A 229878-nucleotide genomic window follows, 5' to 3' on the forward strand; every position below is an offset into this window, starting at 1 on the left:
CGCCGGCACGTTCGACTTCCTGCTGAACACGGTTCCCGTCAGCCACGACGTCAATCCCTACATGGCCCTGCTGGCGCTTGACGGCACCATGGCGCTGGTGGGCGCGCTGACGCCGCTGGATCCGATCCCCGGCGCCAACCTCATCATGGGCCGCAAGTCGCTGGCCGGCTCGGCGATCGGCGGGATGCAGGAGACGCAGGAAATGATGGATTTCTGCGCCGAGCACAACATCGTCAGCGACGTGGAAATCGTGCCGATCCAGGCCGTGAACGAAGCCTATGAGCGGCTGGTGAAGAACGATGTGAAGTATCGCTTCGTGATCGACATGGCGTCGCTGAAGGAAACGCGCGCTGCCGCGTAAGTCCGCTTCCCCGATGGCCTTCTGGGTTCAGTCGGGAAACTTCTCGTCGTGGGCATCACCGAGGCGGCCGAAATACGTGACGTGCCGGCCCGCGATCCACACCGCGTAGCCCACGCAGCCCGCCGCGCAACTCAGGCGCTTGAATTCGGGGTACATCACCTCGCCCCGCTGCGCGCCGCGAATCGCGGCTTGCAGCGCGGCCCGATCAAAGTCATTGGCAATGGCGACATCCGGCACATCCAGCGGGATGTCCAGCGTCTGGTCATCAGGCAGGTAGTAGGCGGTGCGGCGGGACCGGTAGTCGACCACATAGGATTCGACCCCTGCGCCCGCCAGTTGACTGATGACTTGGCCGAAGTGGATGCGGCCTTGGGCGGATGCCTCCGCGGTTTCACGAATGATGGATTGCGTGGACGCGTTCATGGATGGCTCCTGACGAAAAAAAGGAGAAGACCGTTCCGGCGCCTCGGCCTTCGCACCGTCCAGCGTACTGCGGGAATGGCGCCATCGCGAAACAAAAAAAGAGGGTGCCCGCAGGCACCCTTGAATCCACCCTACAACAGCACCTGCGACTACACACCTGCATGCGGCGCCCGGCGTCCCGCGGGACAGGCCGGGCGCTGCCGGCTTACGCAGCCTTCTGCGCCTTGCCGTGTTCGAACTGCGCCTCTTCGGTCGAGCCGGTCAGCGCGGTCGTGGACGACTTGCCGCCCTCGATCGTCTGGGTCACGGCGTCGAAGTAACCGGTGCCCACTTCGCGCTGGTGCTTCACGGCGGTGAAGCCCATTGCGGCGGCGGCAAATTCCTTCTGCTGCAGTTCCACGAACGCGCTCATCTGGCGGCGGGCGTAGCCGTGGGCCAGCTCGAACATGCCGTAGTTCAGCGCGTGGAAGCCGGCCAGCGTGATGAACTGGAACTTGTAGCCCATGGCGCCCAGCTCGCGCTGGAACTTGGCGATGGTGCCGTCGTCCAGGTTCTTCTTCCAGTTGAACGACGGCGAGCAGTTGTAGGCCAGCAGCTTGCCCGGGAATTGGCGATGGATGGCGTCCGCGAACTTGCGGGCGTATTCCAGGTTGGGCGTGGACGTTTCGCACCAGATCAGGTCGGCGTACGGCGCGTAGGCCAGGCCGCGGGAAATGGCTTGGTCGATGCCGGCGCGGGTGCGGAAGAAGCCTTCCACCGTGCGCTCGCCGGTGATGAACGGACGATCGTTTTCATCGACGTCGCTGGTGACCAGGTCGGCGGCGTCGGCATCGGTGCGGGCCAGCAGCAACGTCGGCGTGCCCATCGTGTCGGCGGCCAGGCGGGCCGACACCAGCTTGGACACCGCCTCGCGGGTGGGCACCAACACCTTGCCGCCCATGTGGCCGCACTTCTTCACGGAAGCGAGCTGGTCTTCGAAGTGGACGCCCGACGCGCCCGCCTCGATCATGGCCTTCATCAGTTCATAGGCGTTGAGCACGCCGCCGAAACCGGCTTCGGCGTCCGCCACGATGGGCGCGAAGAAGTCGATGTAGCCTTCATCGCCGGGGTTCTTGCCTTCCATCCACTGGATCTGGTCGCAGCGCGTCAACGAATTGTTGATGCGGCGAACCACCTGCGGCACGGAGTTGGCGGGATAGAGCGACTGGTCGGGATACATTTCGCCGGCCAGGTTGGCGTCACCGGCGACCTGCCAGCCCGACAGATAGATGGCCTTCAGGCCGGCCTTGACCTGCTGCATGGCCTGGTTGCCGGTCAGGGCGCCCAGCGAATTGACGAACGGCTCGCTGTGCAGGAGTTCCCAGAGGCGCGTCGCGCCGCGGCTTGCAAGCGTGTGTTCGACGCTGATCGAGCCGCGCAGGCGGATGACGTCTTCGGCGCTGTAGTCGCGCTTGATGCCCTGCCACCGGCTGTTTTCGGCCCAATCTTTCTGCAGGTTGCGGATTTCGGTTTCGCGATTGCTCATGGTGATGCTCCTGGTCAGTAGTGAGAGAACTTCAAAGGATTCGCGTCGTGCATTGCGTGAATCGTTGGAGAAAGTCTATGCCTGTGCTGCGGAGCAATGTGAAGGCAGGTCTTATACAAGACGAAAAATGTTAGCTATTTAAATCAATGAGTTATGAACACGATTTTGTATAATGAAATGCGATTGTCGTTTATGAAATGCCACCCCGCTGCTGCGCAACACGGGCTTTCACATGCCGAGAGTTACATTTCACGTTGTGGAAAATCGGGCCCCTTCCAGCGCCTACAATGCCGTCATCCCGTTTTTGAATTCCTGCTATGACCCTGTCTCACGGCCCTCTCGGGCAGAGCGTGGCCTACGCCTCGCAATACGATCCCTCGCTGCTGTTCCCCATTGCGCGCTCGCACAACCGCGCGGCGCTCAATCTGAATGACGGCAACCTGCCCTTCACCGGGGTGGACCTGTGGAACGCCTACGAGCTGTCGTGGCTGGACGCCAAGGGCAAGCCGCGGGTGGCGATGGCGACGTTCTCGGTGCCGGCCGACAGCCCCAACATCATCGAATCCAAGTCGTTCAAGCTGTACCTGAACTCGTTCAACCAGACCCGCCTGGTCAATTCGGCGGCCCTGCGCGGCCGGCTGGAACGCGACCTGAGCGCCGCCGCGGGCGCGCCGGTGGGCCTGGACTTCTTCTTGCCGCAGCGCTTTTCCGAGCTGCAGATGGGCGAGCTGGACGGCATCTACATCGACAAGCTGGATATCGAGATCGACACCTATGAGCCCGCCCCCGAGCTGCTGCGCACGCGGCCGGGCGACGTGGTCGAGGAAACGCTGGCGTCGCGCCTCTTGAAGTCGAACTGCCCCGTGACCGGCCAGCCCGATTGGGCCACGGTGCAGATCCGCTACCGCGGCAAGCCGATCGATCGCGAGTCGCTGCTGCGCTATGTGGTGTCGTTCCGCCAACACGCCGAATTCCACGAGCACTGCGTCGAGCGCATCTTCAGCGACATCATGCAGGCTTGCGGCCCGGAGCACTTGACGGTGTATGCGCGCTACACGCGCCGCGGCGGACTGGACATCAACCCCTGGCGCAGCAACTTCGAGGCGGCGCCGCCCGCCGATAGGCGAACCGTCCGCCAGTAACGCGCCTGCCACGAAGAACGGCCGCCCCAGGGCGGCCGTTTTGTTTTTGCTGTTCAGCAATTACCGATCTGCGTTCACTTCACGAACGGCTCTGGCCGCGGCGTGTCGTCTTCGGACGGCGGCAGCACCGGGTACCGGATGACCGGCTGGTCGCCCGTCAGCGTCTTCAGGAACGCCACGATCTGGCCGTTTTCATCGGGCGTAAACGTGCGGCCCAGTTGCAGGCGGCCCATGACGTCGACGGCCTGCGTCAGCGTGGCCGCTTCGCCGTCGTGAAAGTATGGGTAGGTCAGCGCCACGTTGCGCAGCGTCGGCACCTTGAAATTGAAGCGGTCCGCGTCCTTGCCCGTGACCGCGGCCCGGCCTTCGGCCTTGTTCTCGGTGATATAGGGGGTGACCAGCCCCATCTTCTGGAATGAGTTGCCGCCCACCGCCACGCCGTTGTGGCAAGCGACGCAGCCGCTGTTCTTGAAAAGGTCGTACCCGGCCAGTTCCCGGACGGTCAGCGCTTTCTTGTCGCCCTTGAGCCACTGGTCGAAACGCGAATTCGGCGTGACCAGGGTTTCTTCAAACGCGGCCAGCGCGCTGGTCACCTCGTCGATGGTGATCGTGTCCTTGCCGAAGACCTGCTTGAATTCGGCGCGGTAGCCCTGAATGGAATTGAGCACCTGCACCGCAAGCTCGTGGGTGGACGCCATTTCCATGGGGTTCTCGATCGGGCCGCCCGCCTGTTCGCGCAGGTCCTTGGCGCGGCCATCCCAGAACTGGGCGATGTTCAAGCTGGAATTGAGCACGGTCGGCGAATTGATGCCGCCCTGCTGCCATTTGTGGCCGATGGAGGCCTTCAGGTTGTCGGACCCGCCCATGGCGAGGTTGTGGCAGGAATTACAGGAGATCGCGCCGGAGCGGGACAGACGCGGATCGAAGAAGAGCTTCTTGCCCAGTTCGACCTTGGCGGGTTCCTTGATGACGGCGGGCTCGATCGGCTGGATGGGTTCCTGCGACGCGCTCCACGCCTGATTTGCCCACAGTCCCAGTACGAGTCCCACGGCCAGCAGCGTACTTGTCTTTCTCATTTGCTTCTCCTGTGAATAACCAGTTCAACCACATGGTTATTACATCGGGGAAGCCATGCCCTGGCCTTGCGAGGCATCAAGCGGCGCCGGCCGGGGCGCACGCGGCAATGTCGTGCTTGATGGCGCGCAAGGCAGCGCTGGCGCCGTGCGGGGCGATCAAAGGGGTTGGGGCGCCATGCGGTTACGGCGCCCGAGGTCTCACGGCATTACGGCCGCGCTGCTGCCGCCGCTGCGGGCGGTTCGGCGCGGCGCGCCTGCACCGCGATCCACTGCGCCAGGAAAGCGGCCACGGCGAACGCCACACCCGCGCCCACCCACGGACCTTGCCGCAGGCCGGCGTCCAGGAGCAGGCCGAAGGCGAGCGGCCCCAGCGCCGAGCCCACGTCCATGCCCGAATACACCAGGCCGTAGACCGAGCCCGTCGAGCCCTTGGGCGTCACGCGGCGGATCAGCATGTCGCGCGACGGTGCCGCCACGCCCGAGCAGAAGCCCGCCAGGCCCACGACGGGCGCGGCCAGCACTGCGGGCACCAGCCCCAGCGCCAGCACGACCAGCGTCAGGCCGGCCAGGATCAGCGCCACCATGACGGTGCGCTCGGTGCGCGGGTTGGCCGACACCAGGAAGCCGCCGGCCGCCATGCCCACCGCCGAGGCGACCATGTACCCGGACAGCGCGGAACTGGCCGTGACCTTGGACAGGTCGTAAAGCTGGCCCAGCAAGGGAATCGTGTAATTCTGCACCGACGAAAGCGCGATGGAAGTGCAGGCAAAGAAGAGGAAAGCGCCCCACAGCGCGGGCTTGGACAAGAGCGCGGACAGCGTGGCCAGAACGCCCTCTTGCGGTTTGGCGGCGGGCTTGGGCGCGCTGGCGGCATCCTTGGCGTCGCCGCCGGCCTCGACGGGCGACGGGCCACCCAGCAGGTCGCGTCCCAGTACCGTCAGCAGCAGCACCAGCGCCACGAGGCCGGCGGCGCTATAGGCTGCCACGCGCCAGTTGGCCAGCAGCGTGATGGTGGTGATGAACACGGGCGTGAGCGCCCACCCGAGGTTGCCAGTCAGGCCGTGCGTCGAGAACGCATGGCCGAGCCGCGGGGCGGTGACCCGGTGGTTGATGAGGGAGTAATCCGCCGGATGGAACACCGAATTGCCGATGCCGCCGACGACGGCGGCGGCCATCAGCATGACGTAGCCGGTGGCCGACCCGATCAGCACGCCCGACAGCACGAAGCAGCCCAGCCCGAACCAGAGCACGGGGCGCGCGCCGATGCGGTCCACCACGAAACCCGAGGACGCCTGGCCGATGCCGGAAACCACATAGAACGTCGATACCAGCAGGCCCAGCCGCGCGAAGTCCAGCCCGAACTGAAGGCCCAGCGCGCCGTACAGCGACGGCAGCACAAGCTGGAAGAAGTGGGACGACGCGTGCGCGACGCCGATGAGCAGGATGATTTTCCAGTCGCGCCGGCGTACGTCGGCGTCCGAGAGCAAGGGGGTGGCGGCGGTAGCGGTGTTCATTGCACAAGGCCGCGAAGGCGGCAGGATGCGTTCCGCCCGTGGCGGTTCGCGGGTTGTCTCCGGCGGCGCGCGGGTACTTGCCCGGGCCTAATTTTTTTGCGACTGCAGGGTCTGCAACTGCGCCGGGCCGGCTTATTCAGCCGGCCCGGAAAATCGATACTACATGGCTTTTTCGCGGATCGCGGGCCAGGCGCGTTGCAGGTAGTACAGCATCGACCACACCGTCAGCACCGCGGCCACGATGATCAGCACGTCGCCCAGCAGCTTGGTGCTGACGCCGTAGATTGTCTGGTTATACAGCAGGCACGGAATGGCGATCATCTGCGCCGCCGTCTTGAACTTGCCCAGCCGGTGCACGGCCACGCTGGCGCTGGCGCCGATCTTGGCCATCCATTCGCGCAGCGCGGAAATCGTGATTTCACGGCCGATGATGATGAGCGAGATGAAGGCGTCGACCCGGCTCAGGTCAAGCAGCACGATGAGCGCGGCGCAGACCATGAGCTTGTCGGCCACCGGGTCCAGAAATGCGCCAAATGCCGATGTCTGGTTCCAGCGCCGGGCGAGCCAGCCGTCGAACCAGTCGGTCAGCGCGGCGATGATGAAGGCCCATGCCGCCAGCGTATCGCGCGTGGGAACAGACATCCAGCTTTCGGGCAGATAGAACAGCCCGACCACCAGCGGAATCATGGCGATACGCAGCCACGTCAGAATAATGGGAACGTTAATTGGCATAGTGTCCGTATCCTAACAGCTAGAGCCCACCCCCGAAGCGCCTTTGGCGCTTCCCCCTCAAGGGGGCGCCTCTGCGGACCGGCGGAGCCGGATCCGCGCGGCCCGGATTGCTCGTCGGGTGGAGTGGTTGAAATTTGGGGTTTGGCATATCGGTGGTCGGCGGCGAGGGTGACACAAGTTCGTGACATCTGGGCGATTCCAGGGTGTCAGCGCAGCGCCTCGTAGATGCGGATTGCCAAGTCTTGCGAGATGCCGTCTACCGAGGCCAGGTCCTCGATGCTGGCGCGGGCAACGCCGGAGAAGCCGCCGAAGCGGGCCAGGAGGCGCTGGCGGCGGCGGGCGCCCACGCCTTCGATTTCTTCCAGGCGCGAGACGTTGCGTGTCTTGGCGCGGCGGGCGCGCATGCCGGTGATGGCGAAGCGGTGGGCCTCGTCGCGCACCTGGGCGATCAGCATCAGCGCGGCGGATTCGCCGCCCAGGGCGACCGGCGGACGGCCGTCGGCGAAGACCAGGGTTTCCAGGCCGACCTTGCGCCCTTCCCCCTTGGCCACGCCCACCAGCGTCTGGATGTCCAGCCCCAGTTCCGCGAAGACCTTGCGCGCGACCTCGACCTGGCCCTTGCCGCCGTCGATGAGGACAAGGCCGGGCATCTGCGCGTCGCCGTCGGCCACCTTGGCAAAACGCCGGGTCAGGACCTGGCGCATGGCCGCGTAGTCGTCGCCGGGCGTGATGCCGGCGATGTTGTAGCGGCGGTACAGCGAAGGCTGCATGTCGTGGTGCTCGAACACCACACAGGAAGCCTGGGTGGCTTCGCCAGCGGTGTGGCTGATGTCGAAACACTCGATGCGCAGCGCGTCAAGCGCGGCTTCGTCGGTGTCCAGGTCCAGCGCTTCAGCCAGCGCCAGCGTGCGGGCCGCCCGGGCGCCGGATTCGGTCAGCGCGCGGGCAAGCGCCATTTCGGCGTTCTTTGCCGCTTGCTCCAGCCACGACCGGCGCGTGCCCTGCGGCCGCGACAGCACCCGCGTCGGCCGGCCGCCCGACTGCTCGACCAGCAGCGCGATCAGCTCGGGATCGGGCAAGGTGTGCGAACACACCAGGATCGGCGGCATCGCGTTCTCGGTGTAATGCTGGGCCACGAAGGCTTCCAGCACCTGCGGCGCGGCCTCGCCTTCGGCGTGCGAAGGAAAGAACGGCTTGTCGCCCAGATGGCGGCCGCCGCGCACCATCGCCAGATTCACGCAGACCTTGCCGCCGGCAATGGCCACCGCAATGATGTCGGTGTCTTCGCCGCTGACGTTTTCCATGGTCTGCTGGTGCAGCACGCGCGCCAGCGATCCCATCTGGTCGCGCAGCGCCGCGGCTTCTTCGAAGCGCAACTCCATGGAGGCCTGCTGCATGCGGGCCTCGATCTCGCCCATGACGTCCTTGGCCTCGCCGTTCAGAAAGCGGACGGCGCGATGCACGTCGCGGTCGTATTCGGCCGCTTCGATGGCGCCCACGCAAGGCGCCGAGCAGCGCCCGATCTGATGCAGCAGACAGGGGCGCGAGCGGTTGGCGAACACGCTGTCTTCGCACGTGCGCAGGCGAAAGACCTTTTGCAGGATCTGGATGGTTTCGCGCACGGCCCAGGCATTGGGAAACGGGCCGAAGAACTGGCCGCGCTTGTTGGTAGCGCCGCGGTAGTACGCGATGCGGGGCCAGTCATGCCCCGTGATGTGCAGGTACGGATAGGACTTGTCGTCGCGAAACAGGATGTTGTAGCGCGGCTTCAGGCTCTTGATGAGGTTGTTTTCCAGGATCAGCGCTTCGGCCTCGGAGCGCGTCACCGTGACTTCCAGCCGCGCCACCTTGGCCACCATCTGCGCGATGCGCGGGCTGGACAGCGTCTTCTGGAAATACGACGAGACGCGCTTCTTCAGGTCGCGCGCCTTGCCGACATACATGACCTCGCCGGCCGCATCCAGGTGCCGGTAGACACCCGGCAGATGCGGCAGGTCAGACAGGAACGATTTGAGATTGAAGTCGTCGGGCATTCTGGTAACGGCTTTCGGCCTGCAAGGTATCCCAATCGGGCGCATCGAAACGCGGCATCAGGCGCCGGATGCGCGCAACGGACTCGGGCGCATGGTCGAACTCAAGGCGCGACAGCAGGTCGTCGGCCAGGTCCGGGCGGTTGCACACCAGCACCATATCGCAACCGGCGCGCAGCGCGGCGTTGGCCCGGTCCAGGATGTCGCCCGCGACCGCGGCGCCTTCCATGGTCAGGTCGTCCGAGAACACCACGCCATCGTAGCCCAGGCGCTTGCGCAGGATGTCCTGCACCCAGCGCTTGGAAAATCCCGCCGGGTGCTTGTCCACCTTGGGATAGATCACGTGCGCGGGCATGACGGACGGCAGGACCGCATCGCCCAGCCACGCGTAGGGCGCGGCGTCGTCCTTCATGATCTCGTCCAGCGTGCGCGGATCGACGGGGATCTCGTGGTGCGAGTCGGCCTCGACGTAACCGTGGCCCGGGAAATGCTTGCCGCAGGCCGACATGCCGGCCAACGCCAGGCCTTGCACCAGCGCGCGCGACAGCATGGTCACGACGCGGGGATCGGCGTGGAAGGCGCGGTTGCCGATGACCTTGCTGACGCCGTAATCCAGGTCCAGCACCGGCGTGAAGCTCATGTCCACGCCGCAGGCGCGCAGTTCGGCCGCCAGGACATACCCGGCCTCGGTGGCCAGGCGCATCGCCTGCAGCGGATCCTGATCCCACAACTGGCCCAGCGCGCGCATCGGAGGCAACGGCGTGAAGCCGTCTTCGCGGAACCGCTGCACACGGCCGCCTTCGTGGTCCACCAGGATCAGCAGCGGCTCCTTGCGCGCCTTGTGGATCTGGCGCGTCAGCGCGGTGAGCTGGGCGCGGTTCTCGAAGTTGCGGGCAAAGAGGATGACGCCGCCCACCAGCGGGTGGCGCAGGCGCTTCTTTTCCGCCTTCGTAAGCGTGTATCCCGCCACATCGACCATCACGGGGCCGGGGGGCAGGTCCGCCTTGGATTTCTTTTTGGCCATGGAGGTGTCCTTGTAGATGTGCGGCAAGCCGGCGGGAAACATCCCGGGCTCAGGGCTTGCGCTCGACCACCACGTACGCGGCGGCCATGTCGGATTCATCGGTAATGGAAACGTGGGCCGCGCCGAACCGTTCGGCATACCAGGCCTGCAATTCGGGCGCGATCACCAGCACCGGGCGGCCGCCCGGCGCATTCAGCGTCTGCACGCGCCGCCACGTCATCGGCATGCGCATGCCCAGGCCGATCGCCTTGGAAAAGGCTTCCTTGGCCGCAAAGCGCGTGGCAAGGAATCGCAGCCCGCGGACCGGGTCGCGCGCGCGGCGGGCATGGAATTTGAGGAGTTCTTCGGGTCCCAGGATCTTTTCGGCGAACCGGTCGCCGTGGCGCGCCAGCGCGCGCTCGATCCGGTCGATGCGCAGGAGGTCCATGCCGATGCCGGCAATGGCGCCGGCGGGCGTGGCGGAAGAAGAGTCGGACATCGGCATCGCCTGGCTAGCGGTCAAAACGCGTCATCGGCCCGCGTTCAAAGCCCGCGCAGCGCGTGCAACCGCGCCTGCACCATCAGCGCCTTCATGTCGCGCACGGCTTTTTCCCAGCCGTCGAAGATCGCCTGCGCCACGATGGCGTGGCCGATGTTGAGTTCGGAAATGCCGTCCAGCGCGGCCACCGGCTTGACGTTGCCGTAATGCAGGCCATGTCCCGCGTTCACGCGCAGCCCGTGGCGCAGCCCTTCGGTCACGGCCAGGCGGATGCGCTGCAGTTCGGCGTGGGCGGCCTCGCCCTCGGCCTCGGCATAGGCGCCGGTGTGCAGTTCGATCACGGGCGCGCCGGCCTTGGCGGCGGCGGCGATCTGAACAGGGTCCGGATCGATGAAGAGCGAGACGCGAATGCCGGCTTCGGTCAGCAGGGCCACGGCGTCGGACACCGGGCCCATCGCGCCGGCCACTTCCAGCCCGCCTTCCGTCGTGAGCTCGGTGCGCTTTTCGGGCACCAGGCACACGTCGCTGGGCTTGACCGCGCAGGCGATCTCAAGCATTTCCGGCGTGACCGCGCATTCCAGGTTCATGCGGGTGCGCAACTGCGGGCGGATCGCGTAGACGTCGGCATCCTGGATGTGCCGCCGGTCTTCGCGCAGATGCAGCGTGATCAGGTCGGCGCCGGCGTCCTCGGCGCGCAGCGCCGCGGCGATCGGGTCGGGGTACGCCGTGTGGCGCTGCTGCCGCAGCGTGGCGACGTGATCGATATTTACACCAAGTTCTATCATTGCACTTTCGTTGTTTCTTCCCAGCCGCCGCCCAGCGCCTTGTACAGCTCCACGCGGTTGATCAGCGCGGCCAGGCCGGTTTGCACCAATGCGAGCTGGGCGTTGAAAAAGTCCACCTGCGCGGTCTGCACCTGCAGGTAGCTGTCGATACCGTTGGTATAACGCAAATTCGACAACTCCAGCGTCCGCGCCGACGAATCCTGCAGCGCGCGCTGGGCATCGAGCTGCGCCCCGTAGGTGGCCTCACCCGCCAGCGCATCCGAGACTTCGCGGAACGCCTGCTGGATGGTCTGCTCGTACTGCGCCACGGCGATATTGTCGCGCGCCTTGGCCAGGTTCAGTCCTTCGCGGATGCTGCCGCCCGCAAACAACGGGGTCGTGATCGACGGCGAGAAGCTCCAATACCCCTGCCCGCCCTTGAACAGATCCCCCAGCGACGGGCTGGCCACGCCCAAGAGGCCAGTCAGCGAGATGGTCGGGAAGAACGCCGCACGCGCCGCGCCGATGTTGGCGTTGGCGGACAGCAGCTGGTTTTCGGCGGCGGCGATGTCGGGCCGGCGCTCCAGCAGGTCGGACGGCAGGCCCGACGGCACCGCGGCCAGCACCTGGTCGCGGCCGAACGTGGCCGGCGGGGGCAGCGTGTCGGGCAGCGGCGTGCCCACCACCAGCACCAGCGCGTTCATGGCCTGCGCGCGGGCACGGGCCAGTTGCGCCAGGTCGGCAGAGGCCGTGTCCAGCAGCGACTTGGACTGGTTCAGGTCCAGTTCGGAGGCCACGCCGCCGTCGAAGCGGCGCTTGACCAGGTCATACGATTCCTGACGCGAGGCCAGCGTGCGCTGCGTCAGGTCCAGCTGGACTTCAGCGGCGCGCAGGTTGAAATACGACTGCGCGACCGAACCCACCAAGGTGATGTGAACGGTCTTTTGCGCCTGCTCGGTCGACAGATACTGCTGGTACGCGGCTTCGGACAGGTTGCGCAGGCGGCCGAACAGGTCGATTTCGAACGTGGTCAGGCCGATGCCGGCCTGGTAGGAGCTGCTGATCGAGCTGGAATCCGGACCGCCGGCCCGCATGTTGGCCGGCAGGTGCTGGCGCTGGCCCTGGATGCCGGCGCCGATGCTGGGCCACTGCGCGCCGCGCTGGATGCCGTATTGCGCCCGGGCCTCTTCGACGCGCTGGACCGCGACGCGCAGGTCGCGGTTGTTGACCAACGCAAGCTCGATGAGGGCCTGCAGGCGGGGATCGCGGAAGAATTCGCGCCAGCCCAGGTCCGCCGCGGGTGTGCCGGCCTGCGGCACGACGTCGGCGGCGGGCTGCGAGCCCAGCGTGGTGGCGCGCGAGTACGCGCCGTATTGCACCTTGGGCTGATCCGGCCACGCCGGGCTGACCGGCGCGTCGGGACGCTTGTAATCGGGCGCCAGCGAGCAGCCGGCCAACGCCACCGCCACAAAGGCGGACAAGGCGGTCTGTCTGAACATCAGGGCTTTCATTCCTTGCCCTCCTGGCCACCAGTGGGTTGTGCGGTCTGCGGCGTCGCCGGGTCAGCGCCCTTTTCGGCCGCCGCCTTCTTTTCGGCCTGCTCCTGCTCGAAGGCGCGCAGTTCGGCGCCGAGCAGACGCGGGCGGGTCTTGAACAGGCCCAGCACCACCACGAAGAATGTCGGAACGAAGATCACGGCGAACGGCGTGGCGGCCAGCATGCCGCCCAGCACGCCCAGGCCCACCGCGCGCTGGCTGGCCGCGCCCGCGCCGGTGGCCAGCGCCAGCGGAATCACGCCCAGGATGAACGCCAGCGACGTCATCAGGATGGGCCGGAAGCGCAATCGCGCGGCCTCCACCGCGGCCTCGTACAGGCCCATGCCGCGCGCGTACTGGTCCTTGGCGAATTCCACGATAAGAATGGCGTTCTTGGCCGCCAGCCCGATCACGGTCACCATGCCGACCTGGAAGTACACGTCGTTGGACATGCCCAGCGCACTGACCAGCGCCACCGCGCCCAGCATGCCCAGAGGCACCACCAGCATGACGGAGATGGGGATGGCCCAGCTTTCATACAGCGCGGCAAGCACCAGGAACACGACGAGGAGCGACAGGCCCATCAGGATGGGGGCCTGGTTGCCGGCCTGCAATTCCTGGTACGACAACCCCGTCCACTCGTAGCCGAAGCCTTGCGGCAGCTGAGCGACCAGCCGCTGCATTTCTTCCATGGCCTCGCCGGTGGAGTAGCCCGGCGCCGAGCTGCCGCCGATACGCATCGACTCGTAGCTGTTGTAGCGCACGACCTGCACCGGTCCCTGCACCCATTCGCCCGTGACGAACGTGGACAGCGGCACCATGCCGCCCTGCGCGTTGCGGGCGTTCAGCTTGAGCACGTCGGACAATTGCATGCGGTACGGCGCATCGGCCTGGACCCAGATGTTCTGCATCCGGCCCAGGTTGGGGAACTTGCTCAGGTACGCCGAGCCGACCGCGGTCGAGATGAGCGATGCGGCTTCGTTGAAGTCCACGCCCAGCGCGGCCGCCTTGTCGCGGTCGATGTTCAGGCTGAGCTGCGTGCCCGCCGACAGGCCCGTGATACGGACTTGCGACAGCACGGGGCTCTTCATGGCCTCGCCCATCAGTTGCGCGGTGGCAGCCGCCAAGGCCTCGGTGCCGGCGGCGCCGCGATCCTGCAGGCGCAAGTCGAAACCGGTGGCGTTGCCCAGCGACGAGATGGCCGGCGGCACCAGCGTGAAGACCTGCGCGTCATGGATGCCCATGAGCTGCTTTTCGAAGGCTGTAAAGGCGATGGCGCCCGCCGAATCCTGCCGTTCCTTGCGGTCCTTGAAGTCCTTGAGCGTCGTGAAGGCGATGGCCGCATTCAGACCGTTGCCGTTGAAGCTGTAGCCCTGCACGGCAATGATGTTCTCGACGGCGGGAATGCCCTGGAAGTATTTTTCGACCTGCTCGATGACCTCGACGGTACGGTTGGCGCTGGCGCCGGTGGGCAGCTCGATGTTGCTGACCACGTAGCCCTGGTCTTCCTCGGGCAGGAACGACGACGGCAGGCGCAGGTAAAGCCAGCCCAAAAGCAGGACCAGCACCAGGAACGCCAACATCATCCGGCCGCCCTTGTGCAGGATGCGCGACACCCAGTTCTGGTAGCCGTGCGTGGTGGCGTCGAACTTGCGGTTGAACCAGCCGAAAAAGCCCTTCTTGTCCTCGTGGTGGCCCTTGGCCACCGGCTTGAGGATCGTGGCGCACAGCGCCGGCGTGAAGGTCAGCGCCAAGAGCGCCGAAAAGAAGATGGACACAGCCATTGCCACCGAGAACTGGCGGTAGATCACGCCCACCGACCCGCTCATGAAGGCCAGCGGCAGGAACACGGTCACCAGCACCAGCGTGATCCCGATGATGGCGCCGCTGATCTGCGGCATGGCTTTTTTGGTGGCCTCTTTGGGCGGCAGGCCCTCGGTCGCCATGATCCGCTCGACGTTTTCGACGACCACGATGGCGTCGTCCACGAGAATCCCGATGGCAAGCACCATCGCGAACATGGTCAGCACGTTGATCGAGAAGCCCAGCGCCAGCATCACGGCGAACGCCCCCAGCATGGCCACCGGGACCACGAGCGCCGGGATCAGCGTGTAGCGCACGTTCTGCAGGAACAGGTACATGACCAGGAACACCAGCACCATGGCTTCGGCCAGGGTATGGAGCACCTGCTCGATGGAGACCTTGACGTAGGGCGCGGTGTCGTACGGCACCGAATACTGGATGTTGCCCGGGAAGTACTTGGACAGTTCCTGCATCTGGTTGCGCACGCCTTGCGCGGTGGCCAGCGCGTTGGCGTTGGGCGACAGCACGATGGCGAAAGCCGCCGTGGGCTTGCCGTTCAGGCGGGCGCCGAACTGGTAGTTGTCGGCGCCGACCTCGATGCGGGCGACGTCGCGCAGCAGCACCTTGGAGCCGTCGGTGTTGGCGCGCAGGACGATACGGCCAAAGCCGTCGACCGTGCTCAATTGGCCGTTGGCCGTGACCGTGGCGGTGATGCGCTGCGATTCCGGATTGGGCGGCGCGCCGATGCTGCCGCCGGAGATCAGCACGTTCTGGCTGGCGATGGCGTTGTTGACCTCGGCCATGCTGAGATTGAAGCCGACCAGCTTGTTCGGGTCCAGCCAGACGCGCATCGCGCGAGGCGCGGCGAACAACTGGAACTGGCCCACGCCCGGCACCCGCGAAACCGGGTTCTTCACGTTGCGGGTGATGTAGTCGGCCAGCGCCGTCTGGTCCAGCGAGCCATCGGTGGACGACAGCGTCACGATCATCAGAAAGCCGGTACTCGTCTGCTCGTACTGCAGGCCCTGCTGCTGCACCGCGCTGGGCAGCTGGGCGATCACGTTGGACACGCGGTTCTGCACGTCCACCTGCGCCAGGTCAGGATTGGTGCCCGGCGCAAACGTCGCGGTGATGGTCGAGGTGCCGTAGGAGTCGCTGACGGACTCGTAGTAGATCAGGCCCTTGGCGCCGTTGAGCTGGTCTTCGATGATGCTGGTGACCGACTCGGCCACTTCGGGGGCCGACGCGCCCGGGTAGGTCGCGGTGATCGTGATGGCCGGCGGAGCCACATCGGGGTACTGCGCAACCGGCATGTTCGGGATGGCCAACACCCCTGCCAGCAGAATGAAAAGGGCAACTACCCAGGCGAAGATTGGTCGATCGATAAAAAATTGCGGCATGTGGGCTGACTCTGAAAGCGATGCTCACCAAAGAGGAACGCGGCGCTTGCTGCGCCGCGTGCCGCTTACGATTTCTGGCCGGCGGCCTTGTCCTGCGGGGCCGGCTCGGCCGGCTTGGCGCCGGGCTGCGGGGCGGGTTCGGCCGGTTTGGCGCCGGGCTGCGCGCCAGGATCGGCGGGCTTGGCGCCAGGCTGCGCGGCGGGCGCGCCGCCCTGCGCGGGCGTGCCGTTCCGATTCCATTGGCTGACCTGCACCGGCGCGCCGGGGCGGATCTTCTGGAAGCCTTCGACCACGACCACGTCGCCTGCCTTCAGGCCGCTGGTGACCAGCCAGTTGTTTTCGTACGCGCCGCCAGTGGTGACCGGGGCCTGCGCGATCTTGTTGTCGCGCACCAGCATCAGGCTCTGCTTGCCGTCGGCCGTGCGCTGCAGCGCCTGCTGGGGAACCAGCAGGGCGACATCGTCAAAGCCCTGCTCCAGGCGGACCCGCACATACATGCCGGGCAGCAGGATGCCGTCGGGATTGGGGACCTCGGCGCGCAGGTTCACCTGGCCGGTGCTGGGATCCACCGTGATGCCGGTGAACAGCAGCTTGCCGGGATGTTCGTATTCGGAGCCGTCTTCAAGCACGACGGTGGCGCGGGCGGCGTCCTTGCCCACTTGCTGCAGACGGCCGCTGGCAAAGGCGCGGCGCAGGGCGGCCAGATCGGCGGTGGACTGCGTGAAGTCGACGTAGATGGGATCGAGCTGCTGCACCGTGGCCATTTGCGTGGCGGACGTGGATTCGACCAGCGCGCCCTCGGTGACCAGCGGCTTGCCGATGCGGCCGGTGATCGGCGAGGTGACGTCCGTGTAGCTCAGGTTGATGGCGGCGTTGTCCTGCGCGGCCTTCGCGGCGGCCACCGTGGCGTCGGCCTGGCGGAAGGACGCCACGGCGTTGTCGTATTCCTGCTTGCTGACGGCGTTGGCCTTGACCAGCGGCGCGTAGCGGTCGGCCAGGAGCTTGGCGCTGAACAGGTTGGCCTGCGCCTGCTTCAACTGCGCCGTCGCCTGATCGTAGGCGGCCTTGTAGGGCGCCGGATCGATCTTGAACAGCAGCTGGTTTTCCTTGACGTCGCCGCCCTGCTCGAAGGTGATGCGCTGCACGATGCCCGTGACGCGGGCGCGAATCTGCGCGTCGCGCACGGCATCCACGCGGCCCGGCAATTCCGAAACGATGGGCGCGCGCTGCGGCTGCACCGTGACCACGCTGACCTGGGGCATGCCGGGATTCATCTGGGGTCTTTCCCCGCATCCGGCCAATATCAGCGCGAGGACGCCACCGGAAACAGCCAGACCCGAAATTCGTTTAGGCGAAAACCGCATTGAAACCCCCGCGTAGCGTAATGAAGCGCGTCGTGAAATCGCGTCAGGTACCGCAGCAATTCGAACGTGCCGAAGAGCAGCGATCAAATCATGACCAAGCGTCACCAACGACACGTGAATAGCCCAGTAATGTAACTCAGATATTGGGGAAATCACGTACTTTTGGGGGGTCCGGGGGAACTTTCAGGCGCAATTGCGCAACAGTTATTTGCTGTTGGCGAGCTCTCGGAGATTGCCCAGGAACGCATAGCCGACGCCATGCACCGTGTGCAGGGGCAGCCGCGCACCCGCTTGGCGGACCTTGGTGCGCAGCCGGCAGATCGCGACATTGAGCGACCGCATGTTCATGCCGCCGCGCAGGTGTTTCACTTCTTCGCGGACCAATTCACGCTGCGGATTCCTGACCAGGCATGCGAAGCAGGCGCGCTCGACTTCGGTGAGGTCCAAGCGCGCGCCGTTGGGCAATTGCAGCGTCCAGCCCCAGTAGAGCAGGCTCCACCACCCGTCCACCGGGTCTTGGGGCAGGCCCGGCGCCCAGCCGGCGGGCGGTTGCGTCCGCGTGGGGCTGCACGGGAGGCCGCATGCGGGGTTGCTAGCGGACGTACGCGCGGGCTTGCGCGTGCCGGGCTTGGCAAGGAAGGGAGCGGGCACAGGAGCATTCAAGGCGGATCTCCGCCAGGATGGCCGCCGGCATGCAAGGGGCGGCGCGTCCCGGAACAAGGTTGCGGAATGTCCTTGAAGGCTACCTGCACGGCGCGGATTTCAGCCCGTCGCCGCGCATCTATCAGACCAATCCGACCTGCAAACCCCGCCAACGACGGTAAGCCGCCGCTGCGCTACGAATGATGGGTCCCGTTGCGATGGATATCGTGCGTGACAAAGCAGCTGTCCTGCGTGGGCCGGGCCAGGATGCCGGGTTTTTCAAGCGTATGGCGGATGTCCGCCAGGCCAGACTCCCAGTGCTCACGCATGGCTTCGGTGCCGAACTCGTAATCCTTGGAGTAGCGCTCGCGGTGCTTGGCTTCGTAGATGAGGTTGACGATGTTGGTGGCCGGCGTGTGCGAAAGCTTGCGGATGTCCGCCAGGTCGGGCGCGCTGCGTTCGCTTTCCGGCAGGCGTTCCAAGAGGCGCTGCAAGCCGTGCCGCAGTTTCAGGACGCGCCGCAGCTGGTCGGTGACCAGCCGGGTGCGGCTGGAATACTGGATGTCCTTTTGCCGCTCGGCCACCTCTTCCAGCGACGTCGGCAGCGGGCCCCGCGCGGGCCACAGGTCGACCTGGAACGCCAGCGTGTCGCGCATGTTGTCCGTGGTCAGCACCTGCGCAAGCGGCGTGTTCGATACGATGCCGCCGTCCCAGTAATGCTCGCCATCGATCTCCACCGACGGAAAGCCGGGCGGCAAGGCGCCCGAGGCCATGATGTGCTCGGGCCGCAGGGTGTCGTGCAGGCTGTCGAAATACGCGAAATTGCCCGAACGCACGTTGACGGCGCCGAAGCTGGCCCGCACCGCGCCGCTGTTGAGCAGGTCGAAGTCCACGAACTGGCGCAGGGTCGCGGCCAGCGGCGTCGTGTCGTAGAAGCTGGTGGAGGCGGCGCCGCGCCCGCGCACCAGGTAAGGCGGCGGAAAGCGCGGCTTGAAAAAGCCCGGCTGGCCGGTCAAGAGGGCTTGCAACGCGGAGACCTGTCCGTTCATGGCGGGCGAGCCGAACCCGAACGGCACCCCTTCGAACATGCCGTCCAGGGTATCGCCCCACGGCAGCGCGGCAAAGCCCGTGGGCCGGCAGATGCTTTCCCAGAAGCCGCGCAGGCGCTCGACGCGCTCGTCTTCCGGGGACCCGGCGATGATGGCCGCGTTGATCGAACCGATGGAAATGCCGGAAATCCAGTTGGGCCGGATGCCGGCTTCGTGCAGGCCCTGGTACACCCCTGCCTGGTACGAACCCAACGCCCCGCCCCCTTGCAGCACGAGCGCGACGGTGTCGTAGGGCGGCGTGTCGCCGGTGTCTTCGGCCAGGGCCTGGCGGCTTGCAGTCATGCGGCGTCCTCTAGCGCTTGGTCTTGTCCGGCACCTGCGGCGTCCCGACGCCGGCCCGGAACGGATACTTGGCGAAGATCTCCGCCACCACCTTGTCCACGTTCTGCTGCGAACCGGCGCTGCCGGGATTCTGGACTTCGCCGACGGCGACGCCCTCCCAGACCAGTTGCCGCCGCCGCGCATCGACCAGGTCGACGCTGAGCGTGCCCTCGGTGTATTGATAGACGTCGTCGCCCCACCCGTAGCCGGGCCAGCCGCCGTAAAAGCCGGTGCGGTAGCCGTAATACGGGCCCATGGGCGCGAAGCCGGGCGTGACTTCGGTCTGCTGCTGGAGCTTGGCGCCAAAGTTCAACAACAGGTCGGGATTCGTGGCGCTGTAGGTATACCCGCGCATTTCCATCTGGCCGCGCGCCGCGCTCTTCAGGCGTTCAGTCAGCAGCGTGTTGTAGCCGGCCTTGTCCGTACCCAGCGGAGACATGTAGCCGAAGGTCTGATACTGCGCGAAATTGGCCTGGTGGTCATAGTCGCTCTTGACCGTGGGACCGGAGGCGCAGGCCGCCAGCAATACCGTCATGGAACCCGCCGTCAGCATTTTCAACGCTTTCATGTCGATCTCTCCGTGAGTTCAAGGCGACAACATAGTGCCGCGAAGCCACCAAAGTTTCAACAGAATCTCATTCGCAACCACCAGACCTCCGCCCGGAATCGTCGCGGCCGCATTGCGCCCCGCGCCCGGTCCGTTACACTTCCCGTCGCTCCCGGCCACTCCTACCGACACGCGCATGCTTGAACTCGACGGCTCCATTTGGTTTCGCTCCGGCGCCCAGACCTGGGGCGGCAAGAACCGCATCGACCTCCTGGCGCAGATCGACGCCACCGGATCGATCACGGCGGCGGCACGCGCCGTGGGCATGAGCTACAAGGGGGCCTGGGACGCCATCGACGCCATGAACAACCTGGCCGGTGAACCGCTGGTGCTGCGCGCGGCGGGCGGCAAGGGCGGCGGCGGCACGCAGCTCACCGATCGGGCGCGCGGCCTGATCGCGACCTTCCGGGCGCTCGAAGTCGAACACCGCAAGTTCATGGACAACCTGACGCGCGCGGGGCTGGATGCCAGCGGCGACATCGATCTGATGAGGCGATTCATGCTCAAGACCAGCGCACGCAATAAATTCCTGGGGACCGTCATCGAGATCCGCGCGGGCGCCGTCAACGACGAAGTGCTCCTGCGCATTGCCGGCGGTCATACCGTCACGGCCACAATCACCCGTGAAAGCACGAAAGAACTGGGCCTGGCTCCCGGCAAGGAAGCCATCGCGCTGGTCAAGGCGTCGTCGGTCATCGTGGGCGCGCCGGGCCCGGGCCTGCGCCTGTCGGCGCGCAACCAGTTGCAGGGGCGCATCGCCGACCTGCGGCCGGGGGCCGTCAACAGTGAGATCCTGATCGCGATGGACGGCGGCACGACGCTGGCCGCCATCGTCACCAACGAAAGCGCGGCCGATCTGAAACTGGACGTTGGCGCCGAAGCCGTGGCGATTTTCAAGGCGTCCAGCGTGATCCTCGGCGTGCTCGACTGACGCGCAGCCGCCCGTGTAGGCGGCGGCCGCCCCGGCGCACTAGAGCCCGACGTTCTCGTCGTGACGCCCCACCCTGCCCTCGCGCACTTCGAAGACCTCGTCGGCCAGCGCCTCGACGTCCGCGGGATCGTGCGTGATCAGCAGCATCGGCACATCCAGCTGGCGTTGCAGCGCGTCCAGCTCTTGCCGCATCTTGCCGCGCAGTTGCGAGTCCAGCGCGGAAAACGGTTCGTCCAGCAGCAGGATGTCGGGCTGCAGCATCAGGGCCCGCGCCAGGGCGACGCGCTGCTTTTGCCCGCCTGAAATTTCGTGGGGGTAGCTGCCGACAATGGCGCCCAGCTCGAACGCGTCGACCCAGCGCCGGGCCTCGCGCGTGACCTCGCGCCGGGGCGGATTGAACCACCCGCGGCGCAGGCCGAAGGCGATGTTCTGCGCCACGGTCAGGTGGGGAAACAGCGCATAGTCCTGGAACAGGTAGGCCACGCGGCGGGTCCGCGCGGGCAGGCAGATGCTTGCCTGGCTGTCGAACAGCACCCGTCCGTTGACCTCGATGCGCCCTGCATCCGGGCGCAGCAGTCCGGCCACCGCGCGCAGGGTCAGGCTTTTCCCCGCGCCGGAAGGCCCGAACAGCGCGATGCGCTTGGCGGCCGACTTGAATTGCACGTCGAGTTCGAACTTCCGATCGCCCGACACCATGTGCTTGCGCACGGAAAGGTCGATGCTCATCGCCCGCCTCTGTTGCGCTGGCCGGCGCCAATAGGCACCAGCTTGCCGGCGGCCAGAAGCACGACGATGCAGGTCACGGACGTGACCAGCACCAGCATGTTGGCGGTGGCGTCGTCGCCGGCCTGCACGGCTTCGTAGATGGCGACCGACAAGGTCTGCGTGCGGCCCGGCAGGTTGCCCGCGATCATCAGCGTGGCGCCGAACTCGCCCAGCGCCCGCGCAAAGGCCAGCAGCACGCCCGCGGCGATCCCGCGCGCGGCCAGCGGCAAAGTGACGCGAAAGAACACGCCCGCCTCGCCCACGCCCAGCACGCGCGCCGCGTTTTCAAGCTGGCCATCCACGCTTTCGAAGGCGGCGCGGGCCGACTTGAACACCAGCGGAAAAGCCACCACGGACGCCGCGACCAGGGCGCCCTGCCAGGTGAAGACGAGTTCGATGCCCCAGCCCGCCAGCGTTTCGCCGATGATGCCGCGCCGGCCCAGCAGCACCAGCAGGTAGTAGCCCAGCACGGTCGGCGGCAGCACCAGCGGCAAGGTCAGGATGGCGTCCAGCAGGTCGCGGCCTGGCCAGCGCCAGCGGGATAGGCAATACGCCGCGGCCGTGCCGGCCACGGTCGCCAATAGCGTCGCCCAGCCTGCCACTTTCAACGAAAGCAGCAGCGGGACCCAGACCGGATCACTCATCGGTATTCACTACGATTGAACGGACACTCAGGGCTTTTGGAATCCATAGCGCGACAGTATCGCCTGCCCGGCCGGCGACAGCACATACTTGACGAAGCTTTCGGCTTCGTTGGCGGCGGCCTCGCGCGTGGTCAGCGCAATCGGATAGGTCACCGGCGTCTGCGATGGCACGCGCACGGCCACGTTGACCTTGCCCGGCATGACGGCCGCGTCGGTGGCGAACACAAAGCCCGCATCGACCTCGCCGCGCGCCACGTAATCCAGGCTCTGGCGCACGTTCTGCGCCAGCACGCTCTTGGCCTGCACGGCATCCCACAGGCCCTGGGCCTGCAACGCCGCCTGCGTGTAGCGGCCCACCGGCACCGAGGACGGATTGCCGTAGGCAATGCGCTTGATCTCGGAACGCTCCAGGTCCTTGAGCGTCTTGATGCCGGCTTTGCTGTCGGTCGGGACGATCAGCACGATCTCATTGGCCGCAAAATCAACCCGCGAAGCGGGCTTGACGGCCTTTTCCTCGACCGCCTTGTCCATCGCCTTCTGGTCGGCCGACGCAAACACGTCGGCGGGCGCGCCCTTCACGATCTGCTGAAGCAGCACATCGGAGGCGCCAAAGTTCAGGATCACCTTCGTGCCGGGGTGTTCCTTTTCAAAGCCTTGCGCGACGTCCTTGAATGCGTTGGTCAGGCTGGCGGCGGCCGACACCACCAGTTCCCCGGCGCTGGCATTGGCGCCCCACGCGGCGGCGAGCGCCAGGGTCAGCGCGATGAGCGGGCGTTTGTGAAGCATGTCCTTCTCCTGTGGAAGCCAACGATTCGGCATCGAAATATATCCAGGTATATAACGCTCGTCAATTTTTGGCCGGGGCCGCATTTATGAAATATCAAGGAATAATCCAGGCCAGCCTGACGGGCTGCCTTCTAGCCGCGGGCAACCGTCGTGACGTCGACGGATTCGGGCGCCAGGGCGGCGCGCAGGAAATCGAGCGCGTCTTCGGGCCGGGCGGCCCCGCACATGAAAATGTCCAGGGCCGCGAAGCGATGCTCGGGCCAGGAATGGATGCTGATGTGGGATTCGCTGAGCAGGATAACGCCGGTGACCCCCGCCCCTTCCCCGAAATGATGGAAATGCGCGCTCAGCACCTGCGCGCCGGCCGCGTGGGCTGCGGCGGTCATCTGGCGTTGCAGCGCCTGCGCGTCGGTCAGCAGACTGGGCGCCACGCCGCGAAAGTCGGCCAGCACGTGGCGGCCGGGTGTTGCGTGGACGGTCACTTGTGGGATCCGCCCGATGACCAGCCCGATCCGCCCGAATAGCTGCTGCCCCAGCTGCTGCTACTGCTGCCGCCGGCCAGGCGCGTGCCCGGCGCACTGGCGCTGGTGGTGGCCAGCACGACCACCACCGCGTAGATGGCATACAACAACTTGCCTTTCATCTATTCGTCCTCGCCCATCAGCGTGTCGGCCAGGAGGGCCGGAAGCCAGAGAAACACCATCCCGATCAGCACTGGAATGAAGCGGCCGTCGAAGATGTTGCCGAAGTTCAGGAACAGCATCGCGATCAGCGCGCCCTTGGCCCACTTGCGGTAGCCGCCGGCGGCCTTGCCGGACGACATGCGCATGGCCTTCTGGCGGTTGAGTTCCGGCCGGTCGAACCACTGCGCCAGCTGCGCCGGCGACACCGGCGCCGACGCCGACCAGCCCAGTTCCTTGTCGCCCAGTTCTCGGGTCAGCTTCAGCGTGCCGACCTTGTAATCGGTGATTTGCGTGCTGTCGCCCACCTTCACGCGCCAATTGAAGGCGCCCAGCGCCATTTCCACGCGCGAGGTGTAGTCGTACAGCTTTTTGTATTCGCGGTTGCGCCAGCGCACGCTGGAGGCGTTGTTATGGCTGGGCCAGGTGTCGCAGACCTGCACGCGTTCCCAGCCTTCGTCCGACTCCACCAGCCACACAAACCCCTTGGCGGCGTTGAACAGCAGGTACTCGGTCCAGCTGGACGGCTCTTCGGGGTCGGGATCGGCGCATTTCATAAGGCCGATCAGCGTGTAGTCCACGCCTTCCATCTTGGCGACCGATCCCAGCGGGAGCGTGGCGCGGATTTTCTCGACGCGCCGCGCCTTTTCGATGACCTCGGCGGTGGGACCGGAACAATCGACGGCCGCCGCGCATGACGGGCAAACCACATTCGTGGCCATGGCAGCCACAAACGAGATCGGCGCGCCGCAGTTGGGGCAGTCCAGCGCCTTGATCTGGCCGCGAAAGCGCCCCGCCGTTTCCTCGACCTGCTCTGCGGTGCGCAGCGAGCCCGCCTGCATGGCGGACAGGTCGAACGCTTTGCCGATGTAGAGCTCGGGCTGCGGACCGTCGGAATAGTCGAGCGTGAGAAAGGCGTCCAGGCTCCGGTAGTCGGCCACCTTGGCCTGCCAGCCGTCACCCGGCACGAAGGGCAGCTCGCCCTGGGCGCCGCCGGCCTGGCTCACGCGCACGTCCGCCGCCACGAAGCGCTGGCCGTCCAGCTTGAATTCGTCGCCGGGCGAAATGCTGTCGAACGCCGGCATTTCCTGTGCGGTCTTGGCCTTGCGCCGCCGCGTGACGGCGTACTGGCCGGACGCGTCCGACAGCCAGCCGTCCGTGCCGTCCTCGAACCACAGGTACCACTCGTTCCAGAAGCCCTCGTCAATGCGCATCTGGATGCGGCCGATGACGTCAAAGCGCTTGCCGTCGTGCGCGCCCGCCGCGCCCAGGCACAGCGGCGAATAGTCCTCCAGGACCTCCGCCGCCTCGCCGATGCGCTTGACCGACTCGGCATCCTTGAGCAAGGTGCTGCGGCAGGCGCCGCAGACCGCCATGACGGAGGCTGCGGACGTGAACTTGACTGGGGCGCCGCACTGCGGACACAGAACCTGCTGCATGGCGCCTTAACTGGTGAGTTTCTTCAGCACTTCGGCCTTGGCCGAATCGTAATCCGCCGCCGTGATGAGGCCCTTGTCCAGCAGGTCTTTCAATTGCTGCAGGCGCTGGACCGGATCGGCCTGCGCGGGTTGGGCCGGCTGCTGCGCCTGCTGCGGGGCGGGTTGCTGCGGGGGTTGCTGCGTAGTCTGCTGCGGCTGGCCTTGCGCCGCGCCCAGGCCCTGCGCCATCGTCTGGCCAAGCGCCGCGCCCGCAGCCAGGCCCGCGCCGATGCCCGCGATACCGCCCTCGTTCTGGGCCGCCAGCGGGATCGACGTCGCGGTCTGGTACTGCGTGAATTTGCCCAGGTCGCCAGCCATGCCCATCGAGATCCGGGTGTCCAGCGCCTTTTGCAGTTCTTCGGGCAGCGACACGTTCTCGACCGTGAAGTTGTCCAGCTTGACGCCATAGCGGTCGAACACGGGCGCCAGCTGCTCGGCGATGCTCTGCGACATCAGCCCCTGGTTGCCGGCGATATCCAGGAACGGCACCTTGGAACTGCCCAGGGCAGTCGTCATGGCGGCCACGACCATGTTGCGCAACTGCGCCTCCAGGTCGTCCACCGTGTACACGTCGCGCGTGCCGCTGATTTCGCGATAGAACTTGCCGGGATCGGAGATCTGGTACGAATACACGCCGAACGCGCGCAGGCGCACCATGCCGAACTCGCTGTCGCGCAGCGTCACCGGCTGGGCCGTGCCCCAGCGCCGGCCCAGTTGCAGCCGCGTGCTGAAGAAGATGACGTCCGACTTGAAGGGCGATTCGAACAGCTTGTCCCAGTTCTTCAGGTAGGTCAGGATCGGCAGCGTCTGCGTCGTCAGCTTGTACATGCCGGGGCCGAATACGTCGGCCACCTTGCCTTCGTTGACGAACACCGCCATCTGCGATTCCCGCACGGTCAGGCTGGCGCCATACTGGATTTCGAAATCCTGCATCGGATGGCGCCAGGCGAGCACGCCGTCGCGATCCTCGTTCCATTGCAGGATGTCGATGAACTGCTTGCGAATGAATGAACCGAGACTCATGGAAAGTCCTCCTGTCAGATCGGGGATTGCGCGCCGCGCTCAGGTCAGGCAGGCGGCGTTGACGATGCCGGCCGCCAGCGAGATCGAGCCGATCAGGCCGCCCATGGCGATGTTGTTTTCCGCGATGGCGTCGGTCATGCCCTTTATGGCTTTGGATACGACGGCGTACACGACGATCTGCACGATCATCGCCGCCACGCCCCACACCACGAACATGACGAAGCTGGCATGGACCGCGATGCTGGAACACAGGGTCAGGCTGAAACCGACCAGCGCGCCGCCATAGGACAGGGCGGCGGCAATGTTGCCCTCGCGGATGAGGTCGAATTCCTTGTAGTGCGTGACGGCGGTGTAGACCGCCGTGAAAACGCCCAGCATGATGAGCGCTGAAACGATGTAGATCAGATAGGTCACCGCCGGATGCATTGCTTCTCCCATTGCCAGCCTCCCAATTGCGCGCAGTATATACGTCGCGTTCGATATACTGCGAACGCATTTTTTGGCTCGGACACCCTATGCGCGACCGCGTTCTCATTCTTTCGGTACTGATCGTCGCGTCCTGCGGCTTGGGCTACGAGCTCATCAGCAGCGCGCTCGCCAGCTATTTGCTTGGGGATTCGATCCTCCAGTTCTCGTCGGTGATCGGCTGCTATCTCTTCGCCATGGGCATCGGTTCGTGGTTGTCAAAATATGTAAGAGACGAAGACGTTCTGAATCGCTTCATCGACGTCGAGCTGCTGGTGGCGCTGCTGGGCGGCGTCTCGGCCGCGGTGCTGTTCCTGGTGTTCGCATGGCTGTCCGCGCCCTTTCGCGCGGCCCTGTATGTGGGCGTCTTCATCATCGGGTTGATGGTGGGCATGGAAATCCCGCTCGTGATGCGCGTGTTTAACCAGCGCAAGGCGGAATTCCGTGAAATCGTCAGCCGCGTTTTGACCTTTGACTACCTGGGCGCGCTGGCGGTGTCGCTGGTGTTTCCGTTGCTGCTCGCGCCCAAGCTGGGGTTGCTGCGCACCAGCTTTCTCTTTGGCATCCTGAACGCCAGCGTGGCGCTCTGGACCACGTGGCTGTTCCGTGCCGAAGTCAGCCGGCCCGGCGAGAAGGCCGTGCGCGCGGGCGTGGTGATCGGCATCCTGGGGCTGGGGTTCGTCTACTCCGGCAGCATGACCGCCTGGGCCGAAAAAGGCCTGTACGGCGACGACGTGATCCATGCGGAGACCACGCAGTACCAGCGCCTGGCGGTGACGCGCTGGCACGACGACCTGCGCCTGTACATCAACGGCAACCTGCAGTTCTCGTCGCGCGACGAACACCGCTATCACGAATCGCTGGTGCATCCGGGCCTGCAGGCGCTGCCCTGGGCGCGCAACGTGCTGGTGCTAGGCGGCGGCGACGGCCTGGCCGTGCGCGAGATCCTCAAGTACAAACACGTCGAGCACGTCACGCTGGTGGACCTGGACCCGGCCATGACGAACCTGTTTTCGCGTTCCGAGCCGCTGGTCAAGCTGAACGAAGGTTCGCTCAAGGACCCGCGCGTCACCGTCATCAATGACGACGCCGGCCGCTGGCTGGAATCCCACGCGCAGGTGTACGACTTCATCGTGGTGGACTTTCCCGATCCGTCCAACTTCGGCCTGGGCCGGCTGTATTCCGTGCCGGTCTACCACCTGATGGCGCGGCACCTGGCCGAAAACGGCTACATGGTCGTGCAGTCCACCTCGCCCTACTTTGCCCCGCGCTCGTTCTGGAGCGTGGACGCGACGCTCAAGGAAGCCGGCCTGAACACCTGGCCGTATCACACCTACGTGCCGTCGTTCGGCGACTGGGGCTTCATCCTGGCCAGCAAGCGCCGCGACTACGCGCCGCCCGAGAAGATCACGGTGGCCACGCGCTACCTGGACCCCGTCACCGTGCGCGAGCTCTTTCATTTTCCCGCCGACATGCCGGCGCTGGCCATGCCGCCGAACCGCCTGAACGAACAATCGCTCGTGCGGTATTTCGACGAGGACTGGCGCAAGGTCATCCGCTGATGCGCCGGCGCAGCTTCCTCCTGGGCGCTGCCACGGCCGCCGCCGCAGGCTCGGTCGGCTACTGGCGATCGCACGTCGTCGAGACGACACCCGACGTGCACTACCCGGGCATGCAGGCCGGCCACGCGTTGCGCGACAAGGCGGCCCTGCCGCATCCGTCGGGCACCCGGCAGCACCAGGTCGCCATTCTGGGCGCTGGCGTCGCCGGCCTGTCCTGCGCCTGGAAGCTGGCGCGCGAGGGCTTCACCGATTTCGTTGTGGTGCAGGGCCCCGAATTTGCGGGCAATGCCGCGGCAGGCCAGCGCGACAGCCTGGACTACCCGACGGGCGCGCATTACCTGCCGTTGCCCTCGCTGGCGTCGACCCACGTGCGCGAGATGCTGGCCGACTTCGGCATCATCGAACGCGGCGTGGGCGACGCGCGTCCCTACTATGACGAAGCCGTTCTCGTGCATTCGCCGCAGGAAAGACTGCTGCGCAACGGGCGCTGGGAAGAAGGCCTGCTGCCCATGACGGGCGTGCCGGATGCCGACGCCGCGCAGCACCGGCGCTTTCTGGCGCTGATCGATCAACTGCGCACGCAGGTTGGCAACGACGGCCGCAAGGTGTTCTGCATCCCGCTGGAACTGTCCTCGCGCGATCCGGCCTGGCGCGCGCTGGATGGCCTGACGTTCAAGGCGTGGTTGACGCAAGAGGGCTATACCTCGCCCGCGCTGCACTGGTACCTGAACTACTGCTGCCGCGACGACTACGGCGCGCGGCACGACGAGGTGTCGGCGTGGGCCGGCCTGCACTACTTTGCCAGCCGCGACGGCCATGCCGCCAACGCCGGCGAAGGCGCCGTGCTGACGTGGCCCGGCGGGCTGGCCGTGCTGGCCGACCGCATGCGGGACGCCATCACCAAGCAGCTCGGCCACCCCGGCTGGCTGCTGCAAGGCACGGCGATGCGCATCGACGAACTGCCCGCCGGCCCGCGCGTCCTGTGCGTGAAGGACTCGCCGGACGGCGCCGCCAGCGCCTATGCCGTGCAGACGCGCCGCACGGTGTGCGCCATGCCGCTTTTCGTCGCGCAGCGCCTGCTGCCCGACCTGCAGGCGTACGGCTACGACCCGGCCGTGCACACCGCGCCGCACGCGGCCTGGATGGTGTCGAACTTCGTCATGGACGGCTACCCGCTCGAAGCCCCCGGCGAGCCCCTGTCGTGGGACAACGTCGTCTACGAAGGCCAGGCGCTGGGTTACGTCGTGTCCACCCACCAGCTGCTGCGCGTGGCGCGCACGCCGCGCAGTGTATTCACGGCATATCACGCGCTAAGCGGCCAGACGCCGCAAGCGGCGCGCGACTGGCTCACGCGCGCCAGCCCGCAGGATCTGCGCGACATCGCCGCGGCGGATCTGGTTGCGGCGTACGGCAAGGAATTCTGGCGCAACGCCCGCCAGCTTGAGATCACGGTGCGCGGCCACGCGATGGCCTCGCCGGTCTGCGGCTACCTGTCCAATCCGGGCCTGGCTGCCCTGCGTGCGGTGGACGGACCGGTGCTGTTCGCGCACGCCGACCTGTCAGGGTATTCGGTCTTCGAAGAGGCCTCATGGTGGGGCGTCAAGGCGGCAGGGCGTATCCTGGGCCACCACGAACAAGGATGAAAATCGACATGGGCAATCACGTCATCGTGCTGGGCGCGGGCATCGTCGGCGTCTGCTGCGCGCTGGAACTGCGCCGTCGCGGCATGACGGTCCTGCTCGTCGACCGCCAGGAACCGGGCATGGAAACGTCGCTGGGCAACGCCGGCGTGCTGGCCCGCAGCTCCTTGATGCCCTTCAATCATCCGGGGCTATGGGGGCAATTGCCGCGGCTCTTGAAGAACGACACCGTCCAGTTCCGCTACCGCTGGCCGTATCTGGCGGCGAACCTGGGCTGGGCGGCGCGCTTTCTGATGAGCGCGCGGCCGGCCGTCTTCCAGGAAACCGCGCGGGCGCTGGACGGCCTGATCCGGCTATCCGCGCCCGAGCACCTGAAGCTGCTGGACCAAAGCGGCGCGCGCCATCGGTTACGCGACACCGGATGGATCTTCCTGTACCGCTCGGCGCAGGCGTGGCAGGCCGGCGCGCTGGCGCGCCGCACGTTCGCGCAGTATGACGTGCCCACGCAGGAACTGGACCCCGCGGCACTGGCCGAAGCCGAGCCCGCGCTGTCGCCGATCTTTCACCGCGCGTTGTGGATCCAGGGATCGTATTCGGTGGACGATCCGCACGAGGTCGTGGCCGCCTACGCCGATCTCTACCGGCGCGAAGGCGGCCAATTCCGCCGGCTGGACGCCCGCGGCATCCGTCGCGACGGCGCGTCGTGGATCGTGAACGGGGCGACGGCGTCCGAATCCCTGTCGGCCGGCCGGCTCGTGGTGGCGCTGGGTCCGTGGTCCAAGGCGCTCTTGAAGACCACCGGCATCGACCTGCCGATGGCGTTTGAACGCGGCTATCACATGCACTACAGCGGCCGCGACGGCGCGCGCGTGACGCGACCCGTGTACGACACGGGCGGCGGCTACGTGCTGTCGCCGATGGCGCGCGGGCTGCGCCTGTCCACGGGCGTGGAGCTGGACGCCTGCGACGCGCCCGCGCGGCCGGATCAGCTTGCGCTGGCCGAACAGCGCGCGCGCGAGGCCTTCCCGTTGGGCGACCGGCTGGATGCGGCCGCCTGGCTGGGCCGCCGCCCCACCCTGCCAGACAGCCGCCCGATGATCGGCGAGGCGCCGCGTCATCCCGGCCTGTGGCTGGCACTGGGACACCAGCACATCGGGTTCAGCACCGCGCCGGGCACGGCAAAGATTCTGGCCGATCAGATGGTGGATGGCAGCGCCGACGCGCGCCATACGGCCTTCCGGCCCGGCCGCTTCATCTAGCGCGCCACCTGTTCCACGTCCCAGCCGTCAAACAGCGCGCCGTACTCGTCGGCCAGGTCATTGAAGGCGTCGCAGCGCCGGAAGAGCTTGTCCGCGGGCAGGATCTCGACCATGCTCACGCACATCGTCCAGCCGCCGTCTTCGTCGTCGGCCTGTTCGAGGCTTTCCAATTGGTACTTGCTGTCGGCGATCTTGCGGAAGATCAGTTCCAGCGCGTGTTCCTGCGAGGCCATGAAGCAATAGCTCCATTTCAAGCGGCCGAACGTATCCCAACCGTTCTGCGCCATCTTGCTGTACATGCCGTCAATCGACGCCTGGCTGACTTCCATCGCTGCTGCTCTGCTTATCGTTTTTCAAGAGGCGGCGATGGTAGCAGAGGTCTGGCCCTGTGCTGGGCAACAGTCCGGGAAAAAGTCCGGGCAGAAATTCGGGGCGAAAAAAAACGCGGTCCTTGCAGACCGCGTTTTCTTCGACATCAGCCCAGCAACAGCGCGTCGTCCGACAGCTTCTCGCCCCGCACCCGCTCGAACATGGCAAGCAGGTCCGGCACGTCCATGCCGCGGCGTTCGTCGCCGGACACGTCCAGCACCACCTGGCCCTGGTGCAGCATGACCGTGCGGTCGCCGACGTCCAGCGCCTGGCGCATGCTGTGCGTGACCATCATGGTGGTGAGCTTGTTTTCGGCCACGATGCGCGCCGTCAGTTGCAGCACGAAGTCCGCGGTGCGCGGGTCGAGCGCGGCGGTGTGCTCGTCCAGCAGCAGGATGCGCGACGGTTGCAGCGCCGCCATCAACAGGCTGACCGCCTGACGCTGGCCGCCGGACAACAGGCCGATGCGGTCGGTCAGGCGGTTTTCCAGGCCCAGCCCCAGTGTGGCCAGACGCTCGCGAAAGCCGGTTTTCATCGAGGCCTTCACGGCGCGGCTGTAGCCACGCGATGCGCCGCGCATCTGCGCCAGCGCCATGTTTTCCTCGATGGTCAGGTCTTCGCAGGTGCCCGCCATGGGGTCCTGGAACACGCGGGCCACGCTGCCGGCGCGCGCCCACACGGGCTGGCGCGTCACGTCCACGCCATTGATATCGATGCGGCCGGAATCGACTGGCAGGTCGCCCGACACGGCGTTCAGGAACGTGGACTTGCCCGCGCCGTTGGAACCGATCACGGTCACGAACTGGCCCGACGGGATTTCCAGCGTCAGGCCGCGCAGCGCGCGGGTCTCGATGGGCGTCCCCGCGTTGAAGGTGATTTTCAGGTCTTTTGCGGACAACATATCAGCGCCCCTTCTTGCCGACCAGGCGGCGCTTGAGCATGGGGATGACCAGGGCGATCGTGACGAGCACCGCGGTAACGAGGTTCAGGTCCTGCGCCTTCAGGCCGATGAAATCGCTATTGAGCGCCAGGGCGATGAAGAAGCGGTAGACGATGGCGCCGATGATGACGGCCAGCGTGGCCAGCACCAGTTTGCGCGACGGCAGGATGCTTTCGCCGACGATGACCGCGGCCAGGCCGATAACGATGGTGCCGATGCCCATCGAGATGTCCGATCCGCCCTGCGTCTGCGCAAACAGCGCGCCCGCCAGCGCGACCAGCGCGTTGGACAGCGCCATGCCGCCCAGGATCATGCGGCCGGTGTTCACGCCCTGCGCGCGGGCCATGCGGCCGTTGGAGCCAGTGGCGCGCACCGCCAGGCCGGTCTGCGTGGCAAAGAACCAGTCCAGCGCCAGCTTGCACAGGATGACGATCACGATCAGGATCAACGGGCGCGCGACGTAGTCGGAAATCCACGCCGGCTGCAGAATCGTGAAGACGGTGGGTTCGGTGATCAGCGGCACGTTGGGCTTGCCCATGATGCGCAGGTTGATCGAATACAGGGCGATCATCATCAGGATGCTGGCCAAGAGATCCATGATCTTGAGCTTGACGTTCAGCCAGCCCGTGACCAGCCCGGCCGCCGCGCCCGCGATGGTGGCGATGATGGTCGCGGAAAACGGATCGGTGCCCGATGCGATCAGCGTCGCACAGACTGCGCCGCCCAGCGGAAAGCTGCCGTCCACGGTCAGGTCGGGGAAGCGCAGCAGGCGAAAGGAGATGAACACGCCCAAGGCCACCAGGCTGAAGATCAGCCCGATCTCCAGTGCGCCTAACAACGAGAACAATGACATGGGTCAGATCCAATCAAGATAAGAAACGAGCATATTAAAGAAGTGAAACGCGCGATTTCTTGCGTTCACGGGTCAGTTTTACCCGAGCTTTCGCAATAAACGTTTCCCGGCATGGATTTTCTCTCGTTTCCCGCCCACGTGTCTTCCCGCCGGCGGCGCCAGCAGACGTGCGAGACCTGTCAAGGAAGCAACAACGCCGGGCCGCGAACGTCTTGTGAACGCTGCCGCCCTATGGAACATCGGGTAAGCCAGACACCACGAAAAACGCAAGAAAAACCCCGCGCACGCCGGATAGGCATGGCGGGGCCGATATCGCGCCGTATTATTTCACGACCACCGCGGCCGACTTGATCAGCGCGTCGGACAGGGTCACGCCCTGCTTGGCGGCCGCGCCCGGATTCACGTAGAGCTCAAGCTTGGAGCTGGTTTCAGACGGAATCGCGCCGGGCTTCTCGCCCTTCAGGATGCGCACGACGATCTTGCCGGTCTGCACGCCCAGATCGCGGTAGTTGATGCCCAGGGCGGCAATGCCGCCGCGCTTGACGCTGTCGGTGTCCGACGCGATCAGCGGGATCTTGGCGTCGTTGCCCACCTTGACCAGCGACTCATACGCCGACACGACGTTGTTGTCGGTGTTGGTGTAGATGACGTCGACCTTGCCGATCAGGCTGCGGGCCGCCGAAGCCACGTCCACCGAGCGCGGAGCGGCGGCTTCGACCAGGCTCATGCCGGACTTGGGCAGGATTTCCTGGAGCTTCTTGACGACCACGACCGAGTTGGCCTCGCCCGGGTTGTAGACGATGCCCACGCGCTTGGCGTTGGGCAGGATCTTCTTGATGAGTTCGACTTGCTTGTCCAGGGCCAGCAGATCCGACACGCCGGTCACGTTGGTGCCCGAGGCGTCCATGCTGGACACGAGTTGCGCGGCGACCGGATCGGTCACGGCGGAATACACCACCGGCACGTCCTTGGTGGCGGCAACGACAGCCTGCGCCGACGGCGTGGCGATCGCGACGATGGCGTCCGGGCGGTCGCCGACGAACTTGCGGGCGATCTGGGCGGCGGTGCCGTTGTTGCCCTGAGCGCTTTGATACTGCCACTTCAGGTTCTTGCCCGGCTCGTAGCCGGCTTGCTTGAGGGCGTCCTGCACCCCGTCACGCACGGCGTCCAGCGCCGGATGCTCGACGATGGCGGTCACCGCGACGGACTTTTGCTGCGCGACGGCCGGCGCGGCGATAGCCATTGCCAGCGCCATCGCGCCAACCGTCAGAAAATGGTGTTTTCCGATCAGCATATGTTTGCTCCTTGAACCCGTGGTATTGCTTGTTGAAGTTGCCGGTGTCTTCATGGCCGCCGCGGGATTTGCCACCCGGGTTTGCCACCCGTTCGGCCAGCCATAAAGCCGTATAGTCTAACGTGCCGCCCACCAAATGGAGTTGGGGGGAATCCCTGTAATGGTGCATGCATAACGGCATGCCCCGCCACGGGGCAGCGGCGTGAATATACTGACCACCGCCGGGCGAACGCCGTTCATCCCGTTCCGCGCGCCCGGCGACGGCATCCCGAGGCCAGCCATGATCAAACGCGCATTGGGCCGATCCGGCCTGCAGGTTCCCCCGCTCACATTCGGCGGCAACGTCTTCGGCTGGACCGTCGACGAGGCCGGCACCTTTTCGCTGCTGGACGCGTTGCTGGACGCCGGCCTGAACTTCATCGACACGGCGGATATGTATTCGCGCTGGGTGCCGGGCAACCAGGGCGGTGAATCCGAAACTCTGATCGGCAAGTGGCTCAAGCGAACGGGCAAGCGCGATCAGGTCCTGATCGCCACCAAGGTCGGCATGGAAATGGGGCCTGGCCAGAAGGGGCTGTCGCCCGCCTATATCCGGCGCTCGCTGGAGGCGTCGCTGGCGCGCCTGCAGACCGACTACGTGGACCTGTACCAATCCCACCAGGACGACCCGGACACGCCGCTGACCGACACCCTGGGCGAATACGCCAAGCAGATCGAAGCCGGCAAGGTGCGCGCGATCGGCGCGTCCAACTACACGGCCGTGCGGCTGTCCGAAGCGCTGATCGCCAGCGAGCGGCACAGCCTGCCGCGCTATGAAAGCATCCAGCCCGAATACAACCTGTACACGCGCGAGCCCTTCGAATCCGGGCTGCAAAGCCTGGTGAAGACCCAGCAGATGGGCACGATCAACTATTTTGCGCTGGCCAGCGGCTTTCTTAGCGGCAAGTACCGCAGCCCCGGCGATGCAGGCAAGAGCGCGCGCGGCAAGAAGATCGTCGAGACCTACCTGAACGACCGCGGCTACCGCATCCTGAAGGCGCTGGACGAGGTGTCCGAGGACGCCGGCTGCACGCCCGCGCAGGCCGCGCTGGCCTGGCAGATCGCGCAGCCGGGCATCACCGCGCCCATTGTCAGCGCCACCTCGCTCGCCCAGCTGGACGAACTGGTCAAGGCCGCCAGCCTGACGCTGACGCACGACCAGCTGGCCCGGCTCAGCCAGGCCAGCGATTGGCGGTAAGGCGCTAGTCCAGCGTAACGCCGGAGTCCTTGACGACCTTGGCCCAGCGCTGGACTTCGCTGTCGACGAACTTGCCGAACTCGGCGCCGGTCAGCGTGGGCACGCCGGTGCCGTTGCCCGCCCAGGTTTCCTTCAGCTTGGGCGTGTTCAGCGCCTTGGTGATCTCGGCGGCCATCCTTTCCGTGGCCTCCTTGGGTGTGCCGGCGGGCGCCCAGATCGCGTACCAGGTCGACACGACGTAGTTCGGCACGCCGGCCTCGGCGGCAGTCGGCACGTCAGGCAGCGACGGTGAACGCTCCGTGGCGGCCACGGCCAGCGGCTTGATCGCGCCGGCGCGGATGTGTCCGGCGGACGAACCCAGTCCGTCGAAGGCCAGATCCACCTGCCCGCCGATCAGCGCCGACAGCATCGGGCCCGCCCCCTGGTACGGCACGTCCACCAGCTTGACCCCGGTCTGCATGGCGAACAGCTCGCCGGCCAGGTGGTGCGTGCTGCCCTTGCCCGCGGTGCCGAAGTTGATTTCGCCCGGCCGCTTCTTGGCGTAGTCGATGAACTCCTGCAAGGTCTTGACCGGCAGCTTGCCGGCATTGATGACGACGACCTGCGGCGGCTGCGCCACCAAGGCGACCGGCACGAAGTCCTTCTGGATGTTGTAGCTCAGGCTCTTGTACAGGGACGGCGCCAGCGCATGGTGCGCCCCGCCCATGAAGAACGTGTAGCCGTCGGGCTTGGCCTTGGCGGCAACGCCGGCGCCCACGGTGCCACCCGCGCCGCCCTTGTTGTCGATGACCACCGTCTGGCCGAGCTGCGTCGTGAGCTGCGCGGCCAGCGGACGGGCGAACGTGTCCGTGCCGCCACCGGCGGGGAACGGAACGATCAGCGTGATGGGGCGTTCGGGCCATTGCGCGGCGGCAACGCCGCCAAAACCCAGGGCTGCCACGGCGAACACGGCCGCGGCGGTGGTGCGATAGTTCATTTTGTCTCCTCTTGCTGCATCGGGGGACGGCGCCTGTTTTTTGGCGTCTCGTCGCTGGAATATCTTTTTCTTCTGAATGCTGAGGGCAGGTCTTCTCGGAATATTGGATGGGGATGCGTCTCCTTGGATGCGGTAAAAAAATGCCGGCCCCGCGGGGGACCGGCACGATGTGGGGTTATAGCGCCTTGTAGGTGTCGCGCAGCACGTTCTTCTGCACCTTGCCCATGGTGTTGCGGGGCAGCTGGTCAATGATATGCACGCGCTTGGGCACCTTGAAGTTGGCAATGCGCGACTTCAATTCCGCCTGCATCGCCGAGGCGTCCAGCGACGCGCCGTCCTTGGGCACCACCACCGCCACCACGGCCTCGCCGAAGTCCGGATGCGGCACGCCGATCACCGCGGATTCCGACACGCCCGGCATGTCGTCGATCAGCGTCTCGATCTCCTTGGGGTATACGTTGTAGCCGCCCGAGATGATGAGGTCCTTGCTGCGGCCGACGATCGACAGGTAATCGTCGGGCGCGGCGCGGCCGGCGGACTCGCCGCCCCAACGGCCCACGTCGCCCGTCTTGAACCAGCCGTCTTCCGTAAATTCCTCGCGGGTCTTTTCGGGCATGCGCCAGTAGCCCGAGAACACATTGGGGCCACGCACCTGCACGTTGCCGATCTCGCCCGCCGCGAGCGGCTTGCCGGCATCGTCGACCACGCGGACCTGCACGCCGGGCAAGGCGCGCCCGACGGTGCCGGCCAGACGCTCGCCCAGCGCGGCGTCGTAGGGATTGGACGTCAGCATGACGGTCTCGCTCATGCCGTAGCGTTCAAGAATGGGATGGCCGCTGCGCTCCTTGAAGTCCGAGAACGTCTCGGCCAGCAGCGGCGCCGAGCCCGAGATAAAGAGGCGCATGTTGGCGCACACATCGCGGTTGAACCGCGGATCGGCCAACAGGCGCACGTAGTACGTGGGTACGCCCATCATCACGGTGCTTTGCGGCAGGTAGTGCAGCGCCTGGTCGGCGTCCAGCTTGGGCAGCCAGATCATCCGGGCGCCCGCCAGCAGCGCGCCATGCGAGGCCACAAACAAGCCGTGCACATGGAAGATCGGCAGCATGTGCAGCAGCACGTCGTCCTCGCGCCACCCCCAGTATTCATGCAGGGTGCGCGCATTGGCCGCCAGGTTGCCGTGCGAGAGCATCGCGCCCTTGCTGCGGCCCGTGGTGCCCGAGGTGTAGAGGATCGCGGCAAGATCGTCCGGCTTGCGTTGAACCGTCTTGAAGGTCTGCGGCAGGCTGCCGGCGGCCTCCAGCAGCGTGCCGGTGCGGTCCTCGTCCAGCGTGAAGACGTGCGGGCAGCCGGCCTTGTCGGCGGCGCGCTTGACCCAGTCCAGGTTCTTGCTGGCGCACACGACGACGGACGGCTCGGCGTTGCCCAGGAAGTATTCGATTTCGGATTCGCGGTAGGCGGTGTTCAGCGGCAGGTACACCAGGCCCGCGCGCAGCGTGGCCAGGTACAACAGCAGCGCCTCGGGCGACTTCTCGACCTGCACGGCCACACGCGCGCCGTCGGGCAGGTTCAGCGATTGCAGCAGGTTCGCCAGGCACGCGGTCGCGCGTTCGATGTCGTCCCAGGTGTATTGGAGGTCGGGCGTTTCCAGCGCGACTTTGCTGCGGTCTTTGGGAAAGCCGCCTTGCAGGACAGCGTATAGGTTGGCGTTGCTCACCTGTCTAGTCTCCGGAAAAGGAAGGGTCTTCGCCGGCCAGGAAGGCACGCACGCCTTCTCTGTGGTCCCGGCTTTCGGCATAGGAGAAATAATCCTGGTACTCGTCCTCGGTCAAGGCCGCGCCCGTGGCGAGCCTGGCGGACAAGCGCTTATTGATGCGGGCGGCCAGCGGCGCGCCCTGGGCGATGCGGTCGGCGCTGCGACGGGCCGCTGCCGCGACCTCGCCGTCGTCGACGATGCGGGTCAACAGGCCCAGGCCGCGCGCCTCGTCGGCGCCGAACACACGGCCTTCCAGCAGGATGGCCAGCGTCGCCGCCCGGCCGGCCAATGCCAGCAGGCCGCGCATTTCGTCCGGGGCCATCGGAAAGCCCAAGCGGTTGATCGGCACGCCGAAGCGGGCCGATGCGCCGGCGATGCGCAGGTCGCATTGGCAGGCGATTTCCAGACCGCCGCCCACGCACACGCCTTCGATCTGGGCGATCACGGGTTGCGGGCATTGCGCCACGGCCTGCAAGGCGGGGGCCAGGATCTCGCGGTGATAGCGCTGCACCCCGGCCAGATCGGCGCGCTCGGCAGGAAACTCGCGGATGTCGGCGCCGGCCGCAAAATTGCCGCCCTCGCCGCGCAGGATCACGCAGCGCACGGCATCGTCCTGCGCGATGCGCGTGAAGACCTCGCGCAGTTCGCGCCACATGCCGACCGTGATCGCATTCAGGCGTCCCGGATGCGACAGCGTCACCCAGGCCAGATGCCCTTCGCGCTCAAGCCGCACACGGTCTTGGCCTTGGCCATGGCCAGCCACGTTCTCCGTCATGTCCCCTGCCCTCGTTGTTGTTGATGGAATCCGCCGCCGTGTTTCCGGCGGTCAGGCCACGCGCCCCACGCCGCGGCTGATCTGGGGCTTGCCGTCGTTCAGGCGCTGAAGGTTGGTGTCCAGTTCGTCCAGGTCATACAGGTAATTGACCATCATGGCGCACGATTGCTTCAGCCCCTTGGGTGACGTATCCGCCGCCCAGTTCAACCGCTCGATGCGCGCGCCGTTGCCTAGGTGAAAACGCGCCACCGGGTCTACCGGCAGGCCGTTCTTCATGGATTGCAGATAGCACGCCGCCAGCCGGAATCCGGCGCGCTTGACGACGTCGGGCGCCTTGCCCTGCGCGGCCTTGGCCAGCCGCGCGACCCAACGCTGACCGTCCGGCACGCCCTCGCGGTTGCGGTCCTTGGCGCGGGTCTTGTCTTCGCGCACGATGGCCTCGACCGCCTGGGCGTCCTGCTTGCCCAGCCAGTCGGTGAAGCCCGGGATGGGCGACAGCGTGGCAAAGGCCTTCAGCTTGGGCAGTTCTTCCAGCAGTTGCTCGACCACCCGCTTGAGCAGGAAGTTGCCGAAACTGATGCCCTTCAGGCCGGGCTGCGTGTTCGAAATCGAATAGAAGATCGCCCAGCGCGCCTTGTCCAGGTCTTGCGGCGGCAGCGTGCTGTCCAGCAGCACCTGCACGTTGTCGGCCATCTGGCTGGCAAACGCCACTTCCACGAAGATCAACGGCACGCCCGGCATCTGCGGGTGGAAATAGGCGTAACAGCGGCGATCGGGCGCGACGCGGTGGCGCAGGTCGTCCCAGGACTTGATCTCGTGGACGGCCTCGTAAAGGATCAGCTTTTCCAGCAGCGATGCCGGCGAATCCCAGGTCAGCGGGCGCAGCTCCAACAGACCCACGTCGAACCAGGCCGACAAGAGGCCTTCCAGTTCCTTATCCAGCGACTGGATGCCCGCCACCTGCTTGCGCCAGCGCAGCATGTCGGCGCGCAATTCGACCAGAAAGCGCAGGCCCTGCGGCTGGGCGTTGAATCGCTTGAAGAGCCGCACGCCTTCGCCGCCCTCGCCCGCATAGGTGGCGCGGATCTGCGCCAGCGCGGCCAGCATCAGGCGGCGGTCCTTGCCGTCGGCCGCCGAGTACTGCTCGCACCAGCGGCGCGCCAGCTTGTTGGCGGCGACGTCGGTCAGACGCGCCTCGAACAGGCGGCGGACTTCCGACTCGCTGGGCAGGCGGCCGCGATCCCACAGCCGGCCCAGCCGGGTGATCAGGCTGGCGCTTTCAGCCGCGGCGTCGACGACATCGGCCTCGGGCTCAGGCGTGCGTGCGCCGCGCGCGGGCGCGAGATTGGCGGGTGCGGACATGGGCGGGCTCCTCGATGACGATGGGATCGGACGGCGCCGCATCGGCGGCGTCTTCGTTGCTGAGAACGCGCAGCGCTTCAAGCTGACGCATCAAATGGGTGTGCGCCAGCGCCTGCGCGGCGTCGGAATCGTGGGCCTTCAGGGCCTCGAAAATGGCCAGGTGTTCGGCGCAGGACTGGTCGATGCGGCCGGGCCGGGACAGGCTGCGATGGCGCGACAGGCTCAGGACCTTGCGCAGGTTGCCGACCATGTCGGACAGCCATTGGTTGCCGGCCAGTGCCTGAACGGCTTCGTGAATGAGGTAATTGGTCTTGTAGTAGGCGTCGATGCGGCCGGCCTTGGCATGACCGGCCAGCGCGGCGTGCAGCGGCTCCAGCTCGGCCAGTTGCGCATCGGTGGCCTTGCGCGCGGCCTCGAAGGCGCAGCGCCCTTCCAGCATGGCCATCAGCGGGAAGATGTCTTCCAGGTCCTGCGCCGACAGCTCGTTCACGAAGCAGCCGCGGCGCGGCTCCAGCCGCACCAGCCCTTCTGTGGCCAGCACTTTCAGCGCCTCGCGGAGCGGCGTGCGCGAAATGCCCATTTCGCCGGCCAACCGCAATTCGTCGATCCACTCTCCGTTGCGCAGCGACCGCGCGTGGATCATGCCGCGCAGGCGGTCCGCGACTTCCAGGTACAAGGCTTGCCGGACGATGGGCTGATTCATGGGCAGGCGGCGCGGAAAACGCCGTAATTCATAATTATGAATAAGCCGATGATAGACCCGGGGTGGGAAAAAGGTAAACCCCCGGGAGACTCGGGACCTTCCCTAACAAGACGAAGTGGCGTGCATGAAAGGGGGACAGGAGAGCGGCTGAGACTAGGATCAGAAATGCAAAACGCCGTCCACCGCATGCCGCGTCAGCGAGCGCGCCCAGCGGCGAGCGGGTAGCCCGTACTTGCCTTCCACCACCTCGGCGCGGGCCAGCAAGTCAGCGGGCGTGATCGCCAGGCTTGGGCCGGAGAAGGCCAACACGATCTGATTGCCGGCCTCGACTTCGGGCAACAGCACGATGCGGTCATCGAACGCCTTGGACAGGTTGTCGATGTTCTTGCCAAAGCTTTCGTGCCGGCCGAACAGGTTCACGGCCAGGATGCCGACCTCGCCCAGCACGCGGCGGCAGTCGCGGTAGAACTTCACGCTGTCGCGCACCGGCCCTTCGGCGGCGGCGTCGTACAGGTCCACCATCAGCACGGGGCAGCGCCCGGCGTTCAGCGGGTCGGCCACCCAGGCGCCGGCGTCGGTGTGTTCGACCTGCAGTCGGTTGGCGCCCGGCAGGCGGAAGAACATGTGGCACGCGGCGGTCACGCGCGGGTTCCATTCGACGGCCAGCAGCGGGCTGCGCGTGTGCTTGGCGCAAAAGCGCGCCAGCGAGCCTGCGCCCAGGCCCAGCATGCCGATGGCCTCTTCCTTCGGTGGCTCCAGGAACAGCAGCCAGGCCATCATCTGCGCGGTGTACTCCAGCACCAGCGCAGACGGATTCTTGATGTGCATCGCGCCCTGCACCCATTCGGTGTTGAAGTGCAGATAGCGCACGCCGTCCACTTCGGAAAGCGTCGGCTGGTCGAGTTCGGAGGGAAAGTTGGATTTGTGCATGGGCGCGATTGTAGGCCCGCGGCCAGCCTCTTCGGCTACGCCGCCGCTTCCCAGATGCGTTCCAGCAGATCGGGGCCCGGCACCTCGGCCTCCAGGCTGGCATCCAGCCGCAACACGCGCTTTAGGTAAAGATGCGCATCGCATTCCCACGTGACCCCCAGCGCGCCGTGGACCTGGATGGCGTTCTGCGCGACGCGCCGGCTGGCCTGTCCGGCCAGCAGCGGCGCGAACAGGCAATCGCGCGACGCGGAATCCGCGCCGGTATCCAACGCGGCCGCGGCTGCCCACCCCGCAAGCCGCGCGTCGTCCAACGCCATCCAGTCCTCGGCCAGACGATGCTTGATTGCCTGATTGGCGCCGATGGCGCGGCCGAACTGCTGGCGTTCGCGGGCATATGCCGCGGCGACATCCAGCGCGGCCGACGCCGCGCCCAGCATTTCGGCCGCGCGCAGCACGCGCAGGCGCGTGCGCAGAACCTCCCACGTGCCGGGATCGGTTTCGATATCCGCGCTGGCCACGACCTGCGGGGTGGCCGCGACCGCGACGGGCATCGTGGGATCCAGGCCGCCCACGCCGCGCACGGGCGACAGCAGCATCAGGCGCAATGACGCCGCGCCCGTCTTACGCACGGCCAGTGCGCGCACGTCGTCGCACGCGCCTTCGATGAAGGCCGACCCGTCGGGACGCAGGGCCGCGTCGGCATACCAGGTGTCACCCGCCATCATGCCGCCGGTCCACCCGGCGGGCACGCCCCGTGCGTGGCATAGCGTCGGCAGCAACGCCATGTTGGCCACGAGCGGCAGGCTCAGCAGATGACGGCCCGCCTCCTCGGCCACGATCCAGGCCTCGCGCATGCCCAGCCCCAGCCCGCCGTGGGTATCGGGCGCAAGCAAGGCCGGCCAGCCCTGCTCCGCCAGGTCGCGCCACAGGGCATGGCGCGCCGCCGCGTCCTGTCCGATTGCGGCGCGCGCCACGGCCACGGGATGGCGCTGCGACAGGAAACGTTGCGCGGCATCGCGCAGCATGCGCTGGTCTTCACTGAGATGCAGATTCATGAGGCGTCAGGCCTTGGGCAGGCCGAGCATCTGCTCGGCAATGATGTTGCGCTGGATCTCGGACGTGCCGGCCAGAATGGTTTCGGCGCGCGACCACAGATAAGCGTGCGTCAGTTGCGCGGCGCGCGCATCGGCGGCGTCCACGCCCAGGCTGGCGTCTTCGCCCAGCAGTTGGAGGGACAGCTCGAGCAGACGCTGGTGCGCCTCGCTCCAGTGGATCTTGGTGGACGACCCTTCCGGTCCAGGGGGATCGCCGCGCATCGCGCCCGCCAGCGCGCGCTGTGACTTGAGCGCCAGCACATGGCTGTCGGCGGCCAGCCGCGCCCAGCGGTGGCGCACCGGCGCAGACGAGGCAGGCGTGCGCCCGTGAGCGTCGGGCTGCAAGGCCAGCTCGCGCACCTGCCGCAGCTCTTGCGCAAAGCGCACGAGCCGAGGAATGAAATACGTGCCGCGCTCGAAGCTGGCGGCGGCCATGGCGATTCGCCAGCCCTGGTTCAATTCGCCCAGCAGCGCGTCCTGCGGCACAAAAACGTCATCGAAGAACACCTCGCAGAATTCGGCCTCGCCCGTGATCTGCCGGATGGGTTCCACGCGCACGCCCGCACTGCGCATGTCCACCAGCAGGAAGCTCAACCCCTTGTGCCTGGGCGCGTCGGGATCGGTGCGCGCCAGCACGAAGCACCACTGCGCCCGGTCCGCGAACGACGTCCAGATCTTGTGGCCGTTCAGGCGAAAGCCGCCCGGCTCGGCCTGCGCCCGCGTGCGCACGGCCGCCAGGTCGGACCCCGCGCCCGGCTCCGAATAGCCCTGGCACCACACCTCGCGGTTCGTCAGGATGCCAGGCAGAAAGCGCTGCTTTTGCGCCTCGGTGCCAAAATGCAGCACGGTGGGCGCCAGGATGCCGTGGCCGATCAGGTTCACACCCAGCGGCGCGCCGCAACGGGCGTGCTCTTCATGAAAGACCGCCTGGCGCGACAAGGGCAACGCCTTGCCGCCGTAGGCCTGCGGCCAGCCCAGCCCGGACCAGCCATTTGCGCACAGCGTGTCTTCCCAGGCGCGCCGGTAGTCCAGGTTGCGCGGATCGGCGCCGCCGGGCCACGACCGCGCAAAGCCGGCGTAGGCCGCGTCGAGCCAGCGGCGCAGGTCGCGCCGGAACGCTTCGTCTTCCTGCGCCGCGCCGTCCTGCGCGGCGGTTTCCAGCCTCGTCATGCGGTCACTCCAGCCGGATGTTCGAGTCGCGCGCGACCTTGGCCCACGTCGCCACATCCTGCTGGATGAACGCGCCGAAGGCCTTGGGGTCGCTGCCGATGATGTCCAGCCCCAGACCCACGAACTGTTTTTTGACCTCGGGCTGCTGCAGGATCTGCGCGATGTTCTGGTAGAGCTTGTCGATCACCGGCTGCGGCGTGCGCGCCGGCGCCACCAGGCCCAGCCACGGCATGGCCGAATAGCCAGGCAGGCCGGAGGCGTCCACCGTCGGCAGCTCGGGCACCGAGGCCGACGGCTTGGCAGTCGTGACCGCCAGGGCGCGCAGCTTGCCGTCCTTGACGAAGGGGCCGGACGACGCCCACGCATCGAACATCACCTGCAGGCGTCCGGCCACCAGATCGTTGAGCGCCGGCGCACTGCCCTTGTACGGAATGTGCGCCATCTGGACCCCAGCCATGCTGTTGAAAAGCTCGGCCTCCAGGTGCGTCGAACTGCCTGTGCCGACCGAGCCATAGCTGACCTTGCCCGGATTGGCCTTCAGGTAGGCGATGAGCTCGCCGACGTTCTTGGCCGGCACCGACGGATGAACGCCCAGCACGTGCACCACCGACGCCACCTGCGAGATCGGCGCAAAGTCCTTGATCGGGTCGTAGTTGACCTTGGCGTAGATGCTGGGCGCGATCCCCAGCGAGGACGCGGCCATCAGCAACGTGTAGCCGTCCGGTTCGGCGCGCGAGACATAGTCGGATGCGATCATCGTGCCGCCGCCCGGCTTGTTCTCCACGATCACCGGCTGGCCCAGCCTGCCGCTCAGTTTTTCCGCCAGCAGGCGGCTCATGATGTCGGTCGCGCCGCCAGGCGAGAACGGCACCACGATGCGCACGGGGCGGCTGGGGTAGTTGTCCTGGGCGTGGGCGGCGCCGGTGATGCCCATGCAAGCCAGTGCGACGCTGGCCAATGCTTTCTTGATCATGCTTGTCTCCTCCTGGGGGGTGCGCGATCGCGCTACGGGGTTGCGGGCAGGATCAGGGCGTCCAGCACCGCGACGCCCTGCCCTGCCTCTTTGATAAGCAGTGGGTTCACTTCGATCTGAGACACGTGCGCGGGCGCGGCCAGCAAGGCGTTGCCGATCGCCACGATGCGCTGGCACGCCGCCGCCACGTCGCCGCGCGGCTTGCCGCGAAAGCCGTCCAGCAACGCAAACGCCTTGAGTTCGCGCAACATCTGCAAGGCGATGTCCTCGTCCACCGGCAAGAGGCGGTGGCTGGTGTCCTGGTAGATTTCGGTCAGCACGCCACCCAGCCCCACGGTCAGCACGGGCCCGAAGACCGGATCGAGCGTGGCGCCGACGATGATCTCGGCGACGCCACGTTCCATCTTCTGGACCATCACGCCGTCGATGCGCGCGCCCGGCTGCGCGCGGGCCGCCGCCTGCGTTACGTCCGCCTAGGCCGCGCGCACCGCCTCGTCGTCCGCCAGGTTCAGCGCAACGCCGCCAGCTTCGGTCTTGTGGGCAATGTCGGGACTCAGGACTTTCACGGCGACGGGATAGCCCACTCGACGCGCGTCGCGCACCGCCTCGTCCGCGCTGCGGGCTACCCCGATGGCGGCCTCGGGCACACCGAACGCGGCCACGTAGGCGCGCGCCTGCGCCTCGTTGCACGGCAAGGCCGGCATGGCCACCGTGTCCAATACCGGTTGAGCCGCCTGGCGCCGGGTGGCGCGGGCTTCGCACCACAACAGATAGGGCGCCAGCGCGGCCACGGCCAAACCAAGGTCCTCGAACACCGCCACTTCGGCCTCGCGCAGCGCCGCGCGGCTTTGCGCCTGGCCCGTGTCGATGGCCACGAACAAACGCCGGTGCTGGCGCGATGCCTCGGCCAGCGCGTCGGCCATGCGGTCAAGCATGTATCCGGGCGCATACACGACCACCACGTCGATGGCGTCCGACGTTCCCAGCGCCTGGAGCACGGTGCGCACGAACGCCGGATCGTTGACCACATTGCCGGTGACGTCCACCGGATTGCCCACCATGCCGTAGTCGGGAATTCCCCCGCGCAGCACCTCCTGCAGGTCCGGCGGCAGATCGGGCAGCGACAGCCCCGCACCGATGAACTTGTCAGCCAGGATGGCGCCCAGCGCACCCGACATCGTCAACACGGCCACGCGCTTGCCTGCCGCGCGGTGCCGCAGCGTCGCCAGGCTGGCCAGATGCGCCATCTGCGCGAAGTCCGTGGCCTCGATGACATTCAGTTGCCGGAACGCCGCCGCATACACGCGGCGATCGCCGGCCAGCGCAGACGTGTGCGACTGCACCGCCTGCGCACCTTTGTCGGTGGCGCCCGCCTTCAGCGCGATCAGCAGCTTGCCGCGCCGTTCGAGTTCGCGGCACGCCTGCACGAAGCGGCCGCCATCGCGCAGCTGTTCGATGTAGCCCAGCACGATCTCGGTCTGCGGATCGGCCGCCAGATATTCCAGATACTGCGAAAAATCCAGGCAGGCCTCGTTGCCCGTGTTGATGAAGTGCGAGAACGGCAGCCCCACACGGCGCGCGATGGCGTACACCGCGGCGCACACGTTGCCGCTCTGCGTCAGCAGGCTGACCGACCCCGGCCCGTCCTGCGCGGGCGCAGTCTTGAAAACCGAGGCAAAGGCGGTGTGCGCCTGCGTATTCAGGTTCGCAAACCCCATGCAGTTCGGGCCGGCAACCGCCATGCCGCTTTCCGCCACAAAGGCTTCCAGCTCGGCCTGCAGGCGCGCGCCCTCGTCGCCCGCCTCGGCAAAGCCCGCGGCATAGACGATCGCAGCGGGAATGCCCTTGGCGTGACAGCGGCGCAGCATGGGCGTTACCTCCGCCGCCGCGATGGCCAGCACCGCCAGGTCCACCGGCTCGGGCACGGCTTCGATCTCAGGCCAGCAACGCAGGCCAAAGACTTCCTGGTACTTCGGGTTGACGGGATAGATGCCGCCTTCAAAGCCGAAGCGGGTCAGCAATTCGAGCGGCATGCCGCCGATCCTGCCCGGGTTGCCGCTGGCGCCGATCATGGCGATCGAACGGGGATTAAGCAACGGTTCAAGGCGGGACGTCATGCGGTTTCACCCGTCTTTCCCGAGACCGCGCCGGACTGTTCGGCCGCCTTGTTTGCATCGCGGGCAGGCAGGTCCTTGTTGCGCTGGATGGCCTGGGCCAGGCCTCGCTGGCGCACCGCCTGGAATTCCTCGGTAAGGTGAGAGAGCTGATGCGTGTCGAAATGGGCCGACAAGGCCGTGCGAAAGCCCTGCGCGTCGGCCGTGCGATTCAGCGAACGCTTCAGGAGGCGCAGCCCGAAGGGCGGCGCCTGCGCGATGCGTTGCGCCAGTTCAAGTGTCGCAGCCTCCAGATCCGCCTCGGGCACCACCCGGTTGACCATGCCGATGCGCAGCGCTTCCTCGGCGCCGACCTTTTCGCCGGTGTAGAGCATTTCCTTGGCCTTGCGCAGCCCCATCACCCAGGGATGGATCAGCACCTCGGTGGCGGCCGCGGCCAGGGTATGCCCCACCGGGTCAGAAAAGTACGCAGTGTCGGCGCACACCACCAGGTCGCACATGTTGGCGATCATGAAGCCGCCAGCCACGCACGCGCCCTGCACCTGCGCCACGACGGGCTTGGGAAAGTCCCAGATGCGCAGGCAATAGCCGTAGTAGCGGCGCGACTCATAAGCCCAGCGTTCCTCGACGGTAAAGTCCGCGCGCTTGGCCTGCGCTTCCTTCAGGTCGTGCCCGGCCGAGAAATGCGCGCCACGGCCGGCCAGGATCACCACCCGGATGTCGTCGTCCTCTTCAGCACGCGCCAGCGCGTGGTCCAGCTCGTCCAGCATCTGCTGGCTTTGCGCGTTGCGCGCGGATTCGCGGGCCAGGCTGATGCGGCATACCGCGTCAAACCGTTCGACGGCCAGGGTGGCGTATTCCATGGTCTCCTCGTCCTTGTAATGCCGCGTCATCGAATGCGGCGCGATCGGCTGGATTGAATTAACGCACCACGAATCCTAAAATACAAAATATTCAAACAATTATTCCCACAATATGAACACGACAGGATCAACCGGGGGAACCCAGAGCATGCGCCGCGCGCTCGGCCTGCTGCGCGTGCTGGCGCAGCATCAGGAGGACGGCATCGATCTGCAGGGTGTGATGACCGCGACCGGCCTGGAGCGCTCCACCGCCCACCGCCTGCTCAGTTGCCTGCTGGAAGAACAATTCGCCGAACGCGACCGCGCCACCCGCCGTTATCGGCTGGGCGTGGATTCGATGCAACTGGGGTTTGCCGCCTTGCGCCGCACGCCGCTGCTGGACGCGCTGCGACCCTTCGCGCAGAAGCTCGCCCGCCTGTCGGGCGACACGGTCTTTCTGGTAATCCGCCAGGGCGACTACGCGCTATGCCTGCTGCGCGAGGCCGGCTCGTTCCCGGTCAAGGTTTTCACCATCGACCAGGGCGAGCGCCGCCTTCTTGGCGTGGGCGCGGGCGGCCTGGCGCTGATGGCGGCACTGCCCGACGAGGAGATCGCCGCGCTGTACGCCCGGCACGCCGCCAGCTACGCGCACATCCGCGTGTCCAGCACCGCGCTGATGAAGGCGGTCAGGCAGACCCGGGCCGCGGGTTACGCCGAGATCGTGGACACCATCACGCCGGGCGTATCGGGCGTGGGCGTGGCGTTTCCCGTGTCCGAGCTGACGTGGGTGGCATTCAGCTTTGGCGCCATCAGCAGCCGGCTCGACGCGCCCCGGCGCGCGCATATGGGCGCCCTGCTGCACGCCGAGTGCCAGGCGTGGGCCAAGGACTACCTGGGTCAGGACGCCAAGTAAAAAGCCCGCAACGCGCCGGCGCTACCGGGACGTTGCGGGCTTGCGGCGCGAAAAGAATCAGATTCGTTCGAAGATCGCTGCGATCCCCTGGCCGCCGCCGATGCACATGGTGACCAGCGCATAGCGGCCTTGCACGCGCTGCAGCTCATGCAGGGCCTTGGTGGCAATGATGGCGCCGGTTGCGCCGATGGGGTGGCCCAGGCCGATGCCGCTGCCGTTCGGGTTCACCTTGGCCGCGTCCAGCTTCAGCTCGCGCGACACCGCGCAAGCCTGGGCGGCAAATGCCTCGTTGGCCTCGATGACGTCCAGCTGGTCAACCGTCAGGCCCGCGCGCTTGAGCGCCGCCTGGGTGGCAGGCACCGGGCCGATGCCCATGATGTCCGGGTCCACACCGGCGTGGGCGTAGGCGACCAGGCGCGCCAGGGGCTTGATGCCGCGCTTGGCCGCGACCGAGGCGTTCATCAGCACCAGCGCGCCCGCGCCGTCGTTCAGGCCGGACGCGTTGCCCGCAGTGACCGTGCCGTTTTCCTTCTGGAACACCGGCTTCAAGCCGGCCAGGCTGTCGGCCGTGACGTCGCGGCGCACGTGTTCGTCGGTGTCGAACACGATCTCGCCTTTGCGCGACTTGATCTTCACGGGCACGATCTGGTCGCGGAAGTGGCCAGCATCGATCGCGGCCGCGGCGCGGCGGTGCGATTCCGCGGCCAAGGCGTCCTGGTCCTGACGGTTGATGCCGAACTTTGCGGCCACGTTTTCCGCCGTGACGCCCATGTGCATCTTGCCGAACGGGTCGGACAGCGCGCCGGTCATCATGTCCAGCATGACGCTGTCGCCCATGCGCGCGCCCCAGCGCTGAGCCGGGGCGATGTACGGCGCGCGGCTCATGCTTTCGGCGCCAGCGCCCACGGCGATGTCGGCGTCACCCAGCATGATCGACTGCGCGGCCGACACGATGGCCTGCAGGCCCGAGCCGCACAGCCGGTTGACGTTGAAGGCGGGCGTTTCCTTGGAGATGCCGGCATTCATGGCGGCCACGCGCGACAGGTACATGTCGCGCGGCTCGGTGTTGATGACGTGGCCGACGGCCACATGGCCCACTTCGTCGCCCGAGACGCCCGCGCGTTCCAGCGCGGCGCGGATGACGGTGGCGCCCAGATCGCAGGGCGGCACATCCTTGAGCGCGCCGCCGAAATCTCCGATGGCGGTGCGGACGGCCGAAGCGACGATGACTTCATTCATGGTGTTTCCTCCTTGTGGTGCGTTTTGAGTCGCGCGATGCGTGGCTTGAAGTGCGGTCCATCATACTGCCGGGCCGCCGCGCCCGCGTTTCGGCCGCCGATACCGAAGCCGTATCGGAAAGGCAAAAAATACTATTGGACAGCGTTCGACGCGTTCCCCGATAGTGGCCACCGGCGCCCCTTGCGGCGCCTTTGTCCGACCCGGAGCGCCCGATGATCGATACGCTGGAACTGACTGCCATTCCCCCAGAGGACGAAGCCTTGCGCACCGAGGTGCGCGCCTTCCTGGCCGATGCGCTGGACGGGCTGGAGCCCGATGAGCGCGCGCGCTCCTGGATGGGGTTTGACGCCGGATTCAGCCGTCAGCTTGCCGAACGCGGCTGGCTGGGCCTGACGCTGCCGCGCGAGTACGGCGGCGCGGCGCGCGGGCAATTCGCACGGTTCGTCCTATCCGAAGAACTGCTGGGCGCGGGCGCGCCCGTGTCGGCGCACTGGATCGCGGACCGCCAGAGCGCGCCCCTCATCCTGAAATACGGCACGCCGGCGCAACGGGACTTCTACCTGCCGCGCATCTGCGCCGCGCAGGCTTTCTTTTGCATCGGCATGAGCGAACCGGGTTCTGGTTCGGACCTGGCCAGCATCCGCACGCGGGCCGAGCCCGATGGCGGCGGATGGCGCCTGAACGGCAGCAAGATCTGGACGACCAACGCGCACCGCTCGCACTACATGATCGCGCTGGTGCGCACCTCGGGCACCGTGGATGATCGGCATCAGGGGTTGTCGCAGGTCGTCGTGGACCTGTCGCTGCCCGGCGTGTCGGTGCGGCCGATCGAAGATCTGGCGGGCGACGCGCATTTTTCGGAAGTGTTCTTCGACAACGTGGCCTTGCCGGCCGATGCGCTGATCGGCGAGGAAGGCGCGGGCTGGGCGCAGGTCAATGCCGAACTGGCGTTCGAGCGCAGCGGCCCCGAGCGTCTGTATTCCAGCATCGCGCTGCTGGAATGCTGGCTGGCGCACTGCCGCGAGCGCGACGCCGACGCCGCAAGCCGCGCCACGTTGGGCGCCATCCTGTCGCAGATGGCGGTGCTGCGCGCCATGTCGCTGGCGGTTGCCGGCAAGCTGGCCGCCGGCCTGAGTCCCGCCACGGAAGCGTCGCTGGTCAAGGACCTGGGCACCGAGCTTGAACAGGCCATCCCGCGCCTCATCGGCGATACGCTGGGCCGGCATCCGGACCGGCCCGTGCCCCTGCCGCTGCTGCGCACGCTGGCGTATCTGGAACAGGTTGCGCCCACGTTTTCGCTGCGCGGCGGTACCCGTGAAATCCTGCGCGGGATCATCGCCCGCGGACTTGGCCTTCGATAAGGACGACCGCCATGGACAACATTTTTGGCGATGCCGCCGAACGCCTTTTTGCCCAGACCTGCACGCCCGAGGTGATCCGCCGGACCGAACAGGGCCAGCCGCCCGCCGCCGCGTGGCAGGCCTGCGAGGACGCGGGCTTTGCGGACGCGCTGGTTCTGGAAGCGCACGGCGGCGCGGGCCTGGGCCTCGCAGACGCGCTGCCGGTCGTGCTGGCGGCGGGCCGGCACCTGTGCCCCTACCCCATTGCCCACACCCTGCTCGCGCGCGCCTGGCTAAGCCGCGCGCAGCGCCCGCAAGCGGCCGGGTCTATCGCGCTTGCGCCGCATGGCGTTGCCATCGATGGCGGACGCATCGCCGGCGTCAGTGTGGCCTGGGCGCGCAGCGCCGACTACGTGCTGGCGGGCATCGGCGGCCAGACCTGGCTGCTGCCCATGCAGGCGGCGCGCGTCGAACCAAACGGCGTGCACGGCAGCCTGGACGGCGGCGCGTCGTGGGCGCTTGGCGACGCCGAACGTATCGAGGGGCCCGCGCCGCTGGACACGCTGGCAGCCGCCGCCTATGCCGGCCTGATCGCCGGCGCGATGGACCGGGTGCTGGCGATGACGCTGGCGTACGCCAACCAGCGCGCGCAGTTCGGCAAGCCCATCGGCCGCTTTCAGGCGGTGCAACAGCAGATCAGCGTGATGGCCGAACAGGTGTGGGCCGCCCGCATGGCGGCACAGCTGGCCTTTCAAGGCGACGACGGCCTGCCTCGCCCCTTGCTTGCCGCGTTGGGCAAGGCCCGCGCAAGCCAGGCCGTGCTGCAGGTGGCCGACATCGCGCACGCGGTGCACGGCGCCATCGGCGTCACCGAGGAATACGACTTGCAGCTTTACACCCGCCGGCTGCGCGATTGGCGGCTGGCGGCGGGATCGGAAGCCCACTGGCACGAGCGCATCGGGGCGGACGCGATCGCCAGCGGGACCGATGCGCTGACCTACCTGCGCACGGCGTTGTACGCCCGGCCAGCCGCCTAGCCCCGCCATGCGTTTCGCGACAACAACGCGAAACCACGCGTCGCGCTTGCGGCAATCCCGCAGGCAGGCTTAGGATGGAGCATGGTTCGTTTCGGGAGCACATCGTGAAGACAGTTGCTGAGCTTCTCAGGGAAAAGGCCAATCACGCCGTCGTGACGGTTTCTCCGGATTCGTCGGTCTTTGACGCGATCAAGACGATGGCTGACCGCGGCATCGGCGCGGTGGTGGTGGTGGAAGGCGACGTGGTGCTGGGCATGCTGACCGAACGCGACTACGCGCGCAAGATCGTCCTGCAGGACCGCTCATCGCGCACGACCAAGGTGCGCGACATCATGACGGACTCGGTCTACTACGTCGGTCCCGCCGACACGCGGGAACACTGCATGGCGATGATGACCGAACGGCATTTCCGCCACCTGCCCGTCATCGACAACGACAAGCTCATCGGCCTGCTGTCCATCGGCGACCTGGTCAAGGACGTGATGAGCGAGCAAAAGTTCATCATCCACGAACTGGAACGCTACATCACGGGCGAACGGGGTTAAAGACGCAAGGCGTGGCCGGCCGCGCCTAGCCGGCCGCACCTAGCCGGCCGCCAACATTCTCGACGCGGGGACGATCAGGCCCAGGCCCGCGGCCAGCAGCAGCACGAACACCATGCGCTTGACCGTCTTCATCGAATTCTCGGTGCTGTAGCGGCGCGCGAACCACGTCACGCCAATCACGACCGGCAGCGCCTGCACGCTCATCCAAAACGACGACGCCATGAAGGCGCCCTGCCCGGTCACGAGCGCAAGCCGCACCGTGGCGTTGAGCGAAAAGAGGATCAAGAGGCTGTTGCGGATGGTGGCCAGCGGCAGCGGCTGGCGGTACAGGTGATAGACCATGGGCGGACCGGCGCTGGAAAACAGGCCGCCCAGCACGCCCGACACCCCGCCGAAAAACACGCTGGACGTGCGCGAAGACAACTGCGCCAGCGGCTGGGTGCGCGTCACCAGCAAGATGGCGCAGGCCAGGATGGTGACGCCAAGCAGCAGTTGCAACAGCACCGCCATGGATCCGCTGATCCACGTCAGCGCGGCCACGCCCACCCCCACGCCGGCCAGGCTGCTGACCGCGGCGGGCGTCAGCAGCGACCAGTTCACCTGCGGTCTGGCGCGCAGCAGCGTGACGCCCGCGTTGACCAGCGACAGCACGCTGACCACGTTGGCGACTTCGGACACCGAGGCCAGCTGAAACACGCCCGACAGGCCCAGCAGCACCAGGCCAAACGCAAAGCCCGTCATCGTCTGGGCATAGGTGGCAAGCGCCACGCAGGCCAAAAACAGCAGGTGTTGATCGATGCTCATACGACGGGTGGAGCCAGACCTCGGCTCTGCCCGGCTGCGCGCCTGGGCGGCAGTGAGCGGATCGACGGGAAACGGCGTGGTAACAGGTTAACGAGTTAACGGGCTAATGCTTTTCGGCGGGAATGATAGCACCGGGGAAATGCGGTGATCCGGCCCTCTTCGCGCCGAATGCACACAGTTGGTCACAATCTGATGCGCTCATGCACCCCGGGCACGCCGCGCGACCGCTATCCTTGCCGCCCGGCTATCCCCTGCCGCCCGCCACCCCGACCTGGATCGCGCGGGCCTGCGTACCGAGAATGACGCCCAAACAGACCACCATCAATACGGTGACGCTGACCTGCTCCACCTGCGGCAGCGCCCAGTTCACCAAGCTGGACACCAACGAATACCAGTGCAGCCACTGCCACGCCGTCACGCTGGTCGAGGACAACGTGGCGCAGCGCCTGGAAAAAATCCTGCGCAACATCCAGAAGCCGCAGCCGGCGCCCATCAAGCCCGTGGCGCTCGTGGCGATCTCGGTGGCGGTCCTGGCCGCGGTGATCGTCCCACTGGTCGTCTCCACGCTGGGTTCGCGCCCGTCATCCGCGCCCACCCGCATTGCCGAGCCGCCCATCGACGCCTCGCTGGTCAAGCTGACCGACGTGCAGGAAATCAAGACCCGCGGGCGCACCGAACTCGTCATGATCGTGCGCAACGAAACGGGCCGCAAGATCGACGTGCCGCGTGTGTCGGCATCGTTCTTCCAGGGCGACCTGTCGCTGGCCACCGTGTCCGGCTCGGCGCCCGCGCGCTCGCTGCAACCGGGGGAATACACGCCCCTGAAGATCTCGGCGCCGGACAAGGCGTTCAGCCGCTATGACCTGCAGGTTGCCACGCCGTCGCCCGCGCGTGGCAAGAACAACGACGTGGCCGCCAGCAAGGTGCAGCTCGTCCGCAACGACGGCACCTACCGACTGGTTGGCCTGATCCGCAACCAGGGCGTCCAGCCGGCCAGCAGCACGCAGATCACGGTCATGCTGTACGGCGCCGACGGCAGGCTGATCGGCACCGGCAACGGCTACGCCACCGCCAGCCCGCTGGCCCCGGATGCGCTGACGTCGTTTGACGTGCGCTGCGAGATGCTGCGCGACGGCGAGGTCGCCGCCTACGATTACATGGTGCAAAGTGAAAGCTGATCGCTCCCCCTCCCGGCGCCTGACGCGGCCGGCCCTGGCCGCGCTGGCGCTGATCCTGTTTGCGGCGGGCGCCTACGCCGCCTGGAAGTTCACCGCCCTCGGGCCGCGCAGCCAGCCCCCCGCGCAAACCGCCGCCAAGGCCGCGCCGGCTGCGGCCGAACCGCCCGCCAGCCGCATTGTGCGCGTCAGCCCGGCCAACACGCGGGTCATCGACCATGTCCGTCTGACCACCGAGGAATTGCTGGACCCGGACTTCGCGCTGTTCGACGCCGGGGCGCTTAAGCTGTCGGCGCCGCGCCGCCTGCTCGACGAGATCGAACGGCCCGTGCTGTATGCGGAACTGGTCAACACCAGCAAGGAATACGTGGCGCTGTCGCCGCGGGCCGAGATCGCGGTGTTCGACGGTTCGCGCCCGCTGGATCTGCGCCAGTCCTGGAGCCTGCCGACGTATCTGTATCCCGGCGAGCGCGTGCCCGTGGCGCTGACCGGGCGCGTGGAACGCTTTTCCGAGGTCAAGACGAACTGGCTGCCCGCCAAGCGCGCCGCCCTGCCCGGCCCGCGGCCGCAGCTTGCCGTGACCGTGGAAAACACCGAAGCCGCCATTGGCACCGGCACGCTGAACTTCACCTACCGCTTCCGTTACAAGTACGTGACGGTGCATGGCCGGGTGCGCAACGACAGCGAGCGCGAGGTCGAGAAGGTGCGCGTGTGGGTCAGCCTGTACGACGCCCAGGACCAGCTCACCGGTGCCACCTTCAAGGAATTGCGCGTGCCGCGCCTGCCGCCTGGCGACAGCGCGCCCTTCGAGGTCGAGGTCAAGCAGTACGGCGGCAATTTCGCCCGCGTTGGCGTGGTCTACGACGCCACCGCGCCCTGATCACCCGACTGAAAGGCGTTTCCCCGGGGCGGCCATGCGGCCGCCCTTTTTCATGACGCCCGGCCTGAGATCCGCCGGTCAGCGCCGCCCCGCCCTCCCGGACGTCGCCGCCGAGCAACAGGCTATCGGGTCAAGTCTTATATAAGATATAAGACATTTGCTACCTGCCCCCACTTGCTTCTACAATTCCGGCCGACAACCCTTCTTCCAACCCGACTTTGAGCAGGCCTCACATGCTGGATACTTACCGCCAACACGTTGCCGAACGCGCGGCTCTGGGGATTCCCCCGCTGCCCCTTACGGCCAAACAAACCGCTGAACTGATCGAACTGCTGAAGAATCCGCCCGCTGGCGAGGAGCAGAATCTGGTCGAGCTGCTGACGCACCGCGTGCCGGCCGGCGTGGACGACGCCGCCAAGGTCAAGGCCTCCTACCTGGCCGCCGTGGCCCTGGGCAAGGAAGCTTGTGCGCTGATCAGCCGTGCCAAGGCGACGCAACTGCTGGGCACGATGCTCGGCGGCTACAACATTGGCCCGCTGGTCGACCTGCTGGATGATGCGGAAATCGGCACCATCGCCGCCGATGCGCTCAAGAAGACCCTGTTGATGTTCGACGCCTTCCACGACGTGAAGGAAAAGGCCGACAAGGGCAACGCCAACGCCAAGTCCGTGATGCAAAGCTGGGCCGACGCCGAATGGTTCACCAGCCGTCCGGAACTGCCGGAAAGCCTGACCATCACGGTCTTCAAGGTCCCGGGCGAAACCAACACCGACGACCTGTCGCCCGCCCCCGACGCCACCACCCGTCCCGACATCCCGATGCACGCCCTGGCGATGCTCAAGAACAAGCGCGACGGCGCCGCGTTCGAACCGGAAGAAGACGGCAAGCGCGGCCCGGTCAAGTTCATCGAATCCCTGAAGGAAAAGGGCCACCTGGTCGCCTACGTGGGCGACGTGGTCGGCACGGGTTCGTCGCGCAAGTCGGCCACCAACTCGGTGCTGTGGTTCACGGGCGAAGACATCCCCTTCGTGCCGAACAAGCGCTTTGGCGGCGTGTGCCTGGGCAACAAGATTGCCCCGATCTTCTACAACACGATGGAAGACGCCGGCGCCCTGCCGATCGAGCTGGACGTGTCCAAGATGGAAATGGGCGACGTGGTCGAGCTGCGCCCCTACGAAGGCAAGGCGATCAAGAACGGTGAAGTCATCGCCGAATTCGAAGTCAAGTCCGACGTGCTGTTCGACGAAGTGCGCGCCGGCGGCCGCATTCCGCTGATCATCGGCCGCGGCCTGACCGCCAAGGCCCGTGAAGCCCTGGGTCTGCCGCCCTCGACGCTGTTCCGCCTGCCCAAGGATCCGGTCGACTCCGGCCGCGGCTTCACGCTGGCCCAGAAGATGGTCGGCCGCGCCTGCGGTCTGCCGGAAGGCCGCGGCATTCGCCCGGGCACCTACTGCGAACCGAAGATGACCTCGGTCGGCAGCCAGGACACCACCGGCCCCATGACCCGCGACGAACTGAAGGACCTGGCCTGCCTGGGCTTCTCGTCCGACCTGGTGATGCAGTCGTTCTGCCACACCGCCGCCTACCCCAAGCCCGTGGACGTCAAGACGCACCACACGCTGCCGGAATTCATCAGCACCCGTGGCGGCGTGTCGCTGCGTCCGGGCGACGGCGTCATCCACTCGTGGCTGAATCGCATGCTGCTGCCCGACACCGTCGGCACCGGCGGCGACTCGCACACGCGCTTTCCCATCGGTATCTCGTTCCCGGCCGGCTCGGGCCTGGTGGCCTTTGCCGCCGCCACGGGCGTCATGCCGCTGGACATGCCGGAATCGGTGCTGGTGCGCTTCAAGGGCAAGCTGCAGCCCGGCGTCACCCTGCGCGACCTGGTCAACGCCATTCCGCTGTACGCCATCAAGCAAGGTCTGCTGACGGTTGCCAAGCAAGGCAAGAAGAACATCTTCTCCGGCCGCATCCTGGAAATCGAAGGCCTGCCCGACCTGAAGGTCGAACAAGCCTTTGAACTGTCGGACGCTTCCGCCGAACGTTCGGCCGCCGGCTGCTCGGTGCGCCTGAACAAGGAACCGATCATCGAGTACATCAACAGCAACATCGTGATGCTCAAGTGGATGATCGCCAACGGCTACGAAGACGAGCGCACGCTGGGCCGCCGCATCAAGGCGATGGAAGCCTGGCTGGCCGACCCCAAGCTGCTGGAGCCGGATGCCGACGCCGAATACGCCGCGGTCATCGAGATCGACCTGGCCGACGTGCATGAACCCATCGTCGCCTGCCCGAACGACCCCGACGACGTGAAGACGCTGTCGGAAGTCGCCGGCGCCAAGATCGACGAAGTGTTCATCGGCAGCTGCATGACCAACATCGGCCACTTCCGCGCGGCGTCCAAGCTGCTGGAAGGCAAGCGCGACATCCCGGTCAAGCTGTGGGTCGCTCCTCCGACCAAGATGGACGCCACGCAACTGACCGAGGAAGGCCACTACGGCGTGTTCGGCACGGCCGGCGCCCGCACCGAAATGCCGGGCTGCTCGCTGTGCATGGGCAACCAGGCGCAGGTCCGCGAAGGCGCGACGGTCATGTCGACCAGCACCCGCAACTTCCCGAACCGCCTGGGCAAGAACACCAACGTGTATCTGGGCTCGGCCGAACTGGCCGCGATCTGCTCGAAGCTTGGCCGCATCCCGACCAAGGACGAGTACATGGCCGACATGGGCGTCATCAACAAGAGCGGCGACCAGATCTACCAGTACCTGAACTTCGACAAGATCCCCGACTACAAGGACGTGGCGGACGTGATCGAGGTCTGATCCTGATCCCCCAGCCAGGCCTCGCGGCCTGATCAACGGCCCCGTGCAATCGCCCGGGGCCGTTTTTTGTTGCCTCTGTCCGAGCGATTGGGATCAGCAGGCAGCCTGTATAACGAAACGTTTCAATACAATCCAGGCATGCCGGTGAGACGTCGGCCGCCATCGCCGGGAAAGCCCCGGCGCATTTTTCCTGGAGGAAGCCTGCCAATGATCCGGCTATTGCCGCCGACGCTGTTGCTGACGCTAGCCGGCTGCGCCACCGCGCCGCCCTCGAATCCCGACAACATCTGCGCCATCTTCCGCGAGAAACCGGAATGGCACGACGCGGCGCTGGAGGTGCAGAAGAAATGGGGCGCCCCGGTGCCGGTGCCGATCGCGATGATGTACCAGGAGTCTTCCTTCAAGCACGACGCGCTGCCGCCGCGCTATTACTTCCTGGGCTTCATCCCGTGGGGCCGCGTGAGCTCGGCGTACGGTTATGCGCAGGCCAAGGACGAGACCTGGGCCGACTACAAGCGCGAAGCGGGCGGCTGGACCTCCAGCCGCGACAACTTCGCCGACGCGCTGGACTTCATGGGCTGGTACATGAACAAGACGCAGCGTATCAACGGCATCTCGAAGTGGGATGCGTATGGGCAGTATCTGAACTACCACGAGGGCTGGACCGGCTACCGCAACCGCAGTTACGACCGCAAGGCATGGTTGAAAACCGTCTCGCAGAAAGTGCAGGCGCGCGCCGAGAAGTTCACGGCGCAGTACAAGAGCTGCGAATCGAGCCTGTCGCGGGGCGGATGGTTCTGGTGAAGGACTGATTCGCCCGGGTGTCTGACACCCGCTGAATTGCCCCGGTGTCTGACACCCCCTGAGACGTCACCGCAGGCTGAAGATCATCTCCCCAGGGTGTCAGACACCGTCCACCGCGCCTCGCGCTGCATGAACGAAAAAAAATCCCGGCGGGCCGGGATTTTTTCTGCTTGGACGGTCGCCCGCCGCGATCAGAAGTCCATGCTGGCCGACAGCGAGAACGTGCGCGGGCCGCCCAGGACGAGGTAGCCGTTGCCCGGATAGCCGCCCACCGACGACCAGTAGTTGCGGTTGGCGATGTTGTCCACGCGGGCGCGCAGCGTCAGGACGTGGCCGTCCACGTCCATCATGTAGCGCAGGCCGGCGTCAAAGCGCGTCCAGCCCGGAACCTTGAGCGTGTTGGCGTCATCGGCATACGACGAGCCGGTGTAGACCACGCGGCCGTCGATGGCCAAGCCTTCGACGCCCGGGATGTCCCATTCCACGCCCATGTTGGCCTGGAAGCGCGGCACGCCGATCACGCGGTTGCCGTTCAGCGAGGCGTTGCCCGTCGACACCTGCTTGGCGTCGAGCCAGGTCAGGCCGCCCAGCAGGCGCACGCTGCGCACGGGTTCGCCGAATACGGTCAGCTCGACGCCTTGGTGGCGGTCCTTGCCGGAATTGGTCAGCTCGTTGGCGGCGTTGTAGGCCGCGCGCGGCTTTTCCGTCGAGAAGAACGCCAGGCCGCCACCCAGGCTGTCGCCTTCATACTTCACGCCCACTTCCTTCTGCTTGGACACGAAGGGCGGAAGGCTCTGGCCGACGTTCGGCACCGGGCGGCCGCCTGCGGTTGCGGGCGCGGTCGGGCCGGCAACCAGGGCTTCGATGTAGTTGGCATACAGCGAAACGCTGGGCGCAACCTTGACCACCAGACCGAAGGCGGGCGAATTGTGGCTGGCGTCGTAGGCGCCGCTTTCATTGCCGGTGTTGTACGCGTAATCGCGCTGCGACATGCGCTGATGGCGGATGCCGGCCGTAAACAGCACCTTGTCGTCCAGGAAGGACATCGTGTCGCCGATGGCGTAACTGCTCAGGCGGGTACGGCCCTGCAGCGCGGGGTTGTCCAGATCATTGCCGCGCAGCGCGCCGGCGCTGAAGGCAGGCTTGTCGTACGAGATCGGATCGTAAATGTTCGTGGGGAACGTGTTGCGGAAGTCCATCACGTACGCGTTCTTTTTCTTTAGATCGAACCACGACGCCGACACGACGAACTCGTGCCCCACGGGACCCGTGCGCAACTTGCCGCGCAGGCCGATTTCGCCCGTGTTGACGCTGTCTTCACGCGTGTTGTCGAAGCGGTAGAAGTTGCCGGCGCCGGTGCTGCCGTTGGTAAGCGTGATGTTGCCCAGGGAGTTGGCTTCGTCGCTGCGGCGCATGCCGAACGCGCCGTACGCGGTCAGCTTGTCGCTGAAGTCATGTTCCGCGCGGAGCGTGCCGAAGACGTCGCGCTCGTTGGAATACGTCCACGGCTGCGCATAGTTGGAGCTGGCGTCCGGCGCATCGGGCACGGTCGTGACGCCGGCGCCCAGAGTCACGTTGGGGCGCGGGCGCTTGAGCTTGTTTTCCTGCCAGCCGATGTCGGCGGACAGGCGCGTGTCGGCGGACCGCCAGTCCAGGCCCAAGGAGACCACGCTGGTGCGGCTATGTTCGTCGTCGATGGCCGTGTCGCCACTGCGCTGCGCGGCGTTCAAACGGATGCCGGTGCTGTCGTCCGGGCCAAAGCGGCGGGCGATATCGGTGGACAACTGGAACTGGCCGCCGCTGGAAACCCCGGTGGTGACCCGCGTCAACGGCTCGTTCGGCGCGCGCTTGGGCACCAGGTTGATGACGCCGCCAATGCCGCCGCCACCGGGCGTGGCGCCGGTCAAGAAGGCCGTCGCGCCGCGCAGCACTTCCACGCGTTCGAAGAGCTCCGTGGCGATGTACTGACGGGGCAGCAGACTGTACAGGCCGTTGTAGGCCACATCATCCGAACTCAGAATGAAGCCGCGAATGAAGTAAGACTCCTGGAAGTTGCCAAAACCGCGCGCCACGCGCACACCCGAGTCGTTCTGCAGCACGTCGCCCACGCTCTTGGCCTGGCGGTCCTGGATCAGCTCGTTGGTGTAGCTGGTCACGCTGAACGGCGTGTTCATGAAGTCCTCGGTGCCGAGGATGCCGACACGGCCGCCGCGGGCCACCTGCCCGCCCGCGAACGGCGCAGACAGACCGCCGGCCGATGCGTCCGCGCTGGCCTCGACCCGGATGGCGTCCATCGAGGTCACGGAGCCGCTGGTCGTGGCGGGCTGGGTCTGGGGAGCGGTCTGGGGTGCGGTCTGGGCGTGGACGGCGCCAAAGCACGGCAAGGCGGCGGCCATGCAAGCGAGAGTTCTGATTTTCATATCGGGGCGCTGGTAAAGCGGAAGCGGGTCCGCGTTGCGGTGGGGAGATCCGCAAAAACCCGATTCGAATCGCGTGGCTATCCGGGGTAACCGGCGCCATCCAAGCACATTCGCGATTGGGGTCTTGAGGTCTGACCGCGACGATGTTACCAAAAGAGAATCGTTCTCATTGATTCTCTCAAACAGAATTGAGGCTCGGCGTTGCAGCCAAGCAACATATTCCGCAACGATTCAGCAGGTCGTCAGCGCATCGGCCGGTTCGGTTTCCCCATACGCCGCTAACGCCTCCGCAAGCGCCCCGTCCGCGTCGGGCAACGCCGCGTCGCCCTGCTGCGGCACTTCCCCCACCGCCGATCCTGCCACCAGCACGAAATGCACGGGCTTCTTGCCGGCCATCAGCAACAGGACCCCTTCTTCACCGTCCCGCGTGGCGCCCGCTACCGCGGCGCTGCCGGCGGGCACGACCGCAAAGTCCGGATCGCCGCCCGCCACCTTGGGCAGCGGCCCCGCCCCCTTGCTGCAATGCCTGGCGCGCACGCCCAGGTCGCCCTGGATGGCGTAAAACCAGGCGTTCCAGCCGGGCGGCATGGGCACCAGGGTGGTTGCGCCGGGCCGTAGCCAGCCGTCCAGGATCAGCAACGGTTCGGGCGTGCGCAAGGGCGACTCCAGCCCCCCGAAGCTGCCGGACACGACCCGGACCTTGCCCGAAGGCGCCTGGATGGCAGGCATGTCCGCGGCGCGCAGCATCGAGGTCATGGGCGGCAAGGATTTCAGGTGCGCCGGATGATCGATGAAGATCTGCAGGCCATGCAGCCGGGCCTCGCCTACTGGCCGCTGCGCGTGCACGATGCCGCGCCCGGCCTGCGTCCAGTGCAGGTCGCCGGCATGAATGTCCTGGTTGTTCTCGATGCCGTCCAGGCTTTGCATGACGCCGGTGCTGTCTTCCAGCATCAGGGTCGCGGCGCTGATGCCCGCGTGCGTATGCGGTTCGAAGGTTGGCCCGGTCATGACGAAGTGATCCACCAGCACCACGGGCGAGATGCATCGCGAGAAATCGGTATGGCGAAACTGGCGGATGGTGCAGGCGTCGCCCATGTAGCGGCTGGAACCCGGAACGACGGCGCTAAGGTGAAGAGTCAAAAAATGCTGCCTTGCTGGTTGCTGAACATGTATTGCCGCGACAGCTTATGAGTTCGGACCGCCGGACAGTAGGGGCCAATTTCAGGAATAATTGTCCCGGCTGTCAGGACAATGCCAGCCAATATTCCGAATTCCCCTATTAAAACGCTGTATGCCTAACTACGCTCACCGCCTTGAAGACCTGCTGCTTTTCAGCGAAGTCGTTGAAAAAGGCGGCTTCTCGGCGGCCGCACGTGTGTTGAATATGCAACGTTCCAAGCTGAGCCGCCGAGTCGCCGAGCTGGAAGCGCGCCTGGGCGTGCGGCTGCTTCAGCGCAATACGCGGCGCGTGTCGCTCACCCCGATGGGCGAACGGATTCATGCCCACGCCAAAGCGCTGGCCCACGAAGCGCGTAGCGTCTTCGACCTGGCCGCGTCCATGGGCGATGCGCCCGCCGGCATGCTGCGCATCACCGCGCCTGCGCCGCTGGCGACCCGGATCCTGGGCGACCTGGTCGGCCGCTTCTGCGCGGAGCACCCGCGCGTGCGCGTGCTGCTGGACACGCGCGACCAGATCATCGACCTGGTCGGCGAGGGGTACGACCTGGGCTTTCGCGCCCAGTCATCGTCGCTGACGGACGCCCGATTGAATGCGATCGAAATCTCCCCCGTGCCGCTGGCGCTGGTGTGCAGCCCGGCGATGGCCAAATCCCCGCCGCGTCACCCGCGCGACCTGGCCACCCTGCCCCTGCTTGCCCACGGCACGCAGGACGGCCTGCACACCTGGCGCTTGACCGGCCCGGGCGGCGAAATGGAAGCGGTGGAATTCCAGCCCCGCAGCCTGAGCAGCAATATGGACACGCTGCGCGCCATGGCGGCGGCGGGCCTGGGTCTGGCGCTGGTGCCGCGCTATCTGTGCGGCGACGATCTCGATCAAGGCCGGCTGGCGCGTCTCCTGCCCGACTGGACGCCCGCGCCCGCCCGCATCTACGCCGTCATGCCGGCACGTTGCGGCGAGCCGCTGGCCTTGAAGCGCTTTCTTGAATTCACGGCGGCTGAATTGCCCGCGTACCTGACCTGAAGCGCGCCTTCCGGAGCACAGGGCCTTGCAGGCTTGGCGTGCGTCCGCCAAAGTAAGGGTTTCGCCGAATCCGAACCGGTCTGGCGCGATACGGGGCCGGAACTTTGACGTGCCGTTCAAGTCTTATATAAGATATAAGACACAAACCAAGATATAGACCCTCGGCAAACTTGTCCAAGAGACAATGACAAACTCGCCGAAACGCCTGAAAATGCCGCCTTCAGCCTGGGCAAAACCACGGAGTCCATCATGCCGCACAACACCCTAGACACACTCAAGAATTTCAAGATCGGCAACAAGTCCTGTCAGTTCTATTCGCTGCCGGCGCTGGGCAAGTCGCTTGGCATCGATGTGCAGCGGCTGCCGGTCTCCATCCGCATCGTGCTGGAATCCGTGCTGCGCAACTGCGACGGCAAGAAGGTCACCGAAGAACACGTCCGTCAGCTGGCCAACTGGCAAGCCAACGCCAAGCGCGAAGATGAAATTCCGTTTGTGGTCGCCCGCGTCGTGCTGCAGGACTTCACCGGCGTGCCGCTGCTGGCCGATATCGCCGCCATGCGTTCGGTTGCCGACAAGATGGGCAAGAGCCCCAAGAGCATCGAGCCCCTGGTGCCCGTGGACTTGGTGGTGGACCACTCGGTCATGATCGACTACTTCGGCACCAAGAACGCGCTGGACCTGAACATGAAGCTGGAGTTCAAGCGCAATCAAGAGCGCTACCAGTTCATGAAGTGGGGCATGCAGGCGTTCGACACCTTTGGCGTCGTGCCCCCGGGCTTTGGCATCGTTCACCAGGTCAACCTGGAATACCTGGCGCGCGGCGTGCACCAGGACAAGAAAAACAACGTCTTTTACCCCGACTCGCTGGTGGGCACCGACAGCCACACCACGATGATCAACGGCATCGGCGTGGTCGGCTGGGGCGTGGGCGGCATCGAGGCCGAAGCCGGCATGCTGGGCCAGCCCGTGTACTTCCTGACGCCAGACGTGGTGGGCGTCGAGCTCAAGGGCCAACTGCGCGGCGGCGTCACCGCCACCGACCTGGTGCTGACCATCACTGAAATGCTCCGCCGTGAAAAGGTAGTGGGCAAGTTCGTCGAATTCTGCGGCGAAGGCACCGCCAGCCTGACCGTGGCCGAACGCGCCACCATCGGCAACATGGCGCCGGAATACGGCGCCACCATGGGCTTTTTCCCGGTCGACGAACGCACCATCGACTATTTCCGCGGCACCGGCCGCACCGAAGAGGAAATCGCCGCCTTCGAGGCCTATTTCAAGGCGCAGAAGATGTTCGGCGTGCCCGCGTCCAAGGACATCAATTTCACCAAGCTGCTGACGCTGGACCTGTCCACCGTCGCGCCGTCGCTGGCGGGCCCGAAGCGCCCGCAAGACCGCATCGAGATCGGCAACGTCAAGAACACGTTCATCGACCTGTTCTCCAAGCCGGTGGCCGAAAACGGCTTCAACCAGCCCGCCGAAAAGCTCGACCAGACCTTCACGACCAGCGCCGGCACCAAGATCAAGAACGGCGACATCCTGATCGCGGCCATCACGTCCTGCACCAACACGTCCAACCCCAGCGTGCTGCTGGCGGCGGGCCTGTTGGCCAAGAAGGCCGTGGAAGCCGGCCTGACCGTGCCCAAGCACATCAAGACCTCGCTCGCCCCCGGATCCCGCGTCGTCACTGAATACCTGACCAAGACGGGCCTGCTGCCCTACCTGGAAAAGCTCGGGTTCGACGTGGCCGCCTACGGCTGCACGACCTGCATCGGCAACGCCGGCGACCTGACCCCGGACCTGAACGAAGCCATCACCAGCAACGACCTGGTGTGTTCGGCCGTGCTCTCGGGCAACCGCAACTTCGAGGCGCGCATTCACCCGAACATCAAGGCCAACTTCCTGGCCTCGCCCCCGCTGGTCGTGGCCTATGCGCTGGCCGGCACCGTGACGCGCGACCTGATGACCGAGCCGGTGGGCCGCGGCAAGAACGGCGACGTGTGGCTGGGCAACATCTGGCCGACCACCGAGGAGATCGACGCGCTGCTCAAGTACGCGCTGGACCCGGAAGCCTTCGAAGCCAACTACGGCCAGGTCAAGAGCAATCCCGGCAAGCTCTGGGAAAACATCAAGGGCGTCACCGGCGACACCTACAACTGGCCCGATTCCACCTACATCGCCGAGCCGCCCTTCTTCGAGGGCTTCGGCATGACCCCGGGCGCGATGCCCACGGTCAAGGGTGCGCGCGCGCTGGGGGTGTTTGGCGATTCGGTCACCACCGACCACATCTCGCCCGCCGGTTCCATCAAGGAAAGCTCGCCCGCGGGCAAGTGGCTGAAGGAACACGGCGTCATGAAGGCCGACTTCAATAGCTACGGCTCGCGCCGCGGCAACCACGAAATCATGATGCGCGGCACGTTCGCCAACGTGCGGATCAAGAACCTCATGATTCCGGCGCTGCCCGACGGCAGCCGCTTCGAAGGCGGCGAAACGCTGTTCCAGCCCACCGGCGAACAGATGTCGATCTATGACGCCGCCATGAAGTACATCGAGGCCGGCACGCCCACCGTGGTGTTCGGCGGCGAAGAGTACGGCACCGGCTCGTCGCGCGACTGGGCCGCCAAGGGCACCCAGCTGCTGGGCGTCAAGGCGGTCATCACCCGCAGCTTCGAACGCATCCACCGCAGCAACCTGGTGGGCATGGGCGTGCTGCCCCTGCAGTTCAAGGGTAACGACAGCGTGCAATCGCTGGGCATCACGGGTGAAGAAACGTACGACATCTCCGGCCTGGAAAACGGCGTCAAGCCGATGCAGGACGTGACGCTGACGATCACGCGCAAGGACGGTTCCAAGCAGGACGTGACCGTGCTGCTGCGCATCGATACGCCGATCGAGGTGGATTACTACCAGCACGGCGGCATCCTGCCGTTCGTGTTGCGCCAACTGCTGGCGGCGTAAAAGGCCCCCACGCCGCACTTGCTTCGCTCGCTTGCTGCCCCCCAAGGGGGCGGCCCCGCCTTCGGGCGGCCGGGCGGCGGGGCGGCAATTCTTCTGCAGAACGCCCCGGGACCTTGCGGTTCCGGGGCGTTTTTCATTGGCCCTGCGCCATGAATCGGCAGGTGTCTGACACCCCCCGGAGATGGTCTTGGGCTTGCCGCTATTTTTCAGCGGGTGTCAGACACCTGGTCATCTTTAATCGAACTGATAGGCGTCCATCGCCAGCGCGCCATACGACACTTCGTCGTTCAGGCGCTTTGCCTTTTCTCCGCCCGCGCCCAGCGCCACGTACAGCGGCATCAGGTGGTCGTCGTGCGGGTGCGCCTGCATCGCGCCGGGCGCCTGCGCCTGCCAGTCCAGCAGCGCGGGCACGTCGTGGTGCGCCAGCTTGTCTGCGTACCACGCTTGAAATCCCGGCACATAGTCCGCCGCGGGCGCGTTCTGCGGCATGCGGACATGGCGCAGGTTGTGCGTCAGCGACCCCGAGCCGATGATCAGGATATCTTCGTCGCGCAGGCGCGTCAGCGCGCGGCCCAGTTCCATCTGGCCGGCCGCGTCGCGGCCCATGTCCAGCGACAGTTGCACGACGGGCACGTCCACGTCGGGATACAGGTAGCGCAGCGGCACCCAGGCGCCGTGGTCCAGCGGACGGCGCGGATCGCGGTCGGCGGTAATGCCCGATTCCGCCAGCAGCGCCTGCACGCGCGCGGCCAGTTCGGGCGATCCGGGCGCGGCGTATTGCAGCGCATAGAGTTCGGCCGGGAATCCGCCAAAATCGTGCCAGGCAACCTGCTGGTCACGGGTCGACAGCGCCAGGCCTTCGCCCATCCAGTGCGGCGAAACCACCAGAATGCCGCGCGGCTTGCGGCCCTGCGCGGCGCTCCAATCGGCCAGCGCGGGGCCGGTCCGGCCGGGCTCGACGGCCAGCATGGGAGAACCGTGGGAAACGAAAAGCGTAGGCCAACGCATGGCGATGCCTCCAGAAGCAATTAACGATGCTCACATTGTCAGCCGATTCAAATGCGCAATAAACCCCCTTCATGGGGATTGTCTGTTGCCCGATCAGCATCAATCCGTCTTCTTGCGAATCCCGCCGGCCGCCCCGGCGGCGGCGTCCGGCGCAGGGCGAACCTCGCGCCCCCGCCGCGAGTGGCGGGCGTTAAACTACGTCGTTACACACTGAATGGACGTCCCCCGAAGTTATGGCCCGATCCCGCAGCCAATCCGCTCCCCGCATGACCCGTGACGCCACCCGGCTGGTCGCGCTTGCCCAGTCGCTGAATCGCTCGGGCAGCCGCGTCGAAGACGTCTTTTGGGAGACCCAGCTTGGCGAAGCGATCCCGAAGCTGCTCAAGGCCGGTCAGGACGCGCCGCTTGAAGCGGCGCTGGACCACCTTGCCCAAAGCGACGTAGGCGCCTACGAGGTCCTGATCGAACAGGCCGAAACCCTGTCCGAATCGATGACGATCGAGAAAAACGGCGTCCGGTACGACGTACTGCTGATCGTCGCGCCCATCGTCGCCTGGACCCGCTATGCCATTCCGACCGGCCCGATTTCCGCCAGCGCGCAGCAGGCCCTGCTGGCGCAGCTTCATGGGCACGTCCTTTCCAGCAACGCGCGCACCGCGCTGATGCCCATGCTGGTCAGCGTGGACCAGATGCCGCGCACGTTCTCCGAGACCTGGCAGTGGCTGCAACGCCTGGGCGCGCAGGCGCTGGGCGCCGAAACCACCAAGCCGGCGCTCAATACCGACACCGAAACGGCCAACATGCTGGCCGACACGCGCTATATCGTCGGCACGGTGGCCGTGCCCGAGGGCGAGCCGATCTTCCGCTGGCAGGAACACGTGGGCGATGCCGACGCCAGCCGCGATGCGTGCCTGGCGCAATGGGCGGCGCAAGCGCAGCCCACGCTGGCCGGGCTGCTGCCCGGCTGCGGTTTTGAAGCCCTGCTGCCCGATGCCTACTACGTCAGCAATCGCGAAGCTGATCGCCAGGTTCGTCCGCTGTCGCTGCGCGCGGCGGTCAGCTGGCTCGAAGGCGCCGTCAACCTCGAAGCCGCGCAATTGCGGGCCGTCGTGGCCGGCTGCGGCGAAGGCCGCATCGACGAATACCGCATCGGCTTTACCGCGCGCAACAGCAACGATGTGTACTACGGCTGCGTCTGGCCGCTGTACGGCCGCGAGGAAGACCTGGTCATGGACGAGGGCCAGCCCGACGTGGTCGACGAGATCGCGGCGCTGCTGAAGGAATACGGCGTGACCGACGTGCGCCGCATCCCCGGCGTGCTGCCGCCCGAATACTGCGAGGACTGCGGCGCGCCCTACTTCCCCAATCCCCTGGGCGAACTGGTGCACGCCGAGCTGCCCGAGGACGCCGAGGCCGCGCCCGCCCAGTTCCACTAGGCCTGCCATGCAAGCGGACATCTTCTGCCGGGTCGTCGACAACTACGGCGACATCGGCGTGTGTTGGCGCCTGGCGCGCCAGCTTGCGCGCGATTTCCACTGGGATGTCCGCCTGTGGGTCGATGACCTGGCCAGTTTCGCGCACATCCAGCCCGGCATCGTGCCGGGCGCCGCGCGCCAGCAACTGGCAGGCGTCGATATCGTGCACTGGCCGGAAACGCCCGACGCCGCGCTGCAGGCGCGCGACGTCGTGATCGAAGCATTCGCGTGCGACCCGCCCGAAGCATTCATCGCGTCCATGCGCCGCACCCATCCCGTCTGGATCAACCTGGAATACCTGAGCGCCGAGGCCTGGGTCGAAAGCTGCCACGGCCTGCCGTCGCAGCGGCCGGACGGTCTGGTGAAGCACTTTTTCTTCCCCGGCTTCACACCGGCCACCGGCGGCCTGCTGCGCGAGCCGGCCCTGGCCGCGGAACGCGAAGCGCTGCAAGGGTCGGCCGGCTTGCAGGAGGCCTTCCTGCGATCGGCCGGGGTGCCGGACGATGCGCTGGCCCTGCGGCGCGATGGCGCCCGTACCGTGTCCCTGTTCTGCTACCCGTCCGCGCCGGCGGGTGAACTGGCGCAGGCGTTGGCGGCAGATGCGCGTCCCACCCTGCTGCTGGTTCCGCAAGGCGTCGCGCCGGCGCTGGAAGCCGCCTGCCAGACGGCAGGATCGCCACGCGTCGTCCGCCTGCCCTTTCTTGCCCAGCCCGATTACGACCGCCTGCTATGGTGCGCCGACCTCAATTTCGTGCGCGGCGAAGATTCCTTCGTGCGCGCCGCCTGGGCCGCGCGCCCGCTGGTCTGGCAGATCTATCCGCAGGACGAAAACGTCCATCTGGAAAAACTGGAGGCCTGGCTGGCACGCTATCCGTCCCCCGAATCCGCCCATGCGCTGATCCGCGCCTGGAACCAGTCCGAACCAGGCCGCACGGCCCCGGCCATCACGTCCGCGCTGGCGCCCGACGCCTGGCAGGCATGGGTGGACGCGGCGCACGCCTGGAACGCCAGCCAGTCCGCGCTACCCGGTCTGGCGGAAAATCTGGCCGCATTCTGCGCAGAGTTGGCCAAGAAACGCTAGAATAGAGAGTTTTCTGAGTCGCCCTGAATGTGTCGGGCCTCAACTATGACGCCTCCCGGGGTGTGCAAAAGCCTGATGCGGCTTATGCAAGCACGGCGAGTGCACCCATCACCCCCGGAGTTTTATCGATGAAAACCGCTCAGGAATTGCGAGTCGGCAACGTGGTCATGGTCGGCAAGGATCCCCTCGTGGTCCAGAAGGCCGAATACAACAAGTCGGGCCGTAACGCCGCCGTCGTCAAGCTGAAGTTCAAGAACCTGCTGACCGCCTCGGCCAGCGAATCGGTCTACAAGGCCGACGAAAAGTTCGAAGTCGTTCAACTGGATCGCAAGGAATGCACGTATTCCTACTTCGGCGACCCGATGTACGTCTTCATGGACGAAGAGTACAACCAGTACGAAATCGAAGCCGAAAGCATGGGCGACGCCCTGAACTACCTGGAAGAAGCGATGCCCGTGGAAGTGGTCTTCTACGACGGCCGCGCCATCTCGGTTGAACTGCCCACCACGCTCGTGCGCGAAATCACCTACACCGAACCCGCCGTTCGTGGCGATACGTCGGGCAAGGTGACCAAGCCGGCCAAGATCAACACCGGCTACGAACTGAACGTGCCGCTGTTCTGCGCCATCGGCGACAAGATCGAAATCGACACCCGCACGAACGAATACCGCAGCCGCGTCAACAACTGATCCGGCCCAGCGTCAAAAAAGCCAGACCTTGCGGTCTGGCTTTTTTTTTTACTGCAGCCGTTCGTCGTCCAGGAAGTCGGGCACGGCCATGACTTCAATGCCGTCCTCGGCGAGGGCTTCGCGTTCTTCGACCGTGGCGGTGCCGCGGATCGGGCGGTCGTCGGCATCGCCTTCGTGGATGCGGCGCGCTTCTTCGGCAAACCGCGGGCCGACGTTTTCAGTGCTGCGCACCAGCGCCCGCACCTGACGCATGACGGCAGCCTGCAAGGCGGCCATCTTTTCGGCGTCGGACGCGCCGGGCGGCACCAGGGGCTGAGCGGCAGGCGCATGCAGGTGCGCGACGTTCAGGCGGGGCGCGGACAGGCGCTTGGTGATGGTGGCCGACCCGCAGACCGGACACGTGACGAGGCCACGCGCCTGCTGCGCATCGTAGTCTTCGTGCGACCCGAACCAGCCTTCAAAAATGTGGCTGTGGTCGCACTCGAGGTCAAAAACTTTCAGTGCCATGGCGGGTATATGGAGTTCCGCACGCAGAATACAAGATTTGACTGGCCGGCGCTGCAAGACGTCCCCACTTCTGTCGGGACGCCTTGATAACCGGATCAGGCCGCTTCGGGCGGCCCGAAGTGCAGGCGCGGCACCGCGGCCAAGAGGCGGCGGGTGACTTCCTGGCGCGGCGCCAGCAACACCGCCTCGGCCTGTCCCAGTTCGACGATGCGGCCCTTGTCCATGACCGCGATGCGATCCGCCAGGTATTCGACCACCCCGAAATTGTGGGTGATGAACAGATAGGCGATGCCCAGTTCGGCCTGCAGTTCGCGCAGCAGGTCCAGGATCTGTGCCTGCACCGATACGTCCAGCGCCGATGTGGGCTCGTCGCAGATCAGCACCTTGGGTTCGACGGCCAGCGCGCGGGCGATCGCGATGCGCTGGCGCTGCCCGCCCGAGAACTCGTGCGGATAACGCGTCAGCGTGTTGGCCGGCAACCCGACCCGCTCGATGAGCTGCGCGGCGTGCTTCTCGCGGTCCGGCCGGCTCATGCCGCGCTTGAGCGACGCCAGCCCCTCGTCCAGGATCTCGCCGATGCGCATGCGCGGGTCCAGCGACGCATACGGGTCCTGGAACACGATCTGGATGTCCTGGCGCAGGCGCTGCAACTGGCGCCGGTCGGCGGTCAGCAGGTCCTGGCCTTGCAGCATGGCGCGGCCCGACACCCGCGCGCCGTCGATCAGCCGCAGCAGCGCCTTGCCGGTGGTGGTCTTGCCGCAGCCGGACTCGCCCAGCAAGGCCAGGGTTTCGCCCGCGCGCAAGGTGAAGGTCACGCCGTCCACGGCCTTGACCCACGACACGATGCGGCGCAGCGGCCCCTTGCGCACCGGGTAATGGACTTTCAGGTCCTGCACGTCCAGCACCACGCCGCCCGCCTTGGCCGGTTCGCCCCGCGCGCGCTCCTGCGCGGCCGCGGCGCGACCGTGTTCGGTCAGCGGCACGCCGCGCTTGTCGAACGTGGGGATGGCTTCGAAGAGCTGCTTGGCGTAGGGATGACGCGGCGCGCGGAAGAATTCCTCGGCGCTGGCGCTCTCGACGATCTCGCCGCCGCGCATCAAGGCGACGTGGTGCGCCACGTTCTTGACCACGGCCAGGTCATGCGTGATCAGCAGCACGGCCATGCCCATTTCCTGCTGGATGGTGGCCAGCAGGTCCAGCACCTGCGCCTGCACCGTCACGTCCAGCGCAGTGGTGGGCTCGTCCGCGATCAGCAGCAGCGGCTCGGCCGCCAGTGCGATGGCGATCATGACGCGCTGCTTCTGGCCGCCGGAAAACTGGAAGGGATAGTCGTCGATGCGGCGCTCGGGCTCGGGGATGCCGACCCGGCGCAGCCAGTCGATGGCCCGCGCGCGCGCCGCCGCCCCGCGCAGGGGCGTGTGCGCGGTCAGCGTCTCGATGATCTGGTCGCCCACCCGCATGACCGGATTCAGGCTGGTGGAGGGTTCCTGGAAGATGATGCCGATACGTCCGCCGCGCACGCCGCGCATGGCGCTCTCGGGCAGGCGGTTGAGGTCTTCGCCGTCCAGTTGGATCTGCCCGCCCACGATGCGTCCGGCATCCGGCAGCAGCCGCAAAAGCGCCAGCGCGGTCATGCTCTTGCCACAGCCCGATTCGCCCACCAGCGCGAAGGTCTCGCGCTGGGAGATGGCCAGCGCCAGGCGCTTGACCGCGTGGGTGATGCCGGTTTCGCCCGCGACGTCGACATCCAGGCCCTGCACGGTCAGCAAAGGGGTGCCGTCGCTCATGGCGCCTCCCCGGTCTTGGAGGCGCGGCCATCGGCCGCCAGCATGGCTTCCGGACGGCGGCCCATAAAGCCCAGGCGCGCGAGGCGGCTGGGCTTGTAGCGGCGTGTGCGCGGATCGAAGGCATCGCGCACCGCGTCCGCAAACAGGTTGGCGGCCAGCACCAGCGCCAGCATGAAGATGAAAGCGGTCATCAGGTTCCACCAGATCATGGGATCGCGCGACATTTCCAGCCGCGCGCCGTCGATCATCGAGCCGAAGGAGTTCATGCTGGGATCCACGCCGATGCCCAGGTAGGACAGCACGGCCTCATACAGAACGAGCCCCGAGAATTCCAGCACCACGGTGATCAGGACCAGATGCGCGACATTGGGCAGCAGGTGGCGCGTCATGATGCGCCAGTGCGAAACGCCGAACGCGCGCGCGGCCTGCACGTATTCCAGTTCGCGCAGCTTGAGGGTCTCGGCGCGCAGCAGACGACACAGCCCCGCCCAGCCCGTCAGCCCAAGAATCATGCACAAGAGGAACAGGCGCAGGTCGGCGCGCGCGGCGGACGTGTCGAAGAGGTCGGAATGGTTGTCGATGTACACCTGCATCATCAGCGCGCAGGCCGCCACCAGCAGCACGCCGGGAATCGACGTGATGGTGGTGTAGAGGTACTGAATGGCGTCGTCGACCTTGCCCTTGAAATACCCGGCCGCGATGCCGAAGACGATGGCGGGCGGCAGCATCGCCAGCGTGGTGAGGCTGCCGATGACGAGCGCCGTGCGGATGCTTTTCAGCGCCTGCCACAGCACGTCGTTGCCGATGCGGTCGGTGCCCAGCGCGTGGTAGCCACTGGACAGGCCGGCCAGCGCGCCCACGGCCAGGCACAACAGCGCAAAGGTGATCGTCATGGCGCGCCACGGAATGTCGGCCCGGCCGGCCAGCAGTTCCTCAGCGGCGTGGGACGCCGACCCGGTGGCGCGCGCCAGGCAAGCGAACAGCAGCACCGCGCCCGCCAACGCCACGGCCAGCCCGGCCGCCAGGCCCCAGCCCAGCCGCATGGCGATGTCGCCCGCGCGCTCCTTCTCCGGGTCGGTCAGGTGCAGCGCGGCGCCGCGCAGCCGCGGAAAGTCGCGCACCGGCTTGTCATCGACCAGCATGGTCTCTTTGGTGAACTGATGGGCGGCCAGCGGCTCGGAATAGGTTTTTTCGGGGCGGGTCAGCACGGTGCCGGCCAACAGGCCGTCCAGCGCTGACCGCACCGCCGGCGCATACACCGGCGGGGCATCGGCGGCGGCGCCCGGTGCGGGCGGCAGCAGCGGACGGTAATGCACCGAATCCAGCAGGCCGATCACCGAAAACGCGACCAGAATGACGGCCGAGCACATGGCCGGGGTGTCGCGCGCCACGCGCGCCCAGGTGGCGCGCAGGTTGGGACTGCGGCGCACGTGCCAGACGTATGCCAGCGCGCCGGCCACCATCAGCCACAGCGCGATATCGGTCCAGAGAAAGACGAACTTGGGCATGGCGGCTACTCGAAACGCACGCGGGGATCGGCCAGCGTGTAGGAAATGTCGGCCAGGATCAGCCCCACGATGTACAGGGCCGCGCCCAGGAACACCATGGCGCGCACGATCGAGAAATCCTGCGCATTGATGGCGTCGATGGTGTAGCTGCCCAAGCCGGGAATGCCGAAGAACGATTCGGCGATCAGGCTACCCATGAACAGTAGCGGCAGCGCGGCCACGGTGCTGGTCAGGATGGGCAGCATCGCGTTGCGCAGCACATGGCGGAACAGCACGACGCGCTCGGCCAGCCCCTTGGAACGCGCGGTGCGCACGTAATCCTTGCCGATTTCTTCAAGAAACAGCGTGCGGTAAAAGCGCGCCTCCGGCCCCAACCGCGACACGATCGCCACCAGCACCGGCAGCGCCAGGAACTTGATCACGTCCAGGCCGCCCGAATAGCCCGAAAATGGCACCAGCCGCAAGAGCTTGGCGAACAGCCATTGGCCCGCAATGATGTAGAACAGGCTGGATATCGATAGCAGCATCACACAGAGCACGACGCCCCAGAAATCCAGGCGCGTCGCCCGGAAGTACACCAGCGTGAGCGAAAACACGATGCTGGCGAACAGGCCCAGAAAGAAGGTGGGCACCGCCAGCGCAAGGCTGGGTCCCATGCGCGTCTTGATCTCGCGGCCGATGTCGCGGCCGCCGTCGGAGGCGCCAAAGTCCATGACCAGCAGCGGCACCGAGCGCCGGTAGAACACCGTGTCCGTCAACTGCGCCGTGCCCTGGGCCTGGGCATTGAAGAAAAGCGGCTTGTCGTAGCCGCGCTCGGCCTTCCATTTTTCGACGGCGTCCTGGCTGACGCGCTGTCCGCCGATGGCCAGCCGCGCCATGTCGTCCGGCGTGTTCACGGCGAAGAACAGGATGAAGGTAAAGAGATTGACGCCGATCAGAATCAGCACGCCATACAGCAGCCGGCGGATCACATAGCCGATCATGATTGATGCTCCTTGCGTTCGGGCGGCACGAATGCCGTCTGGCGTTCACGCCGCTTGAGCGCCACGTACGAAGGCCAGATCGCCAGCGCCAGCAGCAGGATGAAAACGCCGATGGGCCACCAGATGGGCGAATTCCATTCGTCGATCTTCTGCTGGCGCAAGGCCGGATCGATCTTCATGTACTGCAGCGTGTTGCGCACCATCTGCGTAGGCTTGGCGTTGCCGACCCACTGCTGGTAGGCCCCGCCCGACATCGGGAAGTAGCCGAACATCCACGGCGCATCGCGCTGGACGACGGCGATCATCCGGGCGATCAGTTCGGCCTTTTCGGGGCCGTCGTCCAGGAATTTCATTTGCTCGAACAGTTTGTCGAATTCGGGGCTGGCGTAGTTGGCCGCGTTTTCGCCACCGCCCTTGGCCTTGGCGTTCGGGCCGTAGAGCAGGAAGAGGAAGTTTTCGGCGTCGGGGTAGTCGGCGTTCCAGCCCCACAGGAAGATCTGCGCGGCGCCGCGCAGCATCTTGTCCTGGAAGCGGTTGTAGTCGGTGGCGCGCACGTCGAGCTGCACGCCGATCTTGGCCAATTGGCGCCGCATCCAGTCGAACTGCGGGTTGGACCCGCCGCCGCTCATCGAGTCAAAATACAGCACCAGCGGCGCGCCCGTCTGCGCGTTCCGGCCATCGGGGTAGCCGGCCTCGGCCAGCAGCCGCTTGGCCACGTCGATGGACTTGCGCACGGGCTTGCCATCGACCAGGTCATACACCACCGGATTGATGCCTTCGGGCGGGTCGCGATAGCCCAGCACGCCGGGCGGCACCGGGCCATACGCGACGGACGCCTGGCTGTTCTCGAACACGGCCACGTATTCTTCCCAGTCGAAGGCGATGCTGATCGCCTGGCGCAGCTTGCGGTTGCGCTCCTGTTGTTCGGGCGTGTCGCCCTTGCCCACCACCGGATCCAGCCAGTTAAACCCCATGTACCAGTTGGCGGTCTCGACCGTGGTGGGCAGCTTGATGCCGTGTTCCTGGTATTTGCGCGCCTTGTCCTGGCTGTCGCCGGCCGCCACCAGCATCGCCACGCCGTATTCGCCGCGCTCGATCTGCGGCACGTCGTAATAGCCCTGCATGAACTTGCCGGTCAGCGGAATGGCTTCTTTTTCGACGCTGAATTCGGCGCGGTCGATGAAGGGCGTGGGCTTGCCGCAGTCGGCCAGCAGGCCGGCGGCCTTGTCGCCAGGTTCGCCTTCGCAGGGATAGGGCTCGCCGTGGTAATTGGGGTTGCGGCCCAGCACGTGGCGGCGGTTCTGCAGCGACTCGACCAGCATGTACGGGCCGGTGCCGACCGGCCAGGTATTCAGCGACAGGTCGTGCGCGGCCATGCCGGGCTGGCTGTAGAAACGGTCAGCCTCCCAGGGAATGGGCGCGGTGAAGGTCATGGCCAGCCAGTACTTGAACTGCGGATACTTGCCGTCGACGCGGATGCGCAGCGTGTGGTCATCCAGCGCCTCGACACCCTTGAAGCCGTCGTCCTCGCGCAGATCCAGCCAGGGCAGCGTGCCGCTGCCGCCCGGCACGTCGCGCCGCAGATCCTGGTCGCGCTGACGCAGCCGGTCGCCGTAGTCCTTCAGGCCGTGAACATGCTCGGCCATGAGCGAATAGATGGGCGACACGACCCGCGGGCTGGCCAGGCGCCGGAAGGCATAGGCGTAGTCGTGGGCCGTGAGCTCGCGGGTGCCTGTCAGGGGGAAATCGGGGATGTAGAACTTGTCGTCCAGTTCGCCCGGGGCGAGCGGATAGTAGGCGTAGCTGCCGTCCTGCTTGCGGGCAAAGGCCGGGTGCGGCGCAAAGCGTATGCCGGGACGGATCTTGATGTCGTAGACGCTTTGCGCAATCTGCTCGCCAGGCGCGTCCTCGGGCAGCGGGTTGCCCGCCTTGTCCAGGTAGACCGGCGGATCGATCGACGCCGCCGCGCGCGGCACCAGCTCGTAGGGCCGCTTCAGGTAGTGATACCCGTAAAGCGGCTCATAGATGTTGTAGGTGTAGGGCGTCTCGTCGCCGGAGTAGGAGCTGGCCGGGTCCAGGTATTTGGGCGAGCGTTTTACGAAAGCGGAATACAGCGTGTTCTGGCTTTCGGCGCCGGATGGATAGGGGCTGTTGATGGGGCTTTCCTGCGAGCAGCCCGCCAACGCCAGCGACAGCAGCATGGCCGACGCCCAGAGCCGCTTCAGTACACCCATGGAAACCTTCCCGTCGTTTCGTAGCGACAGAGGATAGCAAATGGGGGGCCGGGGAAGTACCCCGGCATCCCCCTAGGGACGAAATGCGAGGGTGGCGGCCTTCAGCCGCACTGGCGCTGGCGCCAGCAGTCGTAACGCCACTTCCAGGGCTGCACGGGGTCCGGACGCGCCCACAGCCCGCGGCCAGCCGCCTTGGCCTGACGCTGCAGGTCCGGCATGGCCTTGTCGCGCAGGTAATCGCCCTTGCGGGCCGTGTAGGCCCAGGCGTAGCCGGCTTCGACCTGCACGCGGTTGGCCGAGCGGCCGTCGGCCAGGATCAGCGCGCAGACATCGCGGCCATATTGGTCCTGCTCGTAGCACTGCGCCGTGAGCGTCTTGCCGGCCACCAGATCTGCCAGGTGCTTGCGCGACGCCTCGGCGTCGGGCTGGCCGGGCTGGTCCGTGCCATGGCCTTCCTCCGGCGCGTCGATGCTGTCCATCCGGATACGCCGCTGGCCGTCAGGCGCGCGCAGCGTCACGGTGTCGCCGTCCGCCACGTTCACAATCGTGCCGGTCAGCGTGAAGCTCCCCGGTGGCACACCACCCGCAGGCGCCACGGCCGACGGTTTGCCTGCGGCCGGCGCCGAGGGCTTGCCGCTTGCCGTCGGCCCCGGGCGCTGCGGCGCCGAATCCTGCGGTTCAAGCCAGTTCACGATGGCACCCGCCACCGCCAGAACCAGGGCAACGACAAGGGCGGTCAGCTTGCTGCCGCCACGAAAGGGAGATTTGGGGCGCATCACAACCAGCCGGACTTGCGGAACCGCCAGTACAGCACCGAGCAAATGGACGCGATGACGCCCAGCGTGATCGGATACCCCCACGGAGACTTCAGTTCGGGCATGAATTCGAAGTTCATGCCATAGATGCCGGCGATGGCGGTAGGCACGGCCAGGATGGCGGCCCAGGAGGCCAGTTTGCGCGTGGTGTCGTTCTGCGCCGCCTGCCCGATCATCAGGCTGGCTTCAAAGGCGAACGCCAGCGACTCGCGCAGTGAATTGAACAGTTCATCCACCCGCAACACCCGGTCGGCCACTTCGCCGAAGTAGGGCCGCGCGTGCTCGTCGACGGCGGACATTTCGACCCGCGCCAGCCGGCGGCAGATCTCGGCCAGCGGCGAGACCACCGTATGGATGCGCAGCAGGTCGCGGCGTTGACGGTACAGCCTGCGGATATCCGAGTCCTTGGCGCCGCGGATCAGGAGCTTTTGCTCCGCGCCTTCGACGACGCTCTCGATCTTGACGGCCGCCGAGACATAACGGTCCACCAGCCAATCCAGCAGTTCGGACGCCACATAATCGCTGCCGCGCTTGAGCAGGTCGGGCGAGGCCTCCAGGCGCTCGCGCAGCGGGCTGTGGCCCGCCGTGGCGCCGCGCCGCACCGTGACCAGAAAGCCGTCGCCGATCAGGAACTGCGTCTCGCCAAAGATGGGACGTTCAGCCTCGACCTCGACCGTGATGGCGACGATCAGGATCATGTTGCCGTAGTCGATGATCTTGGGACGCCGGTGGGTTTCCAACATCTCTTCCTGGTTCTTGTCGCAGGCGCCCAGTTCGCGCGCCACCTTGGCAAGCGTTTCGGGGCTGGGGTTGCGCAGGCCGATCCACAACATGCTCTGACCCTGGCGCTGGGCGACGTACTGGCCGGCTTCTGCAAGGGGGACCTCGCGGTCCCGCCGTCCGTTCACGTAGGCGATCGATGCCACGACCTCGCCCTTGGGCGCGTCGGCGGCTTGTGCTTCAGTAGACATAGACTTCCTCGGACAAATCGATCCCTGCCGCGCAGCGTGTGGTTATCGGCCGATGATAGCCCAGCCCGCTGACGGGCCGCTGGCTCAGAAAAGGCTGCGCACCCGCTTGGCCACGTCGATGCGCGGGGCCTGCGGCTCGCGCGGCTCGGCCCGTCCGGGCGGCAGGTCGGGCAGCTTGGGCAGGTGATCAAAGAGCGGCAGCATCGCATTGGTGATGAACCGCGTGCGCGAGCCATAAACGTGCCGGTCGCCCATGCCCGTCTGCTGGTGCACGTAAAAGCGCTGCGGCACGACGAGTTGAAGCCGTTCCTTGGCCCGCGTCATGGCCACGTATAGCAGCCGGCGCTCTTCCTCGATCTCTTCGGCGGTGCCCGTGCTCATGTCCGACGGAATGCAGCCATCCACGACGTTCAGCACATACACCGCCTTCCATTCCTGGCCCTTGGCCGAATGGATGGTGGACAGGATCATGTAGTCCTCGTCGCGCAGCGGCGCGCCAGATTCATCACTGGTGGCGTCGGGCGGGTCCAGCGTCAGCTCGGTCAGGAAGCGCTCGCGCGACGGGTAGCCCGACGCGATGCGCACCAGCTGGTCCAGGTCGGTCTTGCGCACGCGCGCATCGTCGTACAGGCGCTCGAGCTGGCCGTTGTACCAGCGCAGCGCCAGGTCCACGTCGGCCGGCCACTTCAGGGTGGGGTCGCACAACGCGGCGTAGGTGTCTGCAAAAGCGCCCCACTCTTCCTGGGCCGCCGCGCCGGGCTTGAATTCGCGCAGCGTGCGCAGCGGCTCGGCCGAGGCGGACATGGCGTCCATCAGCTTGCCCGCCGTCGCCGGCCCGATGCCCGGCATCAGCTGCGCAACCCGGAAACCCGCCATGCGTCCGCGCGGATTCTCGGCCCATCGCAGGATCGACAGTAGATCCTTCACGTGCGCCGCTTCCAGAAAGCGCAGCCCGCCGAATTTGACGAACGGAATGTTGCGGCGGGTCAGCTCCAGTTCCAGCGCGGCGCTGTGGCTGGCCGTGCGAAACAGCGCCGCCTGCGACTTGAGCGTCGCGCCGCCCTCGCGCTGCGCAAGCACCTGGTCAGCCACCCAACGCGCCTGGCCGGCTTCGTCGCTGACCGTCACCAGCTCGGGCATCTGCGAGGACTTGCGATCGGTCCAGAGGTCCTTGGCATAGCGTTCGGTCGCCTGCGCGATCACCGCGTTCGAGGCGTTCAGGATGGGTTGCGAGGACCGGTAGTTGCGGTCCAGCGTGATGACGCGCGCCGGCGCGGGAAAGAGATTGGGAAAGTCCAGGATGTTGCGCACCGTGGCCGCGCGGAACGAATAGATGGACTGCGCGTCGTCGCCCACCACCGTCAAGCCCCGGCCGTCGGGCTTCATGGCCAGCAGGATTGCCGATTGCAGCCGGTTCGTGTCCTGGTATTCGTCAACCAGCACGTGGTCGAATCGCGCACCCACGTCGGCCGCGATTTCCTCGTCCGACATCATCTCGGACCAGTACAGCAGCAGGTCGTCATAGTCCAGCACCTGCTGATCCTGCTTGGCCGCGACGTACGCGCGGAACAGGTTCTTGAGCTCGTCCTCCCATTGGGCGCACCACGGAAACGAGGTCTTGAGTACGTCGCCCACGGGCGTCTGGCTGTTGACCACGCGCGAATAGATCGCCAGGCACGTCCCTTTGAGCGGAAAGCGCGATTTGGTGGAGGACAGGCCAAGTTCATGGCGCACCATGCCCATCAGGTCCTCGGCATCGCCGCGGTCGTGGATGGTGAAGGCCTCGGACAGACCGATGCGCTGGGCGCAGTCGCGCAAGAGCCGCGCGCCGATCGCATGGAAGGTGCCCGCCCACGGCAGCGACGGCGCCTGCTGCGACGCGCGCAAGTTCATCACCCGCTGCAGTACCGATCCCACGCGCCGCTCCATTTCCAGCGCCGCGCGGCGCGAGAACGTCAGCAGCAGCATGCGCTGCGGGTCCGCGCCGTTCAGGATCAGGTGGGCCACGCGATGCGCAAGCGTGTTGGTCTTGCCCGACCCCGCCCCCGCGATGACCAGCAGCGGGCCATCGTTGCCGGGCGCGCCGGCCACGCCGAATTCGGCCGCTTCGCGTTGGGCGGGATTCAGGTCGGCCAACGGATCGGGCCGCTCGGCAGCTCGCGCGGCGGCGCTGTCGTGATCGGGAGTATGCGAAAGAGGATCTTGGTCTGGCATGTCGCGGAGCCGCAGCGCTGCGGCCGCAAAAAGGAAGGAGCCAAGGCTGGCTCCGGATGAACACTGTATATTTATACAGAATTTTTGCGAATCCGTCTGAACCGCCCCGGCGCCATGCCCGATTTCCCCCGCATCCTGACCGGCACCGCCTCCTGGACCGACCCCACCCTGCTGGCCTGCGGCCGCTTTTATCCGCCCGACGCCCGCAGCGCCGAATCCCGGCTGCGCTTTTACGCGTCGCGCTTTTCGCTGGCCGAGGTCGACTCCAGCTTCTACGCGATGCCCACGCCCGACAACGCGCACCGGTGGGCCACGCGTACGCCGGACGATTTCGTCTTCAACATCAAGGCCTTCCGGCTGTTTACCGGCCACCAGACGCCGCTCTCCGCCCTGCCCGGCGACATCCAGCGCGAATTGGCCGATTGGCCGGATCCGGTCATCTACCACGACCGCGTGCCCGCCGACCTGCGCGACGAACTCTGGCGGCGCTACCAGTTGGCCATCGAGCCCTTGCGGATGCCGGGCAAGCTGGGTGCGGTGCATTTCCAGTTTCCGCCCTGGATACGGCGGGACGCCCGGGGCATGGCGCGCGTGGCCGACTGCGCGCGGCGCATGGAGGAACACCTGGTGTCCGTGGAATTCCGCCACCGCAGCTGGTTCGAGACCGCCAGCGCGACGGCGGACACGCTGGCCTTCGAGCGCGATCTGGGCGTGGTGCACACCGTCGTGGACGCCCCGCAAGGCTTTGACAACACGGTGCCCGCGGTCTGGGAAAGCACCCATCCGGACCTGACGCTGCTGCGTCTGCACGGGCGCAACGCGGCCACCTGGAACGCCTCGGGGGCCGCGTCGTCGGGAAGGTTCCAGTACGAGTACTCGGAAGCGGAACTGGCCGAACTGGTCGCCCGCTTCACCCGGCTGGCCTCGCAATCGGGACAGGCCCACGCGGTGTTCAACACCAACTTCGAAGACCAGGGCATGCGCAACGCCGCCGCCTTCGCCTCGGCGCTGACGCTGCCGGGCGTGTGAACGGGTATCAGGCGCCCACCTTGGCGGCAGGCCGCGCCGCGGTCCGTGCCACTTCAGCCAGACTCTCCAGCAGCACCTCGAACTTGCGCGCGATGTCGTGCTCCGGCACACAGGCGTAGCCCAGCAGCAGCCCCGGCCGGCGTCCTTCGTCGTTGACGTAATAACGCGAGAGCGCCCGCGTCAGCACGCCCTTGCTGCGGGCCACCTCGACCACGCGCAGGTCGTCCATGTCCGGCGGCAGCGTCAGCACCAGATGCAGGCCGGCCATGCTGGCGTCGCGATGCAGCCAGTCCGGGCCCAGCCGCCGCTCGATCAGGTTGACGAGCATGGCGCGGCGGCGGCCATACAGCATGCGCATGCGGCGGATGTGCGCCGCGTAATGGCCTTCGGAAATGAACGTTGCCAGCGCCGCGTGCGTCATCAGGTGACCCTCGCGGTACAGCTCGGCGTGCGCGGCCTGGAATGCCGCGGTCAGCGGCTTGGGCAGCACCAGATAGCCCACGCGCAGACCGGGATACAGCGTCTTGCTGAACGTGCCCATGTAGATCACCGGCGCATCGGACTCCAGGCCCAGCAGCGACGCGATCGGCCTGCCCGAGAAACGGAATTCGCTGTCGTAGTCGTCTTCGATGATCCAGCTGCCGCATTGCCGCGCCACCGCCAGCAGTTGCCGCCTGCGGGCCAGCGACATGACCGGCCCCAGCGGATACTGGTGCGAAGGCGTGACGAAGATGAACCGCGGCGGCGTGCCCACGGTGTCTGGCAGCCGCATGCCTTCTTCGTCCACGGGCAGGTGCACCGTGCGCAGTCCGTTGGCCTGCAGGATGGTGCGCGCGCCCCAGTAGCCGGGGTCCTCGACCCACGCCGTTTCGCCCGCCTCGCCCAGGATGCGCGTGGCCAGGTCGATGGCCTGGTGCGAGCCTTCGGTGATGATGATCTGTTCGGGATCGCAGTCGATCGACCGGGTCAGCGCGAGGTGCTGCGCCAGCGCCTCGCGCAGCGCCGGCAGCCCGCCGCCGTAGGAATACGTCAGCAGGTGCGGCGCGGGGTTGCGCCACAACGCGCTGAAGATGCGGCCAAACTTCTTGTGCGGAAACTCGGTCAGGTCGGGCACGCCCGGCATGAACGCCCCCCATTGGTAGGGCGAGGCCGACACGCCATCGACGATGGCCGCGCCGCGCGGCGACAGCGAGGGACGCGAAGCCGCCTCGTGCGCCTGGCGCGCGCGGCGGCCGCTGGCCAGATAGGAGTCCGGCACCGACGCATTGACGAAAGTGCCGTTGCCCTGCCGGCTGCGGGTATAGCCCTCGGCGAGCAGCTGGCTGTAGACGTGCACGACCGTGTTGCGGGCAATGCCCAGCTCGGCCGCCAGGTCCCGCGTGGCGGGCAGGCGCGAGTCCGCGGCAATGGATCCATCCAGGATGGCTTCACGGATGCCGCGGTAGAGCCGCTTGTTCATGGGCTCGCTGGCGCCATCGGCCAAGCGCAGCAGCAGCAAGTCACCGACGATGGACCGCAATTGGTTCTACCTGATTTATCAAAGTGGTTCCCACAAGTGGGGCCATCGTAGCATTAAATAAGTGCTTTACCGCCCATCACTCTCATCGAGACCGAGATGAAGAATCAGGATCTGAATACCCGCCGTTCCCTGGCCACGCCGCGCGGCGTCGGCGTCATGTGCGACTTCTATGCCGTGCGCGCGGAAAACGCCACGCTGTGGGATGCCGAAGGCAAGGAATACATCGACTTCGCAGGCGGCATCGCCGTGCTGAACACGGGCCACCTGCACCCGAAGGTCAAGGCCGCGGTCACCGCGCAGCTGGACAACTTCACGCACACGGCCTATCAGATCGTGCCGTACGAAGGCTACATCTCGCTCGCCGAGCGCATCAACCGCGTGGCCCCCATCGATGGCCTGAAGAAGACCGCCTTCTTCACGACCGGCGTCGAAGCCGTCGAGAACGCCGTGAAGATCGCACGCTCGGCCACCGGCCGCTCGGGCGTCATCGCCTTCTCCGGTTCGTTCCATGGCCGCACGATGCTGGGCATGGCGCTGACCGGCAAGGTCGCCCCCTACAAGCTGTCGTTCGGCCCCATGCCGGGCGACATCTATCACGTGCCGTTCCCCAACGCCACGCAATCGATCAGCGTGGCCGATTCGCTCAAGGCGCTGGACCTGCTGTTCAAGGTCGACATCGATCCGAAGCGCGTCGCGGCCATCATCATCGAGCCCGTGCAGGGCGAAGGCGGCTTCAACATCACGCCGCCCGAACTGATGTCGGCGCTGCGCAAGGTCTGCGACGAACACGGCATCCTGCTGATCGCCGACGAAGTCCAGACGGGCTTTGGCCGCACCGGCAAGCTGTTCGCGATGGAACACCACACCGTGCAGGCCGACATCATCACGATGGCCAAGAGCCTGGGCGGCGGCTTCCCCATTTCCGGCATCGTCGGCCGCGCCGAGATCATGGACGGCCCCGCCGCGGGCGGCCTGGGCGGCACGTACGCCGGCAATCCGCTGGCCGTGGCCGCGGCGCACGCCGTGCTGGACGTCATCGCCGAGGAAAAGCTGTGCGAACGCGCCACCCAATTGGGCGACAAGCTGCGCGCCCACCTGGAAGGCCTGCGCGGCAAGGTGCCCGGCATCGCCGACGTGCGCGGCCTGGGTTCGATGGTCGCGCTGGAACTGAACGACGCGGCGGGCAAGCCCGACGCCGAAGCGGTCAAGCGCGTGCAGAAGCGCGCCCTCGACGCCGGCCTGATTTTGCTAAGCTGCGGTGTATACGGAAACGTCCTGCGCTTCCTGTATCCCTTGACCATTCCCGACGCCCAGTTCGCACGCGCGCTGGACATCTTGTCCGAGGCGCTTGCCGCTTGAGGCGCGAGCCCTGACTAACCGGTTATTCGGCCGGCGGGCATAACGATTGCGGGCGTAGCAGGTTCCCGGCTTGGATCTCAAGCCTGAACCCTGCCGCGCCCGTCGTCGCTTGGCCCGCCGCACCCATCAAGGAGACTCCCAAATGACAGCACTGTCCCATCCCCTCGCCCGTCCCGACCTGCTGCGCGACGCCTGCTACATCAACGGCAAGTGGGTTGGCGCCGGCGAAGGCGCATCGATCCCCGTCGACAATCCGTCCACCGGCAAGACCATCGTGTCGGTGCCCAAGCTGGGCCGCAAGGAAACCGAACAGGCCATCGCCGGCGCCCAGGCCGCCCTGCCCGCCTGGGCCGCCAAGACCGGCAAGGAACGCGCCGCGATCCTCCTGAAGTGGGCGCAGCTGATGATGCAGAACCAGAAAGACCTGGCTGCCATCATGACGTCCGAACAGGGCAAGCCCGTCACCGAGGCGGCCGGCGAAATCGCCTACGCGGCCTCGTTCCTGGAGTGGTTTGCCGAGGAAGCCAAGCGCGTCGACGGCGACATCCTGCAAAGCCCCAAGGCCGGCCAACGCCTGATGGCGCTCAAGCAGCCCATCGGCGTCACCGCCGCGATCACGCCCTGGAACTTCCCGGCCGCGATGATCACCCGAAAGGCCGGCCCGGCCCTGGCCGCCGGCTGCACCATGATCGTCAAGCCCGCCCAGCAGACGCCGCTGACCGCGCTGGCGCTGGCCGTGCTGGCCGAAGAGGCCGGCGTGCCGGCCGGCGTCTTTCATGTCATCACCGGCAGCTCGCGCGACATCGGCGCGGCCCTGTGCGAAAGCGACGTGGTGCGCAAGCTGAGCTTCACCGGCTCGACTGAAGTGGGCCGCACGCTGATGGAGCAATGCGCGCCCACCATCAAGAAGCTGTCGCTCGAACTGGGCGGCAACGCGCCCTTCATCGTGTTCGACGACGCCGACCTGGACCGCGCGGTCGACGGCATTCTGGCCTCAAAGTACCGCAACGCCGGCCAGACCTGCGTGTGCGCCAACCGCATCTACGTGCAGGCCGGCGTGTACGAGGAAGTCGCCAAGCGCCTGGTCGACAAGGTCAACGCCATGAAGGTGGGCGACGGCTTTGAAGACGGCGTGACGCAAGGTCCGCTGATCGACCGCAACGCGGTCGAGAAGGTGCAGGAGCACATCGCCGACGCCACCGCGCACGGCGCCAAGGTCATCGCGGGCGGCAAGCCGCACGCGAAGGGCGGCACGTTCTTCGAACCCACCGTGGTGCGAGACGTGACGCAATCGATGCGCTTTGCCAGCGAGGAAACCTTCGGCCCGGTCGCGCCGCTGTTCCGCTTCGAGTCGGAGGACGAGGTCATCGGCATGGCCAATGACACCATCTTCGGCCTGGCCGCGTACTTCTTCACGCGCGACTACGCCCGCATCTGGCGCGTGTCCGAAGCGCTGGAATACGGCATCGTCGGCATCAACACCGGCCTCATCTCCAACGAGGTCGGCCCGTTCGGCGGCGTCAAGCAGTCGGGCCTGGGCCGCGAAGGCTCCAAGTACGGCATCGAAGAGTACCTGGAGATCAAGTACCTCTGCGTCGACCTCGGCGCATGAAAACCGGCGCGCGCGGCGGCCCGCCGCGCGCGCCTGTCGACCGCGTGACCGATGGGCGCGCCGTGTTCATTCCGATACCATCCAGGCGTGTTAGATTTGCGCGTTCCCTGGAAGAGTCCGTATGAGCAGAACCTTCACCCTTGAGGACACCCGCAGGCTGGCGGCCATCCTGGCGGAAACCGCGCAGGCGGAAGTCATGCCGCGGTTTCGCAACCTGCCCGAAGGCGCCGTGCGCGGCAAGACCTCCCCGCGCGATCTGGTCACCGACGCCGACGAGGCCGCCGAACGCCTGATCGCCGCGCGCCTGGCCAAGCTGCATCCCGGCGCCGTGCTGATCGGCGAAGAAGCCTCGGCGCGCAATCCCGCCCTCTTGAACATGCTGGTCGACGCCGATCTCGCATTCCTCATCGACCCCATCGACGGCACGCGCAACTACGTCGCGGGCCTGCCGCTGTTCGGCATGATGATCGCGGCCTGCCATCGCGGCGATGTGATCGCGGGCGTGATCTACGACCCGGTCAGCCGCGACAGCGCGCTGGCGGTGCGCGGCGAAGGCGCCTGGCTGGAACTCGAAAACGGCAAGCGGGCGCCGCTGGCGGTTGCCAGCCCCGCGCCCCCGCATGACATGGACGGCATGATCTCTACCGGCGCCCTGCCCGAGCCGCTGCGCACCACCGTCAATGGCAACCTCTCGCAGTTGGGCAGCACGGCCTCGCTGCGCTGCGCCGCGCACGAATACCGCATGCTTGCTGCGGGCCATTGCCATGTGGCGCTGTACAACCAGCTGACCGCGTGGGATCACGCTGCCGGTTGGCTGCTGCATCGGGAAGCGGGCGGCTATGCGGCGCATTTCGATGGCTCGCCCTACAAGCCCACCCACCGCACGGGTGGATTGCTGTACGCCCCTGACGCCGGAAGCTGGCATGCGGCGCGCAAGGCGCTGCTGGGGGACGCATTGGAATCCATCGAGACTTGACAGGGCGCTTGAAACCACCCCGAAAAACTGGGGTTATCCCTAGGAGTTATCCCCAGTTCCTGTGGACAACCCTATGGAAAGGTCTGTAACCGGCCGAAAAAAGCGTTGCCGGGCAAGCACTTGCTTAGACCGCTCAAAAACCGGCCGACCCGCTTCTTCTTAAAGCGCTTCCAGCGCCACCGCGCACGGCAGTTCCACTTTCAGAGTCAGCAGGCTGTCGGCGCGGGTGCGTCCCAGATTGATGGCGGCGATGGGCAAGCCGCCACGCGACGCGGCGGTGACGAAGCGATAGCCCGAATACACCATCAGGGACGAGCCCACCACCAGCACCGCGTCGGCGCTTTCAAGGGCCGCATTGGCGCGCTCCACGCGCTCGCGCGGGACTGTCTCGCCGAAGAACACCACGTCGGGCTTGACGATGCCGCCGCAGCGCGGACAGGGCGGCACCGCGAACCGCGAGAAGTCGTGGCCGTCCAGGTCGGCGTCGCCGTCGGGCGCATCGCTGGCCTCCAGCTGCATCCAGTCCGGATTCAGCGCGTGCAGCTTTTCCTGCCAGTCGTGGCGGCCGCCCCGCCAGTCGCAGTTCATGCAGCGCACGGCGTCCAGGCGGCCGTGCAGGTCCACGACATCGCGGCTGCCCGCGGCCTCGTGCAGGCCGTCCACGTTCTGGGTCACCAGGATGTCGACGTTGCCGCGCGCCTGCAGACGCGCCAGCGCCAGATGCGACGCGTTGGGCCGAACGTGCCCGAAGCGGCGCCAGCCCACCATGCTGCGCGCCCAATAGCGCGCGCGGGCCGGTTCGCCGCCCATGAACATCTGCAGCGTCATGGGCGGCTGGCGTTTCCATTCGCCTTCGGTGTCGCGATAGTCAGGGATGCCCGAGTCGGTGCTGACGCCGGCCCCGGTCAGGACGAAGAGCCGCGGATGGCGGTCGATGAAGCCGCGCAGCGCGGCCAGCTCCGGAACTGCTGTATCCAATCCTCGCTCCTCGAATTGACGCACCCGCGATGGCCACACCCGCGCGCCGCAGCTCGCGCCGCGCGAGCCGCGGCCCTCAGCCGCCCAGCCCGCAATCGGGCATGTCGCTGACCAGGCTTGCCTGCGTCACATTGCTGCCCGGCGGCACGCTGCGCGTGAGCCACACATTGCCGCCAATGGTCGATCCCTTGCCGATCGTCACGCGGCCCAGGATCGTGGCGCCCGCGTAGATCACGACGTCGTCCTCGATCAGCGGGTGGCGCGCCAGGCCCTTCTTGAGTTCGCCGTTTTCGCCAGGCGGGAAGCGCTTGGCGCCCAGCGTGACCATCTGATAGAGCCGCACGCGGTCGCCGATGATGGCGGTTTCGCCAATCACGACGCCCGTGCCGTGGTCGATGAAAAAGCTGCGGCCGATGGTCGCACCAGGATGGATGTCGATGCCGGTGTCGGCGTGGGCGATCTCGGCCACGATACGCGCCAGCATCGGCACGCCCAGGCGATACAGGACATTGGCAAGACGGTGGTGGATCATTGCCGCCACGCCGGGATAGCACAGCAGCACTTCGTCCACGTTGTGCGCGGCCGGGTCGCCCTGATAGGCGGCCATCACATCCAGGTCAAGCGCGGCGCGCACGGCCGGCAGCTGGGCGCCGAACTGGCGCACGATTTCCGTGGCGCGCTGTTGCGTGTCGGCCTGCAGGGCCGGGTCGTGGCGGCCTTCGTATTGCAGTTCCAGACAGACCTGATGCAGCAGCGCATCGAGCGCGGCGCCAATGGTGTGGCCGACGTAGAAGTCCTCGACTTCCTCGCGCAGGTCGATGGGACCCAGGCGCATCGGGAACAAGGCGCCACAGAGATCCTTGACGATCTGGCGCAGGCTCTCTTGAGAAGGGAACTCGCGCAGGCCCGCATCGTCGCGCAGGCGGCCGCGCGGGCCGCGCCACGCGACGCGGGCCTCGCGCAGGCCGGACACGATGCCGTCCAGGTTCCAGTGCGCGGTGGGGAAATGGGTGGGGCCGCTCATTGCCGGGCTCCGGACAGGGAGCCGGCGGTTCCGGCAGTCGGATGGATAACGAACATGGGTTTGCCTCGCTGACGGTGCGAAGCCCCCGGGGCAAGGCTCCGGGCAATGCTGCTTCGCAATAATTCCGTCAACTGTAACCGCTCTGGCGCGCAGGCCGAAAGTCATCCGATATGGCGTTGGGGTTATGCCGTTGCCGGCTCGACCTCGTAGCCCTGCGGATTGCCCTGCTGCCAGCGCCACCCGTCCGCGCACATGGCGTCCACGCCGTGCGTGCTGGACCAGCCCAACAGCGACGCCGCCAGCGCCGGATCGGCCCACATGCGCTCGACATCGCCCGGCCGCCGCGGCAGGACGCGCAGCGGAATCTTGCAGCCATTGACGCGCTCGAACGCGTGCACCAGTTCCATCACGCTGGTGCCCTGCCCCGTTCCCAGGTTGACCGCCACGAACCCCGGATGGGTTTCCGCATAGGTCAGCGCCTGCACATGGCCGCGCGCCAGATCCATGACGTGCAGGTAATCGCGCACGCCGGTGCCGTCGGGCGTGTCGTAGTCGTCGCCGAACACGCGCAGAAACGGCTGGCGCCCCACCGCCACCTGCGTGATGAACGGAAAAAGATTGTTGGGCAGGTCGCGCGGGCTCTCGCCGATCAACCCGCTGGGATGCGCGCCGATGGGATTGAAGTAGCGCAGCGTGACGGCGCTGAAGGCGGGATCGGCCACGCAGACGTCCTTCAGCATTTCCTCGACCATCAGCTTGGTGCGGCCATAGGGATTGGCCGGCGCCAGCGGATGGGCCTCGGTGAACGGCAGGTACTGCGGTTCGCCATACACCGTGGCCGACGAGCTGAACACCAGCCGCGACACGCCCGCCTCACGCATGGTGCGCAAGAGGACGAGCGAACCCTGCACGTTGTTGTCGTAATACTTGAGCGGGTTCGCCACCGATTCGCCCACCGCCTTGCAGCCGGCCAGGTGCAGCACCGACTGCACGGGCATGCCGCGCGCCGCCGCCTGCGCCAGCACGCCGGCCACCAGCCCGGGCGATCGGATGTCGCCTTCGACCAGCGGGATCGGCGTGCCGCAAAGCTGCTCCACGCGGCGCACGGCCTCGCGGCTGCCGTTGCTGAAGTTGTCCAGCACCAGCGGCCGCAGGCCGGCGGCGATCATCGCCACCAGCGTGTGGGTGCCGATATACCCTGCGCCGCCCGTCACCAGCACGTGCGTGTCCGGCATGTCGATGCTCCGTCAGAGATGGGCCGCCATGCCCGGCACCCACGCATGGCGGGGACGCGGGGCCTGCGCATGGCTGCGGTAGCGGTCGATCCAGTACGACGTGGAGGCATCATGGCCCCAGTCGACCACGCCCGCCGACACCGGCACCGCCAGCTCGCGCTCGATGCCGCTGGCAAGCCGCTTGCCCAGTTCCACGCCGTATTGGTCGAAGGGGTTGATGCCCCAGACCACGCTCTGCACGAACACCTTGTGCTCGTACAGGGCCAGCAGCGCGCCCAGGCTGCGCGGATCGAGCTGGCGCAGGACGATCAGCGTCGACGGCCGGCCGCCCGGATGCACCATGTGCTGCGCCAACGTCAGCGCGCGCTCCTGGTTGTCGATGTGCGCCACGTCCAGCATCGCCTGCTCCAGGCTCTTGCCGCGCAACAGCGCCTGGCGCTGCGCGAGGCAATTGGCCAGCAGCATGCGATGCGCATCGGGGCTGTCGGCGTGCCCTTGCAGGCTGGCGATGAAATCAACCGGCGCGCCTTCCTCGCTCTGATGCAGCCACTGGAAGAACGTATGCTGGCCGTCGGTGCCCGGCATGCCCCAGATGATGGGGGCCGTCGGCACGCCAACTGCCGCGCCATCGCCCGCGACCCGCTTGCCCAGCGATTCCATCTCCAGCTGCTGCAGATAGGTCACCAGGTGCAAGAGGCGCCCGCTATAGGCCGCGACGTTCAGCGAGTTGAATCCCAGCACGCTGCAATTGACCAGCCCGGCCAGCGCCAGTTGCACCGGCGCGTTGGCCGCGAACGGCGTCTGCAGGAAATGCTGGTCCATCGCCTCGGCGCCCGCGCGCATGCCGATCAGCACGTCCACGCCCACCGTCAGCGCGATGGACAGGCCGGCGACCGACCAGACGGAATAGCGCCCGCCCACCCAGTCGCACATCTTGAAGACCTGGCTGGAAGGCACGCCCAGCGCACGCGCGGCCGGCGCATTGGCGGTGACGGCTGCCAGATGGTCGGACACGTCGGCCACCCCGCCCTGCTTGAGCCATGCAATGGCGGCGCGGGCGTTGTGCAGCGTTTCCGTCGTGGTAAAGGATTTGGACGACACCACCACCAGCGTGCGGCGCGGGTCCAGCCCGGCCACGGCGTCATGGAACGCATGGCCGCAGATGTTGGAGACAAAGCGGATCTGCCGGCGCTGCAGCGGTCCGCCGAAGGCCTGCACCGCCAGGCGCGGGCCCCAGTCGCTGCCGCCGATGCCGATGTGCAGGACGGCGGAGAAGTCCGCCGTCTGGTCCACGCGCCGCACAAAGTCGGTCATGCGCGAATACTCGCAGACGGAATCCGCGTCCTGCCCTTCGGGCTGTTCGCGCGTGCGTCCGGCGCGCAGCGCGGTATGCCACGCCGCGCGGTTTTCAGTCCAGTTGACCGGTTCCCCGGCAAACAGCGCGCGGCGCGCCTCTTCCAGCCCGCGCGCCTGCAGCAGCGCCATGCCGGCGCCGTCCAGCGACGGCGACTGGCGTTGCATGGTCAGGTCCACGCACAACCCTGCCGCCTCGATCACCTTGAGCGCACTGGCGTCCAGTTCGGCATTCTGCGCAGCCTGCGCGAAAGCCATCCACTCGGGGCTGTTTGCCAGTCCGGAGTCTGCCCTTAACGCCTCAATCGCCTGTTGAGCCTTTCCCATCGCGTGATGCTCCTTAGAACGGTAAACGAATGTGAGGTGCAATGCGCTTGAACGCCTTGCGAAAGTCCTCCTCGATACGAGCCAGCGCGGCCACGTTGTCTCCTTCGAACCGGAGTACCACCGTTGGCGTGGTGTTGGACGGTCGCGCAAGGCCGAAGCCATCCGCGTAATCCACACGGATCCCGTCGAGCTCGTTGATCGACACTGCGCCGGGGAATTCCCCTTGGTCGCGCAGCGCCTGCACAAGCTCGACGCCTTCCGTGGTCTCCAGTTTCAATTCGGGGGTGGCGCAGGACTGCGGCAAGCTTTCCAGCAAAGCCGAGGGGTCCGGCGCCGACGAGAGGATTTCCAGCAGGCGGGCGGCGGCGTAGATACCGTCGTCAAAGCCATACCAGCGCTCCTTGAAGAAAATGTGGCCGCTCATCTCTCCAGCAAGTAGCGCTCCCGACTCCCGCATCTTGGCCTTTATCAGGGAATGCCCTGTCTTCCACATGGTCGCCTTGCCGCCCGCCTCGGTGATGGCGCGGGCCACGTGGCGGCTGCATTTCACGTCGTAGATCACCTCGGCGCCCGGGTTGCGCGCCAGCACGTCGCGGGCGAACAGGATCAGCTGGCGATCCGGCCAGATGATCTGTCCCGATTTTGTGACCACGCCCAGCCGGTCGCCGTCGCCGTCGAACGCCAGGCCCACCTCGCAATCCGAATAGCGCAGGCAATAGATCAGGTCCTGCAGGTTGTGGGGATCGGCCGGATCCGGGTGATGCCCCGGAAAAGAGCCATCCACTTCGCAGAACAGTTCGGTGACCTCGCAGCCAAGCGCCCGAAATAGCCCCGGCGCCACCGCGCCCGCCACGCCACTGCCGCAATCGATGGCGATCTTCATGGGCCGCGCCATGCGGATGTCGCCCACCAGGCGCGCCGCGTAGCACGGGGTGATCTGCATCTGCGTGCGCCCGCCCGGCACCGGCGCCGAATCGATCGGCTGGCGCATCGCATCGCGCAGCGCCGTCAGGCCGTCGCCGTACAACGAACCGCCCTCCATCACGATCTTGAAGCCGTTGTGCGTGGGCGGGTTATGGCTGCCCGTCACCGCGATGCCGGTGCCCGTGTCCATCAGCCGGGTCGTGAAATACACCATCGGCGTGGTCGCCATGCCGATATCGATGACGTGCATGCCCGCCGAACGCAGCCCCGCCTGCAACGCCGCGGACAGTTCGACGCTGCTCAGCCTGCCATCGCGGCCCACCACGATCGACCGCACCCCCTGCTCGTGGGCCTTGGCGCCCACCGCCATCCCCAGGCTATGGGCAAACCTTGCATCCAATTCGTCCGGTACTGTTCCCCGTATGTCGTAGGCCTTGAAAACCGCATCCAGAATCTGCGGCGTGTCCCAGCCAAAAGTTCCGTGCATGCCAGTTTCTCCGGGTGGCGTTCACTTGGGACCGTTGTGTTTGAAATCACCGTAGTACGCCGCACGGGAGTAGCGATAACCGCCGTACTTGGACCGGAAGCCAAAGCGTTCCGGCATCAGCTTCAAGCCATTGAAGAGCACGCCGTCCACCGGGGCGCCCGCCTGGATCAGGCGCTTGGCCGTCTCGCGGATCTCGCCCACCGTGTTCATGCCGGACCGCACCACCACCATCACCGCCGCGGCATGCGTGCCGACAACGGCCGCGTCGGGCGAGGACAGCACGGGCGCCGTGTCCAGGATCACCATGTCGTACTGCGTGGCCAGTTCCCGCAGGGTTTCGCCGAAGACGGGCGACGCCAGCAGCTCGGACGGATCGAAGGTGACGGCGCCCGTGGCGATGAAGTCCACGCCCTCGGACACGCTGTGCTTTCTGACGCGGCTGAGCGGGATCGTGCCGGTCAGCACTTCGAACAGGCCATCTTCCTTGGGCACGCCGAAATACCGGTTGAGCTGGCCCTTGCGGAAGTCGGCATCGATCAGCAGCACGCGCTTGCCGACGCCGCCCTGGATGAAGGCAAAATTTGCAGACAGGAAGGATTTACCCACGCCCGCCACCGGCCCCGTGAACATGACCATGTTGTTGGCCGATTGGCGCAGCGAGGCCTGCAGCACGTTGCGGAACGACCGCAAGCTTTCAATGGGTGGCGAGTTGCCCTGGCTCTGGGCCAGCAGCGCGGGCACGGTGGCGTTCTTGCGCCGGCTGCGGCGCCAGAGCTTGTCCTGCACGTCGCTGTACGGAATGGCCGCCAGCACCGGCAGGCCGGTATGGCGCTCGACGTCTTCCGGCTCGGACAGGCCGCCGAACAGGGCGTTGCGCACGAACGCGCACAGGATGGCGAAGATCAGGCCGGCCGCGGTGGCCACGCCAATGATGATCGCGGCCTTCGGACGCACCGGCTTGTCGGGCTGCACGGCCGCATCCAGGATGCGCACGTTGCCCACCTTGCCGGCGCGGATCAGCTTGAGCTGTTGCGTGTTGTTGAGCAGCGCCGTGTACAGCTCGGTGTTGACGCGCACGTCACGCACCAGGCGCACCACGTCCTGTTCCAGATCGGGCAGCTGCTTGATGTTGTTGCCCAGGCGGTTGACGTCGCCGGTCAAGGACGCGATCTGACGGTCGATGCCCACGATGCTCGGGTGCGTCGGCGCAAAACGCGTGATCAGTTCCTGGCGCTTCTGGCGCAGTTCCATCACGCGGGTCTGCGCATCCACCGACTGCCCGAGGATCAGCTTGGCCTCTTCGCTCAGGTCGATCGTGCCGCGCTTGTTGCGCAACTGGTTGTACTTGGTTTCCGCGGCGTCCAGCTCGGCCTTCAACTGCGGCAGCTGCTGCTCCAGGAACACCAGCGACTTCTCGGCCTGGGCCGACTTGCGGTTCACATTCTGCTGCACGTATTCCTGGCCGATCTGATTGAGCACCGCGGTCGTCAGCGCCGGATCGTTGCCCTCCAGGGTGACGCCGATCACGCCCGACGTACGCCCGCGCTCAAAGATGCCCAGGTGCGATTGCACGTTCTCGATGGCCGCCAGACGCGAGCTGCGCGACACCGTAAACTCGGTGCCGGGACGGCCCGACAACGCGTCGACATGCACGTCCATGGCGCCGCCGCCCGGCAGCAGGAAGCGCTCGGGCTTGCCCACCGTGCCGGTGAAGGTTGCGCCGGTCAGCTTGTCGCTGAGCGTGTAGCGGCCTTCGCCCAGCGTGGTCAGGCGAAACGGCTTGCCCAGCCATTCGTTGGGCACGTCCAGCTGCGAGATCGCGATGGTCTCGCCGCCCCACGCATAGCCGCCGCGCGGCAAGCCGGACGGATACGGCAGGCTTTCATAGCGCTGCGCCAGCCACTCGCCCACCACGGGGAAATAGCGCGGCTTGGCGTGGATGTAGAGCAGGAATTTGTCGACCGCGGGACCGACGACCATGCGCGAACGCAGCACTTCCATTTCGCCGGACGTTTCCGCCTTGGTGTCGAACATCGACGACACATCGCCCAGCAGGCTTCGCGCCTGCCCGTTCGGAAGCTCCTCCTCGACCTGCACGATGATGTCAGCCGAATAGACCGACGGCGTCACCATCACGTAGGCCAGCGCGCCGAGAAACGCAAACAGGGTGATCGCAATGATCATCCAGCGGTTGGAAAAAATGGCGTCCACGTGGGACGACAAGGGGGTTTCCTGCTGACGGGCCGGTACTGACGGCTCGAACGATTCGATGGGCAACGACATGCAGCTCTCCAGGAGAGGGCGCCGCCGCGGTTGCGGCGCCCCCAAAGGCGGGTTTTTCAGGCGGACTAATCGATGGACTTGACGGTCTGTACGGTTTGCGCGCTCGGGAACAGGTTGCTGATGAAGCGGTTCCACCGCACCAGGCTGGCCGTATCCACGAACACGACGTCTTTGGGTTGCAATTCAAACTTCGCGCCTACCGCAAGGGCTTGCGGCGATGCGGCGTTCAAGTGGTAGACCAAAGGCTTTGCCTCCTCCGTGGCGCGCACGACGAAAATTTGCGAAGGGTCGGCCGTGAGCTGGTTCGGCCCGCCCGCCAGGCCCAGTGCTTCGGTCAGCGACATGCGGCCATCGCGCATGACCGAGGCGCCGGGCAGGAAGACTTCGCCCATCACGAACACCTTGCTATCGTCGCGCGGCGTGACTCTCACGATGTCCCCTGCCTTGAGCATGACCTGGTTCAGATCCTGGCCGCGCTCGATCAGCGCGGGAAGGTTCACGCGAGTACGACGGCCATCGCGGATCACATAAACCGCACTGCGGTCGCCGGTAGGCAGAATGCCTCCGGCCCTGTTGAGCGCTTCCAACAGGGTCATGGGAACATCGTTGATCGCAACCGTACCCGGCGTCGTTACCTCGCCATCGACGAAGATGCGCTTGCTGCGAAATCCCAGAACGCGTACGGTGATCTGCGGGTCCTGTATGTACTTGCCCGAACTATTGACTATGAGATTGCGCGCCTGAAGTTCAGTCAACCCCGCCACTTTCAGCAGTCCCGTATACGGAAACTGGATATATCCAGTGGATGAGACCGTATAGCCCGGAATGCCCGAGGCGGTATCCCCGATGGCTAATTCCGTTGCCCCTGATCCGATGGCGTAGGTTTGCGTCGGAAGCACGAGCTCGGGGTGATCCCACACGACGATCGACAGGATGTCTCCCGGTCCGATGAGGTAGGGACCGGGCTTGCCGACCAGGTGGCCAATGCCTTCGTTGTCGAGCAGCGCTTCACGCGCGCGCTGCTCATCGAGCACCAGCGACGGCGTGATTTCCTTGATGACAGCCTTGGAGTTCGGGTCCAGCGGATCCGCGAGTTGATTGGCGCTGAACGTCATGCCGGGAGACAAGGCGCAAGCGCTCAGCGAGGACACGAGCGCGATAGCGGCTATGGCTCGGCTCAACGTTCCGAAAAGTGTAGTCATGGCGAATCCACTGTGAATGACTTCGTTGCTTGGAAAGGAGCCCGATGCGTAACGGGTTGCGACATTCCACACGCTTTTCCTAGTCCCGCACATTCGACGGATGCCCTAAGCCTTCTCCTACATCGTTTGGAGGTTTCGGGTCCGTTGCGCTCTCAATAAGATTTTGTCGGTAGCCACATGCTTTGCGGCACTGCACAGTCGTTGCTTGCCGCAGGGTGCTTCCCCCCGAACAGGAGTGCGCGATGGACCCGTCCCAAACGGACACGTCGGCAAGGTTCAGCGGAGCAAGCTATCTGTATCGCTTGCTCGACGCCGCGATCGTCATCACCTGCGGCCTGACTGCCACCGGTTTGAAATTCTCGGAAGAGGCCTTGACGGATCCTCCGCAGATTCATCTGTTCCTGATCTACCTTTGCGGCCTGGGTGCGATCGCGATCTTCCCGGCCTTCCGCCTGTATGTGTCGTGGCGCGGACGCCTCCTGACCGATCTGGTGGTGCGCAGCCTGGCTGCGTGGGCCACCGTGTTCGCGTTGGGCATCTTCGTCAGTTTTCTCATGCACCAGACCGGCGCGATATCCCGCTTATGGGCTGCAACCTGGTTCGGCATGACGGCACTGGCGCTGGCCGGCGTGCGCATCGCCGTGTATGCGGCGCTGGGCGCGGCGCGCGATCGCGGCATGGACAAGAAGCGCGTGCTGCTGGTGGGCTTTGGCGCGCTGGGCCACGACATGTGGCGCCGCGTGGAAAAGTACCGCGAGGCCGGCTACCAGATATCGGGAATCTACGCCGAACCGCATGAGATTCTGCCGCCGCAGGTCCGCCGTCTGCATGACCTGGACAACCTGACCACCTTCGTGCGCGAAAACAACGTGCGCGAAATCTGGATCGTGCTGCCGATGGAAGCCGGCCAGGAGCTGCGCGAGGTGCTCTATCACCTGCGCAACGACCTGGTGGACATCCGCTGGATTCCCGATGTCATGTCCATTCAGCTGCTGGGCCATCGCATCGGCGAATTCCTCGGGCTGCCCGCCATCCAGTTGAACAGTCTGCCGGCCGCCGGCGTGCGCGGCTGGGCCAAGGAAGCCTTCGACCGCAGCTTTGCGCTGTGCGCGCTGATCGGCCTGGCGCCCGTCATGCTTACCGTGGCGTTGCTGATCAAGCTGACCTCGCGCGGCCCGGTCTTTTTCACGCAGCCGCGTCTTGGCGTGGACGGCAAGGTGTTCCACGTCTACAAGTTCCGCACCATGACCGTGCACCAGGAACAGGGCGTGGTCACGCAAGCCACGCGCAACGACAGCCGCGTCACGCGCATCGGCGGTTTCCTGCGCCGCACCAGCCTGGACGAGCTGCCGCAGTTCCTGAACGTGCTGATGGGCGACATGTCGGTGGTGGGCCCACGCCCGCATGCGCTGGAGCACAACGAAATGTACAAGGACCTGGTGCAGCGCTACATGATGCGCCATCGCGTCAAGCCGGGCATCACCGGCTGGGCGCAGGTCAACGGCTTTCGCGGGCAGACCGACACGCTGCGCAAGATGAGCGACCGCGTCGAACACGACATCTACTACATCCAGCATTGGACGTTCCGGATGGATCTGCTGATCATCGCGCGCACGGCGGTATCGGGTTGGACGGGCCGCAATGTCTACTAAACCGTTGGGATGGCCTGTGCGCGAAGCGCCTGCGCCGCGGGGTGGAATGCTGGCCCGCGCGGACTTCCGCCAGGCGGTGGAGATGCTGCCGCTGGTGTCGATCGACCTGCTGCTGCGCGACGGCGCCGGCAACTACCTGACCGGGCTGCGCGCCAATCCGCCCGCGCAGGGCGCGTGGTTCGTGCCCGGCGGCCGGATCCGCAAGAACGAATCCCTGCAGCGCGCGCTGCGCCGCATCGTCCAGGACGAGCTGGGCCTCTCGCTGCCCGATCTCGCCTGGACACCGCGCGGCGTGTACGAGCACTTCTATGGCACGAATTTCGCGGGTGAGGCGGGTCGCTCCACCCACTACGTCGTCCTCGCCTACGAGGCCGAGCTTTCTCTGGATACCGCAAGCCTTCCCTTGGCGCAGCACAGCGGCTACCGCTGGCTGCCCGGGGAAGTGATCGCCGCCGATCCCGGCGTGCATCCGTACACCCAGGCCTACTTCAAGGAGTGAGAGCCATGACCAACCCCCGTCCCCCGTACCGGGCTGTGATTCTTTGCGGCGGTTCAGGCTCGCGCCTGTGGCCGCTGTCGCGCGAACTGCTGCCGAAGCAGTTCATCCGTTTGACCGATGACCGCAGCCTGTTGCAGAACACCCTGCGGCGGCTGGACTCGGCGGGCGCGCAGGCCCGTCCCATCCTGGTCTGCAACGAGGCGCACCGCTACATTGCGGCGGAACAGGCCGAGGAGCTGGGCATCAAGGACGCCGAGGTCATCCTGGAGCCGTTCGCGCGCAACACCGCGCCGGCCATCGCCGCCGCCACGCTGCGGGCGATGCAGGATGGCGAAGACCCGATCATGCTCATCATGCCGTCGGACCACGTGCTGGAGGATGGCGAAGTGCTGAGCGCGGCCTTCGCCCAGGCGTACGACGCCGCCCGTCAGGGCGCGCTGGTGACATTCGGCATCAAGCCGACCGCGCCGCTCAGCGGATACGGCTACATCCAGGCCGACGAGCCCGGCGCCATGGCGCCCGCGCGCCGCGTGCGCCGGTTCGTGGAAAAGCCGTCGCCCGAGGTCGCCCAGCGGTTCATCGACGACGGCGGCTATTACTGGAACAGCGGCATGTTCGCCTTCCAGGCCTCGGTCTTCCTGGCCGAACTGGGGCGGCTGGCGCCCAAGATCCTGGAGCAGGCCGAGGCCGCCGTGGCGACCGGGCATGGCGATAACGGGCTCTTTCACCTGGACGGCCCGGCGTTCGAGGCCTGCCCCAGCGATTCGATGGACTACGCCATCATGGAGCGCACCGACAGCGCGGTGGTCATCCCGCTGGCGGCCTCGTGGAGCGACGTGGGCGCGTGGGACGCCGTCTGGGGCATCGCCCAGAAGTCAGTGGAAGGCAACTCCACCACGGGCGACGTCATGGTGGAGGATTCGCGCAACTGCCTCATCCATTCGACCAGCCGGCTGGTCGCCTCGGTGGGCCTGGACGACATCGTCGTCATCGAGACCGCCGACGCGGTCCTGGTGGCGCACAAGTCGCGCTCGCAGGACGTCAAGCGACTGGTCGAGGTCTTCAAGGCGCAGCACCGCAGCGAGCTCAACCACCACCGCGAGGTCCAGCGGCCCTGGGGGTCGTACGACTCCGTTGGCCAGGGACCGCGCTACCAGGTCAAGCGCATCACCGTGAAACCCGGCGCGCGCCTGTCCTCGCAGATGCACCATCACCGTGCCGAGCACTGGATCGTGGTGTCCGGAACGGCCCGCATCTACAACGGCGACAAGCAGTACCTGCTGACCGAGAACCAGTCGACCTACATCCCGCTGGGCGAGATCCACAGCCTGGAGAACCCCGGGAAGATTCCGCTGGAGATCATCGAGGTGCAATCGGGCGCTTACCTGGGCGAAGACGACATCGTGCGATTCCAGGATATGTACGGTCGTGTCTGAGCAGGTTTCAGTTCCCTTCTGGCGCCCGGGCATGGCAAGGATTTGCCTGCCCGCGGCGGCCCTGTTTTTCATCGTGCTGGTCACGGTGGGCAACCTGCCAGGGCTGGCGGCGGACATGTCCGATGCCTTTGGCGACAAGCGGCTGCACCTGGCCGCCTACGCCTGCCTGACCGCGCTGATCTACCTGTCGGTGAACCGGCGTCCCGCGCTCGTGGCCATGCTGGCGGTTACCGCGTTGGGCGCGCTGGATGAATCAATCCAATCCTTTTTTCCCTACCGGCAGGCGGATCTCTTAGACCTTTTGGCCGATATCTCAGCGGCTGGTGCAACAGTAATCTCTTTGCACATTGGTAACGCAGCCATCGGCTCCTTTCGTGCAGTCACTAAGTCTTAAGGACACAACCATGCCAAAACGGGCACTGATTACCGGCGTAACTGGCCAAGACGGGGCCTATCTGGCGGAGCTTCTGCTGGCCAAGGGCTATGAGGTCCACGGCATCAAGCGGCGCGCTTCGCTGTTCAATACCGCGCGGATCGACCACCTGTACCAGGATCCGCACGACCAGCCCCGTAATTTCGTGCTGCATCACGGCGACATGACGGATTCGTGCAGCCTCATCCGCATCGTCCAGTCGGTGCAGCCCGACGAGATCTACAACCTGGCCGCGCAAAGCCACGTGGGCGTCTCGTTCGAGGAACCGGAATACACGGCCAACGCCGACGGCCTGGGCACCCTGCGCCTCTTGGAAGCGATCCGCATCCTGAAGCTGGAAAACAAGACGCGCTTCTACCAGGCGTCCACGTCCGAGCTCTACGGCCTGGTGCAGGAAACGCCGCAGAAGGAAACCACCCCCTTCTATCCGCGCAGCCCCTATGCCGCCGCCAAGCTGTACGCCTACTGGATCAGCGTCAACTACCGCGAAGCCTATGGCATGTACGCCTGCAACGGCATCCTGTTCAACCACGAATCGCCCAAGCGCGGCGAAACGTTTGTGACCCGCAAGATCACCCGCGGCCTGGCGCGCATCGTGCTGGGGCTGCAGGAATGCCTGTACCTGGGCAACCTGTCCGCGCTGCGCGACTGGGGCCACGCCCGCGACTACGTCGAGATGCAGTGGCTGATGCTGCAACAGGACACGCCCGAGGACTACGTCATCGCGACCGGCATGCAGTACAGCGTGCGCGAGTTCATCAACACCGCGGCGCGCGAGCTGGGCATTCTGCTGGCGTGGGAAGGCGAAGGCCTGGAAGAGACGGCGACCGTGCTGTTCTCGCCGGTGCACGACGTCAAGGCGGGCCAGGTGATCGTGCGCGTCGATCCGCGCTACTTCCGTCCGACCGAGGTCGAAACCCTGCTGGGCGATCCTACCAAGGCTCGCGAGAAGCTCGGCTGGACGCCCCGCACCTCGTTCGCGCAGCTCGTCAAGGAAATGGTCGAGAGCGACCTGAAGGAAGCGCGGCGCGATGCGCTGGTCGAACAGAACGGCTACGAAATCTACGCGTACAAGGAGTAGCCCGCCATGACGAACCTGGACCAACGCGTGTTCGTCGCCGGCCACCGCGGGATGGTGGGCGCGGCGATCACCCGCGAACTGCACCGGCGCGGCTACAAGAACGTGCTGACCCGCAGCCGCGCCGAACTGGACCTGGAAAACCAGAACCAGGTGCACCGCTTCTTTTCGACCACGCCGGTCGATGTGGTGTACCTGGCCGCCGCCAAGGTGGGCGGCATCCTGGCCAACCAGACGCATCCGGTGGACTTTCTGTACAAGAACCTGATGATCCAGTGCAACGTGATCCGCGCCGCGTATGCGGCCGGGGTGCGCAAGCTGCTGTTTCTGGGTTCGTCATGCATCTATCCGCGCGAGGCGCCCCAGCCCATCCGCGAGGACGCGCTGCTGACCGGTCCGCTGGAATCCACCAACGAGCCCTACGCCATCGCCAAGATCGCCGGCCTGAAGCTGTGCGAGGCCTACCAGCGCGAGTTCGGCGCGCGCTTCATCTGCGCCATGCCGACCAACCTGTACGGCCCGCACGACAACTACGACCTGCACAGCAGCCACGTGCTGCCTGCCCTGATCCGCAAATTCCACGAGGGCCGCGAGGCCGGCGCGGAAAGCGTGACGATCTGGGGCACCGGGGCGCCGCTGCGCGAGTTTCTGTATGTCGACGACCTGGCCCAGGCCAGCGTCATGCTGATGGAGCATCCGGACGCCGAGGGCATCTACAACATCGGCGCCGGCCAGGACATCTCCATCGCGGACCTGGCGCGGCTGGTGGCGCGCGTGATCGGCTACGAGGGCAAGATCGTCTACGACACCTCCAAGCCCGACGGCACGCCGCGCAAGCTGATGGACTCGTCGCGCGTGCAGGCGCTGGGCTGGCGGCCGGAGATCTCCCTGACGCACGGCATCACGCTGGCCTATGGCCATTTCCTGCGCGAGCGCACGCAACAGGCGCTGCCGGTCGCCTGACGGCCGCGCCAGCATGACAGACAGGGTTACCGATGCTTGGATTCGTGAAGAAACACATCGCCGGCAATGCTTCCTTCTGGGGGCTGGTGGAATACGGCATCGGTCCCGTCGCGGCGCTGGTGGCGCTGCCGATCCTCTTTCGCCAGCTCGGCACGGTCGGCTTCGGCCAATATTCCATGATCATCGCGCTGGCCGGGTTCGGCAACGCGGCAAACCTGGGCGCGGCGGTGACCGCGACCAAGCTGGTCTCCGAGAGCATGCACGAGCCCGGCGGCGCCTATCGCGCGGCCGGCGTCAGCATGTCGCTGATCGGCTGTGCGCTGGCCGTCGTCACCTTGGCCGCCGTGCTGCTGTGGGGCGTGGTGGGGCTGGGCTGGCCGGACGCCACGTTTGGCGGGGTGGCCGTCACGATGCTGGCCATGCCCGCCCTGGCCATCTACCTCACGCAGCAGTATGACCAGCTCTTTTCCGGCTGCCTGAAGGGACGCGAAGACTTTCGCGCCACCGCGCTGTGCGAGGTCTTCAGCCGCACCGGCACGATGGCGCTGGCGTGCGCGGCCGCCTGGTACACCGCCTCGCCCACCTGGACCGGCCTGGCGCAGGCGCTGGGCCTGCTCATCGCGGGCAGCGTCAAGATGCGCGTGTTCTCGCGCGCCTACGACCGATTCATCGTGCGGCCCGTGCGCGACCGCGGCGCCATGATGGCCGCCTTCCGCTTCTCGCGCTGGTCGTGGCTGAACAGCCTGAGCGCGCTGGCGTTCGGGTCTGTCGACCGGGTGTTGGTCGGCAGCCTGATGGGACCGGCGGCGCTGGCGATCTACACCGTCGGCGTGCAAGTCGGCCAGATCATCCATACGGCGTCCGTCGCCATCTTCCAGAAGGCGATGCCGCGCGTGACGCGCCTGTCCGTCTCGCCGCCCTACCCCGGCGCCGCGGAACGCGAAATCCGCCGCATGATGCTGTGGAACCTGGCGCTATCTGCCAGCGCCACGCTGGCCGTGCTGGCGGTCAGCAAGCCGCTTCTGAACGTGCTGCTGGGCGAGAACGTCGCCAGCGGCCATCTGGGCACCTTCCAGTTGCTGATCGTGGCGTCGGGCCTGTTGTCCCTGAACGCCGCGGCGCACTTCTCCCTCCTGGGGCTCGGCAATTCCCGCGCTGTCGCAATCCTGAACGGACTGGGCGGCCTGGCGATGCTGTGCGTCATGGCGGGACTGGTTCACGTGGCGGGGGAACACGCCGCAGCCTGGGGCCGCATGGCCTACGCGGCGATCACGCTGGCCGGCGTGGCCCTCGCCATCCGTCAATCCCGCCCCGACTTTCCGGGCGCCATGCCTGCGGCCACCCGATAACCAACATGCTGAGGTCCTACATGCGCAAGCGCCATAACGAGTATTCACGCCAGCTCATCGACTTCGTCCGCGAGCTTCGTCCGCCGGCGCCCATCGCCAGCGGGTTGCTGCCCAAGGTGACGATCGTGACGCCCTCGTTCAACCAGGCCAAGTTCCTGGAGCGCACCATCCTGTCCGTGCTGAACCAGGGGTATCCGCGGCTGGAATACATCATCATCGACGGCGGGTCCACCGACGGCAGCGTGGACATCATCAAGAAGTACGAGCGCTACCTGTCCTATTGGGAAAGCACCCCGGACCGGGGCCAGTCGCATGCGATCAACAAGGGGTTCGAACGCGCCACGGGCGACTACGTCGGCTGGCAGAACTCGGACGACCTGTACTTCCCGGGCGCGCTGCGCAAACTGGGCGCCGCCGCGGCCAAGGGCCGCGCGCCGATCGTCAGCGGCAACCTCTTCGTGGCGGATGCCGACAACCGCATCTTCCGCAAGATCCACTACACGCCCGTCAACCGCGGCACGCTGACCGTGGTCAAGGCCTCCATCCCGAACCAGTCCGCCATCTTCCGCCGTGACCTGCTGCGCAAGTACGGCCTGCTGCAGGAAAGCATGCGGTACTGCATGGACCTCGAACTGTGGAGCCGGCTGCTGCGCGAGGGCAAGAATCTGATCGTTCCCGACGCGCTGGGCGTGTACACCGCGCACGACGAGACCAAGACCGCCCTGATGCAGGACGTGCTGCTGGAAGAGCGCGAACAGATCGTCAGCCGCATCCGCCGGACCGAGCCGGGGTTGGGAAAGCTGTTCGAGCTGTCCTGCCGCGCCTCGAAGGTGGCCGCGCATGCCCGGCAGGGCGACCTGACCTACCTGCTGGAAAAGCTGACCACCAAGATCTTCGGCCGGGACGACTGGGCCGCGCACTAGGCAGCCCTCACTGATACGGAACCGCAATGACCACGCGCCGCCTTTCCACCCTGCATCTCCTGGGCCTGTTCGTCTTCACCGCGCTGGCGCTGAACGACGACAGGTTCATCGTGGGGGTGGGCAGCTTCAAGCTGTCGCCCTTCGATCTGCTGTTCGTGGCCATGCTGGGCGTCAAGGCGCTGCGCCTGGCCCACCCGGGCGCCTACGCGCTGCCACGCGGCGCGCTGGGCGTGTTGCTCGGCATCCAGGCCATTTCGGTGATCTATCTGCTGGTGGTCTCCGCCCACCATCCCGGCATCGAGACCGGCGACGTGGCGCGCGATCTGCGCATCGTCTTCTATTTCCTGTGCACGCCGTTCCTTTGCTACAAGGACATCGACAGTCCCCACGCCTATGCCATCCTGCAGAAGTACATCGTGGCGGCCAGCCTGGCGGTCGCCACGCTGATGCTGCTGGAACAGGCAACCGGCTTTAGCGTCGCCAACCCGCTGCGCAACGTGCGCCTGGGCGTCTGGGCGATTCCGATGGGCGTGGTGTCGCTGCTGTACTTTCGGCGCACGCTGAACGTGTCGGGCCCGAAGGCGTACGCGCTGACGCTGTACATGGTGATGGCGCTGGTGTTCTCGCTGAACCGCAGCCAATACCTGCAGCTTGCCATTTCCGTGGTCATCGCCGTGCTGCTGGCAGGCAACGCCGACATCCGCCGCCGCGCCATCATGATCTTCGCCCCCGCCGCCGTCGCCGGCGTGCTGATCTTTGCCAGCATCGGCTACCTGGACGTGCTGACCCAGCGCATCTTCAGCGTCGAACGCCTGGACGAAGACTCCAGCTACGGCGCGCGGGTGCAGGAAATGGAAGGCCAGATGCAGTTCTTTGCCGAAAGCCCCGTCTTTGGCAAGGGTGCGGGCTTTCGCAGCTGGGTGATGGGCGAGAACGGCTTTGAACTCAGCACGTTCGCGCACAACTCCTGGGCGTTCTACCTGATGAAATTCGGGGTGGTCGGCACGATCATGATCATGCTGCCGCCGCTGCTCATCCTGCTGTTCTCGCTCTTTCGGCGCTACGCCCATCCCGGGCTGGAGATGCACCGGCGATACCTGCTCGCCACCGCGCCCATCTACATCTTCATCGACTCGATGTCCGGCGGCCTGGCCTATGCGCCCAAGACCGCGTTTACCGGCTTTCTGCTGTGTTACTGCCTTTCGCTGATGCGAAATGCCCAGATCATGCCCGTGCCTCGCCAAGAATCTCCCGCTCCCAGCCCCCGCCCGGATATCGTGCGCCGGGCGCCACCCACGCGAGTAATACCCCATGTCTGATGTCTTGTTTGTCGCACCGGACTTGCATGGCGGCGTCGGAAGATGCGTCGCCTTCATTGTGGATGCGTTGCCGGAACAGGGGGTGGACTCCGCCCTGTTCCTGCTGCGCTCGCGCAACCGCGAGTATCCCATCGCCAACCCCAAGGTCACCCGCGCATTTCCGATCATCGAGTCTCCCACCAAGCTGCGGCTGGCGCTGCCCGTGGCGTTCTTCAAGCTGCTGCAGCACATACGCCGCGAAAAGCCCGCCATCGTCTGCTCGCACGGCCTTTTGTGCAACATGCTGGTCGTGCTGGCCAGAAAGATCCTGCGCGGCAACTTCCGCACGGTGGCCTTCGAACACAGCAGCCCGGCCATCCACTACGGCGCCTCCAAGATGCGCCGCCTGAAGTGCTGGCTGGTCAGCCAGACCTACCGGCGGCACGACGCGGTGGTCGGGGTGTCGCGCGGCGTCAAGGAAGACCTGGTCAGCATGTTTCCGCCGCTGCGCGGCAAGGTGCACACCATCTACAACGGCGTGCCGCTGGACAACGTGCGGCGCCAGGGCGCCCAGCCGAAGACGGCCGATGGCGGCGACTCGCCCTATCACGTGGTGGCCGTGGGCCGGCTCGAAGCCGTCAAGGACTACGCCACGCTGATCGACGCGGCCGCGCTGCTCGACGACCCGCGCATTGCGTTCACGATCCTGGGCGAAGGCTCCGAGCACGCCGCCCTGCAAAAGCGCATCGACGACCGGCCGTCCCGCACGCAGGTCACGCTGGCCGGCCACATCGACAATCCGTTTCCGGTCATTGCCGGCGCCGGCGCCTTCGCGCTCACCTCCGTGCGCGAGAGCTTCGGCAACGTGCTGGTCGAGGCCCTGTGCCTGGGCGTGCCCGTCATCTCGACCGACTGCCCGCACGGCCCCGCCGAGATCCTGGACGCCGGCCGCTACGGGCTGCTGGTGCCGGTAGGCGACGCCGAGGCGCTGGCCGAGGCGGTGCGTCGACTGGCCTACGACGGCGAGATGCGCGAGAAGCTTGCGGCCCAGGGCCCCGAGCGCGCGGACGCCTTTTCCCTCGAGCGGCACTGCCGCAACGTCATCGATCTCTTCCGCCCGCTCATGCAGCGCGGAACGCCCTGAACAGGACAGCATCATGCAGAAGATACCGGTATCCGTCGTGGTGATGACCAAGAACGAGGAACGCAACATCGCGAAGTGCCTGAAGGCGCTGGTGGAGTTCGACGAAGTCTTCGTCGTGGACTCCAACAGCACGGACGCGACCTGCTCGATCGCCACGGCGATGGGCGCGCGCGTTTCGAATTTCCAGTGGGACGGCAAGTATCCGAAGAAAAAGCAGTGGTGCCTGGAGCAGCTTCCCTTCACGCACCCCGTCGTGCTGTACGTGGACGCGGACGAAGAAATGACGCCGGGCCTGGCCGCCGAGATCCGCGAGGTCCTGCCGCGCTTTGCCGCGGGGGCTGGCGGCGCTTTCGTACCCTTCGACTACGTGTTCTGCGGCAAAAAGCTGGAACATGGCCATCGCGTGTACAAGCTGGCGCTCCTGGCGCGCGACCGCTCGCGCTTTCTGGACTACGACGACCTGGACGTGGCCAACATGTGGGAGGTCGAGGGTCACTACCAGCCGCAGGTCCAGGGCGAGACCTTCGCGCTGCGCCAGCGCATGGTGCACAACGACCACGACTCGCTTTATCACTACTTCGACAAGCACAACCGCTATTCCGACTGGGAAGCGAACCTGCGCACCAAGGGCCTGATGAACGATCCGCGAGAGGCCAACGTCGGCGGCCGCGCATTGCTCAAGCGCATCTTCCAGGCCATGCCATTCAAGGCGCCGATCTCGTTCCTGCACTCCTATGTCTTCAAACTGGGATTCCTGGATGGCAAGGCCGGCTACGACTATGCGGTCGCGCGCGCCATGTATTACTGGCAGATCCGCATCAAGACCGAAGAGATCCTGAAGGCGCGCCAGGCCAGCGAGGCCGCATCGCGGCGCGACGCCGTTGCGGGAGCGGCCAAATGAGCACCTTGCAACGCCTGGACCAGTTCGCGCTGGCGCCGGGTCAGCGCGGACGGTCGGCGCTGACCGTGCAGTTGTGGTGGATGGTGCAGGGCACCCTGTTCCGCTGGTCGCCGCAGGTAGCCTACGGCTTTCGCCGCTGGCTGCTGCGCCGCTTCGGCGCGCGCGTCGGGCACAAGGTGCTGATCCGGCCCACGGCCACGGTCACCTATCCCTGGAAAGTGGAAATCGGCGACTACGCCTGGATCGGCGACGACGCCGTGATCTACAGCCTAGGCCCCATCCACATCGGCGCGCACGCCGTGGTGTCGCAGCGCAGCTATCTGTGCGCAGCCGATCACGATGCCGGCCGGCCCGACTTTCCGCTGCGCGAACGCGCCGTGCGTGTCGAAGACGGCGCATGGGTGGCCACGGACGTATTCGTCGGTCCGGGCGTGACCATCGGACGCGAGGCCGTGATCGGCGCGCGCAGCTCGGTGTTTCGCAACATGCCCGCCGCGATGGTGTGCCACGGCAACCCGTGCCGCCCCATCCGGCCACGCACCGCCACGCCAACATGAAAATACTCATCTATGGCATCAACTACGCGCCCGAACTGACCGGCACTGGCAAATACACCGCCGAACTGGCCGAGTGGCTGGCGGCGCGCGGGCACGAGGTCGGCGTGGTCACCGCCCCGCCCTACTACCCGCAATGGCGGGTCCACGACGGCTACCGCGGCACACGCTACACCAAGGAAACGCGCCGGGGCGTGACCGTGCGGCGCGCGCCCTTGTGGGTCCCCGAAAGACCGGGCGGCGCCAAGCGGCTGGTGCATCTGGCCAGCTTCGCGCTGTCCAGCCTGCCGTCGCTGCTGCGCGCGGCAATGCGGCGGCCGGACATCATCCTGGTCGTCGAACCCGCCCTCTTCTGCGCTCCGGCCGCATGGCTGACCGCGCGCCTGACCGGCGCACGCGCCTGGCTGCACATCCAGGACTTCGAAGTCGACGCGGCGTTCGAACTGGGCTTGCTCAAGGGCGGCGTCCTGCGCTCGATGGTCAAGCGCGCCGAACGCTGGCTGATGCGCAGGTTTGACCGCGTGTCCACGATTTCAAACCGCATGCTGGATCTTGCGCTTTCCAAAGGCATCGACCCCGCCCGAGCCGTGCTGCTGCCCAACTGGATCGACGTCAATGCCATCACGCCCTTGGCCGAAGGCGGCGACTATCGCGCACAGCTCGGCATTCCGGACAACGCCATCGTGGCGCTGTACTCGGGCAACATGGGCGGCAAGCAGGGCCTGCAGATCCTCGCCGACGTGGCGCGCCGCCTGAACCGCGAAGACCGCCTGTGGTTCCTCTTCTGCGGCCAGGGCCCCGAACGCGCGGCGCTGGAGGAAAAGTGCCGCGGCCTGACGCGCGTCATCTTCCTGGACTTGCAACCGGCCGAACGCCTGGGCGCGCTGCTGGGCACGGCCGACATCCACCTGCTGCCGCAACGCGCCGGCGCGGCCGACCTGGTGATGCCGTCCAAGCTGACCGGCATGCTGGCCACCGGCCGCCCCGTCGTCTGCGGCGCGGCGCGCGGCACCGAGCTCGCCAACGTGGTGTCGCGCTGCGGCCTGCTGACCCCGCCCGAAGACGCCGCAGCGATGGCCGAAGCCGTGCGCAAACTCAGCTACAACGCACAGATCCGCGAAACCCTGGGCGCCGCCGCCCGGCAGTATGCGATGGCGCACCTGCACGTGGATGCGGTGCTGGGCGCGGCGGAGCGGGAGTTCATGGCAATTGCGAAAAACAAGGGCCGCGCGACGCCGGCGGGAACGCGGGCGAGTGAGGGGGATGTTTGAAGGGGGGGTGTGAGGGAATTGGCGCAGATGTTGGCGGGTGCGGGGCGGCATGGAGAGCGACTTGCCCCGCGCGTCTTGCTCAGCCCGTTGAAAAACCACAATGTCGATCGTTCTCTTCCGGAAATTGGGTCTCCGGATACAGAAGAACAATCAGTTGCGGCAAGCTCCATGACGGCATGTACAACAGCAGAACCGCGAGATCAACCCAGATCATCAAAGGCAACCATCGCCGCCCCTGCTTTGTAGTCAGGGACCATTTGATCCAGCGGCCACCATAACGCATCAGCACATCACTCGGCCTTTCAGGAAGCGTGATGATCTTTGGTGGAGGTAGGGCTTCAACGTTATCCATGAAACGATGAAGCCAAGCCCAGATATGGCTCGCCCAAATCTCACCGTTATACATTACGGGTATCTTCACCAACTGAGGCTCCGGCAAGCTGCAGGTATAACCAACAAGGTAGAGATACGGTTGCGATCTACCTGTTGTCCAATCAATGCCCTGCAACTGGTCCCAATCCAGTTCCCATATTGCGTCCAAGCTTTCCTCTGGATAAGGGACGTAGTACACGCGCCGGGAACGGCGGTCAAAACGTACTTTCGAAGATCGGTATTTATATCGCAGCAGCAACACGCGCGGAAGGCAAAACCCCAAAAGCCCTAGGATCGGCAGACCTAGAATAGGCACCCAAATCAGTCCAAACCCATCGTCGACGCCCGCGATTAATGCAATATAAAAAACAACTAGCCCGAATAAAGTGAGCAGTCGAAGACCCACTCCCTCAAGTTCCCCTTGTAGCGTATCGGAAACCACTTCGATGCAATTTTCATTTAAACGCGTTGCTTCGATAGCTGGTACTTCGTGAGCGGCAGGATCCAAAGGCAATAACGTACTTGCGAAGCGAAATAGCCGCCACTTTTCCTGGATCTTTCTAAACGACGGGCGCGGCTGTCGGGCGTGCTTGGTGGCTTGCATTACTCAGGCTTCTAGGCGAGGGATGGGAAACACTTGAAATGGCGTGGGCCGGGTTTTTGCAGGCGTTGGCGGTCGCGGGACAGCATGCGATTCGTCGCCCTTACCTGCCATTCATATTCAATCCGTAGAAAAACCACAATGTCGATCGTTCTCTTTCGGGAATCGGATCTCCGGATACAGAAGAACGATCAGTTGCGGCAACGCCAGGACGGGCATGAACATCAGCAGAACCACCAAATCCACCCAGATCATCAAAGGCAACCATAGCCGTCCCTTCTTTGTGGTGAGGGACCATGTGATCCAACGACCACCGTAGCGCATCAGCACATCACGCGAATTTTGAGGGAACGCGATAATCTTGGGTGCGGGCAAGGCTTCGACCTTGTCCATAAAACCGTGAAGCCAAGCCCATATGTGGCTTGCGAAAATTTTCTCACTAAACATTATGGGTATCTTGACCAATTGAGACTCAGGCAGGTTGCAGGTATAGCCCACAAGGTAAAGATACGCTTGCGCTTGACCTGTGGACCAGCTGATGCCCTGAAGCCGATCCCACTCAAGTTCCCATATTGCATCCGAGCTTTCCTCAGATATGGAACGTAGTAGACGCGACGGCTACGGCGGTCAAACCGTACTTTCGAACAACGGTATCGATAACGTGGCGCCAAAAGGCATGGCAAAAAAAACCATATAAGCCCCATGCAAGGCAGACCGAGGGAAAGTATGAGCACACCTGCAGACCAGCCACCGAATACTCCGAACACTGCCAAAAAAAGAAAGCAGTCCAAAGAAGGTGAAAAGTCGAAGTAAAAATCCCGCGCCTTCAGTTTGCAACGTATTGGAAACGACCTCGGCGCAATCGTCGTTCAACCGTGTTGCCACGATGGCGGCGGATTCCTGCGTATCGGGCAGCGCTGGCAACAACGTACTCGCGAAGCGAAACAGCCGCCACTTTTCCTGGATCTTCCTAAACGACGGGCGCGGCTCTCGGGCTTGCTTGGTGGCTTGCATTACTTAGGCTTCTGGGCGAGGGAGGGGAAATACTTCAAAATGGCGTGGGCCGGGTTTTGTGCAGGCGTTGACGGTCGCGGGACAGCATGCAATTCGTCGCCCTTACCTGCCATTCATGCTCACTCCGTAGAAAAACCACAATGTCGATCGCTCTCTTTCGGGAATCGGATCTCCGGATACTGGAGAATGATCAGTTGCGGCAAGGCCCGGGATGGCATGTACAGCAGCAGAATCGCGAAATCAACCCAGATCATTAGAGGCAAAAATCGTCGCCCTTTCCTTGTGGTGATGGACCACATGACCAAGCGCCCCCCGTAACGCATCAGCACATCGCTCGGCTTTTGAGGAAGCTTGATGAATTTTGGTGCGGGCAAGCCTCCAACCTGGCCGGCCATGAAGCGCTGAAGCCATGCCCAGATATGGCTTGCGAAAAATTCGTGATTAGCCATTATGGGTATCTTTACCAGTTTCGGCTCGGGCAGGTTGCAGGTGTAGCCTACAAGGTAAAGGTACGATTGCGCTCGCCCCGTCATCCACCTGATGCCCTGGACCCGATCCCAATCAAGTTCCCATATCGCGTCCAAGCTTTCCTCGGGATATGGGACGTAATAGACACGACGGCTACGGCGATCGAAACGTACTTTCGAACATCGGTATCGATAGCGCGGCCCCAAGACACAAGAAAGGAAAAACAACACAACTCCCAAGCCGGGCAGGCCGAGAGAAAAAATTAACACGCCTACAGACCAGCCGCCGAAGCCCCCCATCACGGCAAACAGCAATGAAAAAAGCCCTGAGAAAGTAAATGCCTGAAGGATTACCCCCTCATGGCCATCTTGCAAGGTATCGGAAACCACTTCGATGCAACTCTCGTTAACGCTTATTGCTTCGATGGCTGGGGTTTCAGACGCACTAGGCTCCGACGGCAGTAATGTGCTCGCGAAGCGAAAGAGCCGCCATTTGTTCTGGATTTCCCTAAACGTTGGGCGAGGCACTCGAATTTTCTTGGTAGTCCGCATCACTTGGGCTCCGCGACTGGAGCAAGCAACTCTTCGTCAATAGGATCCGTGAGCCACGTGCCGCGTGTAAAGACAAGCGGTTCTCGCTGCGGGAACAGCGCGAGACTAGGCTGGTTGACGACATCCGGCCTATAACAGTAGTCCAGCATGACCTATGTGTCTTCCCGCATAACGATTTGCCAACTCAACTGGCGGGTGCCATCTTGAATGAAATCCTTGTCAACAACCATACATTCCGCATCAAAAGGGAATCGGTATTCCGGAGATGCCGCAATGGGCCCCCGAACCATGTTTAGTATTTGGCCGTTCCGCCTGGCTTTGAGCGTGTATTGGAAGACTTCAGCATGCTTTACTTGCTGCGACTCTTCGCCCGAAGTTGGATAGCCGGGCAGGACCAAAGATAGGGACAGTGTTCCTATCCTTTCTTGGGCGATAGCGCGATTTAGATCAATGCTGTCTTGCCAGCGTCCGTAAATGGGAATGCTGCGGACTGCAATATCACGCACCGACACCTCGGGGGTTTCCCAATTCGCTACCGCGCGGACGCCATAAACGGCACCGTGGAATGCGGCAAGTTCCTGGTCCAGAGAGCTATAACGGTATGCTCGATCACCCTGACTCCAAAAGCTGTGTGCCAACCAGACTTCGTCGGGCTGATATTTCGCGAGAGCGGCCTGGATGCTGAAATAAATTACTCCTAGGGTGGCGATAAAAGCCAGCACAAGCCAGCCGACTGGCCCAATGACGCCGAGGACGACGCTGGAGGCGCTTAAAAGCAGTCCAGCAGTCGCAAGTACTCCACAGCCAGCAGACGCCAGATACATTCGACCTGCTTCGGAGTTTTGTTGCGTGGCGTAGGCGCTAGCGGCACGTAATCCATCAGCGACTGCCCCAATAGCGGCAGTTACTGCGCCTAGCTTTGTCGCTAGCTTTCGCACTTCGCGGGCTGCTTCCCGCGCCATGCTCAACGAGTTCCCTTTCGCGAGTGCATGTAGCTGAATCGCGTCGCCCTTCAGCAACATGCCGGAGCTCATCACAGCGAATACCGCCGCCAACGCGCTAGCCCCGTTGGCGAACCCAGAAACTGATCGATCAATCTTCCCGTTCGCGAGATCTTTGATCGACGACCGAAGTGCCATGATGGCGGAAATGGCGGCCAGGCCTGTGAACCCATATTCCCCGCGCACGATTCCAGTCTGCGCGGCGCCGTAGGCTTTACTTTGACGAACCTGATCCAGCATCCGCTTGAACACATTTCCTTCAAGTTGGAACGGCTGCGGATTGTGCACAGACGGTTGGGCAGATGAAATACGGGTTGCTTGATCACCGATGCGCACGGTTTCGTAAAGGAGCACCGTCGCCGGCTGATTGCGCAATGGCTGCTTGACGGTAATACCCCACTTCCTTAGTTGTTCGGTGTTCATGTTTCGTTCGCCGTGGAACTGGGAGTATTGGAAATTCGCCTCGGCGCTAGACACGCGGTACGTGACAATGGTGTTGCCAACGCGGACTTCTGCGTACAGGCGTAATCGCCGGACGATGCTGCTGGCTGTGGCCTCGGGCAAACGCGTATCACCAAGCTGAGAAAGCATCTGGCTTACGAGTACATCTGAGGACTGGGTCGCTGGATAGGAGACGTTCAGTTGAAAGATGGGCGCAAAGGCCGCAATCCCAACGTCCAGCACGTTCTTCAGCGGCGGAGGGTTGGCAAAATCGGCGTGCAACTCAGGGATGCCGTGCGCTAGCGCCAACCAGACAGGACTTCTTTCTGGTGGGGCCAGCAACAAACTCCGGTACGTCGATCGACCACTTTCGCTGTGAGTCAGGTTACCCACGCAGTGTGCAACAACGCGCTCGTAGTCCTGTGCATTCTCTTTTGCACCCAAGTCAAAACAGGACTGCGCCTTGCCAAACCATCCATCCTGCCAATCCTTGGCGATGGCGCTGCCGCCAGTCCTGATCCAGCCTTCAAGGTCCTTCACCAGTGTGTCAATGTCGGCCTGTTTCCGCCTGACTGTCTGTTCATACGAGCGCATGTACGGAACAGCATTGCCAAGGAAGCGGTCCGCGTCATCGTTCGCGTCAAAGCGAACCAGGTCTCGCCTTTTGGTATAGGCTTCTGGAGTCGCACGCTTTTGAACGCTCTGCAAGTACTGCTTTATGACGGTGGCGCTTGTGTAGGCGTGATTGTTATCGATTTCATAAGCTTGCCGATCTGCCGCCGCAACTGCGACAAGATGCGCCAGTTCACTCATGACGCCGATCGGGTCGTGCAGCGCGACCGCTAGAGGAACGATATCCCTGATCGGAGCAAGCTCGACGTAAGCGCCCGGGATGACGGTTTCGTAGGTGGGGAACGCCTCCGGCGCTGATATCTCGCTCCATGTGTAGTACCCCGACTTGCCACTCAAGTCGGGTGGTCGAAGTTCCGGCGTCGCGTAAGCAAGCAACGCGATGTTGAACATATGGGGTTGCTCAACACCACCAGCGGGCCTGACCTTTGTCGCCAACCTGGAGCGGATGCCGCCCGTATCGTTCTCGATGCTCCAGAGCCTGGCATGGGTCAGCATCGTTTCGCTGGTCAGCAGGTAGACGACGTCTGCTTCTTGGGTCGCTGGGGCAGATAGATAAGGTTTGGCGCTGACCGTTTCGGGGCGAGCGAGCCGCCCGGGGATGGCATCGTCTTCGTCTGCAGGAGTCCACCAGATGCGCGCAAATCGCATGTCGTCGGTGACTTGATAGTGCTGCGTCCACATCCGGCCGTTCTGGAAGTAGCACAGGTAAACGTAGGTGCCTGGACGCAGCACGCGCAGACCGTACGCCTTGCCGGCGGTCAGCGCGGGATAGCCCTCAGCGCTGAGTGTGGGAAACACGCCTTTATCCCAGGTGCGCTCAGCAACGCCGTAGCGCAAAGGGTAGATGGGCACACACCGCTGACACGATGGCGGTGAGATGGCCTTGCCCAGTTGCTTTTCATTAGGGCGGTCGGGACTCAGCGCTTTCTTGTGGGGCGTTGTCATCGCGGGGGCCTCATAGCCCACAGGCAACACGAAGGCCTTGGACAGACCTTCCCGCAAGGTGTACACGACGACGTCGAAGGACTTGTCGTCGATGGCAACTGCGAAGCGAAATCGGACTGGATAGGAATGTCGGGCTCCCGGAAACCACAGGCCTTCCACACCACCAATGCGTGCCCAGCCTGCGCGCGCCCATTACGGCACGCCCGCCCAGGCTTGGGTATCAGACAAGTACGATTTTGAAATTCGTCAGCTTCTATTGCGACAACTGTCAGGCGCGCAAAAAAGCCAGGGCCTGTGCGGGCGGCAGCGCCACCCGCATAGGCCCTGACTCACGTCCTCGTTTCAGCTCGCGTCGCCTTTGGCGGGCGCAGGCTGCCCATTCGAGCTGCGCACCAGACCCATCTGCACCGCGATGTACGCGGCCTCGGCCTGGTTGCGTGCGTTCAGCTTCCAATAGAGCGTGCGCGCGTGGCTCTTGACGGTGGCGACCGAGATGCCGACCTGCTGGCCGATCTCGCGCATGGTCTTGCCTTGCACGAGCAACTGCAGGATTTCCTCCTGCCGCTGCGTGAGCTCGCGCAGCTCTTGCACGGACGCGTGCGCGGTGCTGGGCGGCCGGCCGGCAGGTTGCGGGTAGCATTCGCCGCCCGCAATCACCAGACTGACTGCCGCGGCCAGCGCATCGGGGCTGGAAGCCTTGGGCAGATAGCCCGCGACCCCGGCGCGCGCACACGCGGCCATCACGTTCTGGTCCAGCGTTGAATACAGCACCAGCACCAGCCTGGGCATGAAAAAGGCCATGGCCTGCGATAGAAGGCCGATGTCCTCTTCCGCGGTGCCGCTGCAACCGATCACCAGCAATTCCACTGGCTTGTTGATCGAGCTGGACATATTAAGGAGGTGGGCTGGCGAGATGGCCAGGATATCGTCGGCGTTGCGCACACGTTCCAGCACATGCTGAATTGCGACACGAAGCAGAGCGTAGTCTTCGATCAGTACGGTTGTCATCCCGGGAAGAACCTTGTGACGCATGGCCCATTACGGTTCCCATGACGCTGGCGCGACGCCGCGCAATGCGCGGGTTCACGCGCGTCGCCAGGTTCAGGGGAATCCTGTCCGCAGCCTTGGGATTGCAGTGGCGAGACTAAGTGATTCGCCCTATCAATCCATGCTTGCGGACACAACTCATGCTATCAGCGGCTACGTTCGCTGAATCTCGTTCAGGAGGATGATTGGTGGCGGAAAGCGAGGCGACAGCGACGTGAACACCTGCTTTCTATGCCTTAGCCGTATTGGCTATGCGCGGTCCCGGCAGCGTTGGAACGGGCGTTCCTGCTGCCGGGCAGGCAGCGCAAACCTTGCTTAACCGAGCTTGCGCCCATAGATCTGCCCGGCATCCACTTCGCGACCATTCGGTTCATGCCATTCCAGGGTCGCGCCGCGTTGCAGCGCCGCGTACACGGCTTCGCCCTTGTTCTTGACATGCAGGCGTTGGTACAGCGTGCACGCGTGCGTCTTCGCGGTTGCCACCGAGATGTTCAACATCCGGCTGACGGTCTTGATGGGATAGCCCCTTGCAAGCAACACCAACACTTCGTACTGGCGCGGCGTGATCTGCAGGAGCTGTGCGCCCGCGCTGACCGGCATGGCGCCCTTCGCACCGCCTTCTTCCGCATCCCGCGACGGCAAGGCGCATACGGCGGAGGCCGGCGCCTGCAGCGCCTGTTCGCTCGGGAAGCATTGCCCGCCCGCCATTACCAGGCGGATGGCGGCCTCGAGGATCTCGACCGAAGCCGTCTTCATCAGGCAACCGTACACACTGGCGCCAGGCAGGCCTTGCACCGGCATGGGCAAGGGCATGACGTCCGTCAGAAGCAGAATCCGCTTGGGCGTCAGCACGCGCTGAATCTCGTGCAAGGCGCTCCATGCTTCATCGGTATCCACTGGCAATCCATAGATCAGAAGATCGGCGCCCGCGTGCACGCCGTCGGCCTTGGACACGTCCGCAAGGCCCATCCCCTCGATCTCCCACACATCATCCAACTTGCTAAGAATTTGCCACAACCCCAACCGCAGTAGCGGATGGGCTTCAATCAGGACCATCTTGGCCATGGTGTCCTCCCGGTTTTTCGACGGGCCTAGAAGGGATCTTCGCTGTGCTGAAGATATTATTTATCCAGCCCTGCGGGGGTGGTCCGCATATCCCGGAATATCTAATGAAGCTGAACCGGGACGTTTAGGCTGGTCGACTTTGGTAGCCAACATAACGGATGGCATGGAACCCATCTTATGGTTCGGATTTGTCAAAATCAAGACGTTTCAGGGCGATATAATCCGACAAAATCAGAAATCAATCGTTAGCCTTAATCATGTTCCTAAATACGGATGAGGAACCTCATCTCGTCCTTTTTACCGCTAGGGTTTTCACCAGCATCGCCCCGTTGCACCTGCGGTTCTCCCTATGAAACGGCCGCGGTTTGCCGGCCGGCCACGCCCGGAATGCCCGTGTTACAGACGAAAAAAAGCCACGTCGGGGCATCTGCCTGACGCGGCCTTGGGGTGCCGGATGGGGAGGGAAAGCTGTCAACTTGTATCTGTCGACACATCACGCCGGTGAGCGATCCCTTCAATCGAAATAACGGTAACATTTTTATTTTTACGCCCGCAGGCGTATTTACTCCATATAGGCGAAGTCAAATACCGTATGTCCCCCCTGATGATGCCAATGGTGCATTGAAGCATGGCGTTTTCTCAGGAAGTTAGCGTAGTGGATCTCGCCATCGGTTTCGACGTAAGTGGAAGGCGAAAGCTCCTCAATCTTGTTCAGCGAAACGCCCTTGCCGTAGTGACAGAAGCCTTGGTACTGGGCGCACCGGATCACGTCTCCGCCAGGCGAGACAACAATTCCGGCGTTGCGGGCGCGCATCGGGTTGCGCACGATCGGGTTGCAGGCGTGGGGCGTCCAGGACGTCGAGCGGGGCGAATCCGAGAAGAACGCGAACAGCTCGTCGCAGTGGCTCTGGCCGTCAGTCCGGTCGATATTTGTCAATAGCCACCAGTATTCGCCGTGTTTAAAAATAATGGTATCCACGGCAGAAATATTGGTCATCAGATTAACATCCAGCTCCCATTTCAGCGGAAATTCCGTACATTTCCATAGCTCGATACTGCGATTTCCGCACGTTTCCGGAACCATGTATGTCACGCCTTCGTGTTCAAAAATATACGGAAATGAAAGGTGATAAGGCAGGTTCAGCGCGGTGCCCAACAGCCGGAAAGCCCCGTCGGAGTATGTCGCGACGGAGATCGTGCCCTTGCGGGACGTAAAATCATAGTCCTCGAAAAATATATATGGTTTTTTGTCGTGCGTATAAACGAAGGGGTCCGCGAAAAACCGCCCCTTGGGCGGCTGCAATACCATCGCCTCCGATACCACCGCCTGCTGTCTCGCGGAGGGAAACATACCGATCCGCCACCGGACATTGCGTTTCATGATGCGCCGCACAACCAGATCCGACATTAACCACGCCTGGCGCGCAATATATGCGGCGCTGTCCCACTCTGCCGGGTCGGCGCGGCGCGGACCGCTCATGATCTGCATGGCAGGCGGCGCGACGCCCGGCCGGTCATGGGCCAGCGCCTGCAAGGCGTCATAGACCATGAAGTTTCCCAAACTGAAAGCGCGGGCCTGATTCTTCAGCCAGAACACTTCCGTGTTGAAACTGCGCTGGTCCAGGAGTTCGTCGTCTTCCTGCCGCGCGCCGATGCGCCAGAGTTTCACGGTGGTGTGATCTTCGCGCTGAAAGACCTCCCAGAAGCCGGCATAACGGCTGGTTGCCACCGCAATATCCGAATAGCTCAATTGCCACACGCCCAGCCGCGACCAGCTGGAAAGTTGCGAGCGCGTCGCGAGCGACGCGCCCAGCGTGATCACCAGGTCCAGCCCCAGCGCCTGCACCTCGCGGCGCGCCTGCGGATCCTCATCGCCGGGCGCCAGCGGAATGACCGCCGTGCCGGCCTGCTGCAGGCTGTCGCGCATGTCGCGGCAGGCCAGCATGTCGCGCTGCTTCTGCGGCAGCAGCTTGCCTTCCAGGCGCGACAGCGTGCCGAACAGCGCCTTCACGCTCAGCCTCGGTGCACTGTCGGCGACCTCTCCGTTCATCACCAGCAACGCCGTGAGCTCGAACTCCTGGCTGTGGAGTAGCCACTCAACCATCTCGTGCATCCAGCCGGGTTGCTCATACCCGTCAACCAGCAATCCCACCTTATACGTCGTCATTTCTCGTGCTCCTGTATCAGGGCGATTGGCCTGCCGCGCCGTGACTGCGCAGGGCCTCGCCCGGCACACACCCGGGGCAATGCTTTTATGTTCTCGCGCTGATACTGCGGGCTTTTGAGCGTGCGTTCCAGAGCGCATTCATCCTAGGACTGGTGTCCGAGGACATTCGGCTAAATCTCAACCTCCCGCGCGGGCCGCGCCTCATGCTTCTTCCCGGCAGGACCTCGTCCGTACGCACGATGCGAAGCGCGCACGCAGCAAAAGCAACACCACGGCCGCTAGCGCTTAGGGGTAAACCCTATTGGGGATAGCAGAGGCTCGCCTCTCATCCAAGGCTCCCGCATAATGCATTGAAACAAACGTTTGAATTCAACCTTATGCAAGAAATCCGCGCCACACCCACGAGAGAAGCCATCCTGGACACCGCCGAGTCCCTGTTCGCGCAACAAGGACACGAAGCGACGTCGATGCGCCAGATCACCGGCGCGGCCGGTGTGAACCTCGCTTCGGTGAACTATCACTTCGGCTCCAAGGAGTCACTCGTGCAGGCGGTGCTCAAACGCCGCCTGGAAGTGCTGAATCGCGAGCGCATGCGCCTTCTGGACGAACTGGAGGCGCAATCCGGCGGCAAACCCCTGAAGCCCTCGCAGATCGTCGATGCGTTCTTCGGCACGCTGCTGCGCCTGGCCGCCGATCCCGCGCAGGCCGGCAGCACGTTCCTGCCGCTGCTGGAACGCACGATGACCGATCCCACGGATTTCATCCGGGCCCTGTTCGCCGAGGAATACGCCGACGTGCTCGCGCGCTACCGCAACGCGCTGTTCGCCGCCCTGCCGGACGTGCCCCGCGCCGAGATCATCTGGCGTTTCCAGTTCATGCTGGGCGCGACGTCGTACGCGATCATGGGCACCGACCTGCTGCGCTCGGTCACCGGCCTGGCCGGCGACGAAGCCGAGCAGCCCAACGACCGCGAACTGCTTCTGCCGCGCCTGATGAGTTTTCTGCTGGGCGGACTGCGTTCGCCCTTGCCGCACGTGAACGCAAGCCCCGGAGGCGCCTGACCGCCGTCCACCGCCCGCCCGGCCGGCGCGCCCTCCTTCGAAGGCCGCCACGCACCTGAAGAACAACGAGGAGACAAGAAAATGTACGCAGTCATCGTCGCGCTGGTTGTCATTGCACTCCTGGCCGCCGTGTTGCTGGGCGTGCGCCCCATCCGGCGGGCGCTGTTGTCCGCGCCGATCTTCAACCTGTATCGCAAGGTGTTGCCGCAGATGTCGGACACCGAGCGCGATGCGCTCGAGGCGGGCACCGTCTGGTGGGAAGGCGAGCTCTTTCGCGGCCGGCCCGACTGGAGCCGTCTGCTGGCCTATCCCCGCCCGCGGCTGACCGACGAAGAGCAGCGCTTTCTGGACAACCAGGCCGAGACCGCGTGCCGCATGGTCAACGACTGGCACGTCACGCAAGAGCGCTTCGACCTGCCCGCCGACGTCTGGAACTATCTGAAGGCCGAGGGTTTCCTCGGCATGATCATTCCCAAGCAGTACGGCGGCCTTGCGTTCTCCGCCTATGCCCATTCCGAAATCGTGACCAAGCTGTCGACGCGTTCCTCCGCGCTGGCCGTGTCGGTCATGGTGCCGAACTCGCTGGGTCCGGCCGAACTGTTGCTGCATTACGGCACCGAGGAACAGAAGAACCACTATCTGCCGCGCCTGGCCCGCGGCGAGGAAGTGCCGGCGTTTGCGCTGACCAGCCCGTGGGCGGGTTCGGATGCGGCCGCCATTCCCGACAGCGGCATCGTCTGCAAGGGCGAATGGCAGGGCCGCGAGGTGATCGGCATGCGCGTCACGTGGGACAAGCGTTACATCACGCTCGCGCCCGTCTGCACGCTGCTTGGCCTGGCGTTCCGCCTGTACGACCCGGACGGCCTGCTGGGCGGCAAGAAGGACCTGGGCATCACCTGCGCGCTCGTGCCGCACGACCACCCCGGCGTGGACACCGGCCGGCGCCACTTCCCGCTGAACGCCATGTTCATGAACGGCCCGACGCGCGGCAACGATGTCTTCATGCCGCTGGACTTCATCATCGGCGGCCCCGCCATGGCCGGCCAGGGCTGGCGCATGCTGATGGAATGCCTGGCCGCCGGCCGCTCGATCTCGCTGCCTTCCTCGAACACCGGCATGTCCAAGCTGACGGCGCGCGCCGTGGGCGGCTATGCGCGCGTGCGCAGCCAGTTCCGCATGCCGGTCGGCAAGTTCGAAGGCGTCGAAGAGGCGCTGGCGCGCATTGGCGGACACACCTACATGATGGACGCCGCGCGCACCATGACGGCCGGCGCGGTGGACCTGGGCGAAAAGCCTTCGGTCGTGTCGGCCATCGTCAAATACCACGTCACGGAGCGCGCGCGCCAGGTCGTCAACGACGGCATGGACGTGATCGGCGGCAAGGGCATCTGCCTGGGACCGTCCAACTTCCTGGGCCGCGCCTACCAGCAGATCCCCATCGGCATCACGGTCGAAGGCGCCAATATCCTGACGCGCAGCCTCATCATCTTCGGCCAGGGCGCGATCCGCTGCCACCCCTACGTGCTGGCCGAAATGCAGGCTGCGCAATCGCCGGACCGCAAGCGGGGGCTGGATGATTTCGACGCCGCGTTCTGGGGCCACGCGGGCTTTGTGGTGCGCAACACCTTCCGTGCGCTGGGCACGTCGCTGACCGGCGCGCGGTTTGCCGCCGTGAACGCCGACGTCTCGCCCGCCATGAAGCGCTACTACCAGCTGCTGGGCCGTTATTCCGCGGCATTCGCGATGCTGGCCGACACCTCGATGCTGGTGCTGGGCGGCAGCCTGAAGCGGCGCGAGCGCCTGTCGGCGCGGCTGGGCGACGTGCTGTCGCAGATGTACCTGATCAGCGCCACGCTCAAGCGTTTCGAGGACGAAGGCCGGCAGGACGCCGACGCGCCGCTGGCGCACTGGTCCATCCAGGACGCGTTGTGCAAATTGCAGGACGCCTTTGACGGCGTGCTGGACAACTTCCCGAACCGTGCGGTGGCCTGGATCATTCGCCGCATCGTGTTCCCGTGGGGCCACAGCCAGATCCCGCCGTCGGACCAGCTTGGCCAGGACGTGGCCCGGCTGCTCATCAGCCCCAGCGCCACGCGCGACCGCCTGACCGCCGGCTGCCATCTGCCCGCCACCGCGGACGAGCCCGTGGGCGCGATCGAGCAGGCGCTGGCCGCCACGCTGGACGCCGAGCCGATCGAAGCCAAGATCCGCGAACTGGAAAAGCGCGGCGTGCTGGACGGAAATCCGCAAGCGAATGTGCGCGACATCGCCGACGCGGCGGTGGCCATCGGCGGCATCACCGCGGAAGAGTACGCGGTGGTCAAGCGCCGCAACCGCTTGCGCGACACCGTGGTGAAAGTGGATGATTTCCCCTTTGACCTCGGCGCCGCCGACGCGGACCGGCCCACGGCCGAACGCAAGGTCGCCTGAGGGAGGTAGCGGATGGCATTCAAACCGGTTTACGTCGTCGACGGTTCACGCACGCCCTTTTTGAAGGCCCGCACGGGCCCGGGCCCCTTCTCCGCCGGGGATCTGGCGGTGCAGGCCGGCCGCGCCCTGCTGCTGCGCCAGCCTTACGCGCCCACCGACCTGGACGAGGTCATCGTGGGTTGCGCGGCGCCCTCGCCCGAAGAAGTCAACATCGGCCGCGTGATTTCGCTGCGGCTCGGTTGCGGCGATCGGGTGCCCGGCTGGACCGTCATGCGCAACTGCGCATCGGGCATGCAAGCGCTGGATTCGGCCATTGCAAACATCCAGAACGGCCGGTCGCACCTGGTGCTGGCCGGCGGCACCGATGCGCTGTCGCGCGCGCCGGTGCTGTTTTCGGACGGCATGGTGCGCTGGCTGTCGCGCTGGTACGCCGCGCGCGGCGTGGGCGCCAAGCTCAAGGCGCTGGGCGGTTTCCGGCCCAAGCACCTGGCGCCCGTGATCGGCCTGCTCAAGGGCCTGACGGACCCGGTCGTGGGCCTGTCGATGGGTCAGACCGCCGAGAACGTCGCCACGCTGTTCAATATCGACCGCGCCGCCATGGATGCGTACGCGGCGCGCAGCCACCAGCGCGCGCTGGCGGCCCGCGCCGCCGGCATGCCCGAGGTCACACCGGTCATCGACATGCAGGGCACGCTGCACGCCGCGGACGACGGTGTGCGCGAAGACTCCACACCCGACAAGCTGGCCAAGCTCAAGCCGGTGTTCGACAAGCCGTGGGGCAACATCACTGCAGGCAACAGCTCGCAAGTCACCGACGGCGCGGCCATGCTGGCGCTGGCCTCGGAAGAAGCCGTTCGCAAATGGAACCTGCACCCGCTGGGCCGCATCATCGATTCGCAATGGGCCGGACTGGACCCCGCGATCATGGGCCTGGGCCCCGTGCATGCGGCCACGCCGATCCTGCAGCGCCATGGGCTGGGCTTGAATGACCTGGACCTGTGGGAGATCAACGAAGCCTTCGCGGCCCAGGTGCTAGGCTGTCTGGCCGCGTGGCGGGACGAGGCCTACTGCCAGGAAAACTTCGGCACGCCCGCCTGGGGCGAACTGGACCCCGCGCGCCTGAACGTCGACGGCGGCGCCATTGCCATCGGACACCCGGTGGGCGCCTCGGGGGCACGCATCGTGCTGCATCTGCTGCATGCGCTCAAGCGCCGCGGCGCGCGGCGCGGCATGGCTGCCATCTGCATCGGCGGCGGCCAAGGCGGCGCGATGCTGGTCGAAACCCTGGACGAGGACCGCCCATGACGACATTGGATACGCTTTCCCACTGGCGCCTGGACCACGACCCCGACGGCGTCGCCTGGCTGACCTTCGACCGCGCGGGCAGCGCGGTCAACGCCCTGTCGGCCGACACCATGGCCGAACTCTCGGTGGTGCTTGACGCGCTGGACCGCGATCCGCCCCAGGGCCTCATCATCCAGTCCGGCAAGGCGACGGGCTTCATCGTGGGCGCCGACGTCAACGAATTCGCCACGCTGGACACGCCTGAGCAGGCCCGCGGGCTGGTGTCGCGCGGCTGGAATCTCATGAACCGCCTGGCTGGCGTGCGCTATCCGACGCTGGCGCTGATCCAGGGGCATTGCCTGGGCGGCGGCCTGGAACTGGCGCTGGCTTGCCGCTACCGGCTGGTGGCGGACCAGCCCGGCGCCTCGCTGGCGCTGCCCGAAGTCATGCTTGGCATCTTTCCCGGCTGGGGCGGCATGCTGCGCCTGCCGCAGGTGATCGGCGCGCCGGCTGCGCTGGACATGATGCTGACCGGCCGCGGCGCCGATGCCCGCCGCGCGGCCGCGTTGGGGCTGGTGGACGCGCGCGTGCCGCCACGCCTGCTGCTGGCCGCAGCGCGCCAGACGGTCCTGTCGCGCAAGCCCGCCCGGCGCGCGCGCGGCCTGGGCGCGTTGCTGAACCGCTGGCCGCTCAAAGCCATCGTCGCCAACCGCGCCCGCAAGCAGATTGCCGCCAAGGATCCGCTGGGCCATTACCCGGCCGCGCCCGCCATCGTGGAAATCTGGGAAAAGCATGGCGGCAATGCGCTCAAGGCGCCCGACCTCATCGACCGCATCATTTCGTCCGGCACGGCGCGCAACCTGCTTCGCGTGTTCCGCCTGCAAGAGCGTCTGAAGGCCAACGGCAAGCAGCCCGGCGTTGCGCCCGCGCGCCATGTGCACGTGGTGGGCGCCGGCGTAATGGGCGGCGACATCGCCGCCTGGTGCGCATACAAGGGCATGACCGTGACCCTGCAGGACCAGGAGATGTCCCGCATCGCGCCGGCAATCAAGCGCGCCGCAGCGCTTTATACGCGGCGTTTGAAGGACCCGCGCCTGGCGCGCGCCGCCTTTGACCGGCTGGTGCCGGACCCGGAAGGCAACGGCGTGCCGCTGGCCGACGTCATCATCGAGGCCATCAGCGAACAGCCCGACGCCAAACGCGCGCTGTACCGGTCGCTGGAACCGCGCATGAAGCCGGATGCGCTGCTGGCCACCAACACGTCCAGCCTGTCGCTTGAAACGCTGCGTGAAGGCCTGGCGCGGCCGGAGCGTCTGGTGGGCATTCATTTCTTCAATCCCGTGGCCAAGATGCCGCTCGTGGAGGTCGTGCACGCGCAAGGCGGCGACCCCGACGCCCAGACCCGCGCCTGCGCCTTCGTGGGGCAGATCGACAAGCTGGCGCTGCCGGTCAAGAGCGCGCCCGGCTTCCTGGTGAATGCGGTGCTTGCGCCCTACATGCTGCAGGCCATGCGCAGCGTGGACGAAGGCGTCGCGCCGGAAACCGTGGACGCCGCGATGGTGGCCTTCGGCATGCCGATGGGGCCGCTGGAGCTGGCCGACACCGTGGGCCTGGACATCGCACGCGACGCCGGCGCGCAACTGGCCGGCGGCGCCGAGCCGCCACGTTGCCTGGCCGAGCGCCTGGCGCGCAACGAGCTGGGCAAAAAGAGCGGCAAGGGCTTTTACACCTGGCGCGATGGCGAGCCGGTCAAGCAGCGCGGCGCGGATCCCGCCGCCGCGCCCGCCGGCCTGGCCCAGCGCCTGATCCAGCCGCTCATCGACGCCACGCGCGAACGGGTCGCGGGCGGCATCGTGGCCGACGCCGATCTGGCCGATGCCGGCGTGATTTTTGGGACGGGCTTCGCGCCATTCACGGGAGGCCCCTTGCATTACGAAGCAGGCAGCACCAAGCAGGACCGCAGCACAGCGGCTCGCGCCGATTAGACCGGCGAAACCAGGCCGGCAGTGGAAGAGAGACACACATCCAACTCGAGGAGGCAGTACCATGCGCAGACGTCCATTGTCCCTGAGCACCCTGTCGGCCATCCTGGTCGGCTTGGGCGCATCCGCAACGTCCTACGGCGCCGGTTTTCAGCTCTTGGAGCAGAACGCCAGCGGCCTGGGCAACGCGTATGCGGGCTCGGCGGCAAACCCGGAGAATGCCAGCATCATGTATTTCAACCCGGCAGGCTTGACCTATCTGCCGGGCCTTAATTTCTCCGGCGGGGTAAACCTGATCAAACCGTCGTTCAAGTTTTCGGACAACGGCAACAGCCGCAACCCCAGCGCGCCGGGCATTGCCGGATCGGGCTTGAACGGTTCGGTTCCCACCGGCGGCAATGGCGGGGACGCGGGCCATCTGGGCGTCGTGCCCAACCTCTACGCCTCCTGGCAACTGAACGAGCAGTGGTACATCGGTCTGGGCGTGGGCGCACCGTTCGGCCTGATGACCGAATACGACGACGGCTGGGTCGGTCAATACCACTCGAACAAGTTCGACATCAAGACCATCAACGTCAACCCGTCCATCGCCTACAAGGTCAACGAGAAATTCTCGATGGGCTTCGGCGTGAACTGGCAACACATCGACGCCACCTACAAGAAAAAAACCGTGGTGCCCATCGCGGGGCTGCCGCTGGCCACCAATGGCGACGCCGACCTGAACCTGAAGGGCGATGCGTGGGGCTGGAACGTCGGCTTCATGCTGCAACCCACCGAAGACACGCGCATCGGCCTGTCGTACCGCTCGAAGATCAAGCACTCGGCCAAGGGCGACACCGACATCGACAACATCGGCCCCACCGGCCAGTCCGTGTCGTTCGACGCCAAGGCCAACGTCGACCTGCCCGATACGTTGATTCTTAGCGCCACGCACCAGCTCAACGAAAAATGGGAACTGCTGGGCGACGTGTCGTGGACCGGCTGGAGCAGCATCCCCCAGTTGAAGATCAAGAACTCGGGTCCGGGCGCGCGCGACGATGTGCTGCCGCTCAACTTCCGCGATACCTGGCGCGTTGCCGTGGGCACCAACTACAAGTTCGCCCCCGCCTGGAAGTGGAAGTTCGGCCTGGCGTTCGATCAGTCGCCGGTGCATGACGCCGCCGACCGTCCCACGTCCCTGCCCGACAACGACCGCTACTGGTTCTCGACCGGCGTGCAATGGGCCGCCACGAAGGACACCACGATCGACGTGGGCTACACCTATCTGTACCTGCGCAAGACGGACATCGACACCACGTCCGGCAGCGCGGCCACCAAGGGCCGTGTCGCGGGCACCTACGACAGCAGCGGCCACATCCTCGGCCTGCAACTCTCGTCCCGCTTCTAGCCGTGAACGGGGGACGGCCGCGCGCCGTCCCCCGCTTTTTCAGGAGACTCCCTTGAGCAAGTTCGTCGTCAAAAACGTCGCCGTGCTGGGTGCCGGCGTCATGGGCGCGCAGATCGCCGCCCACCTGGCCAATGCCGGCGTGCCGGTCACGCTGTTCGACCTGGCCGCCCGCGAAGGCGACCGCAACGGCACCGTCAAGAAGGCGCTGGCCGGCCTGAAAAAACTGGAACCCGCCCCGCTGGCCGGCGCCTCGCGCCTGGCGCTCATCACGCCCGCCAATTACGATGACGACCTCGCCCGCCTGAGCGGTTGCGATCTCGTCATCGAAGCCATCGCCGAGCGCATGGATTGGAAGACGGCACTGTACGAGCGCATCGCGCCGCACGTGGCGCCCGGCGCCATCGTGGCCTCGAATACATCCGGCCTGTCCATCGACGCGCTGGCCAACGCGCTGCCCGCCGGGCTGCGCGACCGCTTCTGCGGCATCCATTTCTTCAATCCGCCGCGCTATATGCGCCTGGTGGAGATCATTGCCACCTCGCACACGCAACCGGACGTGCTGGACCAGCTGGAAACCTGGCTGACCTCCGCGCTGGGCAAGGGCGTGATCCGCGCGCTGGACACCCCGAACTTCGTTGCCAACCGCATCGGCGTGTTCTCGATCCTGGCCGCCATGCACCACACCACGCGGCTGGGCCTGGCCTTCGACGAAGTCGACGCGCTGACCGGCCCCAAGATCGGCCGCCCCAAGAGCGCCACGTACCGCACCGCCGACGTGGTGGGGCTGGACACGCTGGCCCACGTGGTGGGCACCATGGAAAAGAACCTGCCCGACGATCCGTGGCACCGGTACTTCGCGCTGCCGGATTGGCTGTCGGCCCTGATCTCCAAGGGCGCGTTGGGCCAAAAGAGCGGCGCGGGCGTCTACCGCAAACAGGGCCGCGAGATCCAGGTGCTGGATCTGAAAAAGCAGGATTACGCGCCAGGAACGGGCAAGCTGGCCGATGACGTCGCCGCGCTGCTCAAGGAACGCGACCCGGCCAAGCGCTTTGCCGCCCTGCGCGCCAGCGAGCATCCGCAGGCGCAATTCCTGTGGAGCCTGTTCCGCGACATCTTCCACTACAGCGCCGTGCAGCTCGAGCACGTGGCCGACAACGCACGCGACCTGGACCTGGCCATGCGCTGGGGCTTCGGCTGGTCGCAAGGCCCGTTCGAAACCTGGCAGGCCGCGGGCTGGCAGGCCATCGCCGCCGCCGTGGCCGAGGACATCGCCGCCGGCCGCGCCATGAGCGACACGCCCCTGCCCGCCTGGGTGCTGGAACCGGACCGCCACGGCGTGCATGCGCCCGAAGGGTCGTATTCGGCGCGCACCGGCACGTTGCACCCGCGTTCCACGCTGCCCGTGTACGCCCGCCAGCTGTTCCCGGAACGCGTCGTGGGCGAAGCCGCCGACGATCGCGGCGTCACGATCTGGGAAAACGAAGGCGTGCGCCTGTGGAACCTGCCGCAGGTCGACGCCGGCATCGCCATCCTGTCGGTCACGTCGCGCAACCACACGCTGGGCGCCGAGGTGCTGGAAGGCGTGCTGCAGGCGGTGGCCAAGGCCGAACGTGAATTCGACGGCCTGGTCATCTGGCACGACGCGCCGTTTGCGGTGGGCGCCAACCTGCAGCAGGTGGTCGAAGCCTGCGCGGCGGGCCAGTGGGACATGCTGGAGGCCACCGTCGAAAAATTCCAGCGGGCTTCGCAGTCGTTCAAGTACGCGCAGATCCCGACCGTTGCCGCGGTGCAGGGCATGGCGCTGGGCGGCGGCTGCGAATTCCTGATGCACGCCTCGCACCGCGTGCTGGCGCTGGAAAGCTACATCGGGTTGGTCGAGGCCGGCGTCGGCCTCATTCCGGCGGGCGGCGGCAGCAAGGAGTTCGCCGCGCGCGCGGCGGCGCTGGCGGCCAAGACGGCCACGCCCGGCGAAGTCTTCCCCTACCTGCAACCGGTCTTCCAGACCATTGCGATGGCCCAGGTCGCCAAGAGTGCACTGGAAGCCATCGAGGCCGGCTTTGCCCGCGAACACGACATCGTGCTGTTCCATCCCGGCGAACTGTTGTATGTGGCCATCGGCCAGGCGCGCGCCGCGGCGCAGGCCGGCTACACGCCGCCCGCCCGCCTGCAGAACGTGCCGGTGGCCGGCCGCAACGGCATCGCCAATTTCGAGATGGTGCTGGTCAACATGCGCGAAGGCGGCATGATCAGCGCGCACGACTACCGCGTGGCCCGCAGCGCGGCCGTCGCGCTGTGCGGCGGCGAGGTCGAGACCGGCACCAAGGTCGACGAAGAATGGCTGCTGGCCGTGGAGCGCAAGGAATTCGTGGCGCTGCTGCGCACGCCCGAGACCCAGGCGCGCATCCGCCACACCCTGGAAACCGGCAAGCCGCTACGGAATTGATCCCCCCCAGGCGCCTGCGGCGCTTCCCCCAGGGGCGCCGCAAGCGGACCGGCAGAGCCGGATCCGCGCGGCCCCGCTTGCGGGAGACCATTTTGCGCGGGGGTCCGATTGATATATCTCGCTATTGTTAGTTGAGGAAATGGATATGAGCACGCAGATCCAAGACGCCTACATCGTTGCCGCCACGCGCCTGCCGGTGGGCAAGCGCAATGGCGCCTACATCACCACCCGACCCGACGACATGCTGGCCGCCGCGCTGAACGGCGCGCTGGCGCAGGCGCCCGGGCTGGACGCCGCCCGCATCGACGACGTGATCGCCGGATGCGCCATGCCCGAGGCCGAACAGGGCATGAACGTGGCCCGCATCAGCCTGCTGCTGGCCGGCCTGCCGCAAAGCGTGGCGGGCGTCACCGTCAACCGCTTCTGCGCGTCGGGACTGCAGGCCGTGGCGGACGCCGCCGCCCGCATTCGGCTGGGCGAGGCCGACATCATGATCGGCGCGGGCACCGAATCCATGAGCGCCATGCCGCAGATCATGGGCAACAAGGTGTCCATGAACCCAGCCATCTTCGCCCACGAAGAAAACATCGGCATGGCGTTCGGCATGGGCCTGACCGGCGAAAAGGTCGCCGAGCGCTGGAAGGTGTCGCGCGAGGATCAGGACGCCTTTGCGCTGGCCTCGCACCAGAGGGCCTGCGCGGCGATTGCCGCCGGCCACTTCCGTGCCGAGACCACGCCCTTTGAGGTCGTCACGCACCTGCCGGACGGCGCCAGCGGCGCGGTGCGCGTCGCGCGCCGCCTCGTCGAGGTCGACGAAGGCCCGCGTCCCGACAGCAGCCTGGAAGCGCTGGCGCGGCTCAAGCCGGTCTTCTCCACACGCGGCAGCGTCACGGCGGGCAACAGCTCGCAGATGTCGGACGGCGCGGCGGCCGTGATCCTGGTGTCCGATCGCATCCTGCGCGAGTTCAACCTGAGCCCGCTGGCGCGCTTCGTGGGCTTTGCCGTCGCCGGTGTGCCGCCCGAGGTCATGGGCATCGGCCCCGTCGCCGCCATCCCGAAGGTGCTGGAACGCGCCGGCATCAAGCAGGACGCGCTGGACTGGATTGAGCTCAACGAAGCGTTCGCGGCCCAGTCGCTGGCCGTGATCCGCGAGCTGAACCTGGATCCGGCCAAGGTCAACCCGCTGGGCGGGGCCATTGCGCTGGGCCACCCGCTGGGGGCCACGGGCGCGATCCGCACCGCGACGATCACGCACGGGCTGCGCCGCACCGGCGGCAAGTACGGGCTGGTCACGATGTGCATCGGCACCGGCATGGGCGCGGCCGGCCTGTTCGAGGCCATGTAGCCAGGCGGCGGCCAGCGTGAAGCCCTACTGGTTCAAGAACCTGTCGCCCGAGTGGCGCGCGCGGCTGATGCGGGTGGGCTTCAACCTGCATCCGGCCTTTCGCGCCACCGGCGGCCGCGTGCTGCACGTGTCGCCGGACTTCCAGCACATCCGCATCAAGCTGCCGCTCTTGCGCCGCACCCGCAACATCGTGGGATCGATGTACGGCGGCTCGCTCTTTGCGGTAACCGACGGCGCCCACCCGACCATGCTGATGTCGGCGTTGGGCCCGGATCACATCGTCTGGGACAAGGAGGCCTCCATCCGTTTCCGCAAGCCCGCCTACACCACGCTGTATGTCGACTTCCGGCTGCCGCCGGGCGAGATCGCCGAAATCCGGCGCCTGCTCGCCACGCACCACGAAACGACCCGCACCTACACGGTCGAACTGAAAGACAAGGACGACGTCGTGTACGCCGTCGTGGAACGCACGATCTACATCGCAGACAAGAAGTTCTACAAGCAGAAGAACACTGGAGGTGACAAATGCGTTTCAACCCCGGAGGGCGCACCGCCGCCCTGAGCCTGATTTTCGCGGCCTGCCTGGCGGGCGCGCCCGCCTTTGCCGACGTGGACGTTGCCGGCGTGCGCGTGCCCGAACAGCTTGCCGAAGGCAGCCAGGCGATGACGCTGAACGGCGCGGGCATGCGCACCCGCTTCGTCGTGAAGGTCTACGTGGCCGCGCTGTACGTCACCACGAAAAGCCACGACGCCGCGGCACTCATTGACAGCACGCAGCCGCGCCGCATGCGGCTGCGGATGCTGCGCGACGTGGACAGCAAAAGCCTGGACGGCGCGCTGCAGGACGGATTGCGAGACAATACGAGCTCGCAGGAACTTGCCGCGCTGATAGCGCCCGCCGAGCGCCTGTCACGCTTGATGAGCGACATCGGCGCCGCCCGCGAGGGCGATGTCATCGATCTGGACTTCGATGCCCGCGGCGTCGCCATTGCCAGCAACGGCAAGCCGCGCGGCCGCATCGACGATCCCGCCTTCGCCCGCGCCCTGCTTCGCGTCTGGCTGGGCGACAGCCCCGCGCAGGCCTCCCTGAAGAAAGCCCTGCTGGGCAACTAGGGCCTTGCGCCCCAACGGAACCGCAAGACATGGAACGAATCTGGCACAAGAGCTATCCCTACGGTGTGCCCGCCGAGATCGGGACCGACAGCGCGACCACCCTGGTGACGATCATCCAGGAAAGCTTCCGGCGCTTTCCCGGCAAGACGGCCTACATCAGCATGGGCAAATCGATCACCTATGCCGAACTGGACGCGCTGACGCGACGCTTCGCCGCATGGCTGCACGCGAACGGGCTTGGCCGCGGCGACCGCGTCGCGCTGATGATGCCCAATCTGCTGCAGTACCCCGTCTGCCTCTTCGGCGCCCTGCGCGCCGGCTGCATCGTGGTGAATTGCAACCCGCTCTACACCGCGCACGAGCTTGAACACCAGCTTGCCGATGCGGGCGCGCGCGCCATCGTGGTCGCGGACAACTTTGCGGCCACACTGCAAAAGGCGTTGCCCGCCACGCAAATCGAGCGTGTGCTGGTGACGTCCATCGGCGAGATGCTGGGTCCCATCAAGGGTCGTCTTGTGGACTTTGCCGTGCGGCGCGTCAAGCGCATGGTGCCGGCGTGGTCGCTGCCCGGATCGCAGAAACTGGGCGATGCGCTGCGCCAAGCCCGCGACCTGCCGTTCGCCGACGTGCCGCTCACGGCTGCCGACCTGGCGTTCCTGCAGTACACGGGCGGCACGACCGGCGTGGCCAAAGCCGCCATGCTGTCGCACGGCAACCTGGTGGCAAACGTCAGCCAGGCCTACGCCTGGGTCAGGCCCCTGGTGAAAGACGGCGAGGAATGCATCGTCACAGCCCTGCCGCTGTATCACATCTTTGCGCTGACGGCGAACTGCCTGACGTTCATGAAACTGGGCGCCAGCAACCTGCTGATCATCAATCCGCGCGATATTCCGGGGCTGATAAAAGAGATGGGCAAGGTGCCGTTCTCGGCATTCACTGGCGTGAACACGCTCTTTAACGCGCTGCTCAACCACCCGGATTTTGCCCACCTGGATTTCTCGCGGCTGCGCTTGACGATGGGCGGCGGCATGGCGGTGCAGCGCTCGGTGGCAGACCGCTGGCGCGCCGCGACGGGCGTGTCGATCGCGCAGGCTTACGGGCTTACGGAAACGTCGCCCGCCGTCACCATCAATCCCCTGGACACCAAGATCTTCAACGGGTCCATCGGCTTGCCCGTCCCCTCCACCGACCTGTCGATCCGCGACGACGCCGGCCGCGAACTGGGAGTCGGGGAAAACGGCGAGATCTGCGTGCGCGGCCCGCAGGTCACGCAGGGCTATTGGAACCGGCCGGACGAGACGGCGCTGGTCATGTACCCGGACGGCTTCCTGCGCACGGGCGACATCGGCTACGTCGACGAGACGGGCTATGTCTATCTGGTCGACCGCAAGAAGGACATGATCCTGGTGTCGGGCTTTAACGTGTACCCGAACGAAGTCGAGGACGTGGCCGCGCTGCACCCGGGCGTGCGCGAGGTGGCGGCGGTGGGCGTGCCTGACGAGCGCTCCGGCGAGGCGGTCAAGCTCTACGTCATCCGCAAGGATCCCTCGCTGGACGCGGACACGTTGATCGCGCATTGCCGCACGCAGCTCACGGGGTACAAGGTGCCTCGGTACATCGAATTCCGCGACGACCTGCCGCGCACCACCGTGGGCAAGATCCTGCGGCGCGAACTGCGTCCGGACGCGCAAGGCGCGGCGCCGGCCATTGCGCCCCACGCGGCCACCGACCCCATCGGCAACGCCGCCGCCCCCGCTCCCGCCATCACCCGCCAGGCGACCGGCCAGGACTGATCGGCGCGGGCGCCCCGCCTTTCCGCCCACCCGGCACTGTCGCACGCCGGCAACAGCGCCCGCGTCGGCCCCGGGCGCGGTCCTGCGCGTCAACTCGCTGAATTCGCAAGGCTTTTCTTCGGCAATTCCCAAAGCCCCGCGCTGCCGCAGGGCTTTTTTTACATCTTCCCCGACGTCCGCTATTGGCTGTGTCCATCAACACAATTAATAATAGTTATCGTTGTTATTTCTATGAGTAACTGGACGCGCCCTTAGCCGCGCCAGTGGGGAGATCCTTTTGAAACGCCATCACACTCCGGCCGCCCTGCGCGCGCGGCTGCGCCCCCGTGTTCCCGCCGCGGCCGCGCTGGCCGCCTGCCTGGGCGCGGGCGCCGCGCACGCGCAACCCGAGCAGCCCGCCACGCTGCCCGCCGTGCAGGTCCTCGGCACTGGCGAGACCGCCACCGGCCCCGTCGACGGCTACGTCGCCCGGCGCAGCGCCACCGGCACCAAGACCGACACGCCGCTGTCCGAAACGCCGCAAGCGATCACCGTGATCCCGCGCGAGCAGATCATCGACCAGGGCGCGCAGAACGTGCAGGACACGATGAACTACGCGGCTGGCGTGCGTCCGAATGCCTACGGCGTGGACAACCGCGGCGATTACGTGCGCGTGCGCGGCGTGGAGCCCGTGCAGTACCTGGACGGCCTGCGCCAGTTCTTCAACTACAACAACCCGCGCACCGAGGTCTACGGCCTGGAACGCGTCGAGGTGCTGCGCGGCCCGGCGTCGATGCTGTACGGACAGGGCAGCACGGGCGGCATCGTCAACCTGGTCAGCAAGCGCCCGCAGGCCGAACAGCAGGGCGAAATCGGCGTGCAGCTGGGCAACTTCAACCGCCGCGAAATCCAGGCGGACATCACCGGCCCGCTGACCGAGGACGGCCAGTGGCTGTACCGCGTGGTGGCCCTGGGCCGCGACAGCGACACGCAGGTGCAGTACGCGCAGGACGACCGGATGTTCCTCGCCCCGTCGCTCACATGGCAGCCCAGCGCAGCCACCTCGCTCACGCTGCTGGCCTCGTGGCAGAAGGACCGGTCCGGCACGACGCAATCGTTCCTGCCCTGGAGCGGCACCGTCGACCACAATCCGAACGGCCGCATCCCCACGCGCCGCTTCGCCAGCGAGCCGGGCTTTGACGCCTACGACACCGAGCAATTCAACGTGGGCTGGCTGTTCGAACACCAGTTCAACGACACCTGGAAGGTCCGCCAGAGCTTTCGCAATACGGTCAGCAGCGTCGACTACAAGTCGCTCTATCCGAACGTTTATGGCGACCGCCGCGGCGATTCGTACATCGACGACGCGCAGACCACCGTCGACCGCTACTACTACATCAACAAACCCCGCATGCGCACCCTGCTGGCCGACCAGAACCTGGAAGGCAAGCTGAACTGGGGCCGCACGCAGCACACCGTCATCGTGGGCATGGACTACACGCGCTACCGCGAAACCAGCCAGTCCGACAGCGGGCTGGGATCGCCGCTGAACCTGTACCACCCGGTATACGGCAACGCGCCGGACTACACGCTGACCGACACGCCCAAGCAGCGGCAGCAGCAAATAGGCTTCTACGCGCAGGACCAGATCACGTTCGACAAGAACTGGATCCTGCTGGCGGGCATCCGCCGCGATCGTGTCGAAAGCACGACCGAGGGCCAGGACAAGGAAACCGACCAGGCCACCACCAAGCGCTTCGGCCTGATGTACGCGGCCGACAACGGCTGGTCCCCCTACGTGAGCTACAGCGAGTCCTTCACCCCGATCGCGGGCGCGGACTTCTACAACCAGCGCTGGAAGCCCATGCGCGGCAAGCAGTGGGAAGTGGGCCTGAAGTACATGCCGCCCGGCGCCGACCTGGAATTCACGGCGGCGGCGTACGACCTGCGCGAAAGCAACCGCCAGACCAACGATCCGGACAACCCCAACAACCAGATCCAGGCAGGCAAGACGCGCACGCGCGGCGTCGAACTGGAGATGCGCGGCCGCGTCACCCAGAATGTGGACGTGATCGCCAACTACATCTACACGGACATCGATCCGCAGCTTGAGGGCATGCCCAAGCACATGGCGTCGCTGTGGGGCAAATACCGCTTCACGCTCGCGGGCCAGCCCGGCTTCGCGGTCGGCGCCGGCACCCGCTTCCTGTCCAAGTTCCGCGACGGCGGCGCGCCGGAAACGCCGTCGGTGACGCTGTTCGATGCGATGGTCAGCTACACCAACGGACCGTGGCGCTACGCGCTCAACGTCAACAACATCGCGGACCGCACGTATGAAGTGGTGTGCCTGGACCGCGGAGACTGCTTCTACGGCGCGCGCCGCACGGTCATGTTGAGCGGCGCCTACCGCTTCTGACGTCCAAACCGTCCCCATATCCGGGACGGATACCGCGGGTCAACCTGTACGTACATGCTGTACGTACAGGTGTACACTACGATTTTTTCAACCGTCCGACAGACGCGCGCATGAACGTCTGCAACCCAGAAAAATCGTCCTGGAGACCCCGATAGTGTCGACCGCAACTACCCGCTCGCCCTTTTTTGGCACGATGCAGAAAATCCCCGGTGGATTGATGCTGGTGCCGCTGATCCTGGGTTCCCTGATCGGCACCTTTGCCCCCGATGCGCTCGCCATCGGCGGCTTCACCACTGCGCTCTTCAAGAACAGCGCACTGCCGCTGATCGCGCTGCTGATCTTCGCAACCGGCACGCACGTCAACGCCCGCACGGGCGGTCCCATCCTGGCCACCGCCGGCACCATCCTGCTGATGAAGACGCTGGTGCCCGCCACCCTCATCATCATCCTGGGCAGCTATGTCGGTCTTGACGGCCTGTGGGGCGTGTCGATCCTGGCGATGCTCGCCGCCTTCGACAACAGCAACGGCGGCCTGTGGCTGGCCTACACCGGCCAGTACGGCGATGCCCGCGATCGCGGCGCCTACGTGGCCAGCGCGGTCAACGACGGCCCCTTCTTCAGCCTGCTGTTCCTGGGCGCGTCGGGCCTTGCCGACATTCCGATGATCGCCCTGGTGGCCGCGCTGGTGCCGTTCCTGCTGGGCGTGGTCGTGGGCAACCTGGACCCGAAGTGGCGCGACGTGCTCAAGCCCGTGCCGAATATCGTCATCCCGTTCTTCGCCTTTGCGCTGGGCACCGGCATCAATCTGGGCGCGGTCGTCAGCGGCGGCATCAGCGGTCTGATCCTGGGCCTGATCATCAGCCCCATCACCGGCGGTCTGGTCTACCTGGGCTACCGCCTGATCCTGCGCCGCGGCGGCAAGAGCGGCCTGGGCTTTGCGGCCGGCACCACCGCAGGCAACGCCATCGCCACGCCCGCCGTGGTCGCGGCCGCCGACCCCAACTTCCAGCAGTATGTGTCGGCCGCCACCGCGCAGGTCGCCGCGTGCGTGCTGATCAGTTCCATTCTGGCCCCGGTGCTGGCATCCTGGTTCCTCAAGCGCGCCGGTGAGCTCAAGTCCGAGGACGCCGATGCCACCGTTGCCCCGCCCCTGACCGAAGCCCGCGGAGAGGCCTTGTGAAACCCGCCATCGCCATCGTCGCCGACGACCTGACCGGATCCGGCGACACCGCCGTGCAATTCGTGCGGGCTGGCTGGTGCACGCACCTGTCCATCGGCGGCGCGGAGGAGGCCCTGGCCGGTCCCGCGCACGACGACGTCGAGGTGCTGGCCGTCACGACCAACAGCCGGGCGCTCAGCGCTGCCGATGCCGCCGACGTCATCGGCCGCAACGTGCGGCAATTGCGTGAAGCCGGCGTGTCGCGCCTGTACAAAAAGGTCGATTCGACCCTGCGCGGCGCGTTCAAGGCCGAGATCGACGCGGCGCGCGACGCCTGGCGCGACGACGCCATCGCGGTGGTCTGCCCCGCCTTTCCGGCCACGGGCCGCACGGTCGAGCAAGGCATTCTGTATGTGAACGGCAAGCCGGTCACCGAGACCTCGGCGGCCACCGACCCCGTGACGCCGGTAACCGAAAGCCATATCCCCACCTTGCTCGGCAGCGCCCACGTGACGCCGCTGGCGGACGACACGCCTGAAACGCTGGCCGCGCGCATCGCGCAGGCCGGCGCCACCGTGGTGGTCGACGCCGCCACCGATGACGACCTGGAACGGCTGGCGCGCGCCGTCGGGCTGCTGGGCGAGCGCGCCCTGCCCGTGGGCGCGGGCGGACTGGCCGTGCCGCTTGCCCGCGTGTGGGCAGGCGCCGACCAGACCGCGCCTGTCGTGGTCGTGGTGACCTCGCAGCACAGCGCCGCGCGCGGCCAGGCCGCCGCGCTGCAGGCTGCGGGCGCCGACACCTGGCGCCCGTCGCTCGAGCAGCTGGCTGACGACGCGCAATGGCAGGCATGGAGCCAGCCGCTGCTGCAGGCGCACGCGCAGGCCCCGCTGGAAGCCGGCACGATTCTGCTGCTGGCCCCAGAAGGCCAGCGCGCCGGCCTGGATTCCGACAAGGTCGCCGACCGCCTCGGCAGCCTGGCCGCGCAATTGATTGCCGCCTCGCGCGCGGCCGGCGTGGTCGCCACCGGCGGCGATGGCGCGCGCAGCGTGCTGTTGGCGCTGCAAGCGAACGGCATCGCGCTGGTGGACGAAGTGATGGGCGGCGTGCCGCTGGGCACGCTGACCGGAGGCACGGCCGCAGGCCTGCCCGTGGTGACCAAGGCCGGCGGCTTTGGCACCGAAGACGTACTGGTTCGCGCGGTGCGCGCGATCCGCGACAGGAGATTCAAGCGATGACACAAACCCCTCCCGCGAAGCTGCCCCTCTTGGCTGTGACCTTGGGCGACGTAGCGGGCATCGGGCCGGAAATCACGGCCAAGATGCTCATGGGCCACGACGAACTGCGCCAGAAGGCGCGCCTCTTCGTGGTCGGCGATGCAGACGTCATGGCCAATGCGGTGCGCAATCTGGGCGCCGACCCTTCCATCGTGCGCAAGATCGAGCGCCCGGCCGATGCGACCAACACGCCGGGCCTGATCGAAGTGCTGCAGGCCGGCCCGTCGCTGGCGCACGTGAAGTTGGGCGAGATCAGCGCGGACGCCGGCGACGGCTCGGTCCGATTTGTCACGACGGCCTGCGCCCTGGCGCGCGCCGGCGAAATCGACGGCATCGTCACCGCCCCGCTGAACAAGGCCGCCATGCACGCCGCCGGCCACAAATGGCCCGGGCACACCGAACTGCTGGCGCATGAGTTCGGCGTCAAGACGTTCTCGCTGGTGCTGTCGGCCGGCGACCTCTACATCTTCCACGCCACGACGCACGTGTCGCTGCGCCAGGCCATCGAAGACGTGAACCCTGCCCGCATGCGCGCCGTGCTGCGGCTGGCCGGCTCGTTCGCCACCGCGCTGGGCCGTGCCGACGAACCCGTGGCGGTCGCGGGCCTGAACCCGCACGCCGGTGAGAACGGCATCTTCGGCAGCGAAGACGCCGACATCCTGGCGCCCGCCGTGGCCGAAGCCAACGCCGCCGGCATCCTGGCCGCGGGTCCCATCCCGGCCGACGCGCTGTTCCCGCAGGCCGTGCGCGGCAAGTGGAAGTTCGTGATCGCCTGTTACCACGACCAGGGCCACGCGCCCTTCAAGTCGGTGTACGGCGACGACGGCGTCAACATCACCGTGGGCCTGCCGGTCGTGCGCGTGTCCGTGGACCACGGCACCGCGTTCGACATTGCCGGCAAGGGCATCGCGCGCGAAGACAGCCTGATCCTGGCCGCCGAGCGCGCCGCGCATCTGGCCCCGGGCTGGACGCATGTATGGGAAACTGCGCGGGCACAAACCGGAGGTTGATTCCCATGGCGCCCGCCAAGCACGACGCATTGCCCGATCTTGACCGCGCGGGAGACATCCCGCTGCACGCCCAGGTGGCGTCGCGGTTGCGCGGATACATCCGCACGAACAAGCTCGCGGCCGGCGCCGTGCTGCCCAGCGAGGCGGCGCTGTGCGACCGCTTCGGCGTGGCCCGCAGCGTGGTGCGCCAGGCACTGGCGGCGCTGGCCGCCGAAGGTCTCATTCAACGCGAGACCGGCCGTCCCGCCACCGTGGCGGCGCCGCAGGAACACCGCCGCCTGGTGCAGCGGTCCACCGGCCTTTACGAACAGTTCGCCCAATCGGGTGTTGCGCTGCGCACGCGCGTGCTGGCGCTGGGCCCGGCCGAGCCGCCCGCCAACGTGGCCGAGTTCTTCGGCACCACCCGCCTGTTATTGCTGGAGCGCCTGCGCCACGTGGCCGAAGCGCCGCTGGCCTACGTGCGCACCTGGCTGCCCGCCGACGCGGTGCCGGGCCTCGTCGCCGACCATCTGGCCGACGCCTCCCTGCACGGCGTGCTGACGCGGCAGTTCGGCCTGCGCCCCGGCGCGGGGCGCAACCAGATCCGCGCCGTCGCGGCCGACGACAAGCTCGCCAGGCTGCTCGACACACAGACCGGCACGCCGCTGCTGATGCTGCAAGGCCAGGGCATGGACCAGCACGGTAAGCCGCTGGAATGGTTCACCACCTGGCACCGCGCCGAACAACTGGTGTTCGACGTGGACGTCAGCATGGGACACGAAAGCGTGCAGCCGCGGCTGCATGACCCCGCCCCGGAACCGCAGCCGCCGGTCAACGGACACGATCCGCTGGCGCGCGCGCAGGCGCTGGTGGCGGAGCTGTCGGCGGAACTGGAACGCTTGCGCGGGCAGTCCTGAACCGCGGAACGCGGGCTGCAAGCAAATCGGGGCGGCATATTGCCGCCCCGATTTTTTTGATGCGCTCAGCGCACCATGCAAGGCCGCTTGTTGTCGAACTTCCAACCCGGCACCAGATACTGCATCGCCGAGGCATCGTCGCGCGCGCCCAGGCCATGCTGCAGGTAGAGCTGGTGGGCGCGCTCGATCGCGTCCATGTCCAGCTCGATGCCCAGTCCGCCGGTCTGCGGCAGTTCGACGTAGCCGTTGCGGATCTGCAGCGGGTTGCGGGTCAGATGCTGGCCGTCCTGCCAGATCCAGTGCGTGTCGATCGCGGTGACGCGGCCCGGCGCGGCGGCGCCCACATGCGTGAACATCGCCAGCGAGACATCGAAGTGATTGTTGGAATGCGAGCCCCACGTCAGGCCGAACGCCTGGCACGTCTGGGCCACACGCACCGACCCCTGCATCGTCCAGAAATGCGGATCGGCCAGCGGAATGTCGACCGACTGCAGCGACAGCGCATGCGCCATTTCGCGCCAGTCGGTGGCGACCATGTTGGTGGCGGTGGGCAGGCCCGTGGCGCGGCGGAACTCGGCCATGACCTCGCGGCCGGAAAACACGCCTTCGGCGCCGCACGGGTCTTCGGCATAGGCCATCACGCCGTGCAGGTCGCGGCACAGCCGCACGGCGTCCTTGAGCAGCCAGCCGCCGTTCGGGTCGAGCGTGACGCGCGCGTCGGGGAAGCGCTCGTGCAGGGCGCGGATGGCTTCGACCTCTTCCTCGCCGCGCAAAACGCCGCCCTTCAACTTGAAGTCCTGAAAGCCATAGCGGTCATGAGCGGCTTCGGCCAAGCGGACGATGGCCTCGGGCGTCATGGCCTTTTCGTGCCGCACGCGCAGCCAGCCGTCGGCGTCGGGCGCCGTCTGGTAAGGCAGCGGCGTAAGCGACGAGTCGCCCACGTAGAACAGGTATCCCAGCATCTGCACGGAGGTGCGCTGCACGCCTTCGCCCAGCAGCGCGGCCACGGGAACGCCCAGGTGCTGGCCCAGCAGGTCCAGCAACGCCGATTCCACCGCCGTCACGGCATGGATCGCCACGCGCAGGTCGAAGGTCTGGGCGCCGCGGCCCGCGCTATCCAGACCGGCGAAGGCCTGGCGCATCTGGTTCAGCGTGTGCTGATAGTTGCCGATGGAGCTGCCCGCGATAAGGGCGCGCGCGTCTTCCAGCGTGGCGCGGATCTTTTCGCCGCCAGGCACTTCGCCGACGCCGGTGTTGCCCGCGCTGTCGGTCAGGATGACCAGGTTGCGCGTGAAATAAGGCGCGTGGGCGCCGCTCAGGTTGAGCAGCATGGAGTCCTGGCCGGCGACCGGCACGACGCGCATGCCGGTGATCGTGGGCGTCTGGGAGGCTTGCGATGCGTGAAGAGTCATGATTGCTTCTTGAAAATGCCCGGCCGGCGGGGCCGGGCGCGTTGCGTCATTGCACGGAGATGCCGCCGGTCTCGATGACCTGCTTCCAGCGGGCGCTTTCCTGCTGCTGGAACTTGGTGAACGCTTCGGGCGAGTTTGCGACGACCTCCAGGCCGATGTCAGTGAAGGGCTTGCTGAGCGCCGGATCCTTCAGCGCGGCGGTCAGGGCGGCGGACAGCTTGTCGCGCACGTCGGCGGGCAGGTTCTTGGGGGCCACGACGGCCTGCCAGGCATAGACGTCGACGCCGGGCACCGAGACTTCGGCGAACGTGGGCACGTCCGGCAGCACGGGCGAGCGCTTGGAACCGGTGACGGCGATGGCCTTGAGCTTACCGGACTTGATATGCGGCAGCACGGCGTTCACGTTCTGGAACGACATGTCCACCTGGTTGCCCAGCAGATCGGAAATGGCGGGCGCGCCGCCCTTGTAAGGCACATGCAGGCCCTTGGTGCCGGTCTTCTGCCAGAAGAGTTCGGCGGTCAGGTGATCGGACGAGCCCGCGCCGGAGGTCGCGAAACTGATCGCGCCCGGCTTGTCCTTCAGCAGCTTCAGCACGTCCTGCACGCTGTTGATCTGAGGCGCCAGCTTGGGGCTGACCACCAGCACATTGGGCGTCTGCACGGCCACGGTGAGATACGTGAAGTCCTTGGCCGGATCGTAGGTGATGCCCTTCATCAGGTGCGGGGCCACGACCAGCGGGGCCAGCGAGGTGACCATCAGGGTGTAGCCGTCCGGCGCGGCGCGGGCCACCTGCGACGCGCCGATGGTGCCGGTGGCGCCCGCCTTGTTTTCCACGACGAAGGATTGCTTGAGCTGTTCGCCCAGCTTGTTGGACAGCGCGCGCGCCACCGAGTCGGTTGCGCCGCCGGGCGGGAATGGGACGACGACGGTGACGGCCTTGTCAGGCCAGGCCTGCGCCGCGCCCGCGGCGGCCATCAGGGTCAATCCAAGCATCCACTTGCGCGCATTGGTCTTCATTACTGTCTCCGGATTGGGTTCTTTTAATTACGTTAACGTTAACATTTTTATTGTTAACGTTAACATGAGTGCTTTTTTAGAATATTTCGGGGCGCCGACGGTTCGCCATCAGGACAAACCCTGACACCATCCGGCCCGCAAGGCGCGCGTCTGCGGTTAGGCTTGACGCCAATTGCACCCCGCCGTTTTCGACTCCCTTTTTGATGCACCCGCCCCGCATGCCGTCCGCCGACTTCCCTTCCCGCTCCCCGGAACGCGCCAACGTCACCGTGCGCGAGGTGGCGCAAGCGGCCGGGGTGTCGATGATTACCGTTTCGCGCGCCATCAACACGCCGCAGCAGGTCTCGCCCGCCACGCTGGACAAGGTCAACGCCGCAATCCAGGCGCTGGGCTATGTGCCCAACCTGATGGCCGGCAGCCTGCGCCTGTCGCGCAGCAACCTGGTGATGGTGCTGGTGCCCTCGATCGCCGGTTCGCTCTTTGGCGGGATGCTGACCGCGCTGACGCAGTCGCTCGAAGCCAAGGGCTTTCAGCTCATGGTGGGCCAGAGCGGCTACGACTCGCCCCGCGAGGACGCGCTGCTGCGCGCCATCATCGGACGGCGCCCGGACGGCATCGTGCTGACGGGCGTGATGCACTCGCCGCAGGGGCGGCAGCTGCTCAAGGCATCGGGCATCCCCATCGTCGAAACATGGGATGCCACGGACGCCCCCATCGACATGCTGCTCAGCCTGTCGCACGACGCCATCGGCACGGCCGTCAGCCACTACCTGCGCGACGCGGGCAAGACGCGGCAGGCGGTGCTGAGCGGCGACGATCACCGCGCCCGGCTGCGTGCCGAAAGCCTGGTTCGCGCGGCGCTGGAATCGGGCCTGCCCGAACCATTGGTGCACTACATGCCCGCGCCGACAACGCACGCGCAAGGCCGCGAAGGCCTGCGCGCCCTGCAGCGTTCGGGCCAAGGCATCGACGCGGTGTTTTGCAGTTCCGACATGATGGCGGCCGGCGTGCTGACCGAGGCCGCGGCGCAAGGGCTGGACGTGCCTGGGCAACTGGCGGTGATGGGCTTTGGCGACATGGACATCGCCGCGTCGATGTCTCCGGCCATCACGTCCGTGCACGTGGACGGCGCGGCGATCGGCGCGCAGGCGGCCGAGATGATCGGCTTGCGCGCCAACGGCCAGCGTCCCGCGCAGTCGGTGGTGGAAATCGGTTTTCGCATCGTGACGCGCGAGAGCGCGTAGGCGGCGCGCAGCAAGGCACGGCGGCCACGGACACGCAACCGCCGATCAGGCTTGCGCCAGCGCACCGGGCAGGACATGAGAACCGCGCGCACGTCGCGCGCGCTTGTCGCAGCTTGGCCGCTACGGCAAAATGTTTGCCTTCCTTGCGCCTCGCCCCGGCGCTGGCCCTTTCCATGACCGACTCCGCCCTCTTCGACCAGCACCGTTCCCGCCTTTATGGCATTGCCTATCGCATGCTGGGGGCCGTGGCGGAGGCCGAAGACGTCGTGCAGGAAGCGTGGCTGCGCTGGCATGAGGCTGACCGCGCGGCCATACAGAACCCCGAAGCATGGCTCGTCACGGTGACCACGCGCCTGTCGATCGATCGCTTGCGCGCTGTCAAGGCTGAACGCGAACACTACGTTGGGGTCTGGCTGCCGGAACCCATGCTGATGGCGGCGCCCTCCACGCCGGAACAGATCCATGAGCAGGCGGACGATGTGTCGGTGGCGTTTCTGTTCATGCTGGAACGCCTGTCGCCCGATGCCCGCGCGGCGTTTCTCATGCGCGACGTGTTCGATGCGGACTACGAAGACATCGCGCAAACGCTGGACAAGAACCCGGCGGCCGTGCGCCAGATGGTGCGGCGCGCGCGCCAGCAACTGCGCCAGGGCGCGCCGCGCGAGGCCGTGCCGCGCGCGACGCTGCAGCGCCTGTTGCAGGCGTTTGCCGACGCGATGCAGCGCAGCGATTTCAACGGACTGCTTGCGCTCCTGAGCGACGACGCCGAACTGATCGGCGACGGCGGCGACAAGGTGACCGCGTTTGCCAGTCTGGTGGGCGGCAAGCGGCTGGCGCAGCTCTTTTATGCGGGCAAGCGCCGGTATCGCGACGCGCTGGATGTCCGGGTGGTGCAGGTGAACGGGCAATGGACCCTCTTGCGCTTCATCGACGGCGATCTGGAATCCGTGCAGTCTTACGAGACCGATGGCGAACGGCTGACGCGGGTGCTGGTGCAGCGAAATCCCGACAAGCTCGCAGGCGTTGCCGCGGCGCTCAAGCGCTCGTGATGCGCGCGGGTGGCGTGTCGTTGGAAGGGGGATTGCGCTGCATCGGGTTTGGGAGTGGGGGAGTTTGCATGGGATTCGGCTGGGTTCTTTAGGCGCCCGGTGCGGCGTGGGCCTGGGGCGGACGGGGCTCCGATTGCGGTCCGGAGCCTTCGCTCCGGACTACCCCTGGCTCAACCTCGTCCGCCTTCGGCTCCCTTCGGTTTCCGCCGGGCGCATCTAAACGCCCCGCCCACCCCAGGCCCACGCCACACCGGGCTCTACGGTTGAATCTTTACGGGTGCCGGGGCGAGTCGGGTTCTTGAGGTTCTTGCACGCAGTCGTTTGGAAGAGAAGCGTCTTGCGGGGCCCGCCCCCGGGCGGCCGCGCGGGCGGCCTTCGTGGGCTTACGCGGCGTCTTGCGTCGTCGCGATGGCGCTTCGCATGTGGCTGCTTCCGCTCTTGGTGTCTGACACCCTTGTGAGATTCGCTTCACACCAAGTTCATCTACCAAGGGTGTCAGACACCGGCTACCGTCGCCCCGGCTACGCGCCGCCGCTAGCGGCCTGATGCGTTGGTGCCTGGCAGGCAACACGGAGATCCCTTGTGCGTGCCTACCGCCTCGCGGGCCGCGCTTCTACGATGGACCTGTCATCACTCACACGCAAGGACAGGCCATGTTTAAGACCACCAAGTTCGGATTGCCCTTCGTCGCCGCGGCGGCGCTGCTCGGCCAGCCCGTTTACGCCGCCTCCCATCACGCACCGTCCGGCGCCACAGCCGCGGATCCCATCGTCACCGAACTGATGACCAAGGCCCTGCCGGACATTCCCGGCAAGGACGCGCTGATGCTCATCGTCGACTATCCGCCCGGCGGGGCCGATCCCATTCACCGCCACAATGCCTACAGTTTTGTCTATGTGCTGGAAGGCAGCATCGTCATGCAGGTCAAGGGCGGCAAGGAAGTCACGTTGACGCCCGGGCAAACCTTCTATGAAGGGCCGGACGACGTTCACACGGTGGGGCGCAATGCCAGCCAGACCCAGCCGGCCAAGTTCCTGGTCGTCCTCATCAAGAAGCAAGGCGCGCCCGCCCTGACCCCGGTCAAATAACGTTGCCCGGCACGCGGCGGGGGCCTTTCGTCAGCCCGCCAGGCCTTCCCCTCGGGGCAAGGCCTTTTTTTTTGCGCGTGATGTCACAAGATTGCAGGCTGCGCCGTCTTAGCTGTAGGATCAACCCACTTGCGGCGCCGCCACCATGTCGACACCCTACCCTGCCCCTTCGGATACCCCTGCTTCGGCCGGACCGGATTCCCTGGCCGACAGCTTTGCCACCAGCTATGCCGGTGTCATGGCCTTCATCGCCGTCGCCGCCGAAGGCAATTTCGCCAAGGCGGGCGACCGGCTCGGCATCGGCCGCTCGGCCGTCAGCCGCAGCGTGCAGAAGCTTGAAGATCAGCTCGGCACGCGCCTGTTCGTGCGCACCACGCGCAGCACGTCGCTCACGCCCGAGGGCCAGCGCTTCTACGAGCAATGCCACCCGGGCGTTGAACGCATCATCCAGGCGCTGGACGACATGCGCGACCTTCGCGAGGGCCCGCCGTCGGGCCAGTTGCGCGTGTGCGCCACCGTGGGCTTCGGCCGCAAGATCGTCGCGCCGCTGTTGAAGGGATTTCGCGAGGCCAATCCGGGCATCTCGGTGGAGTTGCTGCTGGACGACGGTCCCACCGACTTCACCACCGACCGCGTGGACGTGTCCTTTCGCAACGGGCGCATGGAAGACAGCCAGGTGATCGCCAAGAAGGTGATCCCGATGCAGATGATGCTGTGCGCGTCGCCGGCCTATGCCGCGCGCCACGGACTGCCCGCCAGCGTCGAGGACATCGCGGACCATGCCTGCGTGAATTTCAAGCTGGCGTCCGGCCGCGTGTTCGAATGGGAATTCAAGGTGGGCGGACAGATGCGCAAGGTGGCGCCGCCCGGCATGCTGACCTTCAACGACGCGGACCTGGTGCTGCAATCGGTGCTGGACGGACACGGCATCGCGCAGATGGCGGCCTATCAGGTCTGCGACCATCTGCGGGCGGGCCGGCTGGTGGCCTGCCTGCCGCAATATGCGCCGGACGACCGCGGGCATTACCTGTGCTTTCTCAGCCGCCAGCACCTGCCGGCGCGCATGCGCGTGTTCATCGATTACATGACGGAGAACATCCGCGCAATGGACCTGCAGATACTGGACAGCCTGCTGGTCAAGCCGGCGTGAAGCGCAAGGCGGCAGGCGCGCCGCCAAAAAGTGCGCCGCATGGCGCCCGGCAAGCGGCGCTACTGCGTCAGCGCGACGACGCTTTCGATGCCGCCCTGCGCCATCTTGGAATAAGGACAGAGGCGCTCGGTGTTGCGCACCAGTTCTTCGGCAATGGCCTTGTCCAGGCCGGGCAGGTGGATGTTGACGTCCGCCTTCAGCGCGAACAGGCCATCGACGGGGTCGCGCCCGAACGCGATCGTGGCGGTGACCGAGGCGTCGGGAATGGACAGCCCGGACCGCTGGGCCAGCATGCTGAGCGCGCCGTGAAAGCAGGCCGCGTAACCGGCGGCAAAGAGCTGCTCGGGGTTGGTTCCGCCGCCCGTGCCGCCCAGTTCGACGGGCAACCGTAATTCCACAAGCAGTTCGCCGTCGTCCGAGATGGCGATGCCCGAGGCGCGGCCATGCGCGGCCTCCCCGCCCCGCACCGTCACGCTGGTGGTGTACAGGGGCCGGAAGTCGCCGCCCCGGTACTTGTCCAGGAGGCTTTGGGGAGGAGGCCGCAGTTTGCTCATGTAGGTCCTTGTGACCGCCGCTACTTGCTTGCACCCGAGTGGCTGAACCAGGTGTCAAAGCCGATCTTGCCCAGGCGCGGGCCGGATCCGGGCACCAGTGTGCTGTCGTCCAGCAGCGCGCCGAAATAGCGCACGCCGGCGTCCGCGTGCACGGTGCGGGAGTCCCCGATTCTACGCATGTAGCGTTGGGCCAGTTCGGACAACCTGACCTTTTCCGGACCGGCGATCTCGACAATGCCGTTCACGGGCGCGGCCAGCGTGGCGTCGGCCATGGCCAGCGCCACGTCGTCCGAGGCGATGGGCTGCACGTAGGCGGAGGACAGCCGCACCTCGTCGCCCTGCGTGCCGGACTGCACGATGCCGCCCAGGAACTCGAAGAACTGCGTGCTGTGCACGATGGTGTACGGAATGCCGGCGGCTTCGATCAGGTCTTCCTGCGCGATCTTGCCGCGGAAGTAGCCGCTTTCGGCGAGGCGGCGGGTGCCCACCACCGACAGCGCGACATGATGGCGCACGCCCGCGCGCTTTTCGGCGGCCAGCAGGTTGCGGCCGGAGGTCTGGAAGAATTCCAGGACGGCCTTGTCTTCGAAGGACGGCGAGTTGGCCACGTCGACCACGACGTCGACCCCGTCCAGGGCCGCGTCCAGGCCTTCGCCGGTGATCGTGTTCACGCCGGTGGCGGGCGAGGCGGCGATGGCCTCATGGCCGCGTTCGGCAAGCAGTTTGACGAGCTTGGAGCCGATCAGGCCCGTGCCGCCGATGACGAGGATTTTCATGATCGATCCTTAGTTGAATTGGGCCTTGTCCAGCCCATACGCCTTGTCGGCCGAGCCGGGCACGGTCTGGAATCCCACGTTCAGCCGGTTCCAGCCATTGATGGCCATGACGGCAAAGCTGAGGTCCGAGATCTCCTTTTCGGACAGTTCGCCGCGCACGCGCTCGTACACTTCGGTCGGCACGCCATGCACGCCCAGCGTGGTCAGCGCTTCGGTCCAGGCCAGGCACGCGCGCTCGCGCGCCGAGAATTGATTGGATTCGCGCCAGATGGCGACATGGTGCAGGCGCAGTTCGCGCTCGCCGGCAAGCTTGGCCTGCTTGATGTGCATGTCCAGGCAGAAGCCGCAGCCGTTGATCTGCGAGGCGCGGATGTCGACCAGGTCAAGGATCGACTTTTCGATGGTGCCGGATTTGGCCAGCATGGTGAATTCGACAAACTTCTTGAACAGTTCCGGCGATTGGGCAAAGGCGTTGAGACGTTGGCTCATGATGGCTCCTGGGTGGGTTGGGCGCTTCCCGGTCGGGTTGCCGGGCGCGGCGCTTGCTTGTTCGACGCCCAAATCGTAGGCCGGCCCGCCGGACCGCAGTAGCCCCGGCGCGGGGACCATCATGTTGCCGCAATGGCAACAATCGGCAGGCGCGGTCACGCCGACAATAGGCAGGCAATCAAGGCTCGCGCCCGGAACTCATCATGAACAGAAACGATATCTCGATGCAGGACATCCATTACTTCGTCGAAGTCGCCAAGCGTGGAAAGCTGTCCGCCACCGCCGCCGCGCTCGGCATCCCCGTCGCCACGCTGTCGCGGCGGCTCACGCAGCTGGAACAGGCGCTGGGCTACAAGCTCTTGAACCGCACGACGCGCAGCGTCAGCCTGACGGCCATCGGACAGCAGTACTTCGATCATTGCGCGGAACACGTCGAAGGCGCCCTGTCGGCGCACGAAATCATCAACTCACGGCTGAACCACCTGGCGGGCACGCTGCGCGTGTCGGTCATGCCCGGCCTGACGACGATCCTGCCGGCGGTGCTGAAAGAGCTGCGCGAAACCTATCCGCAGATCTCGTTCGAAGTAGAGCTTGGCTTGGCCGACACGGGCCGCAATGGCCAGCATTTCGACCTGATGTTGCGCTCGGGCGAGCTGGAGGATTCGGCACTCATCCAGAAGCACGTCGCGCAGGTGCAGTGGGTGCTGGTCGCGGCCAGCAGCTACCTGGACCGATTCGGCCGGCCGACCTGCCCGGAAGACCTGGGCCTGCACGAGCGCATCATCACCGGCGACCTGCAGGACTGGACTCTGGGGGAAGGCGAGAGCCTGCTGAACGTCCGCGGCCCCACCCACATCGGTACCAACAGCTCGGCGCTGGGCGTGCAGCTTGCCATCGCCGGGCTGGGCATTGCCTGGATGCCCAGCCACCTGGCGCTGTCGCAAACATTGCGGGAACTGGATCTGGAACAGATCCTGCCAGACTGGAAACTGCCCCCGGCAACCATCTACGCGCTCTCCGACAACCGCGTGACGCCGGCACGGGCGAAGGTGTTTCTGGATACGCTGCAACGGCATCTGCGCGTGAACTAGGCGCCTGCATCCCGGGCGCACACCCTGGCTCACCCCAACAAGTTTTCCCTGACGTGCACCAGATGCCGGCGCACCGCTGCCATGGCGCGGTCTGCGTCGCGGTCATGTAGCGCCTCGACGATTTCGCGGTGTTCAGCCTGGTAGGCCGCGCGCCGTTCGAGGGTGAGGCTCTTGCGCTTGAGCGCGCCCCAGGTCGCCTGCGAGCGCGCCGCGGTCATCAACGCGAAGACCTTTTCGATGAAGAGATTGTGCGTGGCCGTGGCCATCAGTTCGTGCAGTTTCGCGTCCCACACCTCGAACGCTTCAAAGCTGGCCGCGGCCTCCGCCTCGTCGCACGCATGCTGCATGGCGGTGAAATCAGCCGGCGTGCCGTGCTGCACCACCAACGCCGCAATGGCCGGTTCCAGCACCAGGCGAGCGGCCATCAGTTCGGCCGGGCTGGTGGACAGCACCTCGCCGCGCAAGAACGCCTCGGTCTGCGCCAGCGTCGACGGCGGGTTGGCGTAGGTGCCGCTGCCCACGCGCTGCGAGATCAGTCCGTCGTCCTTCAACTGCGCCAGCGTGCGGCGCACGGTAGACCGGCTGAGGCCGAATTCCTCGCTTAACGCGCGCTCGGTCGGCAGGCGATGGCCGGCGGGCCAGACGCCCGACTGCAGGTTTTCGATGATGACCGCCCGCATGGCGGAGGCTTTGTCCATGAGGACTCCCGGATGAATGCCGCGATGATACCAAATCAGTCCAATAAATTCCTGCTTATCCGGCAATAAACGGATTCGCCTGCGGAGAATTTTGGTTTATCCTGCCGAACAGCACCAATTGGGCCTGAATTATTCAAATTGGTATTTTTTGGTATCTCATCAACGGGCAGCGTAAGCCCCGCAGGAGCAAGCATGAAAATCGCGGTATTTCGAGTCAATGGTGAACGGCGCGTGGGCGTGGTCGCGGACGACGGCAGCACGGTTACCGCGCTGGACTTCGCGCCCGAACTGGCCGCGGCCGGCGCACTGACGGCGGTGCGGTGGCTGGCCGAGGGCCGCGCCCTGCCCGCCCAGACGGGACCGTCCTATCGCTGGGATCAGGTCGAGCACGAAGCGCCCCTGCCGGCGCAGCCGCGCAACCTGTTCTGCGTGGGCCGCAACTATCACGCCCATGCCAAGGAACTGCGCGACTCCGTCTTCAAGGACAACGACGCCAACCCGGAATCCTGGCCCATCGTCTTCACCAAGGTGCCGCAAACCGTGGTGGGCCCCTGGTCCGACGTGACGCTGCCCACGGGCATCTCCGACAAGATCGACTACGAAGCCGAACTGGCGGTGGTGATCGGCAAGGGCGGTCGCAACATCTCCCGCGCCGAAGCCATGAGCCACGTCATCGCCTACACCGTGGTCAATGACGTCACCGCACGCGACGTGCAGATGCGCCACCAGCAGTGGGACCTGGGCAAATCCTTCGACACCTTCTGCCCGATGGGTCCGTGGCTGGTCACCGCCGACGAGCTGGACGGACGCAACACGCGCGTGCGCTGCTGGGTGAACGGCGAGCTGCGCCAGGACGGCAACACGGAAGACCTGATCTTCGACATTCCCACGCTCATCGAAACCTGCTCGCGCGGCATCACGCTGTACCCCGGCGACGTCATTGCCACCGGCACGCCCGCTGGCGTCGGCCAGGGCCTGAATCCGCCCCAGTTCCTCAAGAGCGGGGACACCGTCCGCATTGAAATCGACGGCATTGGAAGGATCGAGAACCGATTCGTCTGACGCCCGCGCCAATGAGCGCCGGTCAATGAAACCGGCGCCGCGCAGCACGCAAGCCCATAAGGAGTGAGACATGAAACTGCGCTGCAAACAGGTGGCCGCGGCTGCCTTGCTATGCCTGAGTGCGACGGCCACGATGACCGTGCTGGCCGCCGGCTATCCCGAACGCCCCGTCACGCTGGTGGTGCCCTTCCCGCCCGGCGGCGTGGCCGACACCATCGCCCGCCCCATTGCCCAGGCCTTGGGCGACAAGCTGGGCCAGCCCATCGTCATCGAAAACAAGGGCGGCGCGGGCGGGGCCATCGGCATCGGCCAGGCGGGCCGCGCGAAGCCCGATGGCTACACGTTGCTGATGAGCCTGTCGTCGATTTCCATCCTGCCCGCGGCCGACCGGCTGCTGGAGCGCAAGCCCGCCTATCAGCTGGACCAGTTCGTGCCGATCGCCCGTATCACGGCCGATCCCACCGTGCTGGTGGTGCGCGCGGACGCGCCCTACAAGACGCTGGACGAATTCCTTGAGGCGGCCAGGAAACAGGGCGGCAAGCTGAGCTACGGCAGCTCGGGCATCTACGGCACGATGCACGTGCCGATGGAAATGCTGCAGAACGCCGCCGGCATCAAGATGATGCACGTGCCCTTCACCGGCGCGGGTCCTGCGGTGCAGGCGCTGGTCGGCGGGCAGGTCGACGCCCTGGCCACCGGCCCGTCCAGCGTCATGCAGCTCATTCAAGCTGGGCGTGTCCGCCCACTGGCGCATTGGGGCGATGGCAAGCTGGAGAGCCTGCCGCAGGTGCCATCGCTCAAGTCCAAGGGGTTGGACGCCAGCTTCGTGCAGTGGTCCGGCATCTTCGCGCTGGCCGGCACGCCGCCCGCCGTCATCGACAAGCTGCGCCAGGCGGTCAAGCAGATCGCGGAGGATCCCGCGGTGCAGGCGCGCATTGCCGGCACCGGCAGCCCGGTGCAGTACCTGGACGCGCCGGCGTTCGACGATTACTGGAAAAAGGACTCCGCTTCGCTGGAAGTGGCGGTCAATCGGATCGGCAAGGTCGAATGACGAGCGGAACGTAGCTGCTATCGGGGGGGCTTCGCGCCCCCTTTTCTCATTGCACCGTTTCGCGCCCCGCCGCCTGCCGGGCCAGCGCCTTGCGGTCCACCTTGCCCACCGCGTTCTCCGGCAACCGGTCGACCCAGATCACGTCGCGCGGCACGTAGATCCGGCCCAGCCGCGCCAGCACCTCGGCCTGTATCGCGGCCGCGTCAGGCGCGGCATCGCCATTGCCCTGCACGAAGATCACCGGCGTCTCGCCCAGGTCATCGTCCGGCGCCCCCACCACGCAGCAGGCGGCGATGCCGGGCATGCCCGTCACCACGCCTTCGATGAGCGCGGGCGAAATGTTCTCGCCCCCGCGGATGATGACGTCCTTGATGCGGCCGGTGATCATCAGATAACCCTGTGCGTCGAAGCGGCCCAGGTCGCCCGTGCGCAGCAGCCGCGGCGCGCCCGCGTCCGCACTGTCCACGCCCAGATAGCCCAGCATCAGGCTGTCGCCCGCGATGCAGATCTCGCCTTCGGCGCCTGCCGGCGCCAGGCTGCCGTCGGGCAGGCGCAGGCTCACGTCCTGCCCTTCAAGCACCGTGCCCACCGATCCCACGCGCCGCGCCGCGGGCGGATTCATGGTGGACGTGCACGTGGCCTCCGACAGGCCATAGGACACGACCAGCGGACACCCGAGGAAGGCTTCGATCCGGCGGTGCAAGGCCTCGGTGATGGGCGCCGAGCCGCAACGGGCAAAGCGCAGGCCGGCCAGGCTGTCCGGATCGAACGTCAATTCCAGCATCCGCGCATACATGGTCGGCACGCCGGTGATGATCGTGGGCCGGAAGGCGGCCAGCAGACCCGGCATGTCCTGCGCGCGGAACCGGCCTGCCAGCGCCACGCTCGCCCCCGCCAGCAGCGGCGTGAAAATTTGATTGTTGAGCGCGTTGGTGTGGTGCAGCGGCATGACGTGCAGCAGGCGATCGGCGGGCGTCAGACCCGTATGCGCCAGAACGCCGCGCGCGTTGTTCACGAGCCCCCGATGGCTGAGCAGCACGCCCTTCGGATTGCCGGTGCTGCCGGACGTAAAAAGCAGCAGCCCCGGGGCCTCTGGCGCGACATCCGCGCCGGACCAGTCCTGCCCGTCCTGCCCGTCCTGCGCGATCTTTGCCGCATCGAGCACGCGCGCCGCCGGCAGGCCGCAGCCGCGCGCGGTGGCGGCGTTGTCGCTATCGGCCAGCATCCACGTCAGCCCTACTGCCGCCACGCGCCGCGCGGTTTCCTCAACCGACAGCCGCGGCTCCAGCGGGCACGGGCAAGCACCCGCCGCCATGACGCCCAGAATGGCCAGCACCTGCGCCAGCGAGCGCTCCATCGCCACGCCAACGTAGTCGCCGGGCGCAACGCCGGCAGCGCGCAGGCCGCCCGCGGCCTGCCCCACCCGGCGGCGCAGGTCCGCGTAGGTGACGCTTTCCTCGGCGGTCACGAGCGCATGGCGCGCGGCCCATTCCGGCTGGTCCCACAAGCGTGCAAACGCCGCCACGACCGTGGCATCAGCAATCGACATGACTCAATCCCCCTGTACCGGCTCGATGTGATGGGTGGGCGCGTGGTCAGCGCAGGGCGACGGCGGCGTCGCGTTCGAATTGCCCGTCTGCGTCCAGCTCGCGCAAGGCAAGGGCTTCGCGCTCGGTCGGCGGTTCGGTCGGGCCCGCGCCGGCGGCGTCGAACTCAAAGCCCGTGCGCTCGCGCACCTCGGACAGGCAGGATTCTGGATGCCACGATTGCAGCGCCAGCCGGCCGTCGCGTTTGATGAACACGGCGATCGGCGTGACCACTCCATGAAAGCCGCCCCACGACGTCATGAAGTCCAGCTTGGGCACGAACGTGCGGCGCGAATGCTCGGTGCGCCAGGTGCAGGCGCGCCGCGCCGTGGGCAGCATCACCGCCCCGCCGCCGCCGCCGGGCAGGCGGACCTTGGGTTCGTGCCAGTCGCCAATGCACGAGTTGTTGGCGCAGCCCGCGCCGTCGATCTGCGCGGCGCCCAGAAACGTCAGGTCCATGCGGCCGCGCGTGCACAGGTCGTAGAAGTCTTCGTTCGAGAATATCGACGCCGTGTGCTCGGCCAGCACCGGATCGGAGCTGGACAACGGAATGTGCGAGGGCCGCGGGTTCACGCCGCCTGCCACGTTGATGTAGACGAAGTCCCAGTCATACGCGCGCTTGGCCAGCAGGCAGGCCAGCATGGGCATCGTGGAATTGACGCCGCTGAACGTGATTTCATCGGGGCGGATGAAGCGCGCCAGATTGGTGACGATGTACGAAAAGCCCGACCATTGCTCAGCCATGATTTCCCTCCCGCGCTTCGGGCGCTGCAGCCAGGTGCGCGCGCAGATCGCTGTTCTTGTCCATGTAGGTTTCCACCGCCGGATAGTCGATGGCGTAATCGGGCCAGCACGATCCTGGCCACGCGCCCCGCGGCACGACCGCATAGGCCTGCACCATGAAATACGGCACCAGCGTGGATTCGGGCTGCGCCTCGAACACGGCGCTATCCACCTCCTTTTCGGCCACCACCAGCACGCTGCCGGCGGCACGCGACATGATCCGGTCCCAATGCGCGGTGCCATGCACGCGCACATTGCCCTGCGCATCCACCTCCGACGCCTGGATCACCGCGAAGTCCGGCCGGATCGCCGGCACCACCCAGGTCTTCTCGCCGCTGCCGTAGGGGTCTTCCAGGCACTTCCAGCCGTTCAGTTCCGGCAGGCCGCTGCCGTGCAGGCCGCCGCAGGGCTGGAACGGCACGCCGAAGGCCGCCGCGCGCAGGCCGGCAGTCAGGCTGGCGCAGGCATGTTCCTCCAGCTCGATCTCGTGGCGTTCCACGGCACGCCGGTACCAGGGCGCCAGACCGAAGTTGCCCTCCATCGCGACGATGCCCGCGCGCACGCGGCGCAGCACGCCCGCCCGGCACAGGATGTCGACGTCGTAGCCCGGCGACTGCTTGATGAGTTCGAGATCGCGCTTTTCCTGGCGGATCAGTTCACGCACGAACGCGAACGGACCGCGATGCAGGAAGCTGCCGCCCAGCGCGATCGATGCCCCGTTAGGCACCAGCGCCGCCAGTCCCTGCAAGCTGCACTGCTTGTTCTTCTGATTGAATCCTGAAGCCATTGTCTTCCTCCCTGCTTGATGGGACGCGCCTAGCGCGCCTGCAGATATGCCGCCACGCGGTCCTTCAGCCCGGGCGCCGATGCCGAGCGCACCAGCCGTGCCAGGTCCGTGTCCGGCGTCTCCTGCGACAGCGCGGCGTAAAGCTGCACGCGGCTGTCGTCCGTGAGCGCGCTGGCGGTTTCCAGCGCCTCGTCGCCGATCCGCGTCCAGTCGGCCGGCGCCGCAAGCCGGCTGGCAAACCCGTCGCGCAATGCGTCTTCGGCATTGAACGTGGCCGCCTGTTCAAGCACCGTGCGCGCGCGCTCGGCGCCCACCAGCGACGCAAACCGCCGCGTGCCCAGCACCAGTCCAAACTTCAGACCGGGCATCCGGAACGTGGCGTCCGGCGCGCTGACGCGCCATTTGCAGGCGCCGAACACATCCACGCCCGCGCCGAAATTGCGCCCGTGCGCCAGCGCGACGGTCAGGCACGGCGAGGCCGCCAGCCGCTGCAGCAGGGTTTCGATCCGCACGAAGCGCAGCAACAGATCGCCTTCGCTCTGCGTCTGCCAATCGCCGAAGTCAAAGCCCGCGCTGAAATTCTTGCCTTCGCCTTGCAGCACGATGACCTTGGCGCCCTGGGCTTCGGCCTCGTCAAGCGCGGCGATCAGCGCCTCGACCAGGTCGGCCGACAGCGCATTCATCTTTTCGGGGCGCGCCAACGTCAGCACGTGGCGCAGCCCTTGTCTGTCGATACGCAGGACGCTCATGCCGCGCTCCCCTTGCCGCCTGCACGCAGCGGCCCCAGCACTTCGTCGTTGTGTTCGCCCAGCGCCGGGGGCCTGCGCCGCAGCGCCGTCGTCTCGCCGTCGAACCGCACCGGCAGCCCGAACGTGCGCGTCTGCACGCCGTTGGGCAGCTCAAGCGGCTGGACCCAGCCCATGTGCGCGACCTGCGGATCGTCCAGCACCTCGGAATACGTGTTGATGGGCGCGCACGGCACGCCGGCCGCGCGGAAACGCGCCAGCCATTCCTGCGCCTCGTGTTCCGCAAAGATCGCTTCCAGGATGTCGCGCAGCGCGGTCTGGTTGCGCGCGCGTGCGCTGGTGTCGGTAAAGCGCGGATCGGCCAGCAGGTCGTCGCGCCCCACCGTGGCGCACACGGCTTTCCACAGCGCCTGGTTGCCGGCGGCCATGCCGAAATACCCGTTCTTGCAGCGAAATGCCTGATACGGCGCGTTGCGCGGGTGCGCCGACCCCAGCTTGACGGGATCCTTGCCGCTGCCGAAGAACTCGGACGTCTGCAACGCAGCAATGCCCAGCGTCGCGCCCAGCATCGGCACGTCGATGTGCGTGCCCTGCCCGCTTGCCTGCGCCGCGCGCAGCGCAGACGCGATGGCGAACGCGCCATACAGCCCGGCCGAAAAGTCGGCCAGCGGCACGCCGCATTTGACGGGTTCGCCGCCGGCCTCGCCCGTCACGCTCATGATCCCGCTCATGGCCTGGATGGTGAGGTCAAAGCCGCCTTCCTGCGAGCGCGGTCCGGACTGGCCGTAGGCGGAAATCGAGCAATAGACCAGGCGTGGATTGGCCTCGCGCAGCTGCATGTATCCCAGGCCCAACCGATCCATCACGCCCGGCCGGTTGTTTTCGATGAGCACGTCGGCGCGCAGCGCCAACTCGCGCGCCAAGGCCACGTCGCCGGGATCCTTCAGGTTCAGCGTCACCGAGCGCTTGTTGCGGTTGAGCGAAGCGAAGTTCTCGCTGTAGCCATCGGAGATGGGCGGCCAGCTGCGCAGCGTATCGCCGCCTTCGGGGTGCTCCACCTTGATGACGTCCGCGCCCATGTCCGCCAACAACATGCCGCAAAAGGGCCCCGCCGCGACGTTGCAAATCTCCAGCACTGTGATGCCGGTTAGCGCCGAACTGGGTGTCATGTCTGACCTCTCGTTATGAAAATTCAATATTTGGGATAAGAAAAACAGTATAAGACGCGGCTTTCAACGGTGGCATCATCCAGTCCGACCAAGACGGGAAGTCGTTGATTTCCTGGCTAAGCCTAGTGCAATCCCTAGGTGTCGCGGTTAATTGTTGACCAGCATAGCACCGTGTGGAATTCTACGTAAACCATTTATTGGAACGTCGATCCTATATTTTAGGATTTAGTAAAAGAGGACTGCAGCGGTCAAGTCGCCGGCGATACGCACGGCGCCTGTCGCATGCTGGCCCATCCACCGAGGAGACTTGCATGAGACTGTTGTGGCGTATTGCCTTGGCCAGCACGGTGCTGGCGCTGTCGGCCAATCCCGCTTCCGCGGACAACTGGCCAACGAAACCCGTGCGCATGGTGGTGCCGTTTCCGCCGGGTGGTGCAACGGACGCCGCCGCGCGCATCTATGCGCAGCATCTGGGAGACTTTCTCGGCCAGAGCGTGGTCGTGGAAAACAAGGCGGGCGCGGGTGGCGAGATCGGCGCGGAGTTCGTCGCCAAGTCCGCGGGCGACGGCTACACGCTGCTGATGGGCGCCGTGGGCAGCCACGCCATCCACGCGGCCATGCCCGACAAGCCGGGCTACGATTTCGGCACGGCCTTCGTCGGCGTGTCGATGGCCACCAGCATGCCGATGGCGGTGGCGGTCAACAGCAGCAAGATCTCCGCCAAGAACGTGCAGGAATTGATTGCGCTGGCCAAAAGCAAACCCGGCACGATCACGTTCGGATCGGCCGGCCCGGGCACCTCGCAGCACATGGCGGGCGAACTCTTCCAGGCGGTGACCGGCACGCGGCTGATGCACGTGCCTTACCGCGGCAGCGGGCCGGCCATCACGGATCTGCTGGGCGGCCAGATCGACATGGTCATCGAAACCTTGCCCGCCCTCTTGCCGCAGGTTGCCAGCGGCAAGATCCGCCTCTTGGGCGTCACGACCGCCAAGCGCGCCACGGCGCTGCCCGACCTGCCGACGTTGATGGAACAGGGAGTGAAAGACTATTCGGTCGCCACCACGTACGCCCTGCTCGCGCCGGCGGGCACGCCGCCCGCGGTCGTCGAGAAGCTGTCGGACGGGATGCGCCGCGCCGCCGCGATGCCCTCCGTGCAGCAGGCCGCCTTGAAGCTCGGCGCCGACGCCATCGCCACGACCCCGGCCGACACCAGCCGGATGCTCAAGCAGGAAACCTCGCGCTGGGCCGACGTGGTGCGCCTGTCGGTGGCGAAATGACGCGCGCCCCCGCATCGGGCCGGCCGGCCGCAATCGACCTGGCCATGGTCGGCGGCGGCTCGGTGGGCGTCAGCTTCCTGTATCAGTTCCTGCTGGCGCTGCAGGCCGCGCCCCCCGCGCGGGAGGCGCGGCCGCCGGTGATCCATCTGTTCGAACCGCAGGCCGTGCCCGGCCCGGGCGGCGCATACCAGGACGACCTGCGCAGCAACCTGCTCAACATCCCCGCCGGCAATATGTCGGCGCGCGCCGACCATCGGCTGGACTTCGTCGACTGGCTGCGCGCGCAGGATGCCGGCTGGCTCGGCGGCTACGGCGTCACCGCGATCGATCCGGCCGACTTTCTGCCGCGTCCGCTCTTCGGCGCCTACATGGGCGCGGTCTACGAACGCTGCCGCCAGCTCGCCCGGTCCCTGGGCGTGACGCTGGAGCACGTGCGCAGCCGCGTGCACCGCGTGGCGCCGCAGCCGGACGGCGGCGCGATCATCCAGCCCGAACACGGCGCGCTGCGCCGCGCGCGCCACGCCGTGCTGTGCAACGGCAACCTGCCCTCGCAGGCGTTCCCCGCGCTGGAAGGCGTGGCCGGTTTCTTCAACAGCCCGTATCCGGTGTCGGCGCTTGCGCAGGACATCGCACCCGATGCGTCCGTGTGCATCGTCGGCACCAGCCTGAGCGCGGTGGACGCCGTGGCCGCACTGCAACAGGCCGGACACCAAGGCCCGATCCTGTGCGTGTCGCGCAACGGCCGCTTGCCGTCCGTGCGCAGCCCGCACAACCGTCCCCCGGACACGCTGCAACGCCTGAGCCGAGACGGCGCCCTCGCCCTGGCCGCTCAGCACGGCGGAACGCTGACGCTGGACATCATCTGGCAAGCCCTGCGCGATGAAGTGCTGGCGTTGCAGGGTTCTCTGGACCCCGACGAGGTGCTGGGCATGGACAGCGACGCGCGATCCGCGCTGGAAGACGAGATCCGCCGGTCGTCCGCCGCCCCGCGCCCGTGGCAGGCGGTGGCCGCGGCCACCAACGCGGCGGTCGATCAGATCTGGCACTTGCTGCCCGATACCGAACGGCGCCGCTTCCAGTCGCAATGGCGATCGCTATGGATGGCCCGGCGCGCAACCTTTCCCATGCGCAACGCCTTGAAATTGCAGGCACTGTTCGGCGCGAATCAGCTCAGCGTTGCGGCGGGCTTTACCGGCTGCGAACACGATCCGGCCAGTGGCCTGTTCCGCACGCGGCTGCGCACGGCGGACGGCCAGATCGAACACCTGAGCCATCATCTGATCAACGCCACGAGCTTCTCGGTGGACGCAGCGCGCGCGGACGATCCGCTGGTGTCTGAACTGCTGCGCGAGGGCCACGCGCAGGCCGATCCGCATGGCGGACTGACGCTGGACTACGACACGGGCTGCCTGATAAATGACGCCGGCCAGCACGTGGCTGGCGTCTCGGTACTGGGCAGCCTGGCCGGAGGCACGTACTTCTGGACCACGTCCATGGATGTCAATGCCCGCCTGGCGCGCGATCAGGCCGAGCGGATCGCGGCCACCCTCCGCGCCACGCCCCTCACTGATCCAGAAACCCGCGGCGATAGCCCATTCCCTGAGAAATGGACTGCGCACAGGCCGCCACATCCGGCGCAAGCTGCTTCATCCTAGCGGCGCTCAGGCGATCCAGGGGGCCAGAGATGCCCACCGCGGCCACGGGCTGGTCCAGACTGTTGAACACCGTCACCGCCAGCCCGCCCACCCCTTCGCGCCACTCTCCGCGGTTCACCGCGTAACCGGCGCGCGCGATCTTGCGCAGCTCGTCTTTCAAAAGCGGCATGGACACGATGGTGGACGGGGTGTGCCGCACCATCTGCTCCGCGTAGCGTTCGACGTAGCCCTCGGGCTGATACGCAAGCAGCGCCTTGCCGGTCGCCACCGCATAGGCGGGCGCGCGGCCGCCCACCATCGAGTACGCGCGAATGGGCTGCGGGCTGTCGATCTTGTCCACGTACACCACGTCAAAGCCATCCAGCACCGACAGGTGCACGGTCTCACCCGTCTGGTCCGCCAGCGTGCGCATGTGGGGCGCGGCCAGTTTGCGCACGTCCAGTTGCGCCAGTTGCCGCGCCGCCAGTTCGAAAAGGCGCACGGCCCCGCGGTAACCGCCGCCGTCGTCGTCCTTGATCACGTAGCCGGCGTGTATCAGCGTCTGCAAGGTGCGATGCGTATTGCTGCGGGTCAGACCCACGCGGGCTGCTAGCGCGTCGATGGTGCGCGGCGGATTGTCCACATCGGTCACGGCTTCCAACACCATCAGCCCTTTGAGCAGCGTCTTGTCCATTCGTGATTTTTCCTAATATTTAGGACGGGAACATAGCACGGGACGCAGTGCGGGAACAGCAAATTCCGCCCGGCGGATACGCTAGCCCAGCGTGGCGCGCACGGCGGCGGACCGATCCCACAGATTGGGCAGGCTAGGCGACGAATAGCCCGAGACGAACGGCTTGGCCTGGCCGGTATCGGGGTCATACACGTGACGCGACACCGCGCCGATGTTGCCGCCATACAGGTGCACGCTGATGGACACCCTATCCGGATAGGCATTGGACACGCGATGGATGTCGCCCTCGGCCGGCGACAGGCGCTCGACGTCGCCCGGCCGAAGCGTCGTCGCCTCGCCCGCCAACGCCAACCGGCCGTCCGCATTACGCGTGAACCGCTGATTGATCTCCGCGCCGCGCAGCATGCCCACATAGCCCCAGACCTCGTGATCGTGCACGGGCGTGGACTGGCCCGGCCCCCAGACGAAGCTCACCAGCGAGAAACGCTCCAGCGGATCGCAATGCAGCAGGTACTGCTGGTAGAACTGCGGATGCGGGGCGGTACAGGCGTCGGGCAGCCAATCGTCGTGCCCCACCAGGTCCCCGAACGCCGCCGCCAGCTCGGGGCCCTGGTCCAGCCCCTGCGGCGAAGCCAGCCGCGTCGCAGTGGCAATAAAACGGCGCAGCCGTTCCAGGCCGGTGTTCGATTCAGGCATTCTCAGCTCTCCAAGGCGGGATGAAATCCCAGATTGAAAAAACAGTATCCACGATTCGGGACGCGGGCGCACGCGCGTCCCGTTTGCGGCCCCGCGCAGCGCCGTGTGCCCGCCCTTGACAGCGCCTTGCCGGCGCGTGCAGCGTATCGAACTGTCTCCAAGGTTGGAAATGAAAAACACGCATCACGATATTCCGCCCGCGCTGGCGCAGGCCGTGCGCACTGCGCGCCGCGTCGTCGTCTTCACGGGCGCCGGGGTGTCCGCCGAAAGCGGCATCGCCACGTTCCGCGATGCCCTGACCGGGCTCTGGTCGCGCTTTGACGCCCAGGCGCTGGCCACGCCCGAAGCATTTCGCGGACATCCCGACCTGGTATGGGGCTGGTACGAATGGCGGCGCGCGCAGGTCCTGCGCGCCGCGCCCAACGCCGCACACCACGCCATTGCGGCGCTGGCGCGCCATGTCCCGGCGTTGGCCGTCATCACGCAAAACGTGGACGATCTGCACGAGCGTGCTGGCAGCCGCGCGGTCACGCATCTGCACGGCAGCCTGCATGCGCCGCGTTGTTCGCGCTGCGGCGCTCCGCAAGCGTTTGCCACCGACCTGCCGCAAGAGCCCAACGCCGGCCGGCGCCTGGCGCCGCCCGCGTGCACGGAATGCGGCGCGCCGGTACGGCCCGGCGTCGTCTGGTTCGGCGAAAGCCTGCCCGCGCAGGCCTGGCGTGACGCCACCCTTGCCGTGCAGCAGTGCGACCTGCTTTTCAGCATCGGCACCTCATCCCTCGTGTATCCCGCGGCCGAACTGCCGCGACTGGCCGTCGCGGGCGGCGCCACGGTCGTGCAGGTCAACCCGGCCGCAACGCCGCTGGACGCGATCGCCCATCACAACCTGCGCGGCGCCGCGGCCCAGATCATGCCCGCCGTGCTGGCGGCGGCGCAATTCACCCCGAGCCTGCCGGCGACGTCGGCAACACCGGGCGGCCGCGAGGTTTTGTGAGCATCCGTGGCGTCCAACCACACGCCTATGACACTTGCGCGACACTTCCAGGAAAACCCTCAAATTCACCATTACATCCGCGCTATACAGTGGTGTAATGGGCTTCGTTTGTGGAGATGATCATTCCGTTTTCCTGGAGACTTCCTGACGTCTTCGTACGTTCGCCGGACGGTGTGCTGCACCGTGTGGTGCGCCACGCCACGACCACGGAAACCATCGCCAAGCTCGAAGGCATGCCCAGCAATACCCACCTGGATTGCGAATGCAAGCTCGACAACGGCGAAACGCTGTGCTGGATGGGCAACGACAAGTATCGCCAACTGAACGGCGGCGCCATCTTTCTTGCCGTCACGGCACACACCACACCCCGGGGCGAGTCGCGGCACAGCGGCGCGGTCCCGGGCGATGAAAAGGCGGCATCCGCGCCGCGCGCCTCTCGCAAGAAAGTTGCAGGGGCCAAGGCGCGCCTTCCGCCAGCTGTAGTCAATCTAAAAACCGGCAACGATTGGAGCTTGATACGCGCCTGGCGCGAGCATCTGAACATCAGTACTGCTGAGATGGCTGCCCGGCTTGGCGTCGATCACTCCATCTATATCGAGTTGGAACGGCCGCGCCCGCGGCCCCGGCAGGTCATTCTTGACCGCGTATCGGAGGCCCTGGGCGTATCGCCAGACCAACTCGATGATTCATTGTTAGGAGGACAGTTTCATTAGCGTCGCGCGCAAGGCATTGCCTCGCGCTCCCGCCGTGAATTGTTCAGACGACTTTGGCGCCGACACCTGACGGCCCGCGCATGGAGGTATTGAATATGCTCGGCACCGCAAGACGATTGACCGATGTGCTCGCCACATCGCCGGATGGCACGTTGTATCGCATCGAACGTTTCGTTTCCGATCCCGATGCGTATTCCGCGCTGGGCACGCCACGCTTTGACCCGAAGACGCATTGCGTCTGCCGCACCAGCTCCGGTGAAAAGGTCGCGTGGCTGGGCGGCCAGACCTATCAGCTTCTCAAAAGCGGCACATCCCTGACGGCGGTGGACCGACGACGCGCCTGATGCCCTGCCGCTACCGCGCAAACCGCGTCACCACGAAATCCACGAAGGTCGTGAGTTTGGGCGGCGCCTGGCGATCCTTCGCATACAGCAGCGTGATGGGCCGGGCGACCGGCCAATAAGGCTGCAGAATCGGCACCAGGCGGCCGGCGCGCACGTCATCAGTCAGCAGCAGTTCGGGCTGCAACACGATGCCAAAGCCGGCCAGCGCCGCCTGCCGCAGCGCCTGCCCATTGTTCGACACGAACCGCCCCGTGGGATACCCCATTTCCCCGCCCTCATCCGTGCCCAGCCGCCAGCCCGTGCGCCGGCTCCAATGCGAAAAATCCAGGCACTGATGCCGGGCCAGATCGCCAGGCGTGGCGGGCGTGCCGTAGCGGGCCAGATACGCCGGCGCGGCGCAGACGATCATCTGATAAAGCCCGATGCGCCGCGCCACCAGACCCGAATCCGCGGGCTCGCCAATGCGCAGCGCCACGTCAAAGCGCGACGCCACCACGTCTTCCACGCTATCGCTCAATGACAGTTCCACGCTCACGTCCGGATAGATCGACAGGTAATCGGCGATCACCGGCGCCAGCGCGAATGACCCGAACGACACCGACGACGTGATGCGCAGATGGCCGCGCGGGGCCGATCGCAGCGCCTCGGCGCCCTGCTCCGCATCGCGAATGTCCGCCAGGATCGCCTTGCACCGCGCAAAGTACGCCTGGCCCGCCTCGGTCAGGCTCTGGCGGCGCGTCGTGCGGTTCATCAGCCGCAGTCCCAGCCGGTCTTCCAGCCCTTTGACGTGCTTGGCGGCCATCGCGGGCGACATGTCCAGCTGCGCCGCGGCGGCCGTCAGGCTGCCCAGCTCGACCACCGCCACGAAGACTTCCATGCTAAGCAGCCGATCCATGGATTCCGTACCCTGAGTGTTGACTGATCCGACAATTCTAGGATTTTTCTTGCGGAATGCGACGCGCAGAATGCATTCATGCGCTGGCGGACCCGCCGGCGCCAACCCAACGGCATTCCACGGAGAACTCCATGAAGATCATCCTCATCGGCGCAAATGGCACGCTCGGCAGCGCGGTCGCCCGCGAACTCGGCCAACGTCACGACATCATCGCGGTGGGCAAGCGCCGCGGCCAATATCAGGTCGACATGACCCGCAGCGACAGCATTCGCGACCTCTTCGAACGGGTTGGCAAGGTCGACGCCATCGTGTCCGCCGCCGGCAGCCTGCACTTCGGCCCGTTGGCCGACATGACGGCGGAACAGTTCAAGATTGGCCTGCATGACAAATTGCTGGGACAGGTCGACTTGGCCCTCATCGGCCAGCACTACGTCAACGCGGGCGGCTCGATCACCCTGACCAGCGGCATCCTGAGCGACGAGCCCATCCGCTATGGCGCCAACGCCGCCGCCGTGAACAGCGCCATCGATGGCTTCGTGCGCGGCGCGGCAGTCGAACTGCAAGGGATCCGCATCAACGCGGTCAGCCCTACCGTGCTGCAGGAGTCGCTGGACAGCTACGGCCCCTACTTCCAGGGCTTCGAGGCGGCCCCGGCCAGCCGCGTGGCGCTGGCCTTCAGCCGCAGCGTCGAAGGCGCGCAGACGGGACGCGTGTACCGCGTGTGGTGATCCGCGCCAGTGATCCGCGCCACGAAAAAAAAGCGGCTTGATGAATTCATCAAGCCGCTTTTCGCGTCCGCATTGCTGCGGTTTTCCTGCGGAAACCACGCTGTGCAGCATGATCTCGAATAAGTTGGCGCGCCCGGCAGGATTCGAACCTACGACCCCCTGGTTCGTAGCCAGGTACTCTATCCAGCTGAGCTACGGGCGCCCCGAAAGAGGCGTGTTTATAACACGAAAGAATCACACCATGCAAATCGACCCCGTTTAAATCGGGAGTCGGCACAGGTGGCGACCCCGCATTTGCGCGATGTCAATGAATCGCAGGCCCCGACAGCAGTACGCTGAGTTCAACAAGAACATCAGGCAGACAGCATGGCCAAGAAGTTTCCCCTCCACCCCAAGCACCCCGAACGCATCTGCTGGGGCTGCGACCGCTACTGTTCCACCGACTCCATGGCCTGCGGCAACGGCTCTGGCCGCACCATGCACCCGGCGGAATCGCTGGGCGAAGATTGGTATCTGTTCGGAGATTGGGGCTTCGACGACGCGGACGAAAAATCGAAGGATGCAGAGAAGGAAAGCGCGGAAGAAAGCGCCGCGCATTGATCGGCATTGATCGGGCAGGAAGCCCGGCATTGCCGCCCCTGCACGTTTGCGATGTTGCTGTGCGGAGCAAGTATCAAGCATCAACACAAGCACAAGCACAAGCACAAGCACAAGCACAAGTATCAACGGCAACCGGCACTACAGAACCACGCCTGTAAAGTCGCGCGCCAAAACAAAAAGGCCTTCGATGCAAGATCAAAGGCCTTTCCATTTTTACTGCAATTTTCTTTGCCGCATTTACATCGCGATGTTTAAACCGTGATGGTTTGGCGCGCCCGGCAGGATTCGAACCTACGACCCCCTGGTTCGTAGCCAGGTACTCTATCCAGCTGAGCTACGGGCGCTCCGGCAAAGAGGCAAAATTATATCAGAATAATCGTGCCATGTTTGTAGTGACGCATAACTTCTCTTCACTACAGACCCTGCTTTTTCATCGGTCTCGCAGACATTGCGCATAGCGCAAACAACCGCGAAATAACTTGGCGCGCCCGGCAGGATTCGAACCTACGACCCCCTGGTTCGTAGCCAGGTACTCTATCCAGCTGAGCTACGGGCGCTTGAAAAAGCAAGCCTTGAATAATAGCGTTGTTTCGAAGGTTGCGCAAGTCGGATGGCACGCTGGCCTGTCTATCCCGAGTCCGCTTGTCTGTGCACATTCAGTTGCCCTCCAACCCATCGCCCACGCACCGCATGCGAAAATCTTCCGATTCTTCCACCGAGGCGGTCTTCGTGAAACACCTGCTTGTCAGCCTTGAACGGCTGCATGATTTCGACGAAGTCATCGATGTGCGCACGCCGCTTGAATACGCCGACGACCACATTCCTGGCGCCTGCAACGCACCGGTGCTCAACAACGAAGAACGCGCGCTGATCGGCACGATGTACAAGCAGGTCTCGCCGTTCGAAGCGTCCCGCGCAGGCGCGGCGCTCGTCGCGCGCAACATCGCCCGCCATCTGGAGACCACCTTTGCGGACCGCCCGCAAGGGTGGCGCCCGCTGGTGTATTGCTGGCGCGGTGGCAAGCGTTCGGGATCGATGACGCTGATGTTCAACATGATCGGCTGGCGCGCCCGGCAACTGGACGGCGGCTACAAGACCTACCGGCGCGCCACGCTGGACGACCTGCAGACGCTGCCGCAACCACTGCGCTTCGTCGTGCTGACCGGCCCCACCGGCAGCGGCAAGACGCGGCTATTGCACGCCTTGCGCGAAGCAGGCGCGCAGACCTTGGATCTGGAAGCGCTTGCCTCGCACCGCGGCTCGCTGCTGGGCGCATGGCCGCACGCTGAGCAGCCCACGCAAAAGCGCTTCGACACGCTGCTTGCGGTGCGACTGCGCGAACTCGATGCCAGCCAGCCGGTGTTCATCGAAGCCGAAAGCCGCAAGATCGGCGCGGTGGAAATTCCCGCATCGCTGCTGCGTGCCATGCATCACGGCCAATGCATTGACGTACGCGCCAGCCGCGAAGACCGCGCGCGCTTTCTCCAACAGGATTACGCGCAGCTCTTTGAGACGCCGGATTGGCTCAAGGCGCAGTTGCAGCGCATGGTCGGGCTGCACAGCCGGGACACCATCAAGGGCTGGATGACATTGGTGGACGAAGGCCGCCGCGAAGACCTCGCGCGCGAACTCATCGACCGCCATTACGACCCGGCATACGCGCGCAGCTCGCAGTCGCATTTCGTGAATCTGCCACGCGCCGAGCGGCTGGATTTCCGCCCGAATGACGCCGATGTGGTCGAGCAGGCGCAAACGCTGATCGACAGGCTGGGGTGAATCGCGGCACGCCTTTCGTTAAGCCGGGACAACTGCGGCCATCCGTGGACCGCACAAAACAAAAAACCCGCAGAGCAATAAGCTATGCGGGTCTTGAGGCAACCTTGTGTCACTGGTGCAAGTGTCTTTGGCGGAGACGGTGGGATTCGAACCCACGATGCAGTTTTTAGCCACATACTCCCTTAGCAGGGGAGCCCCTTCAGCCTCTCGGGCACGTCTCCGAAAAGAGAACGAGATTCTAGCACGATTTTTTTGGCTCTCGCCCGCGTTTCGGGCATTCACGCAAAAAAATCGTGCCGGACCTGATTCGTCAGACCTTGGTGGCGGGCGCCTGGTCCAGACCGAAGGCCTTGTGCAGCGCGCGCACGCCCAGTTCCATGTACTTGTCGTCGATGATGACCGAGGTCTTGATTTCGCTCGTGCTGATCATCTGGATGTTGATGCCCTCTTGCGAGAGCGTCTGGAACATCAGGCTGGCAACGCCGACGTGCGAGCGCATGCCGATGCCGACGATGGAGACCTTGGCGACCTTTTCGTCGGTGGACAGTTCACGCGCGCCCACGGCGGGGATGACTTCGCGCTTGAGCAAGTCCACGGCACGCGCAAATTCATTGCGGTTCACGGTGAACGAGAAGTCGGTCGTGCCGGCCACGGACTGGTTCTGCACGATCATGTCGACGTCGATGTTGGCGGCGGCGACGGGGCCCAGGATGGAGAATGCGATGCCGGGTTTGTCGGGAACGCCCAGCAGGGTGATTTTGGCTTCGTCGCGGCTGAAGGCGATGCCGGAGACAACGGCGGCTTCCATTTTTTCGTCTTCCTCAAAAGTAATCAGCGTGCCCGAGACCATTTCTTCCTCGAGCGGGATAAGGGGGTCGGTCAACGAGGACAGGACCCGGACCGGAACACGATACTTGCCGGCGAATTCGACCGAGCGGATCTGCAGGACCTTGGAGCCCAGCGAAGCCATTTCCAGCATTTCCTCGAAGGAAACGACGGCCATGCGGCGCGCTTCAGGCACCACGCGCGGATCGGTCGTGTAGACGCCGTCCACGTCGGTGTAGATCAGGCATTCGTCGGCCTTGATGGCAGCCGCCACGGCCACGGCCGAGGTGTCGGAGCCGCCGCGGCCCAGCGTGGTGATGTGGCCGTCGGGGTCGATGCCCTGAAAGCCCGTCACGATGACCACGCGGCCGGCGTCCAGGTCGGCGCGCACGCGGGCGTCGTCGATGGACGTGATGCGGGCTTTCGTGAACGACGAATCGGTGCGCACGGGCACTTGCCAACCGGCATAGCTGCGCGCGGGCACGCCTTCGGCCTGCAACGCAATGGCCAGAAGGCCACTGCTGGCTTGCTCGCCGGTGGCGGCGATCATGTCGAGCTCGCGGCCGTCGGGCTGGGGCGAAATCTCGCGCGCGAGACCCAGCAGACGATTCGTCTCGCCCGCCATGGCGGACGGGACAACAACAACTTGGTGGCCGGCGGCGTGCCACTTTGCGACGCGACGCGCCACGTTTCTGATGCGCTCGACCGAGCCCATCGAAGTACCGCCATATTTGTGAACGATCAGGGACATCTCGTACTCTGGCTGGACACCCGCCGCAAGTGTTGACGGGCAAAACCATATATTCTAGCGCGACGGTAAAAATTTGCGCAGATTGCGCAAATTTATGTCCATTCCGCGCGCAAAATCGCTGGCAGGCACGTTGAAACCGGCGATACCGCATCGCCGCGCCCCGATTACGAATCCGAACCGTCCCGGGGCTCGACCCACACGCGGCCGCGATGGCACCGGACCACATGGCCGGCCTGCTCCACCCGCAACTGGCGGTCGTGGCCCAGGCTGTGCAGCCCCCGCAACTGCCGCAACAGATCGGCCATGCGCGCATCGGTCGGCATGCGGGCGCCGTTGCGCGCCAGCCAATGGCGCAGCACGTGCGCCTGCCGGGCGGGCGACAGACCGCGCCATGCCTGTAGCGAAAAGCTCACGCCATCAGGGCTGGGGTCCAGCCGCGCAAAATCCTCGGCCGCGACTTCGTCCAGGATCTCGGCCGCCTCTGCCATGTGCCGCGCATGGCGCGCGACGATGGCGCGCCAGCCGGGCCAGCGCGCATCCAGCACGGGCGCCAGCAATTCGCGCAGCGCGGCGCGGGTGTAGCGCGGATCGGCGTTGGTGGGGTCCTGCACGGCGCGCCAGCCGATGGCGGCTTCGAGGTCGTTCGCCGCGCCCAGGATCTCGCTGCGATCCCGCTCCAGCCAAGGCCGTAAATAAGTCACGCCATCGCGCTGCGCCACCGGCGCCATGGCGGCCATGCCGGCCAGTCCGGTGCCCCGCAGCAAGCGCAGCAGCACGGTTTCGGCCTGGTCGTTGCGATGGTGGGCAAGGAGGATGTGGTGGACCTCGTGCTGGCGCGCCAACCCGGCCAGCGCGGCATAGCGCGCGTCGCGTGCGGCGGCTTCGATACCATTGCCGGCGGCCGGCTCTACCTGCACGCGCGCTTCATATAGCGGCAGCGCAAGCCGTGCAGCCAGGTCCTGACCATGCCGCGCCCAGGCGTCCGCCTGCGCCTGCAGGCCGTGATGCACATGGAATAGCAGCACCTCGATGCCAAGCGCCGGCGCAACCGCGGCTGCATGCACGGCCAGCATGGCCGAGTCCGCCCCGCCGCTGAAGGCGACGGCGATGCGGCGCGGACGCTCGGGCAATGCCGTGAGCGCCTGACGCAACGCCGCGGCAAGCGCGGCGCAAAGAGGCAAGGAGAAGCTGCCGCCCGCGTCGGCCCGAGGGGAGATGCCGGGCGGCGGGACGTCGGTCATGGCAGAGGGCGCGGGGGCCGCGGCGCCGGCACTGGGGGCCGGCGCCCTGCCCGCTTTACGCGCGCACTTCCTGGAAGGCGCCGTACGAGAGCACGCGCTGCACGCGCTGCTCGACGAGCTGTTCGGGCGTCAGGCCCTGAAGCTGGCGCAGGGCGTCGCCAAGCGCGCGGCGCAAGAGGCGCGCCATGACGCGGGGGTCGCGGTGGGCGCCGCCCACGGGTTCGTTGACGACGCGATCCACCAGGCCCAGGTCCTTGAGGCGCGGTGCGATGATGGCCAGCGCATCGGCGGCCTCGGGGGCCTTGTCGGCGCTGCGCCAGAGGATCGAGGCGCAGCCTTCGGGCGAAATCACGGCATAGGTGGCGTATTGCAGCATCAGCACGGCATTGCCCACGGCAATGGCCAGCGCGCCGCCCGAACCGCCTTCACCGATGATCGTGCAGATCACCGGAACCTTGAGTTCAGCCATGGCGTACAGGTTGTGGCCGATGGCTTCGGACTGCCCGCGCTCTTCGGCGCCGATGCCGGGGTAGGCGCCGGGGGTGTCCACGAACGTGAAGACGGGAATGCCGAATTTTTCGGCCAGGCGCATCAGGCGCAGAGCCTTGCGATAGCCCTCGGGACGCGGCATGCCGAAGTTGCGCGCGGCGCGCTCTTTGGTGTCGCGGCCCTTCTGGTGGCCGATGACCATGCAAGGCGTGCCGTTAAAGCGCGCCAGGCCGCCCACGATGGACTGGTCGTCGGCATACATGCGATCGCCATGCAGTTCATGGAAGTCGGTGAACATTTCGCGCACGTAGTCCAGCGTGTAGGGACGCTGGGGGTGGCGCGCGACCAGCGCCGTCTGCCAGGGCGTGAGCTTGGCGTAGATCTCCTTGGCGAGCGTCTGGCTCTTCTGCTGCAGACGTCCGATTTCATCGGAGATGTCTACCGCCGAATCGGCCTGCACATAGCGCAGCTGCTCGATCTTGTTCTCAAGCTCGGCGAGCGGCTGTTCAAATTCCAGAAATGTATTGCGCATGTAGTGTGGTTCCGTAGATGGGCTGCCTGGTTTGCGTCAGTATTGGACCGGCGTCGGTTCCAGACTGCGCCACAGATACCAGGTTGCCACGGTACGCCAGGGTTGCCACGCCAACGAGACTTCGCGAGCCTCGAAGCGAGAGACAGGCTCGCCGCTGAAATAGTGTAGCGAGATTGCCTTGAGCAACCCAGGATCATCCAGCGGCAGGACATCAGGCCGCTGTAGATTGAAAATCAAAAACATCTCCGCCGTCCAGCGTCCGATGCCGCGGATGGCGACCAGTTCAGAAATGACGGCCTCGTCGTCCATGGCCGCCCATTTCTCGGGGTGGACCCGGCGTTCGCCGAAATGCACGGCCAGGTCGAGCACGTATTCGGCCTTGCGTTGGGACAGTCCGGCCTTGCGCAGGCCGTCCACGCCCACGCGCAGCACGGCGACGGGCGTGGGGCGCTTGCCCACGGCGTCGATGAACTTGGTCCAGACGGCATCGGCCGCCTTGGGGGAAATCTGCTGCCCGACGATCGCCCGCGCCAGCGTGATGAAGGGCGTGCCCCGCGAGGTCAGCCAGACCTCGGGGTGCTGGGGGATGATCTTTTTCAGGATGCGGTCGCGGCGCATCAAGTGCGCGACGGCGGCTTCCCAATATTCAGGCTTGGGAATGTCGAGATCTGCGGTGGACATGGCCGGCGTATCCTGCTTGGTCACGCGCGGCGCCATTGCGTGAGGCCACCCGGTTTGTCGTCCAGCTCGATGCCGGCATCGCGCAGTTCGGCGCGGATGCGGTCGGCCTCGGCAAAGTTGCGGGCTACCTTGGCGGCCGCGCGCGCGTCGATCAGGGCCTGGATGGCGTCGGCGTCGAGCGTGCTGCGCGCGCCCTGCTCCATGGCGGCCGCCGAGTAGCGGGTGGCGGATTGGAAGTAGGCGGCCGGGGCTTGCTGCAGCAGCCCCAGCAGCGAGGCAAGCGCCTTCATCTGCCCGGCGCTGCGCGCGCTCTTGGTACGGTTGGCCTCGGAGGCCAGTTCGAATAGCGCAGCCACGGCGCCCGAGCTGTTGAAGTCGTCGTCCATGGCCGCCTTGAAGGCTTGCGCCTGCGGCTCGTTCCAGTCGATGCCCTGGTCGTCGGCCGGCACGTTCTGCAAGGCCTGGTACAGGCGATCCAGCGCGTTCTGCGCGTCGACGAGGTTATCCGGCGTGTAGTTCTGCGGGCTGCGGTAGTGGTTGCGCACGATGAAAAAGCGCACCATTTCGGCTTCGCGCGGGTTCACCGCGTAATCAGACTGGTCGGCTGCCGGATCGCTTTGGGCAATGGTCTGGCGGATGGTCCGGAAGTTGCCGAGCGACTTGGACATCTTGTCCGAATCGACCATGAGCGGGCCGCAATGCATCCAGATGTTGGCCAGCGTGCCGCCGAACGCGCCTTCGGTCTGCGCGATCTCGTTTTCATGGTGCGGGAATTTCAGGTCCGGACCGCCGCCGTGGATATCCAGGGGCAGGCCCAGCAGCGACTTGCTCATGGCCGAGCACTCGATGTGCCAGCCCGGGCGGCCCAGGCCGTAGGGCGATTCCCACTTGGTGTCGGCAGGTTCTTCGGCCTTGGCGGACTTCCAGAGAACAAAATCCAGGGGATCGCGCTTGCCGGAACCGACAGCCACGCGCTCGCCGGCGCGCAGGTCATCCAGCGTCTTGCCGGACAACTTGCCGTAGCCGGCAAACCCGCGCACGGCGTAGTTCACATCGCCGTCTTCGGCTTGATAGGCCAGGCCGTTTTGTTCGAGCTTGCCGATGATGTCGAGCATCTCGCCCACGTATTGCGTGGCGCGCGGCTCGCGGTCGGGGGATTCGACGCCCAGCGCGCGCTCGTCGGCGTGCATGGCGTCGATATAGAACTCGGTGACTTCGCCAATGCGGCGGCCGGTCTCGACCGCGCGGCGGATGATCTTGTCGTCGATGTCCGTGATGTTGCGCACGTAGTCGACAGCCAGACCGCTGGCGCGCAGCCAGCGCTGCACGACGTCGAACGACACCAGCATGCGGGCGTGGCCCAGATGGCAGAAGTCGTAGACGGTCATGCCACACACGTACATGCGCACCTGGCCGGCCTGGGCCGGTTTGAACGGTTCTTTGGTACGCGATAACGTGTTGTAGATTTGCAGCATGGCGCGATAGGCTTCGATTAGTGTTCCGTGGCGGTTCGGAAAATTGCAATCGGCGGAAGATCCGCCGACGCGTGCCGCCCCATTTACAGTGCCGACCCGTTTGCAGGGGGCTTCCCTTTTTCAGGGTCGTCCCATTGCACTTTGTTCAGGGTCGTCCCGTTGCACTTTGGCAGGCGGGTTCGCGTAAAAAGAATGACTTCGCGACCTGCTTTCCCTTCCTGCCCTGAACGCGATGGTCGAGCCAAAACCCAACCGGGGCTAAAATGGTGGTCGTCAAGTATAGCAAGCGGCCCGGTCGAGCGCGTAAGCGCCGGCCGGCCAAGACTTTTAACGGAACCCACACGTGACTATCAAGCCGCGTTTTTGCGTTGCCCTGCTCGCCCTGGCCCTGGCCAGCTCGCCCGCGGGCGTCGCCATCGCCCAGTCGATGAGCGGTGGCGCGGGCGAAAACCCCAACGCCACTCGCACCACCCTGGACCCCATCCCGCCCGAAGGCGGCTGGGACGCCCTGGCCAAGCTGCTGGAGGCCGCCAAGCCCAGCGTGGATACGCGCCTGACCCCGTCCGCCTCCCAGATCACGACGCACATCGAGCTTCTCTTGAACCGCGGCGATAACGAGAAGGCGCTGGCGATGATCGAAAAGCGCGAGGCCGAGATCAAGGACCAGCGCGGCACCGATGTCCAGCTCATGTTCCAGCATGCGCGCGCCCTGGCGGCGCTCAAGCGCACGAACGAAGCCATCGACATCTACAACGACATGACGACGCGGTTCCCCGAATTGCCGGAACCCTGGAACAACCTGGCGGCTCTATATGCAAGCCGCGGTGAACTCGACCGGGCGCAGGATGCCTTGCAGATGGCCCTGCGCGCCGACCCGAACTACGCGGCAGCCCGCGCCAACCTGGGCGACCTGCAGTTGCTGCAGGCCCTGCGCACCTACAAGGAAGCCGCCGGCGACGGCGTGCCCGGCATGCGCGAAAAGGTCCGCGAAGTTGAAACAATGTTGAAGGATAAACAAGGCAAATGATGTCCCGTTACTCCCCTCTACACCTGCTGCGCCTGACGGCGTGCTCGTTCGCGCTGGCTGCATTCGCACCGGCGCTGGTCAGCGCCGCCCCGGCAGCCTCTTCTTCCCCCTCCACCTCCGAAGGCACCAAAACCATGAGCACCAATCCCCGCGTCAAGCTTCAAACGAACCAAGGCGACATGGTCATCACCCTGGACGCCGCCAAGGCGCCCAAGTCCGTCGAAAACTTCCTGACCTACGTCAAGGAAGGCTTCTACAACGGCACGGTGTTCCATCGCGTGATCGACGGCTTCATGATCCAGGGCGGCGGCTTCGAGCCCGGCATGAAGCAAAAGCAAACCCACGCCCCGATCGAAAACGAGGCCAACAACGGCCTGAAGAACGACAAGTACACCCTGGCCATGGCCCGCACCAGCGACCCGCACTCGGCCACCGCCCAGTTCTTCATCAACGTGTCCAACAACGACTTCCTGAACTTCACGTCGCCCACGCCGAACGGCTGGGGCTATGCCGTGTTCGGCGCCGTCACCGAAGGCCAGGACGTGGTCGACAAGATCAAGGGCGTGAAGACCGGCAACAAGGGCTTCCACCAGAACGTACCGAACGAAGACGTCATCATCGAGAAGGCCGAAGTTCTTGAATAAGATCACGCTGCCCGGCCCGGTCTGGCTGGCATCGGACCTGCACCTGGGGCCGGCCACGCCGGCCACCTCGGAGGCTTTCCTGGCCTTTCTGCAGGTTGCGCAAGAAGAGGCGGCAGCCCTGCTGCTGCCCGGCGACATCTTCGACGCCTGGATCGGCGACGACGTGATCCGCGCCGCCCCGCCGTGGCTTGCCACGGTGCTGGCGGCGTTGAAGACCACGGCAGCCCGCATCCCGGTCTGGCTGGGACGCGGCAACCGCGATTTCCTGATCGGCGACGAACTGGCAAAGGCCGTGGGCGCGCAACTGCTGCCCGAGCCGGCGCTGCTGGAAACCGATTTCGGCTCGATCCTGCTGACGCACGGCGACGAATTCTGTACGGACGACGCCGCCTATCAGCAGTTCCGCCAGATGGTCCGCAATCCGCAATGGCAGGCCGAATTTTTGGCCAAGACCATCCCCGAGCGGCTGGCCATGGCGCAGCAGGCGCGCGGCGAAAGCCAGGCGGCCAACCAGACGAAGTCCATGGAGATCATGGACGTCAACGCGGGCGCCATCGAATCGATCTTCCGCGAATCGGGCGTGCGCGTGCTGGTGCATGGCCACACGCATCGCCCCGCGCGCCACGTGCTGGAGGTCGACGGCGAAAAACGCGAACGCTGGGTGCTGCCCGACTGGGACTGCGACCACGTGTCGCCCCCGCGCGGCGGCTGGCTGGTCATCGACCGAGACGGATTGCAGTTCTACGATCTGGAAACAGAAGCGTAGCCGCTGCCGTACCGCGCAAGTCAATCACAAGGGCCGCTTGAAAAAGCGGCCCTTGTGTTTTCTGCGCCCCGCCGTGGCGGGAAGGCATCAGCGTGTGAAGATCCAGGCGGCCACGACGCCACCGAAGATGATCCGGTACCACGCAAAGACACGGTACGTGTGGTTGGCCACGAAGCGCAGCACGGCGCGCACCACCACCATGGCGCTCAGGAATGCGGCGACGAAGCCCACGGCGATGCCGGACAGGTCATGCTGGGTCAGCAGGCCGAAGTTCTTGTACATGTCGTAGGCCGCCGCGCCCAGCATGGTCGGCATGGCCAGGAAGAACGAGAACTCGGTGGCCGTCTTGCGCTGGATGCCCGCGATCATGCCGCCGATGATGGTGGCGCCCGAGCGCGAGGTGCCGGGAATCATGGCGAAGCACTGGGCCACGCCCACGCCCAGCGCCTGCTTCCAGGTGATCTGCTCCAGCGTGTGGGCCGATGCGCGTTCGTCGGACGCGGTGTCGTCCGCTGCGCCCGGCGCGTCGCCTGGCGTGTGGCGCGTGCGGCGTTCGACGTACAGCATGATCAGCCCGCCCAGCACCAGCGTCACCACCACCACTGCCGGGTGGTAGAACACCGATTTGATGGTCTTGATGAAGATCGCGCCGATCACCGCAGCGGGCAGGAAGGCCAGGATCAGGTTGCGGGTGAAGGCCACCTCGCTGGGCACGCCGGTCAGCGTGCCGCGAATGAGCTGGAGCAGTCGGGCCCGGAAGACCCACATCACGGCAAGGATGGATCCCAGCTGGATGACCACCTCGAACACCTTGCCGTCGCCCGAATCGAAATTCAGCCAGTCGCCGACCAGGATGAGGTGGCCCGTGCTGGACACGGGAATGAATTCCGTCAGGCCTTCAAGGATGCCCAGGATGAATGCTTTGATCAGATAGAGCGTGTTCTCGGTCACGGGCTGGGGTCTCTTTCTGTTAGTCGTTGGCTAGGGAGGATTCGTCAGGGAAATGCTCTTGCGGGCGCTTTTCGACGCGCACGAGCGCGATGCGGCGGCCGTCCATTTCCAGGACTTCGAAACGGAAATGCTGGTGGTGAATCTGGTATTCGCAGACGTCGCCCGGCTTGGGCAGATGTCCGAAGCGCGAGAGCAGATAGCCCGCAAGCGTGGAGAAGTCCTGGGCGTCGTCGACCAGGCCTTCGGTTTCCAGCACCTGTTCGACGTGGTGCAGGTCGGCCGCCCCATCGATCTTCCAGGTGTTTTCGCCATCCGCCACGATGTCGGGCAGTTCGTCCTCGTCGGGGAATTCGCCGGCAATGGCCTCGAAGACGTCGATGGGCGTCACCAGGCCTTCGATGGCGCCGAATTCGTCGGCCACCAGCACGAGCTGGCCGCGCGAGCGCTTGAGGGTGTCCATGAGACGCAGGATGCCGATCGACTCGTGCACGATGATGGGATCGCGCAGGCGGTTGCGGCGCACTCTGCCCTCGGTGATCAGGTCGGCGATCAGGTCCTTGGCGCGGCCGATGCCCAGCACTTCGTCGAACGAGCCGCGGCACACCGGGAAAAAGCTGTGGGGCGCCTCGGTGAGCTGGCGGCGGATGTTCTCGGGATCGTCGTCGATGTTGATCCAGGACACGTCGGTGCGCGGCGTCATGATGGACCGGATGGAGCGCTCGGCCAGGGTCAGTACCCCGCTGACCATGTTGCGTTCCTCGACCCCGAACGCCTGGACGGACGGGCCGTCGGCGTGCGGCAGATCGGGTTCGTCGCTGGCGGGCGGCCGCTTGCCCAGCATGCGCAGCACGGCCGACGCCGTGCGTTCGCGCATCGGACGACGCGCATCCAGCTTGAGCAGATTGCGGCGGGCGACCTGGTTCAGCGCCTCGATGGCGACCGAAAAGCCGATGGCCGCGTACAAATACCCCTTGGGCACCTTGAAGCCGAAGGCTTCGGCCAGGAGCGAAAAGCCGATCATCAGCAAAAAGCCCAGGCACAGCACCACCACCGTGGGGTGGGCGTTGACAAAGCGCGTCAGCGGCTTGGACGCGATCAGCATGATGCCGATGGCGATGATGACCGCGATCATCATGATGGCCAGGTGATCCACCATGCCGACGGCGGTAATGACCGAGTCCAGCGAGAACACCGCATCCAGCACCACGATCTGCGTGACGATCACCCAGAAGCTGGCATAGACGCGCGGGCCGGAAGCGCCAGCGTGCCCGCTGCCTTCCAGGCGCTCGTGCAGTTCCATGGTGCCTTTGAACAACAGGAACAGGCCGCCCACCATCAGGATCAGGTCGCGCCCCGAGGGCGACAGGGGACCAATATTGAACAGCGGGGTGGTCAGGGTGACCAGCCAGGACATGACGGACAGCAGGCCCAGGCGCATGATCAGCGCGAGGCTCAGGCCCATGATGCGTGCGCGATCGCGCTGCGCGGGCGGCAGCTTGTCCGCCAGGATGGCGATGAAAATCAGGTTATCAATGCCCAGGACGATCTCTAGGACGACCAGGGTAAGCAAGCCGACCCACGCAGCGGGGTCCAGCAGCCACTCCATCAGGAGCTCCAGAAGTTACACGACCGGTAATCGTACATGGAAAATCCGTGACATGCCGGTGACGTATCCCCTCCGTAAGCCTGATGGACAGAGGCTTTGGCCCGAAAGGACTAAGGCTTGCAAGCGCCTGAACGGAGCGGGTAAGCAGGCCTGCGCGACCGGCGCGGCGGCGCTGCCCCCCCGAGGGGGCGTTTTTCATTTTGGGGCGGCCCGGCAATGAAAAAGCCGGCCCCCCGGCCGGCTCTTGCTTGTCTCAACAGACCCGTCGGCGTATCAGCCGCCGACTTTCAGCGTGCCCTTCATCATGGCCCAGTGGCCGGGGAAGGAGCAGAAGAATGCGAAGTTTTCGCCCGCGGCGAGCTTGGAGACATCGATCTTGACGGAGTCGGATTCGCCGCCGCCGATGACCTTGGTGTGGGCGATGACGCGGGTGTCGCCCGCCTTGACGTAATCCTGTGCGAGGCCGGCGCCCATGCCGTCGGTGGCGACGCCCTGCTTGTCGGCTTCCTTGGTGAGCACCCAGTTGTGGCCCATGGCGACCTTGGCCATCTTGCCGACGTGCTTGAGGGTGACCGTGAATTCCTTGCAGCTCTTGTCGACGACGATTTCCTTGACGTTGAACTGCATGGCGTCGTTGCTTTCGACGGTGGCTTCACATTGCGCGGCCAGCACGGGCAGGCTGGTGGCGGAAAGAAGGATGGCGAGGGTGGCTTTTGCCAGCATGAAATTCTCCGATGACACAGCGGTCGATGCACGTACGCCAGCCATATGCAGACGCCGTTGCCGCCGCGGACCAGTGTAGGACCGCCTTCCCATCGATCGCTTGACATCCATCAAGCCCTACCCCGCATACCCCCCAAAACTAAGGAACTTCCCCTACATTTCGTAGGGCTATTAAGCATTCAAAAGGCCAAATTGACAAACCGCAATCCGCCGCCGGGTGCATGTTCGTAGGATGCCTGTAAGCAAACACGACGAATAGAGTTCAGCATGCGCGGCAGTACCGAAGTTCACCACCGGGTCGCACGATACGTTCAAGCCGCGTTAATTGCATTTTGGCTTTCCTGTCTGTTCCTGGCGCCAGCGGCGCAGGCGCAACGCCTGCCTGACTTCCTGGCCGCCACGCCCATCACCGATATCTTTCCCGGCGCCGACCGCACCGGGCCCGTCGAAGGCAAGCCCGCCGTCGCCCGCGTCTATGCGGGCGGCAAACAACTGGGTCTGGTCTATCTCACCACCGACGTGGTCAACACCCGCGGATACTCCAGCAAGCCGATCGACGTGCTGGTGGGACTTTCGGACAACGGCCGCATCATGGGCGCAAAGCTCGTCGAGCACCACGAGCCCATCGTGCTGATCGGCATTCCCCAGTCCAAGGTCGACCACTTCATCCAGGGCTACGTCGGCCTGAACTTCGTCGAGTCCCCGCCCCGCCACGGCGCGCCGCCGCCCGTGGACATCGTCAGCGGCGCCACCGTCACACTGATGGTGATCGGCGACACGATCACCCGATCGGCCATCGCGGTGGCGCGCGCGCACGGCATCGACAAGTCCGGCGCGGCGCGCCCGGCGGCGCAACCGGCCGCCACGCGCGTCCTGGACGAGGACAAGGACACGGTGCAGAGCTGGCAGGAACTGCTCGACGCGGGCGCCGTGAAGAACCTGCGCCTGACGCCCGACGACGTCAATCAGGCGTTCCTGCGATCCGGCCGCAAAGACGCCGCCGAACACGGCGAAGGCGGCCCCGACGACACCTTCATCGATCTGTATGCGGCGCTGGTCAGCGCGCCGTCCATCGGCCGCAGCCTGCTGGGCGACATCGGCTGGCAGCGCCTGAAAGAGCGCTTGAAGCCCGGCCAGCAGGCCGTGCTGGTGGCGGGCAACGGCCTGTATTCCTTCAAGGGATCGGGCTACGTGCGCGGCGGCATCTTCGACCGCATCGAGGTCATCCAGGACGAAAGCGCCTTCCGCTTTCGCGACCGCAACCACCAGCGTCTGGCCGACGTCAACGCCAAGGGCGCGCCGGCGCTGCGCGAAGTCGCCCTCTTTGTGGTGCCTGAAGACGCGTCCCTCGACCCGGTCAAGCCGTGGCGCCTGCAACTGATGGTGCAGCGCGTGCTCAGCGTGTCGGACAAGGCATTTGTCACGTTCGATCTGCCCTACGAACTGCCCCAGGCCTACACCCGCTCCGTCGCGCCCCCGGCCGCCTCCGCGCCCAGCCCGGCGCAAGCTTCGCCCGCGACCGCGCCCGAGGCCGATTCCGCGCCCGCGCTGTGGAAGCAGATCTGGCAGGGCAAGGCCGGCCAGATCGCCATCCTGACCGTCGCCCTGACGGTGCTCGTCGGCATTTTCTTCTTCCAGGACCAGCTCACGTCGCGCCCGCTGCTGCATGACCGCCTGCGCCTGGCGTTCCTTGCCTTCGCACTGTTCTGGATCGGCTGGTACGGCCAGGCGCAGCTGTCTATCGTGAACGTGCTGACGTTCTTCTCTGCCCTGCGCACCGATTTCCGCTGGGAATACTTCCTGATGGACCCGCTGGTGTTCATCCTGTGGTGCGCCACCGCCATTTCCATGGTGTTCTGGAACCGCGGCGCGTTCTGCGGCTGGCTGTGCCCGTTCGGCGCGCTGCAGGAACTGACCAACCGCATCGCGCGGCGGCTGGGCGTGCGTCAGCTGAAGATCCGCCACGGTGTGGCGCAGCGGCTGTCCACGTTCAAGTACGTGATCTTCCTGCTGCTTTTCGGCTTCTCGCTGTATGACCTGGCGGTCGCCGAGCAGCTCGCCGAAGTCGAGCCCTTCAAGACCGCGATCATCCTGCACTTCGTGCGTCACTGGCCCTTCGTGCTGTTCGCCGTGGCGCTGCTTGTGGCGGGCCTGTTCATCGAGCGCTTCTTCTGCCGCTACCTGTGCCCGCTGGGCGCCGCCCTGGCCATCCCCGCCCGGCTGCGCATCTTCAACTGGCTCAAGCGCTACCGCGACTGCGGCAACCCCTGTCAGCGCTGCAACATCGAATGCCCCGTCCAGGCCATCGACCCCTCCGGCGAAATCAACCCGAACGAGTGCATCCAGTGCCTGCATTGCCAGATGCTGTACCACCACAAGCAGAAGTGCCCTCACCTGATCCAGAAGCAGGCCAAGCGCGAACGGCGCCCGGCGCCGCCCCCGGAGCCGGCGGTGCACGAAGTCGTTCTGCACCGCATGCCCAGCCCCACCCCGGCGAATCGCCCCAACCCGGAATCGTGAAACACGATTTTCGTACCGCGGCGCACCGCGCCGCCACTACCTAGGAGTTATCCATGTCCGACAAGACCCCCGAAAAAGCCGGCCTTACCCGCCGCAGCTTCCTGGGCACCGCAGCCATCACCGGCGCGGCCGGCCTCGTTGCCGGGGCGCAGATGTCCACCGCGCACGGCAAGGACGCCAAGTCCGGCAACGGCGGCGTGCTCGGGCACGTCGCGCCGGGTGAACTGGACGAATACTACGCGTTCAACTCCAGCGGCCAGTCGGGCGAAGTCCGCGTGCTGGGCCTGCCGTCGATGCGCGAACTGGTGCGCATCCCCGTCTTCAATCAATGCAGCGCCACGGGCTGGGGCCGCACCAACGAAAGCCGCAAGATCCTGACCGACGGCCTCACGCCCGAAACCCGCGAGTTCCTGAAGGACAAGGGCGGCGTGTTCCCCAACGGCGACGCCCACCACCCCCACCTGTCGTTCACCGACCAGACCTACGACGGCCGCTACCTCTTCATCAACGACAAGGCCAACAACCGCGTCGCGCGCATCCGCCTTGACGTGATGAAGACCGACAAGATCACCGAGCTGCCCAACGTGTCGGGCGTGCACGGCCTGCGTCCGCAGCGCTATCCGCGCACCGGTTATGTGTTTGCCAACGGCGAGCACATCATTCCCCTGCCCAACGACGGCAAGGTGCTGGACGACCCGAAGAAGAACTTCTTCTCCGTCTACACGGCGCTGGACGGCGACACGATGAAGGTGGCGTGGCAGGTGCTGGTCGACGGCAACCTGGATAACGGCGATGCCGACTACCAGGGCAAGTACTCGTTTGCCACCTGCTACAACTCCGAGAAAGGCGTCACCGTCGAAGAGATGTCGGCCAACGAGCAGGACTGGGTCGTGGTCTTCAACATCAAGCGCATCGAGCAGGCCGTCAAGGACGGCGACTTCAAGACGATGGGCGGCGTGCCGGTAGTCGATGGCCGGCACGGTTCCAAGTACACGCGCTACATCCCGGTGCCCAACTCGCCCCACGGCTGCAACGCCGCGCCCGACGGCATCCACCTCATGCTGAACGGCAAGCTGTCGCCCACCGTGACGGTGATCGACGTGCGCAAGCTGGACGATCTGTTCGCCGACAAGATCAAGCCGCGCGACTGCGTCGTGGCCGAACCGCAGCTTGGCCTGGGCCCGCTGCACACCGCGTTCGACGGCCGCGGCAACGCCTACACCACGCTGTTCATCGACAGCCAGATGGTCAAGTGGAACATCGACAAGGCCAAGCGCGCCTACAAGGGCGAAAAGGTCGACCCGATCATCCAGAAGCTGGACGTGCACTACCAGCCCGGCCACAACCACTCGACCATGGGCGAAACCAAGGAAGCCGACGGCAAGTGGCTGGTGTCGCTGAACAAGTTCTCCAAGGACCGGTTCCTGAATGTGGGCCCGCTCAAGCCCGAGAACGACCAGCTCATCGACATTTCCGGCGACGAAATGAAGCTTGTGCATGACGGCCCCAGCTTTGCCGAGCCGCACGACATGTGCCTGGTGCACCGCTCCAAGATCAACCCGATCAGCGTCTGGAAGCGCGACGACCCCATGTGGGAAGACGCCCGCCAGATCGCCAAGAAGGACGGCGTGTCGCTGGAGGACGCCGCCAAGGTGGTGCGCGACGGCAACAAGGTGCGCGTGTACATGATGGCGGTCGCGCCCATGTTCAGCCTGAAGCAGTTCGAGGTCAACCAGGGCGACGAAGTCACGGTGTTCGTGACCAACATGGAAGTGATCGAAGACCTGACCCACGGCTTCACGCTGGAAGGCCACGGCATCGCAATGGAAATCGGACCCCAGGCCACGTCGTCCGTGACGTTCAAGGCAGACCGCCCGGGCATCTACTGGTACTACTGCCAGTGGTTCTGCCACGCGCTGCACATGGAAATGTCCGGCCAGATGATCGTGCACCCCAAGAAGTCCGCGTAACGATCCATGGCTGCCATCGCAACCTTGCGACTCGCGGCATGGGCCGCGGCCGGCTTCTTGCTGGCCGGCTTCTGCCCGGCCCTGCACGGGGCCGCCGCGGCCGCAACACTGGACGTGGCGGCGGGCGCGGACCTGGCGCAGGCGGTCGCCGCGGCGCAACCGGGCGACACGCTGCGTCTGGCGCCGGGGTCCTACGCGGGCGCCGTCGTCATCGACAAGCCGCTCACCCTTGAAGGACCGCAGGACCGATCCGCCATCATCGCCGGCACGCGCCAAGGACGCACGCTGTGGGTCAAGGCCGCGGACGTATCGCTGCGCAATCTGACCGTCACGCGCTCGGGGCTGGATCTGCCCGCCATGGACGCGGGCATTTTCCTGGACCGCACCGCACATCGCGCCGTGGTGGAACACAACGACATTCTGGACAACCTGTTCGGCGTGTATGTGTGGGGTCCGCAAGATGCGATGGTGCGGGGCAACCGCATCGTGGGCAACCAGGAGCTGCGCGTGGCCGAGCGCGGCAATGGGGTGTCCCTGTGGAACACGCCCGGCAGCGCGGTGGTGGACAACGACATTTCCGCCGGCCGCGACGGCATCTTCGTGAACACCAGCAAGCAGAACCGCTTCACCGGCAACCGCTTCCACGACCTGCGCTACGGCGTGCACTACATGTACACGAACGACAGCGAGATCAGCGGCAACGTGTCCACCGGCAACGACATCGGCTTTGCCATCATGTATTCGCACCGCCTGGTTGTCACCGGCAACGAGGCCGTGAACAACGTCGAGCAGGGCCTGATGATGAACTACGCCAACGACTCGGACATCTCGGGCAACACCGTCGATGGCGCGGCCAAGTGCGTGTTCATCTACAACGCCAACAAGAACCGCTTTGCGGACAACCATTTTTCCAACTGCGGCATCGGCATCCATTTCACCGCGGGCTCCGAAGGCAACCGCATCTCGGGCAACGCCTTCATCAACAACCGCAACCAGGTCAAGTACGTGGGCACGCGGGTGATGGAATGGTCGGACGGCGGCCGCGGCAACTACTGGAGCGACAACACCGCCTTTGACCTGGACGGCGACGGCATCGCCGACACGGCCTACCGCCCCAACGACGTGGTGGACCAGCTGCTGTGGCGCGCCCCGGCTGCGCGCATCCTGCTCAACAGCCCCGCCATCTCGGTGGTGCGCTGGGCGCAATCGCAGTTCCCCGCGATCCTGCCGGGCGGCGTGATCGACAGCGCTCCGCTGATGAAGCCCGCCAGGCCGCGCGGCGCAAAAACCGGCGCGAAACGCGCCGAGGACATCCAATGAGCAATCCACTGGTGACGCTTTCGGGCGTCAGCAAACACTATGGCGACCACCGGGCCATCAGCGTCCTGGACCTGGACCTGCGCGAAGGCGAATGCGTGGCGCTGGCCGGTCACAACGGCGCGGGCAAAAGCACGCTGATCAAGCTGATCCTGGGACTGATCCGCCCCACGCACGGGCGCGTCACGCTGTTTGGCCAGGACGCGCACAGCCCGGCTGCCGCGCGCCTGCGGGACCGGATCGGCTACCTGCCTGAAACCGTGGCGCTGCATCCCGCGATGACGGGCGCCGAAACCCTGGCGTTCTATGCGCGCTTGAAGCGCCAACCACTGAAGCGCAACGCGGAACTGCTTGAAAAGGTGGGCATTTCCGGCGCGGCGCACCGCCGCGTGGGCGGCTATTCCAAAGGCATGCGCCAACGGCTGGCGCTGGCGCAGGCGCTGCTGGGCGAACCGCGCATCCTGCTGTTCGACGAGCCCACCACCGGTCTGGACCCCGCGTCGCGGCTCAAGTTCTACGAGATCGTGCATGAATTGCGCGCCAGCGGCGCGACCATCCTGCTCAGCACGCACGCCTTGTCGGAACTGGCTGGCCATGCCGACCGCATCGTCGTCATGAAGGCGGGCGTGAAGATCGCCGACGGCGGCATGTCCGCGTTGCGCCGCGATACCGGCCTGCCGATCCGCATCAGCGTGACGCTTGGGCCGGACGATGCGGCCGCCCCGCCGCCCTCCTCGGCCTGGCGGCAGATCGAGGCCGGCCGCTATGAGCGGCTGTGCCACGAATCGGACAAAGTCGAGGCCATCCGCAGCATCGGCGCCATCCGGGCGCCCATCGGCGGCCTGGACATCCAGGTTCCCGGGCTGGACGACATCTACGCCCACCTGCTTGAACGGGAAGACGCATGAACGCCGTAAGCACAATCATCGGCAAGGAAATCCGCGACGGCCTGCGCAACCGCTGGGTCCTTGCCACCTCTGTCCTCCTGGCCGCGTTGGCGCTGGCGCTGGGCCTCTTGGGCAGCGCTCCCACTGGCGCAGTCAAGGTCGATCCCCTGACCGTGACGGTGGTCAGCCTGTCCAGTCTTTCCATCTTCCTGGTGCCGCTCATCGCCATGCTGCTGGCCTATGACGCGATCGTCGGCGAGGTCGACCGCGGCACCATGGCCCTGCTGCTCAGCTATCCGGTGTCGCGATGGCAGGTCATCATGGGCAAGTTCATCGGCCACCTGGCCATCCTGGCCATTGCCACCGGCGCGGGCTACGGGTCGGCGGGACTGGCGCTGCAATGGGTCTATGGCGGCATGGATGCCGGCGCGTGGCGGCCCTTTGCCATGCTGATCGGGGCCAGCGTGCTGCTGGGCGCGAGCTTTCTGGCGATGGGCTACCTCATCAGCACGCTGGTGCGAGAACGCGCGACGGCGGCGGGCATCGCGCTGGGCGTGTGGCTGTTCTTTGTCGTCATCTACGACATGGGCCTGCTGGGCGTGCTGGCGGCGGACCAAGGCCGTCACGTCACGCCGGGCATGCTGAATGCGCTGCTGCTGGCCAACCCGTCCGACGTGTACCGCCTGCTGAACCTGACGGGCTTCGAGAACATCTCCATGTACGCGGGCATGGCGGGCGTCAGCGACCAGGCCCAGATGCCCGTGCCGCTGCTGGTGGCGGCGCAATTGCTGTGGATCGCGGTGCCGTTCCTTCTGGCCGCCTTCTGCTTCCGGAGGAAACAGCTATGACGCTGCAACGTTGGGCCGCAATAACGGCCTTCTCGGCCATCATGCTGGCGCTGTCTGCCTGCGGCGGCGACGAACCCGCCGCGCCGCCGCCCGCGCCCCAGGCGGTGACCGCCGACGCCGTCGGCCACTACTGCGGGATGATGCTCAAGGACCACGCCGGGCCGAAGGGTCAGATATTCGTGAAGGGCCGCGCGGCGCCCGTGTGGTTCTCTTCGATCAAACAGGTCTTTGCCTACACCCGGCTGCCCGAGGAACCCAAGGGGCTTGCCGCCCTCTACGTCAACGACATGGCGGCCGCGGGGCCCGATGGCGCGGCCGACCCGAAAGCCTGGGTGGACGCCCGCGAGGCGTTCTATGTCATCGGTTCCAGCTTCCTTGGCGGCATGGGCGCCGAAGACGCCATGCCGTTTTCGGATCAAGCCCGGGCGATTGCCTTCGCCCAGGCCCACGGCGGCCGCGTCGTGCGCTTTGCCGACGTGCCCGAGGACTACGTGTTTGCCCAATAGCGATCGGCCGCCGCCCTGCCTCGAAGCCTCCCTGCCCCTCGCGCCCTTTCAGTAGATAACGCCATGAACCGTCCCACCCGCCGCCGCTTCCTCGGTATCGTCGCCGCGTCATCCGCGCTGGCCCTCGCCCCCAGCTTATGGCGCCGCGCGCAAGCGGCCATCGCACCCACGCGCTGGCAAGGCGTGGCGCTGGGCGCCGATGCGGAACTGCGGCTGTACCATCCCGACCGCCAGGCGGCCGAACGGCTGATCGAACAGGCGCTGCAAGAACTTCGGCGGCTGGAAGGCGTATTCAGCCTGTACCGCGACGACAGTGCGCTGTCGGTCCTGAACCGCCAGGGGTATCTGGCCGATCCGCCATCCGATCTTGTCCGGCTGCTGAGCGAAAGCCGGCACTACGCCGAACTGACCGGCGGCCTCTTCGATCCCTCCGTGCAGCCGTTGTGGCGTGTGTACGCCGATCACTTCGCGCAGCCGGGGGCATCGGCGGCCGGGCCGGCGCAGGCCGACATCGCGGCGGCCCTGCAGCGCGTGTCTTACCAAGGCATTGAGGTCGACCCGCAACGCATCCGCCTGCAACCAGGCATGGCGCTTACGCTGAACGGCATCGCCCAGGGCTACATCACGGACCGCGTGACGGACCTGCTTCGCCATGCCGGGCTGGAGCGCGCGCTGGTCGATATGGGCGAAATCCGCGGGCTGGATGAATCGGCCGGCGCAGCGGGCTGGCGCGTCGGGCTGGCCGACCCGCTGTCCCCGGAACAGATCCTGACGCAGGTGCAGATCAGCAATCAGGCGCTTGCCACGTCCGGCGGCTACGGCACGCCGTTCGACGCCGAGGGGCGGTATTCGCATCTCTTCGATCCGCACAGCGGCCAGGCGCGGCCGCTGTACCGCAGCGTGTCGGTCATGGCGTCCACGGCAACCGCGGCCGATGCGTTGTCGACCGCGTTCTCGAACATGCCGCTGGACCGCACCGCGCAGCTGGTGCGCCGCCTGGGTGTGCAAGCGTGGATGGTGCTGCCCGACGGGCAATTGATTACGCAGAACGGCGACGCCTGATCCACCCGTCTGATAAAAGAAAACCGGCCACGAGGGCCGGTTTTTCATTGCGCCGCGCCGATCAGGCGGCAGACGGCGGGTTCAGCGTGGCAAGCATCTGCGTGAAGATCTTGGGGCTGGCGGCCAGCACGTTGCCGCTGTCCATCCAGCCTTGTTCGCCGTCGAAATCGGCGACCAGGCCGCCGGCTTCCAGGACCATCAGGCTGCCCGCGGCCAGATCCCAGGGCTTGAGCCCCACGCCGCAGAACCCGTCCAGGCGGCCGGTGGCCACGTAGGCCAGATCCAGCACGGTGGAACCCAGGCGGCGCACGCCGGTGGCGCCCTCGGCCATCTGGCGGAAACGCTGCGAGCCCTGTTCGGGGTCGCCCGCGTTGGGCCAGTGCGCGCCCAAGAGCGCATCGTGGTAACGAGTACGACCCGAGACGCGCACGCGGCGATCGTTCAGGAACGTGCCGCTGCCGCGGCTGGCCGTGAAGAGTTCGTTGCGCGACGGATCATAGATGACCGCCTGCGTGACTTGGCCGCGCTGCGTCAGCGCGATCGACACGGCGTAGTTGGGCAGGCCGTGGATGAAGTTCGTGGTGCCGTCCAGCGGATCGATGATCCATTGGAATTCCGCCTGGTCAGGACCCTGCAGTCCGAACTCCTCGCCCAGAACGGCGTGGTCCGGATAGGCCGCGTGCAGCGTTTCGACGATGGACTCTTCGGCGGCCCGATCGACTTCCGTGACATAATCGCGCGGACCCTTGCGAGCCACGCTGAGTCGTTCCAAATCCATGCTGGCACGGTTGATAATGGTGCCGGCACGCCGGGCCGCCTTGATGGCGATGTTGAGCATCGGGTGCATAAAATTCCGTACGTATGCGATGAGTTGGCTTGATGATAGGCCGCTTGCCGCCCCCCGCCGCGCCGTCGCCCCCACGGGGAAATCGACCCAAAAAACCAGGAAGGCACGAAGCCAAACGTGCCATTTTAAATGACTCAAGCATTTTCACGTGTTCGCTTCGTAATGGTGAACCCCAGCCACCCCGGAAACGTCGGTTCCGCGGCCCGCGCAATCAAGACGATGGGCTTCTCGGAACTGGTCCTGGTGGACCCCAAATTCCCGGATGTAACAAGTCAGCCGGAGGCCGTGGCGCTGGCCAGCGGCGCGCTGGACGTGCTTGAAAACGCCCGCATCTATCCGACGCTGGAAGAAGCCCTGGCGCCCGTCACGCTGGCGTTTGCGCTGACTGCCCGGGTCCGGGACCTGGGCCCTCCGCCTTGCGACATCCGGCAGGCGGCCGACCTGGCCTGCGCGCATCTGGCGGACACGGCCGAGGGCGTGGCCGCCGTGGTGCTGGGCACCGAGCGCGCCGGCCTGACGAACGCGCAGATCGCGCTGTGCCACCGTATCTGCCATATCCCGGCCAATCCCGAGTACAGCTCGCTGAACGTTGCCCAGGCGCTGCAATTGGCCGCCTGGGAGCTGCGTTACGCCCTGCTGGTGGACCAGGGGGCCGAGCTGCTGCCCCGTTCCACCGCCCAGGAGCCCGCGCGCGGCGCGGCCCCGGCCTCCAGCGAGGCGGTCCAGGCCTTTCTTGCCCACTGGGAAGAAGCGCTGGTCGGCGTGCAATTCCTGGACCCCGCCCATCCCAAGAAGCTGATGCCGCGCATGCGCCATCTGTATTCGCGCCTGTCGCTCACCCGCGACGAGGTGGACATGATGCGTGGCGTCTGCACGGCGATGCTGAACGCGGTCAAGAAAAAATAGCCGCCCAGACCGGCAGGCCGGCAACGGCACTGCCGAATGCACGAATAAAAAAGGGACGGGCATTTGCCCGTCCCTTCTTGTTTGGCCCGTCCGCCGGCAGATCGCCGGCGGTCATGCCGATCAGTCCACCTTGGCGCCCGAGGCCTTGACCACGGGGGCCCAGCCGTCGACTTCCGACTTGATGAACTGGCCGAATTCGGCCGGCGTGGTCTTCACGCCCACGGCGCCCAGCTTTTCAAAGCTGGTCTGCACAGAGGGCTTGTCCAGCGCCTGCTGCATGGCGGCGTTGAGCTTGTTGATCACTTCCGGCGGCGTGCCGGCCGGGGCCAACAGGCCGAACCAGGACGACACGTCGAAGTCCGCAAAGCCCGATTCCTGCATGGTCGGCAGGTCCGGCGCGCTCTTGGAGCGCTCACGGGTGGTCACGGCCAGCGCGTTCAGCTTGCCCGACTGGGCGTGCGGCCAGGCCGACGGCATGTTGTCGAACATGAACTGCACCTGGCCGCCGATCAGGTCGGTCATGGCCGGGGCGCTGCCCTTGTACGGCACGTGCAGGACGTCGATGCCCGCCTTCATCTTGAACAGCTCGCCCGCCATGTGGATGGAGGTGCCGCTGCCGGACGAGGCGAAAGCCAGCTTGCCCGGGTTCTTCTTGGCGTAGTCGACCAATTCCTTCACGGACTTGACCGGCACCTGGGGATTGACCACCAGGATGTTCGGCACCTTGGCACCCAGGGCGACCGGTGCGAAGTCCTTCGTCAGGTCGAACGAGACGTTCTTGTAGAGCGTCTGGTTGATGGCGCTGGTCACCGCCACGAACAGCAGCGTGTAGCCGTCGGGCGTGGCGCGCATGACCTGGTCGGTGGCGATATTGCTGCCAGCGCCCGGCTTGTTTTCAACGACGAACGACTGGCCGAGGGACTCGGTCAGTTCCTTGGCCATGATCCGGGCGATCACGTCGGTGGTGCCGCCGGCCGAGAAACCGACCACGATACGGACGGGCTTGTCGGGATAGGCAGCGTGGGCGGAACCCATTGCAAATGCGCTTGCGGCGGTGGCCAGAAGGGTGGCGGCCAGACGCCGCATGCCAGGCTTGTGACCTGTAGTCATAGTGTCTCCGTGCAGGTACTGTCCATTAGATGGACGATTTGAATTATTGGATGAACGCATTCTGCGCTATACATGCGGATGGCATCAAGGTAGAGTCCACCCTACGGACAATGGTTTTCCCTCGTCCGTTCGTTGATAACCCTTAGTTTTCAGAGATTTGCATGCAAGACAGCGATGCCGCGTCCGCCGGCCCACGCACGCTACGCCGTGGGTTGGCCGTGCTGGCCGCCCTGCGTGACCAAGGCCCGGACGGCCTGAGCGTGACCGACATTGCCCGGTTGACCGGCATTCAGCGTCCCACCATCTATCGGTTGCTGGCAGCGCTGCTGGACGCCGGCCTGGTGTTGCCGGTCACGGGCACCAAGAAGTACCGCGCCCAGCTGGCCGTGGACCCGGACACGCGTTCGCGCGACCCGCGCGTGCGCCAGCTGCTGCCCGTGCTGCGCCGCCTGGCCGACCGCACCGGCGACGCCGTGTTCCTGGTGGTGCGCGAAGAAGACGATTCCATCAGCCTGCATCGCGAGATCGGCAGCTATCCCGTGCAGATCCTGGCCACGTACGCGGGCAAGCGCCAGCCGCTGGGCGTGGGATCGGGCGGCATGGCGCTGCTGGCCGCCCTGCCCGACGACGTGGCGCGCGGCATCGTCGAGCGCAACTCAGGCAGGCTGGACGAGTACGGTGGCATGACGCCGCAAGAGATGTTCCGCCTTATCGAAAACACCCGCGCGCGCGGCTATTCGGTGGTGGGCAACCATGCGGTACGCGGCGCCCTGGGCGTGGGTTGCGCGCTGCTGGATGCGCAGGGCGCGCCCCTGTTGGCGGTCAGCGTCACGGCCATCATCGACCGCATGCCCGCGCAGCGCCAGCGCGAGATCGCAGGCTGGATCAAGACGGAACTGGCGCGGCTGGCAATGCCGGCCTGAACCGGGGATCGGCCGGGTCGCTGTCATGCACTGAAAAAAGCCACGAAGCCGAGACGTAAAAAAATGGGAGCCCCGCGAGGCTCCCATTTTCATGCCTGACGCCCTGCGCGCCTCGTTCAGGAAGCCGCGGCGCCGGTTTTGGGGTTCTGGATCTCGCGAAGCGGGATCGGGGCCTGGAAGCCGGCCTCTTCGAGGGCGCGGCGGATTTCCTGGTACAGGCTCCAGCGCAATTCCCAGTACTTGCCCGACTCGGCCCACACGCGCACGTTCACGGTGACGCCGTTTTCCTTGTAGTCGAACACCTTGACCTGCGGCGCCGGATCCTTCAACGCATCGGGACGCGCATCCACGATCTGCTGCAGCTTGGCGACCACCGCATCCAGATCGTCGCCATAACGCACCGGCACGGGGATATCCAGGCGGCGCGTCTTGTTGCGGCTGTAGTTGGTGATGGTGGCGTTCCAAACCGTGCTGTTAGGCAGCGTGAGATGAATGCCATCGCCCTGCACGAGACGCGTGAGAAACAGGCCCACCTCCTCGACCGTGCCGTCGGCGCCCGAACTGAGGGCGATGTATTCGCCGGCGCGGATGGGGCGCAGGATCAGCAGCATGATGCCGGCCGCGATGTTCTGCAACGTACCCTGCAAGGCCAGGCCGACGGCAAGACCGGCGGCGCCCAGCACCGCGATCAGGCTGGCCGTCTGCACGCCAAAGCGCGCCAGCACCGCGATCACCGTGAAGATGCGTACCGCCCAGATCACGGTCGTGGAGAACATGGGAACGATCGTGGGATCGATCTTGGGCGACCGCGTGGCGGCCCGGCGAACCCAACCGCCCAGTAACGACGACACCCACCAGCCGATGCCCAGAATAAGCAAGGCGACGAGCAGATTGATGCCCATATCCATCAGCCTCGGGGCCCAGATATAGAACTCTTTGACGGCCTCATCCATGGAGGAACCTCCTGCGAAAAAAATCGACGGAAGAATGTATCAGAAGCGGCTTGCGCAAAGCGTCGCGGCGCCTGGCGGGAGTGTCAGGCTTTGTAAAGAGAACCGACCTGCAGCATAGGTCTTCCGGCGCCGGCAGGCAAAGCCGCGTTACGCAGGCACGATGCGAAAGTGGTTGTCCCACGAAACATCGCGCGACGGCGGCAGGACCGGCTTCTCCTTGCCTTGAGCGTCGGTGCGGATCATCGCGCCCAAACCGCTCGTGACCAGAAAGCCGTCTTGCGCGGCGGGCGCGACGCCGCAGCCGTCGGCAAGCGCGGTGGTCCCCAGGCATTTGCCGCTGGCGGCATCCCAGTAGATTACCTGCCCGCCAACCGGGCTGGACGTGGCCACGATGCCGCCTGCGGCATCGACCGCGACGGAGCCGACGTAGTTGCGCATGTTGCGCAGCGTCTCGGGCGGTCCTTCGAACAGTTCAAGCGCCGCGCCGCGGCGGTGCCGTCCAACCAGCGCGGGCCGGTCGGCGGCCGGCCCCATGTACTGGCAACCGAACCACACCGCGCCATCGGCCGCCAGCGCCAGATGCCGGATCGACAGCCGATGCAGCGAAGGCGCGAGCTCCACCTTTTCCAGCAGCTGGCCGGTGGCCGCGTCGATATACGCGAGCGACGGCCGCATGGTGTCCAGGTTCAATTCCAGCTTGCCGTAGTCCGGATGCGTCAGGATGCCGCCATTGGCCACGCATAGCGTCTTGCCGTCCGGCAGCAGCACGACTTCGTGCGGACCGATGCCGCCGGCGTCGAACTCGCCCACGCGCCGGTAATCGCCGCCCGGCGTGGCGTCGTACAGACCCAGCACGCCGCGCCCGGCCTCGAAGTCGTTTTCCGTGGCGGCCAGAAGCCGCCCGCCTTGCACGAACGCGCCGTGGCCGAAGAAGTGGCGGTCGTCGGGCAGCGCCAGCGCCACCGGCTCGCCCCCGGCCAGCGAAAACCCCAGCGCGAAAAAGCCCGGCTGGCGGCCGAACACGACCGCGCGCCCCGCGGCGCCATCGATCGCAAAACTGTGGCCGCGGGCGGGCATCGGGATGGCCAGGCGGTCGCGGCCGGTCTCGTCCAGCACCACGGCCTCGTCGCGCCCGCCACGCTTGCGCGCGGTCAGATACAGCGGCCCGCCACCGGCTGGCATTGCGGCGCGCGCGGCGGCGGGCGGCAAGCCCAGCGCGGCGGCCAGCGCCAGGAACCGGCGCCGGTCAATCACCATCGAGCGCATTGAATCCAATGGTCACGCCCAGCGCAGGCGCCAGGTTCTCGTCAACGATGGCCTTGGCGTTCTTGAGCGTCAGCGATGCCAGCATGAGCAGACGGCGTCCCTCTTCACTGGCCAGCGCCGCATCCAGCGGCACCGGCACATCGCGCAGCGTCTGCGCCGCGCTGGACAACTCGCCCCGCACCGACGCATCCATCCAGCCCTCGCCCGCCGGCAACGGGTACGCGCCAGCCACATAGAACGCCTTGAGCGCGTCCACGTTGGCGGCCAAGAGGCTGGTCGACAGATTGCTGCGCCAGAACGCCGCCCGCTTTGGCCGCGCGGCCTGCGGCGAATCGCCCAGCACCGGTTCGATCTTGACGTCGCGTGCGAACTGCAGTCCGGTCGACAAGGCCTTCATGGCCTCGGCCGCCACCTCCTGCGAACTGCGGTACAGGTCGTTGCCCGGCTTGGGCGCGGCGAACTGACGGCCGAACGCGCCCTGCGGGCTCCAGGCCTCGCCCACATCGCGCGAGATGCTCGCCACGTTGGACGCGATGGCCGTGGCATAGCCGCAGGCGTAGGCAAAACCGGGCGCGCCGGTCTGCTTGAGCAGATCCGGTTCGCCATAGAGCACATATTCCAGCGCGGGCAGCCCTTGCACCGCCACGCTGCGTCCGGCCAGCGCGCCGGGCTGGAGCAGCGCGTCGTCCTGGGCCGCGATCAGCGCCTGCACCTGGCGGGGCATCACGCCACGCGTATCGGGCCAGAACGCCAGCCGCTCGAAGCGGTTGGCCTGCACCAGCGGGCCGAAGCGCAGGATCTCGACCCCCGACCACGCGTGCGCCAGCGTGCCGAAGGCGTCGCCGACGCGCTTGGCGCCTGCCGCGTCAGGCTTGGCGCACCAGCCGCCCAGCGCCCCTTCCAGGGCCGCGGCGGCGTCCGTCATCTTGGCCACCGCCGGCCGCGCGTAATCGCGCGCCAGGCGTTCACCCAGGTCGGCGGGCAAGGCGCCCTGCGCGGCAATCGGCGCAGACAGCGGGGCCGCCAGCATCAGCGCCACGGCCGCGGCGCGCTTGAACGGAAGGCGGACAGAACGGGCCATCACAGCGACTCCAGGAAGCGGATCAGGTCCGCGCGTGCGTCGGGCGTCATGTTCACGACGCGGTCGCGCGCGGGCTGGGCCGCGCCGCCATGCCACAGCACGGCTTCCAGCAGCGTGCGGGCGCGCCCGTCATGCAGCCAGGTGGCGTTGGGATTGACGGTCTTGGTCAGGCCGATGCCCCACAGCGGCGGCGTGCGCCATTCGCGGCCGGTGGCCATGCCGTCGCTGACGCCGTCGGCAAGGTCGTCGCCCATGTCGTGCACCAGCATGTCGGTGTACGGCCAGATGAGCTGGAAGCGGTGTTCCGGCTGCTTGGCATTGCGGCTGGTCACGTACTTGGGCACGTGGCAGGCCACGCAATTGGCCTCGTAGAACAGCTTCTTGCCGGCCAGCACGCGCGCGTCGTCCGCATCGCGCCGCTGCGGCACCGCCAGGTTCGTCGAATAGGTGGTGATGAAGTCCATCAGCTTGGCCGGCACTTCCTCCGGGCCGAAGCGCGGCTGCGCGCCATGCGGCATGTCCAGGCATTGCGGCTGCGCGGCGGTGCAGTCGCCGGAATGCTTGGGGAACATCGGCGTGGACAGGCCCATGTCATTGGAGAATGCCGCGGCGCTTTGCTGCTCGACCGTCGGCTGTCCGGCTTTCAGGTTGAAGCGGCCCAGCGCCCGCTCGCCGGTGCGCGCGTCGGTGACCCAGTTGGCCTTGCCGACGATGCCGTCGCGCTTGTCCGCGCCGATGTTGGCCAGGATGTCGGCCTCGTGGATCGATTCCAGCAGGCCCAGGCCGATCATCGGCGGCGCCAGCCGCGGCGAGATCTGCGTGTCCGCGCGCATGGGCCCGTAGCCCAGGTTCTCGATGCGGTAGGTGGGCTTCATCAGCGTGGCGGTCTCGCCGCCGCGCAACGCCACCGGCACGGGTTCGTACTCGATCTCCATGCGGCCCTCGGCGGGCAGGCCCGCGACCGCGAAATTCTGAAGCTGCACGCCGTAGACGGGTTCCGGCAAGGCCGCGATCTCGCCGGCGCCCAGCTTGGGATGCCCCCGGTCCGCGCCTTGCGGCACAGCCAGGCGCAGCAGCAAGGCGACGGCGTCGGTGCGTTCCAGCGGATCGAAGCCCGGCACCGTGCCGCGGCCGTCCTTGGTGTGACAGGCCTGACAGGAGCGCGCATTGAAGAGCGGTCCCAGGCCGTCGGACGCCTGCGTGGACGCGGGCGCGGACACCCAGTCCTTGCGGAACAGGCCGTTGCCGACCTGGAATTCCTGGCGGCCTTCAAAGCTCATGTTGGCCGACGGCTGCGAAAAGATGTCGGCGTTGATGAGCTTGTTGGTGGTGGCGGCGCCGGCCTGCATGGTCTCGAACGATTCGATCTTCGAGAAATCCTGCGTGGGCGCCGTGATGGCGGTGACGCGCTTCTGGTCTTCGGGCGTCAGGTCGTCACGCCCGCCGGAAGCGGCGGGCGCGGCGGCGGCGCCGGCATGGGCCGACGCCGCCAGTACGGCGGCTAATACGAGTTTCACTTGAATACGGCGTCAGGTTTGTCCAGGCTGTCGGAACCTTCGATGGCGACCTTGCCCAGTTCCAGCAACGTAATCACGCGCTCCAGGCTGCGCGTTTGCGCCACCAGGCTGTCGATGGCTGCCTGCACCACCGCGTTGCCCTCCTTGTTGCCGTCCGCGATCATCTGGTCATAGGTCTCGACCGTCTCGGCGCGGGTCTTCATGGCCTGCATGGCCGCGACCGTGGCGTCCAGCTTGGCGCGCACCTCGGCGTCCAGCTTGGGATCCTTGGCCTTGACCAGTTCCGACAGGCTCGCGCCCGACACGGTCTTGCCGTCGATGCGGGTGTACGAACCCAGATAGACATTGCGGATGCCGATCTGGTCGTAATAGTGCGAGTTGTGCGTGTTGTCCGAGAAGCAATCGTGCTCTTCCTCGGGATCGTGCAGCATCAGGCCCAGCTTCATGCGCTCGCCCGCCAGTTCGCCGTACGACAGGCTGCCCAGCCCGGTCAGCATGGCGATCAGGCCCGCCTTCGGATCCTCTTCTACGGCCTTGCGCGCGGCGCCGTCCTTCTTCCAGTTGCCCACCATTTCTTCCAGGTCGGTCACCAGCAGGTCCGTCACGGCCTTCAGGAATTCGATACGGCGTTCGCAGTGGCCGCCGGTGCACTGCTTGGGATCGAAGTCGGTGTGCGGGCGGTTGCCGGAATGGCGCTCCTGCGGCGTGCCCTTGCGGTCCTTGGGCGCGGCGCCGGTGCCGTTCAGGTCCTGGCCCCACAGCAGGAATTCGATCGCGTGGTAACCCGTGGCCACGTTGGCTTCGTTGCCGTCGGCCTCGTGCAGCACTTCGGACAGCAGTTCGGGCGTGATCTTGCTGACGTCGACCGTCTTGCCGCCCACCGAGATCTTGGAATTGGCGATGACGTTGACGGCGTAGAAGGCGTTCTCGTCGTTTTCGGTGCCGTAAGACGCGTCGACATAGTCGATCAGGCCTTCATCCAGCGGCCATGCGTTCACGCGGCCCTCCCAGTCGTCGACGATGGGATTACCGAAACGGTAGGCCTCGGTCTGCTGGTAGGGCACGCGCGCCACGATCCACGCTTCGCGCGCGGCCTTCAGGGTGTCGGCGCTGGGCTTGGCGACCAGCGCATTGATGGCCTCGCGCAGCTTCTTGGCTGCCGTCAGCGAATCCTCGTAGCCGGCCAGCGCCAGATCGGAGTACGTGGCGACCACGGCCTTGGGTTCGACGGCGGCCATTGCCGTTCCGCCATACACCGCAGCAGCCAGCACCGCCCCCAAAAGCAACTTGCGCATCGAATCTCTCCCGTCATCCGGACGGCTCGCCCCCGCGGCGGACCGTTCCGGCTTGAATTTTGTGGATGCGAGTGTAAACAATTTTCGTTTGTTATTCAGGCCCTGTTCAGATAGCTGACAACTTTTTGAACAAAAAAAGTATGCTGCGGCAGGCCGCAAATAGTCTTGCCGGCCCTGCTTTTTCACTCTGGAATTCGCCCCATGGAATTGCGCCAACTCCGTTACTTCGTCCGCGTCGCCGAACTGGGCAGCATTGGCCGGGCCGCGCGAGACCTGGGCGTGGTGGCCTCCGCGCTCAGCCAGCAGATCAGCCGGCTGGAAAGCGAGCTGGCCACGCGGCTGCTCACGCGCAGCACCACGGGCGTGACCACCACGCCCGCCGGCGCGGCCTTCCTGCGGCAGGCGCAGTTGACGCTGCGGCACGCGGAAAGCGCTGTCGCGGCCGCGCGCGAGGCGCGGCTGGCCGGCACGGTCAGCATCGGTTTCGCGCCCACCACCGCGTCGCTGCTGGCGCGTCCGTTCTATGCCGCCATGACCGAGCGCTATCCCAACGTGCGCCTGCATCTGGTCGAGGGCCTGTCGGGCAACCTGGGCGACCTGCTCAACGCCCGCCGGCTGGATCTTGCCGTCCTGTTTCAGAACGACAGCGCGCAAGGCCGCAGCGTGGTGCCGGTGCTGGACGAACGCCTGTTCCTGCTGGCCCCGCGCGGCATGATGGAGCGCCCCGATGGCGAGCCCGTCCGCATGGCCGACCTGGCCGGGCTGCCGCTTGCCGTCACGAGCAAGGCGCACGGGCTGCGCGCGTGGGTCGAGGCGGCCTTCGAGCGAGCGGGCATCGAGCCCTGGATCGGCGTCGAGGTCGACGGCCTGACCACGCTGATGGACCTGGTGCAGGCCCATCCGATCGCGACGATCCAGCCCGGCGCGGCCGTGGCCCGCGTCGAAACCGGGCTGCTCAGCATGCACCCCATCGATGACCCATATCTCTTTCGCCGCAACCAGATCTACTGCATCAGCGACGACGAACTCTCGCCCGCGGCCCTGGCCGCGCGCGTGGTGCTGCTGGACGCCATGCGCGCCCTGGTCCGGCACGGCGGCTGGCCCGGCGCCACCCTTCTCGATTCGTGATGCCCCCATACGCTTAGGATCCCTAGGCGGTCGGTTTTCTTGAAGATAAATTGATCCACATCAAGTCGCGGCAGCGTGTCGCGACGATTTACCTTCACGAAATCCGATGACCACTACTCCGAATCGCCCCGGCCGGCTGGGCATTTCCTCCATGCGCCCCCAATGCTCCGACGCCGAGTGGCAAGCCCGCGTGGATCTGGCGGCCTGTTACCGGCTGGTCGAGCTCTACGGCATGGCCGACATGATGGCCAACCACATCTCGGCCCGCGTGCCCGGCGAGGACAACGCGTTCCTCATCAACCCCTACGGCATGATGTACGAGGAGATCACGGCGTCCAGCCTCATCAAGGTCGACCTGGACGGCACCATCCTGTCCAAGCCCGATTTCGGCGATCTGAACTACGGCATCAACAAGGCCGGCTATGTGATCCACAGCGCGGTGCATGCCCACCGCCACGAGGTGGACTGCGTCATCCACACCCACAGTTGGGCGTCGATGGCCGTGTCGTCGCTGGAATGCGGCCTGTTGCCGCTGACGCAGACCGCCATGCGCTTTCTGAAGATCGGCTACCACGATTACCAGGGCGTGGTGCTGGGCACCGACGAACAGGCCTCGCTGCTGGCCGATCTGGGCCAGGGCGAGGCGCTGATCCTGCGCAATCACGGCGCGCTGACCGTGGGCCGCACCGTGGGCGAGGCCTTCAACTGGATGCACCGCCTGGAACTGGCCTGCCGTTCGCAATTGGCGGCCATGGCAACGGGCGCTCGGCTTCAGCCCGTGCCGCAACCGGTGCTGGAAGAAACCTGGAACAACTACCAGCCTGGCACCCGCCGCCCCTACGGCGTCATGGAGTGGCCCGCGCTCTTGCGCAAGCTGGACCGGATCGATCCCGGCTACCGCGACTGACCTTCCGATTTTTCAGCGTCCCGGCCGGCGTGGCGGCACGGGGCCCTCATCACACGACAACGACCACGCGAGGAGACATCATGAAAACTGCCCAAGCCCTGCTCGCTTGCGCGGCGCTGGCGGGCGCCTGTACCGCGCCCGCCGCCATCGCCGCCGGCTATCCCGACCGGCCGGTCAAGGTCATCGTGGCCTTCTCGCCCGGCGGGACCACCGACACGCTCACCCGCAGCGTCACGAACACGCTCACGCAGAAGCTGGGCCAGCCCTTCGTCGTGGAAAACAAACCCGGCGCGGGCGGCAACATCGGCACCGAGTACGTGGTGCGCGCCGCGCCCGACGGCCACACGCTGATCGTGAACTCGGTCGGTCCCATCGCCGTCAATCCGTCGCTGAACAAGCTGTCCTACGATCCGCTCACCGACCTGGTGCCGATGGTGCAGATCGCGACCGTTCCCAACGTGCTGGTCGTGCCGCCGTCCTCGCCCGCCAAGGACATCCAGGGCTTTCTGAAATACGTGAAGTCCGCGCGCGATCTGAACTACAGCTCCACCGGCGTGGGCACCTCGTCGCACCTGTCCAGCTACATGCTGATGGACGAACTGAAGGTCAACGCCACCCACGTGCCGTACAAGGGCGCGGACGCCGTGAACGACCTGCTGGCCGGCCGCATCGACTTCATGTTCGCAACCATTCCGTCCGTGATCGGGCACATTCGCGCCGGCAAGCTGCGCGCGCTGGCGGTCAGCACGCAGCAACGGTCCGCCACCCTGCCCGAGCTGCCGACCATCGCCGAATCCGGCTATCCGGGTTTTGACGCGGGTTCGTGGTTCGGCTTCTTCGCCCCCAAGGGCACGCCGCAGCAGGTGGTCGATCTGGTCAACCGCGAAGTCAACGCGACGCTGCCCGCCTTGAACGAGCAGATGCTGCGTGAAGGCGCCGAGCCGGTCGGCGGCACGCCGGCGCAGTTCGCCACCTTCATCAAGCGCGAACACGACAAGTGGGCCGTGCTGGTCAAGAAGTTCGATCCGCAGGCGCATTGACGCGCTGGGCCGCAAGCGGCAAGCCGCTACGCGAGGTCCGCCCCCTCCAGCTTCCACCCCAGCGCGTACCACCACGCTGCGGCGGGATCGGCATCAAAAGCCGCGGCGGCGCCATCGCGCAAGGTTCGCGCCGCGGCCGGCGTGCTGGCCTCGACGACAAACAGCGGCGACAGCACGCGGCCGCTGGCGGACTCTCGCGGCAGCGGGGTGCTGAGGGCCGCGTCGGGCACCAGCAGGCAGGACCGCACGAAGCCGTCGACCTCACGCAATTCGGCGCCGGCATTACGCGCCAGTCCCACCGGCGCACCCGCACAGCCCACCGGCAAGGGCAGCACCACAAGCTGGCTGCCGCTGCCCGCGCCGGTCACCGCTTCCACCGCGCACACGCGGCGCATCGGATCGCGCATGCGGTCCAGGTTGGCCACCGACCAGGCGGTCTGGCGTTCGAACGCGGCGCGGTAAGCCGCCGTGGTGAACGCGCCCAGCGACTGGGTGCGGTACAGGCCCAGATACTTGCGCCCGCCCTGCACGGACACATAGCGCGCGCCCGACAGGAAGCCGGGAATCCGCACGCGTTCCTCGACATGCTCGCGGTCGTACCAGCGGTTGAAATCGGGTTCATCGGCGGGATCGACGTCGGTCGCGACAAAAAGCAGCCCGTTGGGCACAAGCGGGAATTCGGAATCAGGCGTCATGGCGGCAGAGGGTCTGGATGAGCAAGGCCTCATCTTCGGGCGCAGGCCGCCGCGCGGCAAACCAATAAATCTTGCGCCCGGCAACAGAATTACTGAAAGCGATCCGGGGTTTTCACCCTTGCCAACGGGCCGGTTCGGCCTGCGGGGCCACCACTGCGGCCGTGAACTGATCCGACGCGCGGCAGGCCAGCTCGGCGACCAGCCGAATGGCGTCAGACCCGCCGCTTTCCAGGTAGCTCACCACCAGCAGTTGCGGCGGCGCCGGCAGATCCGTGCGGATCACCTGGATCTCGCCGCGCGCGACGTACTCATAGATGGGGGGCAACGGCACAAGCGCGCGGCCGAACCCGCTGCGCACCAGCCGCGCCAGCGCCGAGATCGAGCTGACGAAATGCACCTTGCCTTGCGGCATGCCCACCTCGCGGTACAGCGCCTTGAGCGCCTCGTGCGGCTGCGATCCCGGGCTCATCGTCAAAACCGGCTCGCCCAGCAGGTCATGCACCGTCATGGCGTCTTCACCCCCCGCCGGCCCGACCCATCCCATTTCCATCGGCAGGCACGGCATGCTGATGATGCCCGTATCGTTCAGCACGTCCGTCTGGAACGCGATGTCCAGCGTGCCTTCGCGCAGGCCGCGATGCAGGGCGCGCGTGGTTTCCGACGTGAGCTGCACCTCGATGCCCGGATACGTCGACCGCAGGTTCGTCAGAAAACCGATCAGCCACGTATGCACGACGGTTTCGATCGCACCGATGCGCACCAGGCCGGCGACCTCGTCGCCCCGCTTGCCCAGCGACAGGATCTGCTGCCGGATCTCGAGCAGACGCTCGCCGTAGTCCAGCAGCCGCGTGCCGACCGCGGTCAGCTTCAGCTCCTTGGCGTCGCGTTCGAACAGGCGCGCGCCGATGTCTTCTTCCAGCGACGCGACGCGGTTTGCCACCGCCGCCTGCGTGATGTGCAGGCGGTCGCTGGCGGCGCGGAAACTGCCCAGCCGGGCGGACCACAGAAAGGCTTCGACAAAACGCGTGTTCATGGGCCAGATGCTACTGCCATCCCGGCGGGCGCGCGCATGCCCTCCCGCGCGGCAAGCCGCTATGTCCCCTTATGTGGTGCGCCTTGCACCATTTTGGTTCACGCCGGGCACCAGCCTGAAGCGGCAAGCGGGCGCGCCACGGGGCGAACCCTCCCGCGCGCAACCTGGCACGGGTATTGCTTGATGACTGGTATGCAAGCTTGTCTACAAGCGCCCCCACTCAAGCAGCCCAGGAGCCCCACATGATCGATCGCAACGCACCCTACGCCTTCAACGCCACCCGCCGCCGCCTGATCCAGGGCGCCGCCATGGGCGCCGCGGCGCTCGCCGCCCCGGCGCTGGTGCGCGCGCAATCGGGTCCGGTCATCCGCATCGGCTTCTGGCCCGTGGCCGCAGGCCTGCCGTTCTATGCCGCCATCGAGAAAGGCTACTTCAAGGAAGCGGGCCTGAACGTCGAGGCGCTGAAGTTCGCCGGCGCGCAGCAGGTCATGGAAGCCATGCTCGCGGGCCGTGCCGACGGCAGCGCCAACGGCACGGGCTCGGCCAACCTGGCCATCGGCGAGATCGCCTCGCCCGGCCTGTTCAAGATTTTTGCGTCCAACCCCAGCAACGTAAAGAACGTGCTGGACGAGTTCATCGTCGCGAAAGACAGTCCCATCAAATCCATCGCAGACCTCAAGGGGAAAAAGGTCGGTTCTGGTCCCGGCATCCAGAATTCCACGCTGGCCAAGGCAGTACTGGAGCGCGCCGGCGCAACCGGAGCAACCGTGGTCGAGTTGGCAATCAGCCAGCACGTCGCCGCGGTTGCCGCCGGCCAGTTGGATGCGTGCTACACGCTTGAACCCACGGGCACCGTGGGCCGCCTGAACGGCACGACCCGCGTGCTGGAAACGGGCGTGATCGCCAAATACGTGCTGGGCGATCCCATGGCGCCGTGGTTCGGCGGCTCGGCCTCGCTCACCACCGCCTTTCTGAAAAAGCATCCCGAGGAAAGCAAGAAATTCATCGCCGCGTACGCGCGCGGCATCGAACTGATCCGCACCAAGCCCGCCGAGGCGCGCCCCTTCCTGAAGGGCTACACCGCCATCGAAGGTCCGATGACCGAGGAAGTGCCGCTGGCCGCCTACACGCTGCACAACGAGTTCACGCCCAGCGACGTGCAGTACTTCCAGAAGTTCTTCGACCTTTTCACCGACAAGGGCATCTTCGCGCAAAAGGTCGACGTCTCGACCATGCTTTACAAGGGCTGATCCATGACCGCGACCACGGCTACGGGCGCCACGCCCGCCCCTTCCACGGCCTCCAGCACCGCGCCGCCCAAGGCGCAGCCGGCCATGTCCAAACCGCCGCGCAAGTTCAACAGCGTGCGCCTGCTTCCTTTGATCGGCCCGCTGGCGCTGTTCATCGTGTGGGACCTCGTGGTGCGGCTGCAGCTGGTCAGCCCCGTGCTGCTGCCCACGCCCAGCGCCACCATCGTGGCGCTGGTCAAGGGCATGGCGGGCGGCCCGCTGCTGGCCGACTTCCTGTCCTCGCTGAACCGCACGGTGCAGGCTTTCCTGATCGCCGGCGTGATCGGCGTGCCGCTGGGCGTGCTGCTGGGCAGCAATGAAAAGGCCTACCGCAGCGTCGAGTTCCTGGTGGACTTCTTCCGCTCCACGCCGTCCTCCGCGCTGATCCCGCTGTTCCTGATGATCTTCGGCGTGACCGACATGAACAAGATCGCCATCGCCGCCTTCGCGGCCGTCCTGGTGATCCTGTTCAACAGCGCCTACGGCGTCATCAACGCCCGCAAGCAGCGGGTGATGGCCGCGCGCGTGATGGGCGCCTCGCGCTGGCAGATCTTCAAGGACGTGCTGATCTGGGAAAGCCTGCAGCCCACCTTCGTCGGCCTGCGCAGCGGTGTGTCGATGGCGCTGGTCATCGTGATCGTGGCCGAGATGTTCATCGGCTCGGACAGCGGCCTGGGCAACCGGATCATCAATGCGCAGCAGGTGCTGAACGTGCGCGAGATGTACGCCGCGATCCTGGCGGCCGGCGCGCTGGGCTATGTGCTCAACATTCTCTTTCTCGTGCTGGAAAAGCGCGTGGTTCACTGGAGCGGCCGATAATGTCCACCGTCATCAATCCCGCCATCGCCCCCGGACCGGCCGCCGCGCCTTTTCAACCGGGCCCGCTGGGCACGCACATCACCATCCGCGGGCTGACCAAGTATTTCGCCGGCTGGCCGCTGTATGAAGACTTCAACCTGGACATTCCCAAGGGCAAGATCGTCTCGGTCTTCGGTCCCAACGGCTGCGGCAAGTCCACGCTGATCAACATGATCGCGGGCCTCATCCCCATCGATGCCGGCGAGATCCTGTTCGACGGCAAATCGCTGGCGCAGACCAAGATCGGCTACGTGTTCCAGAACTACCGTGAAGCCATGTTCCCGTGGCTGCGCACCATCGACAACATCGCCTATCCGCTGCGGCTGGAGGGCCGCAGCAAGGCCCAGGTCGACGCGCGCGTCGAGGAACTGGTGGCCTCGTTCGACGTGAAGTTCGATCTGAACCGCTATCCCTACGAACTTTCCGGCGGCCAGCAGCAGACCGCCTCGATCATGCGCGCGCTGGCGCCCGGGCCCGAGGTGCTGTTCCTGGACGAACCGTTTTCGGCGCTCGACTTCGAGATGACGCTGTTCATCCGCGAGAAGCTGCAGGAAGTCTTCCTGCAGACCGGCACCACCATGCTGCTGGTCTCGCATGACCTGGAGGAAGCCGTGTACCTGGCCGACCAGGTGCTGCTCCTGACCAAGCGCCCCACGCGGGTCGCCGAGATCCTGGACTACACGGATGCGCGCCCTCGCACGGTCGAGACGCTGTCCGAGCCCAGCTTCATCCAGATGAAGAAACTAAGCCTGGAGATCTTCCAGCGCGAAGTGCGCAAGTAACCCACGCCATCACCGGGAGCATCCGCCATGACACAGGAAACCATCGACCAATACGTGCGCAGCGCGCTGGCGCTGTCGGGGTATGCGCTGCGCGAGTCCGCCACCGAGCAGGTCGCGCAGCAGTTCGCCCGCATCCACGACATCGCCGCCGCGTTTGCGGACGAACCGCTGCCGGTGGAACTGGAATCGGCTTCGGTGTTCCGCCCGTGACCGGCCCCGCTCACGATATCGCCCGCCAGGTGCGCAGCGGCGAACGCAGCGCCGTGGCGGTGCTGGACGCCACCCTCGCCCGCGTGCGCGAGCGCGATCCCCGCTACAACTGCTTCACGGCCCTGACGGAAACCCGCGCGCGGCAGGAAGCGCTGGCCATCGATGCGCGCCGGGCGCGCGGCGACACGCTGCCGCCGCTGGCCGGGGTGCCTTACGCCGTGAAGAACCTCTTCGATGTCGCCGACGAAGTCACGCTGGCCGGCGGACGCGTCAACGCGTCCAACCCGCCCGCCAGCCGCGATGCGATGCTGGTGGCGCGGATGCGCGAGGCGGGCGCCGTGCTGATCGGCGCGCTGAACATGGACGAGCACGCCTACGGCTTCACCACGGAAAACACGCATTACGGCGCGTGCCGCAACCCGCACGACACGGCCCGCATCGCGGGCGGCTCGTCCGGCGGCAGCGCCGCTGCCGTGGCCGGCGGTCTGGTGCCGCTGACCCTGGGGTCGGACACCAACGGCTCGATCCGCGTGCCGGCCTCGCTGTGCGGCGTCTTCGGCCTGAAGCCCACCTTCGGCCGCCTGCCGCGCACCGGTTCCTTCCCCTTTGTCGGCAGCCTGGATCACCTGGGGCCCTTCGCGGCCAGCGTCAGCGATCTGGCCGCGGCCTACGACGCGTTGCAAGGCCCGGACGAGTCCGACGTCGCCTGCGCGCAGCGCCCCGCCACGCCCGCGTTGCCGGCCCTCTCCGAGGGCGCGGGCGCGCTGCGCGTCGGAGTGCTGGGCGGCTATTTTTCGGAATGGGCGGGGCCGCAGGCGCGCCGCGCCGTTGAGATTGCCGCGCGCGCGCTGGGCGCCACCGATGAGGTCGACTTTGCCGCCGCGGCGCAGGCCCGCGCCGCCGCCTTCGTCATCACCGCGGCCGAAGGCGGAGCGCTGCACCGCCGCCGGCTCGTCACGCACTACGACTACTACGAACCGCATTCGCGTGACCGCCTGGTGGCCGGCAGCCTCGTCCCTGCTGCCTGGGTGCAACAGGCGCAGCGCGTGCGCCATCGCGCCTATCTCGAAGCGCTGGCGCTTTTCGAACACTACGACGTTCTCATCGCCCCGGCCACGCCCGTCAGCGCCACGCCCATCGGCGCGGACTGGCTGACGCTGGCGGGCAAGCAACTGCCGGCCCGCGCCAGCATGGGCCTGCTGACGCAACCGATTTCCGCGATCGGCCTGCCCGTCTGCACCGCGCCCACGTGGCCGGAGCTGGACGAGGACGGCCATCTGCCGCTGGGTGTGCAGCTTATCGCCGCCCCGTGGCGCGAGATCGACTGCCTGCGCGCAGCCCATGCGCTGGAACAAGCCGGCGCAGCTCGCGTCCGGCCAGTCTGACGCCCATTCCGCCCCACCACCCGCAACGCCTGGAGCCTCGACATGGACACCGCCTTCGCCGCCATCGACATGCCGCGCACGCTGGCCGACTCCGCGTACACCGCGCTCAAGCGCGACATCCTGGATTTCCGCCTGGCCCCGGGCGACCGCTTCACCGAGACCGAGATCGCCGACCGCCTGCAGGTCAGCCGCACGCCCGTGCGCGAGGCGTTGTTCCGGCTGGAGCGGGAAGGCTATCTAGAGGTGCGCCAGCGCAATGGATGGCTGGTCAAGCCGCTGGATTTCGAAACGCTGGATCATTTCTATGAGCTGCGCAGCGTGCTGGAAGCGGCCGCGGTGCATGCGCTGTGCGCGCCGGACCAGTCGCCCGATCCGCTGCTGGCGCTGCGCCCGCTTGCCGAGACGTGGCTGGTGGACGAAAGCGAGCGTTCGAGCGATTGCGAATGGCTGGCGGATCTGGATGAGCGCTTTCACGTCGAGCTGGTGGCGGCCGCCGGCAACCCGGAGATCGCGCGCGTGCACCGCGCCGCCACCGAGCGGATCCGCATCGTGCGGCGGCTGGATTTCACCCAGCCCGACCGCATCGGCACCACGTACCGGGAACACGCCGCGATCCTGTCCGCGGTCCTGGCGCGCGATGCCGTGGGCGCGGCAGACCTGTTGCGCGCGCATATCCGGGACAGCCAGAACGCGGTGCGCAAGATCACGCTGCACCGGCTCTACTCGACCCGCCGCGCCAAGGCCGCGTGAAGGTGAAGGACACCGCCGCGCCCGGCGCGCGGCTTAGCGCCCCCGCGGCCTCAGCCGGCGCGCAGCCAGCGCTGCAGCACGCGCGAGATGAACGGCATGCAGAAGAACACCATGATGGGTGTAAGTACCACGCTCGTGATCAGCACGCGCCAGAACACCGGCAGGATGTTCAAGTGTTCGCTCACCAGCATCGAGAACACCAGCAGCACCGGAAAGTAGGCCAGCCAGATGCTGACCGCCTGCTTCCAGCGCGGCGGCGTGCTGGCCTTGGGCGCAAACCAGCCTTCCGTGCCCTTCACGCGATGCTCGTGGCTCGCCCGCACCAGGCTGGCGCCGCGCTCCAGCCACATGCGGCGCGGCAGGGATTTCTCCCACCGGTTCAGGCTCGCCTCGTCCGTGAAGCGCAGCAAGATCTGATATTCGTCGCCGCCTTCGGGCGGCTGCAGCACGCCAGATCCCAGAAACCCCGGGAAGCCCGCCGCCAGGATTTCGCCCTGGCGCATCCAGGACAGGAAATCGCTATAGCGTTCGGGCGCGATGTGCCGCGTCACCATCATGGTGACCGGAACGGAAACGGCGGATGCGGACATGGTGATACTCCTGGGGCAGCGTGCAGCGTGTTATGCACGTTAACCCTAGCAAACGGCGTGCCAGCCTTGCAGCGCAGCAATCCCGCCTTGCGAGGGCTTACCGGGTCTGGCGCGTGGATATTTGCGCACCGCAACACACCCCATATTGGTGATTACCCCTACCTCACGCACCAAGCTGGTGCATACCGGAGATAAGCAGCAATGGACATCAATCTGCCCGACGTCGTGGCCGAGGTCACCGCGGTTGTCGAACGCTATGAAGCGGCGCTGGTTTCCAACGACGTGGAAGTGCTGGACACCCTGTTCTGGAACAGCCCGCATACCCTGCGTTACGGCGCCGGCGAAAACCTCTACGGTTACGACCAGATTCGCGCCTTCCGCGCACAGCGTTCGCCGCAAGGCCTGGCAAGACAGGTCCTGCGCACCGCCATCACCACCTATGGCCGCGACTTCGCCACCGCCAACCTGGAATTCCAGCGCGACGGCAGCGCGCGCACCGGCCGCCAGAGCCAGACATGGATGCGCACCCCCGAAGGCTGGCGCGTCGTCGCCGCCCATGTCAGTCTGATGACGTGACCTCGCCAATCGCCCGCGTACCATCAACGCGCGTGGGACCTGCGGGCATCAGGCCGACATTGCCAAACGCCATGTGAATATTCGCAAACGGCATTGAGCCCGGACTTCTGCAGGTCTACACTGGCCGTTCCCTTTTCCTTGTTGGAGCCCCTGCTCATGAGCACATACAAGATTGCGGTTTTCGTCGGAAGCCTGCGCGCCGCCTCGATCAATCTGCGCGTGGCGCGTGCGCTGGAAAAGCTGGTTCCGGCCGACTTCAAGTTCGAGTATGTGAGCCTGGGCGACATCCCGCTCTACAACCAGGACAACGAAAACAACCTGCCCGCCCCCGCCGCCAAGCTCAAGCAGCAGATCGCCGACGCGCAGGGCATCCTGTTCGTGTCTCCTGAGCACAACCGCTCGGTCCCGGCCGCCATCAAGAACGCCATCGACTGGGGTTCGCGTCCGTGGGGCCAGAACTCGTGGACCGGCAAGGCCGTCGGCATCCTGGGCGCATCGCCCAGCGCGGCGGGCACGGCCATGATGCAGCAACATCTGCGCAACATCCTGGCCGCCGAAGGCGCCAACGCGCTCACCACACCGGAAGTCTTCCTGCAGTATTCCGAAGGCCTCGTCGACGACCAGTTCACCATCACCAACGAAGGCACCCGCAAGTTCCTGCAGGGCTGGGTGGACCGCTACGTCGACTGGATCAAGAAAATGAACGCCTGATCTGCCGCCGACGCCGGCCACGCCCCGCGCGTGCCGGCGCCGATCGCCCGATCTACCTCCGGGCGATCAAGCCCCTCGATGCGTCGAGGGGCTTTTTTTATGGTCGGGTGTCAGACGCCCTCGCATTTTCCAGCTCGCCCCCACTTATCCCCTCCAACTGTGGAGAAAGGTGAGGACAGCCTTGGGGCAGATCCAAAATTTCCTGTCTCGGCAAGCACTTGCGACGCGCGGTCAATAAATGCGCAATCATCCTTATGGACGATTTCTGATGGAGTTATCCCCGGTTTTCGGCGTTGTTGGGGGTGTCAGGGCGACGGCGCACGCCCGAGTGTGGATTTGTCCCCGCCTTCTGTGGACAAGGATGAGGACAGTATGAGGGCAGGTGGAAAATCCTGTTTCATATCAATGCCCTGCGGAGCGTGGTCAAGAAAGGCCCAAACGTGGTTTAACCGTGCTGGGGTTGTCCCCGCCGAATGTGGATAAGCCTGAGGACAGTCTGCGGGTACTCTGCCAAAAGCCTTGCAGATCATCGACTTGCAGGGTGCGGGCAAGAATCGCTCACCGTGCTGCCGCCGCAGCGCGTGGGATGAGGATGAGATGCGACGGTGGACAAGCGGACAGGCTTGTCCCCATGGAATGTGGACAAGCCTCTGAACAGTCGCACAACAAGTACAGAAACTCGTTATGCGACAGTCACTTGCGAGGCGTGGTCAAGCAATGACCAGCGGCGGGATCAGGAATCGCCTTCCAGGCGCATGCCGATCTTCAACCCTACCTGCCAGTGCGCCACCTTGCCGTCCTTGATGTGGCCGCGCACTTCGGTCACCTCGAACCAATCCAGGTTGCGCAAGGTTTCGGACGCGCGCTCGATGGCTTTCGCGATCGCATCGTCGGTGGACTTGGTGGAAGAGCCCACCAACTCGATCTGCTTGTAGACATGATTCGACATAGCTCGTCTCCGCATAGGGGGTGAGTCGTGAATCGTCGGTGCTTTCGCCGTGTTCCGGCGCTTACGACCGGCAATCCATTCGAACACACAGGATACCTGCGCAGCGATAGCCTAGTGTTACGAGTTCCGTCGCGCGGTCTCGACCGGCGACGGAATCGCTTTTGCAATGCGAAGCAAAGGAGATCACCATGCCTGAACGAAAGACCATCGAGCGCGCGAAGCGGGACAAGCGCGAAGGCAAATCAGCATCGACGCAAGCCGGCGAATTCGTGCGCGAGGAAATCGACAATGTGCGCGAGGGCAAGCATGGCGTGCGATCCAGCAAGCAGGCGATCGCAATCGGCCTGTCCAAGGCGCGCCGCGCCGGGGTGAAGCTGGGCACGCCCAAGAACGCCAGCGCCGAGACCAAACGCAAGGCAGCGCAGGACACCCGCGCGGCGCATGACGGCCATGCCAAGTCAAGCACGCGCTCCAAGGCCACGACCAAAGCCCTGAAGAAGGAAAGCACCAAGCCCGCGTCGAAGTCCGCACTGTCACGCAACGCGACCAAGACGGCCAGCAAGCGCACGGCTGCGGACCGCTCGGCCGCCGCGCGCAAGGCAGCGGCGACCAAGGGTGCGGCCGGCCGCTCAGCCGCAGCCAAGAAGGCGGCACGCACGCGGGCGGCGAACAAGCAGGCCGCAGGCGGGCATCATGCGGCGCATTGATATGGCGCACTGACGAGGCGAACGAATGCGGCGTGGCGATACCGCAGCAATTTCTGAACGCGCGGCTAGCCCGCCTCGAATGCCTTGAACCGTTCCTGCAGAAATTCCCGCAAGCGCCGCACCGCGGGCGATAGCAGCATGCGATGCACGCACAGCAGATAGAGCGGCGACGGCTCGCTGCCATAGCCGGCCAGCAGCTCGACCAGCCGGCCCGCGCGCAAGTCGCTCAGCACGTCGTAGCGCGATTTGTACGCGATGCCGTGCCCAGCCAGCGCCCAACGCCGCACCAGGTCACCGTCGTCGCCCACGCGATCGCCTTTGACGGGAATGGTGAGGCTGGTCCCCTCATGCTCGAAAGTCCAGCGATCGTGCAGCGTTTCGCCCAGCACGAACGACAGGCAGTTGTGGCGGCGCAGGTCCGCCGGCGTTTGCGGCACGCCGTGCCGCGCAAGGTACGCGGGCGCCGCGCATACGACACGCCGGTTGTGTTCGGATAGCGGCAGTGCGACCAGGCTGGAATCGTTCGGCGTGCCGTAACGCACGGCGATGTCGACCGGTTGCCGGTACAGGTCCGCCAGCCGGTCGCTGATGCGTAGCTGGAAGTTGACGCGCGGGTGCTGGCGCTGGAACTCGTCCAGCCACGGCAGCAGCACGTGGCGGCCCAGGTCGGACGGGATCGATACCGACAAGGTGCCGGCAATGTCCGTCTTGTCGCGCGCCATTGCGTTCTTGCCGGCTTCCAGGGTGGATAGCGCCGAGCGCGCATATTCCAGGTAGCGTTCGCCATCGCTGGTCAAACGCAGGCTACGTGTCGAGCGCACGAAAAGCCGCGTTTCCAACGCCTCTTCCAGCCGCTTGAGCGCGGCGCTGGCCACCGCCGGCGTCAGGTCGAGCTCGCGCGAGGCGGCGGAGAAGCTGCCCAGATCCGACGCGGCGACAAAGATCTTCAAATCCTCGAATCGGACCAATTCGCCCTCATTTTCAAAAATTTATTGAAACTGCCTGCGATGCTAGCCCGTTTTTCATCGGTGCGGAGTGGGTAATCATGCATTCATTCCCCCGACACGCAAGGAGTCGCCGCATGAAAATCGAACTGAACGGCAAGAAGGCGCTTGTCACCGGATCGTCCGGTGGCATTGGGCTGGCGATTGCCATTGGACTGGCCGAGGCCGGCGCGCAGGTCGTCCTGCACGGCCGCAATGCAACCAAGCTGGCGCAAGCCGGCCAGACCGTCACGCAGCAAGTTGCAGGCGCCCAGGTCACGACCGTGCAGGCGGACCTGGCCACCGCGGACGGCGCCGCCTCGGTATGCGCCGCGCATCCCGACGTGGACATCCTGGTCAACAATGCCGGCACCTTCACGCCCAAGTCCTTCACCGAAATCACCGACGACGACTGGCAGTCCATGATGGACACCAACGTCATGAGCGGCATCCGGCTGTCGCGCTACTACCTGCCGCGCATGCTGGCCGCCAACTGGGGCCGAATCGTGTTCATTTCCAGCGAATCCGCCGTGCAGATCCCGGCCGAGATGATCCACTACGGCGTCAGCAAGACCGCCCAGCTCGCGGTCTCGCGCGGCCTGGCCGAGCTGACCGCGGGCACCAACGTCACCGTCAACGCCGTGCTGCCCGGCCCCACCCGGTCCGACGGGGTCGCCGACTTCTTCGCGGAAATGGCCAAGGAGCAAGGCGTCTCGCAAGCGCAGATGGAGCAGGACTTCATCGCCCAGCATCGCCCCACCTCGCTGCTGCGCCGGCTGGCCACCGTGCAAGAAGTGGCCAACATGGTCGTCTACACCTGCTCGACCCAAGCGTCGGCCACCAACGGCGCGGCCCTGCGCGTGGACGGCGGCGTGGTCCGCTCCATCATCTGAACCCCTGAACCGCCGGACGCTCCCGCCATGAAAGCCATTGCCTACTTCAAGAACCTGCCCGCCGACAACGCCGACGCCCTGCAGGACATCACCGCCCCCGAACCCGTGCCGGGCGACCACGACCTGCTGGTGGACGTGCACGCCATCTCGGTCAACCCCGTGGACGTCAAGATCCGCGCCAACCGCAAGCCCAAGGACGGCCAGCCCGAAATCATCGGCTGGGACGCCGCCGGCATCGTGCGCGCGGTCGGCGCGCGCACCAGCCTCTTCAAGCCGGGCGACCGCGTCTGGTATGCCGGCGCCCTGACCCGTCCGGGCGCCAACAGCGAACGCCATGTCGTGGACGAGCGCATCGTCGGCCACATGCCCAAGAGCCTGGATTTTGCGCAGGCGGCCGCCCTGCCCCTGACCACGATCACCGCTTGGGAACTGTTGTTCGACCGCCTGCGGGTGCTGGACAACGCCGCGCCCAGCCAGCGCAGCCTGCTGGTCATCGGAGCGGCAGGCGGGGTTGGCTCGATCCTGGTGCAGCTGGCGCGACAGCTCACCGGCCTGACCGTGATCGGCACGGCCTCGCGACCCGAGACCCAGGCCTGGGTGCGCGACCTGGGCGCGCATCACGTCATCGATCACACCCAACCGCTGGCCGGCGAACTCAAGCGCATCGGCTTTGACAATGTGAGCTATATCGCCGGCCTGACGCACACGGACACGCATTTCCCGCAGATGGCCGAAGCGATTGCGCCGCAGGGCAAGATTGCGCTGATCGACGACCCGGCCGTGATCGATGTGCGGCTGCTCAAGGGCAAGTCAGCCTCGCTGCATTGGGAATTCATGTTTGCCCGGCCGCTGCACAACACGCCCGACCTCATCGCGCAGCACGAACTGCTGAACCAGGCTGCCCGCCTGATCGACAACGGCACGCTGCGCACCACGCTGGGCGAGCACTACGGCAAGATCAGCGCGGAAAACCTGCGCCGCGCCCACGCCTTCATCGAAAGCGGCAAGGCGCGCGGCAAGATCGTGCTGGAGGGGTTCTAGAAACGCGGCGATCCCGAACGGGATCGCGTGCGCCGGCGCGCCGCGCCGGGCGCGATCAGGCCAATCAGCCTCGGCCTTCGCGCTTGGCGCGCGCGTGCGGGTCGTTGATTTCGGCTTCCAGTTCGGCGATCAGCCACTGGAACCAGCCGTTTTCCGTGCGGGCATAGACGGCGGCCGCCGGCGTCTTGCCTTCGCGCCAGCCCGGCTGGTGCGTGTCCATCCAGGCCGACAGGCTCTTGTGCGGCGCCAGCAGGCCGGACAGCCAGGACCACACATAATCGGGCACGTTGCGGCGAAAACCCTTGGCGCTGGCGTAGATGGTGGGCTCAAGCGGCAGGTTGCCGGCGCGAGCCAGTTTGGCCTGCGTCCGGCGAAGCGTCTCGACCGCAGCCTGCAATTGTTCGGTGCTGAGCTTTTTCACGTAACGACTCCTGATTCTGGTTTGAGCGGATTATCGCCGCAGGGCGCGGCGCTTACCAAGCTGCCATTCACTTTTTCCGCGCTGGCGCAAGCCCCAGCAGAAGCGTGGCGGCAAAACGCTCTCCAGGTTCCAGCACCTGCATGCCGGTTCGGGTCTCGCCCGCCGCCGCCAGATTGAACGCATCGGCCACGTTGCTGACCGGTTCCACGCAAAGGAAATCCGCGCCCGGCGCCGTGTAGACCACCAGATGCGCGAACGCCGGGTCGGCATGCAGCGCCAGTTCGTGGCCGTCGGGCCAGTGCAGCGTCGCGCGGCCCTGCCATTGCGACAGGTACGTGTCGCAGCCTTCGGCGGACTGGCGCAGCTCTCGCACCGTCGTCGTCTTGCTGCCCGTGGGCAAGCCATTCTCGTCCGCCGGCCAGATGCGCCGGGCGTGCAGCGTGACGCGCTGCGCCGTGAAATACGGATGGATGCCCATCCCGCACGGCATTGGCGTGTCGCCTCGATTGGTGATGGCCATCTTCAGGCTCAGCCCACGGCTGTCCAGCCGCCAGCGCTGCACGCATTCAAACGGCCAGGGCCAGCCCAGCACGCCGGCCGGCTGATCCAGCACCAGATCGACACTGTCGGGCGTCAGATTGCGGACCTGCCATGACTGGAACAGCCCCGAGCCATGAATCGCCTGCGGCCGGTTGGGCACGGACTGCAATGCGTAGCGGGCGCCATTGAACGTGAAGACGCCATCGCGGATCCGGTTGGAATACGGCGCCAGCGGATAAGATCCGGCGCGCGGCCATCGGCCCGCTGGCCATTCGGTGGCGGTCAGCGGCACGATCCAGTCGTGTCCGCCGGTGGACAGCCGCGTCAGCCGGCCGCCCCCGCCGGGCGCGAACTCGGCGTGGTGGTCGCCGCTGGAAATGGACACGCGCTCGCTGGCATCCAGCACGTCAGGAACGGCAATATCGGGCATGGCGTTGAAACTCCCGCGGCGTCCACACGCGCCACGTCGGGACGATTGTGCCCGGCGGCGCGTTGGGGCTGCAAGTTGGCGCGGTCGTGCGACCGGTCAAGCGCCCCGCGCGGCCCACCCCAGATCAGTGGGCGCCCGCCGGCCTGCGCGTGTCGGCCTTACTGTCCTTGCTGCGCCGGGAATTCGTGTCCAGGGCGCCGTTGTAGTTTTTCCGGCTGGAAGACGATGAGCCATCGCTATAGCGGGTGTCGTAACCGCCCGTGTAGTTTTTCCGGCTTGAAGAGGAAGAGCCGTCGCTGTAACGCGTATCGTAGCCGCCGGTGTAGTTTGACCGGCTGGTGGAGTTGCTGCCATCGCTGTAGCGGGTATCAAAACCGCCAGTGTAGTTTTTCCGGCTGGTGGAGGTCCTGCCATCGCTGTAGGTCGTATCGAAGCCGCCTTGGTAGTTGGAGCGGCTCGACGACGTGGTGCCATCGTCGTACCGGCAATCTTCCCCGCCCTGGTAATTGGCTCGGCAGCTGTCTGCCTGGGCGCCCCCGGCGGCGAGCAAGGAAAGCACGACGAAAGACAGCATGGATTTGACTTTCATTTTGATCCCGATGGCGTGGAGGTCGATGTCATCTCACCGCGTTGCTATGCGGCCAGGCAACTACCATAGCGACATTTGTCGCGGGCAACTGCGCGTCCATTTCCGAAGGTTATTTCAGCCGATTTCGGCGCGATTCAGCCTGTTTCGTATGCGCACCATTCGTCCAGGCGCCCAGTCATGCGAAAAATCGCAACCCGCCGCCAAATCGCCACGCCGCTGTTCAGCGGCGCCCTCCCCGCCCCGATACAATCACGGGCATGAATTCTGCACTGCAAAATACCGCCGCCGACGCCCACGCGGGCCACACCCCCATGATGCAGCAATACCTGCGCCTCAAAGCCGAGGCCGGGCCGTTGCTGTTGTTCTATCGCATGGGCGACTTCTATGAAATGTTCTACGAAGACGCCGAGCGTGGCGCGCGGCTGCTCAATCTGACACTGACCAAGCGGGGCTCGTCCAACGGCGTGCCCATCCCCATGGCTGGCCTGCCGGTGCATGCCATGGAGCAATACCTGGCCCGGCTGGTGGCGATGGGCGAGTCCGTCGCCATCTGCGAGCAAATCGGCGATCCGGCCGCCTCGAAGGGGCCGGTCGAGCGCCGCATCGTGCGCATCGTGACGCCCGGCACCCTGACCGACGACGCCCTGCTGCCCGCCAAGGCGGATCGCGCGCTGGCGGCCATCTGCGTCAGCGGCAGCGCTCGCGCGCCGCGCGCGGGGTTGGCGTGGCTGAATCTGGCCAGCGGCGAGTTCCGGGTGACCGAATGCGCGCCCGCGCAGCTGGAATCGGAATTGCACCGCATTGCGCCGGCGGAGATCGTTTGCGCCGACACCGCGGAGTTCGACTTTCCGTTCGAGGGCGCCCGCTCCCGCGTGCCGGACTGGCACTTCGAAAGCGACGGCGCGCGCGCACACCTGCTGGCGCATTTCAAGACGGACACGCTGGCGGGCTTTGACATCGAAGACATGCCCGCCGGCATCTGCGCGGCCGGCGCGTTGCTGCGCTATGCCGCGCGCACGCAGTCGCAGGCGTTGGCGCACGTGCAAAGCCTGTCGGCCGAGCGGCCCGGGCAGTTCGTCCTGCTGGACCCGGTCACGCGCCGCAATCTGGAACTGACGCAGACGCTGTCGGGCGAAGACTCGCCCACGCTGTTCTCGCTGCTGGACGGTTGCCGCACGCCGATGGGCAGCCGCCTCTTGCGCCGGTGGCTGCATCACCCCTTGCGCGAAAACGACCAGGCGCTGGCGCGCCAGCAGGCCATTTCGGCGCTGCTGGCCGGGCGCATGGACGTCGAGCAGACCTTCGGCTCGGCGGGCCTGCTCGAAGCCCTGCGCGCCGCGCTGAACGCCTTTCCTGATATCGAGCGAATCGCTGCGCGTTTGGCGCTGCGCTCCGTGCGCCCGCGCGAGCTCGCCAGCCTGCGCGACGCGCTGCAGGCCTTGCCCGCGCTGGCCGATCTGGTCGAACCGATGTCGGCCTCGCCGCGCATCGGCGAACTGATCTCGCATCTGTCCGTGGATCCTGCCCTGGCCGCCCTGCTGGTGCGCGCCATCGCGCCTGAGCCTGCCGTGGCCATCCGCGATGGCGGCGTGCTGGCAGCCGGCTTTGACGCCGAACTCGACGAGCTGCGCGCATTGGCCGCCGACGGCGGAGACTTCCTTGTCCAGCTCGAAGCGCGCGAGCGCGAGCGCACCGGCATCAGCAACCTGCGCGTGGAGTTCAACCGCGTGCATGGCTTCTATATTGAAGTCACCAAGGGCCAGGCGGCGAAGGTGCCCGAAGACTACCGCCGCCGCCAGACGCTCAAGAATGCCGAGCGCTACATCACGCCCGAGCTCAAGACCTGGGAGGACAAGGTGCTGTCCGCGCAGGACCGCTCGCTGGCCCGCGAAAAATGGCTGTTCGAGCAATTGCTCGACGTGCTGGCCGAGCACGTTCGCCCGCTGTCCGACTGCGCCGCGGCGCTGGCCGAGTTGGATACGCTGGCCGCGCTGGCCGAACACGCGCAGCGCCACGACTGGATCGCGCCCGAGCTGTCCGAGCAGGCCGACATCGACATCGAGGCCGGCCGCCATCCGGTGGTGGAACGCGCCATCGAACGCTTCACCCCCAACGGCTGCCGTCTGGATCCCGCACGGCGCATGCTGCTCATCACCGGCCCGAACATGGGCGGTAAGTCGACGTACATGCGGCAGGTGGCGCTGATCGTGCTGCTGGCGCGCATTGGCAGCTTCGTGCCGGCCTCGCGCGCCCGGATCGGCAAGATCGACCGTATCTTCACCCGCATCGGCGCAGCCGACGACCTGGCGGGCGGACGCTCGACCTTCATGATGGAAATGACGGAGGCCGCAGCCATCCTGTCGGCCAGCACGCCCAACAGCCTGGTGCTGATGGACGAAATCGGACGCGGCACGTCCACGTACGATGGCCTGGCGCTGGCATGGGCCATTGCGTGCCGCCTGCTGTCGCACAACCGCGCGCTGACGCTGTTTGCCACACACTACTTTGAGCTGACCCGCCTGCCCGCCGAGCAGCCCACGGCCGCCAACGTCCACCTGGCCGCGGCCGAGTCGGCGGGCGGCATCGTCTTCCTGCACGAAGTGCGCGAAGGCCCCGCCAGCCGCAGCTACGGAATTCAGGTGGCCCAGCGCGCCGGCGTGCCCGCCGCCGTCATCCGGCAGGCAACGCGCGAACTTGAACGCCTGGAAGCGCAAGGCGCCCCCACGCCGCAGCTGGGGTTGTTCTCGGCTGCTGCCGAGGCCGACGCCCAGGCGTATGCGCAGGCCGAACGTGCAGACACCATCGAGGCGCTCGACTCCCTGCGCGAGGAGCTTTCCGCCATCGACCCCGACAGCCTCACCCCGCGCGAAGCGCTGGATGCCCTTTACCGCTTGAAGAAGCACCTCCAATGAACCTCGATCATCCGCTTGCGCTCCTGGGCAATCAAAGCCCCAACGACTTCATGCGCCGTTACTGGCAGAAGAAGCCGCTGCTGATCCGCCAGGCCATTCCGGCGTTCAAGCCGCCCGTCACCATCGCGGCCATCAAGAAACTCGCGCGCCGCGACGACGTGGAGTCGCGCCTCATCTGGCGCGAGAACGGCGAATGGCAGATGGAAAACGGCCCCTTTGCGCGTCTGCCCAAGGACAACGAGGGCGACTGGACGCTGCTGGTGCAGAGCGTGGACCTGCACAGCGATGCGGCCGCCGAGCTGATGGCCCAGTTCCGGTTCATTCCGGACGCCCGCCTGGACGACGTGATGATCAGCATCGCCAGCCACGGCGGCGGCGTCGGCCCGCATTTCGACAGCTACGACGTGTTCCTGCTGCAGGCCGCGGGCGAGCGCGAATGGCGCTATGGCCGCCAGAAGGACCTGTCGCTGGAACCGGACTTGCCGCTCAAGATCCTGAGCAACTTCCAGCCCGAGGAAAAGGCGGTGCTGGCGCCCGGCGACATGCTGTACCTGCCGCCGCAGGCCGCCCACGACGGCATTGCCATGGGCGATGGCTGCATGACGATCTCCATCGGTTTCCGGGCGCCGACGCAGGCGACGCTGGCGCGTGGCCTGCTGGAAGCGGCCGCGGACCAGGTCATGGCCCGCGTGGGCCTTCTGGGTGGCCCCTACGGCGAACCCGCCCTGCCCGGCCCGAAGCTGTCGGCCGTCTACCGCGATCCGGCACAGCCGGCCGTGGACACGCCCGCGGCGCTACCCGACGCACTGGTGGCGGCCACGCTGGAAACGGTGGAAAAGCTGCGCTTTGACGACGCGCTGGCGTCGCGCTTTCTGGGGTGCTGGCTGACCGAGCCCAGCAACCTCAGCGTGTTCGATGCGTCCGAGGGGATGGACGTCGATCTGGAGGAAGACTGGCCCACGTCGGGACGTCTGGTGCTGGACCGCCGCAGCCGCATGCTCTATCGCGGCAAACAGCTGTTCATCAACGGAGAAACCGCCATGACGCCCGCGGATGCGGCGTTGCGCCTGCTGGCCGATTCACGTAGCCTGGATTGTGCGCATCCCGCCTGCGCCCGTCTTTCCGACGAAGCACGGGCATGTCTGGCCGATTGGCTGGACTCGGGCTGGATTCATTACCGAGCCGAGTAGTATCTGGAAACGTTCGCGTATCCGTGTCACACAGAAAGAAATCAGGTCTGTAAACCGGGTCACATCAAGAAAGACATAACACCAAGCTGAAAGGTTTGTTGCCGTTGGGATGCGAACGATTTAACTTTCCTACGCGATCGGCCTGAACCTTCCTGTAGCCTGAGTTCTGGTTTCCCCTAACGGGGTTTCAAGAGTCGTCATCTACAGGAGTTCAAATAATGATGAGCAAAACCTTGATTATTGCCTCGGTGCTGGCCGTCGCGCTCAGCGCTTGCAACAAGAAGGAAGATGCCCCGGCGCCGGCGACCAGCCCGACTCCCGGCGCCACCACGCCCGCACCTGGCGGCACGCCGCCGGCCTCGCCCGCACCGGCGGCCCCGGGCACGACGCCTGGTTCCGGTTCGACCACGCCGGGCGGCTCGACCACCCCCGCGTCGTAATCCTTCAGGCACGAACCCCCGCACTGAAGACGCAAAAAAAACCCTGGCATGTGATGCCAGGGTTTTTTTGTGCCTTGCCGGAACGTAAGCGACGGAAGTCCGCGCTTGCCGCCGGCCGGGCATGGGGCCCCGACCGGGGGCCCTGCCGGTGGCCGCTGCGCGTGAGCGCGCGGCCCGGCGGTTCTATTACATCTTGTCCTTCAGGACGCTCAACAGGCGCTGCGCGGTCGGGCTGCTGTCCGGCGTACCGTTGGCGTCCAGGACCGAGACGGTCGTCTGTTCGCCGTTGCCCACCAGGTGGATGCGGTACTGAGCTGCCTGCGCCTTCTTGTCGCCAGAGAACATGCGGCTGAAGAAGCCAGGCTGTTCCATCTTTTCGCCGGTGTCGGTGTCGACATAGCGGACGAAGTAGTCGCCGGAGGAACGATCGCGGTCATCGACTGCGAAGCCGCCGCCATCGAGCGCCACGCCGACACGACGCCAGGCGCGGTCGAAGGATTCGCTGACGATGAGCGACGCGCCCTGGGCACGAACGTCCTGCTGCACGGCGGGACGCTGCGGCGAGGCCTCGGCCTGCTGCACCAGCTTGCGGGCGTTGTCGACGTCGGTACCCAGGAAGACCATCATGCGCGCCAGCATGGCGGCGTTCAGGCCCGGGTCTTCCTTGCCGTTCTGCCACTGCACCTGGCCGCCGTCGGAACCGACACGCTTTTCGAGCATCTGGCGGTGGCTGACGTAGATTTCGGTGTGACCGTTGACGCGTTCGACGCGGGTGCGGAATTTCTCGCGCTCGCCGCTATCCCACGCCGATTCCAGCACCGCCCCCAGCGCCTGGCGCAGCCAGCTTTCGGGGATCTTGGCGCGGTTCTCGGCCCAGTCGGTTTCGATCAGGCCGGCACCGGGATTGTTGGTGGCGACGGTAAAGCCGCTTTCGGTCCAGAAGTCGATCAGGCGGGGGAAAACCTGCTCGGGCGGACGGTCCACGACGAGCCAGCGCAGATCGCCGTCGCGTTCGACGCGCATGTCCGAACGGTTGGGAAGCACGTTGCTGGTCTTCGGGGCGCTGGCCTGGGCCACACCCTGTTGCTGGAATTCAGAGAAGGTGGTGGAACCCGAGGCCGGCGCGCGGTAGCGGGGATCGCTATTGGCCTGCGTCAGGTCGGGCGGAATGCTGAGAGGCTCTCCACGCTGGTTTACCGCGCTCTTGTAGTCGACCGATTCTTCATTGCCCAGGAATTGGTTGACCTCGGAGCACCCGGCCAGCAACACCAGAGACATCAATGCCGACAAACCGGCATGACGTTTGTTCATACGTTTCCTCACGATATTTAGAGCAGTCCCGTTTCCTGGAGCGCATTGCGCACCGTTGCGTGATGCTGCGCGCTCAGTTCGACCAGCGGCAGCCGGTAGCCCAGCGCGCTGCGGCCCATTTGGGCCAACGCCCACTTGACGGGGATGGGGTTGGCTTCGACGAACAAAACCTTGTTCAGACGCGCCAGGAACGCGTTAAGTTCACGGACCTTGGGCACATCGCCCGCGAGGGCGGCGGCACAGAGGTCGCGCATGAGCTTGGGCGCCACGTTGGCCGTGACGGAAATATTGCCGCGTGCGCCCAGCAGGATCAGGGCCGCAGCGGTGGGATCGTCGCCGCTGAAGACCTGGAAGCTGGCAGGCGCTTCGCGCAGCAAGAGGCCGCCGCGGGCGATGTCGCCGGTGGCGTCCTTGATGCCGATGATGCCCGGCACCTGCGCCAGGCGCAGGATCGTCTCGTTGCTCATGTCGGCAACGGTGCGGCCCGGCACGTTGTAAAGAATGGTGGGCAGGTCGACGGCTTCGGCGATGGTGCGGAAGTGTCGGTACAGGCCTTCCTGCGACGGCTTGTTGTAGTACGGGACGACCGACAGGCCAGCCTGCGCGCCCACTGCCTTGGCGTGGCGGGTCAGGTGGATGGCTTCGTCGGTGGAGTTGGCGCCCACGCCGGCAATGACCGGAATGCGGCCGGCGGCATGTTCGACGGCAACGCGGATGAGTTCCGCGTGTTCTTCCATGGAGACCGTGGGCGACTCCCCGGTGGTGCCCACCACCACCAGCGCGTCGGTGCCTTCCTGGACGTGCCAGTCGATCAGCGACCGGTAGGCAGCGTAGTCCAGGCTGCCATCGGGTTGCATTGGGGTGACCAAGGCCACCATGCTGCCCTGGAAATTAACGCCTGCGGCGGTAGCAGGGGATGCCATAGATGTCGGGCTCCAAAACCCCGCGGCGGGATTGCCCCAGGGCCTGATTCAGTGAAACCGCTGAGTTTAACGGATATTGGGTGGAATCTTACAGAAACCACTGAACGATCGTCGTTCCCAGCCCGAGCACCGGTTGCATCAATAACCAGAGCACATCGGTGACCAGCAGGACAATGACGATGATCAATCCATACGGCTCGATTTTCGAGTATTGCCAGGCCAGGCGATTGGGCAGCAGGCTGAAGAGAACGCGTCCGCCGTCCAGCGGCAGGATGGGCAGCAGGTTCAGCGCCATCAGCACCAGGTTGACGTTGACGCCCGCCACCGCCATTTCGAACCAGAAGCTTTCGTGCAGGCCGCTTTCCATGAAGAGCCGCAGCGACAGCGCCCACAAAATGGCCATGAACAGGTTGGCGGCCGGTCCGGCCAGCGCGACCCAGGCCATGTCCTTCTTGGGACGGCGCAGGCGGCCAAAGTCCACGGGCACCGGCTTGGCCCAACCGAAGAGCAAGCCGGGACTGCCCATGAGCTTGGAGGCCAGCAGGATGGCGACCGGCACCAGCAGCGTGCCGACGGGGTCGATGTGCCGCGCCGGGTTCAGGCTGACCCGTCCGGCCTGGTAGGCGGTCGGATCGCCCAGCATGCGCGCCACGTAGCCGTGCGCCGCCTCATGCAGGGTGATGGCGAAGATAACCGGTATCGCGTAGACCGCAATGGTTTGGATGATGTCATTCATGGCGAACCGGATTGTAGATGAGCCGCGCGCCAGCGCGGCGCGTCTCGTGCATCGTGGCGAGGGGGAATATCAGACAAGTCCGAGGGTAGCGGGATCGCCGCGGCCCAGGCGCACGACGACCGGCTCGTCGCCGGTCAGGTCGATCACGGTGGTGGGCGCTTGCGGGCAGGCGCCCGCATCGATGATGGCGGCCAGATCGTGGTCGTAGCGCTCGCGGATTTCCTCGGCGTCGTTCAGCGCCTCGGTTTCATCCTTGGGGATGAGCGTGGTGGACAGCAGCGGCGAACCCGCCTGTTCCAGCAAGCCCAAGAGGACGGCGTGATCCGGCACACGGATGCCGATGGTCTTGCGCGAGGGGTGCGACACGCGCCGCGGCACTTCCTTGGTGGCTTCGAGGATGAAGGTCCAGGGGCCGGGCGTCGCGGCTTTCAGCAGCCGGTATTGCTTGTTGTCGACGCGGGCGAAGT

Annotated in this window: 204 protein-coding genes, 4 tRNA genes and 1 pseudogene (2 of these 209 cut by a window edge); 96 read left to right on the plus strand and 113 right to left on the minus strand. The window is 66.1% G+C overall.

Annotated elements, in window-relative coordinates; translation table 11 throughout:
- Positions 1 to 361, plus strand: partial view of an NAD(P)-dependent alcohol dehydrogenase gene (locus H4P35_RS16960; protein WP_226846310.1) — the final stretch only. The gene continues 704 nt to the left of window position 1, outside the view; 361 of the gene's 1065 nt are visible here — the last part of the coding sequence; its start codon lies beyond the left edge, outside the window; its stop codon occupies positions 359 to 361.
- Positions 362 to 388: 27 nt separating this feature from the next.
- On the opposite strand, the gene H4P35_RS16965 is transcribed toward H4P35_RS16960, so the two are convergent.
- The gene (locus H4P35_RS16965; protein ID WP_226846311.1) at positions 389 to 784 is read right to left on the minus strand and encodes a DUF1398 domain-containing protein; all 396 of its coding nucleotides are present in this window, start codon (positions 782 to 784) and stop codon (positions 389 to 391) included.
- Between the two features lie 205 nt (positions 785 to 989).
- Positions 990 to 2309, minus strand: coding sequence for an isocitrate lyase (aceA, locus tag H4P35_RS16970; RefSeq protein ID WP_226846312.1), 1320 nt, complete (start codon positions 2307 to 2309; stop codon positions 990 to 992).
- Between the two features lie 317 nt (positions 2310 to 2626).
- Here aceA and queF point away from each other — a divergent pair, with 317 nt between their 5' ends.
- Entirely contained in the window at positions 2627 to 3451 is an 825-nt protein-coding gene (gene queF / locus H4P35_RS16975) for an NADPH-dependent 7-cyano-7-deazaguanine reductase QueF (protein WP_217618962.1), read from the plus strand.
- 74 nt (positions 3452 to 3525) lie between these two features.
- Here the strand turns inward: queF and H4P35_RS16980 are convergent, their stop codons facing one another.
- The 13 genes from H4P35_RS16980 to H4P35_RS17040 all read right to left on the minus strand — a co-directional run bounded on the left by H4P35_RS16980 (position 3526) and on the right by H4P35_RS17040 (position 19811).
- Positions 3526 to 4527 (minus strand): cytochrome-c peroxidase, encoded by a 1002-nt coding sequence (locus H4P35_RS16980; RefSeq protein WP_226846313.1) that lies wholly within the window; start codon positions 4525 to 4527, stop codon positions 3526 to 3528.
- Between the two features lie 206 nt (positions 4528 to 4733).
- Positions 4734 to 6041: an MFS transporter gene (locus H4P35_RS16985; protein ID WP_226846314.1), complete on the minus strand. Its 1308-nt coding sequence runs from the start codon at positions 6039 to 6041 to the stop codon at positions 4734 to 4736.
- Positions 6042 to 6200: 159 nt separating this feature from the next.
- Complete coding sequence (gene pgsA / locus H4P35_RS16990; RefSeq protein WP_056323904.1) at positions 6201 to 6773, minus strand: CDP-diacylglycerol--glycerol-3-phosphate 3-phosphatidyltransferase; 573 nt, start codon at positions 6771 to 6773, stop codon at positions 6201 to 6203.
- Positions 6774 to 6979: 206 nt separating this feature from the next.
- Positions 6980 to 8806, minus strand: coding sequence for an excinuclease ABC subunit UvrC (gene uvrC, locus H4P35_RS16995; RefSeq protein ID WP_226846315.1), 1827 nt, complete (start codon positions 8804 to 8806; stop codon positions 6980 to 6982).
- The gene (nagZ, locus tag H4P35_RS17000) at positions 8769 to 9827 is read right to left on the minus strand and encodes a beta-N-acetylhexosaminidase (protein ID WP_226846316.1); all 1059 of its coding nucleotides are present in this window, start codon (positions 9825 to 9827) and stop codon (positions 8769 to 8771) included. The genes uvrC and nagZ overlap by 38 nt, the downstream gene beginning before the upstream one ends.
- 49 nt (positions 9828 to 9876) lie before the next feature.
- Positions 9877 to 10311: a holo-ACP synthase gene (gene acpS / locus H4P35_RS17005; RefSeq protein ID WP_056323898.1), complete on the minus strand. Its 435-nt coding sequence runs from the start codon at positions 10309 to 10311 to the stop codon at positions 9877 to 9879.
- Positions 10312 to 10349: 38 nt separating this feature from the next.
- Positions 10350 to 11090, minus strand: a complete 741-nt coding sequence (gene pdxJ / locus H4P35_RS17010; RefSeq protein ID WP_062839094.1) for a pyridoxine 5'-phosphate synthase — start codon at positions 11088 to 11090, stop codon at positions 10350 to 10352.
- Positions 11087 to 12580 carry an efflux transporter outer membrane subunit gene (locus H4P35_RS17015; protein ID WP_226846317.1) on the minus strand — a complete coding sequence of 498 codons (1494 nt, stop codon included), beginning with the start codon at positions 12578 to 12580 and terminating at the stop codon, positions 11087 to 11089. Before H4P35_RS17015 ends, pdxJ begins: the two co-directional genes overlap by 4 nt.
- Entirely contained in the window at positions 12577 to 15807 is a 3231-nt protein-coding gene (locus H4P35_RS17020) for a multidrug efflux RND transporter permease subunit (RefSeq protein WP_056323891.1), read from the minus strand. The genes H4P35_RS17015 and H4P35_RS17020 overlap by 4 nt, the downstream gene beginning before the upstream one ends.
- Before the next feature lie 65 nt (positions 15808 to 15872).
- Complete coding sequence (locus H4P35_RS17025) at positions 15873 to 17171, minus strand: efflux RND transporter periplasmic adaptor subunit (protein WP_226846318.1); 1299 nt, start codon at positions 17169 to 17171, stop codon at positions 15873 to 15875.
- A gap of 204 nt (positions 17172 to 17375) precedes the next feature.
- On the minus strand, positions 17376 to 17834 hold the full coding sequence (locus tag H4P35_RS17030) for a winged helix-turn-helix domain-containing protein (RefSeq protein ID WP_370638929.1): 459 nt from the start codon (positions 17832 to 17834) through the stop codon (positions 17376 to 17378).
- Positions 17835 to 18007: 173 nt separating this feature from the next.
- Entirely contained in the window at positions 18008 to 19204 is a 1197-nt protein-coding gene (locus tag H4P35_RS17035) for a patatin-like phospholipase family protein (protein ID WP_226846319.1), read from the minus strand.
- Between the two features lie 10 nt (positions 19205 to 19214).
- Entirely contained in the window at positions 19215 to 19811 is a 597-nt protein-coding gene (locus H4P35_RS17040) for a DUF4136 domain-containing protein (RefSeq protein ID WP_226846320.1), read from the minus strand.
- 175 nt (positions 19812 to 19986) lie between these two features.
- On the opposite strand from H4P35_RS17040, the gene H4P35_RS17045 reads away from it, so the two are divergent.
- A complete protein-coding gene (locus tag H4P35_RS17045) occupies positions 19987 to 20781 on the plus strand; it encodes a TOBE domain-containing protein (RefSeq protein WP_056323883.1) in 795 nt (264 codons plus the stop codon).
- A gap of 39 nt (positions 20782 to 20820) precedes the next feature.
- Here the strand turns inward: H4P35_RS17045 and H4P35_RS17050 are convergent, their stop codons facing one another.
- The 8 genes from H4P35_RS17050 to H4P35_RS17085 all read right to left on the minus strand — a co-directional run bounded on the left by H4P35_RS17050 (position 20821) and on the right by H4P35_RS17085 (position 26583).
- Complete coding sequence (locus H4P35_RS17050; protein WP_062839099.1) at positions 20821 to 21507, minus strand: sulfate/molybdate ABC transporter ATP-binding protein; 687 nt, start codon at positions 21505 to 21507, stop codon at positions 20821 to 20823.
- The gene (modB, locus tag H4P35_RS17055) at positions 21504 to 22190 is read right to left on the minus strand and encodes a molybdate ABC transporter permease subunit (RefSeq protein ID WP_226846321.1); all 687 of its coding nucleotides are present in this window, start codon (positions 22188 to 22190) and stop codon (positions 21504 to 21506) included. The genes H4P35_RS17050 and modB overlap by 4 nt, the downstream gene beginning before the upstream one ends.
- A gap of 27 nt (positions 22191 to 22217) precedes the next feature.
- Positions 22218 to 22976 (minus strand): molybdate ABC transporter substrate-binding protein, encoded by a 759-nt coding sequence (gene modA / locus H4P35_RS17060; RefSeq protein WP_180098337.1) that lies wholly within the window; start codon positions 22974 to 22976, stop codon positions 22218 to 22220.
- A 131-nt stretch (positions 22977 to 23107) separates the two neighbouring features.
- Positions 23108 to 23458 (minus strand): adenosylmethionine decarboxylase, encoded by a 351-nt coding sequence (gene speD / locus H4P35_RS17065; RefSeq protein ID WP_056323874.1) that lies wholly within the window; start codon positions 23456 to 23458, stop codon positions 23108 to 23110.
- Positions 23455 to 23619 carry a hypothetical protein gene (locus tag H4P35_RS17070; protein ID WP_172802197.1) on the minus strand — a complete coding sequence of 55 codons (165 nt, stop codon included), beginning with the start codon at positions 23617 to 23619 and terminating at the stop codon, positions 23455 to 23457. The genes speD and H4P35_RS17070 overlap by 4 nt, the downstream gene beginning before the upstream one ends.
- Entirely contained in the window at positions 23620 to 25095 is a 1476-nt protein-coding gene (locus H4P35_RS17075; protein WP_226846322.1) for a DUF4178 domain-containing protein, read from the minus strand. It abuts the gene before it with no gap.
- Positions 25096 to 25101: 6 nt separating this feature from the next.
- Positions 25102 to 26157 (minus strand): SPFH domain-containing protein, encoded by a 1056-nt coding sequence (locus H4P35_RS17080; protein ID WP_226846323.1) that lies wholly within the window; start codon positions 26155 to 26157, stop codon positions 25102 to 25104.
- A gap of 39 nt (positions 26158 to 26196) precedes the next feature.
- Positions 26197 to 26583 (minus strand): DUF350 domain-containing protein, encoded by a 387-nt coding sequence (locus tag H4P35_RS17085; RefSeq protein ID WP_226849486.1) that lies wholly within the window; start codon positions 26581 to 26583, stop codon positions 26197 to 26199.
- 89 nt (positions 26584 to 26672) lie between these two features.
- On the opposite strand from H4P35_RS17085, the gene H4P35_RS17090 reads away from it, so the two are divergent.
- From H4P35_RS17090 to H4P35_RS17100, 3 genes are read left to right on the plus strand one after another with little or no spacing between them, the layout of a single operon-like run.
- Positions 26673 to 28184: a polyamine aminopropyltransferase gene (locus H4P35_RS17090; RefSeq protein WP_056323860.1), complete on the plus strand. Its 1512-nt coding sequence runs from the start codon at positions 26673 to 26675 to the stop codon at positions 28182 to 28184.
- A complete protein-coding gene (locus tag H4P35_RS17095) occupies positions 28184 to 29827 on the plus strand; it encodes an FAD/NAD(P)-binding protein (protein WP_226846324.1) in 1644 nt (547 codons plus the stop codon). Before H4P35_RS17090 ends, H4P35_RS17095 begins: the two co-directional genes overlap by 1 nt.
- A gap of 8 nt (positions 29828 to 29835) precedes the next feature.
- Positions 29836 to 31083, plus strand: a complete 1248-nt coding sequence (locus H4P35_RS17100) for an FAD-binding oxidoreductase (protein ID WP_226849487.1) — start codon at positions 29836 to 29838, stop codon at positions 31081 to 31083.
- Here H4P35_RS17100 and H4P35_RS17105 read toward each other — a convergent pair.
- The 4 genes from H4P35_RS17105 to H4P35_RS17120 all read right to left on the minus strand — a co-directional run bounded on the left by H4P35_RS17105 (position 31080) and on the right by H4P35_RS17120 (position 34539).
- Complete coding sequence (locus H4P35_RS17105) at positions 31080 to 31412, minus strand: ribonuclease E inhibitor RraB (RefSeq protein ID WP_226846325.1); 333 nt, start codon at positions 31410 to 31412, stop codon at positions 31080 to 31082. The two genes, H4P35_RS17100 and H4P35_RS17105, sit on opposite strands and share 4 nt — an antisense overlap.
- Positions 31413 to 31558: 146 nt before the next feature.
- Positions 31559 to 32353, minus strand: a complete 795-nt coding sequence (locus H4P35_RS17110; RefSeq protein WP_226846326.1) for an ABC transporter ATP-binding protein — start codon at positions 32351 to 32353, stop codon at positions 31559 to 31561.
- A gap of 1 nt (position 32354) precedes the next feature.
- Complete coding sequence (locus tag H4P35_RS17115) at positions 32355 to 33245, minus strand: ABC transporter permease (RefSeq protein ID WP_056323849.1); 891 nt, start codon at positions 33243 to 33245, stop codon at positions 32355 to 32357.
- Between the two features lie 322 nt (positions 33246 to 33567).
- Positions 33568 to 34539: an ABC transporter substrate-binding protein gene (locus H4P35_RS17120; protein WP_226846327.1), complete on the minus strand. Its 972-nt coding sequence runs from the start codon at positions 34537 to 34539 to the stop codon at positions 33568 to 33570.
- Positions 34540 to 34819: 280 nt separating this feature from the next.
- Here H4P35_RS17120 and H4P35_RS17125 point away from each other — a divergent pair, with 280 nt between their 5' ends.
- A complete protein-coding gene (locus tag H4P35_RS17125) occupies positions 34820 to 35776 on the plus strand; it encodes an aldo/keto reductase (RefSeq protein WP_056323843.1) in 957 nt (318 codons plus the stop codon).
- A 4-nt stretch (positions 35777 to 35780) separates the two neighbouring features.
- Here the strand turns inward: H4P35_RS17125 and H4P35_RS17130 are convergent, their stop codons facing one another.
- The 11 genes and pseudogenes from H4P35_RS17130 to H4P35_RS17180 form a co-directional block, all read right to left on the minus strand.
- The gene (locus H4P35_RS17130) at positions 35781 to 36752 is read right to left on the minus strand and encodes a tripartite tricarboxylate transporter substrate binding protein (RefSeq protein WP_056323841.1); all 972 of its coding nucleotides are present in this window, start codon (positions 36750 to 36752) and stop codon (positions 35781 to 35783) included.
- Positions 36753 to 36927: 175 nt separating this feature from the next.
- Complete coding sequence (locus H4P35_RS17135; RefSeq protein WP_063956336.1) at positions 36928 to 38469, minus strand: malonyl-CoA synthase; 1542 nt, start codon at positions 38467 to 38469, stop codon at positions 36928 to 36930.
- A 4-nt stretch (positions 38470 to 38473) separates the two neighbouring features.
- Positions 38474 to 39283: an enoyl-CoA hydratase/isomerase family protein gene (locus H4P35_RS17140; RefSeq protein WP_226846328.1), complete on the minus strand. Its 810-nt coding sequence runs from the start codon at positions 39281 to 39283 to the stop codon at positions 38474 to 38476.
- Positions 39284 to 39334: 51 nt separating this feature from the next.
- A complete protein-coding gene (locus H4P35_RS17145) occupies positions 39335 to 40645 on the minus strand; it encodes a malonyl-CoA decarboxylase domain-containing protein (RefSeq protein WP_226846329.1) in 1311 nt (436 codons plus the stop codon).
- Positions 40596 to 41348 (minus strand): GntR family transcriptional regulator, encoded by a 753-nt coding sequence (locus H4P35_RS17150; protein WP_226846330.1) that lies wholly within the window; start codon positions 41346 to 41348, stop codon positions 40596 to 40598. The genes H4P35_RS17145 and H4P35_RS17150 overlap by 50 nt, the downstream gene beginning before the upstream one ends.
- A 159-nt stretch (positions 41349 to 41507) precedes the next feature.
- A complete protein-coding gene (locus tag H4P35_RS17155; RefSeq protein ID WP_152384932.1) occupies positions 41508 to 42278 on the minus strand; it encodes a spermidine synthase in 771 nt (256 codons plus the stop codon).
- Positions 42279 to 42313: 35 nt separating this feature from the next.
- On the minus strand, positions 42314 to 43333 hold the full coding sequence (locus H4P35_RS17160; protein ID WP_226846331.1) for an acyl-CoA dehydrogenase family protein: 1020 nt from the start codon (positions 43331 to 43333) through the stop codon (positions 42314 to 42316).
- 6 nt (positions 43334 to 43339) lie between these two features.
- Positions 43340 to 44542: an acyl-CoA dehydrogenase family protein gene (locus H4P35_RS17165; RefSeq protein ID WP_226846332.1), complete on the minus strand. Its 1203-nt coding sequence runs from the start codon at positions 44540 to 44542 to the stop codon at positions 43340 to 43342.
- A gap of 4 nt (positions 44543 to 44546) precedes the next feature.
- A complete protein-coding gene (locus H4P35_RS17170) occupies positions 44547 to 45515 on the minus strand; it encodes a tripartite tricarboxylate transporter substrate binding protein (RefSeq protein WP_062839116.1) in 969 nt (322 codons plus the stop codon).
- Between the two features lie 32 nt (positions 45516 to 45547).
- Positions 45548 to 47632, minus strand: a pseudogene (locus tag H4P35_RS17175) (acetate--CoA ligase family protein).
- Positions 47629 to 48492 carry an enoyl-CoA hydratase gene (locus tag H4P35_RS17180; protein WP_226846333.1) on the minus strand — a complete coding sequence of 288 codons (864 nt, stop codon included), beginning with the start codon at positions 48490 to 48492 and terminating at the stop codon, positions 47629 to 47631. Before H4P35_RS17180 ends, H4P35_RS17175 begins: the two are co-directional and overlap by 4 nt.
- A gap of 112 nt (positions 48493 to 48604) precedes the next feature.
- Here H4P35_RS17180 and H4P35_RS17185 point away from each other — a divergent pair, with 112 nt between their 5' ends.
- Entirely contained in the window at positions 48605 to 49384 is a 780-nt protein-coding gene (locus H4P35_RS17185) for an IclR family transcriptional regulator (protein ID WP_226846334.1), read from the plus strand.
- A gap of 57 nt (positions 49385 to 49441) precedes the next feature.
- Here H4P35_RS17185 and H4P35_RS17190 read toward each other — a convergent pair whose 3' ends face one another.
- Entirely contained in the window at positions 49442 to 50623 is a 1182-nt protein-coding gene (locus tag H4P35_RS17190; RefSeq protein WP_062839119.1) for an acetyl-CoA C-acyltransferase family protein, read from the minus strand.
- Between the two features lie 212 nt (positions 50624 to 50835).
- Between H4P35_RS17190 and H4P35_RS17195 the strand changes: the two genes are divergently transcribed.
- From H4P35_RS17195 to H4P35_RS17205, 3 genes are all read left to right on the plus strand, one after another.
- On the plus strand, positions 50836 to 51984 hold the full coding sequence (locus H4P35_RS17195) for an acyl-CoA dehydrogenase family protein (protein ID WP_226846335.1): 1149 nt from the start codon (positions 50836 to 50838) through the stop codon (positions 51982 to 51984).
- A gap of 11 nt (positions 51985 to 51995) precedes the next feature.
- The gene (locus H4P35_RS17200; protein WP_226846336.1) at positions 51996 to 53000 is read left to right on the plus strand and encodes an acyl-CoA dehydrogenase; all 1005 of its coding nucleotides are present in this window, start codon (positions 51996 to 51998) and stop codon (positions 52998 to 53000) included.
- Between the two features lie 104 nt (positions 53001 to 53104).
- Positions 53105 to 53545: a CBS domain-containing protein gene (locus H4P35_RS17205; protein ID WP_056324612.1), complete on the plus strand. Its 441-nt coding sequence runs from the start codon at positions 53105 to 53107 to the stop codon at positions 53543 to 53545.
- A 39-nt stretch (positions 53546 to 53584) separates the two neighbouring features.
- Here the strand turns inward: H4P35_RS17205 and H4P35_RS17210 are convergent, their stop codons facing one another.
- On the minus strand, positions 53585 to 54349 hold the full coding sequence (locus tag H4P35_RS17210) for a TSUP family transporter (RefSeq protein WP_175234093.1): 765 nt from the start codon (positions 54347 to 54349) through the stop codon (positions 53585 to 53587).
- A gap of 299 nt (positions 54350 to 54648) precedes the next feature.
- Here H4P35_RS17210 and H4P35_RS17215 point away from each other — a divergent pair, with 299 nt between their 5' ends.
- The 4 genes from H4P35_RS17215 (at position 54649) to H4P35_RS17230 (ending at position 60033) form a co-directional block, all read left to right on the plus strand.
- A complete protein-coding gene (locus H4P35_RS17215) occupies positions 54649 to 55527 on the plus strand; it encodes an FxLYD domain-containing protein (protein ID WP_226846337.1) in 879 nt (292 codons plus the stop codon).
- On the plus strand, positions 55517 to 56404 hold the full coding sequence (locus H4P35_RS17220; protein WP_226846338.1) for an FxLYD domain-containing protein: 888 nt from the start codon (positions 55517 to 55519) through the stop codon (positions 56402 to 56404). The genes H4P35_RS17215 and H4P35_RS17220 overlap by 11 nt, the downstream gene beginning before the upstream one ends.
- Positions 56405 to 56637: 233 nt before the next feature.
- A complete protein-coding gene (acnB, locus tag H4P35_RS17225) occupies positions 56638 to 59229 on the plus strand; it encodes a bifunctional aconitate hydratase 2/2-methylisocitrate dehydratase (protein WP_056323792.1) in 2592 nt (863 codons plus the stop codon).
- Positions 59230 to 59436: 207 nt separating this feature from the next.
- Positions 59437 to 60033 carry a hypothetical protein gene (locus H4P35_RS17230; RefSeq protein WP_056323789.1) on the plus strand — a complete coding sequence of 199 codons (597 nt, stop codon included), beginning with the start codon at positions 59437 to 59439 and terminating at the stop codon, positions 60031 to 60033.
- 191 nt (positions 60034 to 60224) lie between these two features.
- Here H4P35_RS17230 and H4P35_RS17235 read toward each other — a convergent pair whose 3' ends face one another.
- Positions 60225 to 62453: a TonB-dependent siderophore receptor gene (locus tag H4P35_RS17235; RefSeq protein ID WP_226846339.1), complete on the minus strand. Its 2229-nt coding sequence runs from the start codon at positions 62451 to 62453 to the stop codon at positions 60225 to 60227.
- A 231-nt stretch (positions 62454 to 62684) separates the two neighbouring features.
- Entirely contained in the window at positions 62685 to 63593 is a 909-nt protein-coding gene (locus H4P35_RS17240) for a pirin family protein (RefSeq protein ID WP_180098314.1), read from the minus strand.
- A gap of 151 nt (positions 63594 to 63744) precedes the next feature.
- On the opposite strand from H4P35_RS17240, the gene H4P35_RS17245 reads away from it, so the two are divergent.
- Together H4P35_RS17245 and acnA are read left to right on the plus strand one after the other, a co-directional pair.
- Positions 63745 to 64653, plus strand: coding sequence for a LysR substrate-binding domain-containing protein (locus tag H4P35_RS17245; RefSeq protein ID WP_226846340.1), 909 nt, complete (start codon positions 63745 to 63747; stop codon positions 64651 to 64653).
- Between the two features lie 249 nt (positions 64654 to 64902).
- Positions 64903 to 67608: an aconitate hydratase AcnA gene (gene acnA / locus H4P35_RS17250; protein WP_226846341.1), complete on the plus strand. Its 2706-nt coding sequence runs from the start codon at positions 64903 to 64905 to the stop codon at positions 67606 to 67608.
- A gap of 234 nt (positions 67609 to 67842) precedes the next feature.
- Here the strand turns inward: acnA and H4P35_RS17255 are convergent, their stop codons facing one another.
- Entirely contained in the window at positions 67843 to 68616 is a 774-nt protein-coding gene (locus tag H4P35_RS17255; protein ID WP_226846342.1) for a class III extradiol ring-cleavage dioxygenase, read from the minus strand.
- A 233-nt stretch (positions 68617 to 68849) separates the two neighbouring features.
- Here H4P35_RS17255 and H4P35_RS17260 point away from each other — a divergent pair, with 233 nt between their 5' ends.
- From H4P35_RS17260 to efp, 3 genes are all read left to right on the plus strand, one after another.
- The gene (locus H4P35_RS17260; RefSeq protein ID WP_226846343.1) at positions 68850 to 70052 is read left to right on the plus strand and encodes a DUF2863 family protein; all 1203 of its coding nucleotides are present in this window, start codon (positions 68850 to 68852) and stop codon (positions 70050 to 70052) included.
- 7 nt (positions 70053 to 70059) lie between these two features.
- Positions 70060 to 71172 carry an elongation factor P maturation arginine rhamnosyltransferase EarP gene (earP, locus tag H4P35_RS17265; RefSeq protein WP_226846344.1) on the plus strand — a complete coding sequence of 371 codons (1113 nt, stop codon included), beginning with the start codon at positions 70060 to 70062 and terminating at the stop codon, positions 71170 to 71172.
- Between the two features lie 128 nt (positions 71173 to 71300).
- Positions 71301 to 71861, plus strand: coding sequence for an elongation factor P (gene efp, locus H4P35_RS17270; protein WP_006225610.1), 561 nt, complete (start codon positions 71301 to 71303; stop codon positions 71859 to 71861).
- 48 nt (positions 71862 to 71909) lie between these two features.
- Here the strand turns inward: efp and H4P35_RS17275 are convergent, their stop codons facing one another.
- The 8 genes from H4P35_RS17275 to H4P35_RS17310 all read right to left on the minus strand — a co-directional run bounded on the left by H4P35_RS17275 (position 71910) and on the right by H4P35_RS17310 (position 82880).
- Positions 71910 to 72368 carry a DUF1178 family protein gene (locus tag H4P35_RS17275; protein WP_056323766.1) on the minus strand — a complete coding sequence of 153 codons (459 nt, stop codon included), beginning with the start codon at positions 72366 to 72368 and terminating at the stop codon, positions 71910 to 71912.
- A 95-nt stretch (positions 72369 to 72463) separates the two neighbouring features.
- Positions 72464 to 74155: an ABC transporter ATP-binding protein gene (locus tag H4P35_RS17280; protein WP_062839151.1), complete on the minus strand. Its 1692-nt coding sequence runs from the start codon at positions 74153 to 74155 to the stop codon at positions 72464 to 72466.
- Positions 74152 to 75663 carry an ABC transporter permease gene (locus H4P35_RS17285; protein ID WP_062839152.1) on the minus strand — a complete coding sequence of 504 codons (1512 nt, stop codon included), beginning with the start codon at positions 75661 to 75663 and terminating at the stop codon, positions 74152 to 74154. Before H4P35_RS17285 ends, H4P35_RS17280 begins: the two co-directional genes overlap by 4 nt.
- 5 nt (positions 75664 to 75668) lie before the next feature.
- Positions 75669 to 76646: an ABC transporter permease gene (locus H4P35_RS17290; protein ID WP_056323758.1), complete on the minus strand. Its 978-nt coding sequence runs from the start codon at positions 76644 to 76646 to the stop codon at positions 75669 to 75671.
- Positions 76643 to 78880 (minus strand): ABC transporter substrate-binding protein, encoded by a 2238-nt coding sequence (locus tag H4P35_RS17295; protein WP_226846345.1) that lies wholly within the window; start codon positions 78878 to 78880, stop codon positions 76643 to 76645. Before H4P35_RS17295 ends, H4P35_RS17290 begins: the two co-directional genes overlap by 4 nt.
- 101 nt (positions 78881 to 78981) lie before the next feature.
- On the minus strand, positions 78982 to 79659 hold the full coding sequence (locus H4P35_RS17300; protein ID WP_180098308.1) for a thermonuclease family protein: 678 nt from the start codon (positions 79657 to 79659) through the stop codon (positions 78982 to 78984).
- On the minus strand, positions 79656 to 80666 hold the full coding sequence (locus H4P35_RS17305; RefSeq protein ID WP_152384954.1) for a magnesium and cobalt transport protein CorA: 1011 nt from the start codon (positions 80664 to 80666) through the stop codon (positions 79656 to 79658). Before H4P35_RS17305 ends, H4P35_RS17300 begins: the two co-directional genes overlap by 4 nt.
- 84 nt (positions 80667 to 80750) lie before the next feature.
- A complete protein-coding gene (locus H4P35_RS17310) occupies positions 80751 to 82880 on the minus strand; it encodes an ATP-dependent helicase (protein WP_226846346.1) in 2130 nt (709 codons plus the stop codon).
- Positions 82881 to 82994: 114 nt separating this feature from the next.
- On the opposite strand from H4P35_RS17310, the gene H4P35_RS17315 reads away from it, so the two are divergent.
- Entirely contained in the window at positions 82995 to 83909 is a 915-nt protein-coding gene (locus tag H4P35_RS17315; RefSeq protein ID WP_226846347.1) for a DUF72 domain-containing protein, read from the plus strand.
- Positions 83910 to 83916: 7 nt separating this feature from the next.
- Here the strand turns inward: H4P35_RS17315 and H4P35_RS17320 are convergent, their stop codons facing one another.
- A complete protein-coding gene (locus H4P35_RS17320; RefSeq protein WP_370638930.1) occupies positions 83917 to 85428 on the minus strand; it encodes a PLP-dependent aminotransferase family protein in 1512 nt (503 codons plus the stop codon).
- 96 nt (positions 85429 to 85524) lie between these two features.
- On the opposite strand from H4P35_RS17320, the gene H4P35_RS17325 reads away from it, so the two are divergent.
- From H4P35_RS17325 to H4P35_RS17335, 3 genes are all read left to right on the plus strand, one after another.
- Complete coding sequence (locus H4P35_RS17325; RefSeq protein ID WP_152384956.1) at positions 85525 to 86787, plus strand: 4-aminobutyrate--2-oxoglutarate transaminase; 1263 nt, start codon at positions 85525 to 85527, stop codon at positions 86785 to 86787.
- Positions 86788 to 86929: 142 nt separating this feature from the next.
- Positions 86930 to 88399: an NAD-dependent succinate-semialdehyde dehydrogenase gene (locus H4P35_RS17330; protein WP_226846348.1), complete on the plus strand. Its 1470-nt coding sequence runs from the start codon at positions 86930 to 86932 to the stop codon at positions 88397 to 88399.
- Positions 88400 to 88520: 121 nt separating this feature from the next.
- Complete coding sequence (locus tag H4P35_RS17335) at positions 88521 to 89375, plus strand: inositol monophosphatase family protein (RefSeq protein ID WP_152384957.1); 855 nt, start codon at positions 88521 to 88523, stop codon at positions 89373 to 89375.
- A 159-nt stretch (positions 89376 to 89534) separates the two neighbouring features.
- On the opposite strand, the gene H4P35_RS17340 is transcribed toward H4P35_RS17335, so the two are convergent.
- From H4P35_RS17340 to H4P35_RS17370, 7 genes are all read right to left on the minus strand, one after another.
- Positions 89535 to 90353 carry an NAD-dependent protein deacetylase gene (locus H4P35_RS17340; protein ID WP_180098306.1) on the minus strand — a complete coding sequence of 273 codons (819 nt, stop codon included), beginning with the start codon at positions 90351 to 90353 and terminating at the stop codon, positions 89535 to 89537.
- Between the two features lie 76 nt (positions 90354 to 90429).
- Positions 90430 to 91377, minus strand: a complete 948-nt coding sequence (gene epsC, locus H4P35_RS17345) for a serine O-acetyltransferase EpsC (protein ID WP_056323730.1) — start codon at positions 91375 to 91377, stop codon at positions 90430 to 90432.
- Between the two features lie 182 nt (positions 91378 to 91559).
- Positions 91560 to 92612 carry a UDP-glucose 4-epimerase GalE gene (galE, locus tag H4P35_RS17350; protein WP_056323728.1) on the minus strand — a complete coding sequence of 351 codons (1053 nt, stop codon included), beginning with the start codon at positions 92610 to 92612 and terminating at the stop codon, positions 91560 to 91562.
- Positions 92613 to 92624: 12 nt separating this feature from the next.
- Positions 92625 to 94292 carry a glucose-6-phosphate isomerase gene (pgi, locus tag H4P35_RS17355; protein ID WP_226846349.1) on the minus strand — a complete coding sequence of 556 codons (1668 nt, stop codon included), beginning with the start codon at positions 94290 to 94292 and terminating at the stop codon, positions 92625 to 92627.
- Positions 94293 to 94305: 13 nt separating this feature from the next.
- Positions 94306 to 95703: a phosphomannomutase/phosphoglucomutase gene (locus H4P35_RS17360; protein WP_062839161.1), complete on the minus strand. Its 1398-nt coding sequence runs from the start codon at positions 95701 to 95703 to the stop codon at positions 94306 to 94308.
- 21 nt (positions 95704 to 95724) lie between these two features.
- Positions 95725 to 97986 (minus strand): GNVR domain-containing protein, encoded by a 2262-nt coding sequence (locus tag H4P35_RS17365; RefSeq protein ID WP_152384960.1) that lies wholly within the window; start codon positions 97984 to 97986, stop codon positions 95725 to 95727.
- A 65-nt stretch (positions 97987 to 98051) separates the two neighbouring features.
- A complete protein-coding gene (locus tag H4P35_RS17370; RefSeq protein WP_128828660.1) occupies positions 98052 to 99188 on the minus strand; it encodes a polysaccharide biosynthesis/export family protein in 1137 nt (378 codons plus the stop codon).
- A 242-nt stretch (positions 99189 to 99430) separates the two neighbouring features.
- Here H4P35_RS17370 and H4P35_RS17375 point away from each other — a divergent pair, with 242 nt between their 5' ends.
- The 13 genes from H4P35_RS17375 to H4P35_RS17435 are packed head-to-tail and all read left to right on the plus strand — an operon-like array spanning position 99431 to position 112689.
- Positions 99431 to 100840, plus strand: coding sequence for an undecaprenyl-phosphate glucose phosphotransferase (locus tag H4P35_RS17375; protein ID WP_056323712.1), 1410 nt, complete (start codon positions 99431 to 99433; stop codon positions 100838 to 100840).
- Positions 100841 to 100886: 46 nt separating this feature from the next.
- Positions 100887 to 101339 carry a GDP-mannose mannosyl hydrolase gene (locus H4P35_RS17380; RefSeq protein ID WP_056323709.1) on the plus strand — a complete coding sequence of 151 codons (453 nt, stop codon included), beginning with the start codon at positions 100887 to 100889 and terminating at the stop codon, positions 101337 to 101339.
- Between the two features lie 5 nt (positions 101340 to 101344).
- The gene (locus H4P35_RS17385; protein ID WP_226846350.1) at positions 101345 to 102775 is read left to right on the plus strand and encodes a mannose-1-phosphate guanylyltransferase/mannose-6-phosphate isomerase; all 1431 of its coding nucleotides are present in this window, start codon (positions 101345 to 101347) and stop codon (positions 102773 to 102775) included.
- A gap of 31 nt (positions 102776 to 102806) precedes the next feature.
- Positions 102807 to 103169 carry a VanZ family protein gene (locus H4P35_RS17390; protein ID WP_056324604.1) on the plus strand — a complete coding sequence of 121 codons (363 nt, stop codon included), beginning with the start codon at positions 102807 to 102809 and terminating at the stop codon, positions 103167 to 103169.
- A 10-nt stretch (positions 103170 to 103179) separates the two neighbouring features.
- A complete protein-coding gene (gmd, locus tag H4P35_RS17395; RefSeq protein ID WP_056323703.1) occupies positions 103180 to 104289 on the plus strand; it encodes a GDP-mannose 4,6-dehydratase in 1110 nt (369 codons plus the stop codon).
- Between the two features lie 6 nt (positions 104290 to 104295).
- Positions 104296 to 105249, plus strand: a complete 954-nt coding sequence (locus H4P35_RS17400; protein ID WP_226846352.1) for a GDP-L-fucose synthase — start codon at positions 104296 to 104298, stop codon at positions 105247 to 105249.
- Between the two features lie 44 nt (positions 105250 to 105293).
- Positions 105294 to 106598 carry a lipopolysaccharide biosynthesis protein gene (locus tag H4P35_RS17405; protein WP_223576223.1) on the plus strand — a complete coding sequence of 435 codons (1305 nt, stop codon included), beginning with the start codon at positions 105294 to 105296 and terminating at the stop codon, positions 106596 to 106598.
- Positions 106599 to 106603: 5 nt separating this feature from the next.
- Complete coding sequence (locus H4P35_RS17410) at positions 106604 to 107521, plus strand: glycosyltransferase family 2 protein (protein ID WP_226846353.1); 918 nt, start codon at positions 106604 to 106606, stop codon at positions 107519 to 107521.
- 26 nt (positions 107522 to 107547) lie between these two features.
- A complete protein-coding gene (locus H4P35_RS17415; RefSeq protein WP_128828662.1) occupies positions 107548 to 108840 on the plus strand; it encodes an O-antigen ligase in 1293 nt (430 codons plus the stop codon).
- A complete protein-coding gene (locus H4P35_RS17420; RefSeq protein ID WP_142054415.1) occupies positions 108833 to 109963 on the plus strand; it encodes a glycosyltransferase in 1131 nt (376 codons plus the stop codon). Before H4P35_RS17415 ends, H4P35_RS17420 begins: the two co-directional genes overlap by 8 nt.
- A 13-nt stretch (positions 109964 to 109976) precedes the next feature.
- Positions 109977 to 110864, plus strand: coding sequence for a glycosyltransferase family 2 protein (locus tag H4P35_RS17425; protein WP_056323685.1), 888 nt, complete (start codon positions 109977 to 109979; stop codon positions 110862 to 110864).
- Positions 110861 to 111421: a putative colanic acid biosynthesis acetyltransferase gene (locus tag H4P35_RS17430; RefSeq protein WP_056323682.1), complete on the plus strand. Its 561-nt coding sequence runs from the start codon at positions 110861 to 110863 to the stop codon at positions 111419 to 111421. Before H4P35_RS17425 ends, H4P35_RS17430 begins: the two co-directional genes overlap by 4 nt.
- Positions 111418 to 112689, plus strand: a complete 1272-nt coding sequence (locus H4P35_RS17435; protein ID WP_226846354.1) for a glycosyltransferase WbuB — start codon at positions 111418 to 111420, stop codon at positions 112687 to 112689. The genes H4P35_RS17430 and H4P35_RS17435 overlap by 4 nt, the downstream gene beginning before the upstream one ends.
- A 79-nt stretch (positions 112690 to 112768) precedes the next feature.
- On the opposite strand, the gene H4P35_RS17440 is transcribed toward H4P35_RS17435, so the two are convergent.
- From H4P35_RS17440 to H4P35_RS17475, 8 genes are all read right to left on the minus strand, one after another.
- On the minus strand, positions 112769 to 113665 hold the full coding sequence (locus H4P35_RS17440) for a DUF6708 domain-containing protein (RefSeq protein WP_226846355.1): 897 nt from the start codon (positions 113663 to 113665) through the stop codon (positions 112769 to 112771).
- 117 nt (positions 113666 to 113782) lie between these two features.
- The gene (locus H4P35_RS17445; protein ID WP_226846356.1) at positions 113783 to 114055 is read right to left on the minus strand and encodes a hypothetical protein; all 273 of its coding nucleotides are present in this window, start codon (positions 114053 to 114055) and stop codon (positions 113783 to 113785) included.
- Between the two features lie 234 nt (positions 114056 to 114289).
- The gene (locus tag H4P35_RS17450) at positions 114290 to 114676 is read right to left on the minus strand and encodes a hypothetical protein (protein ID WP_226846357.1); all 387 of its coding nucleotides are present in this window, start codon (positions 114674 to 114676) and stop codon (positions 114290 to 114292) included.
- Positions 114677 to 114795: 119 nt separating this feature from the next.
- Entirely contained in the window at positions 114796 to 115695 is a 900-nt protein-coding gene (locus H4P35_RS17455) for a hypothetical protein (protein ID WP_226846358.1), read from the minus strand.
- A gap of 152 nt (positions 115696 to 115847) precedes the next feature.
- A complete protein-coding gene (locus tag H4P35_RS17460) occupies positions 115848 to 118874 on the minus strand; it encodes a toxin VasX (protein ID WP_226846359.1) in 3027 nt (1008 codons plus the stop codon).
- A 183-nt stretch (positions 118875 to 119057) separates the two neighbouring features.
- A complete protein-coding gene (locus H4P35_RS17465; RefSeq protein WP_180098297.1) occupies positions 119058 to 119723 on the minus strand; it encodes a response regulator transcription factor in 666 nt (221 codons plus the stop codon).
- A 354-nt stretch (positions 119724 to 120077) separates the two neighbouring features.
- On the minus strand, positions 120078 to 120827 hold the full coding sequence (locus tag H4P35_RS17470) for a response regulator transcription factor (RefSeq protein WP_056323666.1): 750 nt from the start codon (positions 120825 to 120827) through the stop codon (positions 120078 to 120080).
- 562 nt (positions 120828 to 121389) lie between these two features.
- Complete coding sequence (locus H4P35_RS17475) at positions 121390 to 122994, minus strand: hypothetical protein (RefSeq protein WP_142054411.1); 1605 nt, start codon at positions 122992 to 122994, stop codon at positions 121390 to 121392.
- Positions 122995 to 123371: 377 nt separating this feature from the next.
- On the opposite strand from H4P35_RS17475, the gene H4P35_RS17480 reads away from it, so the two are divergent.
- From H4P35_RS17480 to H4P35_RS17550, 15 genes are all read left to right on the plus strand, one after another.
- Positions 123372 to 124055 carry a TetR/AcrR family transcriptional regulator gene (locus H4P35_RS17480; protein WP_226846360.1) on the plus strand — a complete coding sequence of 228 codons (684 nt, stop codon included), beginning with the start codon at positions 123372 to 123374 and terminating at the stop codon, positions 124053 to 124055.
- Between the two features lie 81 nt (positions 124056 to 124136).
- Positions 124137 to 126485: an acyl-CoA dehydrogenase gene (locus H4P35_RS17485; protein WP_226846361.1), complete on the plus strand. Its 2349-nt coding sequence runs from the start codon at positions 124137 to 124139 to the stop codon at positions 126483 to 126485.
- A gap of 12 nt (positions 126486 to 126497) precedes the next feature.
- Positions 126498 to 127790 carry an acetyl-CoA C-acetyltransferase gene (locus H4P35_RS17490; RefSeq protein ID WP_226846362.1) on the plus strand — a complete coding sequence of 431 codons (1293 nt, stop codon included), beginning with the start codon at positions 126498 to 126500 and terminating at the stop codon, positions 127788 to 127790.
- The gene (locus H4P35_RS17495; RefSeq protein ID WP_226846363.1) at positions 127787 to 129754 is read left to right on the plus strand and encodes a 3-hydroxyacyl-CoA dehydrogenase NAD-binding domain-containing protein; all 1968 of its coding nucleotides are present in this window, start codon (positions 127787 to 127789) and stop codon (positions 129752 to 129754) included. The genes H4P35_RS17490 and H4P35_RS17495 overlap by 4 nt, the downstream gene beginning before the upstream one ends.
- Before the next feature lie 61 nt (positions 129755 to 129815).
- On the plus strand, positions 129816 to 131138 hold the full coding sequence (locus tag H4P35_RS17500) for an OmpP1/FadL family transporter (RefSeq protein WP_180098293.1): 1323 nt from the start codon (positions 129816 to 129818) through the stop codon (positions 131136 to 131138).
- Between the two features lie 52 nt (positions 131139 to 131190).
- Positions 131191 to 133581: a 3-hydroxyacyl-CoA dehydrogenase/enoyl-CoA hydratase family protein gene (locus tag H4P35_RS17505; RefSeq protein WP_226846364.1), complete on the plus strand. Its 2391-nt coding sequence runs from the start codon at positions 131191 to 131193 to the stop codon at positions 133579 to 133581.
- A 145-nt stretch (positions 133582 to 133726) separates the two neighbouring features.
- Positions 133727 to 134926 carry an acetyl-CoA C-acyltransferase gene (locus tag H4P35_RS17510; protein WP_226846365.1) on the plus strand — a complete coding sequence of 400 codons (1200 nt, stop codon included), beginning with the start codon at positions 133727 to 133729 and terminating at the stop codon, positions 134924 to 134926.
- Positions 134927 to 134942: 16 nt separating this feature from the next.
- On the plus strand, positions 134943 to 135488 hold the full coding sequence (locus tag H4P35_RS17515; RefSeq protein ID WP_226846366.1) for a PaaI family thioesterase: 546 nt from the start codon (positions 134943 to 134945) through the stop codon (positions 135486 to 135488).
- Positions 135452 to 136039 (plus strand): chalcone isomerase family protein, encoded by a 588-nt coding sequence (locus tag H4P35_RS17520; RefSeq protein ID WP_180098290.1) that lies wholly within the window; start codon positions 135452 to 135454, stop codon positions 136037 to 136039. The genes H4P35_RS17515 and H4P35_RS17520 overlap by 37 nt, the downstream gene beginning before the upstream one ends.
- A gap of 29 nt (positions 136040 to 136068) precedes the next feature.
- Positions 136069 to 137832 (plus strand): AMP-binding protein, encoded by a 1764-nt coding sequence (locus tag H4P35_RS17525; protein ID WP_276558097.1) that lies wholly within the window; start codon positions 136069 to 136071, stop codon positions 137830 to 137832.
- Between the two features lie 277 nt (positions 137833 to 138109).
- Complete coding sequence (locus tag H4P35_RS17530; protein ID WP_370638931.1) at positions 138110 to 140227, plus strand: TonB-dependent siderophore receptor; 2118 nt, start codon at positions 138110 to 138112, stop codon at positions 140225 to 140227.
- Positions 140228 to 140420: 193 nt separating this feature from the next.
- Positions 140421 to 141407 carry a 2-keto-3-deoxygluconate permease gene (locus tag H4P35_RS17535; protein WP_276558103.1) on the plus strand — a complete coding sequence of 329 codons (987 nt, stop codon included), beginning with the start codon at positions 140421 to 140423 and terminating at the stop codon, positions 141405 to 141407.
- Positions 141404 to 142621, plus strand: coding sequence for a D-threonate kinase (gene dtnK / locus H4P35_RS17540; RefSeq protein ID WP_226846367.1), 1218 nt, complete (start codon positions 141404 to 141406; stop codon positions 142619 to 142621). The genes H4P35_RS17535 and dtnK overlap by 4 nt, the downstream gene beginning before the upstream one ends.
- Positions 142618 to 143670, plus strand: coding sequence for a 4-hydroxythreonine-4-phosphate dehydrogenase PdxA (gene pdxA / locus H4P35_RS17545; RefSeq protein ID WP_152384981.1), 1053 nt, complete (start codon positions 142618 to 142620; stop codon positions 143668 to 143670). Before dtnK ends, pdxA begins: the two co-directional genes overlap by 4 nt.
- Before the next feature lie 5 nt (positions 143671 to 143675).
- The gene (locus H4P35_RS17550; protein WP_226846368.1) at positions 143676 to 144566 is read left to right on the plus strand and encodes a GntR family transcriptional regulator; all 891 of its coding nucleotides are present in this window, start codon (positions 143676 to 143678) and stop codon (positions 144564 to 144566) included.
- 65 nt (positions 144567 to 144631) lie between these two features.
- On the opposite strand, the gene gudD is transcribed toward H4P35_RS17550, so the two are convergent.
- Positions 144632 to 145978 carry a glucarate dehydratase gene (gene gudD / locus H4P35_RS17555; protein WP_226846369.1) on the minus strand — a complete coding sequence of 449 codons (1347 nt, stop codon included), beginning with the start codon at positions 145976 to 145978 and terminating at the stop codon, positions 144632 to 144634.
- 46 nt (positions 145979 to 146024) lie between these two features.
- Complete coding sequence (locus tag H4P35_RS17560) at positions 146025 to 146996, minus strand: tripartite tricarboxylate transporter substrate binding protein (RefSeq protein ID WP_062839185.1); 972 nt, start codon at positions 146994 to 146996, stop codon at positions 146025 to 146027.
- A gap of 218 nt (positions 146997 to 147214) precedes the next feature.
- On the opposite strand from H4P35_RS17560, the gene H4P35_RS17565 reads away from it, so the two are divergent.
- The 4 genes from H4P35_RS17565 (at position 147215) to H4P35_RS17580 (ending at position 151527) form a co-directional block, all read left to right on the plus strand.
- Positions 147215 to 148240: a LacI family DNA-binding transcriptional regulator gene (locus H4P35_RS17565; protein ID WP_226846370.1), complete on the plus strand. Its 1026-nt coding sequence runs from the start codon at positions 147215 to 147217 to the stop codon at positions 148238 to 148240.
- 173 nt (positions 148241 to 148413) lie between these two features.
- Entirely contained in the window at positions 148414 to 149289 is an 876-nt protein-coding gene (locus tag H4P35_RS17570) for an RNA polymerase sigma-70 factor (RefSeq protein ID WP_226846371.1), read from the plus strand.
- Positions 149290 to 149942: 653 nt separating this feature from the next.
- Complete coding sequence (locus tag H4P35_RS17575) at positions 149943 to 150377, plus strand: cupin domain-containing protein (RefSeq protein ID WP_226846372.1); 435 nt, start codon at positions 149943 to 149945, stop codon at positions 150375 to 150377.
- Between the two features lie 145 nt (positions 150378 to 150522).
- A complete protein-coding gene (locus H4P35_RS17580; RefSeq protein ID WP_175155910.1) occupies positions 150523 to 151527 on the plus strand; it encodes a LysR family transcriptional regulator in 1005 nt (334 codons plus the stop codon).
- A gap of 59 nt (positions 151528 to 151586) precedes the next feature.
- Here the strand turns inward: H4P35_RS17580 and H4P35_RS17585 are convergent, their stop codons facing one another.
- From H4P35_RS17585 to H4P35_RS17595, 3 genes are read right to left on the minus strand one after another with little or no spacing between them, the layout of a single operon-like run.
- A complete protein-coding gene (locus H4P35_RS17585) occupies positions 151587 to 152081 on the minus strand; it encodes an Ohr family peroxiredoxin (protein ID WP_062839190.1) in 495 nt (164 codons plus the stop codon).
- 20 nt (positions 152082 to 152101) lie between these two features.
- On the minus strand, positions 152102 to 152857 hold the full coding sequence (locus H4P35_RS17590; protein WP_226846373.1) for an SDR family oxidoreductase: 756 nt from the start codon (positions 152855 to 152857) through the stop codon (positions 152102 to 152104).
- Between the two features lie 9 nt (positions 152858 to 152866).
- The gene (locus H4P35_RS17595; protein ID WP_056323593.1) at positions 152867 to 153346 is read right to left on the minus strand and encodes a carboxymuconolactone decarboxylase family protein; all 480 of its coding nucleotides are present in this window, start codon (positions 153344 to 153346) and stop codon (positions 152867 to 152869) included.
- 203 nt (positions 153347 to 153549) lie between these two features.
- On the opposite strand from H4P35_RS17595, the gene H4P35_RS17600 reads away from it, so the two are divergent.
- Positions 153550 to 154437 carry a LysR family transcriptional regulator gene (locus tag H4P35_RS17600; protein ID WP_226846374.1) on the plus strand — a complete coding sequence of 296 codons (888 nt, stop codon included), beginning with the start codon at positions 153550 to 153552 and terminating at the stop codon, positions 154435 to 154437.
- Between the two features lie 29 nt (positions 154438 to 154466).
- Here H4P35_RS17600 and H4P35_RS17605 read toward each other — a convergent pair whose 3' ends face one another.
- Entirely contained in the window at positions 154467 to 155135 is a 669-nt protein-coding gene (locus H4P35_RS17605) for a FadR/GntR family transcriptional regulator (protein ID WP_226846375.1), read from the minus strand.
- Between the two features lie 192 nt (positions 155136 to 155327).
- On the opposite strand from H4P35_RS17605, the gene H4P35_RS17610 reads away from it, so the two are divergent.
- The gene (locus tag H4P35_RS17610) at positions 155328 to 156197 is read left to right on the plus strand and encodes a fumarylacetoacetate hydrolase family protein (protein ID WP_152384990.1); all 870 of its coding nucleotides are present in this window, start codon (positions 155328 to 155330) and stop codon (positions 156195 to 156197) included.
- A 70-nt stretch (positions 156198 to 156267) separates the two neighbouring features.
- Positions 156268 to 157248 (plus strand): tripartite tricarboxylate transporter substrate binding protein, encoded by a 981-nt coding sequence (locus H4P35_RS17615; RefSeq protein ID WP_226846376.1) that lies wholly within the window; start codon positions 156268 to 156270, stop codon positions 157246 to 157248.
- A gap of 46 nt (positions 157249 to 157294) precedes the next feature.
- Here the strand turns inward: H4P35_RS17615 and H4P35_RS17620 are convergent, their stop codons facing one another.
- Genes H4P35_RS17620 through H4P35_RS17640 form a run of 5 tightly spaced genes read right to left on the minus strand, consistent with a single transcriptional unit; the run spans position 157295 to position 162319 of the window.
- The gene (locus tag H4P35_RS17620; protein ID WP_226846377.1) at positions 157295 to 158797 is read right to left on the minus strand and encodes a class I adenylate-forming enzyme family protein; all 1503 of its coding nucleotides are present in this window, start codon (positions 158795 to 158797) and stop codon (positions 157295 to 157297) included.
- Positions 158798 to 158843: 46 nt separating this feature from the next.
- A complete protein-coding gene (locus tag H4P35_RS17625) occupies positions 158844 to 159578 on the minus strand; it encodes a CoA-transferase subunit beta (protein ID WP_226846378.1) in 735 nt (244 codons plus the stop codon).
- Positions 159571 to 160404: a CoA transferase subunit A gene (locus H4P35_RS17630; protein ID WP_226846379.1), complete on the minus strand. Its 834-nt coding sequence runs from the start codon at positions 160402 to 160404 to the stop codon at positions 159571 to 159573. The genes H4P35_RS17625 and H4P35_RS17630 overlap by 8 nt, the downstream gene beginning before the upstream one ends.
- A 29-nt stretch (positions 160405 to 160433) precedes the next feature.
- The gene (locus H4P35_RS17635) at positions 160434 to 161153 is read right to left on the minus strand and encodes an enoyl-CoA hydratase/isomerase family protein (protein ID WP_226846380.1); all 720 of its coding nucleotides are present in this window, start codon (positions 161151 to 161153) and stop codon (positions 160434 to 160436) included.
- The gene (locus tag H4P35_RS17640; RefSeq protein WP_180098273.1) at positions 161150 to 162319 is read right to left on the minus strand and encodes a CaiB/BaiF CoA-transferase family protein; all 1170 of its coding nucleotides are present in this window, start codon (positions 162317 to 162319) and stop codon (positions 161150 to 161152) included. Before H4P35_RS17640 ends, H4P35_RS17635 begins: the two co-directional genes overlap by 4 nt.
- A gap of 311 nt (positions 162320 to 162630) precedes the next feature.
- Here H4P35_RS17640 and H4P35_RS17645 point away from each other — a divergent pair, with 311 nt between their 5' ends.
- Both H4P35_RS17645 and H4P35_RS17650 read left to right on the plus strand, forming a co-directional pair.
- Positions 162631 to 163599 carry a tripartite tricarboxylate transporter substrate binding protein gene (locus H4P35_RS17645; protein ID WP_056323564.1) on the plus strand — a complete coding sequence of 323 codons (969 nt, stop codon included), beginning with the start codon at positions 162631 to 162633 and terminating at the stop codon, positions 163597 to 163599.
- Entirely contained in the window at positions 163596 to 165254 is a 1659-nt protein-coding gene (locus H4P35_RS17650) for an FAD/NAD(P)-binding protein (RefSeq protein WP_226846381.1), read from the plus strand. Before H4P35_RS17645 ends, H4P35_RS17650 begins: the two co-directional genes overlap by 4 nt.
- Here H4P35_RS17650 and H4P35_RS17655 read toward each other — a convergent pair.
- On the minus strand, positions 165163 to 165927 hold the full coding sequence (locus H4P35_RS17655; RefSeq protein ID WP_056323557.1) for an IclR family transcriptional regulator: 765 nt from the start codon (positions 165925 to 165927) through the stop codon (positions 165163 to 165165). The two genes, H4P35_RS17650 and H4P35_RS17655, sit on opposite strands and share 92 nt — an antisense overlap.
- 81 nt (positions 165928 to 166008) lie before the next feature.
- Positions 166009 to 166623: a cysteine dioxygenase gene (locus H4P35_RS17660; RefSeq protein ID WP_226846382.1), complete on the minus strand. Its 615-nt coding sequence runs from the start codon at positions 166621 to 166623 to the stop codon at positions 166009 to 166011.
- A 169-nt stretch (positions 166624 to 166792) separates the two neighbouring features.
- Here H4P35_RS17660 and H4P35_RS17665 point away from each other — a divergent pair, with 169 nt between their 5' ends.
- From H4P35_RS17665 to H4P35_RS17675, 3 genes are all read left to right on the plus strand, one after another.
- Positions 166793 to 167617, plus strand: a complete 825-nt coding sequence (locus H4P35_RS17665) for an NAD-dependent protein deacylase (RefSeq protein ID WP_226846383.1) — start codon at positions 166793 to 166795, stop codon at positions 167615 to 167617.
- Between the two features lie 110 nt (positions 167618 to 167727).
- Complete coding sequence (locus tag H4P35_RS17670; protein WP_056323551.1) at positions 167728 to 168330, plus strand: helix-turn-helix domain-containing protein; 603 nt, start codon at positions 167728 to 167730, stop codon at positions 168328 to 168330.
- Between the two features lie 95 nt (positions 168331 to 168425).
- Positions 168426 to 168674: a hypothetical protein gene (locus tag H4P35_RS17675; RefSeq protein ID WP_172802127.1), complete on the plus strand. Its 249-nt coding sequence runs from the start codon at positions 168426 to 168428 to the stop codon at positions 168672 to 168674.
- Positions 168675 to 168684: 10 nt separating this feature from the next.
- Here H4P35_RS17675 and H4P35_RS17680 read toward each other — a convergent pair whose 3' ends face one another.
- Complete coding sequence (locus tag H4P35_RS17680; protein WP_062839204.1) at positions 168685 to 169569, minus strand: LysR family transcriptional regulator; 885 nt, start codon at positions 169567 to 169569, stop codon at positions 168685 to 168687.
- 131 nt (positions 169570 to 169700) lie between these two features.
- Between H4P35_RS17680 and H4P35_RS17685 the strand changes: the two genes are divergently transcribed.
- Positions 169701 to 170297, plus strand: coding sequence for a short chain dehydrogenase (locus tag H4P35_RS17685; protein ID WP_226846384.1), 597 nt, complete (start codon positions 169701 to 169703; stop codon positions 170295 to 170297).
- A gap of 125 nt (positions 170298 to 170422) precedes the next feature.
- Here the strand turns inward: H4P35_RS17685 and H4P35_RS17690 are convergent.
- A tRNA-Arg gene (locus H4P35_RS17690) sits at positions 170423 to 170499 on the minus strand.
- Positions 170500 to 170663: 164 nt separating this feature from the next.
- Here H4P35_RS17690 and H4P35_RS17695 point away from each other — a divergent pair.
- Positions 170664 to 170897: a DUF3079 domain-containing protein gene (locus tag H4P35_RS17695; RefSeq protein WP_180098269.1), complete on the plus strand. Its 234-nt coding sequence runs from the start codon at positions 170664 to 170666 to the stop codon at positions 170895 to 170897.
- Between the two features lie 267 nt (positions 170898 to 171164).
- Here H4P35_RS17695 and H4P35_RS17700 read toward each other — a convergent pair.
- Positions 171165 to 171241 (minus strand) — tRNA-Arg (locus tag H4P35_RS17700).
- Positions 171242 to 171377: 136 nt separating this feature from the next.
- A tRNA-Arg gene (locus H4P35_RS17705) sits at positions 171378 to 171454 on the minus strand.
- Between the two features lie 172 nt (positions 171455 to 171626).
- Between H4P35_RS17705 and mnmH the strand changes: the two genes are divergently transcribed.
- The gene (gene mnmH, locus H4P35_RS17710; protein ID WP_226846385.1) at positions 171627 to 172673 is read left to right on the plus strand and encodes a tRNA 2-selenouridine(34) synthase MnmH; all 1047 of its coding nucleotides are present in this window, start codon (positions 171627 to 171629) and stop codon (positions 172671 to 172673) included.
- A 128-nt stretch (positions 172674 to 172801) separates the two neighbouring features.
- On the opposite strand, the gene H4P35_RS17715 is transcribed toward mnmH, so the two are convergent.
- The 6 genes from H4P35_RS17715 to cysS all read right to left on the minus strand — a co-directional run bounded on the left by H4P35_RS17715 (position 172802) and on the right by cysS (position 178667).
- Positions 172802 to 172894, minus strand: a tRNA-Ser gene (locus tag H4P35_RS17715).
- Positions 172895 to 172983: 89 nt separating this feature from the next.
- A complete protein-coding gene (locus tag H4P35_RS17720; protein ID WP_056323526.1) occupies positions 172984 to 174249 on the minus strand; it encodes an aspartate kinase in 1266 nt (421 codons plus the stop codon).
- 164 nt (positions 174250 to 174413) lie between these two features.
- Complete coding sequence (tilS, locus tag H4P35_RS17725) at positions 174414 to 175400, minus strand: tRNA lysidine(34) synthetase TilS (RefSeq protein WP_370638984.1); 987 nt, start codon at positions 175398 to 175400, stop codon at positions 174414 to 174416.
- A gap of 145 nt (positions 175401 to 175545) precedes the next feature.
- Complete coding sequence (locus H4P35_RS17730; protein ID WP_056323524.1) at positions 175546 to 176511, minus strand: acetyl-CoA carboxylase carboxyltransferase subunit alpha; 966 nt, start codon at positions 176509 to 176511, stop codon at positions 175546 to 175548.
- A gap of 36 nt (positions 176512 to 176547) precedes the next feature.
- On the minus strand, positions 176548 to 177192 hold the full coding sequence (locus H4P35_RS17735) for a DNA-3-methyladenine glycosylase (RefSeq protein ID WP_226846387.1): 645 nt from the start codon (positions 177190 to 177192) through the stop codon (positions 176548 to 176550).
- Positions 177193 to 177212: 20 nt separating this feature from the next.
- Positions 177213 to 178667 carry a cysteine--tRNA ligase gene (gene cysS, locus H4P35_RS17740; protein ID WP_226846388.1) on the minus strand — a complete coding sequence of 485 codons (1455 nt, stop codon included), beginning with the start codon at positions 178665 to 178667 and terminating at the stop codon, positions 177213 to 177215.
- A 343-nt stretch (positions 178668 to 179010) separates the two neighbouring features.
- Between cysS and H4P35_RS17745 the strand changes: the two genes are divergently transcribed.
- The 3 genes from H4P35_RS17745 (at position 179011) to H4P35_RS17755 (ending at position 181104) form a co-directional block, all read left to right on the plus strand.
- Positions 179011 to 179694, plus strand: coding sequence for a tetratricopeptide repeat protein (locus H4P35_RS17745; RefSeq protein WP_142054351.1), 684 nt, complete (start codon positions 179011 to 179013; stop codon positions 179692 to 179694).
- 134 nt (positions 179695 to 179828) lie between these two features.
- Entirely contained in the window at positions 179829 to 180338 is a 510-nt protein-coding gene (locus H4P35_RS17750; protein WP_056324586.1) for a peptidylprolyl isomerase, read from the plus strand.
- On the plus strand, positions 180331 to 181104 hold the full coding sequence (locus tag H4P35_RS17755) for a UDP-2,3-diacylglucosamine diphosphatase (RefSeq protein ID WP_226846389.1): 774 nt from the start codon (positions 180331 to 180333) through the stop codon (positions 181102 to 181104). The genes H4P35_RS17750 and H4P35_RS17755 overlap by 8 nt, the downstream gene beginning before the upstream one ends.
- Before the next feature lie 87 nt (positions 181105 to 181191).
- Here H4P35_RS17755 and H4P35_RS17760 read toward each other — a convergent pair whose 3' ends face one another.
- The 3 genes from H4P35_RS17760 to azu form a co-directional block, all read right to left on the minus strand.
- Positions 181192 to 182055 carry an undecaprenyl-diphosphate phosphatase gene (locus tag H4P35_RS17760; RefSeq protein WP_056323512.1) on the minus strand — a complete coding sequence of 288 codons (864 nt, stop codon included), beginning with the start codon at positions 182053 to 182055 and terminating at the stop codon, positions 181192 to 181194.
- Between the two features lie 19 nt (positions 182056 to 182074).
- Positions 182075 to 183661: a TerC family protein gene (locus H4P35_RS17765; protein WP_062839210.1), complete on the minus strand. Its 1587-nt coding sequence runs from the start codon at positions 183659 to 183661 to the stop codon at positions 182075 to 182077.
- Between the two features lie 273 nt (positions 183662 to 183934).
- Entirely contained in the window at positions 183935 to 184384 is a 450-nt protein-coding gene (azu, locus tag H4P35_RS17770; protein WP_226846390.1) for an azurin, read from the minus strand.
- Positions 184385 to 184651: 267 nt separating this feature from the next.
- Here azu and H4P35_RS17775 point away from each other — a divergent pair, with 267 nt between their 5' ends.
- The 7 genes from H4P35_RS17775 (at position 184652) to H4P35_RS17805 (ending at position 193494) form a co-directional block, all read left to right on the plus strand.
- Positions 184652 to 186904 carry a NosR/NirI family protein gene (locus H4P35_RS17775; protein WP_226846391.1) on the plus strand — a complete coding sequence of 751 codons (2253 nt, stop codon included), beginning with the start codon at positions 184652 to 184654 and terminating at the stop codon, positions 186902 to 186904.
- A 53-nt stretch (positions 186905 to 186957) separates the two neighbouring features.
- Positions 186958 to 188874 (plus strand): TAT-dependent nitrous-oxide reductase, encoded by a 1917-nt coding sequence (nosZ, locus tag H4P35_RS17780; RefSeq protein WP_056323503.1) that lies wholly within the window; start codon positions 186958 to 186960, stop codon positions 188872 to 188874.
- Between the two features lie 6 nt (positions 188875 to 188880).
- Complete coding sequence (locus tag H4P35_RS17785; protein ID WP_226846392.1) at positions 188881 to 190194, plus strand: nitrous oxide reductase family maturation protein NosD; 1314 nt, start codon at positions 188881 to 188883, stop codon at positions 190192 to 190194.
- A complete protein-coding gene (locus tag H4P35_RS17790; protein ID WP_226846393.1) occupies positions 190191 to 191099 on the plus strand; it encodes an ABC transporter ATP-binding protein in 909 nt (302 codons plus the stop codon). The genes H4P35_RS17785 and H4P35_RS17790 overlap by 4 nt, the downstream gene beginning before the upstream one ends.
- Positions 191096 to 191926 carry an ABC transporter permease gene (locus tag H4P35_RS17795; RefSeq protein WP_056323496.1) on the plus strand — a complete coding sequence of 277 codons (831 nt, stop codon included), beginning with the start codon at positions 191096 to 191098 and terminating at the stop codon, positions 191924 to 191926. Before H4P35_RS17790 ends, H4P35_RS17795 begins: the two co-directional genes overlap by 4 nt.
- Entirely contained in the window at positions 191923 to 192432 is a 510-nt protein-coding gene (locus H4P35_RS17800; protein ID WP_226846394.1) for a nitrous oxide reductase accessory protein NosL, read from the plus strand. Before H4P35_RS17795 ends, H4P35_RS17800 begins: the two co-directional genes overlap by 4 nt.
- 63 nt (positions 192433 to 192495) lie before the next feature.
- On the plus strand, positions 192496 to 193494 hold the full coding sequence (locus H4P35_RS17805) for an FAD:protein FMN transferase (protein ID WP_226846395.1): 999 nt from the start codon (positions 192496 to 192498) through the stop codon (positions 193492 to 193494).
- Positions 193495 to 193555: 61 nt separating this feature from the next.
- On the opposite strand, the gene H4P35_RS17810 is transcribed toward H4P35_RS17805, so the two are convergent.
- The gene (locus H4P35_RS17810; RefSeq protein WP_056323489.1) at positions 193556 to 194341 is read right to left on the minus strand and encodes an inositol monophosphatase family protein; all 786 of its coding nucleotides are present in this window, start codon (positions 194339 to 194341) and stop codon (positions 193556 to 193558) included.
- A 129-nt stretch (positions 194342 to 194470) separates the two neighbouring features.
- On the opposite strand from H4P35_RS17810, the gene H4P35_RS17815 reads away from it, so the two are divergent.
- Entirely contained in the window at positions 194471 to 195247 is a 777-nt protein-coding gene (locus H4P35_RS17815; RefSeq protein WP_155721790.1) for an RNA methyltransferase, read from the plus strand.
- Here H4P35_RS17815 and H4P35_RS27170 read toward each other — a convergent pair.
- A complete protein-coding gene (locus H4P35_RS27170; protein WP_255616055.1) occupies positions 195234 to 195362 on the minus strand; it encodes a hypothetical protein in 129 nt (42 codons plus the stop codon). The two genes, H4P35_RS17815 and H4P35_RS27170, sit on opposite strands and share 14 nt — an antisense overlap.
- 5 nt (positions 195363 to 195367) lie before the next feature.
- Positions 195368 to 196357 carry a tripartite tricarboxylate transporter substrate binding protein gene (locus H4P35_RS17820; RefSeq protein WP_056323484.1) on the minus strand — a complete coding sequence of 330 codons (990 nt, stop codon included), beginning with the start codon at positions 196355 to 196357 and terminating at the stop codon, positions 195368 to 195370.
- A gap of 161 nt (positions 196358 to 196518) precedes the next feature.
- Here H4P35_RS17820 and H4P35_RS17825 point away from each other — a divergent pair, with 161 nt between their 5' ends.
- Positions 196519 to 197280, plus strand: a complete 762-nt coding sequence (locus H4P35_RS17825; RefSeq protein ID WP_056323481.1) for an IclR family transcriptional regulator — start codon at positions 196519 to 196521, stop codon at positions 197278 to 197280.
- 116 nt (positions 197281 to 197396) lie between these two features.
- Here the strand turns inward: H4P35_RS17825 and H4P35_RS17830 are convergent, their stop codons facing one another.
- The 5 genes from H4P35_RS17830 to H4P35_RS17850 all read right to left on the minus strand — a co-directional run bounded on the left by H4P35_RS17830 (position 197397) and on the right by H4P35_RS17850 (position 203392).
- Positions 197397 to 198233 (minus strand): mechanosensitive ion channel family protein, encoded by an 837-nt coding sequence (locus H4P35_RS17830; RefSeq protein ID WP_062839220.1) that lies wholly within the window; start codon positions 198231 to 198233, stop codon positions 197397 to 197399.
- A gap of 147 nt (positions 198234 to 198380) precedes the next feature.
- The gene (locus H4P35_RS17835; protein ID WP_226849491.1) at positions 198381 to 199490 is read right to left on the minus strand and encodes a DUF1513 domain-containing protein; all 1110 of its coding nucleotides are present in this window, start codon (positions 199488 to 199490) and stop codon (positions 198381 to 198383) included.
- A complete protein-coding gene (locus tag H4P35_RS17840; RefSeq protein WP_226846396.1) occupies positions 199480 to 200580 on the minus strand; it encodes an imelysin family protein in 1101 nt (366 codons plus the stop codon). Before H4P35_RS17840 ends, H4P35_RS17835 begins: the two co-directional genes overlap by 11 nt.
- Positions 200580 to 202097, minus strand: a complete 1518-nt coding sequence (locus H4P35_RS17845; RefSeq protein WP_226846397.1) for a di-heme oxidoredictase family protein — start codon at positions 202095 to 202097, stop codon at positions 200580 to 200582. Before H4P35_RS17845 ends, H4P35_RS17840 begins: the two co-directional genes overlap by 1 nt.
- Positions 202094 to 203392, minus strand: a complete 1299-nt coding sequence (locus tag H4P35_RS17850) for an imelysin family protein (protein WP_056323468.1) — start codon at positions 203390 to 203392, stop codon at positions 202094 to 202096. Before H4P35_RS17850 ends, H4P35_RS17845 begins: the two co-directional genes overlap by 4 nt.
- Positions 203393 to 203593: 201 nt before the next feature.
- Here H4P35_RS17850 and H4P35_RS17855 point away from each other — a divergent pair, with 201 nt between their 5' ends.
- From H4P35_RS17855 to H4P35_RS17865, 3 genes are all read left to right on the plus strand, one after another.
- Positions 203594 to 204520 (plus strand): LysR family transcriptional regulator, encoded by a 927-nt coding sequence (locus tag H4P35_RS17855; RefSeq protein WP_152385017.1) that lies wholly within the window; start codon positions 203594 to 203596, stop codon positions 204518 to 204520.
- A gap of 106 nt (positions 204521 to 204626) precedes the next feature.
- Positions 204627 to 205427, plus strand: coding sequence for a class II aldolase/adducin family protein (locus H4P35_RS17860; RefSeq protein WP_226846398.1), 801 nt, complete (start codon positions 204627 to 204629; stop codon positions 205425 to 205427).
- An 80-nt stretch (positions 205428 to 205507) separates the two neighbouring features.
- Positions 205508 to 206467: a tripartite tricarboxylate transporter substrate binding protein gene (locus tag H4P35_RS17865; protein WP_226846399.1), complete on the plus strand. Its 960-nt coding sequence runs from the start codon at positions 205508 to 205510 to the stop codon at positions 206465 to 206467.
- A 26-nt stretch (positions 206468 to 206493) separates the two neighbouring features.
- Here H4P35_RS17865 and H4P35_RS17870 read toward each other — a convergent pair whose 3' ends face one another.
- Both H4P35_RS17870 and H4P35_RS17875 read right to left on the minus strand, forming a co-directional pair.
- Positions 206494 to 207162: a DUF4286 family protein gene (locus H4P35_RS17870; protein ID WP_226846400.1), complete on the minus strand. Its 669-nt coding sequence runs from the start codon at positions 207160 to 207162 to the stop codon at positions 206494 to 206496.
- A gap of 112 nt (positions 207163 to 207274) precedes the next feature.
- On the minus strand, positions 207275 to 208195 hold the full coding sequence (locus H4P35_RS17875) for a LysR family transcriptional regulator (protein WP_056323455.1): 921 nt from the start codon (positions 208193 to 208195) through the stop codon (positions 207275 to 207277).
- Between the two features lie 242 nt (positions 208196 to 208437).
- Here H4P35_RS17875 and H4P35_RS17880 point away from each other — a divergent pair, with 242 nt between their 5' ends.
- The 6 genes from H4P35_RS17880 to H4P35_RS17905 are packed head-to-tail and all read left to right on the plus strand — an operon-like array spanning position 208438 to position 213469.
- The gene (locus H4P35_RS17880; RefSeq protein ID WP_226846401.1) at positions 208438 to 209445 is read left to right on the plus strand and encodes an ABC transporter substrate-binding protein; all 1008 of its coding nucleotides are present in this window, start codon (positions 208438 to 208440) and stop codon (positions 209443 to 209445) included.
- 3 nt (positions 209446 to 209448) lie between these two features.
- Positions 209449 to 210303 (plus strand): ABC transporter permease, encoded by an 855-nt coding sequence (locus tag H4P35_RS17885; RefSeq protein WP_370638932.1) that lies wholly within the window; start codon positions 209449 to 209451, stop codon positions 210301 to 210303.
- On the plus strand, positions 210303 to 211124 hold the full coding sequence (locus tag H4P35_RS17890) for an ABC transporter ATP-binding protein (protein ID WP_056323449.1): 822 nt from the start codon (positions 210303 to 210305) through the stop codon (positions 211122 to 211124). The genes H4P35_RS17885 and H4P35_RS17890 overlap by 1 nt, the downstream gene beginning before the upstream one ends.
- Before the next feature lie 27 nt (positions 211125 to 211151).
- Entirely contained in the window at positions 211152 to 211334 is a 183-nt protein-coding gene (locus H4P35_RS17895) for a DUF4089 domain-containing protein (protein ID WP_056323446.1), read from the plus strand.
- Positions 211331 to 212719 (plus strand): AtzE family amidohydrolase, encoded by a 1389-nt coding sequence (locus H4P35_RS17900; protein WP_226846402.1) that lies wholly within the window; start codon positions 211331 to 211333, stop codon positions 212717 to 212719. The genes H4P35_RS17895 and H4P35_RS17900 overlap by 4 nt, the downstream gene beginning before the upstream one ends.
- 42 nt (positions 212720 to 212761) lie before the next feature.
- On the plus strand, positions 212762 to 213469 hold the full coding sequence (locus H4P35_RS17905; RefSeq protein WP_226846403.1) for a GntR family transcriptional regulator: 708 nt from the start codon (positions 212762 to 212764) through the stop codon (positions 213467 to 213469).
- Between the two features lie 50 nt (positions 213470 to 213519).
- Here H4P35_RS17905 and H4P35_RS17910 read toward each other — a convergent pair whose 3' ends face one another.
- The gene (locus H4P35_RS17910) at positions 213520 to 214059 is read right to left on the minus strand and encodes an antibiotic biosynthesis monooxygenase (RefSeq protein WP_180098250.1); all 540 of its coding nucleotides are present in this window, start codon (positions 214057 to 214059) and stop codon (positions 213520 to 213522) included.
- Positions 214060 to 214260: 201 nt separating this feature from the next.
- Between H4P35_RS17910 and hpxZ the strand changes: the two genes are divergently transcribed.
- Together hpxZ and H4P35_RS17920 are read left to right on the plus strand one after the other, a co-directional pair.
- Complete coding sequence (gene hpxZ, locus H4P35_RS17915) at positions 214261 to 214635, plus strand: oxalurate catabolism protein HpxZ (protein WP_226846404.1); 375 nt, start codon at positions 214261 to 214263, stop codon at positions 214633 to 214635.
- Between the two features lie 156 nt (positions 214636 to 214791).
- A complete protein-coding gene (locus H4P35_RS17920; protein ID WP_056323434.1) occupies positions 214792 to 215346 on the plus strand; it encodes an NADPH-dependent FMN reductase in 555 nt (184 codons plus the stop codon).
- A gap of 733 nt (positions 215347 to 216079) precedes the next feature.
- On the opposite strand, the gene H4P35_RS17925 is transcribed toward H4P35_RS17920, so the two are convergent.
- A complete protein-coding gene (locus tag H4P35_RS17925; RefSeq protein WP_062842102.1) occupies positions 216080 to 216295 on the minus strand; it encodes a dodecin in 216 nt (71 codons plus the stop codon).
- Positions 216296 to 216483: 188 nt separating this feature from the next.
- Between H4P35_RS17925 and H4P35_RS17930 the strand changes: the two genes are divergently transcribed.
- Positions 216484 to 217002: a DUF6496 domain-containing protein gene (locus H4P35_RS17930; RefSeq protein WP_056323428.1), complete on the plus strand. Its 519-nt coding sequence runs from the start codon at positions 216484 to 216486 to the stop codon at positions 217000 to 217002.
- A gap of 65 nt (positions 217003 to 217067) precedes the next feature.
- Here H4P35_RS17930 and H4P35_RS17935 read toward each other — a convergent pair whose 3' ends face one another.
- Positions 217068 to 217970, minus strand: coding sequence for a LysR family transcriptional regulator (locus tag H4P35_RS17935; protein WP_226846405.1), 903 nt, complete (start codon positions 217968 to 217970; stop codon positions 217068 to 217070).
- Between the two features lie 113 nt (positions 217971 to 218083).
- Between H4P35_RS17935 and H4P35_RS17940 the strand changes: the two genes are divergently transcribed.
- Both H4P35_RS17940 and H4P35_RS17945 read left to right on the plus strand, forming a co-directional pair.
- Entirely contained in the window at positions 218084 to 218878 is a 795-nt protein-coding gene (locus H4P35_RS17940; RefSeq protein ID WP_180098247.1) for an SDR family NAD(P)-dependent oxidoreductase, read from the plus strand.
- 27 nt (positions 218879 to 218905) lie between these two features.
- The gene (locus H4P35_RS17945; RefSeq protein ID WP_226846406.1) at positions 218906 to 219919 is read left to right on the plus strand and encodes a zinc-binding alcohol dehydrogenase family protein; all 1014 of its coding nucleotides are present in this window, start codon (positions 218906 to 218908) and stop codon (positions 219917 to 219919) included.
- Between the two features lie 64 nt (positions 219920 to 219983).
- Here H4P35_RS17945 and H4P35_RS17950 read toward each other — a convergent pair whose 3' ends face one another.
- The 3 genes from H4P35_RS17950 to H4P35_RS17960 all read right to left on the minus strand — a co-directional run bounded on the left by H4P35_RS17950 (position 219984) and on the right by H4P35_RS17960 (position 221899).
- Positions 219984 to 220340 (minus strand): hypothetical protein, encoded by a 357-nt coding sequence (locus tag H4P35_RS17950; RefSeq protein WP_056323418.1) that lies wholly within the window; start codon positions 220338 to 220340, stop codon positions 219984 to 219986.
- 67 nt (positions 220341 to 220407) lie between these two features.
- A complete protein-coding gene (locus tag H4P35_RS17955) occupies positions 220408 to 221310 on the minus strand; it encodes an aldose 1-epimerase (RefSeq protein ID WP_226846407.1) in 903 nt (300 codons plus the stop codon).
- 124 nt (positions 221311 to 221434) lie between these two features.
- Positions 221435 to 221899 carry a hypothetical protein gene (locus tag H4P35_RS17960; protein WP_180098245.1) on the minus strand — a complete coding sequence of 155 codons (465 nt, stop codon included), beginning with the start codon at positions 221897 to 221899 and terminating at the stop codon, positions 221435 to 221437.
- Between the two features lie 257 nt (positions 221900 to 222156).
- Between H4P35_RS17960 and mutS the strand changes: the two genes are divergently transcribed.
- From mutS to H4P35_RS17975, 3 genes are all read left to right on the plus strand, one after another.
- Positions 222157 to 224811, plus strand: a complete 2655-nt coding sequence (gene mutS, locus H4P35_RS17965; RefSeq protein WP_226846408.1) for a DNA mismatch repair protein MutS — start codon at positions 222157 to 222159, stop codon at positions 224809 to 224811.
- Positions 224808 to 226001 carry a cupin domain-containing protein gene (locus H4P35_RS17970; protein WP_152385029.1) on the plus strand — a complete coding sequence of 398 codons (1194 nt, stop codon included), beginning with the start codon at positions 224808 to 224810 and terminating at the stop codon, positions 225999 to 226001. Before mutS ends, H4P35_RS17970 begins: the two co-directional genes overlap by 4 nt.
- Before the next feature lie 218 nt (positions 226002 to 226219).
- Complete coding sequence (locus H4P35_RS17975) at positions 226220 to 226441, plus strand: endopeptidase (protein ID WP_081101139.1); 222 nt, start codon at positions 226220 to 226222, stop codon at positions 226439 to 226441.
- 186 nt (positions 226442 to 226627) lie between these two features.
- Here H4P35_RS17975 and bamC read toward each other — a convergent pair whose 3' ends face one another.
- From bamC to H4P35_RS17995, 4 genes are all read right to left on the minus strand, one after another.
- Complete coding sequence (gene bamC / locus H4P35_RS17980; RefSeq protein WP_128828750.1) at positions 226628 to 227752, minus strand: outer membrane protein assembly factor BamC; 1125 nt, start codon at positions 227750 to 227752, stop codon at positions 226628 to 226630.
- Between the two features lie 17 nt (positions 227753 to 227769).
- Positions 227770 to 228675 carry a 4-hydroxy-tetrahydrodipicolinate synthase gene (gene dapA / locus H4P35_RS17985; RefSeq protein ID WP_056323399.1) on the minus strand — a complete coding sequence of 302 codons (906 nt, stop codon included), beginning with the start codon at positions 228673 to 228675 and terminating at the stop codon, positions 227770 to 227772.
- Between the two features lie 88 nt (positions 228676 to 228763).
- Positions 228764 to 229411, minus strand: a complete 648-nt coding sequence (locus H4P35_RS17990; protein ID WP_056323397.1) for a site-2 protease family protein — start codon at positions 229409 to 229411, stop codon at positions 228764 to 228766.
- A gap of 69 nt (positions 229412 to 229480) precedes the next feature.
- On the minus strand, positions 229481 to 229878 hold the 3' portion of the coding sequence (locus tag H4P35_RS17995) for an L-threonylcarbamoyladenylate synthase (protein ID WP_056323394.1). The gene runs 229 nt beyond the window's last position; the window shows 398 of its 627 coding nt (coding positions 230-627); the start codon falls outside the window, past its right edge; the stop codon is at positions 229481 to 229483.

The organism is Achromobacter sp. 77, assembly GCF_020541125.1.
GTDB lineage: Bacteria > Pseudomonadota > Gammaproteobacteria > Burkholderiales > Burkholderiaceae_B > Achromobacter > Achromobacter mucicolens.

Coding starts and splice junctions, on each gene's coding strand:
- H4P35_RS17860 (WP_226846398.1), top strand. CDS start 204,627: ATGACCACTACTCCGAATCGCCCCGGCCGGCTGGGCATTTCCTCCATG.
- H4P35_RS17070 (WP_172802197.1), bottom strand. CDS start 23,619: ATGAAAGGCAAGTTGTTGTATGCCATCTACGCGGTGGTGGTCGTGCTG.
- earP (WP_226846344.1), top strand. CDS start 70,060: ATGCAAGCGGACATCTTCTGCCGGGTCGTCGACAACTACGGCGACATC.
- H4P35_RS16985 (WP_226846314.1), bottom strand. CDS start 6,041: ATGAACACCGCTACCGCCGCCACCCCCTTGCTCTCGGACGCCGACGTA.
- H4P35_RS17595 (WP_056323593.1), bottom strand. CDS start 153,346: ATGAGCCAACGTCTCAACGCCTTTGCCCAATCGCCGGAACTGTTCAAG.
- H4P35_RS17235 (WP_226846339.1), bottom strand. CDS start 62,453: ATGAAAATCAGAACTCTCGCTTGCATGGCCGCCGCCTTGCCGTGCTTT.
- H4P35_RS17870 (WP_226846400.1), bottom strand. CDS start 207,162: ATGACGCCTGATTCCGAATTCCCGCTTGTGCCCAACGGGCTGCTTTTT.
- H4P35_RS17325 (WP_152384956.1), top strand. CDS start 85,525: ATGAAGAATCAGGATCTGAATACCCGCCGTTCCCTGGCCACGCCGCGC.
- H4P35_RS17400 (WP_226846352.1), top strand. CDS start 104,296: ATGACGAACCTGGACCAACGCGTGTTCGTCGCCGGCCACCGCGGGATG.
- H4P35_RS17590 (WP_226846373.1), bottom strand. CDS start 152,857: ATGAAAATCCTCGTCATCGGCGGCACGGGCCTGATCGGCTCCAAGCTC.
- pdxA (WP_152384981.1), top strand. CDS start 142,618: ATGACACAAACCCCTCCCGCGAAGCTGCCCCTCTTGGCTGTGACCTTG.
- H4P35_RS16980 (WP_226846313.1), bottom strand. CDS start 4,527: ATGAGAAAGACAAGTACGCTGCTGGCCGTGGGACTCGTACTGGGACTG.
- H4P35_RS17685 (WP_226846384.1), top strand. CDS start 169,701: ATGAAGATCATCCTCATCGGCGCAAATGGCACGCTCGGCAGCGCGGTC.
- H4P35_RS17370 (WP_128828660.1), bottom strand. CDS start 99,188: ATGACTACACTTTTCGGAACGTTGAGCCGAGCCATAGCCGCTATCGCG.
- H4P35_RS17800 (WP_226846394.1), top strand. CDS start 191,923: ATGACGCTGCAACGTTGGGCCGCAATAACGGCCTTCTCGGCCATCATG.
- H4P35_RS17045 (WP_056323883.1), top strand. CDS start 19,987: ATGCTTGAACTCGACGGCTCCATTTGGTTTCGCTCCGGCGCCCAGACC.
- H4P35_RS17170 (WP_062839116.1), bottom strand. CDS start 45,515: ATGATCAAGAAAGCATTGGCCAGCGTCGCACTGGCTTGCATGGGCATC.
- H4P35_RS17560 (WP_062839185.1), bottom strand. CDS start 146,996: ATGAAGACCAATGCGCGCAAGTGGATGCTTGGATTGACCCTGATGGCC.
- gudD (WP_226846369.1), bottom strand. CDS start 145,978: ATGACTCTTCACGCATCGCAAGCCTCCCAGACGCCCACGATCACCGGC.
- H4P35_RS17750 (WP_056324586.1), top strand. CDS start 179,829: ATGAGCACCAATCCCCGCGTCAAGCTTCAAACGAACCAAGGCGACATG.
- H4P35_RS17940 (WP_180098247.1), top strand. CDS start 218,084: ATGAAAATCGAACTGAACGGCAAGAAGGCGCTTGTCACCGGATCGTCC.
- H4P35_RS17040 (WP_226846320.1), bottom strand. CDS start 19,811: ATGAAAGCGTTGAAAATGCTGACGGCGGGTTCCATGACGGTATTGCTG.
- H4P35_RS17600 (WP_226846374.1), top strand. CDS start 153,550: ATGAACAGAAACGATATCTCGATGCAGGACATCCATTACTTCGTCGAA.
- H4P35_RS17330 (WP_226846348.1), top strand. CDS start 86,930: ATGACAGCACTGTCCCATCCCCTCGCCCGTCCCGACCTGCTGCGCGAC.
- H4P35_RS17470 (WP_056323666.1), bottom strand. CDS start 120,827: ATGGCCAAGATGGTCCTGATTGAAGCCCATCCGCTACTGCGGTTGGGG.
- H4P35_RS17155 (WP_152384932.1), bottom strand. CDS start 42,278: ATGCACAAATCCAACTTTCCCTCCGAACTCGACCAGCCGACGCTTTCC.
- H4P35_RS17625 (WP_226846378.1), bottom strand. CDS start 159,578: ATGGCTGAGCAATGGTCGGGCTTTTCGTACATCGTCACCAATCTGGCG.
- H4P35_RS17305 (WP_152384954.1), bottom strand. CDS start 80,666: ATGTCTACTGAAGCACAAGCCGCCGACGCGCCCAAGGGCGAGGTCGTG.
- H4P35_RS17735 (WP_226846387.1), bottom strand. CDS start 177,192: ATGTCCACCGCAGATCTCGACATTCCCAAGCCTGAATATTGGGAAGCC.
- H4P35_RS17150 (WP_226846330.1), bottom strand. CDS start 41,348: ATGAATCAGCCCATCGTCCGGCAAGCCTTGTACCTGGAAGTCGCGGAC.
- H4P35_RS17430 (WP_056323682.1), top strand. CDS start 110,861: ATGAGCACCTTGCAACGCCTGGACCAGTTCGCGCTGGCGCCGGGTCAG.
- H4P35_RS17620 (WP_226846377.1), bottom strand. CDS start 158,797: ATGTCGATTGCTGATGCCACGGTCGTGGCGGCGTTTGCACGCTTGTGG.
- H4P35_RS17450 (WP_226846357.1), bottom strand. CDS start 114,676: ATGCAAGCCACCAAGCAAGCCCGAGAGCCGCGCCCGTCGTTTAGGAAG.
- H4P35_RS17955 (WP_226846407.1), bottom strand. CDS start 221,310: ATGCCCGATATTGCCGTTCCTGACGTGCTGGATGCCAGCGAGCGCGTG.
- H4P35_RS17585 (WP_062839190.1), bottom strand. CDS start 152,081: ATGAGCAAACTGCGGCCTCCTCCCCAAAGCCTCCTGGACAAGTACCGG.
- H4P35_RS17910 (WP_180098250.1), bottom strand. CDS start 214,059: ATGTCCGCATCCGCCGTTTCCGTTCCGGTCACCATGATGGTGACGCGG.
- H4P35_RS17535 (WP_276558103.1), top strand. CDS start 140,421: ATGCAGAAAATCCCCGGTGGATTGATGCTGGTGCCGCTGATCCTGGGT.
- H4P35_RS17895 (WP_056323446.1), top strand. CDS start 211,152: ATGACACAGGAAACCATCGACCAATACGTGCGCAGCGCGCTGGCGCTG.
- H4P35_RS17485 (WP_226846361.1), top strand. CDS start 124,137: ATGTACGCAGTCATCGTCGCGCTGGTTGTCATTGCACTCCTGGCCGCC.
- H4P35_RS17615 (WP_226846376.1), top strand. CDS start 156,268: ATGAAACTGCGCTGCAAACAGGTGGCCGCGGCTGCCTTGCTATGCCTG.
- H4P35_RS17920 (WP_056323434.1), top strand. CDS start 214,792: ATGAGCACATACAAGATTGCGGTTTTCGTCGGAAGCCTGCGCGCCGCC.
- H4P35_RS17100 (WP_226849487.1), top strand. CDS start 29,836: ATGGGCAATCACGTCATCGTGCTGGGCGCGGGCATCGTCGGCGTCTGC.
- H4P35_RS17875 (WP_056323455.1), bottom strand. CDS start 208,195: ATGAACACGCGTTTTGTCGAAGCCTTTCTGTGGTCCGCCCGGCTGGGC.
- H4P35_RS17695 (WP_180098269.1), top strand. CDS start 170,664: ATGGCCAAGAAGTTTCCCCTCCACCCCAAGCACCCCGAACGCATCTGC.
- H4P35_RS17145 (WP_226846329.1), bottom strand. CDS start 40,645: ATGTCCGCACCCGCCAATCTCGCGCCCGCGCGCGGCGCACGCACGCCT.
- H4P35_RS17795 (WP_056323496.1), top strand. CDS start 191,096: ATGAACGCCGTAAGCACAATCATCGGCAAGGAAATCCGCGACGGCCTG.
- H4P35_RS17765 (WP_062839210.1), bottom strand. CDS start 183,661: ATGGAGTGGCTGCTGGACCCCGCTGCGTGGGTCGGCTTGCTTACCCTG.
- H4P35_RS17125 (WP_056323843.1), top strand. CDS start 34,820: ATGATCAAACGCGCATTGGGCCGATCCGGCCTGCAGGTTCCCCCGCTC.
- cysS (WP_226846388.1), bottom strand. CDS start 178,667: ATGCTGCAAATCTACAACACGTTATCGCGTACCAAAGAACCGTTCAAA.
- gmd (WP_056323703.1), top strand. CDS start 103,180: ATGCCAAAACGGGCACTGATTACCGGCGTAACTGGCCAAGACGGGGCC.
- H4P35_RS17090 (WP_056323860.1), top strand. CDS start 26,673: ATGCGCGACCGCGTTCTCATTCTTTCGGTACTGATCGTCGCGTCCTGC.
- H4P35_RS17425 (WP_056323685.1), top strand. CDS start 109,977: ATGCAGAAGATACCGGTATCCGTCGTGGTGATGACCAAGAACGAGGAA.
- H4P35_RS17375 (WP_056323712.1), top strand. CDS start 99,431: ATGGACCCGTCCCAAACGGACACGTCGGCAAGGTTCAGCGGAGCAAGC.
- H4P35_RS17730 (WP_056323524.1), bottom strand. CDS start 176,511: ATGCGCAATACATTTCTGGAATTTGAACAGCCGCTCGCCGAGCTTGAG.
- H4P35_RS17360 (WP_062839161.1), bottom strand. CDS start 95,703: ATGCACGGAACTTTTGGCTGGGACACGCCGCAGATTCTGGATGCGGTT.
- H4P35_RS17195 (WP_226846335.1), top strand. CDS start 50,836: ATGATCGATACGCTGGAACTGACTGCCATTCCCCCAGAGGACGAAGCC.
- H4P35_RS17500 (WP_180098293.1), top strand. CDS start 129,816: ATGCGCAGACGTCCATTGTCCCTGAGCACCCTGTCGGCCATCCTGGTC.
- H4P35_RS17970 (WP_152385029.1), top strand. CDS start 224,808: ATGAACCTCGATCATCCGCTTGCGCTCCTGGGCAATCAAAGCCCCAAC.
- H4P35_RS17435 (WP_226846354.1), top strand. CDS start 111,418: ATGAAAATACTCATCTATGGCATCAACTACGCGCCCGAACTGACCGGC.
- pdxJ (WP_062839094.1), bottom strand. CDS start 11,090: ATGATAGAACTTGGTGTAAATATCGATCACGTCGCCACGCTGCGGCAG.
- H4P35_RS17465 (WP_180098297.1), bottom strand. CDS start 119,723: ATGACAACCGTACTGATCGAAGACTACGCTCTGCTTCGTGTCGCAATT.
- H4P35_RS17365 (WP_152384960.1), bottom strand. CDS start 97,986: ATGTCGTTGCCCATCGAATCGTTCGAGCCGTCAGTACCGGCCCGTCAG.
- efp (WP_006225610.1), top strand. CDS start 71,301: ATGAAAACCGCTCAGGAATTGCGAGTCGGCAACGTGGTCATGGTCGGC.
- H4P35_RS17075 (WP_226846322.1), bottom strand. CDS start 25,095: ATGCAGCAGGTTCTGTGTCCGCAGTGCGGCGCCCCAGTCAAGTTCACG.
- H4P35_RS17445 (WP_226846356.1), bottom strand. CDS start 114,055: ATGGACAAGGTCGAAGCCTTGCCCGCACCCAAGATTATCGCGTTCCCT.
- uvrC (WP_226846315.1), bottom strand. CDS start 8,806: ATGCCCGACGACTTCAATCTCAAATCGTTCCTGTCTGACCTGCCGCAT.
- H4P35_RS17410 (WP_226846353.1), top strand. CDS start 106,604: ATGCTGAGGTCCTACATGCGCAAGCGCCATAACGAGTATTCACGCCAG.
- H4P35_RS17490 (WP_226846362.1), top strand. CDS start 126,498: ATGGCATTCAAACCGGTTTACGTCGTCGACGGTTCACGCACGCCCTTT.
- H4P35_RS17420 (WP_142054415.1), top strand. CDS start 108,833: ATGTCTGATGTCTTGTTTGTCGCACCGGACTTGCATGGCGGCGTCGGA.
- H4P35_RS17455 (WP_226846358.1), bottom strand. CDS start 115,695: ATGCGGACTACCAAGAAAATTCGAGTGCCTCGCCCAACGTTTAGGGAA.
- H4P35_RS17020 (WP_056323891.1), bottom strand. CDS start 15,807: ATGCCGCAATTTTTTATCGATCGACCAATCTTCGCCTGGGTAGTTGCC.
- H4P35_RS17390 (WP_056324604.1), top strand. CDS start 102,807: ATGGCAAGGATTTGCCTGCCCGCGGCGGCCCTGTTTTTCATCGTGCTG.
- H4P35_RS17890 (WP_056323449.1), top strand. CDS start 210,303: ATGTCCACCGTCATCAATCCCGCCATCGCCCCCGGACCGGCCGCCGCG.
- H4P35_RS17285 (WP_062839152.1), bottom strand. CDS start 75,663: ATGCCCAAGTTCGTCTTTCTCTGGACCGATATCGCGCTGTGGCTGATG.
- H4P35_RS17830 (WP_062839220.1), bottom strand. CDS start 198,233: ATGGATGAGGCCGTCAAAGAGTTCTATATCTGGGCCCCGAGGCTGATG.
- H4P35_RS17610 (WP_152384990.1), top strand. CDS start 155,328: ATGAAAATCGCGGTATTTCGAGTCAATGGTGAACGGCGCGTGGGCGTG.
- H4P35_RS17085 (WP_226849486.1), bottom strand. CDS start 26,583: ATGCATCCGGCGGTGACCTATCTGATCTACATCGTTTCAGCGCTCATC.
- H4P35_RS17605 (WP_226846375.1), bottom strand. CDS start 155,135: ATGGACAAAGCCTCCGCCATGCGGGCGGTCATCATCGAAAACCTGCAG.
- H4P35_RS17680 (WP_062839204.1), bottom strand. CDS start 169,569: ATGGATCGGCTGCTTAGCATGGAAGTCTTCGTGGCGGTGGTCGAGCTG.
- H4P35_RS17885 (WP_370638932.1), top strand. CDS start 209,449: ATGACCGCGACCACGGCTACGGGCGCCACGCCCGCCCCTTCCACGGCC.
- H4P35_RS17565 (WP_226846370.1), top strand. CDS start 147,215: ATGCCGTCCGCCGACTTCCCTTCCCGCTCCCCGGAACGCGCCAACGTC.
- epsC (WP_056323730.1), bottom strand. CDS start 91,377: ATGAGCGGCCCCACCCATTTCCCCACCGCGCACTGGAACCTGGACGGC.
- H4P35_RS17520 (WP_180098290.1), top strand. CDS start 135,452: ATGCGTTTCAACCCCGGAGGGCGCACCGCCGCCCTGAGCCTGATTTTC.
- H4P35_RS17095 (WP_226846324.1), top strand. CDS start 28,184: ATGCGCCGGCGCAGCTTCCTCCTGGGCGCTGCCACGGCCGCCGCCGCA.
- H4P35_RS16965 (WP_226846311.1), bottom strand. CDS start 784: ATGAACGCGTCCACGCAATCCATCATTCGTGAAACCGCGGAGGCATCC.
- H4P35_RS17975 (WP_081101139.1), top strand. CDS start 226,220: ATGATGAGCAAAACCTTGATTATTGCCTCGGTGCTGGCCGTCGCGCTC.
- H4P35_RS17015 (WP_226846317.1), bottom strand. CDS start 12,580: ATGAAAGCCCTGATGTTCAGACAGACCGCCTTGTCCGCCTTTGTGGCG.
- H4P35_RS17665 (WP_226846383.1), top strand. CDS start 166,793: ATGAAAAACACGCATCACGATATTCCGCCCGCGCTGGCGCAGGCCGTG.
- H4P35_RS17630 (WP_226846379.1), bottom strand. CDS start 160,404: ATGGCTTCAGGATTCAATCAGAAGAACAAGCAGTGCAGCTTGCAGGGA.
- modB (WP_226846321.1), bottom strand. CDS start 22,190: ATGAGTGATCCGGTCTGGGTCCCGCTGCTGCTTTCGTTGAAAGTGGCA.
- H4P35_RS17495 (WP_226846363.1), top strand. CDS start 127,787: ATGACGACATTGGATACGCTTTCCCACTGGCGCCTGGACCACGACCCC.
- bamC (WP_128828750.1), bottom strand. CDS start 227,752: ATGAACAAACGTCATGCCGGTTTGTCGGCATTGATGTCTCTGGTGTTG.
- H4P35_RS17640 (WP_180098273.1), bottom strand. CDS start 162,319: ATGACACCCAGTTCGGCGCTAACCGGCATCACAGTGCTGGAGATTTGC.
- mutS (WP_226846408.1), top strand. CDS start 222,157: ATGAATTCTGCACTGCAAAATACCGCCGCCGACGCCCACGCGGGCCAC.
- H4P35_RS17295 (WP_226846345.1), bottom strand. CDS start 78,880: ATGGGTGTACTGAAGCGGCTCTGGGCGTCGGCCATGCTGCTGTCGCTG.
- H4P35_RS17575 (WP_226846372.1), top strand. CDS start 149,943: ATGTTTAAGACCACCAAGTTCGGATTGCCCTTCGTCGCCGCGGCGGCG.
- H4P35_RS17140 (WP_226846328.1), bottom strand. CDS start 39,283: ATGACGGAGAACGTGGCTGGCCATGGCCAAGGCCAAGACCGTGTGCGG.
- pgi (WP_226846349.1), bottom strand. CDS start 94,292: ATGGGAAAGGCTCAACAGGCGATTGAGGCGTTAAGGGCAGACTCCGGA.
- H4P35_RS17850 (WP_056323468.1), bottom strand. CDS start 203,392: ATGCGCAAGTTGCTTTTGGGGGCGGTGCTGGCTGCTGCGGTGTATGGC.
- H4P35_RS17925 (WP_062842102.1), bottom strand. CDS start 216,295: ATGTCGAATCATGTCTACAAGCAGATCGAGTTGGTGGGCTCTTCCACC.
- H4P35_RS17290 (WP_056323758.1), bottom strand. CDS start 76,646: ATGATCGGCTATGTGATCCGCCGGCTGCTGTATGGCGTGCTGATTCTG.
- H4P35_RS17930 (WP_056323428.1), top strand. CDS start 216,484: ATGCCTGAACGAAAGACCATCGAGCGCGCGAAGCGGGACAAGCGCGAA.
- acnB (WP_056323792.1), top strand. CDS start 56,638: ATGCTGGATACTTACCGCCAACACGTTGCCGAACGCGCGGCTCTGGGG.
- H4P35_RS17185 (WP_226846334.1), top strand. CDS start 48,605: ATGAACACGACAGGATCAACCGGGGGAACCCAGAGCATGCGCCGCGCG.
- hpxZ (WP_226846404.1), top strand. CDS start 214,261: ATGGACATCAATCTGCCCGACGTCGTGGCCGAGGTCACCGCGGTTGTC.
- H4P35_RS17415 (WP_128828662.1), top strand. CDS start 107,548: ATGACCACGCGCCGCCTTTCCACCCTGCATCTCCTGGGCCTGTTCGTC.
- H4P35_RS17105 (WP_226846325.1), bottom strand. CDS start 31,412: ATGGAAGTCAGCCAGGCGTCGATTGACGGCATGTACAGCAAGATGGCG.
- H4P35_RS17130 (WP_056323841.1), bottom strand. CDS start 36,752: ATGAACTATCGCACCACCGCCGCGGCCGTGTTCGCCGTGGCAGCCCTG.
- nagZ (WP_226846316.1), bottom strand. CDS start 9,827: ATGGCCAAAAAGAAATCCAAGGCGGACCTGCCCCCCGGCCCCGTGATG.
- H4P35_RS17120 (WP_226846327.1), bottom strand. CDS start 34,539: ATGCTGATCGGAAAACACCATTTTCTGACGGTTGGCGCGATGGCGCTG.
- H4P35_RS17645 (WP_056323564.1), top strand. CDS start 162,631: ATGAGACTGTTGTGGCGTATTGCCTTGGCCAGCACGGTGCTGGCGCTG.
- H4P35_RS17080 (WP_226846323.1), bottom strand. CDS start 26,157: ATGAGTCTCGGTTCATTCATTCGCAAGCAGTTCATCGACATCCTGCAA.
- H4P35_RS17480 (WP_226846360.1), top strand. CDS start 123,372: ATGCAAGAAATCCGCGCCACACCCACGAGAGAAGCCATCCTGGACACC.
- H4P35_RS17790 (WP_226846393.1), top strand. CDS start 190,191: ATGAGCAATCCACTGGTGACGCTTTCGGGCGTCAGCAAACACTATGGC.
- H4P35_RS17180 (WP_226846333.1), bottom strand. CDS start 48,492: ATGGAATACGCCACCCTGGCCGTCGAACGGTTTGACGCGGTATGCCGC.
- H4P35_RS17165 (WP_226846332.1), bottom strand. CDS start 44,542: ATGACGAGGCTGGAAACCGCCGCGCAGGACGGCGCGGCGCAGGAAGAC.
- H4P35_RS17785 (WP_226846392.1), top strand. CDS start 188,881: ATGGCTGCCATCGCAACCTTGCGACTCGCGGCATGGGCCGCGGCCGGC.
- H4P35_RS17255 (WP_226846342.1), bottom strand. CDS start 68,616: ATGCGTTGGCCTACGCTTTTCGTTTCCCACGGTTCTCCCATGCTGGCC.
- acnA (WP_226846341.1), top strand. CDS start 64,903: ATGCCGCACAACACCCTAGACACACTCAAGAATTTCAAGATCGGCAAC.
- H4P35_RS17035 (WP_226846319.1), bottom strand. CDS start 19,204: ATGACTGCAAGCCGCCAGGCCCTGGCCGAAGACACCGGCGACACGCCG.
- modA (WP_180098337.1), bottom strand. CDS start 22,976: ATGCTTCACAAACGCCCGCTCATCGCGCTGACCCTGGCGCTCGCCGCC.
- H4P35_RS17115 (WP_056323849.1), bottom strand. CDS start 33,245: ATGTCATTGTTCTCGTTGTTAGGCGCACTGGAGATCGGGCTGATCTTC.
- H4P35_RS17280 (WP_062839151.1), bottom strand. CDS start 74,155: ATGAGCGACGGCACCCCTTTGCTGACCGTGCAGGGCCTGGATGTCGAC.
- H4P35_RS17200 (WP_226846336.1), top strand. CDS start 51,996: ATGGACAACATTTTTGGCGATGCCGCCGAACGCCTTTTTGCCCAGACC.
- azu (WP_226846390.1), bottom strand. CDS start 184,384: ATGCTGGCAAAAGCCACCCTCGCCATCCTTCTTTCCGCCACCAGCCTG.
- H4P35_RS17510 (WP_226846365.1), top strand. CDS start 133,727: ATGAGCACGCAGATCCAAGACGCCTACATCGTTGCCGCCACGCGCCTG.
- H4P35_RS17160 (WP_226846331.1), bottom strand. CDS start 43,333: ATGAATCTGCATCTCAGTGAAGACCAGCGCATGCTGCGCGATGCCGCG.
- nosZ (WP_056323503.1), top strand. CDS start 186,958: ATGTCCGACAAGACCCCCGAAAAAGCCGGCCTTACCCGCCGCAGCTTC.
- H4P35_RS17525 (WP_276558097.1), top strand. CDS start 136,069: ATGGAACGAATCTGGCACAAGAGCTATCCCTACGGTGTGCCCGCCGAG.
- H4P35_RS17825 (WP_056323481.1), top strand. CDS start 196,519: ATGCAAGACAGCGATGCCGCGTCCGCCGGCCCACGCACGCTACGCCGT.
- H4P35_RS17820 (WP_056323484.1), bottom strand. CDS start 196,357: ATGACTACAGGTCACAAGCCTGGCATGCGGCGTCTGGCCGCCACCCTT.
- H4P35_RS17245 (WP_226846340.1), top strand. CDS start 63,745: ATGCCTAACTACGCTCACCGCCTTGAAGACCTGCTGCTTTTCAGCGAA.
- H4P35_RS27170 (WP_255616055.1), bottom strand. CDS start 195,362: ATGACCGCCGGCGATCTGCCGGCGGACGGGCCAAACAAGAAGGGACGG.
- H4P35_RS17335 (WP_152384957.1), top strand. CDS start 88,521: ATGAGCAGAACCTTCACCCTTGAGGACACCCGCAGGCTGGCGGCCATC.
- H4P35_RS17275 (WP_056323766.1), bottom strand. CDS start 72,368: ATGGCACTGAAAGTTTTTGACCTCGAGTGCGACCACAGCCACATTTTT.
- aceA (WP_226846312.1), bottom strand. CDS start 2,309: ATGAGCAATCGCGAAACCGAAATCCGCAACCTGCAGAAAGATTGGGCC.
- H4P35_RS17570 (WP_226846371.1), top strand. CDS start 148,414: ATGACCGACTCCGCCCTCTTCGACCAGCACCGTTCCCGCCTTTATGGC.
- H4P35_RS17810 (WP_056323489.1), bottom strand. CDS start 194,341: ATGCACCCGATGCTCAACATCGCCATCAAGGCGGCCCGGCGTGCCGGC.
- H4P35_RS17230 (WP_056323789.1), top strand. CDS start 59,437: ATGATCCGGCTATTGCCGCCGACGCTGTTGCTGACGCTAGCCGGCTGC.
- H4P35_RS17580 (WP_175155910.1), top strand. CDS start 150,523: ATGTCGACACCCTACCCTGCCCCTTCGGATACCCCTGCTTCGGCCGGA.
- H4P35_RS17215 (WP_226846337.1), top strand. CDS start 54,649: ATGACGCCCAAACAGACCACCATCAATACGGTGACGCTGACCTGCTCC.
- H4P35_RS17960 (WP_180098245.1), bottom strand. CDS start 221,899: ATGAAAGTCAAATCCATGCTGTCTTTCGTCGTGCTTTCCTTGCTCGCC.
- H4P35_RS17815 (WP_155721790.1), top strand. CDS start 194,471: ATGACTCAAGCATTTTCACGTGTTCGCTTCGTAATGGTGAACCCCAGC.
- H4P35_RS17550 (WP_226846368.1), top strand. CDS start 143,676: ATGGCGCCCGCCAAGCACGACGCATTGCCCGATCTTGACCGCGCGGGA.
- H4P35_RS17385 (WP_226846350.1), top strand. CDS start 101,345: ATGACCAACCCCCGTCCCCCGTACCGGGCTGTGATTCTTTGCGGCGGT.
- H4P35_RS17855 (WP_152385017.1), top strand. CDS start 203,594: ATGGAATTGCGCCAACTCCGTTACTTCGTCCGCGTCGCCGAACTGGGC.
- H4P35_RS17440 (WP_226846355.1), bottom strand. CDS start 113,665: ATGCAAGCCACCAAGCACGCCCGACAGCCGCGCCCGTCGTTTAGAAAG.
- H4P35_RS17310 (WP_226846346.1), bottom strand. CDS start 82,880: ATGCCAGACCAAGATCCTCTTTCGCATACTCCCGATCACGACAGCGCC.
- H4P35_RS17660 (WP_226846382.1), bottom strand. CDS start 166,623: ATGCCTGAATCGAACACCGGCCTGGAACGGCTGCGCCGTTTTATTGCC.
- queF (WP_217618962.1), top strand. CDS start 2,627: ATGACCCTGTCTCACGGCCCTCTCGGGCAGAGCGTGGCCTACGCCTCG.
- acpS (WP_056323898.1), bottom strand. CDS start 10,311: ATGCCGATGTCCGACTCTTCTTCCGCCACGCCCGCCGGCGCCATTGCC.
- H4P35_RS17260 (WP_226846343.1), top strand. CDS start 68,850: ATGGCCCGATCCCGCAGCCAATCCGCTCCCCGCATGACCCGTGACGCC.
- H4P35_RS17315 (WP_226846347.1), top strand. CDS start 82,995: ATGCCCGATTTCCCCCGCATCCTGACCGGCACCGCCTCCTGGACCGAC.
- H4P35_RS17835 (WP_226849491.1), bottom strand. CDS start 199,490: ATGGTGATTGACCGGCGCCGGTTCCTGGCGCTGGCCGCCGCGCTGGGC.
- H4P35_RS17190 (WP_062839119.1), bottom strand. CDS start 50,623: ATGAATGAAGTCATCGTCGCTTCGGCCGTCCGCACCGCCATCGGAGAT.
- H4P35_RS17380 (WP_056323709.1), top strand. CDS start 100,887: ATGCTGGCCCGCGCGGACTTCCGCCAGGCGGTGGAGATGCTGCCGCTG.
- H4P35_RS17655 (WP_056323557.1), bottom strand. CDS start 165,927: ATGGACAAGACGCTGCTCAAAGGGCTGATGGTGTTGGAAGCCGTGACC.
- H4P35_RS17945 (WP_226846406.1), top strand. CDS start 218,906: ATGAAAGCCATTGCCTACTTCAAGAACCTGCCCGCCGACAACGCCGAC.
- H4P35_RS17475 (WP_142054411.1), bottom strand. CDS start 122,994: ATGACGACGTATAAGGTGGGATTGCTGGTTGACGGGTATGAGCAACCC.
- H4P35_RS17880 (WP_226846401.1), top strand. CDS start 208,438: ATGATCGATCGCAACGCACCCTACGCCTTCAACGCCACCCGCCGCCGC.
- H4P35_RS17650 (WP_226846381.1), top strand. CDS start 163,596: ATGACGCGCGCCCCCGCATCGGGCCGGCCGGCCGCAATCGACCTGGCC.
- H4P35_RS17990 (WP_056323397.1), bottom strand. CDS start 229,411: ATGAATGACATCATCCAAACCATTGCGGTCTACGCGATACCGGTTATC.
- pgsA (WP_056323904.1), bottom strand. CDS start 6,773: ATGCCAATTAACGTTCCCATTATTCTGACGTGGCTGCGTATCGCCATG.
- H4P35_RS17210 (WP_175234093.1), bottom strand. CDS start 54,349: ATGAGCATCGATCAACACCTGCTGTTTTTGGCCTGCGTGGCGCTTGCC.
- dapA (WP_056323399.1), bottom strand. CDS start 228,675: ATGGCATCCCCTGCTACCGCCGCAGGCGTTAATTTCCAGGGCAGCATG.
- galE (WP_056323728.1), bottom strand. CDS start 92,612: ATGCCGGACACGCACGTGCTGGTGACGGGCGGCGCAGGGTATATCGGC.
- H4P35_RS17865 (WP_226846399.1), top strand. CDS start 205,508: ATGAAAACTGCCCAAGCCCTGCTCGCTTGCGCGGCGCTGGCGGGCGCC.
- H4P35_RS17110 (WP_226846326.1), bottom strand. CDS start 32,353: ATGTTGTCCGCAAAAGACCTGAAAATCACCTTCAACGCGGGGACGCCC.
- H4P35_RS17720 (WP_056323526.1), bottom strand. CDS start 174,249: ATGTCCCTGATCGTTCACAAATATGGCGGTACTTCGATGGGCTCGGTC.
- H4P35_RS17635 (WP_226846380.1), bottom strand. CDS start 161,153: ATGAGCGTCCTGCGTATCGACAGACAAGGGCTGCGCCACGTGCTGACG.
- H4P35_RS17775 (WP_226846391.1), top strand. CDS start 184,652: ATGCGCGGCAGTACCGAAGTTCACCACCGGGTCGCACGATACGTTCAA.
- H4P35_RS17025 (WP_226846318.1), bottom strand. CDS start 17,171: ATGCGGTTTTCGCCTAAACGAATTTCGGGTCTGGCTGTTTCCGGTGGC.
- H4P35_RS17840 (WP_226846396.1), bottom strand. CDS start 200,580: ATGGCCCGTTCTGTCCGCCTTCCGTTCAAGCGCGCCGCGGCCGTGGCG.
- H4P35_RS17050 (WP_062839099.1), bottom strand. CDS start 21,507: ATGAGCATCGACCTTTCCGTGCGCAAGCACATGGTGTCGGGCGATCGG.
- H4P35_RS17805 (WP_226846395.1), top strand. CDS start 192,496: ATGAACCGTCCCACCCGCCGCCGCTTCCTCGGTATCGTCGCCGCGTCA.
- H4P35_RS17905 (WP_226846403.1), top strand. CDS start 212,762: ATGGACACCGCCTTCGCCGCCATCGACATGCCGCGCACGCTGGCCGAC.
- H4P35_RS17675 (WP_172802127.1), top strand. CDS start 168,426: ATGCTCGGCACCGCAAGACGATTGACCGATGTGCTCGCCACATCGCCG.